Annotated in this window: 188 protein-coding genes, 1 tRNA gene, 2 pseudogenes and 1 riboswitch (1 of these 192 only partly in view); of the genes and pseudogenes, 63 read left to right on the plus strand and 128 right to left on the minus strand. The window is 36.1% G+C overall.

Annotation, left to right across the window (positions count from 1 at the left end; translation table 11 throughout):
• From nadE to GQS55_RS15865, 3 genes are all read left to right on the plus strand, one after another.
• Window positions 1-705, plus strand: partial view of an ammonia-dependent NAD(+) synthetase gene (gene nadE / locus GQS55_RS15855; protein WP_159821415.1) — the 3' portion only. The gene continues 150 nt to the left of window position 1, outside the view; only the last 705 of its 855 coding nucleotides appear in the window; the start codon falls outside the window, past its left edge; it ends in the stop codon at window positions 703-705.
• 75 nt (window positions 706-780) lie between these two features.
• On the plus strand, window positions 781-1,365 hold the full coding sequence (locus GQS55_RS15860; protein ID WP_159821416.1) for a GspH/FimT family pseudopilin: 585 nt from the start codon (window positions 781-783) through the stop codon (window positions 1,363-1,365).
• A gap of 91 nt (window positions 1,366-1,456) precedes the next feature.
• Window positions 1,457-2,053 (plus strand): GspH/FimT family pseudopilin, encoded by a 597-nt coding sequence (locus tag GQS55_RS15865; RefSeq protein WP_159821417.1) that lies wholly within the window; start codon window positions 1,457-1,459, stop codon window positions 2,051-2,053.
• Window positions 2,054-2,086: 33 nt separating this feature from the next.
• Here the strand turns inward: GQS55_RS15865 and GQS55_RS15870 are convergent, their stop codons facing one another.
• The 12 genes from GQS55_RS15870 to murJ form a co-directional block, all read right to left on the minus strand.
• On the minus strand, window positions 2,087-2,431 hold the full coding sequence (locus GQS55_RS15870) for a TapY2 family type IVa secretion system protein (protein ID WP_159821418.1): 345 nt from the start codon (window positions 2,429-2,431) through the stop codon (window positions 2,087-2,089).
• A gap of 4 nt (window positions 2,432-2,435) precedes the next feature.
• Window positions 2,436-2,870 (minus strand): type IV pilin protein, encoded by a 435-nt coding sequence (locus tag GQS55_RS15875; RefSeq protein WP_328698872.1) that lies wholly within the window; start codon window positions 2,868-2,870, stop codon window positions 2,436-2,438.
• Between the two features lie 2 nt (window positions 2,871-2,872).
• Window positions 2,873-6,361 (minus strand): pilus assembly protein, encoded by a 3,489-nt coding sequence (locus GQS55_RS15880; protein WP_159821419.1) that lies wholly within the window; start codon window positions 6,359-6,361, stop codon window positions 2,873-2,875.
• A gap of 54 nt (window positions 6,362-6,415) precedes the next feature.
• Window positions 6,416-6,952, minus strand: a complete 537-nt coding sequence (locus tag GQS55_RS15885) for a PilX N-terminal domain-containing pilus assembly protein (protein WP_159821420.1) — start codon at window positions 6,950-6,952, stop codon at window positions 6,416-6,418.
• A gap of 59 nt (window positions 6,953-7,011) precedes the next feature.
• Window positions 7,012-8,043: a PilW family protein gene (locus GQS55_RS15890; RefSeq protein WP_159821421.1), complete on the minus strand. Its 1,032-nt coding sequence runs from the start codon at window positions 8,041-8,043 to the stop codon at window positions 7,012-7,014.
• 46 nt (window positions 8,044-8,089) lie between these two features.
• Window positions 8,090-8,653 (minus strand): type IV pilus modification protein PilV, encoded by a 564-nt coding sequence (gene pilV / locus GQS55_RS15895; RefSeq protein WP_159821422.1) that lies wholly within the window; start codon window positions 8,651-8,653, stop codon window positions 8,090-8,092.
• A gap of 463 nt (window positions 8,654-9,116) precedes the next feature.
• A complete protein-coding gene (gene ispH, locus GQS55_RS15900) occupies window positions 9,117-10,046 on the minus strand; it encodes a 4-hydroxy-3-methylbut-2-enyl diphosphate reductase (RefSeq protein ID WP_159821423.1) in 930 nt (309 codons plus the stop codon).
• Between the two features lie 31 nt (window positions 10,047-10,077).
• Window positions 10,078-10,515: an FKBP-type peptidyl-prolyl cis-trans isomerase gene (gene fkpB / locus GQS55_RS15905; protein ID WP_159821424.1), complete on the minus strand. Its 438-nt coding sequence runs from the start codon at window positions 10,513-10,515 to the stop codon at window positions 10,078-10,080.
• 41 nt (window positions 10,516-10,556) lie between these two features.
• Window positions 10,557-11,060 carry a signal peptidase II gene (gene lspA, locus GQS55_RS15910; RefSeq protein WP_159821425.1) on the minus strand — a complete coding sequence of 168 codons (504 nt, stop codon included), beginning with the start codon at window positions 11,058-11,060 and terminating at the stop codon, window positions 10,557-10,559.
• On the minus strand, window positions 11,053-13,905 hold the full coding sequence (gene ileS / locus GQS55_RS15915) for an isoleucine--tRNA ligase (protein WP_159821426.1): 2,853 nt from the start codon (window positions 13,903-13,905) through the stop codon (window positions 11,053-11,055). The genes lspA and ileS overlap by 8 nt, the downstream gene beginning before the upstream one ends.
• A gap of 49 nt (window positions 13,906-13,954) precedes the next feature.
• Entirely contained in the window at window positions 13,955-14,893 is a 939-nt protein-coding gene (gene ribF / locus GQS55_RS15920; RefSeq protein ID WP_159821427.1) for a bifunctional riboflavin kinase/FAD synthetase, read from the minus strand.
• A gap of 259 nt (window positions 14,894-15,152) precedes the next feature.
• Window positions 15,153-16,784 (minus strand): murein biosynthesis integral membrane protein MurJ, encoded by a 1,632-nt coding sequence (gene murJ / locus GQS55_RS15925; protein ID WP_159821428.1) that lies wholly within the window; start codon window positions 16,782-16,784, stop codon window positions 15,153-15,155.
• Window positions 16,785-17,157: 373 nt separating this feature from the next.
• On the opposite strand from murJ, the gene rpsT reads away from it, so the two are divergent.
• On the plus strand, window positions 17,158-17,418 hold the full coding sequence (gene rpsT, locus GQS55_RS15930; protein WP_159821429.1) for a 30S ribosomal protein S20: 261 nt from the start codon (window positions 17,158-17,160) through the stop codon (window positions 17,416-17,418).
• A 244-nt stretch (window positions 17,419-17,662) separates the two neighbouring features.
• Complete coding sequence (locus tag GQS55_RS15935) at window positions 17,663-19,360, plus strand: dipeptidyl-peptidase 3 family protein (protein ID WP_159821430.1); 1,698 nt, start codon at window positions 17,663-17,665, stop codon at window positions 19,358-19,360.
• A 96-nt stretch (window positions 19,361-19,456) separates the two neighbouring features.
• On the opposite strand, the gene GQS55_RS15940 is transcribed toward GQS55_RS15935, so the two are convergent.
• Window positions 19,457-21,262 (minus strand): alpha/beta hydrolase family protein, encoded by a 1,806-nt coding sequence (locus GQS55_RS15940; RefSeq protein ID WP_236559671.1) that lies wholly within the window; start codon window positions 21,260-21,262, stop codon window positions 19,457-19,459.
• Window positions 21,263-21,701: 439 nt separating this feature from the next.
• The gene (tyrS, locus tag GQS55_RS15945) at window positions 21,702-22,901 is read right to left on the minus strand and encodes a tyrosine--tRNA ligase (RefSeq protein WP_159821432.1); all 1,200 of its coding nucleotides are present in this window, start codon (window positions 22,899-22,901) and stop codon (window positions 21,702-21,704) included.
• Between the two features lie 267 nt (window positions 22,902-23,168).
• On the opposite strand from tyrS, the gene GQS55_RS15950 reads away from it, so the two are divergent.
• The 3 genes from GQS55_RS15950 to GQS55_RS15960 all read left to right on the plus strand — a co-directional run bounded on the left by GQS55_RS15950 (window position 23,169) and on the right by GQS55_RS15960 (window position 26,217).
• Complete coding sequence (locus GQS55_RS15950) at window positions 23,169-24,647, plus strand: OapA family protein (protein WP_236559672.1); 1,479 nt, start codon at window positions 23,169-23,171, stop codon at window positions 24,645-24,647.
• Window positions 24,637-25,827, plus strand: a complete 1,191-nt coding sequence (locus GQS55_RS15955) for an anhydro-N-acetylmuramic acid kinase (protein WP_159821433.1) — start codon at window positions 24,637-24,639, stop codon at window positions 25,825-25,827. The genes GQS55_RS15950 and GQS55_RS15955 overlap by 11 nt, the downstream gene beginning before the upstream one ends.
• A 198-nt stretch (window positions 25,828-26,025) precedes the next feature.
• Window positions 26,026-26,217, plus strand: a complete 192-nt coding sequence (locus GQS55_RS15960) for a hypothetical protein (protein WP_159821434.1) — start codon at window positions 26,026-26,028, stop codon at window positions 26,215-26,217.
• A 121-nt stretch (window positions 26,218-26,338) separates the two neighbouring features.
• Here GQS55_RS15960 and GQS55_RS15965 read toward each other — a convergent pair whose 3' ends face one another.
• From GQS55_RS15965 to GQS55_RS15980, 4 genes are all read right to left on the minus strand, one after another.
• Window positions 26,339-28,183, minus strand: coding sequence for a glycoside hydrolase family 3 protein (locus tag GQS55_RS15965; RefSeq protein ID WP_159821435.1), 1,845 nt, complete (start codon window positions 28,181-28,183; stop codon window positions 26,339-26,341).
• 134 nt (window positions 28,184-28,317) lie between these two features.
• The gene (elbB, locus tag GQS55_RS15970; protein WP_159821436.1) at window positions 28,318-28,974 is read right to left on the minus strand and encodes an isoprenoid biosynthesis glyoxalase ElbB; all 657 of its coding nucleotides are present in this window, start codon (window positions 28,972-28,974) and stop codon (window positions 28,318-28,320) included.
• 37 nt (window positions 28,975-29,011) lie between these two features.
• Entirely contained in the window at window positions 29,012-30,265 is a 1,254-nt protein-coding gene (locus GQS55_RS15975; RefSeq protein ID WP_268892409.1) for a multidrug effflux MFS transporter, read from the minus strand.
• Window positions 30,265-31,749, minus strand: coding sequence for an aminotransferase-like domain-containing protein (locus tag GQS55_RS15980; RefSeq protein WP_159821437.1), 1,485 nt, complete (start codon window positions 31,747-31,749; stop codon window positions 30,265-30,267). Before GQS55_RS15980 ends, GQS55_RS15975 begins: the two co-directional genes overlap by 1 nt.
• Before the next feature lie 152 nt (window positions 31,750-31,901).
• Between GQS55_RS15980 and GQS55_RS15985 the strand changes: the two genes are divergently transcribed.
• Window positions 31,902-32,816 carry a DMT family transporter gene (locus GQS55_RS15985; protein WP_159821438.1) on the plus strand — a complete coding sequence of 305 codons (915 nt, stop codon included), beginning with the start codon at window positions 31,902-31,904 and terminating at the stop codon, window positions 32,814-32,816.
• 137 nt (window positions 32,817-32,953) lie between these two features.
• Here the strand turns inward: GQS55_RS15985 and GQS55_RS15990 are convergent, their stop codons facing one another.
• Window positions 32,954-35,437 carry a zinc-dependent metalloprotease gene (locus GQS55_RS15990; protein WP_159821439.1) on the minus strand — a complete coding sequence of 828 codons (2,484 nt, stop codon included), beginning with the start codon at window positions 35,435-35,437 and terminating at the stop codon, window positions 32,954-32,956.
• Between the two features lie 230 nt (window positions 35,438-35,667).
• On the opposite strand from GQS55_RS15990, the gene GQS55_RS15995 reads away from it, so the two are divergent.
• Window positions 35,668-36,636, plus strand: a complete 969-nt coding sequence (locus tag GQS55_RS15995) for a class 1 fructose-bisphosphatase (RefSeq protein ID WP_159821440.1) — start codon at window positions 35,668-35,670, stop codon at window positions 36,634-36,636.
• A gap of 87 nt (window positions 36,637-36,723) precedes the next feature.
• On the opposite strand, the gene GQS55_RS16000 is transcribed toward GQS55_RS15995, so the two are convergent.
• The gene (locus GQS55_RS16000; RefSeq protein WP_159821441.1) at window positions 36,724-37,944 is read right to left on the minus strand and encodes an EAL and HDOD domain-containing protein; all 1,221 of its coding nucleotides are present in this window, start codon (window positions 37,942-37,944) and stop codon (window positions 36,724-36,726) included.
• Window positions 37,945-38,467: 523 nt separating this feature from the next.
• Between GQS55_RS16000 and GQS55_RS16005 the strand changes: the two genes are divergently transcribed.
• On the plus strand, window positions 38,468-39,388 hold the full coding sequence (locus tag GQS55_RS16005; RefSeq protein WP_159821442.1) for a manganese-dependent inorganic pyrophosphatase: 921 nt from the start codon (window positions 38,468-38,470) through the stop codon (window positions 39,386-39,388).
• Window positions 39,389-39,660: 272 nt separating this feature from the next.
• On the opposite strand, the gene fadA is transcribed toward GQS55_RS16005, so the two are convergent.
• Window positions 39,661-40,821, minus strand: a complete 1,161-nt coding sequence (gene fadA, locus GQS55_RS16010; RefSeq protein ID WP_159821443.1) for an acetyl-CoA C-acyltransferase FadA — start codon at window positions 40,819-40,821, stop codon at window positions 39,661-39,663.
• 15 nt (window positions 40,822-40,836) lie between these two features.
• Window positions 40,837-43,008 (minus strand): fatty acid oxidation complex subunit alpha FadB, encoded by a 2,172-nt coding sequence (gene fadB, locus GQS55_RS16015; protein WP_159821444.1) that lies wholly within the window; start codon window positions 43,006-43,008, stop codon window positions 40,837-40,839.
• A gap of 341 nt (window positions 43,009-43,349) precedes the next feature.
• On the opposite strand from fadB, the pseudogene GQS55_RS16020 reads away from it, so the two are divergent.
• Window positions 43,350-44,212, plus strand: a pseudogene (locus GQS55_RS16020) (MFS transporter); the annotation flags it as partial.
• 135 nt (window positions 44,213-44,347) lie between these two features.
• On the opposite strand, the gene GQS55_RS16025 reads toward GQS55_RS16020, so the two are convergent.
• Entirely contained in the window at window positions 44,348-46,573 is a 2,226-nt protein-coding gene (locus GQS55_RS16025) for a bifunctional diguanylate cyclase/phosphodiesterase (RefSeq protein ID WP_159821445.1), read from the minus strand.
• A gap of 493 nt (window positions 46,574-47,066) precedes the next feature.
• Between GQS55_RS16025 and GQS55_RS16030 the strand changes: the two genes are divergently transcribed.
• Entirely contained in the window at window positions 47,067-47,957 is an 891-nt protein-coding gene (locus GQS55_RS16030) for a TIGR03899 family protein (protein ID WP_236559673.1), read from the plus strand.
• 15 nt (window positions 47,958-47,972) lie between these two features.
• Here GQS55_RS16030 and GQS55_RS16035 read toward each other — a convergent pair whose 3' ends face one another.
• From GQS55_RS16035 to GQS55_RS16065, 7 genes are all read right to left on the minus strand, one after another.
• Window positions 47,973-48,707, minus strand: coding sequence for a phosphoadenylyl-sulfate reductase (locus tag GQS55_RS16035; protein WP_159821446.1), 735 nt, complete (start codon window positions 48,705-48,707; stop codon window positions 47,973-47,975).
• Complete coding sequence (gene cysI / locus GQS55_RS16040) at window positions 48,700-50,448, minus strand: assimilatory sulfite reductase (NADPH) hemoprotein subunit (protein WP_159821447.1); 1,749 nt, start codon at window positions 50,446-50,448, stop codon at window positions 48,700-48,702. Before cysI ends, GQS55_RS16035 begins: the two co-directional genes overlap by 8 nt.
• Complete coding sequence (locus GQS55_RS16045; RefSeq protein WP_159821448.1) at window positions 50,448-52,286, minus strand: assimilatory sulfite reductase (NADPH) flavoprotein subunit; 1,839 nt, start codon at window positions 52,284-52,286, stop codon at window positions 50,448-50,450. Before GQS55_RS16045 ends, cysI begins: the two co-directional genes overlap by 1 nt.
• A 169-nt stretch (window positions 52,287-52,455) precedes the next feature.
• Window positions 52,456-53,232 carry a TIGR04219 family outer membrane beta-barrel protein gene (locus tag GQS55_RS16050; protein WP_159821449.1) on the minus strand — a complete coding sequence of 259 codons (777 nt, stop codon included), beginning with the start codon at window positions 53,230-53,232 and terminating at the stop codon, window positions 52,456-52,458.
• 5 nt (window positions 53,233-53,237) lie between these two features.
• Window positions 53,238-54,239 (minus strand): DUF2333 family protein, encoded by a 1,002-nt coding sequence (locus GQS55_RS16055; RefSeq protein ID WP_159821450.1) that lies wholly within the window; start codon window positions 54,237-54,239, stop codon window positions 53,238-53,240.
• A gap of 9 nt (window positions 54,240-54,248) precedes the next feature.
• Window positions 54,249-54,770 (minus strand): copper chaperone PCu(A)C, encoded by a 522-nt coding sequence (locus GQS55_RS16060; RefSeq protein ID WP_159821451.1) that lies wholly within the window; start codon window positions 54,768-54,770, stop codon window positions 54,249-54,251.
• Window positions 54,771-54,950: 180 nt separating this feature from the next.
• Complete coding sequence (locus GQS55_RS16065; RefSeq protein ID WP_159818812.1) at window positions 54,951-55,832, minus strand: IS982 family transposase; 882 nt, start codon at window positions 55,830-55,832, stop codon at window positions 54,951-54,953.
• Window positions 55,833-55,944: 112 nt separating this feature from the next.
• Here GQS55_RS16065 and GQS55_RS16070 point away from each other — a divergent pair, with 112 nt between their 5' ends.
• On the plus strand, window positions 55,945-56,592 hold the full coding sequence (locus tag GQS55_RS16070; RefSeq protein ID WP_159821452.1) for an enoyl-CoA hydratase-related protein: 648 nt from the start codon (window positions 55,945-55,947) through the stop codon (window positions 56,590-56,592).
• Here the strand turns inward: GQS55_RS16070 and GQS55_RS16075 are convergent.
• From GQS55_RS16075 to dusA, 6 genes are all read right to left on the minus strand, one after another.
• Window positions 56,585-57,631, minus strand: a complete 1,047-nt coding sequence (locus GQS55_RS16075) for a tetratricopeptide repeat protein (RefSeq protein WP_159821453.1) — start codon at window positions 57,629-57,631, stop codon at window positions 56,585-56,587. The two genes, GQS55_RS16070 and GQS55_RS16075, sit on opposite strands and share 8 nt — an antisense overlap.
• 36 nt (window positions 57,632-57,667) lie before the next feature.
• Window positions 57,668-58,018: a hypothetical protein gene (locus GQS55_RS16080; protein ID WP_159821454.1), complete on the minus strand. Its 351-nt coding sequence runs from the start codon at window positions 58,016-58,018 to the stop codon at window positions 57,668-57,670.
• 36 nt (window positions 58,019-58,054) lie between these two features.
• Complete coding sequence (locus tag GQS55_RS16085; RefSeq protein ID WP_159821455.1) at window positions 58,055-58,285, minus strand: PspC domain-containing protein; 231 nt, start codon at window positions 58,283-58,285, stop codon at window positions 58,055-58,057.
• Between the two features lie 143 nt (window positions 58,286-58,428).
• Window positions 58,429-59,103: a phage shock protein PspA gene (pspA, locus tag GQS55_RS16090; RefSeq protein ID WP_159821456.1), complete on the minus strand. Its 675-nt coding sequence runs from the start codon at window positions 59,101-59,103 to the stop codon at window positions 58,429-58,431.
• Between the two features lie 13 nt (window positions 59,104-59,116).
• Window positions 59,117-59,452: a hypothetical protein gene (locus GQS55_RS16095; RefSeq protein ID WP_159821457.1), complete on the minus strand. Its 336-nt coding sequence runs from the start codon at window positions 59,450-59,452 to the stop codon at window positions 59,117-59,119.
• Window positions 59,453-59,985: 533 nt separating this feature from the next.
• Window positions 59,986-61,011, minus strand: a complete 1,026-nt coding sequence (gene dusA, locus GQS55_RS16100) for a tRNA dihydrouridine(20/20a) synthase DusA (protein WP_159821458.1) — start codon at window positions 61,009-61,011, stop codon at window positions 59,986-59,988.
• A gap of 107 nt (window positions 61,012-61,118) precedes the next feature.
• Here dusA and GQS55_RS16105 point away from each other — a divergent pair, with 107 nt between their 5' ends.
• Together GQS55_RS16105 and GQS55_RS16110 are read left to right on the plus strand one after the other, a co-directional pair.
• Window positions 61,119-62,180, plus strand: coding sequence for a site-specific integrase (locus GQS55_RS16105; protein WP_159821459.1), 1,062 nt, complete (start codon window positions 61,119-61,121; stop codon window positions 62,178-62,180).
• Window positions 62,181-62,260: 80 nt separating this feature from the next.
• A complete protein-coding gene (locus tag GQS55_RS16110; RefSeq protein ID WP_159821460.1) occupies window positions 62,261-63,334 on the plus strand; it encodes a hypothetical protein in 1,074 nt (357 codons plus the stop codon).
• Between the two features lie 801 nt (window positions 63,335-64,135).
• Here GQS55_RS16110 and GQS55_RS16115 read toward each other — a convergent pair.
• The 10 genes from GQS55_RS16115 to GQS55_RS16160 form a co-directional block, all read right to left on the minus strand.
• Window positions 64,136-64,585: a hypothetical protein gene (locus GQS55_RS16115; protein WP_159821461.1), complete on the minus strand. Its 450-nt coding sequence runs from the start codon at window positions 64,583-64,585 to the stop codon at window positions 64,136-64,138.
• A gap of 498 nt (window positions 64,586-65,083) precedes the next feature.
• Entirely contained in the window at window positions 65,084-66,442 is a 1,359-nt protein-coding gene (locus GQS55_RS16120) for a zonular occludens toxin family protein (RefSeq protein WP_159821462.1), read from the minus strand.
• A gap of 14 nt (window positions 66,443-66,456) precedes the next feature.
• A complete protein-coding gene (locus GQS55_RS16125) occupies window positions 66,457-66,846 on the minus strand; it encodes a hypothetical protein (RefSeq protein WP_159821463.1) in 390 nt (129 codons plus the stop codon).
• A complete protein-coding gene (locus tag GQS55_RS20090; protein WP_159821464.1) occupies window positions 66,843-68,519 on the minus strand; it encodes a collagen-like protein in 1,677 nt (558 codons plus the stop codon). The genes GQS55_RS16125 and GQS55_RS20090 overlap by 4 nt, the downstream gene beginning before the upstream one ends.
• Window positions 68,520-68,646: 127 nt before the next feature.
• Window positions 68,647-68,865 carry a hypothetical protein gene (locus tag GQS55_RS16135; RefSeq protein WP_159821465.1) on the minus strand — a complete coding sequence of 73 codons (219 nt, stop codon included), beginning with the start codon at window positions 68,863-68,865 and terminating at the stop codon, window positions 68,647-68,649.
• 23 nt (window positions 68,866-68,888) lie between these two features.
• A complete protein-coding gene (locus GQS55_RS16140; RefSeq protein WP_159821466.1) occupies window positions 68,889-69,143 on the minus strand; it encodes a hypothetical protein in 255 nt (84 codons plus the stop codon).
• Between the two features lie 2 nt (window positions 69,144-69,145).
• Entirely contained in the window at window positions 69,146-69,502 is a 357-nt protein-coding gene (locus tag GQS55_RS16145; protein ID WP_159821467.1) for a DUF1293 family protein, read from the minus strand.
• Window positions 69,495-70,703 carry a replication initiation factor domain-containing protein gene (locus tag GQS55_RS16150; RefSeq protein ID WP_159821468.1) on the minus strand — a complete coding sequence of 403 codons (1,209 nt, stop codon included), beginning with the start codon at window positions 70,701-70,703 and terminating at the stop codon, window positions 69,495-69,497. The genes GQS55_RS16145 and GQS55_RS16150 overlap by 8 nt, the downstream gene beginning before the upstream one ends.
• The gene (locus GQS55_RS16155) at window positions 70,703-71,578 is read right to left on the minus strand and encodes a replication initiation factor domain-containing protein (protein WP_159821469.1); all 876 of its coding nucleotides are present in this window, start codon (window positions 71,576-71,578) and stop codon (window positions 70,703-70,705) included. Before GQS55_RS16155 ends, GQS55_RS16150 begins: the two co-directional genes overlap by 1 nt.
• 205 nt (window positions 71,579-71,783) lie before the next feature.
• A complete protein-coding gene (locus GQS55_RS16160; RefSeq protein WP_159821470.1) occupies window positions 71,784-72,041 on the minus strand; it encodes a pyocin activator PrtN family protein in 258 nt (85 codons plus the stop codon).
• A gap of 210 nt (window positions 72,042-72,251) precedes the next feature.
• On the opposite strand from GQS55_RS16160, the gene GQS55_RS16165 reads away from it, so the two are divergent.
• Window positions 72,252-72,608 carry a helix-turn-helix domain-containing protein gene (locus tag GQS55_RS16165; RefSeq protein ID WP_159821471.1) on the plus strand — a complete coding sequence of 119 codons (357 nt, stop codon included), beginning with the start codon at window positions 72,252-72,254 and terminating at the stop codon, window positions 72,606-72,608.
• A gap of 479 nt (window positions 72,609-73,087) precedes the next feature.
• Here GQS55_RS16165 and GQS55_RS16170 read toward each other — a convergent pair whose 3' ends face one another.
• Window positions 73,088-73,663 carry a hypothetical protein gene (locus GQS55_RS16170; protein WP_159821472.1) on the minus strand — a complete coding sequence of 192 codons (576 nt, stop codon included), beginning with the start codon at window positions 73,661-73,663 and terminating at the stop codon, window positions 73,088-73,090.
• A gap of 411 nt (window positions 73,664-74,074) precedes the next feature.
• On the opposite strand from GQS55_RS16170, the gene GQS55_RS16175 reads away from it, so the two are divergent.
• The gene (locus GQS55_RS16175) at window positions 74,075-74,956 is read left to right on the plus strand and encodes a DMT family transporter (protein WP_159821473.1); all 882 of its coding nucleotides are present in this window, start codon (window positions 74,075-74,077) and stop codon (window positions 74,954-74,956) included.
• Here the strand turns inward: GQS55_RS16175 and GQS55_RS16180 are convergent.
• The 3 genes from GQS55_RS16180 to GQS55_RS16190 form a co-directional block, all read right to left on the minus strand.
• Window positions 74,953-75,840: a LysR family transcriptional regulator gene (locus GQS55_RS16180; RefSeq protein ID WP_159821474.1), complete on the minus strand. Its 888-nt coding sequence runs from the start codon at window positions 75,838-75,840 to the stop codon at window positions 74,953-74,955. The genes GQS55_RS16175 and GQS55_RS16180 overlap by 4 nt on opposite strands.
• Window positions 75,841-75,960: 120 nt before the next feature.
• Window positions 75,961-77,340 carry a hypothetical protein gene (locus GQS55_RS16185; RefSeq protein WP_159821475.1) on the minus strand — a complete coding sequence of 460 codons (1,380 nt, stop codon included), beginning with the start codon at window positions 77,338-77,340 and terminating at the stop codon, window positions 75,961-75,963.
• 104 nt (window positions 77,341-77,444) lie between these two features.
• Complete coding sequence (locus tag GQS55_RS16190) at window positions 77,445-78,521, minus strand: acyltransferase family protein (RefSeq protein WP_159821476.1); 1,077 nt, start codon at window positions 78,519-78,521, stop codon at window positions 77,445-77,447.
• Window positions 78,522-78,853: 332 nt separating this feature from the next.
• Here GQS55_RS16190 and GQS55_RS16195 point away from each other — a divergent pair, with 332 nt between their 5' ends.
• Window positions 78,854-79,318 carry a chemotaxis protein CheX gene (locus tag GQS55_RS16195; protein WP_159821477.1) on the plus strand — a complete coding sequence of 155 codons (465 nt, stop codon included), beginning with the start codon at window positions 78,854-78,856 and terminating at the stop codon, window positions 79,316-79,318.
• Between the two features lie 8 nt (window positions 79,319-79,326).
• Here GQS55_RS16195 and GQS55_RS16200 read toward each other — a convergent pair whose 3' ends face one another.
• From GQS55_RS16200 to GQS55_RS16215, 4 genes are all read right to left on the minus strand, one after another.
• Window positions 79,327-79,761: a hypothetical protein gene (locus GQS55_RS16200; protein ID WP_159821478.1), complete on the minus strand. Its 435-nt coding sequence runs from the start codon at window positions 79,759-79,761 to the stop codon at window positions 79,327-79,329.
• Between the two features lie 3 nt (window positions 79,762-79,764).
• Complete coding sequence (locus tag GQS55_RS16205) at window positions 79,765-82,203, minus strand: reprolysin-like metallopeptidase (RefSeq protein ID WP_159821479.1); 2,439 nt, start codon at window positions 82,201-82,203, stop codon at window positions 79,765-79,767.
• A 257-nt stretch (window positions 82,204-82,460) separates the two neighbouring features.
• Window positions 82,461-85,664, minus strand: coding sequence for an efflux RND transporter permease subunit (locus GQS55_RS16210; RefSeq protein ID WP_159821480.1), 3,204 nt, complete (start codon window positions 85,662-85,664; stop codon window positions 82,461-82,463).
• A 2-nt stretch (window positions 85,665-85,666) separates the two neighbouring features.
• A complete protein-coding gene (locus tag GQS55_RS16215; RefSeq protein ID WP_159821481.1) occupies window positions 85,667-86,881 on the minus strand; it encodes an efflux RND transporter periplasmic adaptor subunit in 1,215 nt (404 codons plus the stop codon).
• A gap of 346 nt (window positions 86,882-87,227) precedes the next feature.
• On the opposite strand from GQS55_RS16215, the gene GQS55_RS16220 reads away from it, so the two are divergent.
• Both GQS55_RS16220 and GQS55_RS16225 read left to right on the plus strand, forming a co-directional pair.
• Window positions 87,228-87,683: a tellurite resistance TerB family protein gene (locus GQS55_RS16220; protein ID WP_159821482.1), complete on the plus strand. Its 456-nt coding sequence runs from the start codon at window positions 87,228-87,230 to the stop codon at window positions 87,681-87,683.
• Window positions 87,684-87,773: 90 nt separating this feature from the next.
• Complete coding sequence (locus GQS55_RS16225) at window positions 87,774-88,640, plus strand: CvfB family protein (protein WP_159821483.1); 867 nt, start codon at window positions 87,774-87,776, stop codon at window positions 88,638-88,640.
• 32 nt (window positions 88,641-88,672) lie between these two features.
• On the opposite strand, the gene GQS55_RS20190 is transcribed toward GQS55_RS16225, so the two are convergent.
• On the minus strand, window positions 88,673-88,795 hold the full coding sequence (locus GQS55_RS20190) for a hypothetical protein (protein WP_268892410.1): 123 nt from the start codon (window positions 88,793-88,795) through the stop codon (window positions 88,673-88,675).
• A 258-nt stretch (window positions 88,796-89,053) separates the two neighbouring features.
• Between GQS55_RS20190 and GQS55_RS16230 the strand changes: the two genes are divergently transcribed.
• Complete coding sequence (locus tag GQS55_RS16230; RefSeq protein WP_236559674.1) at window positions 89,054-90,109, plus strand: GGDEF domain-containing protein; 1,056 nt, start codon at window positions 89,054-89,056, stop codon at window positions 90,107-90,109.
• Between the two features lie 113 nt (window positions 90,110-90,222).
• On the opposite strand, the gene GQS55_RS16235 is transcribed toward GQS55_RS16230, so the two are convergent.
• From GQS55_RS16235 to dapA, 5 genes are all read right to left on the minus strand, one after another.
• Window positions 90,223-90,798, minus strand: coding sequence for a class I SAM-dependent methyltransferase (locus GQS55_RS16235; RefSeq protein ID WP_236559675.1), 576 nt, complete (start codon window positions 90,796-90,798; stop codon window positions 90,223-90,225).
• 291 nt (window positions 90,799-91,089) lie between these two features.
• Complete coding sequence (locus GQS55_RS16240) at window positions 91,090-92,298, minus strand: succinylglutamate desuccinylase/aspartoacylase family protein (protein ID WP_159822941.1); 1,209 nt, start codon at window positions 92,296-92,298, stop codon at window positions 91,090-91,092.
• Window positions 92,299-92,376: 78 nt separating this feature from the next.
• Entirely contained in the window at window positions 92,377-93,600 is a 1,224-nt protein-coding gene (locus GQS55_RS16245; protein ID WP_159821484.1) for a PLP-dependent decarboxylase, read from the minus strand.
• 231 nt (window positions 93,601-93,831) lie between these two features.
• Complete coding sequence (locus GQS55_RS16250; RefSeq protein ID WP_159821485.1) at window positions 93,832-94,581, minus strand: 2,3,4,5-tetrahydropyridine-2,6-dicarboxylate N-succinyltransferase; 750 nt, start codon at window positions 94,579-94,581, stop codon at window positions 93,832-93,834.
• Window positions 94,578-95,552 carry a 4-hydroxy-tetrahydrodipicolinate synthase gene (gene dapA, locus GQS55_RS16255; protein WP_159821486.1) on the minus strand — a complete coding sequence of 325 codons (975 nt, stop codon included), beginning with the start codon at window positions 95,550-95,552 and terminating at the stop codon, window positions 94,578-94,580. The genes GQS55_RS16250 and dapA overlap by 4 nt, the downstream gene beginning before the upstream one ends.
• Before the next feature lie 130 nt (window positions 95,553-95,682).
• Window positions 95,683-95,926: riboswitch (Lysine riboswitch) on the minus strand.
• Window positions 95,927-96,205: 279 nt separating this feature from the next.
• Here dapA and GQS55_RS16260 point away from each other — a divergent pair.
• The 3 genes from GQS55_RS16260 (at window position 96,206) to arcA (ending at window position 99,805) form a co-directional block, all read left to right on the plus strand.
• Window positions 96,206-97,249 carry a methyltransferase gene (locus GQS55_RS16260; protein WP_159821487.1) on the plus strand — a complete coding sequence of 348 codons (1,044 nt, stop codon included), beginning with the start codon at window positions 96,206-96,208 and terminating at the stop codon, window positions 97,247-97,249.
• Window positions 97,250-97,301: 52 nt separating this feature from the next.
• Entirely contained in the window at window positions 97,302-98,933 is a 1,632-nt protein-coding gene (locus GQS55_RS16265) for a sensor histidine kinase (RefSeq protein WP_159821488.1), read from the plus strand.
• Window positions 98,934-99,097: 164 nt separating this feature from the next.
• Window positions 99,098-99,805, plus strand: a complete 708-nt coding sequence (arcA, locus tag GQS55_RS16270; RefSeq protein ID WP_159821489.1) for a two-component system response regulator ArcA — start codon at window positions 99,098-99,100, stop codon at window positions 99,803-99,805.
• Between the two features lie 38 nt (window positions 99,806-99,843).
• Here arcA and GQS55_RS16275 read toward each other — a convergent pair whose 3' ends face one another.
• Window positions 99,844-100,200: an Hpt domain-containing protein gene (locus tag GQS55_RS16275; protein ID WP_159821490.1), complete on the minus strand. Its 357-nt coding sequence runs from the start codon at window positions 100,198-100,200 to the stop codon at window positions 99,844-99,846.
• A gap of 291 nt (window positions 100,201-100,491) precedes the next feature.
• Between GQS55_RS16275 and folE2 the strand changes: the two genes are divergently transcribed.
• The 5 genes and pseudogenes from folE2 (at window position 100,492) to GQS55_RS16300 (ending at window position 114,687) form a co-directional block, all read left to right on the plus strand.
• Window positions 100,492-101,415, plus strand: coding sequence for a GTP cyclohydrolase FolE2 (gene folE2, locus GQS55_RS16280; RefSeq protein ID WP_159821491.1), 924 nt, complete (start codon window positions 100,492-100,494; stop codon window positions 101,413-101,415).
• A gap of 640 nt (window positions 101,416-102,055) precedes the next feature.
• A pseudogene (gltB, locus tag GQS55_RS16285) lies at window positions 102,056-106,662 on the plus strand (glutamate synthase large subunit).
• Between the two features lie 20 nt (window positions 106,663-106,682).
• Window positions 106,683-108,173 carry a glutamate synthase subunit beta gene (locus tag GQS55_RS16290; protein WP_159821492.1) on the plus strand — a complete coding sequence of 497 codons (1,491 nt, stop codon included), beginning with the start codon at window positions 106,683-106,685 and terminating at the stop codon, window positions 108,171-108,173.
• A gap of 596 nt (window positions 108,174-108,769) precedes the next feature.
• A complete protein-coding gene (gene gltB, locus GQS55_RS16295) occupies window positions 108,770-113,230 on the plus strand; it encodes a glutamate synthase large subunit (protein WP_159821493.1) in 4,461 nt (1,486 codons plus the stop codon).
• Window positions 113,231-113,253: 23 nt separating this feature from the next.
• Window positions 113,254-114,687, plus strand: coding sequence for an FAD-dependent oxidoreductase (locus GQS55_RS16300; RefSeq protein ID WP_159821494.1), 1,434 nt, complete (start codon window positions 113,254-113,256; stop codon window positions 114,685-114,687).
• Window positions 114,688-114,987: 300 nt separating this feature from the next.
• On the opposite strand, the gene GQS55_RS16305 is transcribed toward GQS55_RS16300, so the two are convergent.
• The 7 genes from GQS55_RS16305 to rplU form a co-directional block, all read right to left on the minus strand.
• A complete protein-coding gene (locus GQS55_RS16305) occupies window positions 114,988-116,526 on the minus strand; it encodes a Na+/H+ antiporter NhaC family protein (protein ID WP_159821495.1) in 1,539 nt (512 codons plus the stop codon).
• Window positions 116,516-117,028, minus strand: coding sequence for a type 3 dihydrofolate reductase (gene folA, locus GQS55_RS16310; protein WP_159821496.1), 513 nt, complete (start codon window positions 117,026-117,028; stop codon window positions 116,516-116,518). Before folA ends, GQS55_RS16305 begins: the two co-directional genes overlap by 11 nt.
• A 142-nt stretch (window positions 117,029-117,170) precedes the next feature.
• Complete coding sequence (locus GQS55_RS16315; RefSeq protein WP_159821497.1) at window positions 117,171-117,473, minus strand: YkgJ family cysteine cluster protein; 303 nt, start codon at window positions 117,471-117,473, stop codon at window positions 117,171-117,173.
• Between the two features lie 193 nt (window positions 117,474-117,666).
• Window positions 117,667-117,930, minus strand: coding sequence for a hypothetical protein (locus GQS55_RS16320; protein WP_159821498.1), 264 nt, complete (start codon window positions 117,928-117,930; stop codon window positions 117,667-117,669).
• Window positions 117,931-118,114: 184 nt separating this feature from the next.
• Window positions 118,115-119,278 (minus strand): Obg family GTPase CgtA, encoded by a 1,164-nt coding sequence (gene cgtA / locus GQS55_RS16325; protein WP_159821499.1) that lies wholly within the window; start codon window positions 119,276-119,278, stop codon window positions 118,115-118,117.
• Window positions 119,279-119,428: 150 nt separating this feature from the next.
• Window positions 119,429-119,686, minus strand: coding sequence for a 50S ribosomal protein L27 (gene rpmA, locus GQS55_RS16330; protein ID WP_159821500.1), 258 nt, complete (start codon window positions 119,684-119,686; stop codon window positions 119,429-119,431).
• Window positions 119,687-119,702: 16 nt separating this feature from the next.
• Entirely contained in the window at window positions 119,703-120,014 is a 312-nt protein-coding gene (gene rplU / locus GQS55_RS16335; RefSeq protein ID WP_159821501.1) for a 50S ribosomal protein L21, read from the minus strand.
• 280 nt (window positions 120,015-120,294) lie between these two features.
• Here rplU and ispB point away from each other — a divergent pair, with 280 nt between their 5' ends.
• Both ispB and GQS55_RS16345 read left to right on the plus strand, forming a co-directional pair.
• Window positions 120,295-121,281: an octaprenyl diphosphate synthase gene (gene ispB / locus GQS55_RS16340; RefSeq protein WP_159821502.1), complete on the plus strand. Its 987-nt coding sequence runs from the start codon at window positions 120,295-120,297 to the stop codon at window positions 121,279-121,281.
• 101 nt (window positions 121,282-121,382) lie between these two features.
• Window positions 121,383-121,793, plus strand: coding sequence for a VF530 family DNA-binding protein (locus GQS55_RS16345; protein ID WP_159821503.1), 411 nt, complete (start codon window positions 121,383-121,385; stop codon window positions 121,791-121,793).
• An 80-nt stretch (window positions 121,794-121,873) separates the two neighbouring features.
• On the opposite strand, the gene mdh is transcribed toward GQS55_RS16345, so the two are convergent.
• A complete protein-coding gene (gene mdh / locus GQS55_RS16350; RefSeq protein ID WP_159821504.1) occupies window positions 121,874-122,806 on the minus strand; it encodes a malate dehydrogenase in 933 nt (310 codons plus the stop codon).
• Between the two features lie 253 nt (window positions 122,807-123,059).
• Here mdh and argR point away from each other — a divergent pair, with 253 nt between their 5' ends.
• Window positions 123,060-123,533: a transcriptional regulator ArgR gene (gene argR, locus GQS55_RS16355; RefSeq protein ID WP_159821505.1), complete on the plus strand. Its 474-nt coding sequence runs from the start codon at window positions 123,060-123,062 to the stop codon at window positions 123,531-123,533.
• Window position 123,534: 1 nt separating this feature from the next.
• On the opposite strand, the gene GQS55_RS16360 is transcribed toward argR, so the two are convergent.
• A complete protein-coding gene (locus tag GQS55_RS16360) occupies window positions 123,535-126,858 on the minus strand; it encodes an ATP-binding protein (protein ID WP_159821506.1) in 3,324 nt (1,107 codons plus the stop codon).
• Between the two features lie 400 nt (window positions 126,859-127,258).
• Here GQS55_RS16360 and GQS55_RS16365 point away from each other — a divergent pair, with 400 nt between their 5' ends.
• Window positions 127,259-128,170, plus strand: a complete 912-nt coding sequence (locus GQS55_RS16365; RefSeq protein ID WP_159821507.1) for a cation diffusion facilitator family transporter — start codon at window positions 127,259-127,261, stop codon at window positions 128,168-128,170.
• A 103-nt stretch (window positions 128,171-128,273) separates the two neighbouring features.
• Here GQS55_RS16365 and GQS55_RS16370 read toward each other — a convergent pair whose 3' ends face one another.
• The 5 genes from GQS55_RS16370 to GQS55_RS16390 form a co-directional block, all read right to left on the minus strand.
• Window positions 128,274-130,898, minus strand: coding sequence for a beta-glucosidase H (locus tag GQS55_RS16370; RefSeq protein ID WP_328698875.1), 2,625 nt, complete (start codon window positions 130,896-130,898; stop codon window positions 128,274-128,276).
• Between the two features lie 112 nt (window positions 130,899-131,010).
• On the minus strand, window positions 131,011-131,817 hold the full coding sequence (locus GQS55_RS16375; RefSeq protein WP_159821508.1) for a sugar-binding protein: 807 nt from the start codon (window positions 131,815-131,817) through the stop codon (window positions 131,011-131,013).
• 24 nt (window positions 131,818-131,841) lie between these two features.
• On the minus strand, window positions 131,842-132,417 hold the full coding sequence (locus GQS55_RS16380) for a gluconokinase (protein WP_159821509.1): 576 nt from the start codon (window positions 132,415-132,417) through the stop codon (window positions 131,842-131,844).
• A complete protein-coding gene (locus tag GQS55_RS16385) occupies window positions 132,410-134,797 on the minus strand; it encodes a GH36-type glycosyl hydrolase domain-containing protein (protein WP_159821510.1) in 2,388 nt (795 codons plus the stop codon). The genes GQS55_RS16380 and GQS55_RS16385 overlap by 8 nt, the downstream gene beginning before the upstream one ends.
• Window positions 134,790-136,172 (minus strand): MFS transporter, encoded by a 1,383-nt coding sequence (locus GQS55_RS16390; RefSeq protein WP_159821511.1) that lies wholly within the window; start codon window positions 136,170-136,172, stop codon window positions 134,790-134,792. Before GQS55_RS16390 ends, GQS55_RS16385 begins: the two co-directional genes overlap by 8 nt.
• A gap of 448 nt (window positions 136,173-136,620) precedes the next feature.
• Here GQS55_RS16390 and GQS55_RS16395 point away from each other — a divergent pair, with 448 nt between their 5' ends.
• Both GQS55_RS16395 and GQS55_RS16400 read left to right on the plus strand, forming a co-directional pair.
• The gene (locus tag GQS55_RS16395) at window positions 136,621-139,602 is read left to right on the plus strand and encodes a TonB-dependent receptor (protein ID WP_159821512.1); all 2,982 of its coding nucleotides are present in this window, start codon (window positions 136,621-136,623) and stop codon (window positions 139,600-139,602) included.
• A 272-nt stretch (window positions 139,603-139,874) separates the two neighbouring features.
• Window positions 139,875-141,353, plus strand: a complete 1,479-nt coding sequence (locus tag GQS55_RS16400; protein ID WP_159821513.1) for a tryptophan halogenase family protein — start codon at window positions 139,875-139,877, stop codon at window positions 141,351-141,353.
• 129 nt (window positions 141,354-141,482) lie between these two features.
• On the opposite strand, the gene GQS55_RS16405 is transcribed toward GQS55_RS16400, so the two are convergent.
• Complete coding sequence (locus tag GQS55_RS16405) at window positions 141,483-143,903, minus strand: glycoside hydrolase family 3 protein (RefSeq protein WP_236559676.1); 2,421 nt, start codon at window positions 143,901-143,903, stop codon at window positions 141,483-141,485.
• A 248-nt stretch (window positions 143,904-144,151) separates the two neighbouring features.
• Window positions 144,152-145,411 (minus strand): sugar MFS transporter, encoded by a 1,260-nt coding sequence (locus tag GQS55_RS16410; protein WP_159821514.1) that lies wholly within the window; start codon window positions 145,409-145,411, stop codon window positions 144,152-144,154.
• 318 nt (window positions 145,412-145,729) lie between these two features.
• On the opposite strand from GQS55_RS16410, the gene GQS55_RS16415 reads away from it, so the two are divergent.
• The 9 genes from GQS55_RS16415 to GQS55_RS16455 all read left to right on the plus strand — a co-directional run bounded on the left by GQS55_RS16415 (window position 145,730) and on the right by GQS55_RS16455 (window position 153,380).
• Window positions 145,730-147,061, plus strand: a complete 1,332-nt coding sequence (locus GQS55_RS16415; protein ID WP_159821515.1) for a GH1 family beta-glucosidase — start codon at window positions 145,730-145,732, stop codon at window positions 147,059-147,061.
• Window positions 147,062-147,168: 107 nt separating this feature from the next.
• Window positions 147,169-148,689, plus strand: a complete 1,521-nt coding sequence (locus GQS55_RS16420) for an MFS transporter (RefSeq protein ID WP_159821516.1) — start codon at window positions 147,169-147,171, stop codon at window positions 148,687-148,689.
• A 152-nt stretch (window positions 148,690-148,841) separates the two neighbouring features.
• Complete coding sequence (locus GQS55_RS16425; protein ID WP_159821517.1) at window positions 148,842-149,846, plus strand: LacI family DNA-binding transcriptional regulator; 1,005 nt, start codon at window positions 148,842-148,844, stop codon at window positions 149,844-149,846.
• 420 nt (window positions 149,847-150,266) lie between these two features.
• A complete protein-coding gene (locus GQS55_RS16430) occupies window positions 150,267-150,827 on the plus strand; it encodes a ZrgA family zinc uptake protein (protein WP_159821518.1) in 561 nt (186 codons plus the stop codon).
• 2 nt (window positions 150,828-150,829) lie between these two features.
• Window positions 150,830-151,291 (plus strand): transcriptional repressor, encoded by a 462-nt coding sequence (locus GQS55_RS16435; protein WP_159821519.1) that lies wholly within the window; start codon window positions 150,830-150,832, stop codon window positions 151,289-151,291.
• 18 nt (window positions 151,292-151,309) lie between these two features.
• Window positions 151,310-151,705 (plus strand): MerC domain-containing protein, encoded by a 396-nt coding sequence (locus tag GQS55_RS16440; protein ID WP_159821520.1) that lies wholly within the window; start codon window positions 151,310-151,312, stop codon window positions 151,703-151,705.
• A 97-nt stretch (window positions 151,706-151,802) separates the two neighbouring features.
• On the plus strand, window positions 151,803-152,180 hold the full coding sequence (locus tag GQS55_RS16445) for an SgcJ/EcaC family oxidoreductase (protein ID WP_159821521.1): 378 nt from the start codon (window positions 151,803-151,805) through the stop codon (window positions 152,178-152,180).
• 11 nt (window positions 152,181-152,191) lie between these two features.
• A complete protein-coding gene (locus GQS55_RS16450) occupies window positions 152,192-152,368 on the plus strand; it encodes an SEC-C metal-binding domain-containing protein (RefSeq protein ID WP_159821522.1) in 177 nt (58 codons plus the stop codon).
• Entirely contained in the window at window positions 152,316-153,380 is a 1,065-nt protein-coding gene (locus tag GQS55_RS16455; protein WP_236559677.1) for a CobW family GTP-binding protein, read from the plus strand. Before GQS55_RS16450 ends, GQS55_RS16455 begins: the two co-directional genes overlap by 53 nt.
• Window positions 153,381-153,432: 52 nt before the next feature.
• Here GQS55_RS16455 and GQS55_RS16460 read toward each other — a convergent pair whose 3' ends face one another.
• Complete coding sequence (locus GQS55_RS16460) at window positions 153,433-154,065, minus strand: DUF3299 domain-containing protein (RefSeq protein ID WP_236559678.1); 633 nt, start codon at window positions 154,063-154,065, stop codon at window positions 153,433-153,435.
• Between the two features lie 176 nt (window positions 154,066-154,241).
• On the opposite strand from GQS55_RS16460, the gene GQS55_RS16465 reads away from it, so the two are divergent.
• Together GQS55_RS16465 and GQS55_RS16470 are read left to right on the plus strand one after the other, a co-directional pair.
• A complete protein-coding gene (locus GQS55_RS16465) occupies window positions 154,242-154,928 on the plus strand; it encodes an ABC transporter ATP-binding protein (protein ID WP_159821524.1) in 687 nt (228 codons plus the stop codon).
• The gene (locus tag GQS55_RS16470; RefSeq protein WP_159821525.1) at window positions 154,918-156,189 is read left to right on the plus strand and encodes an ABC transporter permease; all 1,272 of its coding nucleotides are present in this window, start codon (window positions 154,918-154,920) and stop codon (window positions 156,187-156,189) included. Before GQS55_RS16465 ends, GQS55_RS16470 begins: the two co-directional genes overlap by 11 nt.
• 899 nt (window positions 156,190-157,088) lie before the next feature.
• Here GQS55_RS16470 and GQS55_RS16475 read toward each other — a convergent pair.
• Both GQS55_RS16475 and GQS55_RS16480 read right to left on the minus strand, forming a co-directional pair.
• Window positions 157,089-157,601, minus strand: a complete 513-nt coding sequence (locus tag GQS55_RS16475; protein ID WP_159821526.1) for a flavodoxin family protein — start codon at window positions 157,599-157,601, stop codon at window positions 157,089-157,091.
• Window positions 157,602-157,668: 67 nt separating this feature from the next.
• Window positions 157,669-158,085, minus strand: a complete 417-nt coding sequence (locus GQS55_RS16480) for a VOC family protein (RefSeq protein ID WP_159821527.1) — start codon at window positions 158,083-158,085, stop codon at window positions 157,669-157,671.
• Window positions 158,086-158,178: 93 nt separating this feature from the next.
• Between GQS55_RS16480 and soxR the strand changes: the two genes are divergently transcribed.
• The 3 genes from soxR to GQS55_RS16495 all read left to right on the plus strand — a co-directional run bounded on the left by soxR (window position 158,179) and on the right by GQS55_RS16495 (window position 160,993).
• Window positions 158,179-158,619 (plus strand): redox-sensitive transcriptional activator SoxR, encoded by a 441-nt coding sequence (gene soxR, locus GQS55_RS16485; protein WP_159821528.1) that lies wholly within the window; start codon window positions 158,179-158,181, stop codon window positions 158,617-158,619.
• A 107-nt stretch (window positions 158,620-158,726) separates the two neighbouring features.
• Window positions 158,727-159,539, plus strand: coding sequence for a RecX family transcriptional regulator (locus tag GQS55_RS16490; protein ID WP_159821529.1), 813 nt, complete (start codon window positions 158,727-158,729; stop codon window positions 159,537-159,539).
• Window positions 159,540-159,721: 182 nt separating this feature from the next.
• Window positions 159,722-160,993: a Xaa-Pro dipeptidase gene (locus GQS55_RS16495; protein WP_159821530.1), complete on the plus strand. Its 1,272-nt coding sequence runs from the start codon at window positions 159,722-159,724 to the stop codon at window positions 160,991-160,993.
• A gap of 293 nt (window positions 160,994-161,286) precedes the next feature.
• On the opposite strand, the gene GQS55_RS16500 is transcribed toward GQS55_RS16495, so the two are convergent.
• The 15 genes from GQS55_RS16500 to GQS55_RS16570 form a co-directional block, all read right to left on the minus strand.
• Entirely contained in the window at window positions 161,287-161,619 is a 333-nt protein-coding gene (locus GQS55_RS16500) for a hypothetical protein (protein WP_159821531.1), read from the minus strand.
• A gap of 114 nt (window positions 161,620-161,733) precedes the next feature.
• Window positions 161,734-163,395, minus strand: a complete 1,662-nt coding sequence (gene ltrA, locus GQS55_RS16505) for a group II intron reverse transcriptase/maturase (protein ID WP_159821532.1) — start codon at window positions 163,393-163,395, stop codon at window positions 161,734-161,736.
• A gap of 1,355 nt (window positions 163,396-164,750) precedes the next feature.
• On the minus strand, window positions 164,751-165,422 hold the full coding sequence (locus tag GQS55_RS16510; RefSeq protein WP_159821533.1) for a PP2C family protein-serine/threonine phosphatase: 672 nt from the start codon (window positions 165,420-165,422) through the stop codon (window positions 164,751-164,753).
• A complete protein-coding gene (locus GQS55_RS16515) occupies window positions 165,415-166,287 on the minus strand; it encodes a nucleotidyl transferase AbiEii/AbiGii toxin family protein (protein ID WP_159821534.1) in 873 nt (290 codons plus the stop codon). The genes GQS55_RS16510 and GQS55_RS16515 overlap by 8 nt, the downstream gene beginning before the upstream one ends.
• A 15-nt stretch (window positions 166,288-166,302) precedes the next feature.
• The gene (locus tag GQS55_RS16520) at window positions 166,303-167,199 is read right to left on the minus strand and encodes a type IV toxin-antitoxin system AbiEi family antitoxin domain-containing protein (protein ID WP_159821535.1); all 897 of its coding nucleotides are present in this window, start codon (window positions 167,197-167,199) and stop codon (window positions 166,303-166,305) included.
• 592 nt (window positions 167,200-167,791) lie between these two features.
• Window positions 167,792-168,268, minus strand: coding sequence for an NUMOD1 domain-containing DNA-binding protein (locus GQS55_RS16525; protein WP_159821536.1), 477 nt, complete (start codon window positions 168,266-168,268; stop codon window positions 167,792-167,794).
• Window positions 168,262-169,401: a GIY-YIG nuclease family protein gene (locus GQS55_RS16530; RefSeq protein ID WP_159821537.1), complete on the minus strand. Its 1,140-nt coding sequence runs from the start codon at window positions 169,399-169,401 to the stop codon at window positions 168,262-168,264. The genes GQS55_RS16525 and GQS55_RS16530 overlap by 7 nt, the downstream gene beginning before the upstream one ends.
• Window positions 169,402-169,543: 142 nt before the next feature.
• Window positions 169,544-169,798: a hypothetical protein gene (locus GQS55_RS16535; RefSeq protein WP_159821538.1), complete on the minus strand. Its 255-nt coding sequence runs from the start codon at window positions 169,796-169,798 to the stop codon at window positions 169,544-169,546.
• A 58-nt stretch (window positions 169,799-169,856) separates the two neighbouring features.
• Window positions 169,857-172,430, minus strand: coding sequence for a MobF family relaxase (gene mobF / locus GQS55_RS16540; protein ID WP_159821539.1), 2,574 nt, complete (start codon window positions 172,428-172,430; stop codon window positions 169,857-169,859).
• Window positions 172,424-172,669, minus strand: a complete 246-nt coding sequence (locus GQS55_RS16545) for a relaxase domain-containing protein (RefSeq protein WP_159821540.1) — start codon at window positions 172,667-172,669, stop codon at window positions 172,424-172,426. The genes mobF and GQS55_RS16545 overlap by 7 nt, the downstream gene beginning before the upstream one ends.
• On the minus strand, window positions 172,647-174,383 hold the full coding sequence (locus GQS55_RS16550) for a type IV secretion system DNA-binding domain-containing protein (protein WP_159821541.1): 1,737 nt from the start codon (window positions 174,381-174,383) through the stop codon (window positions 172,647-172,649). The genes GQS55_RS16545 and GQS55_RS16550 overlap by 23 nt, the downstream gene beginning before the upstream one ends.
• Window positions 174,380-174,670: a hypothetical protein gene (locus GQS55_RS16555; protein ID WP_159821542.1), complete on the minus strand. Its 291-nt coding sequence runs from the start codon at window positions 174,668-174,670 to the stop codon at window positions 174,380-174,382. Before GQS55_RS16555 ends, GQS55_RS16550 begins: the two co-directional genes overlap by 4 nt.
• Window positions 174,667-175,401, minus strand: coding sequence for a hypothetical protein (locus GQS55_RS16560; RefSeq protein ID WP_159821543.1), 735 nt, complete (start codon window positions 175,399-175,401; stop codon window positions 174,667-174,669). The genes GQS55_RS16555 and GQS55_RS16560 overlap by 4 nt, the downstream gene beginning before the upstream one ends.
• 1 nt (window position 175,402) lies before the next feature.
• Window positions 175,403-175,768, minus strand: coding sequence for a hypothetical protein (locus GQS55_RS16565; RefSeq protein WP_159821544.1), 366 nt, complete (start codon window positions 175,766-175,768; stop codon window positions 175,403-175,405).
• On the minus strand, window positions 175,769-175,957 hold the full coding sequence (locus tag GQS55_RS16570) for a helix-turn-helix transcriptional regulator (protein ID WP_159821545.1): 189 nt from the start codon (window positions 175,955-175,957) through the stop codon (window positions 175,769-175,771).
• Window positions 175,958-176,066: 109 nt separating this feature from the next.
• Here GQS55_RS16570 and GQS55_RS16575 point away from each other — a divergent pair, with 109 nt between their 5' ends.
• Window positions 176,067-176,912 (plus strand): hypothetical protein, encoded by an 846-nt coding sequence (locus tag GQS55_RS16575; protein ID WP_159821546.1) that lies wholly within the window; start codon window positions 176,067-176,069, stop codon window positions 176,910-176,912.
• A gap of 10 nt (window positions 176,913-176,922) precedes the next feature.
• Here GQS55_RS16575 and GQS55_RS16580 read toward each other — a convergent pair whose 3' ends face one another.
• The 4 genes from GQS55_RS16580 to GQS55_RS16595 all read right to left on the minus strand — a co-directional run bounded on the left by GQS55_RS16580 (window position 176,923) and on the right by GQS55_RS16595 (window position 181,229).
• On the minus strand, window positions 176,923-178,131 hold the full coding sequence (locus tag GQS55_RS16580; RefSeq protein ID WP_159821547.1) for a tyrosine-type recombinase/integrase: 1,209 nt from the start codon (window positions 178,129-178,131) through the stop codon (window positions 176,923-176,925).
• Between the two features lie 235 nt (window positions 178,132-178,366).
• The gene (gene groL, locus GQS55_RS16585) at window positions 178,367-180,019 is read right to left on the minus strand and encodes a chaperonin GroEL (protein WP_159821548.1); all 1,653 of its coding nucleotides are present in this window, start codon (window positions 180,017-180,019) and stop codon (window positions 178,367-178,369) included.
• Between the two features lie 74 nt (window positions 180,020-180,093).
• On the minus strand, window positions 180,094-180,384 hold the full coding sequence (locus GQS55_RS16590; RefSeq protein WP_159821549.1) for a co-chaperone GroES: 291 nt from the start codon (window positions 180,382-180,384) through the stop codon (window positions 180,094-180,096).
• Window positions 180,385-180,677: 293 nt separating this feature from the next.
• A complete protein-coding gene (locus GQS55_RS16595) occupies window positions 180,678-181,229 on the minus strand; it encodes an FxsA family protein (protein ID WP_159821550.1) in 552 nt (183 codons plus the stop codon).
• A gap of 215 nt (window positions 181,230-181,444) precedes the next feature.
• Here GQS55_RS16595 and cutA point away from each other — a divergent pair, with 215 nt between their 5' ends.
• Together cutA and GQS55_RS16605 are read left to right on the plus strand one after the other, a co-directional pair.
• Window positions 181,445-181,648: a divalent cation tolerance protein CutA gene (gene cutA / locus GQS55_RS20330; RefSeq protein WP_159822949.1), complete on the plus strand. Its 204-nt coding sequence runs from the start codon at window positions 181,445-181,447 to the stop codon at window positions 181,646-181,648.
• A 10-nt stretch (window positions 181,649-181,658) separates the two neighbouring features.
• On the plus strand, window positions 181,659-183,605 hold the full coding sequence (locus GQS55_RS16605; RefSeq protein ID WP_159821551.1) for a protein-disulfide reductase DsbD: 1,947 nt from the start codon (window positions 181,659-181,661) through the stop codon (window positions 183,603-183,605).
• Window positions 183,606-183,704: 99 nt separating this feature from the next.
• Here the strand turns inward: GQS55_RS16605 and GQS55_RS16610 are convergent, their stop codons facing one another.
• From GQS55_RS16610 to GQS55_RS16620, 3 genes are read right to left on the minus strand one after another with little or no spacing between them, the layout of a single operon-like run.
• Window positions 183,705-186,137, minus strand: coding sequence for a bifunctional diguanylate cyclase/phosphodiesterase (locus GQS55_RS16610; protein WP_159821552.1), 2,433 nt, complete (start codon window positions 186,135-186,137; stop codon window positions 183,705-183,707).
• A 17-nt stretch (window positions 186,138-186,154) separates the two neighbouring features.
• Window positions 186,155-187,381, minus strand: a complete 1,227-nt coding sequence (locus GQS55_RS16615; RefSeq protein ID WP_159821553.1) for a TonB-dependent receptor — start codon at window positions 187,379-187,381, stop codon at window positions 186,155-186,157.
• The gene (locus GQS55_RS16620) at window positions 187,359-187,757 is read right to left on the minus strand and encodes a hypothetical protein (RefSeq protein WP_159821554.1); all 399 of its coding nucleotides are present in this window, start codon (window positions 187,755-187,757) and stop codon (window positions 187,359-187,361) included. The genes GQS55_RS16615 and GQS55_RS16620 overlap by 23 nt, the downstream gene beginning before the upstream one ends.
• Window positions 187,758-188,277: 520 nt before the next feature.
• Here GQS55_RS16620 and aroQ point away from each other — a divergent pair.
• From aroQ to GQS55_RS16640, 4 genes are all read left to right on the plus strand, one after another.
• Window positions 188,278-188,727, plus strand: a complete 450-nt coding sequence (gene aroQ, locus GQS55_RS16625) for a type II 3-dehydroquinate dehydratase (RefSeq protein WP_159821555.1) — start codon at window positions 188,278-188,280, stop codon at window positions 188,725-188,727.
• Between the two features lie 95 nt (window positions 188,728-188,822).
• Window positions 188,823-189,266 (plus strand): acetyl-CoA carboxylase biotin carboxyl carrier protein, encoded by a 444-nt coding sequence (gene accB, locus GQS55_RS16630; protein WP_159821556.1) that lies wholly within the window; start codon window positions 188,823-188,825, stop codon window positions 189,264-189,266.
• Window positions 189,267-189,289: 23 nt separating this feature from the next.
• Window positions 189,290-190,636, plus strand: coding sequence for an acetyl-CoA carboxylase biotin carboxylase subunit (gene accC / locus GQS55_RS16635; RefSeq protein WP_159821557.1), 1,347 nt, complete (start codon window positions 189,290-189,292; stop codon window positions 190,634-190,636).
• Between the two features lie 134 nt (window positions 190,637-190,770).
• Entirely contained in the window at window positions 190,771-190,929 is a 159-nt protein-coding gene (locus tag GQS55_RS16640; protein WP_159821558.1) for an oxidoreductase-like domain-containing protein, read from the plus strand.
• 164 nt (window positions 190,930-191,093) lie between these two features.
• Here the strand turns inward: GQS55_RS16640 and GQS55_RS16645 are convergent, their stop codons facing one another.
• The 11 genes from GQS55_RS16645 to GQS55_RS16690 all read right to left on the minus strand — a co-directional run bounded on the left by GQS55_RS16645 (window position 191,094) and on the right by GQS55_RS16690 (window position 203,119).
• Window positions 191,094-192,041 carry a CvpA family protein gene (locus tag GQS55_RS16645; protein WP_159821559.1) on the minus strand — a complete coding sequence of 316 codons (948 nt, stop codon included), beginning with the start codon at window positions 192,039-192,041 and terminating at the stop codon, window positions 191,094-191,096.
• A 445-nt stretch (window positions 192,042-192,486) separates the two neighbouring features.
• Window positions 192,487-194,655 carry a TonB-dependent receptor family protein gene (locus tag GQS55_RS16650; protein WP_159821560.1) on the minus strand — a complete coding sequence of 723 codons (2,169 nt, stop codon included), beginning with the start codon at window positions 194,653-194,655 and terminating at the stop codon, window positions 192,487-192,489.
• A gap of 190 nt (window positions 194,656-194,845) precedes the next feature.
• Window positions 194,846-195,016 (minus strand): hypothetical protein, encoded by a 171-nt coding sequence (locus GQS55_RS19895; RefSeq protein WP_201294525.1) that lies wholly within the window; start codon window positions 195,014-195,016, stop codon window positions 194,846-194,848.
• 101 nt (window positions 195,017-195,117) lie between these two features.
• Window positions 195,118-196,566, minus strand: coding sequence for an insulinase family protein (locus tag GQS55_RS16655; protein WP_159821561.1), 1,449 nt, complete (start codon window positions 196,564-196,566; stop codon window positions 195,118-195,120).
• On the minus strand, window positions 196,563-197,741 hold the full coding sequence (pqqE, locus tag GQS55_RS16660; RefSeq protein ID WP_159821562.1) for a pyrroloquinoline quinone biosynthesis protein PqqE: 1,179 nt from the start codon (window positions 197,739-197,741) through the stop codon (window positions 196,563-196,565). The genes GQS55_RS16655 and pqqE overlap by 4 nt, the downstream gene beginning before the upstream one ends.
• Entirely contained in the window at window positions 197,734-198,018 is a 285-nt protein-coding gene (pqqD, locus tag GQS55_RS16665) for a pyrroloquinoline quinone biosynthesis peptide chaperone PqqD (protein WP_442872159.1), read from the minus strand. The genes pqqE and pqqD overlap by 8 nt, the downstream gene beginning before the upstream one ends.
• Window positions 198,015-198,782: a pyrroloquinoline-quinone synthase PqqC gene (pqqC, locus tag GQS55_RS16670; protein WP_159821563.1), complete on the minus strand. Its 768-nt coding sequence runs from the start codon at window positions 198,780-198,782 to the stop codon at window positions 198,015-198,017. Before pqqC ends, pqqD begins: the two co-directional genes overlap by 4 nt.
• Window positions 198,783-198,804: 22 nt before the next feature.
• Entirely contained in the window at window positions 198,805-199,722 is a 918-nt protein-coding gene (pqqB, locus tag GQS55_RS16675; protein WP_159821564.1) for a pyrroloquinoline quinone biosynthesis protein PqqB, read from the minus strand.
• 124 nt (window positions 199,723-199,846) lie between these two features.
• The gene (gene pqqA / locus GQS55_RS20195) at window positions 199,847-199,918 is read right to left on the minus strand and encodes a pyrroloquinoline quinone precursor peptide PqqA (protein ID WP_118056096.1); all 72 of its coding nucleotides are present in this window, start codon (window positions 199,916-199,918) and stop codon (window positions 199,847-199,849) included.
• 242 nt (window positions 199,919-200,160) lie between these two features.
• Complete coding sequence (gene pip / locus GQS55_RS16685) at window positions 200,161-201,138, minus strand: prolyl aminopeptidase (protein WP_159821565.1); 978 nt, start codon at window positions 201,136-201,138, stop codon at window positions 200,161-200,163.
• 4 nt (window positions 201,139-201,142) lie between these two features.
• Complete coding sequence (locus tag GQS55_RS16690) at window positions 201,143-203,119, minus strand: hypothetical protein (protein ID WP_159821566.1); 1,977 nt, start codon at window positions 203,117-203,119, stop codon at window positions 201,143-201,145.
• Between the two features lie 233 nt (window positions 203,120-203,352).
• Between GQS55_RS16690 and GQS55_RS16695 the strand changes: the two genes are divergently transcribed.
• A complete protein-coding gene (locus GQS55_RS16695; RefSeq protein WP_159821567.1) occupies window positions 203,353-205,728 on the plus strand; it encodes a heavy metal translocating P-type ATPase in 2,376 nt (791 codons plus the stop codon).
• Between the two features lies 1 nt (window position 205,729).
• A complete protein-coding gene (cueR, locus tag GQS55_RS16700) occupies window positions 205,730-206,137 on the plus strand; it encodes a Cu(I)-responsive transcriptional regulator (RefSeq protein ID WP_159821568.1) in 408 nt (135 codons plus the stop codon).
• A gap of 95 nt (window positions 206,138-206,232) precedes the next feature.
• Here the strand turns inward: cueR and GQS55_RS16705 are convergent.
• The 14 genes from GQS55_RS16705 to GQS55_RS16770 form a co-directional block, all read right to left on the minus strand.
• Window positions 206,233-206,309 (minus strand) — tRNA-Ile (locus tag GQS55_RS16705).
• A gap of 469 nt (window positions 206,310-206,778) precedes the next feature.
• The gene (gene rpoD / locus GQS55_RS16710) at window positions 206,779-208,626 is read right to left on the minus strand and encodes an RNA polymerase sigma factor RpoD (protein ID WP_159821569.1); all 1,848 of its coding nucleotides are present in this window, start codon (window positions 208,624-208,626) and stop codon (window positions 206,779-206,781) included.
• Between the two features lie 214 nt (window positions 208,627-208,840).
• On the minus strand, window positions 208,841-210,598 hold the full coding sequence (gene dnaG / locus GQS55_RS16715) for a DNA primase (RefSeq protein ID WP_159821570.1): 1,758 nt from the start codon (window positions 210,596-210,598) through the stop codon (window positions 208,841-208,843).
• Window positions 210,599-211,088: 490 nt separating this feature from the next.
• Window positions 211,089-211,541, minus strand: a complete 453-nt coding sequence (gene rplI, locus GQS55_RS16720) for a 50S ribosomal protein L9 (protein ID WP_159821571.1) — start codon at window positions 211,539-211,541, stop codon at window positions 211,089-211,091.
• Between the two features lie 18 nt (window positions 211,542-211,559).
• Window positions 211,560-211,787 carry a 30S ribosomal protein S18 gene (rpsR, locus tag GQS55_RS16725; protein ID WP_159821572.1) on the minus strand — a complete coding sequence of 76 codons (228 nt, stop codon included), beginning with the start codon at window positions 211,785-211,787 and terminating at the stop codon, window positions 211,560-211,562.
• 50 nt (window positions 211,788-211,837) lie between these two features.
• A complete protein-coding gene (priB, locus tag GQS55_RS16730) occupies window positions 211,838-212,149 on the minus strand; it encodes a primosomal replication protein N (protein ID WP_159822953.1) in 312 nt (103 codons plus the stop codon).
• Between the two features lie 10 nt (window positions 212,150-212,159).
• Entirely contained in the window at window positions 212,160-212,597 is a 438-nt protein-coding gene (gene rpsF, locus GQS55_RS16735) for a 30S ribosomal protein S6 (protein WP_159821573.1), read from the minus strand.
• A gap of 485 nt (window positions 212,598-213,082) precedes the next feature.
• Window positions 213,083-216,169 (minus strand): efflux RND transporter permease subunit, encoded by a 3,087-nt coding sequence (locus GQS55_RS16740; RefSeq protein WP_159821574.1) that lies wholly within the window; start codon window positions 216,167-216,169, stop codon window positions 213,083-213,085.
• Complete coding sequence (locus GQS55_RS16745; protein ID WP_328698881.1) at window positions 216,166-217,503, minus strand: efflux RND transporter periplasmic adaptor subunit; 1,338 nt, start codon at window positions 217,501-217,503, stop codon at window positions 216,166-216,168. The genes GQS55_RS16740 and GQS55_RS16745 overlap by 4 nt, the downstream gene beginning before the upstream one ends.
• 2 nt (window positions 217,504-217,505) lie before the next feature.
• Window positions 217,506-218,918, minus strand: a complete 1,413-nt coding sequence (locus GQS55_RS16750) for an efflux transporter outer membrane subunit (RefSeq protein ID WP_159821575.1) — start codon at window positions 218,916-218,918, stop codon at window positions 217,506-217,508.
• A 330-nt stretch (window positions 218,919-219,248) separates the two neighbouring features.
• A complete protein-coding gene (locus GQS55_RS16755) occupies window positions 219,249-220,532 on the minus strand; it encodes a DUF945 family protein (RefSeq protein WP_159821576.1) in 1,284 nt (427 codons plus the stop codon).
• A 67-nt stretch (window positions 220,533-220,599) separates the two neighbouring features.
• Window positions 220,600-221,355, minus strand: a complete 756-nt coding sequence (rlmB, locus tag GQS55_RS16760) for a 23S rRNA (guanosine(2251)-2'-O)-methyltransferase RlmB (protein WP_159821577.1) — start codon at window positions 221,353-221,355, stop codon at window positions 220,600-220,602.
• A 52-nt stretch (window positions 221,356-221,407) separates the two neighbouring features.
• Window positions 221,408-223,843, minus strand: a complete 2,436-nt coding sequence (gene rnr, locus GQS55_RS16765) for a ribonuclease R (protein ID WP_159821578.1) — start codon at window positions 223,841-223,843, stop codon at window positions 221,408-221,410.
• Window positions 223,844-223,983: 140 nt separating this feature from the next.
• The gene (locus GQS55_RS16770; RefSeq protein ID WP_159821579.1) at window positions 223,984-224,601 is read right to left on the minus strand and encodes a tetratricopeptide repeat protein; all 618 of its coding nucleotides are present in this window, start codon (window positions 224,599-224,601) and stop codon (window positions 223,984-223,986) included.
• Window positions 224,602-224,847: 246 nt separating this feature from the next.
• Between GQS55_RS16770 and GQS55_RS16775 the strand changes: the two genes are divergently transcribed.
• Window positions 224,848-225,993: an HD-GYP domain-containing protein gene (locus tag GQS55_RS16775; protein WP_159821580.1), complete on the plus strand. Its 1,146-nt coding sequence runs from the start codon at window positions 224,848-224,850 to the stop codon at window positions 225,991-225,993.
• A gap of 149 nt (window positions 225,994-226,142) precedes the next feature.
• Window positions 226,143-227,177 (plus strand): DUF484 family protein, encoded by a 1,035-nt coding sequence (locus GQS55_RS16780; RefSeq protein WP_159821581.1) that lies wholly within the window; start codon window positions 226,143-226,145, stop codon window positions 227,175-227,177.
• 39 nt (window positions 227,178-227,216) lie between these two features.
• Here GQS55_RS16780 and erpA read toward each other — a convergent pair whose 3' ends face one another.
• Window positions 227,217-227,558 (minus strand): iron-sulfur cluster insertion protein ErpA, encoded by a 342-nt coding sequence (erpA, locus tag GQS55_RS16785; RefSeq protein WP_354668413.1) that lies wholly within the window; start codon window positions 227,556-227,558, stop codon window positions 227,217-227,219.
• Window positions 227,559-228,300: 742 nt separating this feature from the next.
• On the opposite strand from erpA, the gene GQS55_RS16790 reads away from it, so the two are divergent.
• Both GQS55_RS16790 and GQS55_RS16795 read left to right on the plus strand, forming a co-directional pair.
• Window positions 228,301-230,130 carry a chloride channel protein gene (locus tag GQS55_RS16790; protein WP_236559680.1) on the plus strand — a complete coding sequence of 610 codons (1,830 nt, stop codon included), beginning with the start codon at window positions 228,301-228,303 and terminating at the stop codon, window positions 230,128-230,130.
• Entirely contained in the window at window positions 230,127-230,579 is a 453-nt protein-coding gene (locus GQS55_RS16795) for a CopD family protein (protein ID WP_159821583.1), read from the plus strand. The genes GQS55_RS16790 and GQS55_RS16795 overlap by 4 nt, the downstream gene beginning before the upstream one ends.
• The last annotated feature ends 107 nt before the right edge of the window (window positions 230,580-230,686 follow it).

The raw sequence follows: 230,686 nt of genomic DNA on the forward strand, positions 1-230,686 counted from the left end.
TCTTCTACTTGTGGTCGTTTAGCGCAACTTGCAATATCAGAATTAAACACAGAAGACAATAAAGCATCAAGTACTGATATCGCTGATCAGTTTCAATTTATTGCAGTAAGACTTCCTTATAACGTACAAGCTGACGAAGATGATGCACAGCAGGCATTAAGCTTTATTCAACCTAGCCATTGCTTAACCACCAATGTATTTGATGGTGTTAATGGAATACATCAAGAGGTTGTTTCCGCCCTTTCTAACGCGCAGCTATTAACAGCGTCACCAAATCAAGTAGATTTCTCAAAGGGTAATGTAAAAGCACGTATTCGTATGGTATCTCAATATCATATAGCAGGAATATTAGGTGCATTAGTTTTAGGTACTGATCATAGTGCAGAAAATATTACTGGATTTTTTACTAAGTGGGGAGACGGCGCTTGTGATTTAGCTCCTTTATTTGGCCTTTCAAAACGCCAAGTAAGAATAATAGCCAAACACTTAGGCGCACCTGATATTTTAGTAGAGAAGGCGCCGACAGCAGATTTAGAAGATTTGGAGCCAGGAAAAACCGATGAAGATGCTTTAGGTATTAGCTATGATGAACTCGATGATTTTCTTGAAGGTAAAAATGTTTCGTTAGAAATAAAAAATCATATTATTAATATTTACAAAAAAACACAGCATAAGCGTCAAGCTATTCCAACCATTTATAGCTAGTACTGGAAACTGGAAAAATCCATTTTTTATAACTATACCTATATTACAAGGAAGTTATTAAAAATGGATTTTTTTATGCTTAAACACAAACCTTATATTAACCTCAATTTGTACATCAAAGGGGTTACGCTACTGGAATTAATGATTTCAGTATCTATTACTGCAATACTCGCAATCATAGTTATCCCAAACTTTAATGATTTCATTGTTAAAATGCGTGTTGATAATGAAATATCTCAGCTCCATCGCATGTTACTTATGGCAAGAAATACAGCGATTAACAGTGGACAAAATACGATACTTTGTCCCTTAAATGAGATTTCACAATGTAGCGAACAATGGAAAAATAAACTAAGTATTTTTATTGATAGTAATAATAATAAAACGTTTGATCTCGAAGAAAAAATACTACAAACAAAAGAAGAGATAACAGCGGGAGATCAACTTGTTTATGGTAAAGGTAGAACTATGATTACCTTTAAATCAACAGGACAACTTAGTGGCCTGGCAAATGGTACTTTTCGATATTGTCCTGAGCATTATAAGAAATACGCAAGAGGAATTATTGTAGCTCGTTCAGGACGAATTTATCAATCAAGCGACATTGATAATGATGGTATTGATGAGAATAGAGGAAATACAGAAATTAATTGCGATTAATACCAGTTTCATTAAAAAGCGTTTACTAGCGAGTTAAGTAATAAAATGGTATAAATGTTATTAAGCTCTAATAGTAGTTAGTGAAAACACCATGAATAACATTAAAAGCATTTTTTCAATTAATTCCTCTCTTCGTCGCTATCAACAAGGCTTTACACTAATTGAACTCATGGTTTCGATTGCTATTGTTGCGATATTATCAACCATAGCGTTACCTAGTATGGGCGAGTTTTTGGTAAAAATGCGTGTTGATAATGAAATCAGTGAAGTACAACGACTGTTACTTACAGCCAGAAATATGGCGATAAATACAGGAAAGAACACCACTATATGCCCTCTTACTTCTGGTGCTTGTACTAATAATTGGGGAAATGAGATCAGCGTTTTTACGAATGGTGATAATAGTTTAGCAACAAATAATAACTTTGCTGCACCTGATGAACTAATAAAAATTAAAAGTGAGATTAGAGCTGGTGATAAGCTTCAATATACAGAAAATAGTATTATTTATACACCTGATGGGCGTTTATTAACAACATCTACAAATTTTAGATATTGTCCAAAAGATAAAACCGATCTATCAAAAGGTATTAGTATCTCATTATCAGGCCGGAGCTATAAAAGTTCAGATACTGACAATGATGGCAAAGATGAAGACAGCTCAGGTAACGAGATTGTTTGTACTTAATATCGAATACCTAAACACTGATAACTCAGATCTTTACCTAAGCATTTTTTTATCGATTGCTCTAGCAATTGGACTACTAAACTTATCCTCAGCTAAAATACACTCTTTAACCTGGTAAATAGTCGCTTTTTTCTTATTCGATTGACCACTGGTAATATTAACTTTGTGTCCAATAATAGAATTAGGTAACTCGGTTAGCAATGACTCCTTTATTTTCCAGAAGCTTATCGTTTCAGCACCACCCGCTAATTCCACATAACATTTTACCTCTACGCGTATTTCGGTTGCTTTTGACTCTTCAGCTTGCACACTCACCACATTACCTAAACTAAAGATGCCACTCACTAAAACGAAGGCGATTAATGATGAATTTTTCATATTATTACTCCCAACATTCTTTAGGTGTTTTAGCGCCTACATAGTCAACTTTCAATGTTTTGCAATCGGTATCTTTTACTTGACTCCTTTTTGCGACGGCCTGTAAAGTAAAAGTAGTATTCGTTGCGCCAGCAGCAACACTAATTAAATAGTTTCCGGACTCTGTTGTGTATTCATCAGTACTCATCCCTAAACCTTTCATATCACTAGCATAAGACCTAGTATCAACAAACACTTGCTCTTGCAAATTGGCTAAACGCATGAGCTCACGTTGCCCTTCAGATCGATTAGAGCGAAGTATAAAATCGGTATAGGAAGGGTAAGCTACACTCGCTAAAATACCAATAATCGCCACAGTAATCAGTAGCTCAATTAAGGTAAAGCCTAACGTCTTAGTATTCAATTTTTTATGCATATTTTTTAGGCTTGGCTGTACCATATTTATTGATCCTCTGTAATGTAAAGGTAAGTTCGCATTGTTTGTAGATTAAAGCCTATATCAACAATGCTTCTTCCTACAATTAAATTTCCTGTTGTACCTGCTGTTGCATCATCAGGATCATTAGGGATCACAATTAATGTCGGAGCCCCCAGAAATTGTTCACTAATAAAGCTTATTCTATCTTCGCGGTTTTTAGAGTCGGTTTCAGCCCAGTTAAACTTTGAAATACCCAAAGCTAGGTCTACACCATACAACCAACCTTGACCATTAGGAAGTTCACAGTCTATTTGTTCTACTGCTAAATTAGGTGGTGAGAAAGTTGTAAAATAAACGGTATTATTGATTACAATTGCACTTGCCGTACTCTTCTCACCTGACAGCTCTAAATCAAAATACCAACCTGATTTATTACTTACTGCCACCGATAATGCTTGTCTACCAGTATCACTAACAGTTTCAAAAGGGTTATCAGTAAAATCATAAAGATCACCAATGGCTATAACATCAGGTATAGATGTACCATCACTACCAAAGCTTTGCGTAATAATATTTTTATCTTTAATCATAAAAAAAATATCACTAGTATCTGTTCCTAGCGGATTAGATTTGTCGCCACTACCAAGTAGAATAGCATCATAAGGGATTTCTTGATTAACAGTAATAGTAGAAGTACTGTCATCCTCAGCTTTAATCTCTGATTCTATCGTTTCAGTAATGAAAGTACGTACTATAGCTGGCTCATTAAAAAAGCGTCTGTCAGTTAAATTAGTATCACCGCCTAAACTGGCTAATTTGAATACCGAAATATCACTTAAGCTATCACTTGGCATATCCACTCGCCAAACGCTTCCTCCTGTATCCCCTACATATAGCCTGTCAACCAGACCATTCCCATCACTATCCAACGTAGCAATACTAGAAGGTATGCTATCTTCACCAGTAAATTCTGTGGTTGCATTATCTTCAGCCATACTCCATATTAAGGTGCCTGTTTCGGCATCGACCATATAAACTGCACGTCCAACATTATCTTCGGCGCCCACACCACTATTATCTTTTGATGGATCATAACCACCACCAAAAAATAACACCGGTTTAGCCGTCTCACCACTAAGGTTCAACTTAGAATAACCCAACTTAGCTTGCGACCAGGTTTGTCCTAACTCTGTAAAACCTGTTGTTCCGCCTTCTATGCGCCACATTAACCGAGGGGAACTAGGGTTACTGATATCAATAGCATAATAAGATGAGCCACCACGGCGTAAACCGAAGAAGATCCACACTTTGTCACCTGGCTCAATAATACCATCGCCATCATGATCATCAATATAGGAAGTAATCTCCCCATCGACACCGTAAACTTTGTCATCACTGGTTGAGTTATTACGTAAGGTTTTAATGTTAGGAAAGAATTCTTTAGGCATAAAGGCCCATGTTTCATCAACATCATCACCAGTATCCTCAAACATGTGCAATGCACCGGCATTAGTCCCAATAAGTATATGTATTTTGTTACCATAGTTAATGACTAAGGGATTAGAGTGGAGAGGATCACCAAAGACATCACTACGCATATCCGTTTTATCGCCATCTTTATCCTCATCATCTACATCAATACCTAAATTCCAATTAAAGTAATCATCAGATTCTAAAACATCAACACCAAGAAAATTTGCATAATCTTCTTCCGTGCCAAAATGGCTTAACTTATTTGTTTGGGTTAGCTCTACTAGCGCATTAGAGGTTCCGATATCGCTATAGATTAATCGATCTGTTTTATTACGTAACATGCCGGCTACGCCACCTTCAGCAACGTCAGCCCCATCTTTGCTATCTGACCAATAACTTGTAACGTTAGAAGAAAAGTGACCTGTCGATTCGTCAATAGCTGCCGTGCCACTTTTACCGACTTGCACACCTCCTTCAACCTTATATTTTTTTAGATTACCTTGCCATCTAGGTCCTCTATCCGGTTGAAACATTGCGTAATAAACTGAGTCTAGCGTTTCAGTACGGTCAAAGTTATTCGCGGCGACAGAAGCAGATGTTAAACTGTCGTTACTCGGTTCTAAATTAGCTAATACATTGGTTAATGCGGCAGTTAAACTCGCAGTATCCTGTGCTGGGAAATACTTTCCACCACCGAGATCTGCTGCCTCTCTCAAGAGTGGCTCAGCCGCTTCTGCGCCTTGACTAAAACCTATGGTGTATGTGGTTACAGTTTGTTTGCCATCAACAGCTGCATTGACATCATTATTATTCATCCAACCCGCAAGTGCCGCTAAATAATTACCTGCATATGAAGACATTGGATAGCCATCTGCAGTACCTAGCGCTCTAACTTTATCATTTGCTGCTGTATCAAGTGTTGGTGCACCATCGGTAATAAGAATAACGTACGCTTTATCACTACAAGAAGTAAAAGGAGATTTGTAAATTTTACTGCCTGTTTCTATCGTGGTATCTCGAGGGGGGGTGTTCGCAGTATAAGAAGAACGATTACTATCGTTATCACCATAATCGACGCTTTTGCCACCAAAATAACGCGATGCTTCATATAAAGTCTCACACAAAGGCGTATTATTTTCCGCATCAAGTTGGTTATTGACAATATCAAGTAAAGTCGTTCTACTTGATAGTGTAGAAGATTTAATACCGAAGACTATTCGTCCACCATCTCGTGAGTTTTCACTTGTTGCATTATGATTAAAAACTTGTAGGCCAAAATCAACATTGGGTGAGGAGTTGATTAAGTTGGTAACACTTTCCTGGGCAATTTCTATTCTGGATTTAATGACTTTCACTAAAGTGTCACTATGATACCAACGTAAGTAATTTTCACTATATAGGGTTACTAATGACCCTGACCACTTAACATTACTATTGCCTACATTAGCCGTGTAAAATACAGGGGTAGTTGGATCACCTTCACCATCAATGGGGAAACCAGGAGGTAATGCTATTGGAACACTGCCTTGTAAGTAATTTTTATTATTATTATTTATAGCATCTACATCGTCTTCACAATCAGTAATAATAATGTCGGTACTATCAGTTTCATTTAACTCGCTCCAACGACCTGAGTTACCTTGAAACGTATACTCTCTAACAAATCCTGTGTAGTAACCATATTGATTAATAATATCTTGGGCAACTTTACAACTGTTAATACTGGCAGGGAACTTACGACCTTCATTAGGATCATCGGCAATGGGCATATCGTCGATATCAGTTTGACCTTTACTATAATAAATATAATCGCTTGATAATTGAGGATAGCCATTGACTGCACTATAATTTACAAGCGGATTATAAGATGGTTTTACCAATTCTAATGTTCCCATGCTACCTGAATTATCAAAAATAATTAGAACTTGTGGTCGTTTTTTAGCCTCACTGACGCTATCACTTATATACAGCTCTATATCTTCACCAAAGGAAAAATTAGTTATTAAAAGTAAAAGCCCTGCCACTATAAATTTTTTCATTTTTCTTCCTTAAGCAATAAGAAATATACCGTCTGTTAAAAGCGATAACTTCACCTATCTTAAAAGCTGTTGCGCTATGCCTGAGTTGACGTTAACTACACTGGTATTAGTACGACCATATTTTCGATTTACTTGAACTTTTAACATGTTGCAAGTAAACACTTGTGTTGAAGAAGCTAATTTCGAGTTAGGGCAATCAGCTTCTAGCATATACTTATTATTTGTAATATCGAGTTCAGGAGGATCAAACTTTTCTGAATCCCATAATATTGGCATTTCTGCTTCTATCTGTTTTATTTTTTGTATATTGTCATCTTCATCTTTAAACGTAGCAAGAGACGCTGCAAATTCATTTGTTGAACCCGGCGATACTTGATTGAAAATAATTTCATCTATCGCACTAATGGCTTCCTGGACAGCAACCACTTTATCTTCACTTGCACCTGACATTTTCATATCAGTTGTTGTATTTTGCATCAACGCTGCAGCTACAGCGGTTAATGCAACAAGAAAAACTAAAGATACAATTAACACTACACCTTGCTGTTTTCTTACTTTACCGTATTTATTTATTCTATTTATATTATTCATATAAATGACCTACTTTACTTATTTATGTTTTAGCTATTGGTTTATTCAATTCTTCAGTATTACCACATATCCATGCCAGCATTATATAAAGTCACTGTTGAGCTAAAAAGCAAGCGACGATAATTATCATTAACAGTATAAGAAAAATCACCTAATTCATAAGTATTCGTATTCGTATATTTGTTATCTTTTAGAATACTCCGCGCTAATACATATACTTTTACGGATATTATACGACTTGCGGCATTATCCCACAGTTCATCCGTCATATTTGCTGCTGGAATATAAGCATTTACAATACCATAACCGGAATCTGTAGGCTCTGTTTCCATATCAACCCCATATTCAAAACGAATTATTTCAATACCATCGATGATAGGAGCAAAAGATAGTGTATTTGCTAACCTTCCTTGCATTAATACAGGTACAGTATTACTGCCGTGTGTTTCCTCTCTAATATAGTAAATATGGTGTTGATATTCCCAAACTTGAGAACCTTCTATGTTAGGAACAACGCCCGCAGAGAAAATAACACCATTATTCATATTGCTTACTAAATAATAATTACCCACAGGTGCTGCATCACCAGCGGTTAGCGCTAATGGTGTAGAGATAACACGTTTGAGTTGTAATATATCAGAGTCAATTTTGGCATCATTTCGACACCCTGATAATATTGTTGCATTTGTTACTGTTGCCCCCCAAAGTGTTCTAAAATGCCCTACAGCTAAAGGAAATGTGCCATTATTTATACCGCCACCAATACACTCTCCAACGGGGGCAGCTAGTGTAGAGCTAATACGAGAAAGGCCAACCGAGCCTGTATAATCTCCCCAAAAATCTTGTCTAAGTAAATCATCACTTAATACGCTAATAGCAAAGCGACCATTTTCTTGTAACTCACCATAAGTGGATGTTTCACTGGTTGTGGTTCGCATACCAACAAATACACTTAATACACCTGCAAAAATAACTAAACCAATAATTAAAGCAATAAAGACTTCAACCAAACTAAAACCATATTGAGATTTAAAGCCCGCTTTAGTCATTTGATTTACACTAAGGCTTTGTTTATTTATTGTTATTTTCATGTACTAAAATCTCAACCTTATTTATTATTAGTAATATTATAGCTAGCTATATGATAAAAGCACTTATCACTACTTGGCGGCGAGTATTAGTTGCGCTGCCACACGCTTCAACATCGACCGAATCAATTGTCGCAACCTTTCCTTGCCATGTGATAACCACTTTAACTGAATTTCCTACCACAGTTAAACAGCCAATGCCTCCAACTAATCCTCCAACCTTCTTTGTATCATTGATTGCATTTGCCCCCATTAATGCTTGTTCCCAACCAAAAAGATCATGAGTAACCATTTCAGCTGGGGTACATAATGATGCTGTCGAATTACAAGTAGGCGCTGAAGTGACTTTTCCAGTTCCGTAGGGGCTATTCGCTGCATATAGTGATAATGTACTACTATTGTTACCTCGAATTCTTTCAATAATATCCTGTGCTAAACTCGATGCTAATGAACGTTGCATAGCGTCAAAACTCGATTTTTTAGCCGTAGCTTGCATAGCAACAGCTCCGAGAATACCAGTAACCATAATAACCAAGGCAACTAAAACTTCGATAAAAGTCATACCTTTATTTTTTGTATTACGATGGTATTTATCATTGATTCGTTGAGGCATCGACTTTCTCTTTATATGTTGGCTCTTCATATTACTTAATCTTTTCGTTATATGAAAAGTATATGAAAGAAAAACTGAAAAAAAAAGATTTGAAAGAGTATTTTCAGTTAGGGGGGAGTGAAAAAGTTTTTTAATAAAAATATTTTTTAACTTTGTTAACCTTCTATTTTATAGAAGTATTATCAAAGTAATTACTTTTAAAAAGATAGTAGTTAACGACAAGATCATCCAATTTATTAAGATAAAAAAAGTTAATATTAACTTTAAGAGCTAAGGGTATTGATAAATTAAAATTTGTTAAAACATTTATTATAAACAATACTTACCCTTGTTTTTTATTATCTTTATGTCCTCTTTAACAATAGATAAATAATTTATCTTGTATATGATAGCGGTTGCTACACTCAAATAAATTTAAATATAGCAACCACATTACAATGGTTAAATTATAATCAAACCAAGATTAGCGTAATTCTACGGGTACTGCAAATACAATATTCTCTTTACGACCAGGAAATTCTTTAACTTCATGGCCACCCAAGCTTTTCAATACATCAATAACTTGTGTAACAAGAATAGCCGGTGCAGAGGCTCCAGCAGTAACACCAATAGAATCGACACCTTCAAGCCATGATGTTTCAATATCATCCGCTGTATCAATTAAATAAGAAGTCGTTCCCATTTTTTCAGAAACTTCTCTTAAACGATTTGAATTAGAGCTATTTTTAGCGCCGACAACTAATAATAAATCAACTTGATCAGCAATAGCACGCACCGCATCTTGACGATTTTGTGTTGCATAACAAATATCATCCTTTCGCGGGCCTTCAATCATTGGAAATCTGGCTCTTAATGCATCAATAACATCTGAGGTATCATCAACTGATAATGTAGTTTGACTACAGTAGTATAATTTTTCGGAATTTTTGACTTCAAGCTTTGATACATCATCGACAGACTCAACAAGATATATACCTGCTGTTTCACTATCGTATTGCCCCATAGTCCCTTCAACTTCAGGGTGACCTTGATGACCAATAAGTACACATTCAATATTTTTTCTACTGACTCGTGACACTTCCATATGTACTTTCGTTACTAATGGACAAGTTGCATCAAAAACTTTTAAGTCACGTGATTTAGCTTCATTACGAACTGCCTTTGAAACGCCATGAGCACTAAAAATGACAGTACTATCATCAGGGGCCTCATGAATTTCATCAATAAAAATTGCCCCGCGATTTTTAAGACCATCTACCACAAACTTGTTATGCACGACTTCATGACGAACATAAATAGGCGCGCCAAATAGGTCTAATGCTCGATCAACAATACTAATTGCGCGGTCAACACCTGCACAAAAGCCACGGGGATTAGCTAAAATAATTTTCATACAATTCTCTGTAATTCGAAGTGCCAACTTATTATAGTATTTCAACCAAATCTATGACAAATGTAACTGGCTGGCCAGCTAATGGATGATTAAAATCAATAGTAACTGAGCTACCATTAACTTCTTTAATCATTCCAGGCAATTCACCGCCTGGCTGAGAAAACGTAATGATATTACCAACTTTCGCTGGCACTTCAGCAGAAAACTTATCAATATCCATGTAGTGAATATTGTCAGGATTCGTTTCACCAAAAGCATCAACAGCTTCAAGCGTAAATTCCTTACTACTACCTACCGGCATACCTAATAATTGTGTTTCAAAAGCCGCAGAAATACTTTGGTCACCCATAATAATCTTAGCCGGTTTATTATTAACTTTTGTACTGTCAGCAGCTGAACCATCACTTAATTTCATCGTGATGTGCACCAAAATACTAGAATTTGCTTGAATAATTTTATCAATTGTCATTATTTATCTTCTATTAAGTCTTTGTCTGAGCCAATTTAAAGCTATGCTGAATCTTCGGTTTTAGTGAAAAACGAGTCAAGGATCATTAACGCTGCACCAATAAATATCATTGAATCGGCAAAGTTAAATGCGGGAAAGTGATATCCTGACCAATGAAAATCTAAAAAGTCGATAACATAACCAAATAAAACTCTATCGATAAGATTTCCTAGCGCGCCACTTAACATTAACGCAAAAGCGATACTTAAAATAGTTTGTGATTTAGGTGTTTTAGCGAGCCAAATAATAAAGACCAGACTAGCAATAGCTGCAACGACAGTAAAGAACCAGCGTTGCCAGCCTCCTTGGCTCGCAAGAAAGCTAAAAGCAGCCCCTGGATTATGAACATAAGTCAGGTTGAAAAACGGTAATATGTTTAGCGATTCATAAAGATTAAATGACCCTACCACTAATTGTTTAGTCACTTGATCTAACACTAAACAAAGTAGCGTTAGCCAAAGCCAACGCAAACCTGAATTATTGAAAGCGGAAATAAGATTATGCATATTTTCTAACTTCACCCACGCCATCAACATTAGTAACACAGCGTTGACAAAGCTCAGGGTGTGCATCATCTACACCAACATCTTCAGTTACATGCCAACATCTTTCACATTTACTACCTTTTGCTGCTGCTACTGACAACCATAAACCTTCAACATCTGTTGAAGTCGCCTCTTCAGGCACCTGGTTAGCATCGTTAACCACTTCAACAGTTACTTTTGATGTGATTAAAACAAAACGTAACTCTTCATCTAGCTTATTCAGTTTTTCAGCTAAATCAGCCGTTGCAAACAATGTTACTTGTGCTTCTAATGCTTTACCTACGGTTTTTTCTTTACGAGCAAGTTCTAATGCGCGGTTAACTTCTGAACGAACGAGTAATAGCTCACTCCAAAAATCGTTACCTAAAGCAGCATCTGCTGGCATAGTTTCTAAACCATCAAACCAAACACCAGTAAAAACAAATTCATCACGTTCGCCACTCACAGGAGTAGGTAGTGCTTGCCAAATTTCTTGTGCAGTAAAAGATAGGATTGGTGCCATCCAAGCAGTCATCGCTTCTGCTATTAAATACATTGCTGTTTGACATGAGCGACGTGCATTCGAATCTGCTTTAGCTGTATATTGTCTATCTTTAATAATATCTAAGTAGAAACCACCAAGCTCATTAGTACAAAAATTCATTATTTTATGCGCGACTACATGAAATTCATATTCATTGTATGCGTTAATGATTTCTGTTTGTAAGTGCGCAGCTTTATCAACAACCCAGCGATCTAGTGCAACCATATCATCAAAGGCTACTGAATGCTGTGCAGGCTCAAAACCATTTAAATTAGATAATAAGAAGCGAGATGTATTACGAATTCGACGATAAGCATCAGCTTGACGTTTGAATATCTCATCACCTGCGGTGATCTCTTGCGTGTAGTTTACTGATGCAGTCCATAAACGTAAAATATCTGCGCCTAAGGTATTAGTGATTTCTTTTGGCGTGATCACATTCCCTAATGACTTAGACATTTTATGACCATTAGCATCAACAACAAACCCATGGGTAAGTACTTGCTTATAAGGTGCTTTACCATTCATAGCTACCGAAGACATCATTGATGACATAAACCAACCACGATGTTGATCTGAGCCTTCAAGGTATAAATCTGCGATACCATCAAATTCTTCGCGGGCATTAATAACAGAATAATGTGTAGTGCCTGAGTCAAACCATACATCTAAGGTATCAGGTACTTTGATGTATTCTTTAGCGTCATCACCAATAAGCTCTTCAGCTTCTAAGTCAAACCATGCTTGAATACCTTTTTCTTCCACACGTTTTGCAACAGTTTCAATTAACTCAATACTACGAGGGTGTAACGCGCCGGTATCTTGATGAATGAATAATGCCATTGGCACACCCCACGTACGTTGACGCGAAATACACCAATCTGGACGACCTTCAACCATAGATTCAATACGACGCTGACCCCAATCAGGAATCCATTGTGTTTTTTCAATTTCTTTCAGTGAATCTTGACGTAAACCTTTCTTATCCATGCTGATAAACCATTGTGGCGTTGCACGGAAAATTAACGGTGTTTTATGACGCCAGCAATGTGGATAAGAATGCTCTAACGCATGATGATGTACTAATGTGCCTTGCTCTTTTAAAGTCTCAACAACATTCGCATTCGCTTTAAATACATGTTGTCCTGCAAACAATGGAGTGTCATCTAAGTAAACACCATTTGCTCCTACAGGGTTTGCAACTTCTAAGTTGTATAATTTACCAACCACAAAATCTTCCACACCATGACCTGGTGCAGTATGTACACAACCTGTACCTGAATCGGTAGTAACATGTTCACCTAAAACAACAGGAACAGTGAAATCATAAAATGGATGTTTAAGTTGCACTAAATCTAATTCAGATCCTTTACAAAAACCTAAAGTTTGATATTTATCGATACCAAAACGATCCATACAAGAAGTCACAAGATCTGAAGCTAAAATAAAACGCTCCTTTCCTTGCTCAGTTTCACATTGTACTAAAGAGTATTCAACATCTGTATGTACTGCAACCGCACGGTTAGCGGGTAATGTCCAAGGTGTCGTTGTCCAGATAACAACAGAAACACTGCCTTCACCTTCATCGGATGATACGTCAGGTTGCTTAAATTTATCAGCAATAGTTTGATCTACTACGGTAAATTTCACATCAATTGCTGGTGATTGCTTATCTTTATATTCTACTTCAGCTTCTGCCAAAGATGATCCACAATCCGTACACCAATGTACTGGCTTGAAGCCTTGATGCAAATGACCATTTTCAGCAATTTTACCTAATGCACGAATAATGTTCGCTTCAGTGTCAAAGTCCATTGTACGATAAGGATTATCCCAATCAGCAAAAACACCTAAACGTTTGAAATCGTCACGTTGTGCATTCACCTGTTTAGCAGCGTATTCACGACATTTTTCGCGAAAAACACTAGCAGAAACCTTATGACCAGGTTTACCTACTTTTTTCTCAACCATTAGCTCAATAGGTAAACCATGACAATCCCAACCAGGCACGTAAGGTGCGTTGAAATCAGATAACGTTTTAGATTTAACAATAATATCTTTAAGAATTTTATTTACAGAGTGGCCGATATGAATATCACCATTGGCATACGGAGGGCCATCATGCAAAATGAATGATTTCTTACCTTTTTTTGCTGCACGAATTTTCCCGTACAAGTCTTTCTCAGCCCATTCTTTGAGCATATTAGGTTCACGGTTTGCCATATTGCCTTTCATTGCAAAAGTCGTTGCAGGCAAATTCAAGGTTTGTTTGTAATCACTCATTTAAATCATTATCCGATTATTAATTTTTTAAATTGTTAGGCACATATGCCTAACCTACATTATTTATTTTTTCAAACACATCTTTCGCTTGTTCACTATCAATCTTAATTTGCGCCGTTAGCGCAGCTAAGTTTTCAAACTTCATCACCTGACGAAGTTTTTTTATAATTATCACTTCAATGCACTGACCATAAATGTCATCACTAAAATTAAAAATATGTACTTCTAACTGTTCTCGAATACCATTAACCGTAGGTCTAGCGCCAATATTAGCGACACCGTTAAACATACCATCAATTGTTTTTATCTTTACCGCAAAAACGCCACTTAATGGTGAATTATGCCTTTTTAATAGAACATTCGCTGTAGGAAAGCCTAATTGTCTACCACGTTTATCACCATGAAATACTTTACCTATTATTGAATAAGGTCTTCCAAGCATGTTTTCAACGTTTACTAGATCATCTTTATCTAATGCTGCTCTAATTGCGGTACTGCTAACCCTACAATCTTCCATTTTACAACTTGCAGTATCCGTGACCTCAAAACCAAACCTTTTTCCAGCCTGTGACAACATAGTAAAATCGCCAATACGATCTTTACCGAAATGAAAGTCGTCACCTACAATTAAATGCTTTATGCCTAATTTTTCAACTAATAAATGCTCTATAAATTGCTCTGCACTTTGGTTAGCAAATTTCATATTAAAGTTAACACAGATGAGACGTTGCACACCTAACTTTGACAATAATGCATATTTGTCTCTTAAACGGCACAACCTTGCAGGCGCTTTATCCTGTGCAAATACTTCTTGAGGTTGAGGTTCAAAAACCAAAACAGCCGCAACACAATTAAGCGCCTTAGCTTTAGCCACTAATGCTGAAATAACGCGTTGGTGACCTTTGTGAACACCATCAAAATTACCTATAGTTAATACACAACCATGATCACCTGGCTGAATATTATGTATACCGCGAACTAACTGCATTATTCTTGACTTCACCTTTAAGGAACAAAAAACGAACAGCACTAATTAATACATATAAAGTTAAAAAATAAAGCACATCTTCGTTAAAAACAAGATTAAACATACTATGCAATAACGAGTTTAGAGTCTTAAATAAAAAACCTTTATATCGACTGTTTATAAAAATAAATCGCCGAATTATATATTAAAGCGCAATAATAATCAGTAGCTAAGACGCTTTATTTTTACACTTTTACTTTACTTTTATTTTCATTTCAATTTAACTTTCTACTTTAAAGTCTTTAAAACGAACACCTAAGACAAAAATCATAATAAAGTAACTTAAACAACCTGCGCTGATACAAAGTACTAGCTGTGATACTTGTTCAAAAAAACTCATATTAAGCCAAACAGCAAAATCACTTGATAATTGATAAACAACCAATGCCATTACACTCGCAGAGAAGATTAACTTTCCTATGAAAATTTTAGTGCTTTTTGATAAATGATAAACTTTTGCTTGCTTCAAACCTCGGTATAACATCCAGGCATTGAGTGTTGCTGATAAGGTTGTTGCAATGGCTAAACCGACAAAACCAAAAAATGGCGCTAGCATTAGGTTAAAAGCCATATTAGCCACCATCGCTTTTATTCCTATTTTTACCGGCGTTTTAGTATCTTGCCTAGCATAATATCCTGGTGCTAAAATTTTGATAAACATAAAGCTTAACAAACCGGATAGATAAGCAAACAAAGCCATTGATACTTGTAAAACATCTATTTGGCTAAATTCGCCTCGCATGAAAAGTACCATAATAATAGGCTGTGCCAATACCATTAGCCCTGCTAAGGCAGGCCAACCAAAAAAACTTATCACTTTAATGCCCCAATCTAGCGTAGCACTAAATTGCTTGGGATCATTATTACTGTGCAATTTTGATAAACTTGGTAAGACTACCGTGGCAATGCCAATACCAAATAAGCCCAATGGAAACTCTAACAACCTATCGGCATAGTATAACCAACTAATAGAGCCTGTTATTAGAAAACTAGCAATCAATGTATCAAGTAATAAATTAATTTGCGTAACAGAAACCCCAAACAATGCCGGTACAATCAACTTCCTGATTTTAGTAACGCCTTTGCTATGCCAAGACCAACAAGGTTTAACCAAAACACCAGCTTTATACAAAAATGGGATTTGAAATAAAAATTGAATTAAACCACCAAAAAACACCCCCCAAGCCAATGCGTAGGCTGGACTGTCTGTATATTCAGCACCATATATTGCCATTAAAATAATAACAATATTGAGTAATACTGGTGTAAATGCTGCTACAGCAAACTTACCCATTGTATTTAATACAGCTCCAGCAAGTGCGGTGAAACTAATAAACCATAAATAAGGAAATGTTATTTTTAATAAACTGGCTGCTAATTCAAACTTCTCACCACCAACACTATCAGAACCACTGTTTAGCCATTCAACAAACCAACCCCCACCAAATAAAATAACAAATAAAGGAGAGGCCAACATACCGAACAAAGTCACTAGGGTAATAATGACGCCTAAAGTCCCCGAAACTTGTGCAATTAACCGGCGCGTTTCATCAAGAGAAACATCGGGATTAGCTAACGCCCTATTGTCATTACTTGTATTGTTTTTTACCGCATTTTTTTCATCTAGAGAATGAAATTCACTTAATACTGGTACAAAAGCTTGTGCAAATGCCCCTTCAGCAAAAAGGCGCCTAAAAAAATTAGGAATTTTATTGGCGAATAAAAAAACATCAGCCATTGCTCCTGCACCCATCAAGTTAGCAATAACAACATCTCGAACTAAGCCTAAAACACGAGAAACCAAGGTCATAAAACTTACAATAGCACCTGATTTTATTAACTTTTTACTCAAAAACAAAACCCTTATAATTCATAGCAGATATAAACTTTTATCGTTCGATTAAGCTGCAAAAATAGCGAGTTACCTAGACAACAAAATAAGTAACTAAAAATAATTACTATTATGTGATGATTTTACCCATTTAAACAATGTATACTTACGACTGTTCACAACATACTTGGTTAACTAATCGTTAATAACGTTTACGTTAGTGACATATTAGTAAAACCAACAATATTCTTTTTGATTGCAGTTTAACTATTTATTAAAATTTATTGATGATTTTATTAGTTAGGCAATTAAAACATTTGACAATCAGCTAAAAAACAGGCATATTTCGTCGCCTTAAATTTAAGCTTATATATTACATACTTTAGGAGTCACCTTGGCTAACTCAAAGCAAGCTAAGAAGCGCGCAGTACAATCTGAAAAGCGCCGTCAAAATAATGCAAGTCGTCGTTCAATGATGCGTACTTTACTTAAAAAAGTAAACGCAGCTATTGAATCTGGTGACAAAGAAGTAGCAACAAAAGAACTAGCTGCTGCTACACCAATTTTAGATCGTTATGCATCTAAAGGTCTTATTCATAAAAATAAAGCAGCTCGTAGTAAGAGCCGCTTAAATGCAGCTGTTAAAGCTTTATAATTTTTATTTTATAAGTAATGCGCATTATTTTATGAAAAAATTATTACCTTATAATTAATTTAATAGATTATTATCAGGTAAACGCAAAAAACCGACTTATTGTCGGTTTTTTTATGTCTAAAATTTATGAATCTTCTAACTTTACACGCTAATTATATTTAATTTCGCTGTTCTCTTGCACTTTGAGTCTATTTTTTTTAGTCTCTTTGCCAACGAAAATGCTAAATCACCATTGAGAACGATAATGACTTTGCTAAAAAAATCACAATTAACAACAAAACTTACCAAAATAGCCGCGATAGTAATAGTTACTATCACATCGTTAAGCGCTTGTAATAATGGCGCAAATACATCAAGTAATGTAGCGGCGGAAACAGCTCCCCAATTATTACCAGGATTTGAAAAACGTCTAGATATCTATAAAGAAGTAACGCTGTCCGCTGATTTAAGCCACTTATCCGATAACCAAAAACAAATGTTAGCCTTACTAATTGATGCCTCTAAAATTATGGATGACCTCTTTTGGCAACAAGCTTTCTCACAAGATAAAAATACTTTTCTTGCCTCTATTAAAAATGAAAAAGTTCGTCGTTTCGCCGAAATAAATTATGGTCCTTGGGATAGATTAGATGGAGATAAAGTCTTTTTAACACAAAATGATGCTAAAGCTGAAGGCGCAGAGTTTTACCCAAATGGTATGGCTAAAGCTGAATTTGAAAAAACAACGTTAGCTAAAAAAGACGGTTTATATTCGATTATTGATCGTGATGATGAAGGAAAATTAATAACAGTTGCCTACTCGGAAATGTATAGCGATGAGATTAATCGCGCTGCAGCAATTTTAGAAAAAGCAGCCACTTTAGCTGATGATAAAGAGTTTGCAAATTATCTAACAATGCGAGCAGAGGCACTGAGAACTGATGAATATCAGGCTTCAGATTTTGCTTGGATGGATATGAAGAACAACCCGATAGATGTCGTTATTGGTCCAATAGAGAACTATGAAGACCAATTATACGGTTACCGTGCTGCATTTGAATCATACGTATTAATTAAAGATTTAACGTGGAGCGAAAAACTCGCTAAATATGCACAATATTTACCTGAACTACAAAAAGAATTACCTGTATCAAATAAATTTAAAGCCGAAGTACCTGGCTCTGATGCCGATTTAAATGCTTACGATGTAATATATTATGCTGGCCATTCAAACGCTGGTAGCAAAACCATCGCAATTAATTTACCTAATGACGAACAAGTTCAGCTGAAAAAAGGAACTCGTCGTTTACAGCTGAAAAATGCGATGCGTGCCAAGTTTGATACTATTATGCTCCCTATCGCTGATACCTTAATTGTACCTGAGCAACGTAAAAATGTTACTTTCACAGGCTTCTTTGCTAACACCATGTTTCATGAAGTTGCTCATGGTTTAGGTATCAAAAACACCATAAACGACAAAGGTACTGTACGCCAATCATTAAAAGAACATGCTAGTGCATTAGAAGAAGGTAAAGCAGATATTTTAGGCTTATACATGATACGCCAGCTGTTAGATAAAGGCGTTATTACCGAAGGTAAGCTTGAAGAGTACTACACGACCTTTATGGCTGGCATATTTCGCTCAGTGCGCTTTGGCGCAAGTTCAGCACACGGCAAGGCAAATATGGTTCGCTTTAACTACTTCCAAGAGCAAGGCGCTTTCAGCCGTAATGAACAAGGTTTATATAGCGTGAACATAGATAAAATGAGCGATGCGATTAACTCTTTATCTAAGCTTATTTTAACTTTGCAAGGCACAGGCGATTATCAAGGTGTTGAGCAATTAGTTGTGACTAAAGGTGTTATTAGTGAAACGTTAGCGGCAGATTTAGCTCGCTTAGAAAGTGCTAAAATCCCTGTTGACATAGTCTTTAAACAAGGTAAAAAAGTACTGGGGTTATAGTACTTTTCTTTAGTTAACAGTATAAATGCTGGCCTAATATTACTATAAATAATAGGCCAACAAGATTAAATAATGTTAGTAATTTAACAACTTAACTTATGTACCTATATGTTTTTCTAAGAAAGAAAGTATTTTCTTATTTACTTCCAAAATATTAGCTTCATTATAAAAACCATGACCTTCTTTATCTTTTACTAACCACTCATAAGGGTGTTTATGTTCATCAAGCGCTTTTTTTAATTTCTCTGCATGCTCAATAGGTGCTCTTTGATCATCTTCACCATGAATAATTAGTACTGGCGCTTTTAATTTATCTATGTGGTATACAGGCGAGTTCTCACGTTGTTGCTCTACATCAGTACCTAATGTTGTATCTAAGTATGCTCCACCCCATTTAAGCGACGTTATATCCCCTTCTTTGTATAACATTGGCAAGTCATATACACCGGCATAACCTATAGCACACTTAAATAACTCAGGCGTTCTAACTGCACTTTGTAAAGCACTATAGCCACCAAAGCTTGTACCAAAAATACAAACTCTATTTTTATCAGTAATACCTTCTTGAACCGCATAATTGAGTGCTAGTAAAATATCATCTTGAATTTTGGTTCCCCAATTTGTATAACCAGCTTCCATAAAGGCTTTACCATAGCCTTCAGAACCACGAAAATTAACTTGTACAACAACATACCCTGCATTAGCTAACATCTGTACCTGTGGGTCATATCCCCAATAATCTCTCGCATGTGGGCCGCCATGAGGAAGAACAACGGTAGGCAGGTTTTTGGTTTTATTTTTAGGTAAGGTTAAGAAGCCATTTAACGTTAGTCCGTCAGGCGTTTTTATTCTGAAAGGCTCTACCGGTGACATTTCTTCAGGTTTAATCCAAGAAGCACTCTTAAATAAATGCTTTGCTGCCATCGTTTTAGTATTGAAGGAATAAAAAGAGCCGGGGTTTCTATCACTATTAACTTTAACGATAATAGTATTACCATCTCTTGTTTTACTTGTGATAGCAATCTTACTTCCTTTAAAAGCACCATATAATGCTTTATGTATTTTCGCTTCCTCGTTATCATCATCTAGGTAAATATAACTCGGATAATCTTCATCTAAACGTAAACCAAAGACACTATTCACATTCGATTGAATGACATGGGTGGGATCAACAAGCTTACTTTTATAAAGCAACTTTTCTTCTTTTGTTGCAAGGTTATATTTATATAATCCTTTTGCTTCACTATTTTCAGCTTTTAATGCATAAACACTTTCATTATCTGGTGAAAAAGAAATCGGTGTAAATTCACCGTTAAAATCTTCACCAAACGCTTGCCATTCACTATCTCTATCTTTTGAATAAAAAAGCTTAACGTTGTAGTCATTATCAACCCCAGCAACAAAGCGTGGTTGACCATCATTATCAACAAGGAATTTACTATAAGGAATAGGGGCAGTTTTCAGGCGGTTTTCTTTACCTGAATATACATTTAACTTAACAACCTGAGGAAGCACATCAGATTTACGTGATAGAAGTTGCTTTGAAATTAAGACACTTTTATCATCCTCCTCCAAAATATCAATTAGAAAACCTGCATGACCTGATAAAACAATACCGGCTTTTGAGCGGTAACCAAAAATCATTTGCCCTTTTCGACCGTCATAATTAATCGCGTAGAGTTCACCTAAGTTAATAGGCTCTTCTAACGAACCGCGTAACTGCTCTAGTTGGATGATTACACGTTCATTGTTGACCCAGTAATAATCAGCAGCTTGGTTTTTTCCTCCAGAATTAAGTATATATGTTACTTCGTACGTTTTAGCATCTAAAAAGACCAAGCTTTTATCACCATCAACATTAACTGATGCGGCTAAATACTTACCATCTGGGGATATTTTCATATCATAATATTCTAAATGGCGAGAAAAGTTTTCTAATGTAGCGGCGCGAGTCTGAGTCGTATATATATAGCACCCTATAAGTAGAGTAATAATGATGTAGCTCGAAAGTTTATTTAATTTTTTAATGTATATATTAGCCATAATATTTTGTGTTTCACTCCCTAAATTTTACTATTCCAAATCAAAACCATTAGTCCGGTTTCGTAAATCAATTATCTTTATTCAAAGGTATATTAAAAAAAAGTGATACCAAATAAAAGCTTATATCACGTTAAATATCAAAAAAATCAATAATACAGACCTATTTAAAGGTTTATAGACTAAATGGAATCATTAATAGTATTGAACGTTTGGCGTTAAGAAGAATAGTGCGTAGTAATAAAAAGAAATAAGCCAATCAAGTGATTGGCTTATTTTGAGAAGATATTGCGTCGACTAGCTATTTAACACTAACTCGAGCAAATTTTCGTTTACCAACTTGGTATATCGCATTGCTACCGGTGACGATCACTAAATTTCTATCAGTAATTTTTTCACCATCTATTTTTGCCGCCCCTTGCTTAATCATACGATAAGCATCAGAAGTACTGCCGACTAAGTTAGCCTCTTTTAATAAGTTAGCTATAGCGATTTCACCACCTTCAACAACCAATTCAAGCTCTGGTATTTCATCTGGCATTGCACCTTTTTGAAAACGATTAATAAACTCTTGATGCGCGGCTTCTGCTGCTGCTTCATCATGAAAACGAGTGATTAATTCTTTTGCCAAATCAATTTTAACATCACGTGGATTTTTACCTTGCTCGATTTCAGTTTTATAGCCTTCAATTTCAGCTAAAGGCTTAAAACTCAATAGCTCATAATAACGCCACATAAGTACATCTGAAATTGACATGATTTTACCAAACATATCTGATGGACTATCAGTAATACCAATGTAATTTCCTAATGACTTAGACATTTTTTGCACACCGTCTAAACCTTCAAGTAAAGGCATCATTAATACAGTTTGTGGACGTTGCCCTTCCGACTTTTGTAATTCACGCCCCATCAATAAGTTAAACTTTTGATCTGTGCCGCCTAACTCAACATCCGCTTCAAGTGCCACTGAATCCCAGCCTTGCACAAGTGGGTACATAAATTCATGTATGGCAATAGCTTGACCGTTTGCATAACGCTTTTTAAAGTCATCACGTTCCATCATGCGAGCAACTGTTTGACGAGAAGCCAACTGTAGCATTCCTGCAGCGCCTAATTTTTCCATCCAAGTAGAGTTAAATGCCACAGTGGTTTTAGCTGGGTCTAAGATTTTAAACACTTGCTCTTTATAAGTTTCGGCGTTGGCTAATACATCTTCTTTAGTGAGTGGCTTACGGGTAACATTTTTACCCGTTGGATCACCGATCATGCCAGTGAAATCACCGATAAGAAAAATAACCTCATGACCTAACTGTTGAAATTGACGCAACTTATTAATTAAAACAGTGTGACCCAAATGTAGATCTGGTGCAGTAGGATCAAACCCTGCTTTAATTTTTAACGGCTTACCTGTTTTAAGTTTTGTTAATAACTCTTCTTCTACTAATATTTCTTCTGAACCGCGCTTCAATTCTGCAAACGCTTGACTTACATCCGTCATTTTTAGCTCCATTGGCTAGCTATATATTTATTTCAATGGCTGAATTCTACTCATTTTATCTTATACATAACAGTATAAAAATCGATGTAGCCATTTTTTGTAACAACTTTTATAAGAATTTTTCTGAAAACTTTACTAAAAACTTTGATATAGTTCGAGACGATACTAATTTGATTCAATTTTCCCCGTTCCACGTAAATCAAATTATTATGACTTAGCGACAGTTGTCGTATTTTTATTACCCATATAAAGTAAATACATATCTCCGTGAATAAACAACAAATAATACAACGACAATTAAAAACGCTTCATAAAGTTTTTCTTAGCTTACTAACAAACTTCCAACAATTACCCAAAAGACATCGTGCTATAATTATTGGAATATCAATACTAACTTTATTCATAATACTACTGCCAAGTGAGCATGAGTTAACAAACAATAAAAACCATAAGCAAGGCCTAGAAGTTGGTAAACGCTATCAAGTTGCAATCCCCGAAAAATCTTCCATTGACCGACTTCCTGCGACGCCTGTTGAAATAGAAATTCCAGCGACTGTCGTATCACAAGACAGTCAGCTAATTGATGAAAGCGAGATCTCCACAACAGTAAATTCAGAGCAACAAAGTAAAATGTCTTGGCAAAGTGCCGAAGTTCGCAGCGGAGATTCTTTAGCTAGAATATTTAAACGTTTAGGATTTAGTGCACAAGATACTTATGCGGTTAGTAGCGCTAAAGGAAAAGACAGCAAACTACTACTTAAGATGAATGTCGGCGATACCCTTCGTATTGCGACAAATAAAGAACAGAAAATAACAGCACTTGAATACCCTTTATCAAAAACAGACACTTTGTATATCAATCTTGTCGGTGATAGCTATCAATCACATAAAGAAAGTAAACCTGTTGATATTACTCAAGATTATGCACATGGAACAATTAATTCAAATTTTTGGAATGCAGGAACAGTTGCAGGCTTAAGCGATAGACAAATTATTGAACTTGCTAACATTTTTGGTTGGGATATAGATTTTGCTTTAGATATACGAGCTGGCGATAGTTTTCATGTGATTTATGAGAAAAAATATATTGAAGGTGAATATATTGGTACTGGTAATATTTTAGCTGCCGAATTTATCAACCAAAAAGACCCTTTTCAAGCCGTAAGATTTACTGATGGTGAATATTATACCTCTGATGGTAAAAGTATGCGTAAGGCCTTTTTACGCGCCCCTGTAAACTTTAAATATATCAGCTCTAGCTTTGCCCCTAAACGTTTTCATCCAGTACAAAAACGTTGGAAAGCACACAGAGGAGTTGATTATGCAGCTAAAACAGGTACTCCAGTAGTAGCAGCAGGCAATGGTAAAGTTACTCATTCAACTTATAACAAATACAATGGTAATTATGTTTTTATCCAGCATGGTAATGGCATAGTAACTAAGTATTTACATTTTTCAAAACGAGCGGTTAAAAAAGGTCAACGTGTTAAACAAGGGCAAGTTATTGGTTATGTAGGCGCAACAGGATTAGCTGCAGGTCCTCACTTACATTATGAATTTTTGCTTAATGGTGTACATCGCAACCCTAGAACGGTAAAACTGCCTGATTCAAAACCAATCGATACAAAGTATAAAACTGAATTTACCGCAATATCTAAAAAACGTTTAAAAGAGCTAGCCGATTCAAAACGTATCGTGTTATCAATGAGTCTTGCTGAGGAAAATACACCTAAAAATGACGATTAATACAAATTCAGGTAATTCAAACGCGCCTACCTATTATATTGGTTTAATGTCAGGCACGAGTGCTGATGGCATTGATTTGGCCTTAGTGTCCTTTGACCAAAATCATCAACTTCAACATCACGCCAGTTATTATCAAGCCTATAGTAGTGAGACTGCTGAAAAAATTCAGTCACTTTATAACCCTGGTAATAATGAGATTGATCGCACCTTTGCTTTAGATGTCGAGTTAGCAAGACTTTTTGCCGCTACAATTAACGCTTTTTTACTACAGCAACAGCTAGATTATTCTGACATTATTGCCATTGGTAACCATGGCCAAACTGTCCGTCATAGACCATTAATAACCCACCCATTTACTTTACAAATTGGCTGCAATCAAACATTAGCAACCTTAACGAATATTCGTGTCATTGGGCAGTTTCGCCGAAAAGATATGGCATTAGGTGGACAAGGTGCTCCATTAGTACCGGCTTTTCATCAAACAATTTTTAGTGAGAATAATAACAATGACAGTAATGCTGATGTTTTTGTCGTTAATATTGGCGGTATAGCTAACCTCACCTTCTTGCCAGCAACGGATAAACAAGATATTTGCGGTTATGATTCAGGTCCTGGCAATGCATTGATGGATGACTGGTTTAGCTTACACAACCCTGATAGTAAAACTAAGTATGACGAGAATGGTAATTGGGCCAAAAAAGGGCAAATTGATGATGAATTATTAGCGCTATTTTTATCTGACAACTATTTCCAACTTCCTCACCCGAAAAGTACAGGTCGAGAATATTTCCATTTATCATGGCTAAAGAGTCAACTAGCTCAGTTCTCTCACGTTAGCAATGAAGATGTGCAAGCAACACTTACCGCGTTAACAGCGATAACTATTGTTGATGCAATTAAGCAGCACAGCCCTAATAATGAAGCTACTACTAAAATATACCTTTGTGGCGGCGGCGCGCATAATGAAATTTTAAAAAGTAAAATAAATCAACAACTAGAACTACACTACAAAAATTACGAACTTCTTCTTACTAATCAAAAAGATATTGATGGTGATCAATTAGAAGCGATAGCCTTTGCTTGGTTAGCCTTTGCTTATGACAAAAAGTTATTAAGCAGCATGTCAACGGTAACGGGGGCTAGCAAATGTTGCACCCTTGGTAATGAGTATTTACCTTAACATTCACTAGTAAAGATCAATATTACCTCTATAATGAATTCCAAAGAGTACAAAAATCAAACCAAAGTTGTTTAATTATAATACGGTAACCGTATTTGTTTTCGATTGAAAAACATACAAACCGAACTAAGTATTAATTACGTCGTCTAAATATAAATAGAAGTACTAGCATCTTAAACATTAGGAGGTAGGAAGGTTATGGAATTTAACGAGATACATATTGGTATGAAATGCGGCAGTAAAAAAGGTAGCGGCACCGTCACTTGGATAGATGGAGCAACTAGAACAATCTACATGGCTGACACTTATGATAACAATAATTTTCAAGTAGAATTTGAAGAAATTATTGAAGATCCACAAGCTCACAATAAAGGAGATACCTTTTATTAAGCTTGCCTGATTACAGTGTTAGACCAATAAAGCCAGCACAAACCAAACGTTCAAAAAACTAAAGCCCATAAAATTTATATATTTTATGGGCTTTTTTTATCCATTTAGCACAAGCTTATCTTTAATCTTTAGGTAGGCTCACAGGTAATACTCCTAATGCTTTTTGCTTACCTAACATAATAGCAATACTCGTCTGATAACCGGGGCTGTATGCTATGTCATTACTCTTGTTATAAATTCTATCGTCAAATGTCACTAGAATAGAGTCTGCTAGTTTAGTATAAGGGTTTAATAAGTAAGGTGACCCTTTAGCAATCAACATACTCGTTACTTTTCGTTGCTTAGCTTGTTGTAACTGGTAAGCCAGTAACTGCTCATAACTCACATTACCTTGTTTATTAGCAATATACGCTTGAGTTAATACATCTTCTGCGCCACCAATATCAACTGCGCTCGCTATCTTAGTATCAACTGTTGCAATAATAAGATCAGCTTTAGCTAATTTACCACCTTGATGTATTTGTGATTGTGCATCACGCTCGGCGACCACTGTCGCGCTAATTTGTGGCGGTAATTGATTTAAGCTTTGCCAATGAAAAATGATCGCGGCTTTTAAAGCGCGAAACTCTTGCCAATTCAGTACAAATAAATGAATACGTAAAATGCGTTTAACATCCATCGGTAACTTATCTTGATTATTAGTCAATAACACCACAGCGTTATCTGCTAAGGCTTGTTCAAGCAATAAATTTTGCTCTTGTGCTATATACTGCTCTGCTAACGTAACTCTCTTATCTAGAGACATTTCTGGTAGCATTATATATTTTCTTTTATAGCTATTTATTCTCTGAACAGACTGTGTAATTTCTGCTATTGAAAATTCATCTTTATTGATTTTCTGTTGTAACGCTTCAGCAACAGCCTTAACAAATAATTTGAATTTATTAATGTCTTCAACTTTTCTTATTTTAAACGGCATTACCGCTAAATCAGCGCCTGCAACAAAGGTTTCGACCACCGCGGTCACCTCATTAAAATAATGAGAAATACCAGCCATATCCAGTGCATCTGTCGCAATAATACCGTCATATCCCATGTTATTTCTTAACAAACCAGTCAGTATTTTTCGAGACATTGTTGCTGGTCGAATAATTTTTTCGCCTTTAAGATTTGCAATCGTTGAATCATCTAATGTCGGGTATTGTATATGTGCAGTCATGATCATCGCAGGATCACTGTGCTTAATTGCCCACTTAAATGGCGCTAAATCTTTACTTTCTATCGTCGCTAAATCATGCTCAACAAGTGGCAATCCTAAATGACTATCAACATGAGTATCACCGTGGCCAGGAAAATGTTTGAGCGTAGCCATTACCCCTTGGCTTTGAAAGCCATTAACAGCTGCTGCGCCTAACTCAGCAACAAGCTGCGGCTCTTCACCAAAAGAGCGAGTGTTAATCACAGGGTTCATCGCATTAGTATTCACATCAACAACAGGCGCATAGTTGTTGTTAATTCCTAATAACATTAATTCCTTCGCGATAATAGTACTCGTTGCAGTAGCAAAATCGATACCTTTGGCTTGATAAGTAGCACCTATAGCCATATTACCGGCGAACGATGTAGCTTGAGGTAAACGCACTACCCTGCCACCTTCTTGATCAATAGAGATAATTAACGGTTGTTTTGAATCAGATTTAATAGCTGCTGTTTGCAAGTCATGCGTTAACTGAATAATTTGTTTTGTTGTTGATAAGTTTTCAGCAAAAAGTACTACGCTACCAATACCCGTTGCTGTAATGACATCAGCTAAGGCTTTCGGTAGTTCAGTCACTGGCTCTAAGCAACGCCCGGTAGTATTCGTTAGTTTTTCTGAGCAAAAATAACGGATATCAAGTGCCATTTTAGCTGCTAATTGTTTTTCAAAGTCAGAAAGTTGTATTGAATAATTACTTTTGGCTGTCATAGGGGAGTTCGATGTTTTATTAACGGATAGTTGGCTAGCTGCATTACTAGGTAAAGCATAAGATTTACCTGAGAGTAAGCAGCTGGAAAAAAAGTAAAAAACAAATAATGATCCGTTTTTTATCACCTTGTTTATCACTTAACTAAAGCCAAAACATTATGTACTAAACGGTTAATACCTGATGCGGCTTCACTTATTGAAGTAGCGAGCATGTAAGCAGGCGTTGTTACTAGCTTATGCGTTTGATCAATAACAATATCGTCAACGCTACAATTTTTATGTATCAGCCCTTTGGCAGTAATTAACGATGCGGTATCTCTATCAGTACCAATAGTTCCTTGTACCCCTTTAGGGTAAATTAATGGCAACATAGCCGGAGCAATACACATATAACCAGCAGGTTTTTCTGCTTTTGCAAATGCTTGGCAAGCAGATAACACTTGGTCGTTTACTTGATAATTATCGCCATCAAGTGCAAAATTACATAAGTTTTTTGCAACACCAAAACCACCAGGCACAATAATAGCATCGAAGTCTTGTACTCGTAATTCGCATAGGTCGTCAACATTACCACGTACCATACGAGCAGACTCAACTAACACATTACGACTCTCATTCTCACTCACTTCACCCGTTAAATGATTAATCACATGATGCTGCTCAATATTAGGTGCAAAACAGCAATAACTTGCATTATTTTGCTCAATAGCTAATAACGTAAGTACTGTTTCATTAATTTCACTACCATCGTAAACACCACAACCACTTAAAATTACTGCGACTTTTTTCATTTTTTATCCTTATCACTGAGGGCCTAATATTGAGATTTTACGCTATTTTTTTCTGTTGTTCATTTATACTAATAATTAATTGGCATAAAAGCACCAATAACACAGAAGAAAACATTAGCCCTGCGAAAGGTAACGCACTACCATCATAAAAATAAGCTAAAATTGGCCCAGCTAAAGCACCAACACCAAAACGTAAAGTGCCTATTACTGCAGTTGCAGTGCCTGATTGTTCCGGAAACTTAGTAAAAACTAAAGCATCAGAATTAACAGCAACCATTGAAATACTGCCCATTAACGGCAAAATAGATAACACAGTGAACACAACAGACATGGATAAGAGATTAACAGTAACCAAGGATGCTGATGAAATCAGCGAGATAATTAAGCCATAACGCAACATTTTTCTTGAGCCTTTACGAGAAACTAAACGCGCATTAATAAAATGTGCCGTCATTAGTCCAGCAACGTTAATACCAAATAAAACACTAAAGCTTAATTCTGAAACCTCATATACGGTTAAATAGACAAAGGGAATTGCCGTAATATAAGAAAAGAAGGCTAATGAAATCATCATTGAACTAATAATATCTAATCTAGCCTCATTATTAGAAAATACAATTTTATAGCGCTCTAAAAAATTAATCGGTTTAACCTGTTCCCCACTCTCTTTATCCGAATTGCTATTAGTAGAAGTAGTCTCAATTGCATCAGGTAAATATTTAATCGATAGCACTAAAACAACGATACTATAAAAAGCTAAAACATAAAAAATTAATTGCCAGCTGTGGGCTACCAATAAAATACTACCTATACTGGGTGCGATCATTGGCGCTACCATCATTATCATTGATACATATGACAACCCTTTTGCGGTATCTTTTTTATAATATTCTCGTATTGTTCCTGGAATAACCACGGTTGCTGCACTACTAATAAAAGCTTGTACAAAACGTAATGATAAGAATTGTTCAATATTTAGCGCGAAAGGTAATAGTAAGCTTGCCAATAAAAAACCACTGATACCAAATATCACCATCTTTCTTCGTGAATGTTGATCTGCCATTGGACCAAATAAAATCAAACCTAAAGCATAACCTAATAAGTAAATGCTTAAAGAGTTTTGTACCATAGGCATATCAGTGGCTAGATGTTCGGCTAAAATAGGCATCGCCGGCAAATAGAGATCAATAGCTAATGGTGATAAAGCCATAATAGATGCAAGTAAAGGTAAAAGTAATTTAAGTGATATCTGTACTGACTTTTCAGCCTTAACTGTGTTCTCGGATTCCACTAAAACGTGTCCTTTTGATCAATTTTACTATTAATGTTGTCGTTATGTGAGTATTTAAATACTAAACGACCTAACGTTTTGATTGCATTTTCTACTTGCTCATTCCACTGCACACCAAAGCTAATACGCATGTAATTAGCATACTTGCCTGACATTGAAAATATGATACCAGGGGCAAAACTTACCCCTTGCTCAATTGCTTCTTGAAAAAATTCACTAGTATTAACATGTGACTGACATCTAAGCCATAATACGCTCCCCCCTTGAGGCTTAGAAATACAGACCTCACTTGGAAAATGTTCGGCGATTAAAGCACGCATGCGTTCACAGTTGTAAATCAATTTCTTACGCAATACACTTAAATGGCGATCGTAGTCACCACTTTGAATATACTCGTTTAAAGTCCATTGTTGTAACATTGGAGTTGAACATGACTGTGCTCTTTTAACACGCTTTGCCTGCTCTTCAAACTTTCCGGGTAATAACCAGCCGATTCTATAACCGGGGGCCGCTGTTTTGGAAAATGACGAACAAGTCATCACTAATCCTTTTTCAGAATATAATTGTGCTGGTTTAGGTTTTTTCTCTGTAAAATACAGTTCGCTATAAACATCATCTTCGATTAACGGCAGATCATGTTTTTCAAGTAGACTCACGAGCGCTTGTCGTTGAACATCTGTTTTCATTGAACCCAATGGATTATTGATCGCAGATGAAAATAGGCAAGCTTTGATCGGGTGCTTATTAATTGCTTTGGTAAGATCATTTAAACAAACGCCCTCTTCTGTGCAGGTATAAATTTCTAAAGCCTTCATACCTAACGTTTCAATTAACTCGATAATGCCAAAAAAACACGGAGATTCTACCGCAATAATATCGCCTCTTTGGGCAACACATTGTAAAGCAATAGATAAGGCTTCTTGCGCACCATTCGTGATAACTATTTCATCTGAATTAATGACAATACCTTGTTCTTGATATCGAAAAGCTAGTTGCATACGTAATTTAGCATCGCCCGTTACAGGACCATAACTCACCGCTTTTTCTGCTACTTTTGATAAAACTGAACGCATTAATCTTGCCAGTGTTTTGTCTGGAGGATTAGCTTGAATAGGATTTGATATGCCTAAAGCAACAGTATTAGGTATATGTACCGCCTCGTACACTTGTTCTATCATATTACGACACTGAACAGTTGCAGGTGCACAATGAGACCACTTTGTTGGCATGGGTTTTAATGTTCGCGCTCGTTGCGCCATTAAGTAATAACCAGATTGCGGTCTAGCACAAACGCGCCCTTGGCGTTCTAATTCAATATAAGCTTGTTTGACGGTAGGGACACTTATTTCAAATTGACGACTTAACTTGCGTAAACTCGGTAACTTGTCCCCAGGTAATAAAACACCTGTTTTTTGTTGATAATCAATAAATTCGATAACTTGTTGATATAAGAAGGCAGGTGAAGTTTTATCAAGTAATTGCATAGCATAAATCTTTAGGCGATCAAAACTGTATAGGTTTCATTTTCATTATTTTGTATATGTTATTAAAACAAATAAACTCTATACTGTCATTCGCTTTCGCAATTTACCTTCATTTATTTGGTATCACTATCAAACAAAAAGAGATGAGAAAAATGAATAATAGTTTCCTCTACCTGATCACTGTCCTTATCTGGGGATCCACTTGGATTGCCATTAGTTACCAATTAGGTGATGTTGCTCCCGAGGCTTCTGTAACTTACCGGTTTGCCATTGCAGCGCTAATTTTATTTACTTTTGCAAAGTTAAAACGCTTACCGATGCATTTTTCTCTAAAACAACACGGCTTATTTGCAGCCTTTGGTATTTGTTTATTTGGATTAAACTACTTACTACTCTATAACGCGCAGCAACATATTAATTCAGCACTTACTTGCATTGCCTTTTCAACATTAATGTTGATGAATATTGTTAATACCAAGCTATTTTTTAAAACACAAATCACAAAGCAGGTTTATTTTGGTGGCGCATTTGGCTTATTAGGCATAGTTACTTTGTTTTGGCCGCAGTTAACCGACGTTACCTTAGGGGTTGCTACATTATTTGGGCTAGGTCTTTGCTTAATGGGAACTTTTTCTGCTTCTATAGGTAATATGATATCGATTAAAAACCAAAGAAATAATATACCTATTGTGCAAGCGAATGCATGGGGAATGCTCTATGGCGCTATTTTTACTAGCCTAGCAGTTATCGTACAAGGTAAGCAGTTTACTTTTTCATTTGAGCCAGCTTATTTAACGTCGTTAATTTACTTATCTCTTTTTGGATCTGTTATTGCTTTTGGTTGCTATTTAAGTTTAATGACGCGTATTGGCTCCCATAAAACGTCATATGCAAATATTATTTTTCCAGCTATTGCGGTATTTATTTCAACGATTGTAGAAGGTTTTGCTTGGAGTGAATTTACAGTGATTGGTTTAAGTTTTGTTTTGCTAGGTAACTTAATAGTATTAACTAAAACATCGACATTACAGCGGTTATTTAATGCTAAAGAAGCTGCAAAAGTTTAATGCTGACGGCACATTTACTCAATATATGAGATATTTGCCAATAGCACACGGCATAGCAGCTCCTTCCTGCTATGCCGTTTTTTTTTAAACCTATGACTATTAGATCACTCAACTAACTTAATATTAGCCCGTTATGATTAACCACCAATAGGAGAGCCAGGTGGCATATTAATTTCTTTAGGAATAACCACCCGTTTTCCTTCACTTAAACTAAAATCTATCTGCTGCTCGAGTAACTTAAAGTGTTCGGCTAACTTCTTATAATGGCGATCATCATTATTATCGTCTAACCAATTTTCGATATTTTTTAAGCTAGCTAACGTAGCACTACGTACTTCAGGTACTGATTTTGGTGAGTGCCATAACTCAAGCAGTTGTTCAATAACTTGTTGATTCACCCGCTGCTGTACTAATAACGCCAAACCACTTTCTGGACGTTGCTTTATTGTTTTATCAATAAGTTGTGAAATCAGCGCCTCAACAGAAAAAGCGCCCTTATGCGTTTTACCTTTTTTACTCTCTGTAAAATATAAACTTTCTTGCTGTGCTAAGCGCGCTAGTCGTTCAGCGTTTAACAGTAATGTTATGGTATGTTTAGCGCTAGCTTGTGCTGCAGAAACAGGGTCAAATGTAATACCTGTTTGTGAGTTAAAGCTTTCACGGTTACGATAATAACCATAAGCTTTAGGTGCTATCAGCTGAATTATACTTTCTGGAATTGTCAAAAAGTCACTGTTCAGTGTTGCTAATAATGATGATAAAGCTTGTTGCTGCATTTCGGCAGAAATAGTAACAAGCCCCTGCTGCTTAGCTTCTTGATTATCCTTTTTAAGTTCATAACTATAGCTTGAACCCGCTATTAATTTAACGGCAGCCTCTACTTGATAACGATGAAAATTATAAATAGGCACCAAGGTTTGCTCTAATTCAGACAAAGGTGTTCCAACAGCAATAGAGTTTAGACCAAAATCTGATAACGCTTTCTTACGTACTTGTATAACTCGCGTTAATTCAACCGCGGCATTGTCACCGTTATCCCACAAATGACCTGTACTTTGAGTACTTGACGACGAACGAGCATCAGGATCTGAAGCATATAAAAGCCCTTTTGCTTGTGTGTCAGCAACCAATGCTAATAACTGTTCTGACTCATTTTGATAATCGCCATAGCCATAAGCAATAACGTACTTATCCCATAGTCCAATATTTTCTTTATATGCATCAGATAAATCAATTTCGCCATGTTCATCAAGTGTTATATAAGGGTGTGGGTAATCCATAACTGATGCTCTATCATTAACACTAGCAGCAAAGTTATGCGCTATACCTAATGTATGACCAACCTCATGCGCTGAAAGTTGCCTAATACGTGCTAAGGCCATATTTTTCATCGCGCTTGTATCAGTATCTTTAGCAGTAAATGGCGATGTTAAACCTAACGCTATTAAATAATCTTGGCGTACACGTAGTGATCCAAGTGTCACATGACCTTTAATTATTTCTCCTGTACGAGGATCAATAACAGAGGCGCCATATGACCAACCTCGCGTTGCCCTATGTACCCACTGAATAACGTTGTAACGTACATCCATTGGGTCTGCATCAGCAGGCAGCATTTTTACTTGAAAAGCATCCTTATAGCCAATACTTTCAAATGCCTGATCCCACCACATCGCACCATCAATAAGCGCGGTACGTATTGGTTCAGGAACACCAGAATCTAGATAATAAACAATCGGCTCAATCGCGACACTGTTGCCGCTTACAGCGCTGCCTTTCTTCGCTAAGCGATGACGAGGGATTAAGCGTTTAATTAAGGGTTCATCTATTTTGCTAGCATAATCTGCGTAAGCTATTGACCAAAAGCCGCTAAAAGGGTGAAACTCTCTTGTTTGATAATTATCGTCAGGTAATTTAATTAAAGAATGATGTAAATGCACAGTAACCGAACTTGAGTCAGGTGTAACAGATTTTAAATGGCTGCCAGCACCTGAGCCAGTAAAGGTAACCATAGCTTCAAGCTCTGTATTTTCAGGAAAGGCTTTAGTGCGCTTTGCATATAAGGCACTGCGACTATTATCAACGTTGAAACTTCCTTGTTTTTTATCTTCTAATATTTGGCTAATATTATGAATATCTGATAATAAAAAAGGGGTGTAATCAATTAATACTTTTTGAGTGTTTTTCCCCGTATCAACCGTTTCATTTACGACGGTAAAGCCCCAGATAATCGAGCTAGCAAAAGCTTCATCTATTGATTTTTTTTCCAATAAATTATCTGAATCGGCGCGATAATAAGTGTTCAACTGTTTTAGAAAGACTTTCTTACCTACCCGTTCAAACTTTACTAAACGTGTGTCGCCAAGTTGCCCGCGATCTAAACCGATATCATTTGAACCAATTCCATGGGGTAAACTCGATTGAAATAAAAATTCTTGGCCAAAATTATCAATTTGAAGATAAACCTTTCCTTCATTTTTATCATGATAAAAAGAAAAATATCCTTGCTGAGCTATTTTACCTTTTGTAAACTCAGCAAAACCTACAGTGGCTTTTTCAGCAAAACTCATGGTTGAAATAACACAAAGTGATATAAATAATAGTCGATTGATAAAATTCATTTTTTTCCTTATTAATTAAACTAAATTAAAATGATTCACGGGTAGTATCTCAATAAAAATAAGTTTAAACCTTAGAAAGCAAAGTTAAACTTGTTATAATCAAGAGGAAAGCAAAATAAATAATTAAAAAATTACTATCAACTTTCAAAAAATAGACTGCTATTAACAGGAATGCACCCTCATTAATAGCCATTATAAAGTATACAACTTTAACGCTATAAGGTAACCCAATGCAACGACTCTCCCCTGCTCTACGCCAAGACAATGTTCCTGAAGATCTTATTTCACTGATAAAAACCATTTTAGCTGCAACCAAAGAAATTTCATTTCGTGTTAGCCAAGCTCATTTAGGCGGCTTAATGGGTTCAACATTAGATGAAAACATTCAAGGCGAAATACAGAAGAAATTAGACGTAGTTGCCAATGAATTATTTAAAGATATTGTACTTGAATCAGGTTTTGTTAAAGCAATATCATCAGAAGAAGAAGACACTTCTGTTGCAGGTAACCCTGTTGGTAAATATCTTGTTTCTTTTGATCCGCTAGACGGTAGTTCAAATATTGATATTAATTCACTAATTGGTACAATTTTTTCTATCCATAAAGCGCCTGAAGATATGGACCCAAGCAATCCTGATATGTTCAAGCAATCAGGCGACCATCAAGTTTGTGCTGGATATGTTTTATATGGTCCTGCCACTATGTTAGTAATGACAACGGGTAAAGGTACACATTTCTACGTGCTTGATAGAACCCATGGCGGATACCTTTTAGTTCACCGTAATGTACAAGTTCCTACAGATACTCAAGAGTTTGCTATCAATATGTCGAATCAACGATTTTGGCAAGAACCAATGAAAAACTACATTAAAGACTTAATTGACGGTGACACGGGGCCACGTGGTAAAAATTTCAACATGCGTTGGATTGCCGCTATGGTAGGTGATATTCACCGTGTATTATGTCGTGGAGGTTTATTCACTTACCCTACTGATAGTAAAAATCCAGAGCAACCAAATAAATTACGCTTAATGTATGAAGCTAACCCAATGTCGTTTTTAATTGAACAAGCGGGTGGATTAGCCATGACGAGTAAAGGCAGAATCATGGATATTGAACCTACCAGTATTCATCAGCGTGTTGAAGTTATTATGGGCTCTAAAAACGAAGTTGAAGCTTGCCTTACTTACTATAAGTAAACGTTTAAGCAGTTAGTAGAGTTACTGTTTATTTAGTGATATGAAATTTTATCCCCAAAAATACATATTGGGGATTTTAAATTTGCTTTACTTAGAAATAATGGCGAGCATCGCATCCGACCATTGAATAGATTCTTTATAAGTATCTAAGTAAGCTTCCTCATTCAACTTAATTGAATGAGAAGTGTTTTTAGCCTTCTCCCAATTCCCTTGCTCTAAGACCATAGAAAGTTCTAGATATTTCGCTAAATAATTATCTTTTTTCACAAGAGCTGTTTTAATATCTTCATGAATAGGCAAAATTTTCATTACATCACTAATACTTTGATTTAAGACCCCATCAATGTGAGATAACATTCCGGTTAAAAAAGCTTTTGGTGGGTTTTTTTTATCTTCTTGAATAGTAGATATTTTTTCACAAAATTTAGCTCTGATTAATGAAGACCTAAATATCTCTTCTGGTTTACCTTCGTTTAAATCAGCAAAAACCAATAATGCTATAAACTTTTTCAACTCAACATCACCAATATAGATTAATGCATGCTTTAAAGAGCTAATTTCTTTGCTTGGGCCATAACCCGGGCTATTAATAAAACGAAGTAATTTATATGTAAGCCCTAAATCTTTACTAAAAATATCACTAATCGCATCAAAATCAAATTCAGTGCTACAACTATGTTTCATTAAATCGATAAGGTGTTGTTTAGATGCTGTAATATTTACTTTCTTAAGCATTTCTGGTTTTGCAAAGAAGTAGCCTTGAAATAAAGTAAAACCTAACTCTTTTAATTGCTCAAACTCGATTAAAGTCTCTACTTTTTCAGCTAACCATTCAATTTTCATATCATGAAAACGAGGTAAAAAACGCTTAATATCCTCCATATTAACTTCAAAAACATCTACTTTAATGATATCAATAAAAGGTAAAAATACATCCCATTTAGTGTCAAAGTCATAGTCATCTAATGCAAGAGTATAACCTTTTGCCTTAAGTTTCTTACAAGCATTAATAAGTTCTTCACTTATAATCACACTTTCTAATATTTCAACGACTATATCCTTTTTATCTAAAAAAGTAGGGAAATGATGAACAAGTGCATTAGTATGAAAATTAATAAAAGCAGGTAAATTACCTGTAATTTCATTGATCCCTAATGTGAGTTGATTATCGACAATTATTTTTGATATAGCCTTATCTGCGTCTATATTAGGAAAAGAATTAGCCTCTCCATCACGAAATAACAACTCAAAAGCTACTGTTTCCTTTTTGAGATTCAGGATCGGTTGTCTAGCTATATATGAATCCAACTTACTTACCTTTGAATGCTTTAAATCAGTGTGTTAAATATAGAAGAGTTCTGTAATAAAGACAGGTTCATAACCTTATAATTTCAATAAGGTTAAAGATTATTTCTACTAAGCTAACGATACGATTTTTTTAATATAAATATCAAGTCGTTGAAGATTAAACTAAGAGAAGTCCACTTTATTCCTCTATTCAATTACTTAATTTTTTAGGTATATACTGTTTATGTTATTTAATCATCAATAGCCATTTTTATAGTGTTTACATAATAAAATAAACAATATAAAAAATGGATATCACCAATATTTTAAAATAATGAATATAATTCAACTAAAACATGCTTGATATAACGCTTTAAAACCGTACCCAGTAGCGAAAATATCGTCACTAAAATAGTTATTTGATATATTCGAATAATAATTAGTTTGTAGTAAACTATAGCGACTAATGGCGTTAAGCTCTATCCTACCTACATTTTTCTTGATAAAATATTGCCAATATTATTTTATCACCCGAGATTATTTCATGCCAAATTATGTTGTTGGTCACAAGATACCTGACTCAGACTCTATCTGCTCAGCCATCGCGTTATCGTATTTAAAAACGACTTTAGGAGAGGAAACTGTTCCTGCTCGTTTAGGTGAGCTTACTCCAGAAACCTTATTCATTTTAGATAAGTTCGGTTTTGAACAACCAGAGCTTAAAACTAGTTACGCCGGTGAAAACATATATATCGTTGATCACTCTGAGCGTACACAAGGGCCAGATGATGTAGATGACGCTACTATTTTGGGTATTATTGATCACCATAAATTAGGTGATCTTACTACTTCAACGCCGTTAGAAATATGGGTTCGTCCGGTAGGCTGTACCAACACTATTATCAAAATGATGTACGATTTTCACGATGTAGAAATTCCTAAAAACATTGCTGGTGCTATGATGTGTGCCATTTTAAGTGATACGGTTATTTTTAAATCTCCTACTTGTACTACCGCTGATATTAAATGTGTTGAAGCATTAGCAGAAATTGCTGGTATTGAAAATCCAACAGACTTAGGCATGGAAATGTTTAAAGTAAAATCTGCTGTTGAAGGTACTCCAGTAAGAGACCTAGTATTGCGTGACTTTAAAGACTTCAACATGAACGGAAACCTTGTTGGTATTGGTCAATTAGAAGTGATTGATTTAGCCATATTTGATGATATGAAAGCTGATCTAGAAGCAGATATAGCGAAACTTAAAACCGAAGGCAATCGTCATACTGTAATGCTTTTATTAACAGATATAATGAAAGAAGGCTCAGAGTTACTTGTTATTAGCGACAATGAAAATTTAGCCGAAGCTGCTTTTGGTAAAGCAACTACTGACGGAAAAGTATGGCTTGACGGCGTACTTAGCCGCAAGAAGCAAGTAGTACCACCTTTACAAGACGTTTTTGCTTAATCCACCTGAGCTCGGTTTAATTACTGATTTCAAAAATCACGTTATTTTAGTGACAAAAAAACCAGCAATTACTGGTTTTTTTATTTGTTTATAAAAGTATTCATATTGAAGATGAGATCTTTAGTAGTGAGTCGAAAGCACGGAGTTAACGCTAGTCATTACTCCGTACATCCTGTACTTCGCCTTAAGGCCATCCTTCGGATATTCGAATTATTTCCAAAAGAATTTATAAGTACTTTCAACAAAACTAATAAAGGGTTTCAGCAAAAATATTAGACTCTTTCGAACACGGTCGCTATCCCTTGCCCTAACCCTATACACATAGTGGCTAAACCAAGACTCACATCTTCACCTTCCATTAAGTTAATCAGTGTGCCCGAGATACGAGAGCCAGAACAACCTAATGGATGACCTAGTGCGATTGCACCACCATTCAAATTAATTTTATCCATTTTATCTTCTACTTTTAACGCTCTTACACAAGAAAGTGCCTGAGCAGCAAAAGCTTCATTGAATTCAAATAACTCAATATCTTCAATAGATAAACCAGCACGTTTTAATGCTTTTTTCGTCGCTGGTACAGGACCAAAGCCCATGGTTGACGGATCGCAACCAGCAACAGCCATACCACGAATTTTCGCACGAGGTGTTAAACCTAATGCTTTCGCTTTAGCTGCAGACATAACCAACATTGCTGAAGCACCATCTGAAAGCGCAGAAGATGTACCTGCCGTTACTGTACCATTAGCAGGATCAAACACTGGACGTAAAGCAGATAAGCTTTCAGCGGTAGTTTCAGGACGAATTACTTCATCATGCTCAACTAATGTCAAGGCGCCTGAAGCGTCATGACCTTGCGTTGCAACAATTTCATTATCCCAACGACCAGCCAATTGTGCTTCATAAGCTTTTTGGTGCGAGCGAGCTCCAAATGCATCTTGCATTTCACGAGTTATACCGTGTTGCTTACCAAGAAGCTCAGCAGTTAACCCCATGTTGCCAGAAGCTAAGGCGATATGCTTATTCAATGCAGGATCAAAATCAACATCGTACATCATAGGTACATGACCCATATGTTCAACACCACCAATTAAGAATACATCACCTTGACCACACATAATGCTGGTACTTGCTTGATGCAGTGCTTCCATAGAAGAACCACATAAGCGATTAACAGTAACACCACCAATAGATTTAGGTAAGCCTGCCAGTAATGATGCATTACGTGCAATATTAAAACCTTGCTCTTTAGTTTGCTTCACACAGCCCCAAATAACATCTTCGATATCTTCAGGATTTAACGCTGGATTACGTTTTAAAATTTCTTTCATTAAATGTGCTGATAATGCTTCAGCACGTACATTACGAAAAACACCGGCTTTAGAGCGCCCCATTGGAGTTCGTATGCAGTCTACAATTACAACTTCGTTCATTTTATTCTCCTTGGGTTAAGCGTTAGTTTTAACGTCTGTAGTGAAATAAGATTTACCCGATTTAGCCATACTACGTAGGCCATCAGTAACATGATATATTTCACCTAAATGCGCATATTTATCAGCCATAGCGATAAAGTTATTTAAACCTAATGTCTCTAAATAACGAATTGCACCACCTCTAAATGGTGGGAACCCTACACCATAAATTAAGCCCATATCAGCTTCAGCTGCTGTATCAACAACACCTTCTTCTAAACAACGAACAACCTCATTGACCATTGGAATCATCATGCGAGCAATAATTTCTTCACTAGTGAAGTCTTTTTTATCAGCACAATGTTGGCCCAATAATTCGTAAGCAACAGGGGCAGCTACTTTCATTGGACGACCACGTTTGTCTTTCATATGATCATAAAAGCCTGCACCATTTTTTTGACCTAAACGATCATTAGCATATAAAGTGCTTACAGGATCATTATCTATTTTAGTCATGCGAGTAGGAAAACCAGATGACATAACACCAGTACAGTGATCTGCTGTATCAATACCAACAACATCAAGTAGATATGCTGGACCCATAGGCCAACCAAATTGCTTTTCCATCACTTTATCAATCGCGGTAAAGTCTGCACCTTCAAGTACTAATTGACTAAAACCAGCAAAGTAAGGGAATAAAACACGGTTTACATAAAAACCAGGGCAGTCATTAACAACAATTGGTGATTTACCCATTTTAGCAGCATAAGCAACAACAGCAGCAACCGTTTCATCAGAAGTATCTTTACCGCGAATAACTTCTACTAATGGCATTTTGTTTACTGGGTTAAAAAAGTGCATACCACAAAAGTTTGCAGGACGTTTTATACTTTGTGCTAACAAATCAATTGAAATAGTAGACGTATTAGACGTAAGAATAGCGTCTTCACTGATTACCGATTCAACTTCGGCTAAAACCATCCCTTTAACTTTAGGGTTTTCAACAACCGCTTCGACAACAATATCAACATCTTTTACGCTGTCATAACTAAGAGAAGGTGTAATGTTATTAAGTACACCTGCCATTTTTTTAGCATCCATACGTCCGCGTTCAACTTGTTTAGTTAAAATGGCTGTCGCCGTTTTTAAACCTAGGTCTAGCGCTTGATCATTAATATCTTTCATAATGATTGGCGTGCCTTTATAAGCAGATTGGTAAGCGATACCACCACCCATGATACCAGCACCTAATACAGCAGCTTTGTTCACAGACTTGGTCGCCAACTTACTTGCTTTTTTGGCTTTACCTTTAATAACTTGGTCTGCCATAAACAAACCAATTTGCGCAGTTGCTTCGTCAGTTTTTGCTAATTTAGCAAAACCGGCATTTTCTACAGCCATAGCGCCAGCACGATCTAAACCTGCGGCCGCAATTAATGTATTAATCATCACCATTGGTGCAGGATAATGCTTGCCTGCTTTTGCTGCAATCATGCCTTTACACGTTGTCGAAGACATGATCATTTCTGTTTGAGATAACGTTAATGGCTCTAATTTAGCCTGACGTTTTACACGCCAATCTAATTTCCCATCAATAGCAAGTTTAAGCATACTAATTGCTGCTGAACGTAAAGTTTCTGGTTTAACAACCGCATCAACAAGGCCTTGTGCAAGTGCCGCTGACGCTTTAAATGCTTTACCTGTTGACATCCACGTAGCTGCATTATCAAAACCAATGATACGAGGTAATCTAACGGTACCACCAAAACCAGGCATTAAGCCTAACTTCACTTCAGGTAGTCCTATACTAGTATTAGTATCAGCAACACGATAATCACATACTAAGGTCATTTCACAACCGCCACCTAAAGCAATACCATTAATGGCCGCGATAGTCGGTAATTGAATATCTTCGAATGAATCGAAAACATCAGAAGCACTTTTAGCCCAAGAAACTAATTGCTCTTCTGGTTGATTAAATGAACTTAAAAATTCAGTGATGTCAGCACCTACAATAAATGTTGATTTTCCAGACGTAACCATCACGCCTTTTGCATCACCACAATTATTAATTGCCGCCACAACAGCCCTGTATTCTTCAAAGGTTGCTTGATCAAATTTATTTACTGATCCCTGAGCATCGAATTTAAGTTCTACAATGCCGTCTTCTAGTAACTGGGCTGAAAGGCTCTTGCCTTGATATATCATGCTTTGTCTCCTTCACCTAAAAGTGGTGTTGATGTATTGATGATTATTGATATTTCTCTATATTTTTAGTCGATGTTTATCTACTAAAAGGTATAGAGAACTAATAATAGCTGACTGAGTGTGCCTTGAAATATAATGAATAGCAAATTTATTTAAACGTTTGTTTTAATCGTTTGTATTAATTTTATTTCAATCACACTAACTTACTGTTCTTTATGAAAACATAAAGATTTAAATGTCGAATACATAATTTTTTATCACTATCAATTGGCGTAAAGTATAGCTAATATTTTTAATATCACACTTTGAAATGTACTTATGATACGTTTTTTTAAAACGCTTTAATCAGCCTGAGCACTTATTATTATGAGACCCTGAGCCAATCATTAACTCTACAATGGATTGATAAAGATAAAACAGCTCACTTTCTCGGTAAAATGCTGTCTGTAAAAGCAATGGCTTCGCTGCTCGCTTTTTCGAGTATTTGGCTTTTAATGGAGATTTTAAGTTGGTCTTATCATCTAACTTATACTTTATTTGGGGGTATAGGTTTGTTATTCACCCTTATATTAGCCTTGTCTTTTTGGCACTTTAAAGAAAAAACAGAACAAACAAAAAAATTGTTATCAGGAAACGTTATTGGTTATTTTATGCCCTCACTTTTTTTAGTGGCGCTAGGAGACAAATTTTCGTTGTTTTTGCCGGTTTTTTAATGGTAGAAAAATTTCACTATAGCGTTGCAGATATCAGCGCTTTATTTTTGATTAATTATATTTTTAACTGGTTGTTTGCTGCAAAAATAGGGAAGTTAATTGGAATAATTGGCGAACGTTCAGTATTAAGGTTTGAATATATAGGTTTAGTTATTGTATTTATTTGCTACGGCTTAGTCGAAAACGCCAATCTTGCTGCAGCATTGTATGTAATCGATCATTTATTTTTTGCACTCGCCATTGCAATTAAAACTTATTTCCAAAAAATTGCGCAACCCGAAGATATTGCGGCAACCGCAGGTGTAAGCTTCTCTATAAACCATATTGCAGCTGTGGTAATTCCTGCACTGTTAGGAATATTATGGATTGTACAACCTACTTGGGTATTCTATATAGGGGCTGGATTTGCACTATGCTCTTTATGCTTTGCCATGCTAATTCCTGACGAACCAGCACAAGGGAATGAAATACGCATAGCGAGTAACGCTTAGGTAAAATAATGACAACAATGAAGAGTCTTGAATTATTAGGCAAAGTTAATAGTCACATTATTCGTAGCTATTAACTTTGCGTTTTAATTGATATTTAAACTGCTTTTTAACCTAACAGTAATATCAGTTTAATGGTTAAGTATGGCTTTTAAGAAATGTTAAGAACTCATCAGAAGGCATCGGCTTGGCATAATAGAAACCTTGTACTTCATCACAACCTAACTCAATTAATCTCTCTTGCTGTTCAATTTCTTCAATACCTTCAGCAATAACCTTTAAGTTCATTTTTTTACCTAAATCAATAATTGTTTCAGCAATCACTGATTGATCTTCTTGTGCAATATCGCGAATAAAAGCCCTATCCACTTTAAGGCGATCTAAAGGAAGCTTTTGTAAATAACTCATCGATGAAAAGCCAGTACCAAAATCATCAAGTGCAATACTAATGCCTTGCCTTTTTAACTTAACTAACGCATCAATGACTACTTCAGGGTCATCCATTAAAATATTTTCAGTAATTTCTAATTCTAATTTACAAGGTAATATTTGATGTTTTTGCGTTGCATTCAATACCACATCAACAAAATTACAACACCTAAATTGAGGTATTGAGACATTCACAGAGATAGTAATATTATCGAATTTCTTTTCTTCTAATAGTTTAATTTGCGAACAAGCTTGATTAATTACCCATTCCCCTATTTCAACAATTAGACCAGAATATTCAGCTAATGGAATAAAGACCGCAGGAGAAATAAAGTTACCATCAATTGTTCGCCAACGAAGTAAGGCTTCAGCGCCAATCACTTTGCCTGAACTTAATGACAGCTGAGGTTGATACCATAACTCAAGGCGTCCCTCTGAAAAATCATTGCGTAGTTGCCTAATCATATTCAAACGCCATTGCGTTTCGTCTTCTAACTCAGGATTATAATAAGCAAAATGTGTTTCACGTTTTTTCTTAGCGAGGTTTAAAGCAATATTAATTTGATTAAGTACTTTTACACCGCTGCTACTCGCGTGTTCTTTCGTACAAAAACCAAAACAGGCATTTATCGGCAGTTTTTGTTCACCTGCAGTGAATGGGTGTTCAAATAACGCCAATAAAGCATCAGGTGTTACAATTTCTTGAGAGCCAATAATACCAAATACATCAGCGCCAACACGCGCAATTTCACAGCTACTACATATGCTTTGTAGTCGTTGAGAAACAGCAGATAATAATTGATTACCTATTTCCTGACCCAAAGCATCGTTAACATCGCTAAAATGATTCAAATCAATAAGTGCTGCCACATAATTATTAGGTGCATTCTCACTAAAGGTTTCAAGCATACGTACAAATTCTAATCTATTAGGTAAATTAGTTAACCAATCTTTATACGCTGCATTTTTAAGCTTTTGAAATAAGTGTACATTTTCATAACCGATTGAAACACCAGTTACGAATACTTCTAATAATTGTTTTTGAATATCCCGAAGAGGTTCAGTTAGGGTTAAATAAACAACGGCGCGACATCCACCTCTTGCGATATACAAGCATAGGCCATCATTAAAATATTGATGCTCTTTTTGTGTAAAACACGTTTGCATGTATTGATTAATTTGTACATTTTCTAAAGTTGCTAATTTTTGATTAGGTAGAGATAACGAAAAACCCTGCTGCGCAATAATATAAAGGCTCAAATCATCGGTATTGTCTATAATACCTTGCCCTCTAGCACAAAATAAACCTTGAACATCTTGATTTATCAGCTGGGTTAATTGGCTTAAAGTACCTTGGGTATATTCGGCTATAGAGTGTAATTCAAGAAGGCCAGAAGAGCCTGAAACTATTTTTTCTAAACCTTGACGGCTTTCTGTGACCGCTGCAATTTGTTGGTAAGAGCGGATTGCGGCATAAACGGTAGTAACGAGTTTTCGTCGTGTTAGCTCTGTTTTCGTTTTATAATCATTTATATCGTATTCTTTAATAACACTTTCTTCAGGTGCATAACCTGGTTGCCCTGTTCTTAAGACAATACGTATATCTTGACGATTTAATTCTTCACGAATATATTTTACAACCGTTAAACCGGCATTATCCGTTTCCATTACAACATCAAGTAATACTAGAACTATATCTGGGTTGCTTTTGATTACCTGACAAGCATCTTTACCAGAATAGGCATGAAAATATTCTAAACGTCGACCCAGTACTATTAAGTCTGATAAGGCTAATTGGGTAACTGAATGAATCTCAGGATCATCATCAACAATCAGAACCTGCCAGACTCCATCACCAGTGCCTTCTAAAACCTCTTCTTCATCACTATCATCGATAAATAGAAAGTCGTCTTGTGAATTTTCAGATGCGTGCATATCGTCCTTAAGCAATTAGCTTGTTGCTAATTAAATTTGAATTTCTATCAATTATTTATCATTGTTCTTTCGTATTCTATAACTATAACTGAACTATACCTTATTGCTACTTTTTTGAAGCATTCTTTTATTTTTTCATTTGAATAACTTCAATTTAGCTAAATATACATTTCTATAGCTACTATTTTTAATAGTATTCTCATTAAATAAATCATTAACAGACTACCTATTGATAGGTAAATTCATTTAAATAAGTAATCAATCTTATTGGAGAATATAAAATTATTATTTATATTTCAAATAGTTAATAAATATTAACCTAGTATTAAGTTATATAATAAAAGTCATTTTGACAAATTTCAATAAACCAATACAATTAAATTATATTTGTACCACTATATGCTTGGTAGTATATTATTTTATATCAATAAATAGCGATAAAGCCTATCACTATATTGATATTGCTCAGATATTTTTAGTATGGAGTACTAACTTGAACCCAGATAAATCAGCTGTCGTTGTTATTGATCAGGATGAAGATAATCAATGCAATCTTCCAGTGGAAGGAGCTTCCATTGACAATAATGTTGAGACGCCAACACACAAGCAATTTTTCAAAATAACTCAGCTATTTGGTGTAGAAGCCCCTCTATTACCTCCTGAAAAACAAATGCCACTTCAAGATCGTAGTACTAAACGTGAAAGGTTAGCAAGTCTGCGAAAACAAGAAAACATTGAAGAAATCATGGTGAAAACATTTGCATTTTGTGCAAGTAAACCACTAGATAAAAGACCCGATTTAGATTGGTTTAATCGTTATATTAGCTTAGCTGAAAATGTGAGTAACCCCACAATGCAAGATTTATGGGCCAAGATACTTGCCGGAGAATTAGCGCGTCCGGGTTTATATTCACTTAAAGCATTAAAAGTTTTTCGGGATATGAGTATTGTCGATGCTAAGTTATTGGCGAAAGCCTGCTCTTTAGCGGTAAAAGATAACAGTAAAAAAAATATTCGTATCATCTCGGGGTCATACCAACAACCAGGACTATTAAACTTTTTTAATCAAGAGAGGCAGCAGTACATAAATTTAAGCCATTTTGGTTTAAATTATGCTGATATATTATCTTTAGCAGATAACAAATTGATTTTTCAACAAGAAAGTGAATCAAGTATGATGAGAAGTGGAGAGGTATTTAGTTTTTACTATAATGGTGCACCATTAAAACTAACGAGCAAGAAAAATAATATTGCCTTGCAGTTTTATAAATTTACATCTATTGGTGCCGAGCTAGCAAACTTAATTATAGATAAACCAAACAAAGAGTTTTTTTCTTTCTTAAAAGAACAACTAACTCACCACTTTGACGTAGTGAGTAGCTAGTATAGTTGGCCTTGCTTAAATCCCATCGCCATCAGTATGCAAACCACATTCACGTTGTCCACCACCAAAGCGTGTTTCTTCTTCAGTCATGCCTAACGTTAATGGTCTTGTACTGTGTACATCGCCTACTGATACATAACCCTCATCCCAAAGTGGGTGATATGGCAAGTTATGTTTAGTTAGGTATTGGTGAACGTCTTTGTTGCTCCAATCAATAATTGGGTGCACTTTATAACGTCCACGTAATGTACCAACAACACCTAGGCCTTGACGATGCTCTGATTGCTGACGTCGAACACCTGAGAACCACGTTTGTGCATTAAGATCAGTTAAACCACGCTCTAATGGCTCAACTTTATTACGACGATTGTAAGCTTTCAACGCTTCATCTGTTGATGCCCATTCTTCGCCATATTTAGCCATTTGCCAAGCTGCACTTTCTTTTGCTTGATATACTTTCAAGTTCAAGTTTAAGCGATCTGTTAATTGTTCAATAAATTGATACGTTTCTGGAAACAAATGCCCAGTATCAGTTATTAACACAGGTATATTACTATCCACTTGCGTTAATAAGTGCAACATAACTGCCGATTGAATACCAAAACTTGATGATAAAACAAATGCACCCGGCAAGTTTTGCATTGCCCATTCAGCACGTTGTTGTGCTGTTTGCTTTTCAAGTGCAAGGTTCCACTGAGCGAGTTCCGGATCAGGAAACACAAGTTCAGCGGCGGTTGCTGCTTTAAGCATGATGAAAATCTCTAAAACTAACGATTACTTGCTCAACAATTCCAGCACGAATAACAAAGTCACCAAAAGCTTCACCATCGTTACGCTCTGTAGCCCAACGAGCACTTAGTTCATCAATTTCACTTAATACACCCGCTTCATCAACATTTTCTTTATAAAGCTTAGGTACTCGAGAACCCGCTAAATCACTACCTAAATACATATTGTATTTACCTGGACCTTTACCAACAAGGCCTATTTCAGCAAGCATCGCTCGTCCGCAACCATTTGGACACCCAGTGACACGTAGGATAATACTGTCATCTTTCAACCCATTTTTAGTTAGAATTTTTTCTACATCATCAACTAAACCAGGTAAATAACGCTCAGCTTCAGCCATCGCTAATGGACAAGTTGGAAATGCAACACATGCCATAGAGCTTTTACGTTGGTTAGAAACACCATCATTAATTAAGCCATGATCACGTGCCAACTGTTCAATGATTGCTTTATCTGCAGCATCTACGCCTGCGATAATCAAATTTTGGTTTGCAGTTAAACGGAAATCACCTTTGTGTATCTTTGCAATTTCACGCATGCCCGTTTTTAATGCTTTACCATCAACACCTTCAAAATCAAGGATACGGCCATTCTCAATGAATAAAGTTAAATGATGCTTACCATCAATACCTTCAACCCAGCCAAAACTATCGCCACGGTGAGTAAATTCATATGAACGTGAATCTGAAAATTTAATACCCGCTCTACGCTCTACTTCCGCTTTGAATGTATCAACACCAACACGATCTAACGTGTATTTAGTTTTAGCATTTTTACGGTTAACACGGTTACCCCAGTCACGCTGAGTAGTAACAACAGCTGCAGCAATAGCTAAAGTGTGCTCTTTTGGAATAAAACCAAAATCATCAGCACAACGTGGATAAGTAGCATTATCGCCATGTGTCATGGCTAAACCACCACCAACAAGTACGTTAAAGCCAATAAGTTCACCATTTTCACTAATAGCAACAAAATTCAAATCATTAGCATGAACGTCTATATCGTTATTTGGAGGAATAACAACCGTCGTTTTAAATTTACGTGGTAAGTAATTACTACCTAAAATAGGCTCTATTTCTTGCTCTTCAGTAGTTTCAACACGCTCTTCATCTAACCAAATCTCAGCATAAGCACGAGTTTTGGGTAATAAATGTTCACTGATCTTAGTTGCCCATTCATAAGCTTCTTGATGTAATGAAGACTCAACTGGATTAGACGTACAAAGTACATTACGGTTAACATCACCAGCGGTTGCAATTGAATCTAAACCAACGCTATTTAATGTTTGATGCATTAACTTAATATTTGGCTTTAATACACCATGAAATTGAAAAGTTTGACGTGTAGTTAAACGAATACTGCCGTAAGAAGTGTAATCATCAGCAAATTTATCAATCGCTAACCATTGGTCAGTATTAATAATACCACCAGGTAAACGTGCACGAAGCATTACGTTATGTAATGGTTCTAGCTTTTGCTTTTGACGTTCAGCACGAATATCACGATCATCTTGTTGGTACATACCGTGAGTACGTATCAACTGGAAGTTATCGCTAGTAAAGCCACCAGTAATTCTATCTTGTAGATCTTCTACAATTGTACCTCGAAGGTAGTCGCTTTCCGCTTTTAAACGTTCGTTATCAGCCTGCTTACCTTCAACAATTAATACAGGGTTTTCAACTTTTGTGAAATCGTTGCTCATTAGTAAACATCCTTCTGGTAACGCTTGTTAGATCTAAGTGATTTTAAATAATCTTCGGCTTGTTCTGTACTTAATTTGCCATGCTCTGCAATAATCTCTATCAAGATTTGATGAACATCTTTCGCCATACGGTTAGCATCGCCACAAATATATAAATGTGCACCACGCTCTAACCAAGCAAAAACATCGCTAGCTTGTTCTTTTAATCTGTCTTGTACGTAGATTTTTTCTGCTTGGTCACGAGAAAAAGCAACATCCATACGTGTAAGTAGGCCAGATTTTAAATAGTTCTGCCATTCAACTTGATATAAGAAGTCTTGAGTGAACGTTTGATCACCAAAGAACATCCAGTTATCACCCGTAGCTTCACGTGCTTCACGCTCTTGCATGAAAGCTCTAAATGGTGCAACCCCCGTACCTGGACCAATCATAATAACTGGCGTGTCGTCTGACTGAGGTAAACGGAAGTTGTCGTTATGTTCAACAAAAACACGTACTTTTTGGCCTTCGTCTAAACGGTTTGCTAAGAAACCTGAAGCACCACCAGTACGGCTTTCGCCATTAGCGTCAAAATTAACTAAACCAACAGTTAAATGAACTTCTTCTTCAACTTCAGCTTGTGCTGATGCAATAGAATATAAACGCGGTGTAATTTTACGTAATGCATCAACAAACGTTTGTGCATCAACATCAGCCTTAGCAATTTTCACTACATCAATAATTTGATGCTCGCCTGCAAATTCACGCGCTGAGTTTTTATCACTCGCAACCTCAGTTAACTTAGCGTCTTTAGACTGTAGAGCCCAAAACTCAATAAACGAAGGCGCTGTTTGTGTAATTTCTAATTGACTGATTAAGGCATTCTTTAAGGTAAACTCTTGTACTTCACCTGAAACTTTTAGTGACACTTTCTCATCGCCTGAGAAACTAAGTTCACTTAATAAGTTGTCAACAAGTACTTCATCATTTTCAAACCAAACACCTAATGCATCACCTACTTGGTAAGTTAAACCAGATTCACCTAAGTCAATTTCAATGTGACGAACATCTTTAGCAGAATCTCGACCCGTGATTTTTTGACTTAATGAAAACTCTGCCGCTAATGGGTTTTGTTTAGAATATTGACTCGCTGCACCCGCGGTTGGCAAACCATCAACTCCACCGACACTTGCCGCAGTAGTTGTAGCTGTTTGAGTAAGTTCGTCTTTTAACGATTCAACAATGCTTGAAGTCCAAGCTTCACAATCGCTGTCGTAATCAACATCACAATCTACACGAGGAGCAACTTGCTTAGCACCTAACGCTTGTAAGCGTTCGTCAAAATCTTTACCTGTTTGACAGAAAAATTCATAACTGCTGTCACCTAACGCTAATACGCTATAGTGTAAGTTAGGTAACTTAGGCGCTTTTTTACCCAATAAGAATTCATGAAACTCAATAGCGTCATCAGGTGCTTCACCTTCACCATTAGTACTCGCAACGATTAATAGGTGTGTTTCATTTTTTAATGATGACTTAGCTTTATAATCAGCAGTATTTTTTAATACCACAGAGATACCAGCAGCTTTAGCGCTAGCAGCAAGTTTACTTGCCACGCCTTTAGCATTGCCTGTTTGTGAAGCATATAAAATAGTTAAGGTTTTCGCGGCAACAGCAGCTAACGCCGCTACAGGTGAAATTTGTGCATTCGCACCTTGCTCACTTTTTGCAGCTAAATAACCACTTGCCCAAGCAAGTTGTAATGACGAATAACCAGACGTAGCTTGTTGTAGTAAAACAAGTTGATTAGCATCAAGTGAACTTGATACTGTATTTGAATTTTGCTGCTCTTGTGGCATAAGAATATTCACCCATAACAATATATAGGTAAATGATAGACAAAAATAAATAAAACTAAAAGGAATAGATAGACGTTTATTATTCCAAAAAGGAATATAGGAGAAACAAAAAGAAAATAGAGCCTGATGTTAACTCAGGCTCTGAATCATTAAGTGTCTTTATTTATTACTAAAAGTGGATTATCGCGCCGGCAAATACACCATCAAAAGTTAAATTAGAATATAAGTCGTCTATATCGTTTAGCTCTAATTTCACGCTTCGGTAACCTAAAGTTACATCGAAATCTATCGCAAGATTATCAAGTACTGAATAACTAACCCCTACTTGGTAGTCATGTACGCTATTACTGTCATATGAAACAAAGTTACCTTCAGCAAATACATTGAAGCCAGTGAAAGGCAAACCAATAATCGTCTTAACGTAGAATAAAGGTAAAATACCAGACACTGAAAGTTCACTGTTTGTTGGCGTAGTAACGCCATTGGCAGTAACATCACCAACAATATTAATCTGACTATCTAAATCGCGAACAGTAAGACCAAAATCAAAGGTTAACAGGTCATTATCAAAGACTTCATAGTAAAAAGTATAATCAATATAGCTAGTATCAAACGTAGTTGCTAAATTTGTATTAACATCATAAACAACACTTTCAAATTCAAAGCTGCCATTAAAGTTTGCATCACCTAATGTATCAAGGGTGGTTGATACCAATTTAATATTAGGAATTAAAGGAATTGGGTGTTCAAGCGCAACAAAATAACTTCCTTGATTTTGATCTTTAAGCTGAACAGTTGCCTGGTCTGTACTTCCCTCACCAAATGAACCTTCAGCTTGGCTTACCCATACTTGTCCACCAATATAAAGCCCTAATAATGTATCCGCTTTTACACTAGTAGCACAAAGCATTGTCGCCAAACAGGTTGCTATGGTTGCTTTTCTCATTCTCATTACCCTTTTCTTAGTAGTTCATTTAAATCAATTAATGCTGCATTGGCACGCGAAATATAATTAGCCATAACTAAAGAGTGATTAGCAAGTACACCAAAGCCATCACCATTTAAAACCATCGGACTCCAAAGAGTTTGCTGGCTAGCCTCTAATTCACGAATAATTTGTTGCAGACTAATCGTTGCATTTTTATTTTTCAAAACACTTTCAAAGTCAATTTCTATCGCTTTTAAAAAGTGAAGTAATGCCCAAGCAGCACCACGTGACTCATAAAAAACGTCATCGAGCTTCCACCAACTTGTTCTTACTTGTGAGTGGTTACTTTCATAGCTAGATTGTCTTGCTTCATTATCTCCGGCTAGGTCGGTATTTATTTTTTCTTTACCAACACTTGCACTTAATCTTTGGGAGTAGCTGCCTAATCGTTTTTGTACTTCATCTAAGTACGACGTTAAATTATCAGCACGCGCATAAAATTGGGCATGATCGTCTTTATTTTTACTCAAACCAACTAACGCATTTCTATATAGGTTTAAGCTTTCAATTGCTTTTCTATATTCGGATTCTGCACTTGGCATTGCCCAGCTTTTATTATCAATATTAAACTGAGGTTGCGCTTTTTGAATATGGATATTTTCTAAAGATTGTGATTGCGAACGACTAAAATCTTTACGTAACACCAACGCCATATCGCGCACCATTTCTAGCACACCAAATTCCCATGCAGGCATATTATCTAAAAATACACCTGGTGGTAATGCATCGTTAGAGATGTAACCGCCAGGCTTATCTAAAATACTTGTCGCCACCTTAATTAACGTAGTGGTAGTTGTATAACCAACAACAGGTACTACATTATCTGAAGTTGCCGCTATTGTTACTTCTTCTCGAACATCAAAAGAATCAACACTGAAACTCCAATAAACACCAATAATGTAAAAAAGTAAGAAAATACCCGCGGTTATATAACCAACGTTTTTAGCTGAAAAATTTGTTTTCATTTTTTACTCCTAATGGTGATGCTTATGCATTCTTGACATTGTTTTTTGTGCTGACTTTTCTTGAGCAGGACTATAAACAGGGATTTCCATAGTTACAGTTACATTATTAGAAAAATGTAATGTTAACTCAACCTGTTCCTTCGAATTTAACGGTATTTCGACATCAAAGATCATTAAATGTAAACCTGAAGGCTGTAACTTAACGCGCCCTTGTGCTTCAATTTCAATTGAATCAAGTTTACGCATGCGCATCATACCGTCAGCCATAATATGTTGATGTATTTCAATACGAGGAGAAATATCACTAGTAACACTTAATAGACTAATAGTGTTATCGCTCTGGTTTTCAATTTCCATATAAGATGATGATATTGAAGTACCAGGGATTGTTGCACGTATATACGCCTGTTCAACCACAGGTGTTAAACTTTTATCTTCTGGTATTTTATCTTCTGGTATAAGGTTTGCCGTACTAAAAAAGCTCATCAAACCACAAACTAGTAGTACACAACATAAATAAATATTTTTCATTTGATGCTATACATCCTTTTTGATAACCCTTAAGGTTTAACTTTATCACTCTTAGCAAAGTAACAAAATGACTGACTTCATTATAACCAAAGAAAACAATGGTGTATTTATTATTATTTTAAATCGTTTTGAGAAAAAAAACGCACTAAATAACCTGAGATCTGGATAAGGTGCGGCATTTTAAGCACTCATAATGGACTGTTCCCTATCCGATAACTTAATACACGGCTTTTGTCTTTTTAAACAATAAGCAACTATTCCTGAAATTACATTAAGCATAAAACCTGTTTCACTACGATGGCGGCTGTGCTCTATTTGAGATATGTTTTTAAGTTGATCATTCACTGTCTCTATTATGTATCTCTTTGATAGCATTGCCCGATCAAAGGCTGATATTACTTTAGCTTTCATATTTTTTCGCACGGTCGTCACTAAGTCAATATCTGATTCCTTTAATGTCTGGCTCAAGTTTTTTCCAATGTATCCCTTATCTGCATATAGCTTACCAGTAAGATTTTTACATAAGTCAGGTATTGGAGTTCGGTCATTTGTATTGCCCGGCGTAATATTCAAAGCAAGGATTTCACCTTTATGATTAATCAATAGATGAAGCTTAAAGCCGAAAAACCAGCCCATTGTTCCTTTTCCTCGCTTAGCCGTATCTGCAAATACACGGTTACGTGGAATACGGATATTGTGACATACCTTTAGGCTTGTAGAATCTACAAATGCAATTCCTGTTGGCTCACCTTTCACCGTTTGAAAGTAAGCACACATTGGTACAATAAGATCTGACATTGTATTGATGAAACGAGTGTAGCTGAGCAGCTCTGGGAAATCATCAGTCCAGTATCGTTGGACTAAACCAATATAGAAGTTTTTGAAATCTCTATGATTTGACTGATGAAATGCAATCATAATGCTCATTCGCTCGCTGGTAGACATTTTCGAACTACGTCTACGCTTGCGAGTACCGTCTGATAGCAATTGTGCTTCCCATTTAGGTGAAAATTGATGACAAAAATCATCGACATCACAAAATATTTCCACTAAATTATCCATCTGCCCACCTTATTTGCTTTCAAATCGTTTCTTGGTCGAAAGATCTGATCGCTAGGTGGGTATTTAGTTCAATTTTTTATCTTCTTATCCAGAATTGAGGTTAAATAAGCTAATGTACCAAGAACTTTGCCAACACTTTGACTATGCTAAAAATAATAAGGCAATTAACTGCATTTTAATACGCGGTAATGAAAAATGCTTTTGTGCAGGTAATGATCTACAAGACTTTATTGAAAGCGCGCAAGGTGATTCACTTGTTGCCCTCGATTTTGTCAAAATACTCAGTGAATTTAATAAACCTATTATTGCCGCAGTAGCGGGTGATGCAGTGGGTATTGGAACAACATTACTACTACATTGCGACATGGTTATTGCAGCTAACAACGCTAAATTCAAACTCCCTTTTACGCAATTAGGTTTATGCCCAGAAGCTGGTTCTAGCTTCTTATTAACACGATTAATTGGTCAAAACCGTGCCTTTGAATTAATGGTACTTGGTAACACTTTTTCAGCTGAGCAAGCGTTAGAGTATGGTATAGCTAATCAAGTTTGTTCACCTGATGAGCTATTATCAATTAGTGAAGGAATTGCGAATACTATCGCAAACCTGCCAAGCGATGCAGTAATGACAAGTAGAAAGCTTATTCGCCAGGCGAGTCAATCACAGTTATCACAAGTCATAGTAAATGAAGGTCATGAATTCTCGCGCTTGGTTAACACACCTGAATGCAAAGCTATTTTAGGAAAGTTTTTTAACTAACATTGGCTAGTTTTTTAACGGCTTTCTTAATTTTTTTTGCTAAAGACTTTACTTGATCTTCTAGCTCTTCATCATCTTGATATTCCACCATGGCTATAACATCTTTAGCTTTGCCTGGTTGGTTATCATCAAAATAAAGTTGAGCTAAACGATACCGTCCCCATTGCTGATATTGATCAGTTTTCAATGAAAACAACTGCTCTAACGCTATTATACCCGCTTGAATTTCTTCACCTGAATTAACCGCGACCTTACCTAGCTGATATAGTACATGTTGCTTTTCTTGTGCTGATTCAGCATATTCTAATGCTTTATTCAGTGCTAAACGTGCCTCTTTCCACAGCGTACTATTTTCTTTAGCTTGCCCGCTATAAACGCTGCCTAACGTAAAGTAAATTTCAACACTATTAGGGGTAATAGCTAAACCATCGGCAATAGCTTTTTCAGCTAAATCATTTTTGTCTTGTTGCCAATAAACTTTCGCTAAATTTGCATAGCCCTTCTCAGAATCAAGCGTTACCAATGTTTTCGCATAGGCTAAGCCTTTTTCGATATCACCACCGGCAATGCTTGGTGCTCCTAAATGAAAACTAATAAGACCTTCTAGTGTTTCAATATGGTTAGGGTTCAATGTTAAAGCATGCTCCCATGACTCTAATGCTTCACTTGCATAACCCAATTTAGAAAAAATACTGACTTTTTGCGCCATCACAATCGCGCTACGACCAAAATAATAATAAACCTCAGCGTTATCTTTATTGTTTTCACTTAACGCTTCTAACAATTCATAAGAATCTTCTGTGTTGTCTTCTCGAAAGAGTATTCGGCTTTGTAAAATTTTGCCTGACAATGTATTTTTTTGTACTTCAGTTAAATTAGAAAAGCGCTCTTGTGCTACGACAATGTTTCCTTCATCAAGTGCTTCTATCACACCTTGTTCACTATTATCACTCGCAAATAACGAAAAATTAACACCTGAAACTAAGGTGGCGAATACTAAGCCCTTTAAAATAGACAAACTTTTATTCCGTTGTGGCATGATTATTCCTTGTATTAATATGCTTTATAAATTTTATTATCGAGCCTTAGTATATTGTTTTTCTGAATGATTTCTAGTCATTAACCATATAATTGCAGCAATAAGTAAAACAGGCCAAAAAACACCTACTGCGACCATAATTAGCGAACCAACAATTAAAAAACCAACAAAAATCAATGAACCAAAAACACTTAAAACTATTGCCAGCGCAATTAGTACTAAAATAACTGTAGCCACAGCTGAAACCCCTATTGCTTTTAATGGCTCAATTAACTCGCCATCCATATACACATTAATATCAAGTAGTTCTAAAAAACTAACACCTAAAACATAGGTTAAAAATAAGGTCGCGAATATTGCTAATAATAACGATTTAAAAAATGTCATTGTGTATCCCCTTTTTTATTTTGCCAAACTCAAACATTATCTATACTTACTTTCTGGCAATAAAACACTGGCCACTACATAAGCAACACCTGTTGCGACGGGAAATAAAATCAGTGCGCCAAGAGCCGCTATGCGAACTGCGATGCGAGGAAAATCATAATGTTTAGCAATGCCTGCACATACACCCGATAATTTCTTATGAACACTATCTTTAGCTAAAGTGTTATCTATATTTTGATTGCTCGAAAACTCTCTTTCATATTTCATGTGTTTATTCCTTTCGTTATTTTATTCGTGATACTGGGCAATTCGCATTACTATCAACTTAGACCTATTCAACCTATATAAATTGCCCGACACTTATTTGTTTTTAGCTTCGCTCGCTACTTTTATCGTTACTTTTATAGCGGTTAAGCAGCTGATAATTTTTGCTTAATTTTGTCGAGTTCTTGAGTAATCGCTTCTTCTTTTTCCATATCAGCAAATTGAGCATCTAAACTTTGTCCTGCTTTGCTCGCTTCCATTAAATCATAAGCTTCTACTTGTGCTTCAGCTCTATCTATCTTCTGCTGATAACGTTCAAACTTACTCATGGCTTCATCAATATTATAAATTGCTGCTTGCTCACGAACCTTCAATCGAACACTTACTGACTCTTGACGTAAGATAAATACTTCTTGACGACGTCGTGCTTCTGATAGCTTTTCTTGTAAGCGTGAAGCATCGTCTTGTATTTTTGTTGAAAACTCAGCGAAAGCATCACTTTCTTGCTTAAGTGTATTAAGTTCGTTTTGATACTTATGCTTTTGTTCCAATGCTGATTTAGCAAGGTCTTCTCTGTCTTTCGCGATGGCTAGTTCCGCTTTACTTTGCCACTGCGCCACACTGTCTTTTGCAAACTGCACTCTACGATTATGCGTTTTTTGTTCAGTAATATTTTTTGCTGCTGTTGCACGCACCTCAACTAAAGTTTCTTCCATTTCTTGAATGATTAAGCGAATCATTTTTTCAGGGTGCTCAGCTTTATCAAGCATACTATTTAAATTCGCGTTAACGATGTCGGTAAAACGTGTGAATAATCCCATGACTTCTCTCCTACTATTTCAGTATATTAATATTAGTTGTTGAAACATTTTCTAGCTGGCTAACCGGCTGTTCATCTTTAGTGCTTTCTTCTTCTGTTAACCAAGCGATAGACTTTTCAATTGATTCATCAAAAGAAAAACTTGCGCTAAAACGATTAACCTCCTCCATGATAGATTCTTGTAATTGCACGGTAAGATCACTCATCACCTTTTGTCCTTGTACCATTACCATTTCACTTAATGATTTTTCGATACTAGCCGACTCTGTTGCACTTGCATTTACGCTAAAAGCTGTGCCTAAAGTAATTAATAAAGCAACGCTGATAGCTCTACGGTTAAAATGTTTCATGTCGAAATTCCTTCTTATGTTTGGTGTAATTGTTAAGTAAACCTAGTTCAGGTTAAATAATGTTATTAAGACCTAACCGTATTTTTAATTACTGCCAGGTTGTATTCATGTAATAACTATTACAAGTGCCGTGCCAAATAATAAAAAACCAACAAACATCTGATTTAAAAGAAATAAATAAAAAACACCACAATCCGGCGAAGATTACGACATAATATGTCAAACTAAAAAATAGTGAAATTGACCTCGTCGTTAGTTAAATTGACCAACGACTTACCTAATAATTAACCCAATAATTTGCACGATGATTTTTAGCCGTAAAAAAGATCAACTATTACGACAAGACAAGTGAATGTTAAGCCAGAGAAGTAAGTGCTTTAAAAACTGATGAAGTAAAAATATTTTAAGAAAGGTAAGAGATTGTAGGTATACAGAAAATATGAATAGGTATAAATATTTGTCATAAATATAGGGGGGAGCTTCACTCTACTGATCAAAGTAAGTGATCAGTAGAGCATAAATAAATTATCGTTTTACTCAGGTAGCACAACTTTAGCAAATGCCTGTTTCAAACTATCGCCGTTAGCATTTGCATTGCTAGAGCAGTCACTTAAATCACGACGAAATTGTCGAGCGCCCGCTAAACCATTACACATGCCTAACATATGACGCAATACATGCCATGCTCTATTACTACCATGTTCAGGCGTTATGCTAATATATTCATCTATATAGTCAGCCATAGCATTGATAACTTGCTCACGAGAAAGAATTGGCTTATCAACTCCGTAAATTTGTTGATCAACCTCAGACAGGAGGTAAGGACTACTGTATATTTCGCGTCCTATCATTACTCCATCAACATGTTGTAAGTGCTCTTTGGTTTCAGTTAACGATTTAATACCACCATTAATTGAAATATTTAGATTAGAAAAGTCTCGTTTAATTTGATAAACACGTTCGTAATCTAATGGGGGAACATCACGATTCTGCTTAGGACTCAAGCCCGTTAGCCATGCTTTTCTTGCGTGAATAATAAAGTGATTACAATCAGCTTTCGCCACTTCATCAATAAAAGTATGTAAAAACTCATAAGAATCTAAGTCATCAATGCCAATTCGTGACTTTACAGTAACAGGGATATTAGTCGCATTCTGCATTTCGTTAACACAATCACCCACAAGCGTCGGCTCAGCCATTAAACAAGCACCGAAGCGTCCATTTTGTACGCGATCAGACGGGCAACCAACATTAATATTAATTTCATCATAGCCATACTGCTCTGCTATTTTAGCGCATTCCGTCATATCTTTAATGTTACTGCCACCTAGTTGCAGTACCAGTGGATGCTCTGCATCGTTATAAGAAAGATAATCACCTCGACCATGTAAAATAGCCCCTGTGGTCACCATTTCAGTATAAAGCACTGTATGTGCTGACAATACACGATAAAAATATCGGCAATGACGATCAGTCCAATCGAGCATGGGTGCAACGCTGAGCCTATGATTCACTGTAGAGTCTGTAGTTATTGGCTCTAAAGCCTTATTTGTATGCATATACTTAAAACCTGAACTGCTCTGAATCGCCTATACTTTCGTTGAGTTTCCATATAAGGTGTTCCAAATGAGCCCCATTTTTAGTGGGACGATTAAGGAATAATACGATGGCATCAGTAACAATTGATAAACGCCAAAAGGCAAACGGAGAATATAGCTACCGATGCACTGTGCGTGTAAAAAAGAATGGCGTAATTATACATAGAGAATCACGAACTTTCAGTAAAAAAGAATTAGCAAAAACATGGGGGAGAATACAAAAAGAAGCGGCTGAGTTAAATAGCATCACCAAACAAGACAAAATAATAACAATTGGCGAACTATTAGACCTATATTTTAATGATCATGATTTATGGGATAACACTGGCAGAACCAAACGCTACGTTATACAAATGTTACGTGATTGCCCAATTGCCTCAGTTTTATCAAACGAACTTAAAAGTAGTGACTTAATAAATCACTGTAAAATGCGCAGAGCCGCAGGAGCAGGAGGTGCAACTATCTATCATGACATTGCCTATTTACGAAGCGTAATGAAAACAGCCCTGCCCGTTTTTGATGTAACAGCTAATTGGAAAATATTTGAGGATGCTGTACCCGTATTAATTGAAATGAAACTTGTAGGTAAAAGCCAAAAGCGAACGCGTAGGCCAACAGAGAACGAATTAGAAAAACTGATAGAAGCATTAACAGAAAGACAAAACAAACAAGGTAGCAATATTCCATTCGTTGATATTCTTAACTTTTCAATACTGACCTGTATGAGAATTGGCGAAGTTTGTAGTATCAAATGGGAAGACTTAAACGAAGAACATAAAACAATCATTGTACGCGACCGAAAAGATCCAAGAAAAAAAGAAGGCAATCATATGATCGTGCCATTGCTAGCTGGTTCATATGATTTAGTAAAAAAGCAGTTAGAAATAGATGAAAGGATATTTCCATATAATTCTAGGTCTGTGACAGCAGGTTTTCAACGTGTTAGAAAAAGTCTAGGGATAACAGACCTAAGATATCATGATTTAAGACGAGAAGGTGCATCTAGGTTATTTGAGAAAGGCTACTCTATTGAAGAGGTGGCACAAGTTACAGGTCATAGAAATTTGAATATACTTTGGCAAGTTTATACTCAGCTATTTCCACATAAGCTACACGATAAATTCGATTAAAATATATAAATAATTAATAAGCACTTGAAAAAAGACGTTACAACACCAAATCAATACAACTTTAACTAGAAGGAAGAATAATGGAAACTCAAGAACTATATCAACTTGCTACATGGATAACGAAAGGATGTGAAGAAACAGAGTTAGATAAATATTTTCAAGCTCTGACAATTGACTTAGAAGCTTATGCAAAAGATGAAAAGCATATTAAAGGCGCGCAATATTTAAATAATAAAAAAAACAGACTAAATCAGATAGCAAATGCACTAAAGCAATTTCCAGAAATTCAGCTTACAGATGACCAAGCTACTTTAATGAAAAGCTTAGATATCGATACTTTATTCAATGAACATTCTTTAAAAACCTTGCATGGGATTTTACAAAAAGATCATAATTTTTCTTTTGTTATATCAACAATTGGTAATCTCAACGTATCACTTAAAAATGCGCTAGATAAATTTTCTAACATATTAATTTATTTTAAAGACCTCCCCTATAGTTCTAAAAAACAAGACTTCAAAAATCCGGAAAATAAAGTATTCACCCGACTAACATTCAAAGAAAAAGCGTCAATTTCTAATTTTGTAGAACTAAAGACTTGGTCGGAAAGTTGGTACAATATAGCTAGAGGCTACACGATAGCACAGGGGAAATCACCTGAAGAAATTGAAATAATAGGTGCAGGTAATGGCTCTATACTAATAGACTTACTTGCTAATATTGAAACCATTAACATGATATGTGAAACAATTAACCATATTGCGGATTTTACATTAACAAGTATTGAAGCGTGGGCTAGCTATGAAGGAATGAAATATATACGGGACAACCAAAAGAATTCCGATAAACAGCAGGTGTACGACGAGTTACTTAAAGAAGAAAAAGAAAAAATTGAGCAAGATCATGAAGATCAGTTTAAAAGAATAACCGACAAGCTAATAAAAAAATATGCTTGTAAAAATGAATGTAGTAATGAACTTAAAAAAGCTATTAAGGAGCTTAGTAAATTTTTGGATGATGGTGGTAATATAAAATGTATAACTGACTCTAAATCAGCTGATAACGAAACTGAAAAAGCTTTGCAGGAATCACTTAAGAAGTTTGAAAAAATGAAAGAGCGACTTCTTTTAGAAGATAAAAATACAGGCGACTAACCTTAGAGTCCATAAATTACCAACCTTTACCCCCGTATTACTAAACGGGACTAAAAACAAAGCATTAACCCAAGGCCGCATGTTTTGGTGGAATCTACCCCCGTAATACATGACGGGGGATTTTCGCTACTCTTCGTCCTCGTTGCTCAGGCTTCGCCCTCGTCCTCGTCGTTCGCTACAATAAAAAAGAATAAAAACAAGTTCAAAAGAAGTTTGGCAGGACGGCAGGGGCGAAATTTTAAAAGACTAGCTGAAACAATTAATAAAGCAGTGAAATAAAAGCTTTCATCAGCCCGTTATTTTCTCCAGCGCTGCAACTGAAGAAACTCCACGAACATCGCAAGCTAAGATAATTACGATTGAACAAATATTTTTACCGCTTCGCTCCATGCTTCGCATAAAAAAAGAGCATTTAACAGAGAACACAGTTATTATTTTCAATAATTCGACCGTAAGTGAAACCTAATAAAAAAATAAATAATACCCAAAATACCAACATTTTTTAGGTGGTGATGTAAAAACCTATTAAGGAGGACAATGTATTCATTATTGTGTTGTCATATATGATAACGATTATATATGTGTTGTCATATATGATAACGATTATATTTGTGTTATCACATATGACAACATAATTAAAAAGTAGAAATACTAGATGAATTTTAATATTGCAAAATTACGCTTCACACAAATAAAAGAAACGGGAAACAAGCGTTTCCTGTTTCCCTTTCTAAAGTATGACAAAGGAGATAGATGATAGGCTTTATTGAATCAGTGACTATTTAAGACAACATAATTACTTCAAGATACTACTTCCATCATAGCTTCACTTTCTTCCATAATTTCTTTTCTCGAATTAAAAAACCTCATAAATTCTTCGATTATAAAATCCATACCCAAATCAGCCTGCTCATCCAAAGGCTCTAAATAAAACACAGCACCTAAATTTAAAACATTATTCAACTGATAGGGAAAAGATACACAAACATTTTTAATTGAAAAGTCTACAAAAAAAACTGATTTCTTAAAATAGTCATCTTTAAACGATATTTTGACTTTAGAAGAAATTCTTGAAACTTTTATTTCTTGTACATGTGGCTCTAGCTGCTCCTTTAACTCCTCAAGAGCTGGTAAAGCTATATTATTAAAATAGTCATCAATTAGATCTTTATTTTCTACTTCTTGAGAATACAAAACCCTAACTGACATTTTATCCTCATAATATTTTTTGATTTCATTTTCCCAACTCATATTTGACAATCCTAAACCAAATAAAATTTTAAAATTGCCAAAAGAATAATAATTGTAAAAGCAAACACTATTACATTCTCGGGCTTTGAAAAAATAAATGAACTAGTTTTTCTTAAAAGGTATTGAAATGTTCTCATGTTAATCCTTTAATAAAATATTTGATAAAAAAAAACTAAAAGTTTATAGTTAATTGGTTGGGTTATTAAGCGCGTATTTACTGAATCCTACATCAGTAATTTTTTAAAAAGGGTTATCTGTAATTAATATGACAGATAACCCTTTTTTATTGAAAACTTGAAAAATTACGACTCATTGCTCAAATTTATTGTTATTTAAAAGTATTTATTGGCTCAACAAATACTTTTTTACAATTTAATCATCATTATATTTTATAAGTTAACAACAAATACCAATATCATCAACCCTAAGACCAACTATACAAAAAGCCGTTATCAAATATGACAAGTCAAATTAAACTATTATCAAATATGATAAAGACTAAAGTATAGATAATTGAACTGATTCTGATTCTATATTTTGTTTTTCACTTTTTCTAGGCTCACAATAAACATAAGTACTTACATCATCGCCACGTAATTCAACCATGCAAGAGGATTTATAAAATATCTTATAACCCATTGAAAGTAATATGTCTGATGATACGGTCATCCTTTCCCCTTTAACGTCAACTGTAAATACATAATCCCTACTGACTTTATGTTTAGTATGGTAAACCGTATTAACAGCATTTAAGTAAATTTTACTAGCTCCAAAAGGTAGAGCTACAAAATTATTAGGCGAAGTAATAGTCGAAACAGAAGCATCACGATAAGTAACATTGCTATCTTTTTTACTACCGAAATAATCATTAGGCAAAACCTTTTTATTATTTTTTTTAGTTTCTTGTAAAAGCTTCTTATCTTCGAGTAGCGTAGAAGATGAAGGATTAAGAAGATCCTTATCGACTTTATCGCCATCATCATCGAAGAAGAAAAAAACCATATAAAGAATATAGGCAATAATACAGGCAAAGCCAAAAAGCAAACGAATAGAAAAAGGCGATTGACCCACACCCGACTTAGTATTTTTTCCCGTTGCTGTGGACTGGTAAAGGCCAAAGACAGTGACGGGAATTTTTCTGAAAGTTTTAATATCATTTTTGCCTACCGTTGTACCATTTGATTTGGGTAAATGTTCTAGAACGCGAGGTCTACGCTTAAAATAAGGTATTGGAATTGCATCTTTAGAGGAATGGCAATAAGCAACCTCACAAACGGAACGTATAAAGCCTGAAACCTCTTTTATATCTGGTGTCGCTAATAAAATATCCCAGTTATAATGTCTATGTCTCATGAAGCATTCTCTTAATGTACGTGGATACCTTAAATACCCCCGTTCATCAAAAAGCGATTCTCCTATATCATCTAGATAATCATCAATATTAACATTGTCTTTAATTTTTCTTTGTTCAGAATGATATATTTCAATAAAGTCTTGCGGCAGAACAGAGTCAAATTGCCCCTCTTTTACATAATCATAATCAGCAGCTTTAAAACTTTTATCATTAGGGTAAATATCTTGGACTTCATCAATAAAAATCATTGCACCTATGGGAAGCCAATGAAAGAAATTCCTCATCAAAATCATACCTGATTCATTACCTATACTAATTCGTAACAATCTTGATGTATTTGGGAACACTTCACCTAATATTTGTTGTATTTCTTCCAAAGTTTTCATGCCTTGAACATTAGTTACAACAACACGACCAGACCTTAGAGCGGGTAAAACATCAAACCAAACTGCACTTGATGATTTGTAAGAACCAGGTGGACCATGAAAAACTTTAGTAGCCATAATATTTCCTTAAATTACCACTTATAAACAAGTCTTGTTATTAATGCTTCAACTAATAAAGTCAAAGAGTCAAAGAATCTAACATCAACAGCAACCTGTTTTAAATCAGGTGATAGGGCAGAAGTAGCATTGTTAACAATAGAGGTTAAATCAATCATATCTAGGAAAGACAGAGCTACCGAATGAGCAAAAGATAATGACTCAAAGTGAATTTTAAAATATAAATAGACTACATATGTATATAACCAAACAAAAAAACTGTTAATAGTTTCTGGTATGGTATCGGTAATAAAAAACCATATATCTTGAAAGAAAGTTAAAGAATCATTAAAAAAACCTGAAATACCAGTTGATGCAAATGTAGGAAAAGAAACCAATAGAATTAGTAGAATGAATATTTTCAAAGTTTAATACCTCCTAAAACAATTGTTAAAGCAGTAAGGGAAGCTAAAAAATAGATAACGTTACCAATACCACCAAAAAAATCTGAAAACCTCGAAATAGAAATATTGTGAGTACCCCATTTGCCGAGGTCTAACTGATTAGCGCTATAACCAGCACCAGCCGTTGCATTAAATGAAAACTTTGATTTGACATCGGTAAAGAATCGCTCCTGTTGTGACTTTATTTCAGCTTTTACGGTTTCTATAGAAGTTTCATAATCTGAAGAATCATTAAAGAGATCATTATAAGAAGATAATTCTGAGCCTAAACCAGAGTTAGGCGCATTGCTTGTACCTGTAATAGAACCGTTTAAATTATTTATTGCTGAAACAACAGCATCAGTATCTACATTTTCACCATCAATACCGTCAGAACCAGCAATACCGTCAGTACCAGCAGAACCAGCAATACCGACAGAGCCTTTTTCGCCTTTTAGGCCATCTTGGCCGTCAATTCCGTCTTCCCCCTTTAAACCGTCTTGACCGTCAATACCATTATTACCATCAATTCCATCTTGACCATCAATTCCATCTTGACCATCAATTCCATCAATTCCATCAATTCCATCAATTCCATCAATTCCATCATTACCAGTTAAAGATACTAATTGTTCAGGTGTAAAATCTGCAAATTTAAAGTCTTCACCGTCTTTTACTTGTACGGTTCTTTCTCCATCTGGACAAGAATAGATAGTTGTATTTGTTACTTCATCAACACTAGTAATAAAGCAATTCTCAGCCTTTAATTGTGCATTTAATTCTTGTTTTATCAATAATTCTGATACAGTTTGATTACCGCTAGGACATGAAATAGTAACTACTCCACTTGCTTTATTCACAGTGCACTCAACTGCATCTTTACCATCAATGCCATCCAAACCATCACGACCATCATAACCAATCTGACCATCGAGGCCGTTTTTACCATCCTCACCTTTTAAAGAGTCTAATTGTTCAGATGTAAAATCATCAAATTCAAAATTTTCACCATCAAGACCATTTTTAATTGTTTGGGCTTTAGAATAATCGCCCCCACAAATTATAGTAGAACCAGCTGAAGATTCTTCGACTACACAGCTATTACCATCCATGCCATCTATACCATCAATACCATCTTCCCCACTTTGACCTCTCATGCCTCTTTCGCCACGAATAGCAGAATAAACAATAGCTTCATCAGGTAGCTGTTCAAAATTATCCTCATACCTAATATCAGGACATGCAAAAGTCCAATTCGCCACATCAGTAAAAACATACTCTGTAACATAGCCATCAGTACAAGCAGTGCCAGCATAAGTCAAACAAGAGGCTCTAGAATTACAAGTTAGCCCACACATAATCCCGTAATCATCACCAATATAGCAATCATCAGTAAGTTCGAATTCAATATATTTTGTATAAAGAGCTGTACCCTCAAGTGAATGATAAGTAGCATAAAGTCTATCGCGACTATTGATGTAAAAAGTGCCAGTTAAAACACGGTCAGGCATAGGAGCAAAAAGGGCTGTACATGAAACAAAATCATTGCATGTTGTACCAGAAAGAGTATCCCAAGTTGTACGATCAACTGTGAGAACAGAATAAGAAGGCGAAGAATACAAAATAATAAAAAAAATAAAAGTTAAAAATTTCATAAGTAAACTCAATAAAAGGGGTTATTAAACCCCTAATTGTGTTCTAAGATGCCCTTATACCAGATGTAAAACCCTCTACCATGCAGAAGTAAAGAGTACAGGCTAAAAGGATGCTAATAACCATTAATTAACGGTTAAACCAACCAAGCATTTTACCTACACCAAAACCAAGAATTGCAATTGCAATTACACCAGCAATAACAGCAGTAACATTGCCTGTACCATCAGTAACAGCAGTAGCAATATCAGCAGTATAATCAGCAGCAGTAACAGCAGTTGAAGAGCCAGCAGCTAAAGTAACAACAGCAACTAATTGGTTTTTCTTATTCATAATAAATTTTTTCATGTTTTGTACCTTAATTTAAAAAATTATTTACCAAGCCAACGAACAACGCGACCAGTAAAGTGTGAAGTTAAGAAAGCCAATATTAAAGCCAACTCAACAATTGCAAAAACCTCTAAATCAAACGCAAAAAGCAAATTCAAAGTTTCTTGCATTTGTTGTAATGAACCAGATTTTAAATTATCAAAATCAACCTGAGACATTAAAACAAATTCTGTACAGTCAGTTTCCGCAACAATCTTTATATAGCCAGAGCCATCATTAATCGCGCAAAATGACATAATTATTTAGCGCTCAAACATTCGTCAAAATGCTTTTTAACCGCAGGGTCAACAGGTGTTATTTTTGAAATTTCATTCTCAAAAGTATCTGTATTGAAACCAACGACAAGGTCATACTCTTTGTTTGAAACAAAAGCACCTGTATCGATAAGTGTATGAGCATATTTAGCGTTAATGCTTAATGACTGCTTACCAAATGGTGTTTCTGTCGATTGGCCTACAGCTTTACGCTTAAACTTTGGTGCATCTACGTTTTCAAGTGGATAAAGCATGAGTAATAACGCTGATTCTGCATTAGGGTTTTTACTTTCAGGAAAGCTAGTAATTTGTAGACCGCATAAAATTATTTTGTTAGACATGTTGAACCTCTGTAACTTGATTAATTAATTGTTGATAGGTAGGAGGGATGCCAAGCTTCCCCCCCGTTTCTTCGGGCAAAATTAAACCCATTGTTTTTGATATGTCACCTTCGAAAATCTCCAATACATCGCCTAATGCTTTACCAGCAGAACGGCGAACGTGTCGAATACGAGAGGCAACATCAAGACAAACTTCTTTCGCTTTGCTCATTGCTTTAGTTCTAATGCCTTTATCTAAATCAACAGAGGCAGCAAAAGGACATAGGCCAGCAAACGTAGCACCTAGATTAAGTAAACAATCCACAGTCCATTTTTTTAATTCAGCCTCTGAGCGATACCAAGAAAAGTTATCTTGTTTAATACCTTGTTCTAATTTCTTGTTATAGATTCGCCAGTAAACAATTGACTTTCTAGAGCCAACACAAATCATTTCTTGCTCATAAATCTTATTCATATCATTATCATAAGTGTATTTATGATTAGGGTTGATTACGGGTGTTTTACCGCGATTAGACGTTCTAAACCAACCGTCTATATAAGCTTTTTCTGCATAGTCACAATCGAAATTGTCGTCAAAATCATCAAACGCTAAATCAATACGACTTAACTTAGTGACAGTAAAAACTTTGGATAACCAGTGATGCAAAATAAATGGTGAAGTGTGGCTAAACAATGATTTACAGCCCGTACCTGAAATTTGAAAATAAACAGTACTCCCTTGACCACCTAGGCCTATGAAACCAACTTCTACACCGTTAGCCCGTAAAGTCATAGAGTCTTTATAACCATGTAAGCCGCGACCACGCATAGGTGACATTTCAAAACCTAAAACCTCATTAACCCAGACTTTTAAAGTTTTTTCGTAAAAATCAGTCATTAATTTAGAAACTTTTTCTTTATAAGCTTCATATTCATCAAGACCAACAGCCTGACCGGATTTAATAACAGGTGGCTTTGGATAAATGCCATTACGTTTTATACGTTTAATTATGGGAACATCCTTGTTAGTGAAAAACGATTTTTTACTACCAATAACTAGATCAGTATGTAAATTTGCAGCACCAGCTTTCCGGCAATAACGCAGCTCTGAAATAGGAAAAGCGAAAGCTAAGTGATCAATCTTGATAGCATCAGATTTTTCATGAGCCATTAAAGTTTCAGCAGTTTTGGTATAAACGTCCTTTTTACTTCCAACTTTCATTAGAGTATTCCCGCCACTAAAGAAAATTTTGTTGCTTTATTAACTGCCTTAGTTTTTACGCCTTTGTCTAAATAAAACGATGCTGCAAAGGGGCATATATCAGCAAAGGTGGCCACTAAATCAAGTAATGAATCAACTGAAAGTTTTTTTAATTCAACCTCAGAGCGATACCAATAAAAGTTATCTCGCTTAATACCTTGCTGTAATTTTTTGTTATAAATACGCCAATGGATAATTGATTTACGAGACCCGACCAGAATCATTTCTTGTCTGTACTCTTTTTTTAATTCAGTGTCAGATGAGTATTTATTCTTGGAACTTATTTCAGGATAACGGCCATGACTAGAGGTTCTGAACAAGCCATTTTTATGGGCTTTTACTGCATAGTTACAATCGAAATCCCCGTCAAAATTATCAATAGCTAAATCAATACGGCTTAACTTACTGACGGTCAAAGTTTTAGATAACCAATGGTGTAATACACTAGGTGTTATATGGCTAAACAAATGCTTACAGCCCTTATCAGATATTTGAAAGAAAATTGTATCTCTTTGACCACCTAGACAAATAAGTCCCATAACTTCGCCATTCGAACTCAAGGTCATAGAGTCTTTATAGCCATAACAACCACGGCCACGCGTAGGTGACATTTCAAATCCTAAAACATCATTTACCCAAAATTTCAGTGCTTTTTTACATAAGTCTGTGATTAATTCAGCTTGTAAATCAATAATACTTTCTTTAGGAAAGTTACTAAGTGCTGATATAGGAAATGAGAAAGCTAAAAAAGTAATGTTGACAGTATCTGATTTTTGAATGGGCATTAACTTTTGAGTAGTTTGGTTAAATTCTTCATTTTTTATATTAGATTTCATTAGATTTTCCCCTGCTGTACTAAAAGTGGATAATTGCTATTAGTAATTTCAATTAATTCTGAACTGTAAAATTCAGATGAAGCCCAAACATTGAATAAATACAAGGAGCTAAAAAAGTCATAATGACGTTTTCCGTTAAAGTCATATGTGACATTTACGCCCATTATTGGGTCGCTCTCGTAGTAAATATCAACTTTCATATCAATTAAGCCGTGTGTACTGATTGCCACTCTTTCGAGGCAATTTGATATTGTTGGTCAATATAATTGGCCAAATCTTCTACTTTTATAAATACAGGTGAGCGCTCTGAGTTAGCCAGTCTAAAAGTAGGAACAGGGAAGTCTTGACCTTTTATTTTTTGCATAGCTGTTTTGACCGTAATACCAAAAAATTCTTGGCAAACGTCTTTCAGATTAATTATTGGCGTTTCAAAACGCGCCAAAAGTGCAAAATTTGTATTCAAAACGTCTCCTCCTGAGATAAACTAAAACACTAAACACATTAATAATGTGCTAAAGAAATACTATTTATGTCAATTTGAGTGTAAAATTACCAAAAAGTAATAAACAAACCATAATAATAACAAAGCAACACAATAAGTAACCATTCAGATATTAAACGCACAAACAGTTACTTTCAAGTTATTTTTGTGTGTTATAGAGGATTTAAAATTATGACCATGATTTCTAAAGATATTTTTTTACGTTTAATGGATACCTGTAATGTAAAAACACTTAAAGAGTTATCAAATAAATACGGATACAAAGATAATTGGGCAACTACCACCAGAAAACGTGAGGGAATACCATTTGATATTTGCGTTCAAGTAGCAGAAGAAAATAATGTAACGATGGATTATTTATTGTTTGGAAAGGAAAATGACGATGCACAAAAAAACCTTGAGCAATTAAGAGACTCGATAACTGACAGTATTTACGAATTGATTGATAGTGGGGCAATTACAAAGAATGAAAAGATAGGTCTTTCATTTATTACAGAAAAAATAATGCTGAAGCTTAAGGCAAATTAGTTAATAAAATAATTTAAACCTCTTTTTGAGTAAAACTTAAGATTATGGAACCTTTTTAGAAAATATAAAAATTATAAGGTAGTTCCTATAATGTTCCATAAGAGCAGCAATCCCAGTAAAGATAACCATATCAGTCCAATCGAGCATTGGGGCGACGGAGAGTTTATGTGAAATCATATTATTAGAAGTGAAACCTATAAAAAAGACATGAATTAACCATTAAAATTAATGGCTGATATATGCGTGGATTATACGAATTTTAAGCGGACTTAACAAAAGAAATAACAAAAGAAATAACAAAAGAAATAACAAAAGAAATAACAAAAGAAATAACAAAAGAAATAACAAGAATATATTATGTGTATTTTTACCAGATGAAATTTTTAAATTAGATACTATCACTCGATAAAATAGCTAATAGCTAATAGCTACCTATATAAAACGTTTAATTAAATTTGTGTTAGCTTTATTATAACTAATTACAACAAATTAAAGCGATCGTTATAGTCTAATAATAATTGCTGTTGTTTTATTATCACCGTATCAATAGTAGGAGTAACACCTTGTTTATATTGTTCCTCAAACCAGTCCAAAAGTTCAACTCTGACTTGGTACCCTTCATCGAGACACAAGCCTACATTATTCATCATAATTTTCGGCGCACCCAAGCTAGCTCCTGAATACCAACTACACTCTGTATAGCCTTTATCATGTAGCCAACTAGTTAACTGCCAACTATAAATTAGCCAAACAATTAAAAACATAGGGAAACAAGCAATTATTACAAAAAGCCCCATCTTTTGTTTCTGCGCTAAAACCCTATTCTTAAGCCTACAAAAAATCCCCCAGATCAAAATACACAAAGCTGGCATCATAACAATGAGTGGAATTACAGCTGTACGTATTTTTAACAAAACACTCTGCTCGTTAACACGCTCAAGCATAGCTATTTCATCAAAAAGAGTATAAAAATAACCAATGATACTAAGCGTTAACACTACAATAAAAAAAATGGCTTGATTGGGGCTTATTGATGTATTTATGTAACTTTTCAATACTCACTCCTTGATTACTCATTACCTTATTAAAAAAGTAAAGTTAGATATAAATACTTGAAGCTATAGTTAACACTTCAAAGTAATTTACAGCCTTTACATTTTGATGTTTAAAAAATCAATTAATCACCAGGCCCTATTTCAATATTATGCCTAACAATTTAATTATACTATTAAATTCTAAAGAGAAATTAAAAAGCTAATTTATAATTTCATCAAGGGATAACTAAAAGTACAACTTATTTTCTTAAACAGGCTACCTTTGACATTCATCGGATTACAAATATTTTCATTAATGCTGCATGATAAAATTATTTCTACATAAGTTACATACAAAAGGATATGGTAGTCTGATGACAAAAAAGTTAATCTGAACCTCAGTAAAAAAAATTATAATAAGTAGGTATTCAGTTGAATAAGATCTCAGATAAAAACCTTAAAACCATTGGGTATACGTTAGCAGCGTTAATCGCCTTTGCTGCGAATTCAGTTTTAGGGCGAATGGCTTTAAAAGATAGCGCTATTGATGCCTCAAGCTTTACAGCAATTCGCCTAGTATCTGGTGCGATCATGTTATTCGTTTTATTTACTTTATTGAATTTAAAATCAAAAAAACAAAATGATAGACAGAATAAGAAGGGAGGTAGCTGGAAAGCTGCTCTAATGTTATTTACATACGCCATAACTTTTTCATTTGCCTATGTTTCTTTGGATACAGGCACTGGCGCTTTAGTATTATTTGGTGCGGTTCAGCTTACCATGATAATTGCGAGTATCGTCTCAGGCAGTAAATTACACAAAACCGAATGGATCGGCATAATCATTTCTTTTTCTGGTTTAGCCTATTTAATTTATCCAACAGTCACAACACCTAGCGTATTTGGCTTTGTGTTAATGGGAGTATCAGGTATTGCTTGGGCAATATATACACTAACCGGTCGAGGCTCAATTACCCCACTAAAAGATACTTCAGTTAACTTTAGCTACACTATTCCGTTTGTTTTATTACTAGCACTGGCAATGTACCCTCATATACAAATTTCTACTGAAGGTATTATTTTAGCAGTATTGTCTGGTGCAGTTGCGTCAGCATTAGGTTACACACTTTGGTATATTGCTTTAGCAGGTTTATCGGCTACAGAAGCCGCAGTAGTACAATTATCTGTGCCTGTTATTGCGTCGATTGGTGGTGTTATCTTTTTATCTGAATCCGTAACTATGCGGTTAATTATTGCTTGCGCCCTCGTTTTAGGTGGCATAGCAACGGTCATTATTGGTAGAAATAAAGCTTAATGAAAATTCTGTAAAACGTATTCAATAAATAACCTTACTCTTAGTGGCATATTGTTTCTGTCGCGATAAAGCATAGAGAACGCCCGGTCTTTACTTTGCCACTGGGGGAGTATGCGTTTTATTTCACCCGTTTCAATTAAAGGTACGGCTAAATAGTCAGGTAAATAACTAATGCCTAATCCAGCTTTAACTGCATGTGTCACCATTTGAATTTCATCTACTTCTAAACGGACAGATTGGTTTGGATGATAATCAAATTCTTCATCTGTTTCTTGATTTTCTAATCGCCATGGCACCAAAGGAAAACTGAGGATAGTGGCGTGATTAGATAACTGCTCAGGATGCGTAATATCATCAGAAAAGTAGTCAGCATGAGCACATAAAATATTATGGGTATATTTAAGTGGTCTCACAATCCAGTTTTCAAGCGCAGGGTTACCCATTCTAAAAGCGACATCAATGCCCTGTTCTTCTATATCAATTAGCTTGTTTGAAAAACGTAAGTCCAATTGAATTTCTGGGTTTTTCTGCAAGAAGTCATAAAAAATTGGTCGTAAGAATTGTGTACCTGAATAGATAGGTGCTGTGACCCTAATTTTACCTTTGGCTTGATGCTTATCTTTATGCAGATCGTTATCAATATCATCGAGTTCATCAAACAATGCATTAGAGCGTAAGAAGTATTGTTCGCCGGTATGCGTTAACGTTACACGGTGTGCATCTCGGTTTAATAGCCTTAACTGCAAATCGGATTCTAGTTGTCTTATTCGACGACTTAGCGTTGATAACGGCATGTTTAGGTTAATTGCTGCACCTTTAAAACTAGCTAGTTTTGCTACAGCACAAAAACAGCGTAAATCATCAAGAGAATAATTAGCTTTCATTACGACCTATTACCATTACCTTTATTACTACATTAATTTTTTTGCTAAAACTATTATCTAAAACTATTATTTAAAATTATTAGCTAGCCTAAAAAACTGATGACATGAATTAACCCATTTTTAGGTATCTGATCCCGATATAGCCTCAATATTCACAATTTCACTACGGTTTAAAGTAATTTTAAATCGCTGGATATTCTCACCGTCATGATCGACATTACGAAGAATAAGGTTAATTTGATATCGACGTTCAACGGCTTGGCTTGATATTTTTTGTCCTTCTAAATTATATAAGCGACCAGCCCCTTTTTTCAAAAAACGAACAAATGGAGTTAAATTAAAAAACACTTGCTGTTGGATTTCATCAAAGCCGGGCAAAAACTCTTTAGAAAGTACTTTATTATCACACCGAAAATGTAGCAAACGTGCCGCTTGTTTATTTTGTTGTCGACGCTGTTGGAATAACTCGTTTACTCCTTTAGGTAGGTCTTTGGTATTGATATATTCTAGCCATAATATCTGGCTTAAAATGCGTTTTTGATTAACACTATGACGAAATAAATTTTGCCACTTGGGCCGTCCTTTTTGAATTTTACGCCAAATTAAACTGGTTACATCTTCCTTAAAAGTTTCTCGTAAGCCATAAATAACTCCTAAAAAGGTAATTAAGGCAACGGTTACTTCAGTAAAACTTGAACGAGCATTAAGTACTAACACCATAACAAACGCCATAATCACAGCAGTAACAGTACCTCTAACTAAACGTTTTAAATGTAAATCTAAGTAACGCGTTTTCTTTTGAAATACGACACCATATTCAATTAAACGCTGCAACAATCTCATTTTATTAGTAATACGATTAGGATCATCAAGTGTTACTTGAGAATTATATTTGCATTCAATACGGTAAGTGTTTTCTCCTCGACAAAAAGCGAGTAAGAACTCTCGTTCAGTCGTAAAATCACTGCTTTTGGGGCCTTTGGATAATAACTTTAGGAATGACTGTTCAATATGCCAACTTAAGTAGTTATCAGCATTTTCAAAAAATGAACTTAATTTAGTATCTGATGGTGTATAGCGACGTAGTTTTTTCACTAGGCCAGCTATTTGGTCTGCTAATTCTATAGCCGCAGGATAGAACTCTTCGGCAGTTTTTAATTTCAAGGTTTGCTTTATGTCGGTATCAAGCGCTATTTTTAACTGATAAGAGTATAAATTTAGGTTTAAACGATAGTCACTTTGGTCATCATCTTCGCCTTCAAAGCGCTGACTAATAAAGCGACTTCGCACTAAAGGAAGATGCACTTTATCTGAATGATAAGCACTAAGGCTTGAAATATTGCTATAAAAATAATCTTCAGCGTTTAAGGTGCTTGGACTTATCCCCATTTCAACAGGTAATGAAAAATAAAGATCAATACGCTGTAACGCCTGTGGCGACAACTGATGACTTATTTTAATAGATAAATTCTCATCTTGAGATAGTTTAATTTTCTTCACGCTTAAATACTTCTATTGGTAATAAGATAACTAAAATTTTATTCCTTCTATTTAAATCATACTAACCTTAATACTTCAGATAAAGCAAAGGCTTAATTCAAAACTTAGATTTTAATAAATATATTATGTTGATAAAGCTTTAACGACACGAACCAAAATAAAATCACATGCGACAATGCAAACAAAAATGACGCTAATGTGGGTTCAGCAATAAGTTTATATTGTTCATATAACCAACGATATAAACTACTATCTCCAACAGGTATAATTAAATAAGTCGTTACAAATACAAATGACAATACATAAACAAATAAAGGGTTTGTGCCATATACAAGTAATGGTGACACTAATTTTTTATGACCTTTGATATCAATCAACCAAATAAATAGCGCCAATAGAAGGCATGCAAACCCGGTAGTATAGATAACGTATGAACTGGTCCATAATGGCTTATTAATAGGAAGTACGATACTCCACAAAGCGCCGAGTACTATGGCAAGACTACCGATAATAATAAGTTTAATAACACTCGATTTTTTCTCTTTAATACTGATTAAATAACGCGTTAGTTCAAACCCTAACAACATATTTACTACCGCAGGAATAGTGCTAAGCAGTCCTTCCGGATCAAAACTGACGCCACGCATCGTATACATATGATTAGCACCTAAGGTAGCTAAATCGAACTGGCGAATGATATTGCCTTCTAACGTTAATCCTGTTTCTCCTACGCTTACCAATAAGCCCCAGTAGGCAAGTAAAATAATTCCTGAAATAATAAAAATACCACGTCGATTTAATAGTAGTACTAAACTTGCTGCAATCACATACGCTATGCCAATCCGTTGTAATACCCCCATGATCCGTAGATCTTCAAACGCCGTATCAAAAGGAATTACATTTAACATAAAACCAATGAAAAACATGATAAAACCACGTTTAACGATCTTTAAGAACTGTTCAGGGTTAGCAGTAAAGTTACTCTTTTTAAAAGAAAAGAACATCGCTGAACCAATGATAAACAGGAAAAAAGGAAAAACTAAATCTGTAGGCGTTGCACCATGCCAGTTTGCATGTAAAAGAGGAGCATAAACATGCCCCCAAGTTCCTGGCGTGTTCACTAAAATCATTAAAGCAATCGTTATACCTCTAAAGGCATCAAGAGCAAGATATCGAGTCATAAATCAAATCCAAAGGTCGTTAAAAATAAAAAACTTGCGCAAAATGACAACGCTATCATTTTACTAATGTAAATGATCCATATTGTTTTGGCTAATTAAAATCGATTCTAATTTTAGTGCTCTTGAACACTCTACATCGTACTTTTTACGTTCATTAGCAATACTCCAAAGTAGATTTACCTTGAACCAATCAAAAATTATCAATTACAAAAAATGGTTACTATTTCTGCTGAATAGCCAATTAAGGTAAATAAATAGTGCCGTTTGATTTACATTTGTTTCAGAAGTGTGCAAAATCAATATATTGCAAATAACCAAGGCGTGAAAGCTACATGAGAGTAGAGTTTATTAACCCATTTTTATCATCAATGCTTAATGTAATGTCAACAATGGCCCACATGGAGTTAATTCCAGAAAAGCCGAAGTTAAAAAAAGGTGAAACCTCCATGGGTGATGTATCAGGATTAATAGGTATGATCAGTCCTGAAGCCAAAGGCTCTCTATCTATTACATTTGATGCTCCTTTGGCACTAGCAACAATGAAAGGGATGGTTGGTGAAGCACCCGATGAGATAAACGACGAAATAACAGATTTAGTGGGTGAAATCACTAATATGGTTACCGGTGGCGCGAAGCGTTTACTTAGTGAAAAAGGCTTTGAATTTGATATGGCAACGCCCATTGTTGTTTCTGGAAAAAACCATAGCATCCATCATAAATCCAAAGGACCTATTGTAGTTATTGCTTTACGAGGTGAACTTGGTAAAGCCTACATAGAATTTTCTTTTGATGAATAAGTAGCTGGTTATTTACTACTCTTTTCCTGACAAATAGTTATTATTTTCTCATTGTATTGGCGCATAAAAATCATCTCTTTTTTACGCGCTAATCTCTGCTCTTCTGAGGTAATAACATCCCCCGTGTTCGCATTATATTTTTTCCCACATAAGGCAATCATTGCTTGATAATCCTTAGGGGGTACCCCTGGAATATTGATACTTCTTGTTGACGTTGTAAGTAAACGATAATCTTTATTTTCTATCGCTAATGCTAGCGCTTTATTTAACCTTCCTTGATCAGTATTTTCAATTGTGCGCTCTTGTATCTGACTACCTTCCTTATTACTTTCTTGCATAGTTTCGTTTAAGTTTGTATCTGTTGTTGCAGTGTTATCAATGATAGCTTGATTTGTACAGCCAGCACAAAGCCCTATGGATAGAATTAAGGTAATAAATTTCACTTGTTATAGCTCCTTTTTTTGACGCCACAGTAACGTAAAAGTTAATAATATAAATAATGACCAATACATACTACCAGATGACTTCTTATCGGTAGTGACTGGTTCAGGGATAGGCTTTGCTTCAACAGTAAGATTAACTACCTGTGAGGAAGTACTCACATTATCTTTATTAATAATAACAGACACTAAAAGTTCACCAGAAAAATCACTATTAGGCGTAACCGTTTGCTCTAAGAAAGTATAATTATCACCTCCCTGAATTGTTATTGAATCTGCTGCTTCACATGCATAAGTAAATAATGCATTGGTTAATTCAATGCTCTCGCCTTGAACAAGCGATATAGACTGCTGACTAGTAATCTCAATATCCTTAGCACTCAGGGCTTTATTAATACTAAAGGTCCCATTATTAATAGCATAAAAAATATTATCACTACAAACAAGTTTAACGCGAGCCTCTACGGTATTAAGGTCATGCGGACAAAAACGCTCTATTGATAAAGTAGCATTACCGTTATTCGTTATATTATTAGCGAGCTCAATATCAAAGCTTTCACCATTATTCTTAGAAAGTAAAACATCAACCGCAGTACAACTAACGGGTAAGGTATTAGTCCCAGCAATCTGCCAGCTTATATTACTATCCCTTTCTGTCCATACATCCCCTGCTAAAGGAGTATTCAGAGAAAAGGCTTCTCCTGAGTCAACTACCGTAAGTTTGGCCTCATCAAAACTAACACCGCCTTTTTGATCAAAAACCATCAAACGAAAGTTAAGGTCTCTGTTTGTTGTTGGCAATGATTCGCCAATAGTATTAGTGTTCGTAAGCACGTCAGATAACTGTGGAAAATATCGAGTAGTATTATTATTTGGTAGAAAAGCACGGAATAAGGGGCGTATTCCATCGTCAACTTGCTCTGCAAGCGAAGCGCTCTTTTCCCCTAAATCAAATTGTTGCCAGCTATAACTTAATTCATCACCATCCACATCCGTTGCAGTGCCTGATAATTTAAATGGTGTACGAGCTGGAATAGTATAGTCCAAACCAGCGTCAACAATAGCGGCATTATTACTATCAGTAGCAGCAATGCCACAGTTATCACCAATGCTACTCTCTAAATATGAATGAATTTGATCGATTGACCTTGTATGAAAAAATGCATCAGAATGCGACTGTAAATTTTGATCATCACAAATTCCAGCATAGGACATAATGGTTGAGCCGCTGCCCACTTCATAAGCAGACTGCGATACACGATTTCCTAAACAAGCCCCAGCAGTACCATTAAAACTATGTTCTGCCCCAAATTGATGACCTATCTCATGAGCAACATAGTCGATATAAAAGGCATCGTTGGTAGGAGCAAAATCACCAGTAACGCCATCACCTTTATATACGGGATGACAAACAGCACCAAGCACAGCTAAACCACCACCATCAGTATTAAGTACATGACCTATATCATAATTATCAGTGCCGATAATACTATTAATAATACCTGTATTTAATCCCCCATCCTCACTGTCATTATTAAACGGGTCTGTTTCTGCATCGGTAAAAATTAATAAATCGTTGTTTTCTACTAACTCTAATTTTATCGCTAAATCATGTTGATAAATTTGATTTAACCGGTTAACTAAAGTGATAATTTCAGCCATAGTGCTGTCAACGGTACCACCATTAAATTCGGTATATTCTGCCGCTGCAGATATAGCAATACGATACGTTGTTAATACACTTTCCGTGTCGATAGCATCTTCTTCTTTATTCACTTTATTTCGTAATAAGTTTTCCAAAGCAGTAGATAACTGCGTAATATTTTTTGGCTGATGAAAGGTAAGTGCTTTTTTATCTTTTGTTCGGCTGTTTTCTTTAAAGTAACTTGTATATTTAGTGTTGGTCGTATTAAAAACGCGTTTCATTTTTAAAGGTGAAACGTTTGCTGAGGTTATTGCTGATGATTTACTTTTTGCTAAAGACTGATCTGATTTCACTTCAATATAAGTATTTTCAGGCTCAACGAAAACACGCTCTCCGTTATAATAAAACATGCCATGAAAGCCATTAGGCGTAGTATCAAATCGACCGGTATTATTTGTGTTATCAACAGATACTCCCGAAAATGTTCTAATATTAGGATATTTTTTAGCAAGTCCCTCAGACATGACACTTTCTGATGTTAATTCAAAATTAACGAGTGATCCGTTTGGTAATGGCAAAGCTATCACTATCGTTTTTTCACTGCTAAATAAAGCGGTTTGTAGTTCAGGTGTATTGAGCGTTAATAAGCCTGAAGTAGTATCTTGATGAAAAATTCGTTTAGCTTTCACTGTAAGTTCTTGAGCATAAATCGATACTGAAAATACACTTTGTGTACATAATGCTAATACGCACCCAAAAGTAACCTTTTTCAATGATTTTGCTTTTTTCTGTAAATTCATACTGGCCACTCGATAGTAAAATAGTTATTTTTCATCAAAAGATATTATTAGTTGGAAAAGAATACGACGAGATTTCATCTTCTTGCCACTGTGGCTTAATTAACGCTTGATATAATTAATTAAGATTTTAACCTATTAGCTAAGACTAACGAGTATAGAACAAAAAAGCCACTGACAATGCAGTGGCTTTACTTTAAAGTTCGCTAATAGAGAGTAAAAAACAACTTATAAAAGCATTTACACAAGTTGCCCCTTTTTTAAGTCTGCTCTATCGGGTTATTAGCTAGTTCTTGTTTCTTTTTACGGCTGAAAACACCGCGTAAATCTTCAATAATCACGTATAAGCTTGGAATAAAGACTAACGTAACCACCGTGGCAAAAAGAACACCAAATGACAACGATACCGCCATTGGAATAACAATTTGCGCTTGTGCACTGGTTTCAAAAAAGATAATAGGCACTAAACCAATAAACGTTGTTAAAGAGGTTAGCATTATTGCTCTAAAGCGCTTAGTACCAGCATGAATAACAGCGTCTTTTAAACGCTCTCCACGTTTGCGCGCATTATTAACATAATCAACCATCACCAATGAATCATTAACTACAACTCCTGATGCCGCTAAAATCCCCATAATAGATAATGCACTTAAATCCATTCCGAGCATAAAGTGTCCGAATACAGCACCAATAACACCAAAAGGAATAACCACCATAATCATGCACGCTTGCGAGTAAGATTTTAATGGAATGGCAAGTAAAGAGAAGATAACCATCAACGAAATCATAAAGTCTCTGAATTGATCATCTGCGCTATCCATTTCTTCCTGAATACTTCCCGATAGCTCACTTTGAATATGCGGATACTGCCTTAATAGTTGAGGAATATAGTTATCGCGAATATCCTTGGCTATTTCAAATGGTTCAACTTGCTCAGAGTCAACACTCGCCCAAACATTAATCGTACGATTACCACCTTCACGACGAATAAGCGTAACACCATCAGTTAAGGATATTTCAGCAAGCTCAGATAGTGGTAACTCAGCGCCGCTAGACGTTTGAATCATCACATCATCAACATGGCCAATACTACTACGTTGATCAAGAGGATAACGTACCATCACTTTTATCTCTTCACTGTCACGTAAAATACGTTGTGCTTCAAGACCATAAAAACTATAGCTAACTTGTGACGCTACTTCAGCTAAGGTTAACCCTAAACTATAAGCTAAAGGTTTAAGCTCTAATTGAACTTCTTTAGCACTTGTCTGGCGAGAATCATTAACATCACCAACACCTTTTAACGAGTTAAGCTTCATTTTTAAGTCATTGGCTGCTGCTAGTAATTGTGCATCGTCAGTACTTTCTAATTTAAAAGCAACATCGCCATCATCACGACCACCGCCAAATAAATTATCACTGATCGATAACGATTTAACGCCAGGGTAATCAGGAATAGCTTTTCGCCATAAATCAGCTAATTCAAAAGTATTCATCGCCCTTTCTTTTGGAATAACTAACTTAATCATCACATTACCACTGGTACGGCTACGTAAATCAACCTGCATATCAGCAATCATTGAACTGCCATACTGCGCTTGAATATCATCATCAACTGCATAGAGAATACGTTCAATATTCAACAATACTTCCAATGTAGATTTCTCAGCAGCATCTACGTTCATTTCAATACTAACACTAGGAAAATCATGTGGGATTTGAGGTTGGCCGACATATCGAACAAAACCACCACCAAATAAACCGGCACTTAATAACATTAAGCTAATAAAAAACATTAAGACCGCATAACGATATTCAATACAAATTGTTAATGCTGGTCGATACATAGTGTCAATAAAAGCTTTTAATTTAATATCAATCCAACGACGAAGCCTATCTAGCGGATTTTTAGGATTAAATTTCTTTGTTTTCATTTTAACTAAATGCGCAGGTAAAATGAGTTTTGATTCGATAAGAGAAAAAATTAAACAAAGCACAACTACCGCACCAATAGCTTTACCGAATGCCGATGAAGGTCCTTCTCCAAAAAGGAAAGGCACAAATACCGCAATAGTAGTTAACACCCCAAAGGTAGCTGGCATAGCTACACGCTTAATACCGCGAATAACATTTTCAGTGGAATGCCCATGCTCTTCTATTTCATCATGCGCACTTTCCCCCATGACAATCGCATCATCAACAACTATCCCGAGTACAAGAATAAAAGCAAACAAGCTAATAATATTAATAGTGACACCAACAAACTCCATTGGCATAACTAGCAAGGTACCTAGGAAACACACAGGTAGTCCCATCATTACCCAGAAAGCTAAACGTACACGTAAGAACAGTGCTAGCATAATAAAGACTAATACCGCGCCGCTTTCCATGTTGCTTAACATCATGTTTAAACGGCCTTCAAGGTAGTAGGTCATATCAACCCATGTCTCTAACTTCACACCTTTTGGTAAAACACTGTCTTTGTTCTTTACATAACTATTAATTACTTGAGCAACATCAGTAATACTTTGATTGTCTGCAGCACCAATAAACAAGGTAACTGAATTCTTACCATTAAACTTAGAGTATTGAATGCCTTCTTCAAAGCCATCAATCACTGTAGCAACATCCCCTAATAATATTTTAGTACCATCAGCCAATGCAATAATAGGGATTTGTTCAAACTCATGACCACGATAAGCTTGATTTTCTACCCTAAGGTTTATATAACCATTTTCGGCACGAATTTGTCCAGCGGACATATTTCGAGATGAGCCACGTACAGCATTGGCTACATCGACAAAACTTAAACCATACTCTCTCAGTTTGTCCTTACTGACTTCAACAGAAATCTCGTAATCTAAGCCACTATAAATTTCAGAAATATTTATTTTAGGTAACTGTTGAATTTCATGATGAATTTTACGCCCTAGTTCTTTTAATTCACTATTCGTTAAATCACCATACAAACTAAGATACATTACCTCTTGGCGAAATTTTTCTCTTTCAACTTTAATGCGTTCCATGCCATCAGGGAAACTTGAAATGGAATCAATCGCTGATTTAATTTCTTCAAGTACCACTTGAGGATCGTAATCGAGCTCTACTTCAAAAAAACCATTGGAAAAATTTCTGTTAGAGTAAGTAATTACACGTTTAAGACCTTGCACTGTTTTCAGTGCCTCCTCGATCTTAATGGTAATACCTTCTTCTACCTCTTGCGGGGCTGCGCCAGGATATTGCGCAACATAGGAAACCCAGTTGATTTTTACTTGTGGAAACATTTGCTTGTCAATGGTTTTCATGGTTAGAAAACCACCAATTAAAATAAAAAACATTAACAAGTTAGCCGCTATACTATTACGAGCAAACCAAGCAATAATACCGGTATTAGTATCAATAGATTCATCAATTTTTTTCGATTTCTTCTCTGTCTTTTCATTACTTTCTGAAAGAGAATTCATACTTACTCTCCTTCATTTTCATTGATAACAACTTCAGCTGTTTCTAGCGAAGTGGCAACGTCATCATTTTGAGCTTCCTCTTCATTTATTAATGCTAACTTCATTCCTTCAACCGGGTAATCCAACGAAGAAGTAATCAACTGATCACCGTCAAGTAAGCCCTTATTGATGACGACATTGCCACCTTCTTGGCGAATAACATTAACAACAGCGTAATGAAGTTCAGATTCACTATCTAAAAGAGCCACTTGGTTATTATCGACTAAATATTGAGGAACAACACTCGCATTTTCAATGGTCATACCCAAAATTTTGGCTTTAACATAAGAGCCAAAACGTAGCGGCAGATCATGCGCTGTATTGCTATGATTTAAATAGTAGGGATCTTTAATTTCGGCTACTAGATAAGTCATCCGGCTATTATCATCAACAACCCCTTCACTTCTCACTATTTCTGCTTGCCATTGCAATTCTTCGCCCGCAAATGTGCCCGATAAATTAACGGTTGATTTTAACCCTTGATCAATTAAAAATTGTAACTGGTTATCAGCAACAGGTAGACGAACTTCTGCGATAGCGGAACCTAACAACATTCCTATTTCACTACCCACGCCAACAAAAGAACCTAAACCAATAGTTCGGCTATTAATCATAGCGTCATAAGGTGCTCTGACTTCTGTACGTTGTAAATTTCGTTCTGCACGCAAAATAGCTGCTTGTGCAGATTTTACATTCGCTAACTCTTGTGCAAGTTGTGGCTTACGTAAACTAAGCTCAGTCGGTGACGTATCAGTTATCTGTTGCCATTCTTGTTCAGCAACTTTACCTTGTGCCACTTCTGTTTCTAATGCCGCACGTGCAGAGGCCATATTTGCCTGAGCATCAATAAGAGCAGCATGATAATCGTTAGGATCAATACGCGCCAGAAGTTGACCTTTTTTGACCAGGCCTCCACGAACGAATTTATCACTTAACTCAACAACTTCTCCGCTAACCTGTGCAACAATAGTGGTCTCATATTTTGGTTTTACAACACCATAAGAGCTTACTTCTAGTGTCATTGGCATTACAGTAATATTTTCTACTGCAACAATTGGTCTATTATCAACTTCAGCTTTTTCTTCTGGTGGCTTTTTCATGCTTGAAAAACCAATAAAAGCACCAATTCCAATAGCTAAAATGGCAATAGGTATAATAATTTGTTTCTTACGAGCCACTGTTTAATCCCTTTTAAATATAGTTTTATTATTTTATACAGAAAATTAATATCAATAATCTGATTATTTGAATGAATAATAACGAATATGGTATAACGAAATTAACCAAACTTGTAACTGTTTATTACAAAAAACACGCCTATTTGTAAAACAAACCATAAAATAACATAAATTTAAATTTACTACTTATTTATCAAGTGATTACATCAAAATTTCAAGAAGATATTTTTAAATAAAAGTACCTTAAACTTAATATTAAAATCATTCATTGGCTTATTTCGCCACTTTTTAACTTTTCACAAACAATACCTGTTAAATTAACCACTTTTGTACCAAAGGATTAATCATGTTTAATAAAATAACCGATTTCTTTAATAACTTACTAGATACAGAAGATAACAAGGCTAAGTGTCAAATTTCTATCGAGATTTCATCTGCTGTATTACTTTGTGAAGTAATGCGCGCTGATGGTGTTTTTACCGAAAGTGAACAAGATATCTTGACCAACATTTTAATTAAGCAGTTCAACCTAAACGATCAAGAAGTAGAAACGGTTTTAGAACAAGCTTTTGTGTTAAGTGAAAATGCTAGTGATTTTTATCAATTTACCTCGAAATTAAATCAACATTATTCTTTAGATGAGAGGATCAAAATAGTATCGTTATTATGGCAGGTTGCATATGCTGACGGGGAACTAGCAAGTATTGAAGAACATATTATTCGAAAAATTGCTGATTTGCTTCATTTGAGACACAATGAATATATTGCGACTAAAATTGCAGCTGAACAAATCGCAAAGTGAATGCATTTACAGTCAAAATAATTTATTAATGCGTAAGAGAATCAGTTATTATACTCATAAATATTTTTCCTACTTATAACGGCATTTTTAATGACAGATTCAACTGAACAAACTTCCAACTCATCTCATGTTGAAATAGGAAAATACAATACACTTACTGTTGTTGCAGTAACCTCAAGCGGGGTTTACTTAGATGGTGGAGATTTAGGTGAAATATTACTCCCTAACCGACATGTACCAAGTGATTGTAAAATTGGCAATAGCATTAATGTTTTCATTTATTTAGATTCCGCAGAACGTATTTCAGCAACCACTGAAAAAGTACTTGGACAAGTAGGTGAGTTTGTTTCCCTAAAGGTCGTGCAGGTTAATAAAATGGGCGCCTTTTTAGACTGGGGCTTACCGAAGGATTTACTTGTTCCTTATAATCAACAACATACTGAAATGGAAGTTGGAAAGTATTACTTAGTGCGTATTTTTCTTGATCAACGCACAGACCGTGTTGCAGCATCGAGTAAACTTGATAAATTTATTGATATTTGGCCCGCCGAGTATCAACAAGGTGACAAGGTAAAATTAATTATAGGCGGAAAAACCGACCTAGGCTTTAAAGCAATAGTGAATAATTTACATTGGGGTTTACTATACGACAATGAAATTTTTCAACCATTACGTATTGGTAAAAAAATAGATGGCTACATCAAGCAAGTTCGTGAAGATGGTCGTTTAGATCTTATTTTAACCCGTGGTAGTAAAAATACAGTAAAGAGCTTTGCTGATAAGCTTATTGAAGCTTTACAAAAGAATAATGGTTTTCTACCACTGCACGACAAAAGTGCGCCTGAGTTAATTCAGAGAACGCTTGGGGTAAGTAAAAAGACATTCAAAGCTACCGTTGGTAATTTGCTGAAAAACGGTAAATTAACGATAGAAAAAGATGGGATTAGATTGAAGTAGTCAATCCTTTTGACTACTTTCATCTTTACAATTTAACGTAACATTGTAAACCAGCCCGTAAGCATAGGCAGTAAAGGAAGTGCAATAAACGCTACTAAAAGTAACGAAAGCAGACCTAAGCCTGTACTATCTTTAAAATCTTCATTCTGTGACATTTTGAGGACACCCTTGATAGGAAAAAAACAGGCGTAGTCTAACGACTAATAATACGAAAAAAAAGTTTTTTTTGATCTATATCAACTATAACAATCAGTGATATATCAAAATAAACTTACTCAGCATAAATGATCAATAGTAAATTTAGCCTTATATTCATTCCATATTTAATGAAATAGATAGTTATTATGTTTTAAAAAAACTGATATGCTTATTTATAAACTGATATTTAATATGCTAAAAATAAGATAAAACTCTTGCAAAAGTCATATAAAAAAAATAAAAAATCTGATGATGAATTATATCAACCTCATGTAATTGCTGTATTTTCCTTGGTTGGTGTGTTAATTCTTACCACTATGGGGATTATTGCATTATTCAATCAAACCTTTATCTTAGCTGTTACTTTATTTAGCGCTAGTTTGTTATGTTTTATCGGCTACTATATTTATAAAAAGTTTGATAATTCGATATTTAGCTCCGCGATTGTTCTATATTCACTTTATTCATTGATGTTTTACCTTGTTTATACTGGAGGGGTATCTCTATCTGGACCTTTATGGATATTTGTTATTCCCCCTATTTCATTATTCATCCAAGGTTTAAAATATGGCTTAGTCAATCTTGCGATGTTCGTTGTTGTTATTAGTATTATAATGTTTATGCCAACAGAACTTATTACTAATCCCCCATACAGTTTTGAGTTTAAGTTACGTTTATTATACTCATTTTTAACCGTGACAGCTCTCTCTGCATTGTATGAATACTCTAGAGAACGTTCATATAAGGGAGCATTAAGGTTAAGTGAAAAGTATCAACAACTCGCTAATTTTGATCCCTTAACTCAGCTATCAAATCGTCGTGGTGCCCTTGCTATTTTACAACAAGAACAAGCACGAATAGCACGTAAAGAAGATCCGTTATCTATTGTTTTATGTGACATAGATCATTTTAAAAAAGTGAATGATCTATATGGTCATAATGCTGGCGATACCATTTTAACAGCGCTAACAAAAATATTTACGGTTAATATGAGAGAGCAAGACTCTATTGCACGTTGGGGCGGAGAAGAATTTTTATTTATTTTGCCGCAAACAACAGCTGCCAATGCCAATGTTGTTGCCGAAAAAATTAGAGTTCAAATACAAAATCATATTAGTTATTATCAAGATAAAGAAATTAAAGTGACTGCTAGTATGGGTATTGAGCAATTCGATGGAACTAGAAGTATTGATGAAGTGATCAATAGCGCAGATAAACAATTGTATAAAGCTAAGGATACCGGCAGAAATCAAGTTTTTCCTAAACTATAAACTACCGATATATTGGTATATAAATTTTGAATCTAAGGTTTATATACCTAACTTTTAATTACTGTCTTGTCTTAACTTAGTGACTGGTCTTAACTTAGTGCGTAGTTTTAAAATCATTCAGGTTTAATAGCAACAATTTGTGCTATAGCTTGCTTCATATGGCTATCTTGTGCAGAAGAAGCTTTTCCTTCAAAGCTATGCAGTATTTTCCAATCAGCAAAAATTTCAAGTAGTTCATTAGGCTTCAATAAAAAATTAGGGTTTTTAGGCCTGCCTAACTTTGCTTGTTCTTCTGTGAAGGTTTCATAAATAATCATGCCCCCTGGTTTTATAGCAGCTTTAATCTGCGTCATCAGCGGACGATGTAAGTAACGAAAAACCATAATAGCGGCAAAGGTGTCTGCCTTTAATGGTTTATCGTTACCTTGATCAAAATGGTCTTGCTCAAAATCTACTTGCCAATATTGCGCTAGCTTTTGTTTATTTAGCTGTAAACGAATAACTGACTGCTCAACCTTTTTTAGTGATTCACCATTAATGTCAGCAAAAACAACATTAATATCATTCTCAAATACATGCAGACCATTTCGTCCTTCACCACAGGCAAGATCGAGTACCTGCGCTTTACTATCAAACGTTAGCAACTGCGATGACAATAAGTATTTATCTATTAATGATGAATGTTTCAAACCTAAATTCCAGCAGTCGCGTTAATACCAAGTCCATTAAGTTAGTTGCCACTCAGAGCTTGCCAGTGGTTTGAGAACAAATAGAATTTTTTACCTATAGTTATTCTATATGAAAGAAATTCTGTGCGGTTATCATATCACTGGAAAGCTCCCAAAGGGCGAGTCTAAAAGGTCTATATGCCGCGTTATTGATTTTGACAAGGGAATAACCATTCTCTTCAATCAATGCCTTGCCTCTAAACCTTTTAACTCTCGCTGAGTGAGAAGAAACTTATTGGAATTGGTATAATATTATATTTCAAAGTAATTGGTAAAAACTTTATAAAGTTCTGTCCCTTGATTCACACTTGCAGAAGCGAAATGTAAAATAGGAAGTACTTCTTTATCAAGAATAACATTATGTAATGGATTACCATCACCGTAATTATCCATTCTTAAAATACGTACTAAAGGTGAGCCTGCGGGCAGAGGTTTACCAAATTCTGCCAAATAATCTACCATACCGCCCATCGGAGAGTATAACGCTTTGTAGTCTTTTAAATAACAAGCGAAACGCGTCATTTCTTGAGGTTGGTACCCTAATGACTTAGCTTTTTGCAACGGTACATCTTCAGAAGTAATTTCTAGATCATTACTAATCGCAATAACACCTTTATATTGTAAATAACTTAAAATACCTAATGCGTCTTGATGCGCTACGTCTAAATCAATTTGTTCTTGAGAGCCTAACTCTACAGTAAAGCTTTCTTTGGCGAAGGCCCCCTCGCCCATAACAAAGTTTCTATCTAACTGTTTGTAGGCTTCTTGCAAACACCACCAAGGACAAAAAGTCGCTTCATCCATTGCGCCATCGAAATCATTAGGAATAAAAAGGGTATGAGGAATATCAAAATAGTTAGCACTTGCTTTAGCGTATTCAGGGCAATATAAATGTTTACTTGAAATAGGACCGGTATGCAAATCAAGCACTATGTCAGCTTGATGTGCCATACGTTGCAATTGATAAGCAATACGTTGGCCAGTAGTTAGCCCCCAAATATTATGATCTAACTTTTGTTCAATTTGATCGATTAATAATTTTTCAAACGCTACTCTGATTTCATCTTCACTCGCATCAATATTTTGCTGAGCGAAAGGCGCTATAATTGATTCATCAAAGTGATACATTCTATTCCAGTTCACCCCTGTTATAGGGTCAAATCGACCTAAAGTATATTCACCATTCTTATGGTTACAAGCGACAGGGTTAGCGTAAGGAACTAAGGTAATATCGCTTTGAATCTTGCAGTGTTTTAATAATTCAAGCAACTGAAAAATAACGGCATTACCTTGCACTTCAGCTCCATGCATATTGGCTTGAATATAAACATTAGGTGCGGTATCTGTTATATCAGAATGCGTATCACTTTTTTCACTTTCAAACGAATAAACGGGCACAGTTAACTTAGCGCCACTAGCCATTTCCCCAACGTGCATAATACTTTTTTTGAAGGTATTCATCATTTATCTCATTTCTTAATCGGTATAGGCAAAACTACGCGAACATTACTCGAATACTACTCGAATACTACTCGAATACTATGCAAGGTATGAACTCGCAGGTTTCGCAGGTCTAACTTCAACTAATTTATTTTCTTGAATTACATATTCCGCCGCCAGTTGGTGACATAAGAAAAACGGCATGCTTTCAGTAAATCCGTAAGCACCACAATAGCCAAAAACTAATTCATCACCGACCTTAACGTCTTCTGGTAAAGATAAGTGGCCAAGTTTATCCATACTCGTACAAAGTGGTCCATGTAAATCAAAATTCTGACTTGGTTCATTCGACTGACGAAGCAAGGTAACAGGAAAAGGTTGATCCGTTATTGCTGGGCGAATAAGGTGATTAATACCTGCTGCCAATACTAATTGCTCTTGACCATAATTAGTTTTTTTATCAATTACCGGAACAACATAATAACCACATTCAGCGACAGCAAAACGACCAAGCTCTAACCAAAGCTCGTCAACGCCAGCTTTGGCTTTAATATCGGCTAAATCAGAAATAATTTGCTGCCATGCTAGCGTTTTACCTTCGCCAAGATAATCGATACCTAAGCCACCACCTAAATCAAGAATTTTTAGCTTCATACCAATATCGTTGGCAAGTTCAGTGAGAGGCTTAACCATTTGTCCCCATAAGGAATACATTTTTTCGTTACTGAGCATATTGCCCCACTGAAAAATATGTAAACCACAAATATTTAATTCGGGATAGTCACTTACTTTAATGTTTTGCCATTCTTCTACCGACAAACCAAAAGGCGTTAAGCTATTACCACCTAATGGGTTTTTCTCACCATCAGGCCACTGTAATTGTACACGTAGTAATACGGTTGGTTTTTCACTACCTGACTGCTCCTTAACAACTTCATTAAGCCAGTTCAGTTGATTTAAGCTTTCAATCACAAAAGTACCGACACCTTTTTTAACAAAAGCATCAAGTTGTTTTTTAGATTTAGCCGGACCTGTATTCAAAATACGGCTAGGATTCACACCTTGTGCTAATACTTGTGATAACTCACCGGTGCTAGCAACATCAAAATCAAACCCTTCACTATCTAATGTTTGAATAACTTTAGATAAAGGATTAGCTTTAACAGCAAACCAAAGCTTAATCACATCTTGTTGCTGCAATGTCGCAAGGTGTTTTTTTAACGTATCTAATTGATAGACAAAATAGCCTTGTTCATCTTCTGGTGATTGATGGGCTAACAAAGTACTTTCAATATTGGTGTCGAACCAAGTGGGTTTAGTCATAATATTTCAATTCATTTATTACAATGTAAGTTTCAATTCATTATTATTAATAATCTAGCTTTAAGCTGTATATTTCAAGTTAAAAGCAAAAACACGGAATTGATCATCATCAATATTCCGTGCTTTTTATCCTTAAGCGTTTAGCCCATTCTTTGAAAATTCAAATGTTTTCCCAAGAACTTATAAGTACTTTAACGCTTAACTTGAGCTATACAGCAACAAGTTGAACAATTAACGAAGGATAGATTCTAACTCTAATGCCGCATCACTTTGTTCATCACGATACTTAACGATCAAAGCACATGCCATGTTCAAGCCTTGTGCTTGCGCCCAATCTCCTTTTACAGGGCGAGTGCCCGGAACAACAATAGCATTTTCTGGAATTTCAGCGCCTTTTTCACGCATCACTTCATTAACACAATCATATACTGGTACTGATTTAGATAATGAAACACCTGGTGCTAGTACAGCGCCTTTTTTCACTACAATACCTTCAACAATAACAACACCGGCACTCAAGAAAGCATTATCTTCAATAATTACTGGGCTAGCACCGATTGGCTCTAATACACCACCAATTTGAACCGCAGCTGAAACATGAACATTTTTACCAATTTGAGCACATGAGCCAATTAGAGCATGGCTATCAACCATAGTACCCGTATCAACAAATGCACCAACATTGATATAAGCTGGTGGCATAATAATTACGCCTTTAGCAACATGAGCACCAGCACGTACAGATGAACCACCCGGTACTAAACGAACACCATCCTCAGGTGTAAACTGACGAGCAGGTAAATTATGTTTATCAACAAAGCCTAAATAGTTATCACCAAAAGCAATGTTTTCACCCGCTTTAAATGCAGCTAAAATACCTTGTTTTACTTCAACATTGGCATGCCAATTACCGTTTTCATCTTGAGTTGCTGCGCGTAGTGCACCAGTTTCTAATTGTGCTATTACATCTTGCCAATTCATGCGATATTCCTATTTTCATGTGTATTTATAAAAGAAGATTGATTAGCTTGCACTAACCATTGGTTAATTTTTTCATCAAATGCCAATAACTCTGTATTATCGGTTAATTCAAGGTGTGTTAATGGCGCTCGCAATATCGGTGTTTTAATATTTTGTTGCTGCTGCATTAACATTTTGACTGGGATTGGATTGGCAACACAAAATAGTGCTGCTACAGCCCTGTTCCATAATGGAAACATAGTGTTGGTTTGCCCAACTAAACATAGTTGAACATACGTTTGTGTTGCTTGAGGCCATGCATTAGCGCAGACCGAGACTAAACCTTTAGCACCTGCTGGTACTAGATACGGCAACATGGCATCTTCACCACTGTAAAGTGCTACTTCTGGGCATTGTTCACGGTAATTAAGAAATTTATTTAAATCGCCACTCGCCTCTTTCATTGCCCAGAAATTTGGATGATTTTGCAAATTTTGTAAGGTTTCAACGGGAATTTCCACGCCACTACGAGAAGGCACGTTATATAACATACAGGGAAAATTTGCGGTATCTAGTAGCGCTTTAAACCATTGAGTTTGACCAACTACACCAGGCTTGGCATAAAGTGGGGTTCCAAGCAAAAAGCTATCAATAGGTAACGTGTTGCAGTATTTAACCCAGTTGATTTGTTCTGGTAAATTAGAGCCGCCAACAGCAACCATTAACGGTGTATTAAGCTGTAGATTACAAACAAACTCAACAATACTCATCTGCTCATCGCGGGTTAACGCTAAACCTTCACCTGTGCTACCAAGTAACAATATGCCGTTACCTGCGTCAGCTTGTGCTATCGCGATTTTTTCTAGGCTAGTAAAGTCAATTTGATTGTTTTCTAAGAATGGCGTCACTAAAGCTGTCCATAAAGAACAAGCATCAACGCTTGTGGTACCAATAGACTGGGAATTTATATTTGTAGGTAATTGTGTATTCATTGCTCTCGAACTCATAATTTTTGTATTGGCCTAGGCGCAATACAAATTAGTTCGGAGAGCTTTAAGGTATTCACAAAAAAGAGCTGAGTATAACAACCTTCATATTAAGGATATTATTGGCTTTTATGCAAAGACCAGAAGCTCTCCACTCAATTATAACCTACCCTATATTAAGGTAGGTCAATATCAGTGACAGTTGTCGGGATTCAGCCCTTAAACCTTGGCAATAAACTAAGGTAAACAACCGATAAGTGTTTTATCAAACAAATACTTATCTCGGCGCTAATCCCCCTCATTACTATTATCAGATTTTGATCTCTGTGCAAATGACATTGCAATAATAACTACCTGGTTAACGCTCCTCTTCTGGCCCCTTACCTCATCATTCTTAATACTTTGCCTGTATTGCCATCACCAATCGTCGTCATCATTTATAAAATATAAACGCTGCTGACATATACCGTGATGGTTTAGCTAAAATATCAATAATTTAGAGGTGAACTTCTGATATAAAATCAAAAGTCAGAATTAGGGACGGCGCTATTTAAACATTGTTATCGCTTTTCTGTCAATATCGAAATATTCAGACTATAGAAAAAACATCGAATACAGTAGAATACTATCTTCTATCTTATTCACTGTTAATTATCTTTATGTCAACTTCAAACATCAGCCAAATACTAGTACGCAATAGTGAACTGTTATCAGCTAAAACACCTTTATTTATTAACTTAATGGCAGATGGCTTTATTGAAAACTATTTACTCGACAATCCGAATGCAAAAATAAGTTGTCACAATACTAATTTTTTTGATTATGAAGCAATAAAGAATAAATATAATAGCCAGATTAACACCAGTTTTAATAGTGAATATAAAACGGCACTAGAACACGATTTAGTCATTATTAACTTTCCTAAAAGTAAAGATGAACTTGCCTTTACTTTTGCGATGATTGCACCTTATTTAAGCGACAATGCTAAAGTTATTTTAGTGGGAGAGAAAAAAGGTGGCATACAGTCTAGCCCCAAATTGACTGAGAATTTTCTACAGGGTTGTCAAAAAGTTGATGCTGCGCGTCATTGTTTAATTTTTGCCGGTATAGTTAACGCTGAAAATCTAAATAAGAATTTCAATATCGAAGACTGGTTTAAAACCTATCAAATTAATATTAACAATATATCGCTTACTATCGCTTCATTACCGGGTGTTTTTAGTCAGAAAAAACTTGATGTCGGCACCGCATTATTATTAGATAACTTGCCTCAGTCTATGCAAGGAAAGGTGTTAGATTTTGGTTGTGGTGCCGGAGTTATTAGCTGTTTCATTGGCAAGAAATTTGAATCTACCCAATTAGACTTACTTGATGTAAGCGCCTTAGCAATAACATCAGCCCAAAGAACACTGGCGTTAAATAATTTGTCGGGTAATGTTTTTGCTTCAAATAGTTTATCTAACGTAGCAGGAAAGTATCAACATATAGTCTCAAATCCTCCCTTTCATCAAGGAACAAAAACCAGCTATCAAGCGAGTGAAGATTTTTTAAGGGGAATTAAGTCTCACATTATTCCCCGTGGAGACATCACCATAGTTGCTAATAGTTTTTTACAGTACTTACCAATAATGCATGAGCATATTGGTACAACAAAGCGATTAATCAGTAAGCAGGGATTTAACATTTACCACTGCAAAAAATAATTAATGGCCAACCCGACTTGATAAATATATTTTTTTCAGCGATTGTTATGCCATGAAAACAAAAAACAAATTAATATCTAATCGAAAATTTATATTCGCCAGTATTTTGGGCGTCGCTTCTTTCGTGTTGATCGTTATTCTAACCAGTATTATTTATATTGTAGAAACTCAAGAAGAATTAAAGTTAGAAAAATATACGCGTGCTTGGGCCAAATCTTTAGCTCAGGCAAATGTTACCTATTTAGTGGACAATACCAAAGGTGCAGAAAAGAAAGCAAACGCTAACCTAAAGAAACTCGTAACAGCTGACTACATTAATTATATTCATATTTATAAAAAAGGGAGTACTGAAACAACTTACTTTACTGGATTTAATAAAAGCATCTACCATCCAGCTATTCCAAGTAAGATCAATCAATTAAATGAGTTGTTAACGCTTAAAAATCAAGAGAATAATTTAGAGTTAGTTGTAGAAATAGAACAAAACAAAAACATTGTTGGCTATTTATACATTCAAGCAAGTAAAAAAAATATTCATGATTTTATTAGAGAGTTAACCTTCACTGCTATTCTATTTTTCTTATTTGGTTTAACCCTCTTTTTAATATTAGCCTCTTACATTAAAACTAAAATTAATCAATTGATTACAACCTTAGTTGAATCACTACAAGAAATATCACACAGTAAAAACTATGATGAAAGAATTGAATCTCTCCCATTTATTGAGTTTGATATCTTAGCCCAAAATATTAATGTTTTATTAAATAGAACGTCAAAACACATTACTAAAAAAGATGACACACACCAACAAGCGTTATTACAAAATAATATTTTGGCAGAAAAAGTACAGGCTAGAACGAATGCTTTGAAAGAGTCTAATCAGGAATTACTTTCAACCCTAGAAAAATTACATCAATTTCAAGGACAGTTAGTCGAAACTGAGAAAATGGCTTCTCTAGGAGATATGGTTGCAGGTATTGCCCACGAAATAAATACCCCGATTGGTTTAGGTATTACGGCTTCAACATTAATGAATGACCGTCTGATGGAAATAAAAAGAGCTTTTGAAGATAAAAGCTTAAAATCAAGTCAGCTGAAAAAGTTTCTAACGCAAGGCGAAGAAAATATAGAAATGATTTACCGAAACCTAGACCGTGCAGCAAAACTCATATCTAGCTTCAAAAAAGTAGCGGTTGATCAATCTAGCACTGAGACAAATATTTTCAATTTTAGAGTTTTACTTGATGAAGTATTCATCACCTTAAAAATGAGGCTACATGAACAGCACATCAACCTTATTATTAACTGTCCTGAAAACCTTATTGTTGAAAGTAAAGCCGGACAAATTAACCAAATATTAGTTAACCTTATTTTAAATTCAATTATTCATGGTTTTGAAGATAAGCCCGATGGTGAAATAAATATATCGGTATTCTATCTAAGTGATCAAGTACATATCAGCTATAAAGACAATGGGGTTGGTATTAATGAAAGTGTAAAAGCAAAGATTTTTGCTCCTTTTACCACAACTAAACGTGGCAGTGGTGCTAGCGGTTTAGGGCTTCACTTAGTATTTAATATTGTGACTCAAGCGTTAAATGGGCATATCGATTTTGAAAGCGAAATAGGTGAAGGCACTAAATTTAATATTACTTTTCCTGCTTTACTCTCGTCAGAGCAATAAATAAGAGTAATAATTTGCAATATAATTGTTATTTAATTTAGACTTAGTTAACATGGTTTACAAAATGTTAACCATACTTTCACTATAAAAACACAATAGATATAAAATTGTATACTTATATTAAAAATTTGCTTAAACATCTCTATTAAATTAACGGAATTGACATGGAAAACTATCAAATACTCATAGTAGAAGATGAAGACGTTACACGTTTCAATTTGCGCAATTTGTTTGAGGCTGAAGGCTATAAAGTCTTTGAAGCGTTTAACGAAGAAACTATGACCACCATGCTTAGTCAGAATGACATAAATCTAGTTATCATGGATATTAATCTGCCAGGAAAAAATGGTTTATTACTGGGCAGACAATTAGCGAGTAATAAAAACTTAGGATTAATTTTTCTAACAGGTCGTGATAGTGATATTGATAAAGTGTTAGGACTAGAAATAGGTGCTGATGATTACCTAACGAAACCATTCAATCCTAGAGAATTAACCATTAGAGCTCGAAATATTCTTAATCGTATTGGTAATAATAAAAACGAAATAGAGTTAGAACAGCCTATTGTCACTTTTAATGAGTGGAAATTAAACGGAAACTCACGAGAAATGACAAGCCCTACAGGCGATGTTATTCCTATCCCTCGCGGTGAATATAGAGCATTACGTTTATTAATAAAAAATCAAGGTAATATAGTTTCTAGACAAGAGTTAATTAAAGAAATGACTGGCCGTGATTTACGAGATAATGACAGAACTGTTGATGTAACCATTAGACGATTACGTAAACATTTCGAATCAAATAATAATACCCTCGAATTAATAAATACAATACACGGAGAGGGATATCGTTTTGTAGGAAACGCAAAATAACCTTACCTGCCTTAATATAAAAGTTAACAATTAATAAGCTATAAGCCAGCTAACCAATCATCAAAAGCCGCTATCGCTTGTTTATTGTGGATTTTAAGCTCAGCTAATTGATGAGCTTTGTCACTTGCATTTGTTGTTGTTTTTTCCATTTCTTTTAAACGTGAATGCAATGATTTTAAGCCAACACTACCTGCTGCACCTTTCATTTTATGGCAATGTTCTTGCCATAATTGTGAGTTATCAAACAACAATGAGCTTTCTATATCATTAAGATATAAAGCCACTTGTTGAATATAAAGCTCAAACATTTGTTTTACTACACCATGACCTAAACGTTGTACATAGTCATTCAGAAGCTCTTTATCCAATTGTATTAACTCATTACTTTCATTCATAAATTGTCTACTACCTTATTTATATTGCGCGAATTAATAATACCATTTTCATTAATTAAGTGAACAATTTAATACGTAGAAATGATCACATAGCTAGTGAGATTGGTATTAATTAATCAAATGTTAGTTTACTGCAATTAATCGTAAGCTAATATTTGATTAATTTTGAAGTAGTATGGCTATAAAAAATAAGATAGAATGTGCGGCCTTGAATTTACTTGTTGCGCGGTTATTTAGCTATCATCACGCAGCCTTAGTTAAGTAGCTATAGCTTAAAAAAGCGGAGTCACAATGCCGACAACGATGCCTGATATTGCCAACCATACCACAGCCCAAACAGAAGGAACACTTGACTGGGTTGGAATGAGCAATATTGAAATGCCAATGATGGTCGCCTCAAAAGGCCAGAGCGAACGTATGGTTTCAGCCCATATTGATGCATTTGTTAATTTAAAAGAAGCTCAGGCAAAAGGCATTCATATGTCACGCCTTTATTTACTTCTCGATGAATTATCAACCAGCGACGTACTAAACTATCAAAGTTTAGTAACACTTCTTGACGGTTTTATTAGTAGTCATAGTGATTTGAGTGATCAAGCAAAAGTTACTTTTAATTTTGATTATCACCTACGTAGAAAATCTTTAATTAGCGGAAAAGAAGGTTGGAAGGCTTATCCTACCACCTTAGTAGGTCATTTTAATCAAGGTAAGCTTGATATAGAAATGTCTATTGATGTACCTTACTCGTCTACTTGTCCTTGCTCTGCAGCTTTAGCAAGACAGCTAATTCAAAAAGCATTTCAGGATAAATTCAACGATACAAACGTTGATTTAGATTCAATTCATGAATGGCTAGGTACAACCGAAGGTATTGTTGCTACACCGCACTCTCAACGCTCTGTTGCACAAGTGAAAGTAAAACTTAATAGTGAGATCAACGATTTTCCTATTACAGATTTAGTTAATTTAATTGAAAATTCATTAAAAACACCAGTGCAAGCTGCTGTAAAACGTGAAGATGAACAAGAGTTTGCTCGTCTTAATGGTCAAAATCTGATGTTCTGTGAAGATGCTGCACGCCGTTTGCAATACAGTATGAATCAAGCAGAAGGCTATGATGATTTCTGGTTGAGAATAAATCACCTTGAATCGTTACATGCACATGACGCAGTTAGTGTAACCACTAAAGGTATCGCTGGCGGTTATCAACCTTAATCCCAAAGTATAAACCTAACAGTTTATAAAATAGCGCTTTAAGCATATTTCCTAAAAAGCCTCGACAATATTGTTGAGGCTTTTTTAATGGAAAACTATAAGTCCCGCTATTTATTCCCTCGATGTATATAGAAATCTCTTTGCTTTTTGTCAACTACAATAAATAAATCTTTACTATATTTATTCGCTACTTCAAATGGATTAAAAAGTAACTTATAATTCTTTTGTGATTTATACTAAATGGCATAATTTAATCTATATATAAACCTCTTCTCTTAAGTCACTATAAGTCCATGAATATACTAGTATAATTAAATGATAAAATAAAAAATAGCATTAAAATAGTTTTTTTAATAACAACTTATCTTCGTATATATTCAAATAATATGCATATATATTCACAAAAAGATTGACTAAAAATCATTTTAAGCGTACTTTTGCCGGCCGCTTTAAATAATGATTTTCATTAATGGCATATCGTCCCGTAAAGACTCGGTAGAAGTCTGACGTTCGATGCTCAAAAAATTCTAAATGATGTTCTGAAGGATCAGCAGTATACATTTTGAGCATTAAAAATATATGACTTAATTAGCAAACAAAATTTAGCTAATAAAATAGTTTGATGAAATAGGAATACGCAATGAATGATATGAGCAAAAAATCCCAAGGCCTTTACCGCCCAGAATTTGAACATGACAGTTGTGGCATTGGCTTTGTCGCTAATCTAAAGGGTAAAAAATCTCACGATATTATCGAAAATGCACTCACTATGCTGAGCTGTATGGAGCATCGTGGTGGTACTGGATTCGACGTAAAAAGTGGAGACGGTGCCGGTATACTTATTCAAATACCACACGACTTTCTAAGCCAAGAAATGGCGACCTTAGGATTAACGTTACCTGATGCCGGAAACTACGGTGTTGGTATGATTTTCTTTCCAAAAGATCTTGAGCTGAGCAAAACCTGTAAAGAAACGTTAAACCAAAATATCTCTGAATTAGGTTTATCTTTATTAGGTTACCGTAGTGTCCCTGGCGATAATTCAATGCTAGGTGCTGCTTCACTTGAAACTGAGCCTAACATTGAACAAGTATTCATTGCTAAGCCTGCTGAATTAACAGCACAAGAATTTGAACGTAAATTATTTGTTTTACGTAAGTATACTTCTCATCAAATTAATAATAGTCAAATCACTGAACGAGATGAGTTTTATGTCACCTCTATGTCATCACTAAAATTGTTTATAAAGGACAATTTACTACTGAGCAAGTTCGCCAATATTATTTAGATCTGCAGGACGAACGCACTATCTCAGGCCTAGCGATGTTCCATTCTCGCTTCTCAACAAACACTTTCCCAGCATGGCGCCGTGCTCAACCATTCCGCTATATTGCGCATAATGGTGAAATCAACACAGTACGCGGTAACATTAACTGGATGAACGCACGTGAAGCATTATTTAGTTCAGTAAACTTTAGTGATGCTGAATTAAAAATGTTGAATCCAATTTGTAATAAAGACAATTCAGATTCAGCCAACCTTGATATGGCGATTGAATTACTCGTATTAAGTGGTCGTTCGCTTGCACAAGTTATGATGATGATGGTTCCAGAAGCTTGGCAAACACAAGCAGATATGGATCCAACTAAACGCGCATTTTACGAATACTATGCTTGTATTATGGAGCCTTGGGATGGCCCTGCTTCATTATCTTTTACCGATGGTAACATTATTGGTGCAACTCTCGATCGCAACGGTTTACGCCCTTCTCGCTACTTATTAACCGAAGACGGCACCTTGGTTATGGGTTCTGAAACAGGCACATTATGTGTAGACCAATCAACGGTTGTTGAAAAAGGTCGCTTACAGCCTGGTAAAATATTTATTGCCGATTTAAATCAAGGTCGCATCATTAGTGATGATGAAGTGAAAACTCAAGTGAGTTCAGCACAACCTTATGGCAAATGGTTAGAAGAAAATAAAGTTGAATTAGACCAATTGCCTTTACCAGCAAGATCTAATGCGCAACCACCGTTAAAAGAACTACGTAAAATACAAAAAGCCTTTGGTTATACTAATGAAGATCTCAACTTAATCCTTGCGGGTATGGTTGGTACATCAAAAGAGCCATTAGGCGCTATGGGTACAGATACACCTTTAGCTGTGCTATCACATCGTCCACAACAACTTTCGCATTACTTTAAACAGTTGTTTGCACAAGTAACTAACCCACCAATAGATCCTATTCGTGAAGAGTTAGTGATGTCATTACGTGGCTACATTGGTAGGTCACTTAATCTACTTGATGAAACTGCAGGTCATTGTCACAAAGTTGAAATTGAACAACCTGTGCTAACCAATGAGCAGCTGCTTAAGTTACAACATATCGATAATAATCATTTACAGTCGAAAACCATCAGCATCACTTTTAAAGCAAGTGGCGGACCTGGCGCACTTAAAAGAGCACTTGACCGTATTTGTTTATACGCAAAAAATGCGGTTGAAGATGATTATGAAATCTTAATTTTAAGTGACCGTCAAGTTGACAGTGATCATGTCGCTATACCATCTATTTTAGCTACAGCAGCCGTTCACCATTACTTAATTCGCGAGAAGTTACGTTCGTCTGCCGATATTATTCTTGAGTCTGCTGATATCCGTGAAACACATCACTTTGCTGCGGTCATTGGTTATGGTGCCGCTGCCGTTAACCCATATTTAGCATTAGAAAGTATGTATGGTTTACGTGACGAAGGCGTACTTGATAGCAGTTTATCAAATGAACAGATTACCGCTAAGTACACTGCAGCAGTAGGTAGTGGTTTATTGAAAACCTTCTCTAAAATGGGTATTTCAACATTACAATCTTACTTAGGTGCACAAATATTTGAAGCCTTAGGTATTAACTCTGATGTAGTTGACGAATACTTTACGGGTACCGTTAGTCGTATTCAAGGCTTAAGCCTAGATCAAATCGCTCAAGAAGCACTTTTACGTCATCGTGAAGGTTTCCCTGAAGCGAATCGTATTGCTATTGAAAACTTACTACCAACAGGTGGTGAATATTCATGGCGTAACGATGGCGAACGTCATCTATTCAGTCCAACGGTTATTCGTTTACTTCAGCATTCAACGGCAAGTAACAATACTAACCAATTTAAAGAATATGCAAAAACAGTTGATGATCAAAGTAAAGACGCGTTTACCCTACGTGGATTACTTGATATCAGCAGTGATCGCCCTTCGATTGATATCAGTGAAGTTGAACCTATTGAAAATATTTTCAAACGCTTTGCTTCAGGTGCTATGTCATTTGGTTCAATCTCGTGGGAAGCTCACACTACGTTAGCTATTGCGATGAACCGCATTGGCGGTAAGAGTAACAGTGGTGAAGGTGGTGAAGATCCAATTCGTTTTACGCCGTTAGAAAATGGCGATTCAATGAACTCACGTATTAAGCAAGTAGCGTCTGGTCGTTTTGGTGTTACCAGTCATTACTTAGCTAACGCTGATGAATTACAAATTAAAATGGCGCAGGGCGCTAAACCAGGCGAAGGTGGACAATTACCTGGCGATAAAGTAGATGCTTGGATTGGTAAAACACGTGGTTCAACACCAGGTGTGGGTCTTATTTCACCGCCACCACATCACGATATTTATTCAATTGAAGATTTATCTCAGCTTATTTTTGATCTTAAAAATGCTAACCGTGAAGCACGTGTTAACGTTAAATTAGTATCAGAAGCAGGTGTTGGTACTATCGCTTCTGGTGTAACGAAAGCTTACGCTGACGTAGTATTGATTGCCGGTCATGATGGCGGTACTGGTGCATCTCCATTAAGTTCTATTAAACATACGGGCTTACCATGGGAACTTGGTCTAGCTGAAACACATCAAACATTAGTACGTAACAAGTTACGTAGCCGTATTACGGTACAAACTGATGGACAGCTTAAAACTCCTCGTGATTTAGCAATAGCGACGTTATTAGGTGCAGAAGAATACGGTATGGCAACTACAGCACTTGTTGTTGAAGGTTGTATTATGATGCGTAAGTGTCACTTAAATACTTGTCCAGTTGGCATCGCCACACAAGATAAAGGTTTACGTGATAAGTTTACTGGTCGTGCTGACATTCTAGTTAACTTCTTCACCATGATGGCTGAAGGTCTGCGTGAAATCATGGCAGAGCTTGGCTTTAAGAGTATTGAAGAAATGGTTGGTCAAACGCAGTGTCTTAAACAGCGTGAAGATGTAGACCATTGGAAATATAACGGTGTTGATTTAAAACCACTACTTCATAAAGAAGAATGTGGTGAGAATGAAACATTGTATAAATCAATTGAGCAAAAACATTTGATTCACGACATTATTGATCGCCAAATGATTAAAGATGCGCAAGCTTCGCTTGAGTCACAAACAAGTGTTTCACTTGAATATGACGTAATCAATACCGACAGAACAATTGGTGCCATGGTTTCTAACGAAATATCTAAGAAATATGGCGCAGAAGGCTTACCAGAAAACACTATTAACGTTAAATTTAATGGCTCTGCTGGTCAAAGTTTCGGTTGTTTCTCTGCGAAAGGCTTACGCTTTGAGCTTGAAGGTGATTCAAACGATTACTTTGGTAAAGGTTTATCGGGTGCAAACCTTATCGTTTACCCAAGTAAAGAAGCTAAGTTCTCACCACGTGACAACATTCTTATTGGTAACGTAGCCTTCTTTGGTGCTACTTCTGGTACTGCGTTTATTCGTGGTGTTGCTGGCGAACGTTTCTGTGTACGTAACTCAGGTGCTACCGCAGTTGTTGAAGGTATCGGTGATCACGGTTGTGAATACATGACTGGCGGTAAAGCCGTTATATTAGGTTCAACAGGTCGCAACTTTGCTGCTGGTATGTCTGGTGGTGTTGCTTATGTACTTGACGTAAATAATGACTTCGCGCCTAAATGCAACATGGAAATGATTTCATTAGAAACCGTTGACACAGATGCTGAAAGCCTTGAATTAAAAGCATTAATTACTGAACATTTCGACGCTACTGGCTCAGATGTTGCCAGTGAATTATTAGGTGATTGGAACAACAGTGTTAAGCGTTTTATAAAAGTAATGCCTGTTGATTACAAACGCATGCAAGGTTATATGAATGACGTACGTGAAAGCGGTAAGTTTGAGTCAGAATACGACATCGCCGTTCAAGCATTCGATATCCATTTAAACAAATTAGCTAGCGCAAAAGCTTAAGCTGACAAGGAGAATATATTATGGGAAATCCAACAGGGTTTATCAACGTAGGTCGTGCCTTGCCAACTGAACGTAACGCAGGTGAACGTTTAATTGACTGGCTTGAAGTATATGAAGAAATTCCACTTAAAGACGTAGAAAAGCAAGCTTCTCGTTGTATGGATTGTGGCGTTCCTTTTTGCCAATCGGCAAAATCTGAATTTGCACCAGTAGTTGCTGGTTGTCCGGTAAACAACATTATTCCTGAATGGAATGACTTAATTTACCGTGGTCGTTGGAAAGACGCGATTGAGTTATTGCATAAAACCAATAACTTCCCTGAGTTTACAGGTCGTGTATGTCCTGCGCCTTGTGAAGGTGCTTGTGTACTAGGTATTAACGAAGACCCAGTTGCTATTAAGCTTCACGAAAAAGAAATTATTGACCACGCATTCAAAGAGGGTTGGGTTGTTGCTCAACCACCATCTGCACGCACAGGTAAAACGGTTGCAGTAATTGGTTCAGGTCCTGCGGGTCTTGCTGTTGCTGCCCAGCTTAATAAAGCAGGCCATATGGTGACTGTTTATGAACGTGCCGATAGAATTGGTGGCTTGTTAATGTACGGTATTCCGAACATGAAACTACAGAAAGAATTAGTTCAACGTCGTGTTGATATCTTAGCGGAAGAAGGCATAGTATTTGTTACGAATACTGACGTTGGTACAGACGTTAGTGTTGAACAGCTTGAGACTGATTTTGATTCAGTAGTGTTATGTGTTGGCGCAACCGTGCCACGCGATTTACCGGTTGAAGGCCGTGAACTTAATGGTGTTCATTTTGCTATGGACTTCTTAAAAGCCAACACTAAGAGTTTGCTAGACAGTGAGCATAAAGATGGCCAATTCATTAATGCCGCCGGCAAAAATGTAGTGGTTATTGGTGGTGGTGATACAGGTACCGATTGTATTGGTACTTCATTACGTCACAAATGTGCAAGTGCTATTCAGCTTGAAATTATGCCTCGCCCACCTGAAGCGCGCGAAGAAGCTAGCAACCCATGGCCACAATGGCCAAAACGTTTGCTAGTTGATTATGGCCAAAAAGAAGCGATTGCTATTCAAGGACAAGATCCTCGTCAATACTTGGTAATGACGAAGAAAATTGAAAGTGATGGACAAGGTAATGTTAAAGCAGTTCACACTGTTGATATTACTTGGGAACGCAATGACAAAGGTCAAATGTTCCCACAAGAAGTTGCTGGTAGCGAAAAAGTAATTCCTGCTGATATCGTACTTATCGCAATGGGCTTTATGGGTCCTGAAGGTGGTTTGATTGAGCAATTTGGTCTTGAGCAAGATAGCCGTTCAAACATCGCTGCAGAATACGACAAGTTTGCTACCAGCAAGCCAGGTATCTTTGCTGCAGGTGATGGTCGTCGTGGTCAAAGCTTGATCGTTTGGGCAATTGACGAAGGTCGTCGTTGTGCACGTGAAGTAGACATTTACCTTATGGGAAGTAGCTACCTGCCGTAAATAATGAACTAACAAGCTTCATTTTAAAAACAAGTTATCCTCCGTCTAATTCTATGGCGGAGGGTATTAAGTTTAATACTTCATCTCCCACACTATAAAATCCTTCTATACCTCGAACTTTTATTCTGCGTCCCATAGCAGTCAAATTCACCTTTTTTATCAACCTTAATAATACCAATCTAACTAACTATGTGATCATTTCTACTTGTTAAAATCACCAACTACATCGTTATTTATTTAATAACTGGTTGTTCACTTAATTAATGAAACGGGTATAAAAACAGTTTTACATTCCATATGCGGAGTTATTTTTTACGCATTTCCAACCAAATCAATACCTGACGGTACTATTATCGATAAACCGCAGTAAAATATATAAATCATAAACTTATCATAGTTTTTGAAAAAATAAATTCGTAAAAACACTTAAATAACGTAAATAAAATACGAGTAAAAGCTCTAGTATTTATTGACCTTACACCTAAAAATAAGTAGTGTTATCCTCCCCTTCTTGGGTCAAAACGGAATAGTAAACGCTTTTTCTTACCTCGATTCCTTTATTCTGTTACCAAGTAGATATTTTTTAGGAGACAATAATGCAGCTTTATGATCATAGCGTTCAACGCGAAAATTGTGGCTTTGGTTTAATAGCCCATCAACATGGCGAAACGAGTCATAAACTAATTAAAACCGCTATTTCAGCGCTTGACCGTATGCAACATCGAGGCGGTATTGCTGCCGATGGTAAAACAGGTGATGGGTGTGGTTTATTATTGCAAAAACCAGATACTTTTTTCCGTGCTGTCGCTGAAGATAATGGTTGGAAGCTGGGGAAAAAATATGCCGTAGGTATGATTTTCTTAAACCCAGATCCTGTAGTAGCTGCATTATCTAAAAAGATACTTGAAGAAGAATTTGCAGATGAAAGTTTAACCTTAGTTGGCTGGCGCACTGTGCCGACAGATACCTCAGTATTGGGCCAAGCAGCAATCAACAATATGCCTGCAATTGAGCAAGTTTTTATTGATGCTCCTCCCGGTTGGCGTAATCGTGATTTAGAACGTCGTTTATTTATGGCTCGTCGCCGTGCAGAAAAGCGTATAACCGATGATGTCTTTTATGTCGCCAGTTTATCTTGTTTGGTAACTATCTATAAAGGCTTAATGATGCCTATAGATTTACCAAATTTTTATTTAGATCTTGCCGATATCCGCATGAAAAGCGCTATTTGTGTATTCCATCAACGTTTTTCAACGAATACATCGCCACAATGGTATTTAGCACAACCTTTTAGATATCTCGCACATAATGGTGAAATAAATACCATTAAAGGTAACCGTCAATGGTCGCGTGCTCGTTCTTATCGCTTCAAGTCGCCTTTATTACCTGATTTAAAAGATGCCGCGCCATTTGTTGGTCAAGCAGGTTCTGACTCTTCTTCGTTAGACAACATGCTTGAACTGTTTCTTGCTGGTGGTATGGACTTATACCGAGCTATGCGTTTATTAATGCCACCTGCATGGCAAAATAGCACCTTAATGGATGATGAATTACGTGCTTTTTATGAATTTAATTCCATGCATATGGAGCCTTGGGATGGACCTGCAGGCGTAGTAATGACGAATGGTCGACATGTCGCTTGTAACCTCGATAGAAATGGCTTGCGCCCTGCCCGCTACGTTATTACTCGAAATGGTTTTATTACCCTCGCATCAGAAGTCGGCATTTGGGACTATGGCGAAGATGAGGTTATTGAAAAGGGTCGTGTCGGTCCTGGTGAAATGTTAGCGCTTGATACCTATACAGGTAAACTATTTAATTCAAATGATATCGATAATGAATTGAAAGGCCGTCACCCATACCGAGAATGGTTAGATCAACATGTTCGTCATTTAGTGCCTTTTGATCAATGTGAAGCGAATCAAATTGGTGTGCGAATTTTCTCTGATAACGAAATGAGTCAATACCATAAAATGTTTAATTACAGCTATGAAGAAATTCATCAAGTGATTAAAACATTGGCCGAAAATGGGCAAGAAGCTACTGGCTCTATGGGTGATGATACTCCTATGGCGGTATTATCAAGTAAACCTCGTGTTTTATATGATTATTTCCGTCAACAATTCGCACAAGTAACTAATCCACCGATTGACCCATTACGTGAGCGCTTTGTAATGTCACTTGGTACATGCATAGGCCGTGAACATAACGTATTTAATGAAACGTCAGGTCATGCTGACCGTATGTTATTTACTACACCTATACTAATGTATACCGGTTTAAAGCAATTACGTGCATTAGATCCTGAACATTATCGCTCAGATACCCTAGCCCTAACCTACCATAAAGATGAAGGTTTAGAGGCTGCTATTATTCGGTTATGTGATGAAGCGGAAGATTTGGTTAAAAACAAAAGTACGGTTATCTTAATACTATCAGACAGAAATATTGATAAAGAATTATTGGTTATTCCGGCAGCAATGGCCGTTGGCGCGGTACAAATGCGTTTAGTTGATCAACAGTTACGCTGTGATTCCAATATTATTGTTGAGACCGCTTCTGTTCGTGATTCGCATCAATATGCCGTGTTACTCGGTTTAGGCGCCACAGCAATCTATCCTTATTTAGCGTTTGAAACAATTGAACAATTAGTAGAACAGGGGCAAATTAAATTAAGTGCTCGTGATGCGATTGTTAATTATCGCGAAGGAATAGATAAAGGTTTATTAAAAATACTCTCTAAAATGGGTATCTCGATTATTGCCAGTTACCGCTGCGCAGGACTATTTGAAGTTATCGGCTTAAATGAAAACATAATGAAACTATGTTTTAGTGAATTACCTAGCCGAATTCAGGGTGCTGATTTCAGTGATATTGAGCAAGACAACATTAATCTTGCACGCAAAGCCTTTTTACCGCATCAAAAAATGTCTCATGGTGGTTTGCTTAAATACGTACACGGTGAGGAATATCACGCTTTTAATCCTAATGTAGTAACCTACCTGCAAAGTGCTGTTCGAAACGGTAATTATGACGACTATAGAAAGTTTGCTGATGAAGTAAATAATCGCCCTGCAGCTATGCTTCGAGACTTATTAGTCTTTAAAAGTGGCTGTGAAGCAATTGATATTTCAACAGTTGAAAGTAGCAGTGAAATGTTTAAGCGTTTTGACTCTGCAGCCATGTCAATTGGCGCACTTAGCCCAGAGGCGCATGAAGCATTAGCTATTGCGATGAATCGTTTAGGTGGCAGTTCAAATTCAGGTGAAGGCGGAGAAGACGAACGTCGTTTTGGTACAGTAAAAAACTCACGTATTAAACAAATTGCCTCTGGACGTTTTGGTGTAACACCACATTATTTAGTTAATGCTGATGTACTACAAATTAAAGTTGCTCAAGGTGCTAAACCGGGTGAAGGTGGTCAATTACCGGGTGATAAAGTATCACCATTAATTGCTAAACTTCGCTATTCAGTGCCAGGGGTTACCTTAATATCGCCACCGCCTCATCATGATATTTATTCTATTGAAGATTTAGCACAATTAATATTTGATTTAAAACAAGTCAATCCTAAAGCGGTTATTTCCGTTAAATTAGTGTCAGGTCCAGGTGTTGGTACTATCGCTGCGGGTGTTGCTAAAGCTTATGCTGATTTTATCACTATTTCAGGCTACGACGGCGGTACTGCGGCGAGTCCGTTAACCTCAGTAAAGTATGCAGGTTGCCCATGGGAATTGGGCTTAGCCGAAGCCCATCAAGCACTTGTAACGAATGGCTTACGTCATAAAGTACGCTTACAAGTAGATGGTGGTTTAAAAACAGGTGTTGATATTGTTAAAGCCGCTATTTTGGGCGCTGAAAGCTTTGGTTTTGGTACTGCGCCTATGGTTGCCTTGGGTTGTAAATTCTTACGTATTTGTCACTTAAATAACTGTGCTACTGGTGTTGCGACACAAGATGAAGTATTGCGTGAGCAGTTCTTTAAAGGTTTACCTGAACAAGCAATGAATTATTTCAAGTTCATCGCTCAAGATGTACGTGAAATTCTGGCCAGTTTAGGTGTAGCAAGTTTAACTGACATCATTGGACGCGTTGATTTATTAACACAAGTTGACGGCATTACGGCTAAACAGCAAAAGTTAGATTTATCACCTATCATTGCCCCTGTAATCGCTGCTGATAATACAGCCCTTCATCAAACTGAAGGAAATAAACCATTCGATGAAGGCATACTAAATAAAAAAATGCTCGACGTTGCAAAGGATGCTGTTGCACATAGTAGTGGTGGCGAATTCAGATTTACTATTCAAAATACTGACCGCTCAGTAGGTGCTACTTTATCAGGTGACATTGCCCGACAACATGGCGATCAAGGCATGGCATCTGCGCCAATCACTATGCACCTATCAGGTACAGCCGGTCAAAGCTTTGGCGTTTGGAATGCCGGAGGTTTAAACCTTACCTTAACCGGTGATGCTAACGATTATGTTGGTAAAGGAATGACCGGTGGTGTGATTATCGTCAAACCACCAAAAGGTGTAGATTACCTAAGTCATAAAACAATGATTATGGGCAATACCTGTTTGTATGGTGCTACTGGCGGAAAATTATATGCTTGTGGCCGTGCGGGAGAACGTTTCGCAGTACGTAACTCAGGTTGTCATGCTGTGGTCGAAGGAGCGGGTGATCATGCTTGTGAATATATGACTGGTGGTATCGTCACTATTCTTGGTGATATAGGCGTCAATTTTGGTGCTGGTATGACCGGTGGTTTTGCTTACGTATTAGATGAAAAATCTGATTTAGATATCCGCTTGAATACTGAATCTATTGAAATGTTAGCTGTTGACGATTTATCGATTCATAGAGAACATTTACGTGGCATCATCAATCATCATTTTGAAGAAACAGGTAGTTTACGCGCGCAAGATATACTGCAAAATTTTGACAAATTCGCACCATTATTTAAATTAATTAAGCCAAGTGCGACCGATGTTAAAACATTATTAGGTCACCGTAGTCGTTCAACGGCTGAATTACGTGTACAAGCACAATAATTAATTGATAAGGAAAGAGAGCCATGAGTAAAAATGTTTATCAATTTATTGATGTAAAACGAATTGACCCAACAAAGAAGTCGATTAATGAACGTAAAATCAACTTTGTTGAAATTTATCAACCTTTAGGTGAAGAGCAAAGCGCAGGCCAAGCTGATCGCTGCTTAGATTGTGGTAACCCTTATTGTGAATGGAAATGTCCTGTTCACAATTATATTCCACAGTGGTTAGAGCTAGTTACGGAAGGTAAAATTTTTGAAGCTGCTGATTTATGCCATCAAACGAATAGTTTGCCAGAAATGTGTGGTCGTGTTTGCCCGCAAGACAGATTATGTGAATCAGCCTGTACATTAAATGACGATTTTGGCGCGGTAACTATCGGAAATATAGAGAAACATATAACTGATACCGCCTTAGCACAAGGGTGGAAACCTGATCTGTCTGATGTGATTAAAACAGGAAAGCGTGTCGCTGTTATTGGTGCGGGTCCTGCTGGCCTAGCGTGTGCAGATGTATTAACTCGCAATGGTGTTGAGGCTGTTGTATATGATCGTCATGCACAAATTGGCGGTTTATTAACTTTTGGTATTCCATCATTTAAATTAGAAAAAGAAGTTATTCAAACTCGCCGTGAAATATTCGAAGGCATGGGAATAGAGTTTAGATTAAATATCAATGTAGGCGTTGATATCACTTTTGAAGAAATCAGTAATGAATTTGATGCTGTATTTTTAGGCCTTGGCACATATAAAGATATGAGTGGTGGTTTTGAAAATGAAGGTGCCACAGGTGTATATAATGCGTTAGATTTCTTAATTGGTAATACTCAAAATGTTATGGGTATTACAGAAAAGGAATCAAACCAAGTAAAACCTTACGTTAGCTTTAAAGATAAAAAAGTTGTCGTGCTTGGTGGTGGTGATACCGCTATGGATTGTGTTAGAACGTCTATTCGCCAAGGTGCTACAGAAGTTACTTGTGCATATCGCCGTGATGAAGCCAACATGCCGGGTTCACCTCGTGAAGTACAAAATGCCAAAGAAGAAGGTGTTAACTTTGCTTTTAATATACAGCCACTTGATATTGCTGTTGATGACCAAGGTAAAGCCATTGGTGTTAAGTTTGTCAAAACTGAACTTGGTGCACCAGATGCCAACGGACGTCGTAATCCAGAGCCTATTGAAGGTAGTGAGTTTGTGATGGAAGCTGATGCCGTCGTTATCGCCTTTGGCTTCTTACCAAGCCCACCACAATGGATGATAGACGCCGGTGTTGAACTTGACTCGCGTGGTCGTGTTATTGCAATAGATAACAGTGACTTTGCATTACAAACAAGTAAACAGAATGTTTTTGCCGGTGGTGATATGGTACTGGGTTCAGATTTAGTGGTTACCGCTATTGATCAAGGCAGAAAAGCAGCATTAGGTATTTTAGACTTCGTACTTATCGAAAGCTAACGTTTCTAGTTTCTAGTTTCTAGTTTCTAGTTTCTAGTTTCTAGTTTCTAGTAAAGCTTATCAGGCTTCATACGCCGGATAAGCTTTTTTTATTCAAGTAATCAATCGTTATAGTCTCATTATCCTGCTCTCACTCGTCATCCTGAACTTGATTCAGGATCTCGGTTTTATTCAACCACACGCATGAGATTCCGTATTAAGTGACCAACGGAATGACGAATTATTGGCAGTATTAAAAAACCTACGGAATAACGAATTATTGAGTGATATTGAGTAACTGGTGAAATAACATGCTAACTATCAAGCAAAAAATACAACTGTGCCAGTCCATAATACGGCAGCTAAACTCGCAGCAAAAGTCGCGGGGACTATTTGCGATTTAACATGATCCATCATGTCACAACCTGTCGTCATCGAACTTAGAATAGTAGTATCTGAAATAGGTGAACATTGATCACCATAAACACTACCATTTAATACTGTAGCAAAACACACCATCATAAATAGCTCTGGGTTATCAATTCCTGCGCTTTGCGCAATAGCCCAAGCTAAGGGCATAGCTAATGGAAAAGCAATAGCAAAGGTCCCCCAGCTTGTTCCTGTAGAAAAAGCGATGACCATTGCTATTACTTGTAAAAATACGGGTAACAACCAATAAGGCAATTGCTCTGAAAGCAGTGATACCAAATACAAACCACCACCAATTTGTTTGCTGATAGCGCCTATGGTAACGGCTAACATTAAAATAACAGATGCCAGTACTACGCCTTTTAAGCCATTACCAAAACCATCAATAATATTACTAAGTGACATCCCTTTAGCTAATGCAATAAATGCACTTAATAATAACGCAGCACCAAATGCCCAGTTGATTTTGGGAGAACCAGAAAAAATAAAAGTTAGTACCGCAATAGCGATTAAGGTCACTAACGGTAAGATAAACTCGAATACATGCGCTTTATAGCCATCAGGAACATCACAAGTTTGTAATTCTTTGGCACTTAATGGTTTAGCACCAGGCGCATCTAACTCTCCAGTGGTTGCTGCTCGATGATGAGCATCACGAATACGTTTTCCTGAGAAAGTTGTTATATTTAAACTAAGCAATAAAGTGCCAATTACCGCCAAAATACCATAAAAGCTAAAAGGTACGGCTGAGAAGAAAAAGGCTAAACGATCTGCTTCTGTCGCTAAAAACGCAACGCCAGGAACAAATATCAAGGCTTGAATATAGGCAGGCCAAGCATTAAAAGCAATAACCACCGCAATAGGCGAAGCGGTTGAATCAACAATATAGCTCATTTCTTCATGGCTAATTTTTGCTTTGTCAGCCAACGGACGCACGGTAGTTCCTACCAGTACGGTACTCATGGTGCCACCTTGAAAAAATAAAACACCTAGAAACCAAGCGACTAATTTTGCTGATTTTTGCCCGCGAACAAAGTGCTTAATCATATAATCAGCAAAAGCTTGTGCTGCACCGGTTTTTGACCAAATACCGAGTAAGCCACCTAATAACCACAAATAGAGTAACAGAATCCCTGCGGTACCTACTTGCGCGAGAGATGGGATCAATATTTGATCAGTAAGATCATATTGCCCTATCATAAATGCGCCAATAACAATACCACTAAATAATGCGGTTAATGGCTCTCGAGTTAACCAAGATAATAGAATAGTAATAAAGGCGGGTAATAGTGACCAAAGGCCATAATGATAAGCTGTGCCTACTGTAGTAGCTTCAACATAGTAATTAACATATAACGCTGAAAAAATGCCTAAAATTAAAAGCAATAATGCGATGAAATTACGATTGCTGAATGAGAAATTAGCGCTCATAAATACAGAACTCTAAGTCATAATTATTTTTATCATCACTTTCTCGTAATTCACTACTTACTTTATTCCAGCCATCATCATCATAATCTGGAAATTGGGTATCACCAACAATATCAGCTTTTATATGAGTAACATATAAACGATCAGCACTCGGTAAGCAGTGTTTATAAATAGCCCCACCACCAATAACCATGACTTCAGATATAGCCTCCTCCACATCATTAACTAATGCTAATGCTTGTTCAACTGAAGTAACTACATCAACACCTTCTGAGCCTTTTCCCTGCGGAAGATAGTTTTCATCACGTGAAATCACAATATTTCTGCGGCCAGGTAATGCCCGGCCAATAGATTCATAGGTTTTTCTTCCCATAATAATAGGCTTACCTACCGTTACTTTTTTAAAATAGGCTAAATCTGCAGGTAAATGCCAAGGCATATCATTATCTTTGCCGATAATGTTGTTATTAGCCGTTGCTACTATCATAGAGAGGATGGTCATAGAAATCCGAAACAATGTTATTATTTAATAATACATTATCGCTAGATTTTCCTTAAAAAAACAGCCCTGATTTTTATTCGTTTAATGAGATTAAAGAGCACGTAGAAGAACCGAAGCCCGAGTTGAACAATTAAAGTTAACTTTAAAGTATCACTATCTGTTTTCGTTCTGTTAGACATTCAAATGAGGCCACTTCAAATTCTCGACAAACCAACGGACGATTCTCGTAAATAGTGCACATTAAGGTATCTCTATCAACCGCTGCACACCAACCATCATCTAAACGTAACATAGTTTCACTGCCCCAGTTATCGACAGCAATATATCTATCGGGCACTCCTGTATCGGTAAGCACCATAACCTCTAAACGACAACAGCAGGCTTGACAGTTTGAACAGGTAATTTCGGGCTCTGGCTCTGTTATATTTTTAACTTCTATGGACATAAGTGGCTTTGATAATTTTATTTAAGCTATCATACTTCAAAGTAACAACTTTTTCGAAGTACACTGTTAATAACTTTTGGTCTGTAGATAAATTCAAGGTTAGATAATGGAAGCGATCACACTGGTAGCCATCATCTTAGTTCCTTTTGCTATATTCAAATAATAATAATAAGCAATGTAATAATCTGATTCATTAAGCTATTTTAAATATTTTTTTAATAATTCTAGACGTGGTTACAGCAACAATTATTCCAATAAAGAAATATAACGCAATTAAATAGTTTGTAAAATCAGCGGTATATATTTCATTATTAGCCAATAAACATTTTCCTGTTTCATAGCTAAATACTCCGCCATGATCAACACAATCGTCAACTAGAATAAAATCATTTAGTAGCCAAATAACTAAGAAGCTTACGATCACGCCGATAAATTGTGGTATTGAATATTTACTCATACTTTCCTAAAACATAACGCCCTTATATGACGCGAGATTATTGGCTAAACAAAAGCAAAAAACAACTGTTCTTTTACTATCTAGCACTTTATAACAGACATAAAAAAAGAGTAACAACCCACGGTCATTACTCTTTTTATTGTTTATTTTATAACGAGTCTTTATTTAGTCGATATAGAATACTTTAAGGACGGTATTCGACTTCTACATCGTAATCGTCTTCATTCCAGTCATCGTCATCAAGATCGTCATCTAAACCATCATCAGCCATTGCACCTTCATGGTATGTATCCCACTTAAATTCAACATTCTTACCATCAACAACTTCTTCTTCTTCTGGTGGTAATTCTTCGATGAAGGTCATTACTTTCTGAGATAACTCTTGTGTACCCATTTTATTAAAAGCTGAAATACTGTGTACTTCACCCTTCCAATCAAGGCCAGCTAAAATAGAATCTGTTAATTCTTTAGCTTCATCTTCAAGCATTAGATCAAGTTTGTTAAAAACAACCCAGCGAGGTTTGCCAGCTAGTTTTTCATTATGCTGCTCTAGCTCGCTAATAATTACTTTAGCGTTCTCTAATGGGTCTGAGCCATCAGCAGGCATAATATCAATGATATGCAATAGTATACGACAGCGTTCAAGATGCTTTAAGAACTGTGTTCCTAAACCTGCACCGTCAGCTGCGCCTTCAATAATACCCGGAATATCAGCAATAACAAAGCTTCGCTGTGTATCTAAGCGTACTACACCTAGGTTAGGCACTAATGTTGTAAACGGATAATCGGCTACTTTTGGTGTTGCTGCTGATACGCTACGAATAAGCGTAGATTTACCGGCATTAGGTAAACCTAATAAACCAACATCAGCTAAAAGTAATAATTCAAGTTTTAAGCTTCGAATTTCACCCGGCGTACCATCAGTTCTTTGACGTGGTGCTCGGTTAGTACTACTTTTAAAACGAGTATTACCTAAACCATGCCAGCCGCCTTTAGCAACTAGAAGTCTTTGGTCTTTATGCGTTAAATCACCAAGTATTTCACCCGTATCAATATCCGTAATACGCGTTCCTACAGGTACTTTTAGCACTAATTCATCACTACTTTTACCTGTACAGTCACGACTTTGCCCGTTTTGTCCGCGTTTAGCACGGTGAAAACGTTCAAAGCGATAATCAATAAGTGTATTTAAACTCTCATCGGCTACAAGGTAAACATCGCCACCATCACCGCCATCGCCACCATTAGGGCCGCCATATTCAATATATTTTTCTTTACGAAAACTGACACAGCCATTGCCGCCATCGCCAGCTTCAACTCTGATCTCAACTTCATCAACAAATTTCATGGTGTTTTAAACAACCCTAATATCTTGTGGTTTTTATGTTACTAGTATAAACGATTTTTGCCTGAGAAAGAATCATCATAGAAACAAGTTAAAAAATAACCAAAAAAAAACCTCGCATGATGCGAGGTTTTTAGAAAATCGAATTTAAGATTAGTCAGCAATAATGCTAACAAACTTACGATTTTTCGGACCTTTTACATCAAACTGAACTTTACCGTCAGATAATGCGAATAAAGTGTGATCTTTACCGATACCCATATTGCTACCAGCATGGAAACGAGTTCCACGTTGACGAACAATGATGTTACCAGCTAACACTGATTCACCACCAAAACGTTTAACACCTAAACGTTTAGCTTCTGAATCACGACCATTTCGTGTACTACCTGCCGCTTTCTTATGTGCCATGTCAAAATGCTCCTAATTAGCCATTAATACCAGTAATTTTCACTTCAGTGAACCATTGACGATGGCCCGCTTGTTTACGTGAATGCTTACGACGTTTGAATTTTACAATAGTAATTTTATCAGCACGACCTTGGTTAACAACCTCAGCCACTACTTTACCACCGGCAACATAAGGTGCGCCTACGTTGATTTTTTCGCCATCGGCGATCATAAGAACGTTATCAAATTCTACTGCTGCGCCTACTTCAAGCTCAAGCTTTTCTAGGCGAACTGTTTGTCCTTCGGTTACACGATGCTGTTTACCACCGCTTTGGAATACCGCGTACATAGCTACTCCGTACTGCGCCATCTCTTAGTTAAGTTAAATGACGCTAAATTTAAAAATATAGGGCGCGAATTCTACGCGAAGAAAGCGAACAGAGCAAGAAGAAAAACGATCATTTCTAAAGTTTTTCTTCTATTTAGCCAAATGAGTCCAATAAAATATTAATTTAATAACAAAGTACTCAGAAAGAACGTTTGCCGCTTTATTGTCGGGCAATTTAGTGTAGAATTTGACAGATTAACCTTATATTTTAAACTACTAGCCGAAGCGGAAATTAAGTATTGTGGACATAAAAGCAATTCAAGCACTCTCTCAACATGACATGAACAAAGTTAATGAACTTATTCATGGACAATTACATTCAGACGTTGCTTTAATAAATCAATTAGGCATTTATATTGTTAATGCGGGCGGCAAGCGAATGCGCCCTATGCTGACGGTATTAACAGCACAGGCATTAAACCACGATCAGTCGGTACCATTAGGTGATAAACATTGTACTATTGCGGCAATTATTGAGTTTATTCATACAGCAACTTTATTGCATGATGACGTCGTTGATGAGTCAAACATGCGTCGAGGCCGTGAAACCGCTAATGCTATATTTGGTAATAGTGCCAGCGTTTTAGTTGGTGATTTTCTTTATACACGTTCTTTTCAAATGATGACTAAATTGGGTGATATGCACATCATGGATATTTTATCTGATGCGACGAATATCGTTGCCGAAGGTGAAGTATTACAATTAATGAATTGTAATGATCCTGATACTACCGAAGAAAGTTACATGCAGGTTATTTACTGTAAAACGGCTAAACTTTTTGAAGCAGCCACTCGTCTGGCCGCGGTGATCACTAAACAAGATAGCAAAATTGAACAGGCTATGGCTGATTATGGTAAATATTTAGGTACAGCATTCCAATTAGTCGATGACATAATGGATTACACTGCAGATGCTCAAGAAATGGGCAAAAATGTTGGTGATGATCTTTCTGAGGGTAAACCAACCTTACCTTTACTTTATACCATGGCACACGGCTCTGAGACCCAGAAACAATTAGTTAGAGATGCAATTGAACATGGTAATGGTATGGATCATTTAGACGAAATTCTTGACGCTATGAAGCAAACGGGTGCTTTAATATATACGCAGAAAAAAGCGGAAATAGAAGCGGATAAAGCAATCAATGCTTTATCGATATTACCCGAGTCTGATTATAAAAAAGCATTAACAGCCTTAGCGCACATAGCAGCAAATAGAAGTGCTTAATTAATCAACTACAGCTAAGTTATTAATTATTAGATATATTTATGTTATTCCTTTAGTTAATAAGATTATTATTAAAAATATACTGCTTACGAGAAAAAATTATGAGTTCAGATAATATATACGAAAATAACCCATTACACGGTATAGGTTTAGAGCAAGTACTAACCGAGTTGGTTGATCATTATGGTTTTGAAATTTTAGACGCTTACTTAAATTTAAATTGTTTTAAAAATAAGCCTAGCATTCAATCAAGTATAAAGTTTCTGAAAAAAACAGATTGGGCAAAAGATAAAGTTGAAGCTTTTTATTTGTATCAATATAAAAGCTTGCCTAGAGCCGATGATACTCAATTTGAGCTACCGCCTCGTGATCGCATAGTGCCTGCCGATCAAAAGCCAGGAGAGCCTGCTGAGTTAAGTTTTGAAGATGCTGAACGGTTACGTCAGAAAAGAGCTGAAAAGACACGAGCTAGAGCTTCTGCGGCTACTCCAGGTAATCCTTGGGGCAAATAAAGTGTAAAGAAGTAAATAAATAAGAAAAGGGATTTTAATCATACGATTAAAATCCCTTTTTATTTAACTTTAACTTGGCTTTACGCCATAAAGTCAACGCCTTCTTTAATATCAGCTTTTAATGTATCAAGCATGTCGTTTTTAGCTTTTTCTTCAAACGCACTTAATTCGCCGTAAGATAAAATTTCAGCAACACCGTTTACGCCTAAACGTATTGGGTGAGCAAAATATGGTGCATCACCACCTTCAACGTCAACATAAGCGTAATCTACAACTTCTTCGCCTTGTAAACCTTTTACTAAAGATAAACAAAAACGTGCTGCAGCTGCGCCCATTGAAAGTGTAGCAGAACCGCCACCCGCTTTAGCATTTACAACTTCTGTACCTGCATTTTGAATGCGTGGAGTTAATGCTGCAACTTCTTCATCAGTAAAAGTAACACCTTCAACTTGTGAAAGAAGTGGTAAAATTGTTGTACCTGAGTGACCACCAATTACTGGAACTTTAACGTCACTTACGTTTAAGCCTTTTAATTCAGCAACAAATGCTTCACTACGAATAACATCAAGAGTTGTTACACCAAATACACGGTTCTTGTCATAAGTACCCGCTTTTTTGAATACTTCAGCAACGATTGGTACAGTGCCGTTTACTGGGTTAGTAATAATACCCACTAGAGCTTTTGGACAGTTAGCAACAATGCCTTCTGCCAATGTTTTGATAATACCTGCGTTTACTGCGAATAAATCAGCACGATCCATACCTGGCTTACGTGGCATACCTGCTGGAATAATTACAATATCAGCACCTGAAAGCGCACCAGCTAAATCATCAGCACCAAAACCTTCAACTTTAACAGCTGTAGGGATATGAGATAAATCTACCGCCACACCTGGAACTACAGGGGCAACATCATAAAGTGATAACTCTGAACCTGCTGGTAATTGAGTTTTTAATAGTAAAGATAATGCTTGGCCAATACCGCCTGCTGCGCCTAAAACTGTTACTTTCATGTGTTCTCTCCGAGATTTAATAGGGTTAAATTGAGGCCAATTGACCTCAATTTCATTTTAACAAAAAAATTTGAGTAAATACGTAAAAATTTGCTGCGCAAAAGATATAGCATAGGCAGCAAAAAAACAATTAATATTCATTTATACCGTATATTTATCTATATGATAGCGTATAATGCTCCTTTGCAAAAACACAACTTTAGTATTATAGCAAATAGATTAATTATCTTTTATAAGGTTTTCGTATCAAATAATGAATGGTCAACAAAAACAAGAAGCACTAGTACAAGCATTTAAAGATTTATTAAAGCAAGAGCAGTTTGGCTCTCAAGGTGAAATAGTTGATGCTTTAAAAATGCAGGGCTTTAATAATATCAGCCAATCTAAAATATCACGGATGTTAAGTAAATTTGGTGCCGTTCGCACTCGTAATGCCCGTCAAGAAATGGTTTATTGTTTACCTGCTGAATTAGGTGTTCCTACTGCACAAAGCCCATTAAAACAATTAGTATTAGAAATTGAACATAATGGTATTATGATCATTATTCAAACTAGTCCTGGTGCTGCACAATTAATTGCCCGTTTACTTGATAGTTTAAGTAAAAGTGATGGTGTATTGGGTACAATTGCGGGTGACGATACTATATTTATTGCACCAACCGATGTAAATAATATACAAGAAACCATTAACAAATTAGAATGCCTTTTCAGTAAAAAGCTTAGTTAGTTTAACTGAGCTTACTCTCATTCAATTTTATCGCTTCCAATATACTCGTCAATAATAATGTCGCGGTAACAGGTTTAGCAATATGTTGATTCATACCAGCATCTAAACTGCTTTTTTTGTCCTCTTCTCGTGCGTGAGCTGTCATGGCTATAATAGGTAGATTTTTATATTTCTCTAATTTTCTAATTTCTACTGTTGCTGTTAAGCCATCCATCACCGGCATTTGAATATCCATTAATACGACATCAAATGACTCCGCTTCAAGTGAATCTAAAGCTTTTTGGCCATTATCAGCGATGAAGACTGTTGCATTCATACTTTTGAGTAATTCTTTAGCAACTAGTTGATTAATAAGGTTGTCTTCAACTAAGAGCACTTTTATATTTGATAAGTCTCCCTCACCTTCTTTGACTATTAATGATGCTTTAGTTGAAGAGGTGACATTATCAGTTGATACTGGCTTACTTGTTTCTTTGGATTTAGTTGATGACAACACACTAACTATTTTATCTAATGAATAACGATATAAAGGGGTATCAAGTAAAGTGTAAGGCACTTTTAAACTATCGAGTTGCTGACATGTATTCGGTTTTAATTCACTCATACCGGGTTGGCACAAGCCTATTAAGTCAATAAGATTAACAGCTTTGTCATTAACGTCATGTTCTATAAATGTTTGCTCATCAATTAATAAAATGACTTTATCTGTTAATGATTTTTTATCCTGCAACACTGTGTTTAATTCAATTAAGTTAGTAAATTGATGATAATACCAAGACTGCGCTTTAATGGTTTGAACACAACTTTTTGAAAGTTCATGATTAATGCTACAAATATGAAGCCTTGATATTTCATTACTTACGGTACTAGAGAAATCAGAATTCATCATGGTTTCTTCATTAGGAATAGAAAAAGGCAAAATAAAACTAAATTCGCACCCAGCCCCTAAATCACTTTTTACTGTTATTTCTCCTCCAAGTAACTTAACTATTTGCTGACAAATAGATAAACCTAAACCTGAACCACCGTATTTTCTTGTCATAGAGATATCAGCTTGAGAAAAAACCTCAAATAAATGCGCTTGATTCTCCTTAGAAATCCCTATGCCTGTATCTTTCACTCTAAACCGAAGTAAAACATTCGTTGCGCTTAAGCCAATAGAATCAATAAATAAGTCAATATTGCCTTGTTCGGTGAATTTGGTCGCATTATTTAAGAGGTTTGACAATACCTGAACTAAACGCATGGCATCACTCATTAGAAAACGAGGAACATTAGCGTCCAAGTCTACTCGCATGTTGAGTTTTTTCGCATGAATGGTCGCGGCATTCAATTTAAGCGCAGTATCAATGACTGAAGGTAAATCAGTTACTTCTTTAACAATAACCATTTTACCTGCTTCAATTTTAGATAAATCAAGCAATTCATCAATAAGGTGTAACAATGAAAAGGCTGCGGTTTGTGCATTGGTTAAATAATGTTCTTGCCGTGCATCAAGTTGAGTACCCGTTAATAAGTTTATCATTCCTTGTATAGCATTAATGGGGGTTCTAATTTCATGGCTCATATTAGCTAAGAATTGAATTTTTACTTTGTTCGCATATTCAGCTTGGTTTTTAGCGCTCTCTAAAGCTGATTGCGTTGCTTGTTGCTCAGTGACATTTTGTAAAATAGTTATAGTACCCAGTATTTCTCCTTCACCATTGGTAAACTGGTTGCAAAACCCCTGATAAATTTCATCTCCGGCCTCGACTAATGTTTGTTGAGGATATTGATCACCAAACTTTACATTCAAATGTTCAATTTGATATGCCAATAATTTTGGCATAAATTGACTCGCTTTTACCCCGAGCATTGAGCTTTCTAACTGGCCAGTTAATTGTTCAAATGATTGGTTACAGCCCATTAACTTACCGTTAGGATCATTGAAAATGATCAACTCAGGGATAGCATTCATTACTGAGCGTAATAAAACATAATCACGTTGATGTTGAGTGCTTGTTTCTATTAATGCTTTAGTCTTCTCTAATACTCGACTATCAAGCACTTCATTTTGATCTTTTAATTGCAATAATAAGCTACGATTTTGAGTAAATATATCTTCAACTAAAACAAACCAATGTAACCAGTCTGCATTTGCTTTTACTTTTCCTGGATCGCCTTGGGAGCAGAATTCAATATGACTAATAAAATCATGTGTTGGTTTAATGAAGCTTCGTCTTGTCATGGCATTAACTAGCATCAAAAAAGCAAATAACCCGATCAATAAGATAGTGAACATGAAAATAAAATGGTTTCTTAAAGGAGAAATAAAGCTTGAATAGGGTTGATACTTTAATAGCGTCCATCCGTTAATAGGTAAAGATTGTGTTTCAACAAACCAATCACCAATTTTTATTGAATCTGGTATTTGTGCTAAACGCTCTTTTTGTAAGTGATGTAAATCGTTAGGTAATAGTTTTTGCCATGAGGCTCGATAATTTAACGGCTTTTTACCTTGTTGTTTAAAAATTAAAATATCGTTCTGCTGATTAAGTAGTACTAAAGCTTGATCATCAGATGTTAGCGCCGATAAGCTTTGCTGTAAGCGCGCTAAACTAATATCAATAACGACTGCACCTACCATATCTGTATGTCGGTAAACGCCCATTCCTAAAGAAAAATTCATCCCTGTACCCGCAGCATCAATATAAGGCAAAGACCAAATAACTTTATTATTATCTAAACCTAATGCTTGTATTTTTTTAGCATGGGCATTGGTGAGCATCCTGTCACTAAATCGCCAGCTATCTCGGCCAATCCAAGGGTAAATATTAACGAACTGATCTACTGAAATGTAATAAAACCAATTAGCCTCTTCGAGAACTTTTTGTGCGGTAACAAAAGCAGGCGTTAACGCATTAGCCATTGCTATTTCTTGATTTTTTAATAGTGAAAATTTATCTATATCACCAAAACCTGTGATATTACCACTAATACGTTTATCTTCATTGATTGCACTACGTACAGCTATATCAAGAAAAAACAATGCACCATCTTGTCTTAATGGTGGGGTTTTAAAATATAATTCGTCTGGATGTTTAAGAATGTATTGAGCATAGTCCTGAATCCCTAAGACCGCTTGCTCACTTTGTCCTAACATGCCATTTAGTTGTTCTACTTGGGCAGTTAATCGAGTTAAACTTTGGTGTTTATGTTCGGATAACTCACTGTAATATCTTAATGAAGCCGCAGCTAACGCAATAAAAACGATAACAATAAACGCAACAACAACAGCAGTGTTATATCGTCTAAATACAGTATTCTCTGCGGTTTTCTCTAACAAAGCTGATCCCTTAACAAAAATATTACTCTTCACTTAAGCTAATGTACCTATTTGGCGTACATAAGCATAATATTATTTTTACAAATAAAAATAGTCAGACATGACATTCTTTTTATCTCATTTACTTAAACTAAGGTCATTACCTCAGCTTATAAAAATAAAACATACGCTATTATAAAGCTAATTAAAGAGAATCAATAAACACTTGATATACAAATAATATAAGCGTACTTTCATTTATATTACAAAAATCAGGCTTCGTATCAGCCAATTAAACACTTAATAACGTAAAGTCATAAGATATTATTTATCCTCATGCTTGCATTGTCAGGAAATGACAACGAATAAATAGGTTAGCTCAAACACGTGAAAAACAACTTACAATATAAGGATAATTATTATGGGGCATAACCATTCACACGGTCACTCACATAGCCATTCACATTCCCATGACGGTAAACTAAGTTTTGCAGTATTTATCAATATTTTATTATCTGTGGTGCAAGTAATTGGTGGCATTGTTTCTGGAAGCTTATCGCTTATTGCAGATGCCCTTCATAACTTAAGCGATGCAGGTGCAATTATTATCGCTATTGTTGCTAGAAAAATAGCTCGCAAACCAGCGAATAGTAATATGACTTACGGATTTGAGCGTGCAGAAATATTAGGGGCATTAATCAACAGTACCACGCTATTGTTGGTGGGTATTTATCTTATTTTTGAATCTATAGCTAAATACTTTAATCCAGAGCCTATCGACGGCTGGATCATTGTTTGGATCGCCACTATTGCGTTAATAATAGATGCTGCAACAGCATGGCTAACCTATAAAGCAGGGGCAAAAAACAACTTAAATTTAAGAGCCGCCTTTATTCATAATATGTCTGATGCTTTCGCTTCAATTGTAGTTATTTTAGCCGGTACACTTATCATTTTATATCAATGGTACTTTGTCGATTTAATAGCAACAATTGGTATTTCTATCTACGTTATATACCACGGTTTGCTACTAACTAAACAAACGATTAAAATTTTAATGCAGGCGGTACCAGAAGATATTGAGATTGATGAGCTCTGTGCTGAAGTTGAAGGTATTCCTAGTGTAAAAAAAATTAACCATATACATGTCTGGCAGCTCGATGACAATAAAAAGTTCTTAGAAGCACATGTCACTTTAGAAATAAACCACGTTGATAATGGGATAGTTGAAATTAAAAAAATCTTACTAAATAAGTATGGTATTAAACATTCTACGATAGAAAACTGTATTGATAATCAAGAAATAATAAATAATTGCTACCAACGCGAGTAAGAGCTATTGTGAATAAGTCATACGGTAGGAAACATTAACCATAGGCCAGCAATCAATTGTTCCTGACCTATGTCTTGCAATAACGTTTGTTAAATAACAAACGTTATTGGTTGTAAGAAAAGCTTTTCCTTAGATGAATTTTTTCTAATGACGTTCCTAACTGTACTTCAAAATCACCTGTTTCAGCTAGCCAATCATTAGTTTTAATATCCCAGAAAGACAAATCACGTTTGTTAAGTGTAATGCTAATTTCTTTACTTTCATTGGGACTTAAGTACACCTTAGCAAAACCTTTCAACTCTTTTTCTGGCCTAGCAACACTGGCTTCTTTATCATGTAAATACAGTTGTACTACTTCCGCACCCGCCACTTTACCGGTATTTTTAAGTTGTGCTGTTACTGTAATACTTTCATCCCCAGTGATACTTGATGCTGATAATTTAATGTCAGTTAAGCTGAACTGGGTGTATGAAAGTCCATGACCAAAAGCAAAAGTCGGTTTTATTTTTTGTTGCTCAAACCAGCGATAACCAATGAAGACACCTTCAGTATATAAACTTTCTATCGCGTTATAATCATTGAGCGCAATTGGCGCGGTATCTTCAAGACGAGCAGGTAAAGTAATCGGCATTTTACCACTTGGATTCACCTCACCGGTTAGAATATCTGCAAAAGCATGCCCTGCTTCCATACCGCCATACCAACCCCAAACAATCGCATTCGCTTCATCAACCCAAGGCATTTCAACTGCAGAGCCTGCGACAAGAAAAACGACAGTTTTTTCATTAGCGGCAATAAGCTTACTAATAATTTCATCTTGTGAATTAGGTAGTTTCATATCAGGACGATCAATTGATTCTCTATCGTCACCATGACTCAAACCACCAAAATAAATCACGGCATCGGCTTTTTTAGCTGCCGCTATATACTCAGCTTCACTGCTAAACAACTCTCCTGGAGCATTCCAACCTAACGTAAATTTATCACTGCCATCATATTCAATTTCAAATGAATAGGTTTCATTTTCGACTAAATCAATAGCCTTTGTCAGGGTAGTCATACTTGTGATGTCAGTAGTTTTTCTGCCGTTGACCTTATGCGCAATAACAGCGTCACCATTAATTTTTAAGGTAAAGTCTCCCTGAGTTTCCACATTCAGCTGATGAGAACCTGTTTTTAATGGCTTAATTTTAGCTGACATTGTAATGTGCTGAATCTTATCAGGCGTTTTAGCCTTGAAGGTTGAGTCAACAATCCAAGATTCTTCAATTAAGCTCAACCTTGCCAAATCATCATAATAAGATACATTCCATGCCGGGGTACCAGTCCAATGACGACTTTCGACATAATCACTGGCGATTGCAGTTAACTCACTACTACGCGCTCGCATCACAGTAATGTTTACGTTTTCACCAAAGGCTGCTTTTAATCCTGCTAACGGTGTTATCTCATATAAAGATTTAACTTCAGAAGAGCCACCACCCGTACCGTGTTTTTTATTGGCATTAGGGCCTAATACCAAAATGTTTTTTATTTTATTCTTATCTAGTGGTAATACAGGCATTGACTCAATCGTTTCATTTTTTAATAAAACCACACCTTCAGTCGCTATTTTGCGTGCAGCCGCTTGGTGCGCTTTAGTATTTCTTGAGCCCGGTAAACGATTTTGATCATACATACCAATAGCATGTTGCACGCGTAAAATACGTCTCGCTTTTTCCTCAGCAATAGATTCTGGAATTTTTCCTGATTCGATCATTGCTAAGAATGGCTTAGCAAGAAAGTAGTCCTGATAATGATCGACTTTAGTGCCCATCTCTAAATCTAAGCCATTTACTGCCGCGTCATAGGTATTAATATCGACATGCCAATCGGTTAATAATACCCCTTGATAACCCCATTCACCTTTTAGAATATCCATAACTAAGTGCTTACTTTGGTTTGCATTGGTACCATAATATTCGTTGTACGCTCCCATCATACCTAGTACACCACCTTCTTTCACTGCGGCTTCAAATGCAGGTAAATAAACTTCTCTTAAAGTACGTTCATCTGGTTTAGCATTAACCCCCGTACGATTCAGCTCTTGGGTATTTAACGCATAATGCTTAACTGTGGCAGCAACATCATTGGCTTGAATCGCTTTTATTTGAGGCACAACTAACTTTGCCGCTAAGATAGGATCTTCGCCCATATATTCAAAATTACGACCATATAAAGGTAAACGAGCTAAGTTAACTCCTGGCCCTAGAATAAAATCTTTTTCTCTATCACGCGCTTCTGCACCTAAAACTTCGCCATGTAGTCGTGCCATTTCTACATCCCAACTGGCAGCAACAGACGTAAGGTGCGGTAAATAAGTTGAATGGTCATCTGTCCAACCCGCTGAATCCCAAGTATGGCGTGCTATTTGATGGCGAACGCCATGAGGGCCATCAGATAACCACATTTCTGGGATACCGACACGCTTAATAGCATTAACATGAAACTTTCCACTCGCATGAGCCAAAGATACTTTTTCAGCTAGTGTCATTTTCGCTAACATTGCTTCAACGTCTTGTTCAACCGTCGCAAGACGTTTACTCGCATGAGTATTTTTTTTCTGAATTACTTTGTGATTTACTGTCTGAGTTACCTTTTGATTTTTATTTGTTTCACATGCGCTAAGACTGATACTAAGTCCGAATAAAGCAGAAATTTGAATGATTTTTTTTAACATACTACGCATAAATATAGCTTCCAGTGAGTAACTTTTCAGTCTTTATCTATCAGAATAGAGTGACTAAATAATGAGGTTTAAATTGTAGGAATAAATGACAGTCATATTGCATATTCAACAATTATTGAATTAGCAATAGTTGCTGAAAAACATCTGCAGTTATATAACCTAAGTTTTTACTACCGTTGACTGCTTCAATGTTTGTTGAACCGATAAAGCTCTCCCGCTCTTTTGAACCATCGTTATCGCAATATGCCAACATAAAACCCATTTTTTTCCCTAGAGTCAGTTTTACGGGTTGCTGCCGATCTTTTTTATTGTCAGGAAGTAATGCAAAACTATCATCAAAAACACTGAGCGCTACTTCCCAAATGATTTTATTTGGTTTACTCATACTTCTTCGCCAAACACTATCGATATGATCGTTTAACAAAACAAAGTTAGTTGATCCATCTTTGTTTTTTGGGCCGATATCTACCACCTGATTATCTAAGGCAATATGATATGCAAAAGCATTAAAAGTAAATTGGTGGTCACCACCTGAAGCATCTTCATCAATGAAAATTTCTAAACAGTCATCGTCCCAATATCGATAAAGAGGATCAGCATGTTGATCAAATAAAATATCATCGGTAATTTCAACCAGTAAGAATAGGTGGTCTTCATTCCACATCACTTTAAATTGACCACTAAAATCTTCCTCTGTTGGTTGGACCCCCATGATGAGCTTATCTAAAGGCTGCCATGATGATAAGTCCCAACTTTTTTCACTAGCAATACCATCAATCACCATCACGTCTTGTACTTTATGGGCGTTTAGTTGATTGCTACTTGCGCTTACTGAAGCAATAGCACTAAATAAAATAAGAGTAATTAACAAAATATTTAATAAATTAAAATTAGCTAAATAAACCAATGTTTTTTTCATGATATCCCCTTGCCTAATTATTGTTTAGCTCTTGCTTAAATCTTTTTTAACTAGTTGATAAACCTTTTGATATACTTCTTTAAAGGTGCCACTAACATCAAGCTTAACAATATCTTTTTCATCCTTTCTTTTTTCTTCCATTGCGGCAAATTGGCTTGTTAATAACTCTACTTTAAAAAAATGATTCTCACGATTTAACATACGATTTTTTATCGTATTAAGGTCTGCACTTAAATAATAAAAATGACATTTAAACTCAAGTGTTCTGAAGCGTTTTCGGTGTTGATATTTAAGGCCAGAAAACGCTAACACCACATTTTTATTCTGCTTAGATAGCCTGCCAAGTTTACTTATAATGGCTTCTACCCAAGGTTTTCTCATCGTATCATTAAGCGGTAAGTTAGCAGCCATGAGCGCTATTGCTTCCGAGGAATGAAAGTCGTCTGCATCAAGAAATTCATAACCGCCCTGAGTATTTAAATCGTTAACGAGCTTTTGACTAATCTCTGTTTTACCTGAGCCACTAACCCCCATTATAATAAACAAGTGAGGTATGCTAGAAAATTTCGGCTTTTTATTTCTACTTAAGATATTAATCATGAGCAGGTACCAATACGCTCAATTGATAAGTTGCATTATTACCGAGTATTTTTAACTTATTATCTACGACTCGTTCACCCTCTATATACGCTTCAATCTCAGTAACTTGCGTTGATTTTTCAATAATAAAATGAATAATTGCACCACGAAACATGCGTTGTCCTGATATTTTATTCAAGTGACTTGGCAATTTAGGAGCAATATATAACCCGCCATTGCCACCTTTTAATCCACACAGCTCTTCTACTAAGCACCGGTATAACCAAGCCAGTGTACCGGTATTAAATAATTGACTTGAGCGCCCTGCTTTTTCTGGGTATTGCTGATAAGCACCACGATAGTAATTAGGGACAAAGATCGCCAATTGACCACTTTTAGCCGCTAATGCTTTTGATGGTAAAATTTTATTTAGCACCTCAAAAGCAAGATCGTTTTCGCCAGCTTGATATAGGCTATAAGCATAAAAAATTGCGGCATGATTATAAACAGAGCCATTTTCTGAAACGCCAGGGTGCTTTTGGGTAATTCTCCCAATATCCTCGACCATTTTGGTATAGCTAGGTGCTAGCATCATTACACCATAAGGTGTCATTAACTGTTCAGAAATAGCAGCAATCATCAGTTGTTGCTGCTCTACCGAGGCAGCACCACTGAGCATTGCCCAGCTTTGTGGGTTTAAATATATCTTGCCCTCTTCGTCATTAACCGTACCAAAGAGGCGATCATTGTCAGTAATACCTCGAGCAAACCACTGTTCATGCCAAAAATAAGTGTTAACTGACTCATTAATAGTATTCGCGGCAAGCCGATACTCGGTAAGCTTGTTCAACGTAATTTGAATACCATATTCTTCACATAAATCGCACCAAGTATTTAGTGCATAAGCGGTTGCTAATGAAAGCCAACTTGAGACACCTTTACCTTTATAACCCACCATGTTCATAGGGTCACACCAATCACCTTGTTCGATTAAACTCAAGCCACGGTGATCTGTAGCCTTGACTAACCAGTTAAGTGCTAAGTCAATATGTTCACTGAAAAGTTTAGGTGTATCTGAATCAGAAAAAGCTATTGGAGTTGTTAATAAATCGACATCACCTGTTTCATTAAGATATACCGCTAAGCATATTGGTAGCCACACACAATGATCGGCATGAGGAATTTGATTAATATATTTAAGCTCAGCTTGCGCATGTAACAATATACCATCTGGCATAGCACCATTACTGTATTGTTGAGATAAAGCCAAAACGAATGCTTGACGAGCAACAACTGGATTGATGTAGCACATTCCCATATTATCTTGAATATAATTACGTGTCTGTGGGTCAGTACTTAGTCGATTAACATCACCATGATAAAACATTTGTCTGGGTAGCCAATGATTAACAAAGTCATCAAAATCAGCATTATCAGTGTTGATTGTTAAACAAGCTTTTCCTTGAGCAATATAATCATCATATTCTTGTTGAGCCTTTCGAGCGTTTGAGCTATTTAAGTAGCGCTCTCTTATTTGTGCAATTTCAGTATTGTCTTTAGCTGCTCCAAATAAAAACTGATAATTAGCAGATTGATTTTCACCTAAAGATTCTCGGTATTGATAAACAGCTACTGGTGTTTCATATCGAGCATCGTTATTACTTAATTGTAAAAACTTTAGTGCATCAGGAGAATGTAAGCCCCCCTCCCCTTCAAATGTAGCTTGGTTCGTATGCCAAGAAGTGGGTTTTTTATCCGCAATTAAAAAGGTTTTATCTTTTAAGTCTTTATTTTTAAAATACTGTTCAACTTTTTGATAAGGAGTTACGGCGGTAGCAACAATGCTATTAAGTTGTTCGTCAAAGGTAGCTGATTGATTCATCCAAGACATATAACCAATAGAGAAATAAGGGTATACACTGATATTTCGTTTACCTACACCTTTTCTAAAATTCTCAATTGATAATGACCAACGCTCAACAACATCGTTTTCCGTTAAACTTACTGTGATTTTTATTTTTAACTCAAGATGTTCTATCAACCAATAAATTTCACTCGCACTTTGTACAAAACTAAACTTATCTAGCTGTACTCTCATGGGTTCATAAGGTACTGAAAAGCTTTGCTGTTGATCTTCATCTTTAATATAAAAAAAACGTCCAGGATGGTGGCTAAAATAACTGTGCTCAGGCTGAATAAAAGTTTTTTCTTCTATGTTGGGTGCGTAAGAGTATTTTCTTGGCTCAGGCTGCATAAACTGAGCATTAACATAGCCTCGACAATTTACTTGTAACACCATTCGTTTATTCCATAAAAAGCCACTCGCCTTAGGCATGCTAATAGGAGAATCGAGTTTAACGATTGCGTCTTCAATTTTATGATTATTATTTACATTACTCATTGAGCATAACCTTATCACCTTTTAAACCATCTGCTGAATTAGCACTTCTTTGCGCTAATTCTTTTTGTACATGCTCTAACGTTTTATCATCTAATGGATAAAGCATAATTAACGGCACAGCCAATGCCGCAAATACGGCGGGAATAATAGTAAGCAATAGTACAATACCTTGCTCTGATGCTCCTGTTTGCGCTTGGTTAGCAATATAGCCAAGTGAAGCTAATAACCAACCTATTGTCGCACCCGCAAGCGCTCCTCCTAGTTTTTGTGCAAAAGTTGCTGCTGAAAAGATCATTGCCGTCGCTCTTCTCCCTGTTTTCCATTGAGAGAAATCAGCGGTATCAGCATACATAGAAAAAACTAACGGTGATTTAGGCCCTAGCGCCAAACCAATCATGATTTGCAGCACAAACATCAGCTTAATATTGTTATTAGGTACAAAATAAAACGCTGTAGATAAAACAGCTACGATACTTATTAGAATAATGAGTAATTTACGTTTATCAAAAAATCGCGTTAACAACGGTGTTGAGGCTGCGCCTATCGCTAAAGCGATCATATAAACCATAGCGAAGCTACCAATTAAATCAGGACGTTGAACATAATATTTAAAGTAAAAAGTCCCTGAACTCGCCCTTAATGAAATGGTAATCATAATAATAAGCGCTAGCACAAATAACACTAACCATGGCTTGTTTTGTCCTAAATCTTTAATGTCTTGCCATATTGGTGTTTTCTGCTCTGGTGGTGGTGCAATGCGTTCTTTTGTTCCATAAAAAGTAATGGTAAATAGAACAGCGGCAATACAGCCATATAAGCCCATGGTAAGTTGCCAGCCTAATGCTTCATTTCCTCGCCCTAAATATTCAACTAATTCAGGAGTAAGGTAGGCAACTAAACTGCCGCCAGAAAAAGCGCCAATAAATCGAAAACTGGTTAACGTAGTACGCTGTTGTGTATTACTCGTTATCACCCCAAGTAAAGCACCGTATGGAACATTAATAAATGTATAGGCCAGCATCATAAAAATGTAAGTGCCATAAGCCCATATCAATTTATTACCATCACTCGTATCAGGTACCGTAAATGTTAATACGCCAGCCGCTACAATAGGCAGAATACCCCATAATAAATAGGGACGGAATTTACCAAAACGGGTCTTAGTTCGATCAGCTAAGGCACCCATTAATGGATCAGAAAAGGCATCGATTAGCCTAGTTACTAACATTAAGGTACCGACAGCTGCTGCTGAAATTCCAAAAACATCAGTGTAGAAAATAAATAGAAACACATCAAAAACACGCCAATAAAAATTGGATGCTACGTCACCACAGGCGTATGCGACTTTTTCTTTTAAAGGAAGTTTACTATTCACATTTAAATACCTTATTGAATTATCAACTACTTCGTCTTTACTTAAAATTGAAAAGCATCTAGATACAAATAAAATGACTATTTGTTCATATCCTAACCAAACCGCAACAAGATGTAAGCGCTTACAAAATAATTCATATTACTTATGAAAACAACAAGTATTTACAAAAACAAACTAATAAAAAAAATAATAACATGATTATAAAGAGCTTTTAATATACAACAACTAAGTTAACTTTCTAAAAAGTTATTTAATGTTAAGCGGTATAGTTAAATAATTATCGAATTATAAAAATAATTATTGACCTTATTAACTTAATACTCTAACTTCAATGTAAGCGCTTTCATTTGTTTGTAATCTATCCAATTACACACGATACTGATATAACAAATGGAAACGTTTACTAAAATAAATAATTATAAAATATGTAAACTTGTGGGAGAAAGTCATGATTCAGAAAAGATTTATTAAAACAAAAGTAGCAACAAGCTTATCGTTAATATTAGGTGCTACTGCACTACCTGCTATATCAGCAGAAGAAGTAAATCAAGCGGAAGAAAGTGTAGAAGTAATTACTGTGACAGGTATGCGTTCAAGTATAAAAGAGTCAACACGACTTAAACGTGATGCTTCTGGTGTAGTTGACGCTATTTCAGCAGAAGATATTGGTAAGTTTCCAGATACTAACTTAGCTGAATCACTTCAACGTATTACCGGTGTTTCTATCGACCGAGATAATGGTGAAGGTAGTAAAGTAACAGTTCGTGGTTTCGGTCCAGATTATAATATGGTTACGCTAAATGGTCGTACGATGCCAGCATCAAGCTTACCTGGCGGCGGCGGAGTATCAAATTCCCGTGCTTTTGAATTCTCAAATCTAGCTTCTGATGCGGTTAAATCGGTTTCAGTTTATAAAACAGGTAGAGCTAACACCGCGACTGGTGGTATTGGTGCCGTTATTAATATAGTAACAAGCAAACCATTAGATAATCCAGGTACGCATGTTAGTGTTGGTGCGAAAGCACTAATAGATACAAGTAATCGTGTGGGTAATGATGTTACTCCTGAGTTATCGGGTTTATTTAGTTGGACTGATGACGAGGAAAAATTCGGTGCTTCTTTATCGGTAAACTCACAAAAAAGAGATAGCTCTACTTCTGGTGCTTTTGTCAATGAATGGCGAACAAGCCTTTATGATGGCACTATTCCACAAGCAGCAAGTGATATTGAACTTATTAATGAACCTGAGATTGGACAAGTTTATTCAATGCCATCAGATTTACGATACTTTATTTCTGATCAAGAGCGAGAACGTACTAATGCTCAATTAACCTTACAATTTAGACCTATCCAAGCATTAACGGCAACCCTAGATTATACCTATTCAAAGCAAGATACCTTTCAATCTCGTGCTGAACAATCTATTTGGATGGATGTATATAAAACAAGCTTAGGTTTTGATGGTGAAATATCAACCACCCCAGTTGATTTCAATGAAGAACGTAGAGATCAAGCTCCTCGAGATTTAGGCTTGGCATTACAAGAACTTAACCAAGTTAACGAAAATGATTCGATTGGTTTAAACATTCAATACGATGTAAATGATTATTTCACGTTAACTTTTGATGGTCACAGCTCAAGTGCTGAGAGCGCTCCTGATGCACCCTATGGTTCTTGGGTAAATACAGGCTTAGGAGCAAATATTGTTGCAGGTCAAAGTGTTGATTACAGTAAAGAATATCCGACTATGCATGTTAACTTTGACGACTGTGATGCTAGAAGAGGTTTAAACTGTAATGGTATCCTTGATCAAGATGATGTAGGTACTTCGATTCTTGATATGCGCTCTTCATCTCAAAAAACTGACATTGATGAATTTAGAGTGATTGGTGCTTATCAATTTGAAGAAGGAAGCATCGAGTTTGGTATTGAATCTCGTTCTATGGAAAGTCATTCTATACAGAGCTTAACACGCCATACCATGGGTAACTGGGGTATTGAAAATCCAGGAGAATTGCCTGATAACTACTTAACGCCAATTGATTTTACCAGCGAAATTAATGATTTTGATAAAAGTGGTGCCTTTAATCAAGGTTTCACAGGTAGCGCTTCACAAGTGGGTGAATGGGCTGCTGGAGAATATGGTTTTGACTTTATCGCTAATGGTGCTGCAGCAACTAACCGTACAATAAAAGAAGATATTACCGCTGCATTTTTCCAGCTTGATCTTGCAGGTGAATTAGGCGGCCGCCCATATAATATTTCTGCAGGTCTTCGCTTCGAAAGCACTGATATCACTTCTTCAGCCAATGTAGCACTACCAAATGCGGTAGCATGGGAAGGTAATCAAGATTTTAACGTACGTTTTGGCGAAGGAATGCAAGACTTCTCAGCGAAAGCAGATTACGACCATCTATTACCAAGCTTTGATTTTGATATAGAGGTTATGGATAACGTGGTAACACGTTTCTCTTTCAGTAAAACGATTGCTCGTCCTACTTATGACCAATTAAGTGCAGCGGCAGCAGATGTTAGTGGTCCTTCTGCCCCAACCACTTTACCAGGTGCTCAGCTAGGTACAGCGTCTAGTGGTAATCCCGGTTTAGTGCCACTAGAGTCAGATAATATTGATTTATCAGCTGAATGGTACTTTGACGAGACAAGTTATGTTTCAATTGGTTATTATGAAAAACGTGTTAGTAACTTTGCTGGCCGTCAGCCTGTTGTAGAAAATGTTTACGGTCTACGTGATGCAACTGCAGGGCCTCGTGCTCAAGCAGCTATGTTAGCGTTAGCTGAATTAGGTGAAGAATTAACTGACAGCAACTTATTTGCCATGGTAGCGGCAACTGAAAACAATGTTGACTATTTTTCAATGCCAGCTGAACAATTTGAAGTTGATTATGATGTTATGCCAAATAACGATGATCCTTTAATGGACTTTACAGTGACCAAGTTTGTTAACAATAAAGAAGCTAAGATCAATGGTTTTGAAATAGCGGTTCAACATTTCTTTGGCGAAACAGGGTTTGGTATTCAGGCGAATTACACTACCGTATCTGGTGACGTAGGCTTTGATAATAATGCAGATCCAACAGTAACTCAGTTTGCACTTGTTGGTTTAAGTGACACTGCTAACCTAGTGTTAATGTATGAAAAAGATAATTTTCAAGCACGTTTAGCTTATAACTGGCGTGATGACTTCTTAAATTCACAAGCTAGATACATTAATGAGCCAGCTTATACTGAAGAGTATGCCCAAATTGACTTTAATGTAGCTTATCAAGTCAATGAAAATATGTCGGTCTTTATAGAAGGTATCAACATTACTGGCGAAGATACCCGTATCCATGGACGTACGGCTGTTCAGCTTTGGAATTTAGCAGAGCAAGAAGCACGTTATGCTGTAGGTGCTCGTTATACTTTCTAACTTAATGTAATCCAGTTCGTTAGCTAGTTCTTATAAATGCTGTGTATTTACACGGCATTTATTGTTTTACGCATAATAGTAATTCTAATACTCTATAAAAAGTTGTTTAAAGAAACCTTTAAAATGACGCTTATAGAAGAAAGACTAGCTAACTGGATTACCAGAGGGAATTATAGCGACAGCCCCTAGAATTTAACGATCAAATAATGTAAAAATTATTTTGATTATCTCACCAGGGTTAAAGGAAAAGTTGATGAAAGAGGTAATGAACTATGACAAATAAAATAAAAAATGTTGTGATTGCTGGTGGTGGAACTGCAGGCTGGATGGCTGCAGCCGCATTTTCAAAACTAATAGGAAAGAATTTAAACATCACCCTAGTGGAGTCTGACGAAATTGCTACGGTTGGTGTGGGTGAAGCGACGATTCCACCCATCAAAACATTTCACAGGTTACTTGGCATTAATGAACAAGAAATAATGCGAGCAACCAACGCTACTTTTAAACTCGGTATAGAGTTTGAAAACTGGGGACTACAAGACTCAAAATACATCCACTCTTTTGGCGCCACAGGCAAAGAGTGTTGGGCCGGTGAGTTTCACCATTTTTGGCTACATGGTCTTCGTAAAGGAATAAAGGCCGACTTTGGTGATTACTGTTATGAGCTACAGGCAGCAAAAGCACATAAATTCGCTTTATCAAATAATACTCCAATAAATTATGCTTATCACCTTGACGCTACCCTGTATGCAAAGTATTTACGAAAATTTAGTGAGAATTTAGGGGTTACTCGTCTCGAAGGAAAGATTCAACAAGTCAATAAAGATAGTAAAACGGGGAATATAAGTTCACTCTCTTTAGCCTCAGGACAACTGGTAGAAGGCGATTTCTTTATCGATTGTACCGGCTTTCGTGGGCTTTTAATTGAACAAGCGCTTCATACTGGGTTTGATGATTGGTCACACTGGTTACCGTGTGATAGAGCTGTAGCAGTACAAACTAAAACTGTTTCATCACCTTTACCTTATACACGTTCAATTGCCCATAAAAGTGGCTGGCAGTGGCAAATACCGTTGCAAAATCGCGTAGGTAATGGCTTAGTGTATTGTAGTAAGTATTGTTCCGACGAAGAAGCAATAAGTACCATAAAAGCTAATATTGAAGGAGAGATGATTACCGAGCCTAGAGTGATAAAATTTAACACAGGCCGACGCCGCAAAGGTTGGAACAAAAACTGTGTTGCTTTAGGCTTATCAAGTGGTTTTATCGAACCGCTGGAATCAACAAGTATTCATTTAATAATGTCTGGTGTGATCCGGTTATTACGCTTATTTCCTTTTGAAGGTATCTGCCAATCAACTATTGACGAATACAATAGTAAACTTGATTCAGAGCTGAATGCTGTTCGTGACTTTATTGTTTTACACTATAAAACAACCGAACGCGAAGATACTGATTTCTGGTTACATTGTAAAACTATGGAAATACCTCCTTCTTTACACCATAAAATAAAGCTATTTAAAGAGACTGGTCGTGTATTTTTAGATGATGGAGATATATTCAGGGTCGATTCATGGACTCAAGTGTTAATTGGCCAAGGAATAATACCAAAACAATATCATACAATAGCTGAGGTTATGAGTGATAAGGAATTAGAAAGCTTTATGAGTAACATGAAAGACTCAATTACCAATGCTGTTGAGAAGCTACCCAGTCACGCAGAGTTCTTAGATAAATATTGCAAAGCCTGACAGAGCTGCCGACTTAAAGCTTAATGCTTTCTGTTAGTAGTAGGAAACTAAGTTAACTTGTTGTGTAAACTTAGTTTCCTTGTGCTTACTTTCTTACTGGCATTACTGAGGTATGGCTTAAGTTTTCGCTTAATCACAAGAGATATTCACCGCCTCAATCCCCTTCTTCTTGATAACAACATTCATAAAATCGATCGTCAATTTTGACGCTGTAGATAACGCAAATGGCTGTGTTACTTTCGTCAGATTAGTACCATTTTTTTCAAAACACTGTAAACCTATGTTTAAAGTACTCCATTGCTTCACTTTTAATGCCAATAAGGCTTGCGTTATATTAACTTTGCCTCGGCAATCATCACCACAGCCCATTGATAAATAGACAGGTTTATTGATTGAAGGTTTAAAACCTTCAGGCAAACGTACAGTTACTTCAAGTACCAAGTCTGATTTTTTATAACGGCTTAAATCAATAGCGTGATTACTATCAAAAGCAACCTGACCATTTTCTTTGCCATTAAAAATAACACTTCTCGCATCTTCTTGAATATTTCTATCGATACTGCGTAAATAAACAGCTTTATTTTCAATAATACTACTCGTCATAACACTTGATGAATCAGAGTCAGTTATAGTCATTTTCCAAGGAGTTTTCATTACATTTTCAAAAAGAGTAATATTTTGTAAGTTTTTTAAAGATATGGTATTAGTCACAGGTAAGTTATCTGACAATCTATTTTCATCACCATAGCTTAGGCCAAAACCATAAGGTAGTAAGGGTTGATAGTCTTTATCAAAGCGATTAACACTGGTTTGCTCTGCTGCAGCGGGCCAAGAATATGAAAGTCGGCCGGTAAAATCATAGTTAATATCACCATTAGTTTTTGTAAATAAAACATCAGCAACGGCACCCCCTTCAGAGCCAGGTAACCATAGTGCAACAAAGGCGTCAGAGGCGTTGAGCTCGCCATTAATCCACATTGGTCGACCGCTAATAAAGAGTGAAATAACCGGAATATTTTTCCCTTTAAGCTTATTTAAAAGGGCTAAATCTTGTTTCACACCTTGTTGGAATTCTAGATTTTCAATATCACCAACACCTTCTGCATAAGGTTCTTCCCCGAAAACGACAATTGCCACATCAGGCTTTGTATCAAAACTGCCGTCAGCACTGAGGGATACTTCGCCCCCGGCTTCAATAACTTTTTGTTCGATACCGGAATAAATAGAACTGCCACCAGGAAAATCTTTATTGACGTTATTAGTGCCCTGCCAAGTAATTGTCCAGCCACCCGATTGCTTGCCAATATTATCAGCGCCATCACCTGTAACAAGAATATGTTGGTTTGCAGATAACGGTAAGATATTACCTTTATTTTTAAGTAAAACTAACGACTCTCTTACTGCTTGCTTGGCAATCTCTCTATGTTTAACAGCACCAATTAACTCTGTTTTTCCTGATAATAATCTATTAGCAGGGCTTGGTTTATTAAATAAACCGGCTCTAAATTTCACGCGTAAAATTCTACTAACAGCGTCATCAATACGGGCTTGAGCTATCTTTCCGTTTTTTACTTGTGCAATAATATTGTTATAAAGTGGTTTCCAAGCATTTGTTGGTACCATCAAAATATCTAAACCCGCATTAACGGCTTGCGGACAACTTTCATTTGAGCAGCCTTTAACTTGCCCATGACCGTTCCAATCACCAACGACAAAACCATCAAAGCCCATTTTACCTTTTAGCACATCGGTTAATAAATATTTATTGCCATGGATTTTTTTACCATGCCAGCTATTAAAAGAAGCCATCACTGATTGAGCGCCAGCACTTAAACCGCCAACATAACCTTGAGCATGAATATTAAATAACATTTGCTCTGATGAAATATTATTTCCTTGGTCATCACCGTCTTCAGTTCCACCATCACCAATAAAGTGTTTTACCGTGCTAATAACACGTTTATCCCCAAGAAAGTCTTTATTAGCTACTCCTTGTAACCCTTTTACGATTGCCGAGGAATAAGCTTTAACAATCTCGGGATCTTCAGAGTATCCCTCATAGGTTCTCCCCCAGCGATCATCACGAACAACAGCAACCGTTGGCGCAAAAACCCAATCAATACCAGTAACCATTACTTCAGTTGCTGTAATTTTAGCTATTTTTTCAATAAGATCAGGGTTATTTGCTGCTCCTAAACCAATATTATGAGGAAACAAAGTAGCCCCCATAACATTATTATGTCCATGAACAGCATCTGTTCCCCACATTGTCGGAATACTACTACCATCCAAACTATCATCGACCGATGCTTGATACATATCTTCTGCTAACTTAACCCAGTCATTAGGCGTTGCATGCTTATCATTATTGGGAAAGCCACCGCCACCATTTAAGTAAGAGCCAAAGCCATACTTACGCATATCTTCAACGGTAATATCACGTATTTCTGGTTGGAGCATTTGTGCTACTTTTTGCTCAAGTGACATTGAAGCGAGTAGTAAACCGACTTTTTCTTCAATTACTATATTAGGCTTTACAGCTATATCCAACGCTGGCCAAATATCAATATCCGATACTGTTTCTAACTGTAATGAAGACTCTAAAGCTCTCTTTCTTTATGTATAGTTGAGTGCAATTGTTCCTTTATTTTCATTACAACCAACTAGCATCGATATTACTACCAAACCAAGCACAGTTATTTTAGCTATTTGTTGTGTTATTAATTTTTTCATAGTGCTTATCTCATTTAAATTATGAATATTCTAGTTACGGTCTATAGGAATAATTTATTGATCAGTTATTCCTTGATTTTGCTGCCTGACATTCCATAATAAGCAATAAATAAATAACAAATGATAGGTAATAGAAATGAAGGCTGTACACCGATATTATCAGCTAAAATCCCTTGAAATAGCGGGATTATTGCACCACCAACAATAGCTAAACATAAAATACCTGAGCCCTGACTGGTATGCTTCCCTAACCCTTGAATAGCTAAACTAAAAATAGTTGGGAACATAATTGAATTGCATAGTCCTACTAATAAAATAGCAACCATGGCAAGCGTACTAGTTGCAACAACGGCTACTATAATTAACAAAACAGCACAGATCGCATTGAAAACTAACGCTTTACCTGCTGCAATTCTTTGCATTACCGCCGCACCAATAAAACGTCCCACCATTGCGCCTCCCCAATAGTACGCAATATACTTTGCAGCTTCAGACTCTTCTAATCCGGCAATTGTTGGATCGGCGAAAAAACTAACCAAAAAGCTACCAATTGAAACTTCAGCCCCCACATAAACAAAAATACCTATAGCGCCTAAAACCAAATGGCGATATTGCCAAGCACTGCCTTCATTCTCGGTAACATTTATTTGCTGTTCATCCTCAACTAACGATAAGTCAGGTAGTTTTAACCAGGTAAAAATAGCAGCCAATGTTAACAGCATAGCCGCTAAAAAAACGTAAGGCATTTGAACAGATTCAGCAGAAGCTTGTGGAGATAAAGCCTCTGCCGCTTGATTCAATATTAAGAATGCCCCAAAAAAAGGTGCTACTGTAGTTCCCAAAGCATTAAAAGCTTGAGTCATAGTCAATCGAGAGGATGCCGTTTTAGCTTCACCTAGCATACTGACATAAGGGTTAGCCGATACTTGTAATAATGTAATACCACTAGCGAGTATAAATAAGGCCATTAAAAAAATAGGATAACTGTGCATAGCAGCCGCAGGATAAAAGCATAAACAGCCAATAGCAGCGATCACTAACCCAACAACAATGCCCTTTTGATAACCTAGCCTTTTAACGATTGCTCCTGCGGGTAAAGAAACAAGAAAGTAGGCCCCAAAAAAGCAAAACTGTATCAACATTGCTTGGCTATAGGTTAATGAAAAAACACCTTTTAGATGAGGTATTAAAATATCATTTAAACATGTAATAAAACCCCACATAAAAAAGAGCGATGTAAGAGATGTTAAAGCAAAACGATAATCTGGCTCCTGTTGCGAGTTTATATTTGCCTTTAAACCTGGTGAGCTTGATAGTATTGTCATAATTTCCTCTCGTAAATTTTTCTTATAAGTATTATCACTAAATAACTTAGGATTAGATCCAAACGGCACTTAGCGGTGTTTACGCATATCAATATTTCAAAACGATACTTTCAATATCAAGCTGTTAAAAACAAATAAACAGAATAATAAATAAAGTGGTTGACCTAGGTTACAGAAACCACTAACCTTAAATGTAAGCGCTTTCATTTGTTAATTAGAAACGATTTAAACTATTTTATCAAGTGTTTTAACAGCGTATTTCGTTAAGGGTGAAGACTAGTTACCCGAATAAACTTTACTATGTAGGTACAATTTAAAATGACAGCTAAACTCTCTCTTCCCCTTAATTCAGCGATGCTGACAAAAGATTTTATCTATGGTGTGGCGACAGCTTCATTTCAAATAGAAGGTGGTGCAGATAATCGATTACCCTGCATCTGGGATACTTTTTGTAATACACCCAATAAAGTTATTGATGGCTCTAACGGCTTAATAGCATGTGATCATTTCAATTTATGGCAACAAGACATTGCGTTAATTGAATCATTGGGCGTTGACGCTTATCGCTTATCTATTTCTTGGCCAAGAGTTATTACAAAGTCAGGAGAATTAAACCCAGAGGGCGTTAATTATTATCTAACGATCCTTGATGCCTTAAAAGCTAAAAACATCAAAGCTTTTGTAACGCTATATCACTGGGATCTACCACAACATTTAGAAGATGAAGGTGGTTGGTTAAATAGAGAAACCGCTTATAAATTTAGAGATTATGCAGATTTAATCAGCCAAGCTTTTGGTGATCGTGTTTACTCTTATGCAACCCTTAATGAACCTTTTTGTAGCTCATTTTTGGGATATGAAATTGGTGTCCATGCGCCAGGTAAAGTAGGTAAAGAGTTTGGTAGAAAAGCCGCGCATCATTTATTACTTGCTCATGGTTTAGCCATGGCAGTGTTAGCAAAAAACAGCCCTCGTTCGAAAAATGGCATCGTTCTTAACTTTACCCCTTGCTACCCAGAATCTGACACGGAAGCGGATAAAAAGGCAGCTGAATTTGCAGACGATTATTTTAATCAATGGTATATTAAACCGATATACGATGGTGAATATCCAAGCATATTAGCGCAATTACCTACTGAGCATCAGCCAGATATTAAAGACGGTGATATGGCTCTTATTTCTCATCCTACAGACTTTTTAGGCGTTAATTTTTATACACGCGCTATTTACCGTACTGATGAAAAAGAGCATTTTGTTCAGATAGATCCTCCAGCGCCTAGGACAGATATTGGCTGGGAAATATACCCAAAAGCCTTAAGTGAATTATTAGTTTTATTAAATGAAAAATATACCTTACCACCTATTTATATTACTGAAAATGGCGCAGCTATTGATGACAAAATAGTTGAAGGCGTAATCAAGGATACTGATCGGATAGAATATTATCAGCTTCACTTAAATGCTATTAATGACGCGATAGAGCATGGTGTAGATATAAAAGGATATTTTGCTTGGAGCTTAATGGACAACTTTGAATGGGCTGAAGGCTACTTAAAACGCTTTGGTATTGTTTATGTTGATTACGATAGCCAAGTAAGAACAATTAAAAACAGTGGACTGGCATATAAAGCATTAATATCAAATAGATAAAATAAAGGTTTTCGCTAGTTTCCTCAATATTACATTGTAATAACTAGCTTAACTAAATAATAAAATGATCAACCCTGAATCCAAAAATAAAAACGATAGGTAATCAGATGACTAAACTCCCCTTTTACGAAAAAGTAGGTTACGCCATGGGCGATGCCGCTGCTAACTTAGTTTGGCGTGGTGCTCTGGCATACTTAGCCGTTTTTTATACTGATACCTTTGGCCTAACCGCGGCGGCGGCGGCCATGTTATTTTTAGTAGTACGCCTGTCTGATGGGGTAACCGACATTATTATGGGGATGATCGCCGACAGAACTACGACTCGCTGGGGTAAATTTAGACCTTGGATATTATGGTCAACACCCTTATTAGCGTTGTTCATGGTGCTAAGCTTTACCACGCCTGATTTAAGTTATACGGGAAAGCTTGTTTATGCTTATATAACCTACATAGGTTTAACCCTTGCTTACACAGTTAATAACGTGCCCTATTCCGCCTTAATGGGAGTAATGACGCCGAGTGATACTGAACGAACTAGCTTATCCGGTTTCCGTTTTGCAGGTGCATTTGCAGGTGGATTACTTGTAATGGGTTTTCTACCTGATTTAGTCGCCTATTTTGGTGCTGGTAATGATGCTCAAGGTTATCAATATACTATGTATCTTTTTGCCATTATTTTAATAATATTAATGGTGACAACATTTGCGACAACTAAAGAGCGAGTAGTACCCAACCTTGATGAGTCAACTAACTTAAAATCTGAATTAATTGATTTAAGTAAAAACCTCCCTTTTATCATTTTTCCATTATTAGCAATGACGCTATTTTTCTATTACCGTGATATTTATAGTGGTTTATTTTTTGTTATTGTAATGGGATCCATGTGGTTAGTTATTAAAAAATTACTAAAAAACACGCCAGAAGATTTAAGTGGCACTCAAAGGGATATGGTTGACTTATTAACCAACAAACCTTGGCTAATATTACTTGGTATGGGCTTTATAACCATGTTATTTAATGGCATTAAGTATGGCACTATTGCCTATTACTTTAAGTACCACGTAGGTAGCGAACTGCTAGCAGGAAAATACTTTGTTGTATTATTACTAGCCTCTATTTTAGGTGCATTATCAACAAGTTATTTAGCGAAAAAATTAGGAAAACGTAAATTATTTATCATTTCTCTTCTTGTTAGTGGTGTTCTCACTGCCGCTTTTTATTGGGTACCTCAAGGTAACCTTTCTGCTATCTTCATTTTAGGTGGTACAGCCGAATTTTTCGCGGCGATAATGCCAACATTATATTTTACTATGCTAGGCGATTCAGCCGATTATTCGGAATGGAAAAATGGCCGTCGAGCTACTGGTCTTATTTATTCTGCTGGCACCTTTGTTCAGAAAACAGGAGGTGGTTTTGCTGGTGCTTTGGTCTTAGTAGTACTTGCTGGTTACGGTTACAACGGTATGGATAAGTCAACAATTGAAGCGTCTTTACCGGGTATGCAATTACTGATGAGCTGGATTCCCGCGGCCTTCGCTTTTGCTGGTGCAGCCTTAATGATATTTTACCCTCTTTCAAGTAAACAAAATCAACAAATTACTATAGATCTAGCACAAAGGCGCGCTTGAATTTAATCCTTTAAAAGTTACATAAAGATGCAATTGAGCTCGATGGCTCAATTGCATATTTATAACACTAGTTTAGATGAACTTTATTATGCTAAAATCCACCTTTTTTCGACGCCATCATCTAATGACTGAGCTCACATTGTAGGATAATTATGGCGACAATATATGAAGTATCAAGCTTAGCCGGCGTATCATTAGCAACCGTTTCAAGGGTTATTAATAACAACACCCGAGTTAGTGATAAAACACGTCAAAAAGTAGATGCCGCCATGCTAGAGCTAGGTTATCGACCTAACTCTATTGCTCAATCATTAGCCTCTAATCGCACAAACAGTGTGGGCATTTTAGTGTCTGAACTTGATGGTTCGTTTTTTGGCCAAATGATGGCCGGCATTGAATCAGAATTAAGAATGGCCGGTAAACACGTTATTATAACCACTGGCCACAGCCAAGCAGATAAAGAAAAAGATGGAATTGATTTTTTAATCTCTCGTAATTGTGATGCACTAATCGTGCATACTGAAGGCTTAACGGATGAATACCTAGTCACCCTTGCTAAAGGGAAAACACCTGTATATTTTATGAGTCGAATAATCCCTGAGTTAGCCGGTAACTGTATATATCTTGATAATGAATTAGGTGGTTATCTTGCGACACAAGCGATGATTGAAAAGGGACACTCGAACATAGCTTACATTGCTGGCCCTCAATTTAAAGCCGATGCGCACAACAGATTAGCTGGACATAAAAGAGCACTGTCGCAAAATAATTTGCCTTTCAAAGAAGAATTATATTTTGAAGGCGATTTTACAGAAACAGGCGGCAAAGAAGGCCTTAAAAATTTTCTCAGTAAAGCATCAACGTTTACTGCATTAGTTTGCGCAAATGATGAAATGGCCTCGGGTGCAATGACTTACGCACGTGAACATAACGTTGCATTACCTCAAGACTTATCAATTATCGGTTTTGATAACATCGTTTTTTCTCGTCATATTTACCCAAAACTAACCACCATAGATAACCCTGTGCGAGAAATGGGTCATATGGCGGCAAAATTAGTACTTAAAAATGTTTATCAACAAAAGGGCTTAACGATAAACCATTCTTTTGAACCTGCGCTTATTGCCCGAGATTCAATCGCTAGTATTAATAGCTAAAATTAATAGCTAACACATATTTTTCATCCCCAATAATAACGTTTCTTTTTATAGAAGCGTTTATCTATCCAACCCCTTCTCTTTCATCCTATAAATTACCCTATACCAATCTCACTCACTATGTGATCATTTCTACTGGTTAAAACAACTAATTACTGCGTTATTTATTTTATAATTAGAACAACTAGTTATTAAAATAAATGCCTTGTACTTGGCCATTTTCCCTACGTATAAAGTAGATCACTTAATTAATGAAACTGGTATTAATAATAATTTTTTTATAAATAAGTAGCAACCGAAAAGGATATGTTATAACATATCTAATTAAGATTGATTTACGTATTTATTTATTATTGATAAAGATAACTCGGAATTTTATGTCATATTTTTCAATTGTTTATTTACTCAGAAGTTCAATATATGAAAAAGAATAACAGAGTAATATTATGCACCACCTTATTTTACTTGCTAGTACACTTAGATGCATTAGCCCGAAATAATGCTCACCTTTCGCCACATGTACATGGCGTATCTGAATTAACGGTTGCTGTTGAAAAGCAATCCATAGAATTAGAAATAAAATATCCTGCTATCGATATTTTAGGCTTTGAACATAAAGCCAAAACAGCCAAGGATATCGAAATTACCAATGACGTTAAAATAATATTAAGTCAACATGAGGAGCTATTTGCGTTTACTAATAGCGAGTGTTTATTAATGGATCAACAGCTTGATATATCAAGCATCCATAATATGAACAATACCGAAGATGAAAAACATAATAATAAAGAAGTTAAGCATCATGAAGTTATTGCTAGTTATCATTATCATTGTAAAGAAGTACCAACTTTGCTCACCATTACGGTTAATGCATTTGATCACTTTTCAGCGATTCACCAAATAAACACTCGATGGCTTACAGAAGAGCAACAAGGCTCTGTACTATTATCACCAAAAAACCGCGTTATTAAGCTGAGATAAATGTGACTAACGTTAATGCAATAATCACTTATGCAGAAAAGCACTGTAAAAAACATGGCATGTGTTTAACCACTCAACGAAAACAAGTATTGATTTCGTTAGCTCAATCAAAAACGGCGCTTACTGTTTATAAAATTATAGCGCTATACAAACAGCTTTTTAATGAAAATATTGCTGCTATGTCGGTCTATCGCATTCTTGAATTTTTAGAAAATGAAAAATTTATACATAAATTACAATTAACTAACAAATATATCATTTGCACACATATCGCCACAGACCATGATCACCACAAATCACAATTTCTAATTTGCAGCATGTGCGATCTAGTCAAAGAAATAAACTTTGAAAAATCGCTCATTTCAAAAATTAAACAGGGTATGAAAACCGCTAACTTTGTACTTTCTAACACACAGTTAGAAATACATTGTATTTGCAACACTTGTATCAACAAAATAGCCTAATAGCTCTAAGGATAAAAAATGAAGATAACGCAAGCACTCACCGATAAATTCTCGATTGGTTTATCAATGTTATGCGCCATACATTGTATGTTACTGCCGCTTTTATTAGTGGCGCTTCCTAGTTTAGGCGCCTTGCAATTAGATAATGAAGCGTTTCATATCTGGATGTTAATCGCTGTTATCCCCACCAGTATTTATGCATTAACGCTCGGCTGTAAAAAACACCAACGTTATCGCCTAATCACTTGGGGTGTGTCTGGTCTTACTTTAATGATTTTGGCGGTTACTTTAGGCCATGAAGTTATCGGTGACAGTGGCGAAAAATTATTAACATTGTTCGGAGCTACTTTTGTTGTAATTGCACATATAGGTAACTTCAGACGCTGCCAACAACATAAAAGCTGCTCAAACTAAACACCTGAAAGTCATTTGAAAGGCCACATCCATAACACATAACCCTTTGTTTTTTTTGAAAAACTTAAAGCTATAAGATAAAACAGAATGAACCAGAATGAACCAGAATGAAATATTAGCGTTATTTGACCAGTGGAATAACGCCTTAAAAACAAAAATAGCAAAAAATGTTGCAGCGTTATATGCATATGACGCAGTACTGTTACCAACGATATCTAATAAGGTTTGCCATAACCATGCAGAAATTGAAGAATATTTTGCTAACTTCTTAACAGGATCTCCTGTTGGTAAAATAGATGAAGCCAATATTTTAATTTTCGATCAGGTGATAATTAATTCAGGGGTTTATACTTTTTCATTTAATAACGGTACTACAACACAGGCACGTTTTACATTTGTTTATCGTTGGGATGGAAAACGTTGGCTAATCATTAAACATCACTCTTCACAAATGCCCGAGTCAGTATTCATTTAAGAGGTTTGCGTATGAATAATAATAATCAAGATGATATTAATCAAACAATAGAGGATAATGACAGCTGTTATAGTAAATCAAGTTGCTGTGCACCGCAGAGCCCAATAATAAATACATCCCCAAAAGTTGGCCGCAATGATCTTTGTCCATGTAACAGTGGGCGAAAATTCAAAAAGTGCTGCGGCTAAACGTAGACAGCAAGAGATAATGAAACATAACAAAATTAACAACGTGCCTACCAACCTTATTACCGGGTTTTTAGGCGTTGGCAAAACCTCAGCAATGCTACATTTATTGAGAAACAAACCCACCAACGAACGGTGGGCTATTTTAGTTAACGAGTTTGGCGAAATAGGCGTTGATGGTAGCCTACTTACTGGCCAATACTCAGAAGAACAAGGTGTATTTGTTCGTGAAGTACCCGGTGGCTGTATGTGTTGCGCTGCCGGTGTTCCTATGAAAATTGCTCTTAATCAGCTATTAATTCATGCAAAACCGGATCGCTTACTTATAGAGCCAACGGGACTAGGCCATCCGCAAGAGATTTTAAAAGTACTGACCAGTGAGCATTATCAAGACGTATTATTATTAGAAAAAACAGTAACACTTGTTGATGCACGCAACTTAGCAGACAAACGCTACACGTCACACGATATATTTAATCAACAAATCGCTATTGCTGACATTGTTATAGGCAATAAAGTCGAGTTATATGAAAACGCAGATAAAGAAGCTTTAAAACAATATGTAAAACATCACGGTCAAGCAAATGCTGAGGTTATCTTTTCAACTCAAGGGCAGATGCCAATTACAAAATTAGCCGGACCACCCGCTGCCACTATCTTGTTGGAACATCATCATCATGTGACAACAAAATCACTAATTGCAGATGCCATATTACCTGAGTGTGGTTTCCTAAAAGCTATGAATTCGGGTGAGGGTTTTTATAGTGTTGGCTGGCGATTTTCTATTAATATAGTTTTTAATCACAGTAAACTCATTGAGCTTTTAAAGAGTATCAAGGCTGATCGTATTAAAGCTGTCTTTAATACAAATTTAGGGGCATTGGGATATAATATATCTGAAAATACCTTAACAGAAACAAAGCTTAATACGATTAAAGAAAGTCGCATCGAAATAATATCTGACAAGAAAGACGATTCCATTGAAGCACAATTAATGGACTGTATTCATCGTTAAAAGTAAGCCCTGTGCTTACCTTACGCCAGAAGTAATGATCATTCTTCTGTATTCATTCTTCTGTATAAAACTCAATTGCATGCACATCCATAGAATAAGCCGCTATTGCTGTTTCATTCTCAACCAGCGAGGTTTTGATAATACCGGATACCCAATAGGCATCATAAAGAGACTCAAGCTCAAGTCCTTTTGGATAATTCACAAAAATCGTTTGATTCGGTGGCGGTGGTGGTAGATGAATACATGCGCCATAATAAGGCACCATAAAAAACTGTGTTACCTTTTGTTCATCATCAAAGCCAAGTGGCACAATAAACGCCGGAATTTTTATGGGGGCATTATTAACAACAGGTTTAATACGAGTTGACACTAGTGCTTGTTGATAACGATCATTACTACTTTTTTCAATTTCATTTTTAAAGGTATCATTCAATTTATCAGCCTCTGATCCGTCAACAATCTCATCGAGATAATCGGGCGGATTAAGTAAAGCATCTAAGTCGTCCTCAGGGATCAAGTCAAGCCAATCGGCTGTCATAAAATCATATGTCGGCAATGTTACGTTTTCTACTGCTTTTTCTTTTTCTAACGCGATCTGTTTTTTAGTTTCTGTTAATGGCGTATCTGTTAATGGCGTAGTAATAGACGATGATTTTTTGTGCAACAACGGTAGAATTATTTTCAATAACCACCTCTTTTGACGATTGTTCACAGCCAAACATTAACAAAAAAGCGACACTCAATAGGCTTAATTTAATCATTTTTAATTAGGTTCAAAAAATAAGTTTAATAGTCAAATGATACACTGTATCATTTGACTATTAAAACAATTTTTAACCGTAATGAGTAATGACGTAAATAATGGTAATTAATCTTTCTAATATTCATTTTAGCTACCCTAGCCAACCTAATATTCCATTATTAAATATTCCGTCTTGGTCACTAGCTAATGGTGAAAATACTTTTATACACGGCCCTTCGGGTAGTGGTAAATCGACCTTACTCGGAATTTTAAATGGCTTATTACTGCCTAATCAAGGGCAAGTAAGTGTACTAGGTCAGCGTTTGGATAATATAACAAGCCGACAACATGATAAGTTTAGAGCCAATAATATTGGTTATATCTTTCAGCAATTTAACCTAATTCCTTACCTCAATGCTGTTGATAATATTCAATTAGCAAACTATTTCTCGCAATCAAGTGCAAAGTCGTCTTTTATTGATGAGGTAAAAATATTACTGACTACGTTAAATATGCCAGAGACAGACTGGGACAAACCGGTACGTAACTTAAGTATTGGCCAACAACAACGTATTGCCATTGCACGTGCCTTAATTAATAACCCTAAATTATTAATTGCTGATGAGCCTACCTCTTCATTAGATAAAAACAATACAGATTCATTTATGGCGTTATTAATGTCGATCGTTGCCAAGAACAATATCACCTTATTATTCGTTAGCCATGACATGTCGTTATCACATTACTTTAATAGGGTTGAGTCATTAAATGAGATTAACCAAGTAGATAATTTACATGTTAATTAAGCTAGCACTGAAAAGCCTAAAAAACCGTAAAGGCTCTATCGTCTTATCAATAATGGCGATGACGGTCAGTATATTTGTTCTCTTAGGCGTTGAGCATATTCGACATCAAACTAAAGAAAGTTTTTCTAACACCGTATCAGGGGTTGATCTTATTGTCGGCGCTCGAACAGGCAGTTTAAATTTATTACTTTATTCTGTTTTTAAAATTGGTAGTCCAACCAATAATATGCGCTGGCAATCTTTCGAAAAAATCAAAGCAAACGCCAAAGTAAAGTGGGCAATTCCCCTGTCATTGGGTGATTCACATAAAGGCTATAGAGTACTGGGGACGACAGCTGATTATTTTCAGTACTTTAATTATGGCAAGCAACACAACCTAGTACTTGCCAAAGGTAAAGCTTTCGAACATGTTTTTGATGTTGTCTTAGGTGCCCAGGTTGCCAATAAGTTAGGTTATCAAATTGGTGATCACATTGTCCTTACACACGGTATATCAAAAACAAGCTTTAACACCCATAAAGACAACCCTTTTACTATTGTTGGCATTTTAGCGCCAACAGGAACACCTGTTGATCAAACATTACACGTCAGTTTACAAAGTATCGAAGCAATACACATGGGTTGGCAAAGGGGTCAGCAGGATAATAAACCGCAACATACGCATGGGGCTATTGAAGCGTCAGAGCTAACGGCGCTGCATGAAAAACTACAACCTAAAAGTATTACTGCGTTTATGTTGGGCCTTCATTCAAAAATGGCAACCTTTCGATTACAGCGAGAAATCAACGATTACACCCAAGAGCCTTTGCTGGCTATTTTACCCGGTGTTGCATTGTCTGAACTTTGGCAAATGATGACAATTTTAGAAAACACCTTATTATTAGTGTCAATATTAGTTTTTGTTGCCGCCTGTTTAGGGGTAAGTGCCATGCTATTGTCGTCAATTCGTGAACGTACACGTGAAATTCAACTATTACGTGTTATTGGTGCTTCGCCACTGTTTTTATTTTTACTCATTGAGTTAGAAGCATTATTTATTACTATTGTCAGTATTACTTTAGGCTTGGGACTATTAACCTTAAGCCTTTTTATCGCACAAGAATATCTCGTTGCTTATTTTGGCTTGCATATAAGCATCAATACTATTTCGATTGAAAGTTTGTATTTATTACTAGCAATACTTTGTGCTTCAATAATTGTTGCTATGATCCCGTCAATTATTAGCTATATACAATCAAAAAATCACGCATTAACGCATTAAGTCTTATAATAGGCTACGTTGTGAAATATGACGTTAACAGACTCTACGGGCTACTAAAGAAAACGTTTTAATTTGCCTCTTACACTAACTGAACCTGATTAACATGAATTGAACCACTGTGAAACGATAATATTGTTGGCTGAAGGTGACTTTTCACCTAACAGTTATACTATATTTATTAATATTAGCCAACTATAGGGTTGGCTAATATCAAGACTTTAGATAGCTTTATATATATCTGGTTTATTATTTACACTAATTCGTTCAAGCTCATTATTTGACTAAATCCTACACTAATAAATTGATTTATCAAAAACAACAAACCTCCGGAACAATTTTTGTACGTAAGGCTTCAAGTTTTTTATGCATGGAATTAAAAAAAGTTTAATGAATCATTAATGTTTACAAGCCAACTTCCCCATAGATGTCAACTTGACAATAATTTTATTTTTCGAGCCAACATTGCTTTCAATAAGCTCCACTAACCCAAGGTTATTTATTAAATATATGTAATCTGGATCACTTTGGCGATAAAGCCGCGCCTCAAAATTTGAGTTAAACTGTCTCTGAAAATGACCATTATCTATCTTTCGTAAAATATCGAACATTGTATACCTCTATGTTATTATAACAATTAGTTAATTAAGCTAAAACAAACTGGTCGTACCAGTACAGGTATCTTATAACAATGGTTATAAATCGTCAAATACAAAACATATAATCCACTTATCCCCATGCATCAACCGCCTCCTTTAATATGTTGAATGCGAATAAAAAACTAGACTTATATTAACGAATATATGTGATTTATAAATTAAACAACGATCAAGTTATAAGTACATGATCGTTGTTTTTTTATTAAACTATTACAGCCACTTATAACACTCACTCATACCAGCTTAACATTTCACCAATCGAATAAATTTAGCAACATCTGTACTGTATTTATCAGGTATATAACCGTTTTGACAATTAGCATGGACATACCCATGATAATCAAGACCTAAGTAATTAAACGTTTTTTCAAATACACGTAAAAAGTCACTATCCGCTTCAACACTAGCCGAGGTACAAACCACATAACCTGTTTTCTCTCGAAGTTTACGCCCATAAACCTTTAATGCATCTAACTGCAATAAATCGGTAACCCTATCGAGAAAAATTTTCATTTGTGCGCTAGCAGCGTACCAATAGATAGGTGAAGCAAAAATTATTTTTTTATAGTGTAAAATTTCATTTATCACTGGCATAAAATCATCATTAATATTTGTATGTTCATAATCATAAGGGGAGATGTTTTTTTCCGAAAGATCAATCACGTCAACACTTAACTCGTGACTAATCTCGTCTATCAATTTTCGAGTATTTCCAGTTGATCTTGCACTCGCAAGAATGACCACAATGTCAGTCATCTAAAGCTCCTAGTTTTCTATATTATAAATTTATTACGTTTATTTTCTGCTCAATGAAACGATAACTTTAATCATCATTATTTCGCTCTTGTGGCAGGTCACTTAGGTATTGAACAAATTCAACTTCATAACCACTTGGATCTAAAAAGTAAACATTTCTTCTAAACTGAGTAACAGCGCCTTGTTTTGCTATTTCAAAGCCCGCTTGCTTTAAACGAAGAATTACGGCATCAAGATCGTTGGTCACAAAAGAAAAGTGCGCTAAGCCTATTTGATGACCACTTAAATCACGATTTTCGCCAATGCCATTATCATTAAGCGCAATGTATTGATAATCATCACCAAAATGCAGCCAGTTACGCTCTACACCAGACCACTCATTCACGCCTTCACTTCTAACTCTCCAATGCGGTAAAGCCGCTTGATAAAAACTAAGTGATTCTTGTATATCGCTTATCACTAAATTTACATGCTCTAATCTCATATTATTTACTTCCTATTCTGTAAAGATGATGCCACTATAAAACCTCAAGTTAACTTGAGGTAAAGTGTTTTATTAATTTATTTTGGAGGCAATATGGAAGAAGCAAATTTAACGGTAGGAAAAGTCGCAAAACGATGCGGTGTGAAAGTATCAGCACTGCACTTTTATGAAGAGAAAGGCTTAATTCACAGCTTGCGAAATCAAGGTAACCAACGTCGATATAAAAAAGAAGTATTGCGACGAGTTTCATTGATCAAAGCAGCACAAAAAATGGGAATAAGTTTAGCAAATATTAAACAATCTCTATCAACCTTACCCAATAATAGAACACCTACCGCCGATGATTGGTCAGTGCTTGCGTCAAATTGGCAGCAAGAGTTGAATGATAGAATTCGTTACATGGAAAATATGAGGGACTATTTAACCGGTTGCATAGGTTGTGGTTGTTTATCGATGAAAAGTTGCCCTATTTATAATGAAGATGACAAATTATCATCACACGGTGTGGGTCCTGTTCTATTAGATAAAACTTAGCTTTGCGACTGAATAACTTTATTTACTATCTACAAGTATTGGTATTTTTTAATAGGCGTAGATTTTGGTAAACTATTACCGCTGATATTCAATGAAAGATTCAATTTATGCAACGACCACCACTTCGACAAGCCAAAAGCATCGAAAACGTATTTAATAGTGCTTATTGGCATCTGAGCCAACAAGATTTTACTATTACTGAAATTCGTAGCAAATTAGAACGCAAAACAGAGAACATTGACTGGATAGAGACCGTTCTGACACAACTTATTGAACGTGGTTATTTAAAAAACGATTTAGAATTTACAATACGATATTGTGAATCTGCCTTTAGCAATGAAATAGGAAAAGGCGCAGTACAACACAAATTAAAAAGACGTGGAATATCGTCAAGTGATATCGAAAGAGCTATTGAGCAAGTCATTGAAGAACGTGATATTAATTTCTATGAAATGGCGAGTAATCGATTGCAGTCTCGGTACATCACCTTCGAAGGGACTAATAAAGAGAAGGTTTATACTCAAATGACAACGCGAGGTTTCTCACGTTCACAAATAGATCGCGCTTTATCACAACACCCGGCACAGGCGACATTACGTAGTAAAATGGCAATAAAGGCTGAAAAAGCTGAGCTTGCAACTGAAATTATGAGGTTATACCGAAAAGGCAAAGGGCAAACACTTATTCTTAATGAGCTAAAACAAAATCTTATTGATGTAACTGAGTTTGAAGAAACTTTATACCAATTAACGCTTGCCGGTGATATTGATTTTTATCAAAGCTGTAAAGATCAATTAGCCAAAAAGAAGTATGACTTGTCTGACTACAAAGACAAATCAAAGGCTTATGCTTATCTGTCACGAAAGGGCTTTACCAGTGATGAAATAAAAGAAGTTATGGCGTTAGAGCTAGATGTGTAAAACATTCAGTCTAAATAATGGCCACTGTATTTTAATTTTAACTTCTCTTCTCCCTGATAGATTACTTATATTTAAAGAAGGAACAAAAGTAGGTAAAAATATCATTCACTATCAAACATGTACATAAATTAAGGGCTTTGCTACATTTAAACGAACTAAATTACCATAATAAGAAGAAATCTATGAAAAAAACATTATTATCCTCTTCACTTGCATTATTGTGTATTACTAGCTTACAAACACATGCCGTTACTTACATTACAGCAAAAGCAATGCTTGATGTGCAAAGCGGTAAACTAATCACATCCCCTCTAATAACGATTGATAATGGAAAAATCATAGCCGTTGAACGTAATAAAAAGCCCACGGTAGAAATAAATGATGAGTATATACAGTTACCTGAACTTACGTTAATTCCTGGCTTAATGGATATGCACGTACATTTAACAAGTGACCCAACTGTATCGCGCAGTGAACGCTTAGGACAGTCTGTACCTCGTATGGCAATTAAAGCATCTTACTTTGCCAAGAAAACATTAGAGGCTGGTTTTACCACTGTTCGAAATTTAGGAGCTGCAGGCTATAGTGTAATAGCAGTACGTGACGGTATTAATGCCGGTGATATCGTTGGTCCACGCATTTGGGCAGCTGGCCCATCACTTGGTATAACAGGCGGCCATTGTGATAATAATCGCTTACCTCCAGAGCTAAAACATACCGCAGAAGGTGTTGCAGATGGCCCATGGAATGTGCGTATTAAAGTACGTGAAAACATTAAGTACGGTGCTAATGCCATTAAATTTTGTGCAACCGGTGGTGTATTCTCAAAAGGAACAAAAGTAGGTGTACAACAATATTCGTTAGCCGAAATGACAGCTATTGTTGAGGAAGCACATATGCGCGACCTGCCTGTTGCTGCGCATGCTCACGGTACCAATGGAATAAAAGCCGCCATAAAAGCGGGTGTAGATAGTGTAGAGCACGTTAGCTTTTTAGACGATGAAGCAATTACACTCGCTTTAAAACATGGCACTTGGTTTTCAATGGATATTTATAATACTGAATACACTTTAACGTATGGTGAAGAAAATGGTGTTGACGAAGAGAACTTAAATAAAGAACGTCAAGTATCTAAAAAGCAGCGCGATAGTTTTAGTCGAGCAGTAAAAGCAGGCGTGAAAATGGTATTTGGTACTGATGCAGCTATTTATCCACACGGCGATAACGCAAAGCAGTTTTCTCGCATGGTTAAATTTGGTATGACTGAGTTACAAGCTATTCAAGCGGCTACCATTAACAGTGCTAGATTATTAAAAATGGATAAAGAACTAGGGCAAATTAAAAAGGGATTCGCGGGTGATATAATTGCTGTTAAAGGTAACCCTTTAAAAGATATTAGTACTTTAGAAAATATACCTTTTGTGATGAAAGCAGGCGTTGTTTATAAAAAATAAACACATATCAGAGCAAAAAAGAGATAACAAAAAGCCCAAATATTTCTATTTGGGCTTTATAACATCAGGGTGATACGTAGAGTAAATTGTCTAATTCAAGGCGCTTAGTTGCGACGTGTAGTGTTTCTTAAACGAGCAATTAAGCAACGCAGAAGTAGACGATTTAATCAAGCATGATGTCGGGTAAGGAGCAGCTATTACTAGCTACCCCTCCCCTAAGAACCGTACGTGCGAATTTCCCCGCATACGGCTCAAGCCTTTATAAGTCTATACCTGAATACAGACCAGCGACTTTAACCAAGAGATTTCAAGTATTCAGCTGAGACTATTCCAAGTGTTATGACACTTGTAACCACCCCATAAATTTGAATTCTCCTCTCCATAGTCCAAACGTTTTTATCTGTCTGTTCTAATGGAAAAGGTTCAACTTTATTCTCTAAACAAGACTCACCTTTAGATGTAAGTTTTGCATCAAAAAACTGTAATCCCCCTACTAAAGGTTCAAACCTAGTAGCTTTTATATAACCTTCATTAACAAGTCTTTCCAAATGCAGAAACTCTACTTGGTTAGACTGTTTAATCGGATTATCTATACCTTTTTTAACTAGTTTTAGTAAATGTACCATTGGAAACCTCTATGTTATAATATTTATAATATGAATAAAAAACAACTGGTCGTACCAGTTGGTACTCATAATATAATAACTTAGTTATTCCGTCAAATACATGGCCAGTTAAATTCAGTTTTTCCCCACTACATGCAATTGCCGATGACAATTAGGATGCAACAACACTAAGTTACTCATTTCATCACTACCACCTTTTACCTTTTCAACAATATGGTGAATATTCCATTCTGTTGCCTTAGTAATTGGATGGCGGCACATGGGACAGCGTTGCTGCTGTCTGAGCCAAAGCATTAACAAAATTCGTTTACCTTGCATTGAGTCTCTCCAAATTCGCTCTTGGCGCTTTTCAAAGTATTCCTCAAATGCTAAATCATACGGATTTGCCTCTGCTTTCATCTTAATGTGTCGCTTTATCGGTATATCATTGGTGTACATTAACCTGACAATTCTATCGTCAGGCACAATACCTGAAAACGTCCAGTTTCGTGGCCCCACTGATTTAAAGTATTTAGCTTTAATCCAGCGTTTCTGACGATTATTATGCCGTCGTCTGCACCATTGCCACAGAAGTTTCCACACACGATAATCCACGTAATTAAAAGTTTCCTTCGCCACAATATGACGATGGTAGTTAGCCCAACCCCGAAGAATTGGATTTAACTGACTAATAAGCAATCCTGCTGTAATAGTCTTTTGCCCTTTAACTATGTCGCGAACCTTCCCAAGCACACTTTTTACGCTTTTACGGCTAGGTTTGATTAACATCTTCCCATTGCTATATTTTCGTAAATTCTGCCCAAGAAAATCAAACCCATCATTGATATGCGTTATCACCGTTTTCTCTGGTGACAACGTAAGACCACGCTCCGCCATAAAGGCTTCAACAAGTGGCTTAACTTCATTTTCAAGCAACTCTTTCGAAATGCCTGTGATAATAAAGTCATCCGCATACCTCACATAATTGACCTTAGTCTTGTAGGCGGCTTTCGTGTTTTTCTTCCCAAAATGGGCGTATAACACGTCTTCCAAACCATCAAGTGCTAAGTTAGCCAACACAGGAGAAATAATCCCCCCTTGTGGTGTACCCGCTTTCGTTGCGTTTAACTTACCGAATTCAATGAATCCCGATTTCAGCCATTTACTCAGTACTTGTTTATCCAACACTACATTGGCAAGTAACCAGTCATGACTGATGTTATCAAAGCAGCCTTTGATATCTCCCTCTAACACCCACTCTGCCGAGCTTTTACGACTTAAATTGACAAAACATTGTTCTATCGCATCAGCCGTAGAGCGCATTGGTCGAAAGCCATAGCTATTACGATCTGCGGTTGTTTCCGACACTGGTTCAAGTGCTAACAGGTATAATGCCTGCATAGCCCTATCTAACATGGTCGGTATTCCTAAAGGGCGACGTTTACCGTTACTCTTTGGAATGTAAATCCTCCGCAGTGGCTTAGGCTTATACCCTTGCCGTTTTAATCGAAAAATAGCCTGCCATTTACAATTTGGCGTACCCCATAACTCCCTATCAACACCAGCAGTCCTTTTGCCTCGATTCTCAGTTACCCGTTTAACCGCTAAACATTTAGCAGCAAACGAGCGCACCAACAAACGTTGTAAGGCTTTCACCCTACGCCACTGTTGCTGCTTAGTCGCCTTCGCGATCCGTACTTGTAGCCCTCTCACCTGAAGCTCAACTGAATACCAATTAATGGTATGCCAGCTTTGCGCCTGATGGGAGAACGCAGGTACAACAAATACCGTACTCATCTTGCTTTTCTCCTGTTAGTTATAATCCAACAAGAACAAGACGTAATTATCCCCTAACGGGAAGAATTATTTCTTGTCCCGTTAGGATCAAATTAAAGACGGCTTTACACGTCTATCTCACGATTAAAGACCAGTTGGAAGTTAGCACCGTTTCCAGTTAGCGCATTTCGCACCTATCTAAATCATTACAATCTAGCATTTGCTTTTTCCAACCTCCTTTACCCACATATTCAACAGTTCGCCTTGCGACTCCCCTGCTTTAAACATTTAAACTACGAATAAATAAAGCAAATATTTGGGCTTACCGAGTTCCACTAAAGTTACACAAACAACTTAGGCTCTGCCTGTCCACCGACGACTGTATGACGACGTATTTCCAGATGTAAAAGAAATAACCAGTCGCGCACCTTTTGGTTTAAGCGTATCAATAATATTTCGCTTATTGCGGTTGACGGTGTTTATCAGCAGTTCAAATACATTAGCCCTATTGTTTAGCCTAGCTCTCAGCCCGTTTATTATTAACAGACTATATTTACTCTCACGAGTTTAAATACTGCTTTCGCAGAGATACATTGTTAGGAAGCTTCGCACAAAACCGTTACCAGTAATGCACTATCCCTAGGCTACAACCTGTCGTAAGGTTGGTCTCACTAACATATAAATGAATATGCTGAGACAATAACTTTAATGGCTTACGCCAGTAGGTCTACTTTAATCGAAACTGAAAACGTTTCTTTCAATAACAATAACGAATCAATACTCCAATGGAGAAACTGATACAAATTGCTTTCAATTTTTGATGCGAAAAATTACATATAAACCGATTTTCTACTTAGTAAACTGATAAATATCAGTTATTTTACTCTATAGTTCGCTGATAGAAATCGCGATTTACTGATGGTAAAATCAGTTTGGCTTATACTAAACTCTTGCTTTTTTGATCGATGACTGAATGTCTCGTTTACAATTGTAAAACACAATTGCACGACCACTTCTAAAAGAAGTGTCCGGCATTTGGTCTTACCCCCGAATGTCGGAGTCGATTGCTATATTTGCAGGTAGGTGAGCGAATGTGTTAGCATTCGCTTACGGTGTAGCCTGCTAGGTTAGTGACCTACACGACTCTCGTCGCACTACATCATGCCGCCCACATGAGCGGTAACCTGCTAATAATAAAGCAAAAATTAAAACATGCAAAATGGGATACCCCGCATTATACCCCAAAGGCAATTAACTATAATTACTAATCGATATTTTGGATCTGAATATTACTTATATTAACAAAAAACAAAGCATTGAAGGCATGATTAATTATTATTCATTCAAATGATGAAGCGTGCAGATTTATTTTTTTATTATCGTTTCGTTAATAATAACACCGTTGTATTATCTTCTAAGTCTTTATCCGAAAGCGATTCCATATATTCTTCCAATGAATTACTAGAAAAATTAAAAATTTGTGAATCATTTTTGAACCTACTCCAGAAACCATCAGAACACATCAATATTGTATTGCCGCTAGTAAATTGTGGATAATAAGTTATGTCAATTTCAACATCCTTATTAAGAGTGCAAAGTGATCTTGTAAGGTATCTTCGGTAACCGTTTTGATTAATAGTGTCTCCATTACACTTACCTTGTTCCACTAATTCTTGCGCTCTAGAATGATCAACGGTTCTTATTCTACTATCCATGAGGTAAGCTCTAGTATCCCCAATTGTTAATAGTGAAACTGAGTCTAGATAAGAGGTAACTATCGCAATACTGGCTTTACCTTTACCTAAAGTCTCTTGCTTTATCGCATTTATAACAACATGATTTAATTCTTCTAGCGTAGTTACACTTTCTAATGATGTAACCTCAGTACTAATATTTTTACATAAACAATCCACAAAATGAGGCTTTTCGTTTACAAATCCATCGATAAGAATCGAAACAGCCCAATTCTCTCTATTATAAAAACAATATCGATCTAAATTTTCTGCTCTTTGTCCTTGCAAGCTTTTAGAATATGTATTTTCAAACATAAGCCCCCCAAGGTAATGACTTGTAAAAATCATTAACTGCTGCGTACGCATCCTCAAAGTTAGGAAGTTCTCCCTCAATTTCATCAGCTAATAAAGGATAATCTTCAGAAGAGCGTTTCTTAATATCTTCATCGTCCAATGAATTCATATGGAGCATACCATCTGGCAATCGCTCTTGAGATTTATCAAACAAAAACCTCAGTATATTCATTTTTTCTTCTTCTGAAGGGGTGTCCGTATTTTTTATAAGATAGTGTAAGTCATAAATATCTTGTCTTCTGCTTCGATTTCTTACTACTTGTTGATGGATTGAACGAAGTTTTTCAGCAAATAAATCTTCAAAACCGTAAGCCAAAATACCTTCTTCATCATCAATTATTAGGTCATCAATTTTATGCGTTACTTCATTGAAGCTATAATCTATTTTTACAGTATTTGTACAGTTTTTGGCTTCTAATCTAGAAAGAGCTTTGTCGTTTGACGTATGAGCGTAGCCTATTTTAAGCTTTAAAGATGGAAAAGTGGCACTTTCGATATGTTTTTTAGGTTGAACTTTTAAAGATTGAACTAAACATTTTATCCCATAAGGTAGTTCATCAAATGCTTCAAGAAGTGCATTATTCAATTCTTCTTCAAATTCCACATTGTCAATTTCGCTATACTTTTCCGATGTGGAGAAATCTATATCTTCGGTAAATCTATCACTATTATATCTAATACCTAATAACATTCCGCCTTTAATTATCATTTTAGGCTTTAGGTACTCACTCTCAGCTATTGCAAATAAAATTGTATGTACTGCTTGTCTAAAATGTTTTCGATCTTCTGGGCCAACTTTAACCCACTCTTCAATATTATATTCCATTATTACTCTTCATTATTACTCTTCATTATTAATTGATATACACCACGTTTCAGAGAATACAGCCTTATATGGCTTTGATGCAATCAATTTCCTAGAGCCTCCACGAGATACACTTTCTTTCCACTTATCAATGAGTTTATGTGAAATACCTAATACTTCCTCTAAAATATAACCAGCTCTAGCTTTATCCATCGCATTTCCATTTTTATTTACTGCTTTAGTGATTAAAGGCAAATATTCAGAGCCATATTCCTTGTAAACATCTAGTACATGATTAAATCCACCACAAAATTCAGGTTTCTTTAACATATCTAAAAAAGTATCTCCTATTGAAGGAACTCTTATTCCTCCGCTATCTGATTGTTCTTTAGGCAACTTGAAGTCTCTCTTTTGATGAAAAATAAATTCCTTTCCATCAATTTTGGGTAGCTCTACAAGCCTTTTAGGAATCAGCATTTTAAGATCTGTCGCTTCGGGAAATTCTTTTGTTAAGTCACTACTCACTAACGTTTTGAATGCTGCTTGTGAACAGGTAACAACTTGCATTGTTTTAGGTATACGATCTGTAATTCCATGCCATTCCATAGCATTAAGGTAAGCTATGTAACTACATGGATTAGCGGTACAAACCACTTGCTGTGCACTTGGGAAGCTTTGGCTTTTTAATGAAAAAACAGGTAATGACTGAATCCTCTGAATAACTCCAAATGATTCCATATCTAATATATTATTTCTAACTACAAAGTAATCGGGTTCATTTTTAGAAATTTTACCTATTTTAGTGCCGTTATATTCTTTGGTTTTATATATAGCAAACATATATTTTGCTATCTCATATTCTGTTATAACAGGCTTTTTATGTTCTTTAATAATGGTAAGCCTAAGTGCTTCTTTTAAAGGAATAGTTTTCAAATATATCACCAACATAATTCACTGTATAAGTCCTTAGGACTTATACAGTGAATGAATATACAAGTCAAACTTTCAGTAAATTTTATTGATATATATTTTAATAGGAAACTGCTTTGTTATCATGGGGTGTAAAGAATTATTTGACAAACACACCCCAGAGTACTAAACTTACGTCCTAAGGACGTAAGTTTAGTACTCAACCATAACTTCATTTTTACAGACAAAAAGATCCCTCGATTTCTCGTTATCATCAGAGTTTCCCAAATATTATTCAATGTTGTTTTAAAAGATTAATGAAAGATTTTTCATTAAGCCTATATCATGTATAAGTCCTAAGGACTTATACATGATATATACAGCATTGTCAAATTTTTGCTTTTACAAATGAGTCAAAAAATCCTTTATAGATAAAGGATTAGACAAACACACCTAACCATGATAACTTACGTCCTAAGGACGTAAGTTATCATGGTGTGGGCGATTTAAATTAGGATGGATTTATATATGCTGCATTATAACTAAATTATTTAAAGGTGTTTTCACGGGTACATTCTATAAATTAACTCGACCTTTGCACAATTTTTTGAATCACTTAATTAATTGGTTTATCTATAATTCCAAGAGCTTCCTCAGGTGACCAGCCTTTTCTCAAACGACTTGCAACAGTATCTTTCTTTTGATTAAACTCTATAGCAGCCTCTGCAATAGAGTTAAAAACAAACTTCTTCCCGTTTTGAGTGATTACTATCTTATGGGAGTGAGCTTTTTTAGGTGGGTGAATTCCTAAGGCCTCCTCTACAGTCCAACCATTCTTTATTCTTTTTGCTGCTATTTTTCTATCTATTCCATAATAGCGGGCGGCATCTGCAATTGACTCAAAGTGATTAACACTCCCTCTTTCATATACTTTTATTGGCGTTCTATTTGTTCTATTAAAAATTTCTAACTCAAAGGCTTGCTCTGGAGTTTTTCCGCTATTAAGTCGGCTCATAGCATTTGAATAGCTAACTTGGAAATATTCCGATGCGGACTTAATAGAATCAAAAGAAATAGGTTGGTCATTTACCATAACGGTGACTTTTTTTCTTTTGTTGATTTAGGTGGAACAATCTCAAGAGCTTGCTCCATTGTCCAGCCACATTTAATTCTTTGATTGAAAGTTGCAGGTATTACGTTATAAGTTCTGCATAATTCATTTCTAGATGGATATTCAATGCCTTGAAACACATATTTCCTTCCTCCACTAGAGTAACTTCCGCCCCCAGCGGTAAGGTTATAGCCATTAGGTGCTTCAGTATTTAAGTGTTTAATCCAATATTTTTCTCTTGCATTAATTCTTGGGTCACCACTTATGCTAGCCTCCAATATTTCAATCATAAAGTTATCCAAACCACATTTCCATATAGCATATGGTAAAGATTCAATATTAAATTTCTCTCCTCCCTTAGATGATTCAATATGCTGATCCCACCTTTCACTGACTTTTTTAACAGTTTGCCCTACATATTTTTTCCCCGAGGAAAGATTAGAGACTAAATATATTGTACCGCTGAAATTGTATTCTGATTTTTTTGGGGGAACGTCTAGATTGAGGGCCTGTTCAATGGTAAAGCCGTAATGGTTGATACGCTTTGAAACAGTGGCCATTTTTACACCGAATGCCTTAGATGCTTTTGTAATACTTTCAAAAATGACTCTTTTTCCATCGACATTTACAGCGACTTTTTTACAGTGTTCTCGCACTCCACTTTCAATGCCTAACGCCTGCTCAATTGTCATTTTTAAGCTATGATATCTGTTAGAAAATTTACTGTAGCTTATCTTGTGTGCTCGACATGCTGCTGAGAGGGAAGGATACATAACTTCCCTCTTATCTATGAGAACCTTGACACTTTTACGTTTTAAAATTTTAGAAGGAGGGGAGATTAAGCCAAGAGCTTCTTCGATGGTCCATCCATGCTTTATTCTATAGTTATATGTTGGCACTTTGATTTCGAAAGATTCTATTGCATGCTTCTTTGAGCTGTAAGATCTGGACTCACCATTTATAGTTAATTTAAACTCTAATAAAGGTTTATCAGCTTTTTCTAAGAATTTATTTGTTTTTAATTTCTTCTTTGTTGAAGATTTTACACCCCTATCCGTTTTATCTATTTTCACACATTGCTTTTTTATTGGGCAGATACCTAATATTTGCTCCAAAGAGTATCCTTTTTTTTTCCTTTCATAAAAGGTGTTAACTGATATCCCATAGGAAGCGCATGCTAGCCTTATATTATCAAACGTGATTAGTTGATTATCCTTATACACTTGAAGCTTAACTCCATGACATGGGTGCCTTTCCCTAGGTTTCTAGTGCTTGCTCTAAAGTCCATCCATGTCTTAATCGTCCTCTAAGCTTCTCATAGCTAATACCATTTATCTTCGCAATATCGGCTAAGGATTTTTGCTTATCAATTATTCTTAAACTTTCTTCTAAAGACTTCCCTGTACTTCTACGATAATAATAAGTTGATAGCTTTACGTCATGATCTTGGCAGGCTTCCTTTACTGTTTGATAATTAGTAGTTTTTCCATTTGCCGTCACTTCAACTGCCATGAAGAATATCCTTTCAGCCGATATTTATTTAATATATTGATATTTACTCTAATGGTTTCTAGCAGATGATTCCATGACTTATATTATTAAAGTCCTCTTTTATATATTGTTGTTGAATCAGCTCTTTTGAGTTTTTTTGTAAATATTCAATCGCAAGTTTTTGCGAATTATCTGAATTCATCCAACGCATTACTTGATTAATTCTTTGCTCATCTACAGAACTTTTAACAGTCTCTTTGATTTCAACGTCAGTTTCTAACTTATTAAAATACCAATGACAATTATCAGTATGTCGACTACCTGCTACATATGTATTAGCTCTATCCATTCCAGATGAATAGAGGATGAAGGAATCGCCTTCAACGGTGATTCCTTGGGCGCTATATACTGTTGTTGCGTAAGCTTGAACAAGCGGTAAATAGCCCTCTTCAGTAATATAATTTTCTTGAATGAATTTTATTTTACGACCCGAATCTAGTTTTATTTCAAATAAAGCTTTCCCATTGTTATCTATTACAATATTACTAACTGTTCCTAATGAGCCATTACTCACTTTAATTTTGTAGTCGTTTTTCGAGAATCGAACCCGATCACCAATACCAAATTTTTGTTTAAAGTGTTTTTCGGAAACATAACAATCAAATTCAGCTATGTCTTCACCAACCTTTTCAATAGATTGTAAGTTTTGTCTAATTTTTTCACTGATAAACACAACATCTCGCCATTTTTGAGCAATTACTACAGCCTTCTTATCCTTATGTTTATTTAAATAATCAAAATAATCTGATACTAAGTTTTCGACAGATTTATCAAAATCATCGTTGAAATGTAATAAACCTCTTTCATTAAAGTTAGTTAATGCACTAAGAGAGTTTCCATCCTTTAATGAAATAACAGATTTTCGTGCCCACTCTGCTTTCTGCCTTCTTATTGTTTCTAACCTAGTGTTGCCTATGAATTCTGGTTTAGAAAGGTATTTTAGGGCACCAGAGTGCTCTATTGCTTGTAATTGACGATCATCACCTACTAGAATTACCTTTGTTCCAGAACCGAGTGCCATATCAAATAATGAAATCAACTGGGAAACACTTAATAGTCCAGCTTCATCAACAACAATTGCAGCCTTACCAATAAGTGGATTTTTATTTGTTTCAAATTGAGTTATTAGCTTTGCCAGTGTATATGACTTAATACCGGAACCTTCTTGTAAACTATCAGCGGCTTTCTTTGCAATAGAAGCCCCGACAACCTCTAACCCAATCTTTGAATAAGACTTATTTATCAAAGACATACATGTGCTTTTTCCAGTCCCTGAATTTCCTTGGACAATACTAATCATTGAATCTGTTAGAGCTGAATATACTACTTCCTCTTGTTCAATATCTAATGGAAATCCTAGCTCTTTTGAAGCTTCTTCAATCGACCAATAAATTACTGATGAACTAGGAACAGTTATCTTTCGTTGATTTTTTAGAGTATTGGCAAGTTCTAGCATTTTCAATTCATTATCCACAACAGCCTTTGTTGTGAAAATATTATTTTGTCTAGAATCAAGTCCTAGTGATAAAACATTTGCATTACGAAGTGTGAAGCGGCCTATTTGTGAAATGGTATTAAAGCATGCATCTGAAAATTGCCCTTGAACCGCGAGGTTATGAAATAAATCTTGCTCTCTAAATGTTGACTTAGATTCGGTTAATTGCGATAGAGCCTGACTTGATAAAATATAATTATCACAAATAATAGGAGAATTTGAGCGTAGTCTTTTATCAAAACTTTTGTTTAAACCTTCAGCGTTGAGATCATATTTCCATGACTCAAATAAAGTATCAACAGGTATTATAGATTTCTTTTTTCTCGTGAATAAACTTAGCTTATCTCCAGCTTTATTGGATGAGTTTTTTAAATTATATTTTTGCAACTCTATGACAATTTGTTCTTTTCTGCTTGAAAATTTATCGCATAATTCTTTAGAAATACCTTTGATTTTAAATGCATTTTTGTCTGCTTCAATTTCATATCTCAGATTTCTTAAGTTTTTCGCTAATTCACTTCTATAAACCGCACCTATAGCCATTTTCCACTGGTATAAAACTCTTGAGTCAATAGCCCCCCAGGTACCATCATTTCTCATAGCAATATTTTGAACAAGGCAGTGAGTATGACCATTTACTTGACTCTGTTGATCTTGAGTTTCTCGTGATTCAAAATGAGTAAACCGAGAAACAAGCAAGCCAGGAAGCTTTTCACTTTTTGCACCATTGTGACCTCGCCTACATCTAGCTGCATGTCGCTCCATAAACTTTATAGCATTAGAAACGGCTCTTTCATGAGCATCAATGATGCTTTCTCTATTGGAAATAACTAATAATAAAGAAGCCGATTTTGGCATTGAAAAACAACAATCCCAAGCAGGACGATGCTCTTTTCCATTTTCTTGAAATAATGCTTTTCCTGTAAATGGAGATTTACCTTGAAGTACATTGTTGTAATGATCTAATTCAACTGTTTTAGGGAGACCAAGCTCTTTAGCTAAATACCCATCCCACACACCAACCCTTTCACCTTTTTTTACATAATAATCATCACTCGCATAATATTCAGGGTTTTTAACTGGAAATATTGTTAGCATCGGACCCCCTTCTTCTTAGCATTCTGTGGGAGTCTTCTATTTTCTTGAAATAGAGCTTTGCCTGTAACTGGAGATTTACCTTGAAGTACATTGTTGTAATGATCTAATTCAAGTGTTTTAGGAAAGCCCTGCTCTTTAGCTAAATACCCAACCCAAACACCAACTATTTCTCCATTTTTTACATAATAATCATCACTTGCATAATACTCAGGATTCTTAACTGGAAATATTGTTAGCATCGGCGCTCCTTCTTCTTAATACTCTATTAGGGGTAGTAATAGGTTCAATAGAAATATGGGAAACTGTTTTCGCAAAACTTTGCGAGGGAATATAACGCTCAGCTTCTCCTTCTAATGTAGGGTAAGGCCAAGTTAATTTGTATGTAGCATTCCAGCCATTTACGGTTAAATAACCATGTACTCCTTTATTATCAGGAATAGGTAAATGAATTAATTCAGATGGCAGTACTACTTGTTCGACATCTTTACTCCAACCTGTTGCTTTACCATCATTGTAATTAGGTCTTTCTACTATTTTTTCTCCAAACCCCTTACTTATATAATCAGCGTCTATCCCTAAACTACCAACACGGAGCGAAATTACATTACCGCACATACTAAGTAGAGAATTGGCATCATGCTCACCATACACTTCGAAGATTTGACTTATAGATTGAGTTCCAATTATCGCTTTTCCTTGAAATTCGCGTGCTGTAGAAATAAACTCACTCAGAGCGCTAATCTTATTTAAATTCCCGAACTCATCTAACAACAAAAACGTTTCTTTCTTATTTCCTCTTTCACTGACGAGGAACTCTGTTGTTAGGACACTAAATAATGCAGTAAAAAGTGGTTCCGCTAAGGCTTTATATCTATTATGGGATTGAATAATCACTTTTTTAGGTTGATTATCTCCATTGACCCAATCCTTTATTGAGAAAGTTGCATCTTCAGAATTCGGCCAATATTCAGATAAATATTCCATCCAACCAATGTTGCTTTGCAAATTCATTAACACACCGCTAGATGTTTCATTATTTGAATCTATATATTTAATTAAACCAGGAGAGTTTTCAGACAATAAAGAATTCAATTTTTCAGAATCTATTTCAGTCATTGTGTATAGTTCCTTCCAGCCCCATGTTTTACCCGATTCCTGCAATGCTACAATCATCCCCGTAAGCATTAAAACCGATGAAGTCGACCAAAAAGGTTGTGGTGTTTCAATAATAATTCTTTTTGCAAAGTTAAAAGCTGAAGTTTTATCTGGTAGATCCGCTGAAATGTTCCAACTCACTCCCCTCTGATCCCATGGTGCAATTAAAATAGTGTCTTCATCGTATAGCTTTTCTGTAAACTCACGCTTTTGGTCAAAAATAAACAAATTACAGTGCCTATCTATTAGCTGTTGCAACAAACCAAAAATTACAACGGTTTTCCCTGCACCTTGCATTCCAGTAATTAAAAAGTTGTTAAGCTCTCTTTTTCTACTGATTTGAACTTCAGGGTGAATCATTAGTCCAGCATCACTACTATTAATTATTTCAATTTTATTTCTTTTCTTTGCATGTCTTTTCACAGATTTAGATTCAATTAAATCGACACCTCGCACCTTAATTTCGAGTGTATTCCCTCCAAATTTATATAAAAATTTCCAGACTAATATCAAACTAACAAAAAATGAAAATAGAAAAGGTACAAATATATGTAAATAAAAATGCGTCTCTAATTGAAGCGACTTAATGCCTCTCCAATAATATGAAATGGGTAGTTCCCCCTGTAGAGAGTCCCACCAAACTCTTAATGGATTTGACAGATATTTCCATTCGCTGAACCAATTCCAACTAATAACTGTTAGTAGTAATGATAAAACAAATGTTAGGCCCAAAAGTATGTATATATACAAAAGCCAATGATTTTGCTTTAAACTAGGGGGAAGGTATGAAGCGTTCATTTCAATACCTCCTGTTCAAATTCTTTATTGCATTGTTCAAGCGCTTTTTGAATCTCATTATCGTTCAAGCCAACAATTATGCTGTTCATTGTAAATAATCTTCTCAATAACCTTATTTCCAATTTTTGAAATAAAAGCTCATGATTTGGATAATCAAAATAGCGAAATGCAGAGTCACGTATAATATCTATTACAGGTAAACCTTTGCGATCAGCCTCCGCTTGTAACTTTGCATCCACTTCACGCTCAAATCGAACAAACCGCCCTTTATCAGAATAATTACTCATAAGATCTCCTCTACCAAAGCTAATATCATCAATATCATCAATGAATACTTGAGATATAGGGAGTATTTACTATTCCTTGATATCAATTCTGATATCCTCCCACGGCTTTGAATTACGGACTCTTCACATGAAATTTCAAATGTTGTTCTATCATCAATGATGAGTCGGGTATGAGTATCATCTATAGGAAGAGAAAATTTGAAGTAAGAATCATTAATACTTAAATAGCAGCCAGCTATATAAATAGTTCGCAACTCATTTTTTGAGTATTTTTGAGAAACAATTGTTAAAACGCACTTTCTGAAATACCTCATTAAGTCGTTAATATTTTCTGCTTCAATCGGAAGTCGTAAATTTATCAAGGGGGATTTCTTGAAATAACTGATTGCTAGCAACTCTATAAAAATCTTATTACTATTTTTATCGATAAAAATGTTATCTTTATTAAATAAAGGCGAATGATCATGAATAAAGCAAGCCAGAGCAAAAATGATCATCTTTGTATTTTCAGAATAAATGTTATTTTCAAGATCAAAAGAGAACTGCTCAAGCTCATTTGTTAAGTCAAAATACTCCTGTGGTTCAAGGTTCAGGCTTTCGAAGTTAACGGAAAGCTTTTGGATTAAATCTGACACTTGCATTTCTATGTTTGGCTTATTACCCTCATATATGCATGAACCACAAGCTTCGACTAAAAAGTTTTCATGCAAGAAATTATCGATGTTTAACATATTATTTATCTCCTTCCATTTGTGTTAACGAAGCGTCAATAGTTTCCTCATTAATTCCCATCTTTACCAAGCTGTAGCCGCTAGTTTCGTCAAAATCTGGTAGCTGGTATACAATGTATGCTGCGTAAGACAACAATAAAGCATCAGCGTTAACTAACTCTTCTGCTGTAATGTCTTCTGAATTTAACTTTACCGAATATTTTAAAATATCAATTATTTCATCAATACTAAATTCTGAAGAATTATCCTCTTCAATAGATACAAGCGCTAATATCCAAAAGATACTTTGAACATCATTAAAGTTATTTTCAAGAAGCGGAAGCACAACAGCTATTAACTGCTCATTTCTAGATATTAGATTATCCATTTACGCGACCTCCTGTTCACATTCCACTAACCAAGCATTTATGGCTTCTCTTCTCCAACCAATGAAGTGGTTTCCACGCTTCATTGGTTTGGGGAAAATCCCTGCGTTTACCCACCGGAACAAGGTCGATTTACTCTTCCCAATCAATGTTGTTATATCATTGATATTTAAAATTAATTTTTCTTTCATGTTTTTTCCTCGTAGTTGAATTTACGAGACCAGAATAACGTGAGAGAATCAGGCAAGATAAACATGGGTTGTATAAACCCATGACTATACTTTAATTAAGGTTTGTGATATGTCAGTTGAAGTTAATGGGCTAAAAGCGGCTTTTTGGTGTCGTTTAATATTTGATGTATGGGGGGTGTCTTCTCCAGAGGAGATGTTTAACTATAAGTCCGCTCGTTCAGCCTTTACAGAAAATAAATATCGAATAGATGAAATTTTTGATCTTTATAAAGGCTCCAAAAAACAAGATAGGGCATACGATATACTTTATGAAAACAACAACAACGTAAAAAAGTGGAGTGGTTATTTTTTAGGGAAAAGTTCTCCCAGTCTAAAATTTGTAAACGAAGTTGATGAATTGGTAGCAGGCAGTGAATTCTTTTTTAAATATGGGGCGAAATCATTATTTAATGTTATGTCTGCTAAATCACCTGAAGAAGCTTTAAATAACTTTAAGGAAGAGTTAATTGAATGTTTTGAAAAACCCGACGATACGCACTTCATTCATAAAAATGTGATTGGTGAAATTATTTACGAAAATGAACCACCTAGTTACGAATATGATCTTGTAGCCATGACAGAAGAAGATATCGAAAGCCTCCAGTCAAATAATTGGCTTGCAGAATACAGAAAACTACGTGCTTTTCTGCCAAATATCGATGCTTTTCATAATGGATTTCCAAAATCAGAAGTTAATAACTTATATATACATATTGCATATGAAGTAATTTCTGCCAAATTTTTAACTGAAGAATATAAATATCATAATTTGGCTAAAGTATTGTTTGTGAAGCATGGCATAAACGCTATTGAAAACTTCGAACACGAAATGGGAATCCCCAATTCATTATGGCTAGATATTACATTTATTAAAGATGCATTTGATTGGTACAGTACTTACCTAACAGAAGCATAAAAATCCTAGTTTAGACAATGGTGTATTCTGTTTTTAATTGGTCTAAATGATCAGCCCAGAATTGCATCATTTTTTTTCTATTAGGTAGATATTTAGCATGGTTGTACGCTCGTGAAGTTTCAGTTCCAGTAAGATGTGCTAGCTGCATTTCTACATGGTCTTCATCCCACCCCTCTTCATTTAAAGTCGTAGATGCTGTGCCTCTAAATCCGTGGGTAGTCATAACGTCACCTGTATAACCCAATGTTCTTAATCTATTTGTCATAACATTTTTACTAATCGGGTTGTTACTATTTCTTAAGCTTGGAAAAACAAATGGTGAGTAGCCTGTTACTTCTTGAATAGATATTAATTGTTCAATAACTTGAGTCGCCATGGGGACTAAATGCATCCGTTCTTTTTTCATATGTTCAGCAGGTATACGAATTAGACGAGCTTCAAAGTCTATATACTCCCACTTTAGATTTCTAACCTCTGTTGGCCGTAAAAATACTCTGGGAATTAGTTTTAATGCTTCAACTGTACAAAAAGTTCCTGATGGCAAAGTGTCTACATCGAATATTAATTTTCCCAGCAGTTTAGAGTTAATAATGGCAGAAAATGATTTAGCTTTTGGTATAGGACTGATGATATCCCTCAAAGCTAAACCTTGAGCAGGGTTTGTTCTTGTTAATCTATGCCCTAGAGCAAAACCAAAAATCCTATTCAGTACAGACAAAATTACAGGTGCCTTTTTCAGGTTACCTGAATATTCAATTTCTAGCATTAATTCCGTGATATGCCCTGCATCTATTTCATCTACAGCTAAAGAACACAATTTTTTAGCATCTTCAGTGATCCAACGTTTGATTTTTTTTGCATGGTCTTCGCTCCATGAAGACTGTTGTTTCCCCCACCAATTCAATGCTACGACACTGAAGGTCTTATCGCTAACCTCTGAAGCTTTTTTTACCGTCTTTCTCTCTACCATAGGGTCTATCCCTTGTGATAGCAGGATACGCGCATTATCAGCCCCTTCTCTTGCTTTACTTAAGCTTATAGAGGGGTATTTCCCTAAAGCCATTTCTTTATTTTTACTATTATAAATATATCTAAAGCGCCACAATTTTGAACCACTTGATTTTATCAATAAATACAAACCTTTAGAGTCAAACTCCTTAGCTTGTTTCTTATTTTCAGGACATGTAAAACCATTTATATCGCGAGCTAATATTGTCATATGAATTACTCTACATTGCTTAACAGGGGTATATTTAAGGGTATAGGGTAATTATAGATACATTTCTTGATCACATGCAAGGGGACATACCCTTGATTATACCCTCAAGGAAATGAAATTACATGAGGGTAATTGATTGCCTATGAAAGCAAATAAAAAAGAAAAAGCCCGTAAAACATAGTTTTACGGGCTTTTTTGATATCGAATGAAACTCGATGATATCGGGGTGGGAGGCTTACATCATGCCGCCCATTCCACCCATACCGCCCATGCCGCCCATATCAGGCATTGCAGAGCCGCCTGAATCTTTAACTGGTGCGTCAGTGATCATTGCTTCGGTAGTTAGCATTAAACCAGCAACTGATGCAGCAAATTGAAGTGCTGAACGCGTTACTTTAGTTGGGTCAAGAATACCCATCTCTAACATATCACCGTAAGTGCTGTTACCAGCATTGTAACCATAGTTACCTTTACCGTTACGTACTTCATTTAAAACAACTGACGCTTCGTCACCTGAGTTAGTTGCAATTTGACGTAATGGAGCAGACATTGCACGAATAGCTACGTTAATACCGTGTGTTTGATCTTCGTTAATACCTTCAAGATCTTTAATTGCTTCAGCAGCACGAACAAGCGCTACACCACCACCGGCAACAACGCCCTCTTCTACTGCAGCGCGAGTTGCATGTAATGCATCTTCAACACGGGCTTTTTTCTCTTTCATTTCCATTTCAGTGGCTGCGCCAACTTTAATGACTGCAACACCGCCAGCTAATTTAGCTAAACGTTCTTGAAGTTTTTCTTTGTCGTAATCTGAAGAAGAATCTTCAATTTGACCACGAATTTGAGCAACACGTGCTTGAATGTCAGCTTCTTCGCCAACGCCATCAATAATCGTGGTGTTGTCTTTAGAAATAATTACACGCTTTGCTTGACCTAAATCTTCTAATGTTGCTTTTTCAAGTTCCATACCGATTTCTTCAGAAATAACAGTACCGCCAGTTAATGTAGCTACATCTTGTAACATAGCTTTACGACGATCACCAAAACCAGGTGCTTTAACTGCTGCAACTTTAACAATGCCGCGCATGTTGTTAACAACTAATGTCGCTAATGCTTCGCCTTCAACATCTTCAGCAATAATAAGTAAAGGCTTACCTGCTTTAGCTACGGCTTCTAAAGTCGTTAATAATTCACGAATATTCGCAACTTTTTTATCAACTAATAGAATGAATGGGTTTTCTAATTCAACTGTGCCACTTTCTTGGTTAGTCATGAAGTAAGGTGATAGGTAACCACGATCAAACTGCATACCTTCAACAACATCAAGTTCATCTGTTAGCGCTTGACCTTCTTCAACGGTAATAACACCTTCAGTGCCTACTTTTTCCATTGCTGTTGCAATGATTTTACCAACAGTTTCATCAGAGTTAGCAGAAATAGTACCTACTTGCTCAATCGCTTTGTTGTCAGTTACTGGTGAAGAAAGGTCTTTCAACGCAGCAACAGCAGCGATAACAGCTTTATCAATACCGCGCTTAAGGTCCATTGGGTTCATACCCGCAGCAATTGATTTTAAACCTTCATTAACAATAGCTTGAGCTAAAACAGTAGCAGTAGTTGTACCGTCACCAGCTTCATCATTCGCTTTAGACGCAACTTCTTTTACCATTTGTGCGCCCATGTTTTCAAACTTATCTTCAAGTTCAATTTCTTTAGCAACACTTACACCATCTTTAGTGATCGTTGGACCACCAAAAGATTTGTCTAATACAACGTTACGACCTTTAGGGCCTAATGTTACTTTTACCGCGTCAGCTAAAATGTTTACGCCTCTAAGCATTTTTACTCTAGCGTCGTTACCAAATAATACGTCTTTTGCAGCCATGTTATTTCTTCCTATTTTTGTGAATTTAGATGGAGCAATGCTCTACATCAAATTAAATACTTAAATTATTGAGCTTACTCAACAATTGCTAAAATGTCTGATTCTGAAAGGATCAATACTTCTTCGCCATCAATTTTCTCAGTTTTCATACCGTAACCTTCAGAGAAAATCACTTGGTCACCAATCTTTACGTCTAATGGGCGTACATCACCATTTTCTAAGATGCGACCTTTACCAACAGCCACGACTTCAGCGCGAGTTGATTTTTCTGCTGCACTGCCTGTTAGCACAATGCCACCGGCTGATTTAGATTCAACTTCTTTACGTTTTACAATTACGCGATCATGTAATGGACGAATGCTCATTTATTTTCTCCTGAGAATTATTGGTTATAACAAATATGTTTGTGTGTAATTAATGGGGTTAAAAAAATACTTCACAAGTCTTTACGGTATTTTTTTAATTATTTAACTTTAACTCTGTTTTAAAGCCTTGCAACCAATTGAAAATTATAAATTAACATTCAATTGGCTATATCTTGAAATGATAGTTCTACATTCCAATAAAATATTTAAATCAATAGGTTATCTATTAAGAATGAATTTAACAAAAAAACTAAAAATATAGCGACTACAAAAAAGCATATTAATATTTGTAGTTAGTCTTTTCGCTTAAAGTCACCTTCTAAGGTTTCACCTTGTTGATGATCTTTATCAGAAGAAATGGCTTTAGTCTGTGTAAATACGGCTGCCTTATCTACTTCAATATCAACTTCGTTTTCATAGATATGGCCACTTTCTTGGGTAAAGCTAGAGGCATGAAAATGTGTATTTTCACCAAACCCGCTACCTTGGCTAGTTTTTATATGCTTTTGTACTTTGTTCGCTAATGCCTCTCGAATATTAGGTATAAGTAGTAACAAACCAAAAATATCGGTAACAAAACCTGGCGTCACTAAAAGTATTCCGGCTACTAATAAAACTAAAGCAGTCACGATCTCGCCAGAAGGCATCTCGCCTGCTGCCATTTTAGTTTGTACCGATTGCAAAGTAGCTAAACCTTGATGACGTACATATTTAGCGCCAAGCCAGGCACTAAGAATCACAATAGCAATAGTTGGCCAAGCTCCAATTAGCTCTCCAACCTGCATTAACACAGTGATTTCTATAATAGGTATGATAATAAATAATGCAAATAATAAGCGAAACATAAAGACTCCTGTTTTCTTTGTAAGATATATTGGGTTAAACAGGTCTTTTTCAAGCGTAAATGACTTTTACTTTACTTAACTCTAGTGTTGTTAACTTTTTTTTAAGAAACTAATGCTACCTTATCATTTGCTGTGAATATAAATATGACCTTCCAATATCAGCCACTATTATTGCTAATAGGCTTTTAATCAAAGCAATAACGGCATGGTAATTACTGAATGATAAGCGAAAGAAGTATCGGTATAAAAATAAATTACAGCTATTAATAAAAACTAAAAGCGATAATTTGATACAATTAAATGCTCGAATTAGTAACCTACATCGCTACAATGTAGCTGAAACGAATGTAATTGAAGTGATTGCTTTGAATATCCAGCAAAGCAATAAGCACTATTTAAACTGGATCAGTGAAAATTAAAGTAGTATTAATGAAAAATCCATCATCATCTTTAAACTTTTCGATTAGAACATTTATTATGTTTTTTGTTCTACTCGTAGGTTTAAGCTCTGCCGTTACTAATGCACAGCAGTCTATTTTTGACACCTCTGGTCCATCATTATTTAGTAATGACAATGAGTTTTTAAGGGTAGATCAAGCCTTTATTTTTAACTTTGATCAAGATGAAAATTTACTCCATATTAACTTTGATATCAGCGAAGGTTATTACCTTTATCGCCATCAATTTAAATTTACGAGTGATACAGCCCGTATAGCAGAAATAGATTTACCACAGGGTATAGAGCATGAAGATGAATTTTTTGGCGTGCAACAGATTTATAAAACCTCATTAAGTTTTACCCTTAACATTGAGCAAGCTGATAAAAACGCTGTCATTACGGTTAGCTATCAAGGCTGTGCTGATAAGGGCTTATGTTATCCTCCAACAAAGAAGCAAGTTTCATTAGATCAAGTATTAGAACAAACAACAAATAAAACGTCTGCTGCTGTCTTATCAGCGTTAAACAGTGATATGGCTGAAACGTCTTCAACACAAAATCAAGAAAACTCAACGGTTAGCGAACAACATCAACTCGTTGATATGTTAAAACAAGGGAGCTTATTATTAATGTTAGTTGCTTTCTTTTTAGGTGGGTTATTATTATCTTTCACCCCTTGTGTATTTCCAATGTACCCTATTTTAACGGGTATTATTGTTGGTGCTGGTAATAATAATTCAACACCTTTAACTACCAAGAAAGCATTTACGTTATCGTTCTTTTACGTGCAAGGTATGGCGGTTACATATACTTTACTCGGTGTAGTTGTTGCGCTTGCTGGCGCACAATTCCAGGCCATTTTTCAGCATCCTTATGTATTGGTTGCCCTTAGTATTTTGTTTATCTTTTTAGCCTTATCCATGTTTGGCTTATTCAACTTAGCCCTACCTGCTAGTTGGCAAAATTATTTAAATAGTTTAAGTAATAAACAAAAAGGCGGGTCTGTTGCTGGTGTAATAATGATGGGCGTTATTTCTGGTTTAGTTGCTTCTCCTTGTACAACCGCACCTTTAACCGGTGCTTTATTATATATTTCACAAACAGGTGATGTTGTATTAGGTGCCTCTGCATTGTATGCATTAAGTTTAGGCATGGGGTTACCATTATTAGTGCTAGGTAGCTCAGGCGGGAAATTACTGCCGAAAGCTGGCGCCTGGATGAATATTATAAAAAATATTTTCGGTCTATTATTACTCGCTGTTCCAATATTTTTATTAGAGCGATTTATTCCTGAAATTGCCAGTGATGTATTATGGGCATTATTGATATTAAGCTCAGCCACTTATTTATATGTTGCCAATATCAATACGGCTGCGCAGTCAGCGGAGAAAACAACTAAGAGTTTTGCCTTCGGCTTACGTTCATTACTCATTTTCTTAATGCTATTTTGGGGGGCTAACATGCTTTATCAGCTATTTACTCCTAATAGTAGTACGTCAAATATCACTATGATTGGTAGTAATAATTCAAACAATGGCGACACACAGTCAATAATTCATCAAGAAAATAAAATTCAACATTTTAGTCAAGTTAGCACCTTAAATGAATTAAATGAAGCTGTTGCACAGGCAAATAAGCAAGGTAAAACAGTTATGTTAGATCTCTATGCTGACTGGTGTGTTGCCTGTAAAGAATTTGAAGAATACACTTTTCCAGATCACAACGTACAACAAGCACTTGCTAATTCGGTTTTACTACAAGTTGATTTAACCGAAACAAGCTTGCCGCAAAATATTGAATTAATGGATCATTTTAATGTTTTTGGACTACCGTCTATTTTGTTTTTTGATTTGAACGGCAATGAATTGAATTTACAGCGTGTTACTGGATTTATGAAAGCAGATGAGTTCAGTGAGCATATCAAAGCGATATTTTAACGAGATGGCTCTGCGAGTTGCGAGTTCAGAACAATATCAACTACCCGTTTATTTCTGGTAGTTGATAGTGACTAACGATACTAAATTATACTGCTTTTCCTAATCTTTCCCAACTTGTGTTTTCCAGTATCCATTGTGAGTATATTCTTGAATAAACGCGATTAAATCAATCTCTGGCACTGGTTTTGAAAAGTAATACCCCTGAATTAAATCACAATTGTTTTCAGTTAAACTTCGCAGTTGTGCAGCTGTTTCGACGCCTTCAGCTATAACTGTTAACCCTAAGTTTTTTACCATCGCAATAGTTGACATAATAATTTGATAGTCAGCATGATTTTCTAACATACCAAAAACGAAGCTTTTATCTATTTTAATCACATCAATAGGCATTTTTTTAATATAAGCTAATGAAGAATACCCCGTGCCAAAATCATCAATTGCGAAGCTAAATCCCATCACCTTTAAACGGTCCATCATCACAATGGTATGGTCGATGTCTTTTACTAAGGTTTGTTCTGTTAGTTCGAGTTCGAAAATGTCTGCAGATAATGAAAATTCATCCAATAAATTTTTTAGAAAACCGGGTAAATCTTTATCAATAAATTGTCCCGCTGATAAATTAATGGCAATTCTAACATCAGTTAAGCCTTGCTCTCTAATCATCACCGCTAGTTCAAAACATCGATGAATAATCCAATAGCCCAGTTCAATCATATGCTGAGAGTTTTCTAAAATAGGAATGAAATCTTCAGGTGAAACCATGCCTCTTTCTGGATGTTTCCAGCGTAGAAGAGCCTCAAAGCCATATATTTTATTATCTGTAGCACGTAATTGCGGTTGTAAGCTTAAGCTAAATTGTTGTTTGGCAAGCGCTTGACGAACTTCTCCCTCTAGCATAACTCGATGGGCAACCCGCTGAAACATCTCTTGATGATAGATATGGAATTGGCTACCGCCATTGTCTTTCGCTTCATACATAGCAATATCGGCATGCGCAATTAAATTTTCGGCCTTTTCCTTACTAGACTCTGTATATGAAATACCAATACTAGTAGAAACATAAAAAATGCTTGAACCTAACTTTATTGGCTGTTTAAACTCGGCTAATAACTGCTCTGCGATATTAATGGCTTCATTTACCGAACTTAAGCCTCCTAACACCACAACAAACTCATCACCACCAAAACGGCAAGCTAAATCCATTTTACCCACACTTAAACGTACACGCTCTGCCGCTTGGATCAACAGTTTGTCGCCTTCTGTATGCCCGTTACTATCATTTACTTTTTTGAAGTCATCTAAATCTAGAAATAAAACAGCAACACCACCAGGGTAACGCCCAATATTGGCTATTGACTTACGTAACTGATAATTCAACATATTGCGATTAGGCAAACCGGTAAGTAAATCGTACATTGCAATATTTTCTAATTCTTTTGTTTTCTGCTCTACTTCAAGGTTTAATTGTTCTAATTCATAACTAAGCTCTAAGGCCGAATCACTTAAAAGGTCTAATTCATCAGAAAATAAAATAGGTCTTTTAAATTTAACCTCTCTAAATTGATCAAATCTTTTATTTGCAAGTAAAGGCAATGCACCAGACAAGCTTAATAAACGTTTACTAAACAGTCTAGCCATGCCATAAAGCACAAGTGCTAACACAAAGAATATAGCGCTAAGTGACATCAATAATTGTTGTCTATATTTGGCACTTTGTTCTTCGAAATCGGTTACATCATCTATTAATGATAAGTAAAATTCTTTTTCGCTATTATTTGCTAACGGTAACAAATTCACTAAGTAGCTTCTATCAAATAAGTCTATTTGCAAGCCATATTCAAGAACGAAATCTAAATTAGTTTCCTGATTGGCATTAAGCAAAGATATGGTGAGATCCATATTAGAAGAAGATATAACTTCAATATTGTTGTTTCTTTCTCTAGATTTTAGAGAAACACTCACGACGGCTACATCACTATTTAATGATGTGTTAATTGCGTACAGCATATCAACAAGGCTAGCTGTCATAGTAATCACTAACGTGTCACCATGATTATTCAATAAAGGAACACTGAGTAATAAATAGCACTCTTGTTGACATAGCACTTGATGGTTTGGGCTTTGAAGCTTCAGAACGTGATCAATATTATTTTGTGCGAATTCAGGTATCGTTGAGGTTTCAAAAAGTGACTTTTTATTGGCATCAACTAACCAAACATTTTCTATATTTAGATTAAGTTGCAAACCATCAAATTGATTAGCAAGCTGTTCTGCAAAAACAGTTAAATCTTGCTGCTGTGAAAACTTAGTTATCTCAGAAAAGGATTCAAGCCAAACATTCATTTTAGAGCGAAGAATATCACTGTGTAAGGCAAACTGAGCTTGGCCTTGCGCTAACGTATTTTGATGATATTGTTTATAATCATCTTGTAGTCGCGATAAAGAAAGGGCAGAAAAACCAACCGCTAAAATAAGTAATATTGATACTATCAATATTAATAACTTCGTTGGTACACTAATAAATCTTTTCATTATCAATAACTTCTCAATTAGAACCAATACATCAGCTGCATAGCCCAAAGTTCCCAATTTTTATGATCATTGGCGCTTGGATTAGGTAAAACAACTGGGGTAAGTCTACCACCGCCTTGAAGCCAGTGGTATTCAAGTCTTAACCTTAAATTACTAGAAAAATCGTATGACAAACCAATAACACTATCTCTATGATAACCAAAGTAAGCAGGAATAAGGCCACCAAATTCCTCTGACATTGCCTCTCCATTTTTATCATCTCGATCATTATAAAAATTTTCATAGCGAGCAAGCAAGGTTAATTCATCACTCACCTTAAATCGAGACTGTACATACATTCCCTGCCCAACGGGTGCTTTATTATATGTAGGAGTATAAAAGCCTTGGGAGTCAAATACTTCTTGATAAATTTCGCCACTAAGCTCCCAACGCTCTCCTTCATATAAAGCATTCATAGTGTAAAATTTAAAAGAAAATTCACCATCAAAAAATATGTCGCTAAAGTCCATTGCGTTATAACTAAAAACAGAATCTAAATAAGATATACCAAACCGCCACGAGGAAAAGCTAGGTTGCCAGTATAAGCTAGTTTGAAAATCATAATTTTGTTCTAGTGAACCTTTAATTTGATCACCTAAGATAATTTCACCCTGTTTATCTGAAATTATCGACGTACCGTAACTCAAATTAAAGTCAAAGTTTCCATAGTCATCATCACTATGACTTATTTTAAGTGCCGCCCCATCGCCGCCAACGGCAATATCTCGAAACCCATCAAAATAAACTGATTGTGGTAGAATAATACTAGGTCGAGCAAATGGAATATCTCTAGAGCTAGAATAAAGCCAATGATTATTTTTAAAGCGGCCTAAATAAAGATTGGCTTGCCAGCTTTCGCTTTTATATACTGACCAATCTAATAAAGCGTAATCAATACGAACATCTTCAGCGTATCTATTACCACCATTTAAGTATACGACTTGACCTGCTAGCCTTAAATTATCGTTTAACTGGTAGGAAGCATTAAAACCTACTTCTGTTAGTTTAGGCGATACTGCGCCATCATCATCAACAAAATCACTGTTTTCAACATCAATGATCCCTTGTGCAATAAAACCATGATATTGGAAATCTTGCCCTACAGCATCAATTGCAAACATAAATGAACATAGAGTAATTAATGCCCCAAGAAACAATTTTTCCATAGGTAAACTTACCACTTTAGTTTGTAATTTTAATAACATGTACACCCTCCATTCCTTGAGTTTTTTCAACGTAACCGATTGCACCGGGTGTCATTCGAACGCCTTCTAGAAGCTCTTCAGTTGTATTAACGGTAATAGGTGCAACCCCTAACCCAGAATAAGTTAATTTATTCCATATGCGGTCAAGTTGATAAGGAAACATTTGTAAACGTTCTTTACTAAAAGTTAAATGAAGCGCATGTTGACGGGGCAAAACAAAAACAGTAATTCTTTGAGCGTCGGCCCACTGTATTTGACGCATAGTAAAAATACGTCGTAATTGAGAAGTGGTTAATGTAGTTTCGCTAACATTAGGATGCGCGATTACTTCAACAGCTGAAGCAGTTGAACTAATACAACCTAAAAATATAAGCAAATATAAAAAGTAAGGTGTTTTGATAATACAATCCTTCTATACCTAACAATATTCAAAATGAATTTTTGTTAAATATTTACCAACTATTAAGCGGGGGATTTAATAATCACGGTAATTGGTATTAACTATAAATAAAACTTATAGTTAATTGAAAATGTTAAATAAAATCCAAAATACATTGATAAGATATCAGAAAACACTTGTTTAATACAACTAATACTTTGTTATTGCTAATAATAAATAAAAACCGCAAGGTATTGTTTATATTAAGTAACTATTTCAACTATCCCTTTAAAAACAGTGTATTAATTATCACTATTTATCTTATGAGTGTAGTAAACAATTATAAAAATAACCATTTTTTATGTCAGCAAAGAGATAAGACCAGTATTTTGCTGCTATATTCTGCGAAAACACTATAATAATCGTCAATAATAAAAAAAACGTTTTTTTATTCACAATATTATTATTTTATGTAATTATTGTAGGTAATATCAACTTTAAGGTGTTTTTAGCGAAGATGAGTACTAAGTTTGAGATTTTGGTGTTAAATGGACCTAATTTAAATATGTTAGGTAAGCGTGAGCCTGAAATTTATGGCGCACAAACATTAGACGAAATAATTGAAGCATTAGCAAAGCAAGCACAAGCGCAAGAGATTAAGCTTTCTCACTTGCAATCTAACGCTGAACATCTGCTCATAGAAGCGATACATCAAGCTTATAAAAAAGTAGATTTTATTATTATAAATCCTGCTGCATTTACACATACAAGTGTCGCGCTTCGTGACGCTTTATTGTCAGTAGATATACCATTTATTGAAGTACATTTATCTAATGTGCATGCAAGAGAAGAATTTAGACATCATTCCTATTTGTCTGATGTTGCAACCGGTGTGATTTGTGGGTTAGGTGCAAATGGATATAGTTATGCACTTCAATCTGCAGCAGCTTGGTTGAATAAAACGTAAAGTTACAGTTATTAACTGTAATAAACAACAATAATAATTAGTTATTTATAACTAATTTCATATTAATTAAAGCAAATTGAAATAAGGTAAATAAAATGGATATTCGTAAGATCAAAAAACTTATCGAGTTAGTGGAAGAGTCAGGCATTAATGAACTAGAAATCTCTGAAGGAGAAGAATCAGTTCGTATATGCCGTGGCGCCCCTGCAGCTGCACCTATAATGCATGCAGCTCCTGTTTCAGCACCAGTTGCTGCACCGGTAGCAGTAACTTCGGTAAATGAAGCAGCAGCTCCAGTATTATCTGGTCATGTTGTACGCTCTCCGATGGTTGGTACTTTCTACGCTTCAGCATCTCCAGACTCTCCTGCCTTTGCAGAAATTGGTCAACATGTTAATGCTGGTGATACATTATGTATTATTGAAGCAATGAAGATGATGAATCAAATCGAAGCTGATAAATCAGGTGTTATCAAAGAAATACTAGCAGACAATGAAGATGCTATTGAATTTGATCAACCGCTATTCATCATTGAATAAGCCCAACCAAAAAGGGTCATTCCATGTTAGATAAAGTTGTTATCGCCAACCGTGGCGAAATTGCCTTAAGAATACTACGAGCTTGTAAAGAGCTTGGTATTAAAACTGTTGCAGTGCATTCCACTGCTGATAAAAACTTAAAGCACGTATTATTAGCAGATGAAACCATATGTATTGGTAAGGCTCCTGCTCCCGATAGTTACCTTAATATTCCTGCGATTATTACCGCAGCAGAAGTAACTAATGCAGTTGCTATTCATCCTGGTTACGGTTTTTTAGCTGAAAATGCTGACTTTGCTGAACAGGTTGAAAAATCAGGTTTCGCCTTTATCGGTCCAAAAGCTGAAAGCATTCGTATTATGGGTGATAAGGTTGCCGCAATCAGAGCAATGAAAGTTGCAGGTGTACCTTGTGTTCCTGGCTCTGATGGTCCGTTAAATGACGATGATGCAGCAAATAAAGCCCATGCTAAACGCATTGGTTACCCTGTAATTGTTAAAGCTGCCGGTGGTGGTGGTGGTCGTGGCATGCGTGTTGTACGTACTGAAGCAGAATTAATAGACTCCATTGCCTTAACGAAGAAAGAAGCTGGTACCATTTTTAAAAATGACATGGTTTACATGGAGAAATTCCTTGAAAACCCTCGTCATGTTGAAATTCAAATCATGGCTGATGGTCAAGGCTCTGCAATTCACTTAGGTGAACGTGATTGTTCAATGCAGCGTCGTCATCAAAAAGTAGTTGAAGAAGCTCCTGCCCCAGGTATAACACCTGAAATGCGAGCCAAAATTGGCGAGCGTTGTTGTAATGCTTGTATCGAAATTAACTATCGTGGTGCTGGTACTTTTGAGTTTTTATATGAGAATGGCGAGTTCTATTTCATTGAAATGAACACGCGTATTCAAGTTGAACATCCTGTAACAGAGATGATCACTGGTGTAGATTTAATTAAAGAGCAACTACGTATAGCTGCTGGACAACCATTATCTTACACTCAGGATGATATTAAAATTTCAGGCCATTCAATTGAATGTCGTATTAATGCTGAAGATCCACGTACTTTTATCCCTTCTCCGGGTAAAATTACGCGCTTTCACCCACCAGGTGGTTTAGGTGTTCGTTGGGATTCGCATATCTATGCTGACTACTCAGTGCCTCCTCATTATGACTCTATGATTGGTAAATTGATCACTTGGGGTGATAATCGTGACGTAGCTATTGCACGTATGCGTAATGCACTTTCAGAGCTTGTGATAGACGGTATTAAAACCAATATCACTTTGCATCAAGATATATTAAATGATCAAGGTTTTGTAAATGGTGGTGCTAACATCCACTATTTAGAAAAGAGACTTGCTGAATTTGCTTAAAATATTCTTGCTGAACACTAAATAATTAAAGCTCTGCATTTGCAGAGCTTTTTTTTTCCTAGCAGTTTACGGTAAACTGTTTACCATAAACTGAATATAGATAATTAAGATATAAAATTAACAACGGGTAAAAAATGACAAAACAATTAGAAAAACCTACTCCACCGCAAGATGATGACTGTTGTGGTGGCGGAGCCTGTAATCCTTGTGTTTGGGATCATTATTATGCTGAATTACAAAAGTGGCGTATTGCGCAAGCAAAATTGAAAGAACAAGCGCTAGAAAAAGAGTAAAGTCGATGATGTTAGCATTCATCATCGACTTATCATCATCAACTCCTAAAGTTTGCTTTAGAGAATTACAGTGACTAAAGCCGATTAATCTCATACGTACTTCTGGCATTTGCAAATATAATAGAAATCAAAAACAACCATTAATATTGTTTTATCATAACGCTCTATTTAATAATGCCAGAGTCCATAATAATTTGTGCTACTTCTTTCGCTTTAGGGCTAGCCATCAAACCAGCAACATCACCATTATTTAGCATGCGAGAAAGCTCAGGATCATTGGTAAGTTGTTTAAAACGAGGATTTTGTTTTACAACTTCGACACGAATAAGCGTGGTCATAACCTCTTCAGTAAGTCTCATTTTTACCGCTGTTTTGTCAGTAACATCAACATCGCCCAGCACATTAGTTTCTTCTAAAATACGCTGTACCGTTTTTTTATCAAGAACAGCATTTATTTCATGCGCAGTCATTAAACCGAGTACATCTCTTTCTTCTACCATGCGGTTAATCTTCTTGCTGTTAACTAATGTTTTAACATCAGGGTCATTAGCGAGAAATAAACCATCTTGTATTCCACGGGCAGGATTTTTTAATACATATGAAGCGACACCAACCAATTGCGGCGCCTTTGGAAATTGTTGAGCCAACACACTATCAATAGTACCCCCCATAAACTGTTGTGATAAATTATTGATTGGATTGTTTTGCGGTAACTCACCATTATTCAATGCTGTATTGGCTATATTAACGAACCAAACCAAGGCTAATCCGACACCAGCACCTATCAAACCATTAGCGATTGCACCAAGCAAAGGTAATTCTGACTTTCCATCCGTTAGTTTACCAAGAATACTAAGGAGTATTTTAAGTGTGATTGAAATGACTACCCAACTGATAACAAATATAGCAAAGCCTGCAACGAAGTAAGCAACCAACCCTTGAAGCTCTGTTTTTTCACTGATCAGTACAGCCCCCCTGGTTGCATAACTTAGCGCAATAAAATAAGCGCCAATTAAACTCGCAATGCGAGCAATAACTAAGCCTAAACCAAGACAATAGCCACGATAGATAAAGTAAAGTAGAACTATTGAAAACAGTATTATTCCAATCATGTATTTTTCCTTTTAAATAAGTAGTCACAAATACTAAACACTATAATGATTACATTCAAGCATCCTTACTGATAGCAAGTTGACTAAGTTATTTTCCACTAAGGACAAGTAAAAGGCTTAGACGCACAGGTCATAGACTCTAAATATAATATAAGTACCTATATTAATGCCAGTAAGGCATTGATTGACAATAGAGAAAATTGGGCTCTATTAAGGTAGATGCGAAGTAGCTCTACACTTAAGAAAATAGATATATTAAGAATGTTGCTATTGTGCTTTCAGGTAAGTTTCTGAGTATTGTGAGCTTTAATAGCATACATGAATGGATAGATTAATATATTGTATGCGAGTTAGGTGTTAGATGAGATATTAGGTGAGTTATATAAGCACGGCGATGTTCTGCCGTACTTATATTCCCCACTTTAACCAAAAGATAGTACTACGTCTAAAAATTGAAAGTGATACCACCAAAAAATAGACGTTCACGGCCAGCCAGTTTACCTTCATTACGGCTCACCAAATATTCCTTATCAAACAAATTTTCTACACTAGCAAACAAGGTTACACCGGTATTAGGAATATAATAATTAACCGTCGCATTCCAAATAGTGTAGCTAGGAATGATACCCTCAATACCATTTCCTGACTCCACAAGAGTATTTTCATCATCAGCAAATTGACTACTCACATGTTGTACCCCAATGCGTGCTTCAACACCGCTGACATGTTCATAACCTAAGTCAAGGTTCACCAAATTTTCTGGCGCATATTGCATACGATTACCATCATTAGCTGGGTCTGATGCTTTAGTATACTCTGCAGTCCATAAGTTAGTGTATGAACCAGATAGGTAAATATTATTGTTCCAGTTATAAATCTCACCAAAATTAATTCGAGTCGCTAGCTCAATACCTTGCTGTTCACTTTTACCACTATTATCAAATGTTGCGCCATTATCTACGATAGTATTTTCGATATCGTTATGAAATAAAGCGCCTGACATAACAACGCCTTTGAAGTAATTACTTCTCATACCTAATTCGAACAAAGTACTTTCTTCAGGTACCGCACGTGCACCGGATGCATCGAGCTCTCGATCCGCGCGTGACGGCGAAATACCTTGATGAATACCCGCAAAAACTGTTGTTTTCGTTATACCATTCCATGCAACACCAAAGCTTGGAAGAAACTCAGTGTAACTGTCTGAAACACGATTTGAAGAGAAGTCATCACTGTCTCTGGTACGAACATCTTCAACGCGAAAACCCGCAGTTATTGACCAGTTATCAATATAAGTAGTGTTTTGTGCGTAGTAAGATAATGCATAGGCATCAAGCGTGGTTCCTTCACGATCTTCTCCTTCAAGTAATGCCAACTCGTAATCTAATCGTTGTGCTGTATTAACAGCATAAACCTGTTCGCGATGCGCTTGCTCTTGATGATAACGAAGACCAATAATTGCATCATTTTCAAGGCCAAATAAGCCATGCTCAATATCAGCTCTGCTCTCTGCTCCCCATGTGTAATACTGACGAGGTGCATGACGACCACCACAAATATTATTATCGGTATCACCAATATCTGATACCGTTACATTACCATCGCCATTTATATCACCTACGGCATCACAATTACGTAATCGCGATTCCCATGCACCATCAACCTCTCGGCCACTATTACTAGCACGTAAACCGTTACGGAAAGTATCTGTGTAATAAGCTTGAGACTGTATCGTAAATTTATCATTTACATCAATTTTATGAGTTAGTTGAACAACATCACGATTTTGTTCCCACAGATCTAACTCTACCGTTGGATGAGAATAAGGATCACGCGCATATTCATCCTGAGTGAGGTAGTTTTCAGTTTGGTTACGACGATCATTAGTATGAACTACTTTTAAGCCAACCGTTTGATCGTCAGTAATTTTTAACTCGCCTTTAAAACGATAATCTTTAACATCATACCCACTATCATCAAAAATACCGTCGCCCTTACTTTGTGAGAAATCAAGCATAAAACCACCGGTTTCATTACCAAAGCCAACATTTGCATGTAATCCTCGGAGGTCTTGATTACCAAAGGTAGAGGTTAGTGAACCTTCAACTTCACCATTGCGAGGTGCAGTTTTAGTAACAAAATTTACAGCCCCACCTAATGTTTGCGGACCATATAAAATTTGTCCGGCACCTTTAACAACTTCTACTCGAACGACTGATGTTGAAGGTGTCGCATAATGGTTAACGGGGTCAGTATAAGGCGCGAGTTGAAGTGGCATGCCATCTTCCATTACCATCGCTTTCGCACTTCGACGAGGGTTCTGACCACGAATACCAATATTCAAATCAAAACTCATGCTGCCATCAGGTACTACCATTATACCTGGCAAGGTTCTTAATTGTTCATTGATCGATAATGGGCGACGTGACTCAAGGTATTCTTTATCAATAATATCAAATGAACCTGCAACAGCTTCAAGTCTGTCTGGTAAGATGCCTATAACTGTCAATTTATCCATTTCAACAGTCGCGGTATCTTCTGCATATGTCGTATAAGGTACTAATAATAACGACGACAGTATAGCCGTACTGATTAATGTTGGTTTGAGAGTCATCTGGTTTCATTCTCTTTATTATTATAAAGATATTATATTAGTCACCATAAGAGAGACTTCATATAGGAAAAATTCCTGAATGAAATAAATCACGAAAATAATTTAACAATTGAGCTAAGAATTTGTATTCACAAGGCTTAACGGCGACTTAACTACTAATAGTTAAGTGCTAAAAGTGAACGACTCACAATTAATCTACAGTTTTAATGGTCACTTCAATTTTTTTACTATCACCCACAAACCATTTTTGTACGTAGATTGATCCTAAAACGGGTGGCATCCCATTTTCTGGCACTTCTTTATAACGAACACTATTTTTGTTGTGCTTTTCCAGTTCAAACTGAATTACTTTTTCCGACATAACTACCTCTACAGTTTTAATAAATTTGGCTTTTCAGCTGAATAATAAGGTATTTTTACTACAGGGTAAATCTTATCGTTATGCGCTAAGGCAAGATTGAACTACGTGATGTGATTTTTTATATAAGTAGCTATTTGAGTAGAGGTGATGCTCATCACTTGGTTATATTGAACGTGATAAAGCCGACAATATTTAATTTTAGCAAGTGCTAAGCTCATACTAATAAAAGCATCATCTTGACTGAGGCTCAGTAAACATTGAGCGATATTGTCTAAATATGTATCCGGGTTTACATCAAAGGCACTATATATTGCTAAGTATTTAGAGTTATCAATCACTAATGCTTGGGTCGCATAGCAATTGCCTTCGTAACGATGAGCTAAAAATTTGGGGTAAGCGCTAATAATATAGCTGATAATATTAGCCAGCATTTTATCTTCTGCATTAATCTTTACTAGCCATAATCCGTTACTTTGATCATTTACATACGCATGTTCAGATGGTTGACTTAATGCAGCACTCTCTAATTGATTTTTTGCTTCTTCGTATAAATTAGAAAAGAGTTTTGGTAGCACAGTTTTATTAGTTAATTCTTTTTCATTACTATTAACTAAAAGAGTCTTATCCCTCTCTTTTACTAACTTACTAGACAGCATAGCAAGTGCCGGTATTAAATGGCGACTCGTTGATGTTAATGAAGTATCACTGTTGATGACTACTTGCTTACTCGAGCTTTCAACTTCATTGTAATCGTCAATTTCTTGATAGTAAGGATCTTGCAACCATGAGTGATACAGAGTAATAAGTTTGTTAATATCTGGAGAATACTTGGTTCTATCTTGCTCATTAGCATCAATATTATGTGCGTTGGTACTGTATTCCTCTAATGCTATTGCTACCTTGTTTAATTCACTAGACGGCTTAGGTAATGATGCAACTAAATTCGCAATTTCTTTAACATCGGCGTTCGCAGTAACTAAGGTAATATTGTCTGCTTGATAAAAACGTTGATGAAAATGAGTTAAATCGTTAACTGATAATTCACCAATTGACGTACTTATCCCCCCATAACTAATCTCACTGCTTTTGTCTTTTTTAACACTGTTTTTATTACTGCCTTTCTCTGCTTGTTCTACGCCTAATAACTCTCGATAGATAACTCCTTTTTCATCGCCATCATGAATTTCATACTGTAAATCAGTATCGGTAAACACGGGATTGAATAAACCATTTAATAAATAATTTATAGCCAACTTAAACGTATGTCGGCATTGACTTTGACAGTGAAAATGAGTGGTTTGAGCTAATGTCGAGGCATTGATTTTAACATCGGTTAACGAGAGTAATTGAAATAAAGTTTCCGGTTTAGGGAAAGCTTTACTACCACGAAACACAAAATGCTCTACGCCATGAGCAACCCCGCTGTTATCAAATATTGGGGTATTTACAACAAAAAGCGCACTAAAACCGCTATTATCTACAATATTTATATGTTTTAAACCGTTTTTGTGGCGATAAATATCTTCTGATAATAGCGTTTCTAACATCATATTTTTATACGTGTAATATTTAATTGTGTATTTTCAGCATGCTTCATCGCCTTTTGATTTACACGCATAACGATCGGGTTTGATGGGCTAGTTGCACTGGCAATCGCCTCTTGAATTAAATGGTGATCTTCCGATTTACTACAAACAGGATCGGTTTTATGCATATCACCAGTCATCATGAATGCCTGACAACGACACCCACCAAAGTCTTTCTCTTTTTCATCACAACCTTTACATGGTTGCGGCATCCAATCATCACCACGAAAATAATCAAAAGAAAAATCTTGCTGCCATATATCGTTGATAGACTTATCTTTGACATTTGGAAAAGTCAGTGGCAACATTTTTGCACTATGACAAGGTAGTGCAGATCCGTCAGGCGTAACGGTTAAAAAGGTTGATCCCCAACCATTCATACACGCTTTTGGGCGAGTTTCAAAATAGTCAGGCGTTACAAAAATAAAGTGCGGTCCCTTACCATCTTGCTGATCTCTGAATTCATTTACAATACGTTCTGCTTCAACTAATTGCTCTCGAGAAGGTAATAAATGATCACGGTTTTCATACGCCCAACCATAATATTGTGCAGTGGCTAGCTCAACATAATCAGCTTCTAGCTCACAACTTAAACGCATAATAGCTTCAATTTGATCAAGATTTTGTTTCGATAAAACAAAGTTAAGCACCATAGGATAACCTTGAGCTTTAACCGATTTAGCCATATTAAACTTTTGCTGGTAAGCATTACCACGTCCAGCAATTGCATCGTTCAACTCAGGATCAGCACCTTGAAAACTAATTTGTATATGATCTAAGCCTGCTTCTTTTAGTTTTACGATGCGCTTTTCAGTTAACCCAATACCAGAGGTAATTAAGTTAGTGTAAAAACCTAACTCTCTCGCCTGCTTTACTAAAGCTTCTAAATCTTTGCGTAGCAAAGGCTCACCGCCAGAAAAGCCAAGCTGTACTGCTCCCATATCCCTTGCTTCACTAAATACTTTCTGCCACTGCTCTGTGGTTAACTCATTTTTAGTTTCGCTTAATTGGGTTGGATTTGAACAGTAAGGGCAATGCAATGGACAATCATAGGTTAATTCCGCCAGTAACCAAAGCGGAGGCCCAACAACTGCTTTAGTGTCTTTTTTTGATGTCTCAGTTACTGCTTGATTAGTCATGATAAAGCCACTTCTTTTCAATTGCGGTAGTGATAAACTCATTCACGTCGGTAGCTAAATTACCCGCATCAGGAAATTTAGCATGTAATGCATCGGTAATTTCCTGTACATTTTTTTGCCCATCAATAAGCTGCATAATTTCGCCAGCACCACCGTTAAGCTTAACCATACCTTCTGGAAATAATAATACAAAGCAGTCTTGTGCTTTTTCCCACTGGAAACGGAACATTGCATTAAGTGACGGTGTCATGGTTGGTGTAATCGTTAATGTGCTCACTTAAATATACCTTTATGATAAATAGGGTTATTAATTGCCTCTTGACCAAGTATATCTTGATAAGGAGCTCTACCTTGCTGATAAGCTAAACTCATTGAGTCTAGCATGCTCCATAAAATATCCAGTTTGAACTGTAGAATATTTAGGGCTTCTTCTTGTGTTTCGTGGGTAGTAAAATGATCTAAGGTTATTTGTAAACCATGACTAACATCACGACGAGCTTGCGATAAACGCATTTGGAAATAACGTAAACCGTCAGGTTTTATCCATGGGTAATTTTGAGGCCAACTATCAAGGCGGCTTTGATGTATTTTAGGTGCAAACATTTCGGTTAATGATGAACAAGCAGCTTGTTGCCAATTAGCTCTGCGAGCAAAATTCACATAAGCATCGACCGCGAAACGAACGCCTGGCAATACAAATTTTTCATCTAATAAATCCTGTCGGTCTAAGCCAACAGCTTCACCTAAACGTAACCAAGCTTCAATTCCTCCTAGGGCTTCATCACCAATACAGCCGTCATGATCAAGAATACGTTGCACCCATAAGCGTCTAGTTTCCATATCTAGGCAATTAGCCATAATTGCCGCATCTTTAATTGGTATATTCAATTGATAATAAAAGCGATTTGCTACCCAGCCTTGAATTTCTTCTTTACTACATTTACCTTCGTGCATCGCAATATGAAAAGGATGGTTAATATGATAGAGCTGACCTTTATCTTTAAGTTTTTGTTCAAACTGCTCTCTGGTCCAAGCTTGCATAAAAAGGATCCTTTAAGTGTAATTAAATCGTTATTTCCATGCCATCTGTGGCAATTTCGACACCATTGTCTAAAACAAACTGATGTTGAGGAGATTCTTCATTTAAAATAGGGTTTGTGTTGTTGATATGTATTAGGATTTTTCGATCTATCGTAAATTTATTCAATAAAGCGACGGTACCATAATCACCATTGACTGGCATATGACCCATTTCTGAACCTAATTTAGTACCAACGCCTTGCGCAATCATTTCATCATCAAGCCATAGCGTACCATCAATAAGAACACAGCTAGCTTCTGAAAGTATTCGTTCAACTTCAGGGGTACTTTCAACAATTCCCGGTAAATAGAATAAATATTTGCCCGTAGTTTTATCAATAATTTTTAAACCAATATTATTACCGTCGACCACTTTATCTCTATAACGTGAATAAGGTGGAGCATTCGACTCAATGATTACGGGAAGAAATTCGATACCATCAACGCCGGTAACACCAAATGGTGCGCGTTGTTCAGTATCAATTTTGTTAAAGCTGAGTCCACCGTGCCAATGTTCTAACAAATTAAATAATGGAAAAGCCGTTGATAAGTCTTCATAAACAACATCACTACAATAAACATCAAGCGGTAAACCTTCACGCAACGTTAACAACCCTGTAGTGTGATCTATTTGGCTGTCAGTTAATATTGCGGCACGAATGTTAGTACCACGACTACCTTCTTCAGGCCAAAGTTGTGGAGATTGATTGATTTGTTCACGGATATCTGGTGATGCATTGATCAATACCCAGTCTTTTCCATTTTGGCTAACTGCAATAGATGATTGTGTACGCGCCGTTGCTTTAATGGTGCCATCGCGTAAGCCTTTACAATTTGCGCAGTGACAATTCCATTGAGGAAATCCGCCGCCAGCGGCAGAGCCTAGAACTAAAATTTTCATATGTGCCTCGAGATCAAGACAAAGGGGAAGTTAGAAATTAACTAGTGATAATTAATTACCTCAGGTTTTAAACAAAAATATACTGAGGTAATTTTTTCGTATTAATTTATTCGTCTTGATCAAATTAACGATTACTGATGTAAAGCGTTACTTCAAATCCTAAACGCATTTCTTCAAAGTTAGGTTTAGTCCACATAATTTATTCCTCGCTAGTTGATGATATTAATTTATGTTCTTGCTTACATTGCATGCATAAGCACCCTTTTACTATATTTAATTTTCATTTATTAAACATCATACTTTAGAAGGAAATGAAACCGTATGACGGATGAGTTGTTAAATAATGTAATTTTATATAGGGTGTAAATTCGCTATGAAAACAACAATAATGGCATTAAAACTAACTTAAAATTAACTTAATATAAACTAAGATCCTCCTTACTTATTTGCTGCGAAATCATTTGTTGCTTGCACTAAAGCATTAATAATTTTAGCTTCATTTGCAACATGGCCCGCCATTTCAATAATTGATAATTCAGCGTCAGGCCAGTGCTGTTTTAATAGCCATGCTTGTGTCAGAGGACATACCATATCATAGCGCCCATGAATTATTTTTGTCGGTATATGTCGTATGCTTTTTATATTTTCAAGTAATGGTTCATCACCAATAAAACACTTGTTTATTGAATAATATAACTGAATAATTGAAGGGACTTTGTCGTCTTCAGTTACTTTATTTTCTTGGAAATCAACTACGTTTTGCCAATAGATAAGGTTTGCTTCCCAGTATTCTAATTTACTAAAAATACGGTTTGAAGTCTGAATGTTATCACTGGTGAGTTGTTGATATATCATCGACAAAGGCTCTGTCGCTTGTTCTAAAGGTAAACCTTCTACCAAATTAGCCCATGCATCAGGAAAAATTTTAGCCGCACCATTTGCGCTATACACCCAATCAATATCTTGAGAGCGCCCCAAAAAAACGCCACGTAGTATTAAACCAGATACGTGTTGAGAAAAGTTTTTAGCATAATGTAGACCAAGTGTAGTGCCCCAAGAACCACCAAAAATTAACCACTCTTCAATATTAATGTGTTTACGTATCGCTTCTATATCTTGAATAAGGTTAGCGGTTGTATTGTGTGCTAAAGCGCCATAAGGTCGAGAGCGCCCACAACCTCGTTGATCAAACAAAATAATATGGTACAGCTCGGGATCAAAGAAACATCGATGCGATGCTCTACAACCCGAGCCAGGGCCACCGTGTAAAAAAAGCACAGGAATACCTGTTGGATTTCCACATTGTTCAACATAAAGCTGATGCTCAACAGCTGCCTCTTCATCGCATAATTCAATATTGGCCACATTTAAGTAATAATGATGAAAAGGTTCAATAGCGGGATACAGTGATAACAATAACTTATACCTTCTCTTGATGATGAAAACTGGCGATAGTATTTGCCATTACTGTTTTGTTGATTAGTGTTGGTTTATAAAAATAATTTTTATCGTCTTTTAAAAAGTTAGCCATTGTTTTCAATACATGAACTTGATTCGGATAGTCATCAAAACGCTTGTGACCCCAATCCCCAGAATTGCTAATAAATAAATCAAACAATGTCATTTGCACCGAATACTTTATATTCTTTAATTCAGTAAACTGTGCTCCCTTAGAAGTATCTAAGAAACTACCACCAAACTCAGATTTTACTTCGATTTTAGTTTTCGAGTATTTTTTCTCACCTGTCAGCTCTATCGTACAAACAAGTGTATCTAGGTTCATGTTGATTGAACCATGTTCATACGTTATATCCATACATCGCTTTTTATTATTAGTAAATTTTCCCGCCAGTATATCGATTTCACAATTACAGCTAGTACCTGATAAACGCACTAAGCTAGCACCTAATTCATCGGCTGAACATTTCACAATTTCAGGTATATCTTCTAATAAATACCATTCAGATTTTAATTCGGATAAGTTAACGTCTGTTTTTAGAATGTTTGCAAGCAAAGTGATCGGATGTACTAATGTTTCGTAATAAAAACCACCGGTCTCTTTTTTTAGTGCCCAATCACGTTTATCAATGTCTTCAAGAAAAGTAATGTCTATTTTTTTTACTTCACCTAACAAGCCTTGAATATAAGCTAAGGTGCTTGGTGCAACTTTTTCATTAAGCGGTTCATTATTTGCATTTACGATTGAAATATTGACGAACCGATTATAGTTAGGATTTAACGATAGAAAGTAATTGAGAGCTATCGCTTTTTCGAGCCAATAATAACTAAACAAGAAACCTTTACTCATTATTGTATCAACGTTATCGGCTAGCGCGATTAGCTCTAACTCACTTCCTACAATAGGTTTTTCAACACCAAAAACAATCCCCTCTTTGCTTAAAGCATCTATATAAGTAATGTGCTCAGCAGTTGGTGTTGCGATAACAGCATAAGATGAACTCTTTTTAATATAGTCGACAATTTTTTTTGTTGTGTTACCGCCTTCCCCTGCTTCTGAGGCATCAAAATATCGAATGCCTTGATCATTTAATGCCTGTTTAAACTGCGGACAAATAGTATCGCTTGCTATTGCTATTTGTTTGTTTGAGTAAAAACCACGATCTTTTAAGGCTGGTAACATTCTTTTTTGCACAACATCCCCCGCCCCTATTATTGTAATATTTGGTCTGCGTCTAACGGGGATGGCTGGTATAAGGTTAATAATATTCGCTATGATCAGTACCGTATACATATAGCCTAATAGTGACAGCGTTAATTTAAAGTTCGCAGAAATATCATTTGTTATTGCCGGGAAGTTCAAAATTGTCGCAATCACTTCACTGACATTAACATCAATAATGCTAGCGATTAAAAAGAACTGAGAGGCGAGTACTAAGGGCAAGGTAATAAAGTATTCAGCTTCATTAAAAATAGAAAGATGCTTTTCAATCAAAATTCTAAACAATAAGTAATAGAATACCCAAACAATTGATTCAAATAAAAAGTAGCAAAGATAAACAGTTAAAATGAGATTGGGTAATCCCTCTAGCGCAAACATAGGATGGAATATGCCAAGATTAATCCAAGCCATACTTTTTAAAAAATATAAAATAGCGGAAACAGAAAATACGGCTAATAAGTAATACTCGGTATCGCGCGCATGTATATCTACTCGCTCTTTACTGTCATTTATTTTAGAAGACTTATTTCGTTGTAATGCTTTAAGCAGCTGTAAAAGTGAAGTAAAGCGGAATACATATATACACCAGTAAACTACTTTAGCAATTAAACTATGCTTGGCTCCCCAACTATAAGATTCATAATGAGGTGGTGTGCTAATTTTTTTGAATAAGCCCTTCTTTTCGTTATCACCTTTATTTTTTTTAGTGCTACTCAACTTATTAATGCCATTTATAAATATACAATTCTCACTATAGTCTCAAAAATTCAAAGCGAGTGAAAGTAGAGAATAGAAGGCCACAGCTTATTTCAAAAAGCGCTAAAATTGTTGTAGTGACATTGTTAAGCTTTTGAGATATCAATTAAATAAAAACAGTTGACCTTACAACCATGGTAAGGTTTAACCTAGTGTTAGTTTACAACTCAATACACAATTTAAGTGAGAGGCTTATGAATACTACAATACAACTCACAATCGACGGAATGTCCTGTGCATCATGTGTAGGACGTGTTGAAAAGGCGTTACACAAGGTGAGCGGAGTAACGGAAGTTACCGTTAACCTAGCAACTGAAACAGCCATTATTCAAGGTAGTGCCAGTTATCATGATTTAGTGACGGCAGTTACCGAGGCTGGTTATCAAGTTCCATTAACGCTAAAGCAATTTGGAATTGGTAAAATGAGTTGTGCTTCTTGTGTTACTAGAGTCGAACAAGCCTTAGCTAAAGTAACCGGCGTAGTTAGCGCGTCAGTCAACCTAGCGACAGAGCAGGCGCAAGTAAACATACTATCTTTTGTAACCGACGAGCAATTAGAACAAGCCGTAACACAAGCCGGTTATCTCTTTATCCCATTAAATACCGACAGTAAGTTAAACCAAACCAATAAAAGTGAGCCTTTTTATAGTAAAGCTTGGTGGCCTGTATTGGGTGCAGGCTTACTAACCTTACCATTGGTATTCCCTATGCTAGGTATGCTATTTGGTCAAGAGTGGATGTTACCGTCTTTTTGGCAATGGCTACTAGCGACACCTGTTCAATTCTATTTTGGTGCTCGTTTTTATCGAGCTGGCTGGGGAGCACTCAAAGCAAGAATGGGTAATATGGATCTGCTAGTATCTATCGGTACAAGTGCCGCTTATGGATTATCTTTGTACTTATGGTGGACCTTTAATAATGATCAAGGCATGCCTCACTTGTATTTTGAAAGTAGTAGTGCGGTCATAACCTTGGTTCTGTTAGGTAAATATTTAGAACACAAGGCAAAACGTCGTACTACAGATGCCCTAAGATCGTTAGAGAATTTGAAGCCTGTTGAGGCAACAGTACTACGTTTAAGTAAATGGCAAAAAGTATCAGTGTCATCAGTACTGTCAGGCGAAACAGTAAAAGTAATTCCAGGTGAAAGAGTACCTGTAGATGGAGAAATTCTACAAGGAAAAAGTCACTTAGATGAAGCCTTAATTAGTGGTGAATCTGTCCCTGTCAGTAAAAAAGAAGGCGATATTGTTACAGGTGGATCTCTGAACTTAGACGGTATTCTTGAAATTCGTACCACCAATGTTGGTACCGAATCAACGTTATCTAAAATTATTCAACTCGTTGAACAAGCCCAAGGAGCAAAAGCGCCCGTACAAGCCATCGTTGATAAAGTCAGTAGTATTTTCATCCCCGTAGTTTTACTGGTTGCCATCACTACGCTATTGATGACGGGAATAATATTTGATGACTGGACCAGCGCTATTCTCAATGCGGTGGCCGTTCTAGTTATTGCTTGCCCGTGTGCTCTTGGCTTGGCAACCCCTGCGGCTATTATGGCAGGCACAGGAACTGCTGCCAGATTCGGTGTATTAGTTAAAGATGCCATTGCGCTAGAACAGGCAAAAAATATCGACCTCGTGGTCTTTGATAAAACAGGTACCTTAACTCAAGGTAAACCTGTTTTAAATGAAATGACTGTTATCAATGGCACTGAAGCAGAAGTATTACAATTAGCTTATTCCCTACAAATAAATAGTGAACACCCTTTAGGTAAAGCCGTGGTAGACAAAGCTTTAAATCAAGAAATTCAACCAGTAACAATAGAAGAGTTTCAAGTTGTTGCCGGTTATGGAGTAAAAGGTAATATTGGCAATAATTCACTAATGATGGGCAGTAGTCACTGGATGCAAGAGTTGGGAATAAATCTACCAACTGAGCAAATAAAAACACCTGGAGCCTCTGTTTCTTGGTTGGCTAGCCAGCAAGCAGATGAACTAAAATTACTTGCCCTGTTTTGTTTTAATGATGAACTGAAGTCTGATGCGCTCTTAGCGGTAAAAACGTTGCAACAAGAAGGTATAAGGGTCGCTATGCTTACTGGCGACAGTCAAGCTAGTGCAACATGGGTTGCGACAAAATTACAGTTGGACGATTTCAAAGCGGAAGTACTTCCAGCAGATAAAGCTAAATATATTCGTCAATATCAAGAGCAAGGTTACCAAGTAGCTATGGTAGGTGATGGTATTAACGACGCTCCTGCCCTTGCACAAGCTGATTTAGGAATGGCAATGGCGTCGGGTACAGATGTTGCCGTTAGCGCCTCTTCTATTACTTTAATGCGCAGTAAGCCAAGCTTAGTACCCACAGCACTAACTATCTCAAGGCTCACTTACCGTAAAATAAAACAAAACCTTTTTTGGGCCTTTATCTTTAACGCAATAGGAATACCACTGGCAGCCTTTGGTTACCTCGACCCTATTATTGCGGGTGCCGCAATGGCATTTAGTAGCTTATTTGTAGTGAGTAATGCTTTGCTATTACAACGTTGGTCAATGAAGGAGAAGTAACATGGATACACTGGTCACCATAGGTAAAGCTGCTAGCTTAACAGGCATATCGGCTAAAATGATCCGCTACTATGAAGACATCGGCGTGTTAAAAAAAGCAAGCCGTAGTGAGGCCGGTTATCGATTATATAATCAAGCCCAATTACAACAATTGGGTTTTATCCGACGTTCGAGAAACTTAGGGTTTTCCATGGCAGAAATTCAATCACTACTGAAATTCTGGTTAAACAGTGACAGAGAAAGCCGTCAGGTAAAACAACTCGCACAAAATCATTTACAAGATATTAATGAAAAAATCTTAGCGCTAGAGAAAATGAAAACAGTGCTGCAAGAATTAGCAGATAAATGTGATGGTGATGATAATGCTAAATGCCCAATTCTAGAAGGTTTAGCAGAGTTTTCTTCTTAGTAAATAAGCATAATAGTATACGGATAACAGCTTATTGGCTTGAAAAAAAACTATTGTATGAGTAGGTAATATTACGCTGAAAGCGTTGAGAAAAGTGGTGGCCCCTCAGTGACTTGAACACTGGACCTACCGATTATGAGTCGGGCGCTCTAACCAACTGAGCTAAGGGGCCATATACATAAGTTGTATATACTCAATTAAAATATTTTAGGTAAACAGTCCAATTGAGCGCGAGCAGTATAAGCATTTTTTATTTTAATGTCACCACCTGAATAGTAAAAAACAAATAAAATTGGTTTGATTGTTGTATTAATAGTCAAATGGCTTACTCGATTATTAATAATCTCATATTCTATTCAATATTTATGCTTATTTAACTAATATTAATTTTAGTCGTTTCGTTTGGTTAATTTACGTTTGACTAGTTTCATCTAGCTAAGAAGCGATACCTCAACAAAGTCATATCACTTAATACCGTTACATTTTTAATATTAACTAAATTATTATCTAAGGTATCAGTTAAGCTTTTAGGTCTGAGGGTAACGAAAGCTAAGAACAAAAAAAGAGTATGCTAGTTAGGCTAACATACTCTTTTTCGTATCATTCAAACTTACTTGTTTGATGCTAAGCAGCAGTACTGCTTACTCACCATCTAAGAAGCTTTTTAACTGCTCTGAACGCGAAGGATGACGTAATTTACGTAATGCTTTCGCTTCAATTTGACGAATACGTTCACGTGTTACATCAAACTGCTTACCAACCTCTTCTAAGGTATGGTCAGTGTTCATATCAATACCGAAACGCATTCTAAGTACTTTAGCTTCACGAGCTGTTAAACCAGCAAGTACTTCATGGGTAGCGCCTTTAAGATTCTCTGACGTTGCAGAATCAACAGGTAATTCACCACTACCATCTTCAATAAAGTCACCTAGATGCGAATCTTCATCATCACCAATTGGCGTTTCCATTGAAATTGGCTCTTTAGCTATTTTCAATACCTTACGAATTTTGTCTTCTGGCATAATCATGCGTTCAGCTAATTCTTCAGGTGTTGGTTCACGACCCATTTCTTGTAACATTTGACGAGAAACACGATTCAATTTATTGATCGTTTCAATCATATGTACTGGTATACGAATTGTTCTAGCTTGGTCGGCAATTGAACGTGTAATTGCTTGACGAATCCACCAAGTTGCATAAGTTGAGAACTTATAACCACGACGGTATTCAAACTTATCAACCGCTTTCATCAAACCAATGTTACCTTCTTGAATTAAATCTAAGAATTGTAAACCACGGTTTGTGTATTTTTTAGCAATAGAGATAACCAAACGTAAGTTGGCTTCAACCATTTCTTTCTTCGCTCGGCGTGCTTTCGCTTCACCAATTGACATGCGACGGTTGATATCTTTAATACCATGTATGTTTAGATGTGTTTCTTCTTCAATTTGATTTAGTTTGTAGATACAACGCTCTACGTCATGTTCAATGTCAGAAAGCTTAGCCGAGTAACTATGACCTGCGGCTTTTTGTTCTTCAAACCAATCTTTTGATGTTTCATTACCTGGGAAAATTTTAATGAAAGTAGTTTTAGGCATACCAGCGCCCACAACACAATGCTTCATGATTAAGCGTTCTTGAACACGTAATCTGTCCATCACACTGCGCATGTTTTTTACTAACTTATCAAATAATTTAGGTATTAAACGGAATTCTTTAAATACTTCGGCTACGTCATCAATCGCTTGTTGTGCGTCTTTATGACCACGGCCTTTTTTCTCAATAATTTTGTTGGCAATTTCGTATACATCACGCAACGCCGTAAATTTTTCACGTGCTAGTTCAGGATCAGGACCAGTGTCTTCTTCCTCTTCATCCTCATCATCGCTATCACTGTCGTCTTTGTCTTCATCATCTAAGTCTTCTTTTGATAACTCAGAGCCAACATGTGTAGCTGCTGCTGCAACTTCTTCATCTTCAGCGTCAGGGTCTAAAAAGCCAACAATAATGTCTGTTAAGCGAACTTCTTCCGCTTCAAAGTTATCCCACATATCCAATAGATAATTTATTGCAGGTGGGTATTCAGAAACACTATGTTGTACTTCTTTAATGCCTTCTTCGATACGCTTGGCGATAACGATTTCGCCTTTACGTGTCAGTAATTCTACTGTGCCCATCTCACGCATATACATGCGAACAGGATCAGTTGTACGGCCAATTTCACTTTCTACAGTTGCTAATGCCTGTGCTGCAGCTTCTGCAGCATCTTCATCGGTATTAGCTTCGCTCATCATTAACGTGTCTGCGTCAGGGGCGTTTTCAAAAACTTGAATTCCCATGTCGTTAATCATGCTAACGATATCTTCGACTTGGTCTGAATCGATAATATCTTGTGGTAGATGATCGTTAACTTGCGCAAACGTTAAATAACCTTGCTCTTTACCTTTGGTTATTAAATCTTTCAATCTAGATTGAGGAGCTTGTTCCATTGACGAGTGTCCACCTATGTCTGGTATATATTACTGTTAAAAAACAATATTGTAAAAATGGGGTAGTAAAAATTGCACAAATAAATTAAGCGGGAGATTATAGCGAGTTTTTCACTCTATTTCCACCACTGAATTCATGTATAAATCTCTACTTATCTTTTAAATAACAATTTAAATTAACTAAAGTATAGTTACTAAAACCCGTTATGTGTAGCTAGGCGTTAAGTATTGCTTGTAACTCTTGTCTTTCTTGTGGTGTTATTTGCTTAACACGTGCTTTTTGTAATAAAAATTCCGCACGTTTTTCAACAAAATCATTCAATAGCTTTTCAATGCTATCAAGAAAAACATCAGCGGCAGTCTCAGCAGTAACATGGTGTTGCCAACACATTAATTTTGCTAACTGATTACCTGCTTCTGTACCTCGAAAATACTCTAATAACTGTGCTGTTTTTATTTCAGGATTTTGTTGGCATAATTTCAGTAATTGGGTCAGTAAATCTATCCCAGGAACTTGTAATGGTGCTAATGCTGAAATATCTCCTAGCTCGTTTACAATATGGGGATGCTCGAGTAGTAATGCAATGGCTAATCTAACAGGTGTGATTTTTGTACTGGCCTGCGGCTTTTTAATTTTGTCTTGTTTGTTGATATTTTTAGCTATTTTAGCTAAAAACTGCTCACTACCTGTACCAAAATTATTTGCAATGTCGTTAATAATGGCATCTTTTAACACACTATCTGGCATTTTTGCTAAGTATGGTTGAAAAGAATCAACTAAGGCTGCTCGGCCTTCTAATGAATTCATTTCAACTTGACTCATTAATTGTTCCACTAAAAATTTAGATAAAGGCATTGCTTCATCTAATATTTTTTCAAACACTTGTTGGCCCTGTTCGCGAATCAATGAATCTGGATCTTCCCCATCAGGTACAAAAACAAACTTTAATGAAAAACCATCACGAATTAAAGGTAAAGCATTATCCATCGCGCGCCACGCAGCATCACGACCAGCTCTATCACCATCGTAACAACAAATAACTTCTTTTACGGTGCGAAACAAGGTTTGTAATTGCTCTGGTGTGGTAGATGTACCTAATGAGGCCACAGCATAGTCAACGCCATGCTGTGCTAGTGCAACAACATCCATATAGCCTTCAACAACAACGAGTCGTTCAAGGTTCTTATTGGCTTGTTTCGCTTCATATAAACCATAGAGTTCTTGGCCTTTATGATAAACACGCGTTTCTGGAGAGTTTAAGTATTTAGGTTTTTCATCGCCCAAAACACGACCACCAAAAGCAATAACTCTGCCGCGTTTATCACGGATAGGAAACATAATACGGCCGCGAAATCTGTCGTATGGTCGGTTCTTATCGCCCTGTATTGCCATGCCTAAATCAACTAACTGTTGATTAGTTTTACCTTGCGGGGAAAACACTTTCATCATGCCGTCCCAGGCATCACTAATATAACCAATACCAAAACGCTTAACTACTTCACCACTTAAGCCACGACCTTTTAAGTAATCAATAGCGGTTTCTTTATCTGTTGCAGCTTTTAGTTGTTGCTGATAAAAACGGCTAATTTGATTCATTAACTCATAATCATCTTGCTTTTGTTGATAAACTTTTTGTTGTTGTCGTTGCTCTGCCGGAGTCGCATTATTTTCTTCGCGAACAACTTCTACACCACAATGACTGGCGAGTTCTTCAATGGCATCAACAAAGTCTAAACGGTCAAATTCCATTAAAAATGAAATAGCATTACCGTGTTCACCACAACCAAAACAATGATAAAACTGCTTGTCTTGACTGACGGTGAAAGAGGGAGATTTTTCGTTATGAAACGGACAGCAGGCCTGATAGTTCTTACCCGCCTTTTTTAAAGGTACACGGCCATCAATTAATTCAACGATATCAGCGCGAGCTAATAAGTCATCAATAAATTGTCGAGGGATACGTCCGGCCATACTCATAGTGCTAAGGTACTTTTTACTGTAAAAACTAATAAGCGATCATTATACCTGAGATTCATCAGCCGCTGAAAATTATTTCTTTTTATCTGTCGTAATAACACGAAAAAACACCATTAGATTATGACAATTTTCAGGGGCCAAAACAGTCATAAAATAGGTCGTTTAATACAAAATATCCTGGGTTAGCAGCATAACGCTTGAGATCCTGAATCAAGTTCAGGATGACAAATTGGGTGAAGGATGACGAAAAACGCCGTCATTCCGTAGGTCACTTAATACGGAATCTCATGAGGCTGGTAGCATAACGCTTTGGTTCCTGAATCAAGTTCAGGATGACGAACGGGGCGAAGGATGACGAACTGGATGAAGGGATTTTCAAAAGGTAAGAAAAAAGACAAAAAAATACCGCAGTATCAAAGATATTGCGGTATTTAATAATGTAGTACTTGCTAGAATAAATTCTAACCTACGTTAATTTAAGCAATTAAGCTTGAGCGATAACAATCACTTTAACGTTAGTATCAACATCGTTGTGCAAGTGAATAGCGATTTCGAATTCGCCAGTTTCACGGATTGCACCTAATGGTAAACGTACTTCAGCTTTTGTAACTTCTACGCCAGCTTCTGTGATCGCATCAGCGATATCACGAGTACCAATTGAACCGAATAACTTACCTTCTTCACCTGCTTTAGATGCGATAGTTACTTCAGCTAATTCACCAATTTTAACTGCACGAGCTTCAGCTGTAGCTAAAACTTCAGCTAACTTAGCTTCTAATTCAGCACGACGTGCTTCAAAGTGCTCAATGTTAGCATCAGATGCGAATACTGCTTTACCTTGAGGTAATAAGTAGTTACGTGCATAACCTGATTTAACAGATACCTTGTCACCAAGGCCGCCTAATTTGGCGATTTTGTCTAGAAGAATTACTTCCATAATAAACCCCTTATTAGCTTACTTGTGTAAGTCAGTGTATGGTAACAATGACAAGTAACGAGCACGTTTAATAGCGCGAGTTAATTGACGTTGGTATTTAGCAGCAGTACCAGTGATACGGCTAGGAACAATTTTACCACTTTCAGTGATATAGTTTTTTAACGTTGCAATATCTTTATAATCTACAGATGTTGCACCTTCCGCTGTGAAGCGACAAAACTTACGACGTCTAAAAAAACGAGACATAATATTCTCCGAATTGGTTTTATTAATACGTTAACGGTAAAAATAAAACACTAATTAATCATTTCTATATGCTGAGAATGTAATACAAGCAACGGGTTACCATTTCTTGATTCGTGACGGTTAATAAACCCCGTCACTTTTACATTATCCCCAGCAACTAATTCACGAGTTAAGTGTGATAATTCACCGGTAGCAACAACTTGTATTCTGACAAAAGCTTGTCGGTTCATACCCGCTTCATTTTGAATAGACTTGTGATCCATTGAAAATTGGCTATGAGTAATACCTGCTGGGCTTGTTGATTGCTTTGGAGCTTTCACTACAGAGCCAGTCAACACTAGGCTATTCTCTTGCGAGAGCATCACAAATTACTTATTCTTCGCTAGCAGTTTCTTCTGTAGAAACTTCAGCTGGTGCAGATGCTTCTTCTGTAGAAGCTTCAGTACCTTCAGCTGGCGCAGAAAAATCTTTCTTAACTTCGCGACGGTCTTCTTTAGCAGCAGCCATAGGCGATGCTTCAGTTACCGCGTCTTTAGTACGCATAATCATGTTACGAATAACAACATCGTTATAACGGAAAGCAGTTTCTAGCTCATCAATAACTGTTTGTGGCGCTTCAATGTTCATAAGAACATAGTGTGCTTTGTGCAATTTATTGATTGGGTATGCTAATTGGCGACGGCCCCAGTCTTCTAGACGGTTGACTTTGCCTTCAGCAGCGTTGATCAAGTCTGTGTAGCGCTGGATCATACCAGGCACTTGTTCACTCTGATCAGGGTGAACCATAAATACGATTTCGTAATGACGCATTACGAGCTCCTTATGGGTTGTAGCCTCATTCTCTGGCTCAGCCAAACACCAGTTGAGGCAAGGAACAAAAAGTTCAGGCTGAATTAAGGATGCGTAGTGTAGGGAAAATAAGCAATTAAAGCAAGTAAAAGAAAGGATTTCATTCAATCTAATGTTGATAACATTAATTCGGTTTAATTACACCGAATTAATGTTAGGTTATATACCCGCTCCACTTGAAGATGCAGGATTCAGCTGGAATTAGAAACGCCTTTAGGCAAGGCATTGATTGTAGAGAATGGTTGTTCCCTTATCAAAATCAATAACGCAGCATAAAGCGTTTCTAAACCAGCCCTTGGGTAAGACTGAGCAAATCATACTCTGCGTTACATTTCTTTTTCAGGGAACAACCCTTAATAAAAAAATGTGCCTTGATTATGAATCGCTCAGACTTACTGAAACGAGCATCTTCAAGTGGAACGGTTATAACTCTTTAAAACGAAATATTAATGATGCCAATAATCTTTAATTCGTTCAACCAACATATAATTCACAGGTATTAATAACAGCGTAATGAAGGTAGCAAATAAAATACCAAAACCTAGTGAAACAGCCATCGGAATTAAAAACTGTGCTTGGGTCGACTTTTCAAAAAGTAATGGCATTAAACCAATAAAGGTCGTTAAACTGGTTAGCATTACCGGTCTAAAACGTGATGCGCCAGCCGTTAATACAGCTTCCATTAAATCATTTGTTTCTTCGCGCTTTTTATTGATAAAGTCGACTAATACTAATGAATCATTCACAACAACCCCTACTAATGCCAACAAGCCTAATAAGCTCATGATGCTTAAATCCACGCCCATAATCCAATGCCCTACTACCGCACCAATCATGCCAAATGGAATAATACTCATGACAATGATAGGCTGTAAATATGATTTAAATGGAATAGCCAGTAACACATAAATAATGAAAAAGACAAATACAAGTGCCCAGCCTAAAGAACTAAAAGATTCTCGTTGTTCTTTTGCTTCCCCTTCTAATGAATGTTTAACGCCTGGGTATTGGTTAATCAATTCATCTAAATAGGTTTTTAAATCCGCTTGCAGCACGGTCATATTAGTATTATCTTTATCAATATCGGCAGTAACATTAACGGTGCGATACAAGTCAATACGCTTAATAGTTGACGGACTTTGCCCCGGAATTAAGGTTGCAACATGTGATAATGGTACATTGCCACCAAGGGGTGTCTTGATTAGCATATTTTCTAAATTTGCAATTGTACTACGTTCTTCTACTGGGAAACGCACCATAACTCGAACGTCGTCACGTCCACGCTGAATACGTTGAACTTCTGCACCATAAAATGCATTACGTACTTGCTTTGAAATATCAACACGTGTTAAGCCAAGTGCATGTCCTTGCTTCGTTAGCTCGATATTTAATTCTTCTTTACCGTCAGACAAGGTATCTTCAATTTCAAACACCGTTGGATAAGTCGCTAATCGAGATTTAACTTGTTCGGCCACGTTCTTTAATGTCTCTAGTGAGCTTCCAGATAACTGAACATCGATAGGACTAGATGAACGCCCTGTTTCAGCTCTAAAAGTTAGACTTTCTGCTCCAGGAATTACACCAATAAGTTGCCGCCATTCTCTAACTAATTCACTAGAGGTAATATCCGAGTCTCTTTGTTCAGCGGGTGTAATTTCAAAACGTGCACTTCCTGAGTTCGTTACTCCTCCTCGACCTCCAGTGGTTGCTAATATATTAAGAATAACACTTTCACCTGTTTCTTCGTCCCGATATTTATCTTGCATCTCTTCAGCTTTACTCGCAATATCAACCACAAATTTATTGGTTACATCAAAAGGCGTTCCAACAGGAAGTGTTAAGCTCATTTGAACGGTATCGCTCGGAATACGAGGAAAAAATATAAATTTACTCCAGCCACTCATAACCAAAGCAATAATGATAAAAAATACGCCAGTAAATAAACTTAACGTTGTTAATTTATGCTTCAAAGCAACGGCGAGTAAGGGTTGATAGTAACGTAATATAATTCTTTCAAAACCATCAGCAAAGCTACGCTGAAAACGTTCAAGTTTACCAGGCTCAGCTTGTTCTTGACGTAATTTGATACCTTTTAAGTGAGAAGGTAAAACAAACTTAGATTCAATTAATGAAAAAATTAACACAGGAATAACCACTACGGGTATTTGAGCAAAAATAGGCCCTCGATTTCCTTCAATAAAAGCAAGTGGTAAAAAAGCTGCCACCGTCGTTAATATACCAAAAGTAACCGGTGTAGCGACTTCTTGTGTGCCGCGAATAGCGGCTTCAGTACCTGATTCCGATTTTTGTAAATGGGTATAAATATTCTCCCCTGTCACAATGGCATCATCCACCACAATGCCTAAAACAAGAATAAAGGCGAATAAGCTCATCATGTTTAAGGTTATGCCCAAAAATGGCATAACAATAAAAGCGCCCATAAAAGAGATTGGAATACCAACACACACCCAAATAGCAATTGAAGGTCGTAAAAATAACGACAACAAAGCAAAAACTAAAATCAACCCCTGCATCGCATTCGTTGTTAATGTTGAAACACGTGCTTTTACAATTTCAGAATCATCATCCCAATAACTTAGCTCATACCCATAAGGGAGGTTATCTTGGCGACTTTCTATATAGTTTTTTACTTTATCAGCAACATCTGTCGCGCTTTGTTGACCAATACGATAAATATCAATAAAAGCAGCACGTTTACCGTTAAAGCGTGTTCTTACGGGTGTTTCTTCAAAGTCATCTTTAATATTAGCAATATCATTAAGTTGCAGTATTGAACCATCGCTGTTCGTTTTAATGACAATACGAGCGAATTCATCTTTGCGATAAGCTTGCCCTTTGGAGCGAATAAGGACATCACCACCTTCTGTTTTAATATCCCCTGCTGATATATCGCTACTTGAATTACTAACTGCTGAAGAAACATCACTTAAACTTAAATTGTATTGCTGTAATTTATCTTGTGCTATTTCTATTGCGATTTCGTAATCACGAACACCACTAAGCTCTAGCTGAGTAACACCTGATATTTGTAATAAATCGTCACGAATTTGTTCAGCAAACTCTTTAATTTCTTTTTCACTATAAATACTAGAAATAGAAACGGAAATAACTTCTCTTTTTCGATCAGCCAAAGCAATAATAGGATTTTCTGCATCGACTGGAAAAGTATTGATCGCATCAACCCGCGATTTAATGTCTGCTAACATATCTCGAGCATCATAGGCTGAGTCAATTTCAACCGTTACAGAAGATGAACTTTCTGAAGAGCTGCTAATAATTCGCTCAATACCTTCTAAATCCTGTATTGCCTCTTCGATACGAATAGCAACACCTTTTTCCGTATCTTCAGGCGTTGAACCGGGCAAAGAAACACTGACCGTTATTTGATCCATTTCAAAAGAAGGAAATACTTCAAGGGGAATTTTGGCGGATAAACTAAATAAACCAAGAAATAAAATGGTTAACATTAATAAGTTAGCGGCAACATGATTACGAGCAAACCAAGCTATCATTGTTTGCCCTCCTTATTTCTCTTCTTTCTATCACTAGGGTTTCTTTTTCCATCCCCTCTATTGCCATTTCGTTGTTGTTTATTGAGTTTACTTTTAGCCGGTGCATTTGCTCCTGAAATCTCTACCGGTGTTCCAGAGCTAACCTGTCCAAGTGCTGTTAAGACCAACTCATCGCCTACAGACAAGCCTGATTCAATAATTGCATCTTTATCATTTTGCCAACGAATAGTAATCTCTTTTCTTTGTAGCACTGTTTCATCATCTATATTTTCGGCAATATAAACATAACTGCCTTGGTAAATTGAGCTATTAGGAATAACTAATGCTTGCTCTATCGTTTTACCAACAATGGCTGCATTAACATACTGACCAATTTTAATCGGTGCCACTTTACCTTTATTACTTATATCATAAGGATCATCAATTTGTGCAACAATGTATAGTTGTTGTGAGTTTTCATCAATTGCCCCTTCAGTACGAACAATTTCACCTTGCCAAGACTGTTTACCAATTAGGTCTGAAGTAATCTCAACACTAGGCCCCTGAATACGATTTCTAACAGAGCGATACTCTTCAGGTAAAGCAATAAAACTCAGTTCCTTATTATTGATAGGTAATCTTATTTCAACATAATCAATAGCATAAATATCTGCTAATTGAGTATTACTGGTAACAACACGACCTAAATCAACAAGCTTTTTTAATACTCGCCCTGCAAACGGTGCAACAATTTTTGTACGTTCTAATAATAGCTCTGCTTTGTCTAAATTAGCTTGAGCCGATAAAACCTCAGCTTGCGCAGCAGCTAACTGTGGTTCACGTAAAACAAGAACATTTGGTTGCGCGCCATTACCTAGGCGTTCCCAGTCAATCAATGCTTGCTTTGCTCTTGCTTCTTCTTCTAGTAAGGCTTGTTTTGCAGATAATAGGCTTGATTGAGTAATTTTTACTTCAGCACGATGATCTCGATCATCAAGTTGTACCAATACATCACCTTTTTCAAAAAAACCACCATCTCTAAACTGTGGACTCACTTCGTTTATTTCACCGGAGACTTGTGCGACGAGTACACTACTTGTTCTGGGTTGAACTGTGCCAAAACTATTAACAACGATAGGATATTGTTTTGGTTTTAACGCTAAAGTTTCCACGCTAATCTTTGCGACAGCGCTACTACCGCCTCGATTAGCTTCTGGTGGATTATTAATGATAATTTGAATAAGAATATAGGTAGCGACTAGAATCACTATTGGAATGATTATTTTTTTAACTTTTGAGGTTTGTTTTGATCTATTCATTGATTGACTTGTTGATTCGTTACTTAATTTAGTCATGCCTATTTTTCCTGCTCTTGTGCTTCTGTCGAAGGTGCTTGCGCAAAATTACCACCAAGGGCAACATGAAGATTTATTCGATTAGTAATTAATTGATTTTTAAGTTGAATTACCGTGCTTTGGGCATCGTAAGATCGGCTCTGTGCATCAAGTACAGTAATGTATTCCACTAAACCACTTTGGTATTGTTCAAAAGATAATGTTTGCGCTGCAATCGCATTTTCTTGTGCTTTAATCATCATTTGGTAACGTTCTTTTAAACTGGCTTCATAGGTGACCGCATTTTCAACATCTGCAAACGCATCATATAATGTTGATAAATATTCTTGTTCAGTTTGCTTTAAGTCTAAACGTGTTTTCTCTTCATTAGCTTCCAATCTGCCAGCATTAAATAATGGCATAGCTATATTACCGAGTAACGACCACCCCAAGGACGATGTGGATAGCAAATCGGAAATATTCGTTTGATTATCTGATAATGAGGCAGTAAGGCTAATACTTGGAAAGCGTTGTTTGTGCGCATAAGCTAACGCAGAATCTTTAGCAAGTAACTGGTACCAGCTAGCGACTAATTCTGGCTTTCTTGAGACTAAATCACTTGGTAAACCAACAGGAACATCTGAATCAAGCGAAGGTAATTCAGCATCAACAAACAATGCACCTTCAGGATACTGCCCTAACAACTGTTCTAATTTACGTATAGCGAGTGTTTGTTGAGTTCGCTGCTCTGATGTTCTAGAGAGTTCATTATTCACCTCATTTCGCGTTAAATAAACGTCTAATGCGCTGTTTAGTCCTTGTTGATAACCTGATTCAATAATCAATAGATTCTGCTGAATATCCTGACTACGTTGCTGATAAAGCGCTAATAATTGATTAGCTTCTATGACCGAAAACCACGCGGTAATAACATCAGCGATCAGTTGTTGCTTAGCTTGTTCAAATGTTGCTTTTTGTGCCATTAACTCTAAATTAGCTTGTCGATTAGCAGCAGATAACTTACCCCAAAGATCAAGCTCGTACTGTAAATCCAGATCTAAAGAGGCACTTGTATTATAAGTGCTTGTACTATCATCTGATACAGACTTACTGCGACTATTTTTTAATGATAAATCTAATGAGGGCCAGAGTTCACTGCCCGCTATAATCAAATCTTGCTCAAGAATAGCGATGGCCAATGCCTGCTGCTTTAATTGAAAGTTGTTATTTATTGCAATATCAACAAGCTGATGTACTTGCTCATTTTGTAATTGTTCAAACCAATTATCTGCTACGTCGGTTATTAATAAATTAGCCGACCATTGCGCAGGAACATTGGATTGACGAAGCTCCTCATCTACATGGTAAGTGGTGCTACACGAAAATAGCATCATACTCACTATTGAGATGTATAGAGGTTTTAAGCGGTAACCCATAAACGAAAAACCTTAATGTTATTAATTATCTTCCTATTCTAGTTCAATTGTGCCATTAATTTCTATGTACTTTACATAACATTACACAACCTCATAGCATAAACAGCACCATAGTTAGTCTAGAAAACCAAGTTAAAAGTAAAAGTTGTGCAAGGTAAATAAAGTGAATAATATTAAATAATTTCCATAAAAAAACCATTACCGCTTGACGCTAGTAATGGTTTTAAAAAGGGTCTGATTCAACAATCGTACTAACTAAATGTTTCTATAATAGATACATTTAGGTGAGTAAGTTAAATAAAGCGACCTAAAGTTTTCATATAACAGCTGTTACATAGGAATAATTTTATCATTAATTTTTAACTTTCCTTGCGCAAAGTTAACGATAAAACTTAGCTCTTCTTCCTTGAGAATAACGTAGCCTTCATCTATATACAAATCAACCATAGGCGTTAAGCCTAGTCCATCAAAAAAAGGCATAGGCGCTTTGCCTTTAGCATCTACTTTTACCGCCGGTATAATCGACATGAGGTTGGCAGCATCAAATAATTTTTCATCAATACTAATATGTACTGAGGATGCAATATTTCCTTGTTGAGTCTTAACACTAAAGTCTTCCACTTCAATAACAGGTTTATCGACTAATAACTTTTCAATTAATGCCGACAAGTTATCCATTACTTCAGGCGTAAACATACCCGCACCATCGACAGATAATTCAGCCAAAATAGTATTAATTTCTTGCATAACAACGATATTCAAATCACTAACAAGCAGAGTTAAGTTTGCATCTTCTAACTTTTGACCTTCATACTCAATTTTGTCAGCATTATATTTCATCGTCACTGTCATTAAATCATCATTTAATTTTGACACAGCGTTAATCAATAAATCATCAAGTGATAATACTGTCTTCGCATTTGTATTTTTCGCGGCAATTGAGTCCATAGAAAAATCGAACTCACCGGTAGAAATAGCATTACCTTGGAAATAATTACCCGCAATAAGTGTTTGATCGAGTGAAAATTTAACCTTACCTACGGTAAAGCTGCCATCACTTGTCACTGCAGTCAAACCTGACCAATTAAAGTCACCATAAAGTCGTTTGTTATCTTCTAGAGTAAAATCGCCAAACGCTTTAGCTGAGGTCACTTTATTACCATCGATTTCTTTCGATACTTCATCAATTACAATTTTGGCAACGACATTTTTAGAAAACGTTAACAAACCGCTTAAATGAATTTTATCATTAATAAACGTTTCAATTTCTTCGTCTAGCATTAATTTTTTGAAATTAATATTTGCCTGTGAATAACTTAAAGCAAGCTCGACACCGTCATCTGTGAAGATTACCGGACCAAATGCTAAGTCTTCTTTAACAATGAATGTGATATTTTCTAAACCTTCATCTTGTAAAGAGAATGTTATTTCGGTTTCAGCTTTCCCCGTAAACCATTCTCGAGTAATAGTTGATGAATTCACTGTAATCGCTTGGTTTTCGTTGAGCTTATTAACAAACGCTTGATGCTCAGACTCAACAACACTACCAATAAACTTTGGCGAAATTAAGCCAGCAATGATAAGTAATAAAATAATAATAAAAAGTTTTTTCATATAATTAATCCTTGGAGCTATTCCGTTAGGTTCAAAAAATCGTGTTAAATTTCAAGAGAGATAATTTTTAAGATGAACGTTGTCTAACCATTTCAAATAAACAAATACCTGTCGCAACAGATACATTTAAACTTGAAACACTACCGGCCATTGGCAGTTTAACTAACTGATCGCAATTCTCGCGCGTTAATCTACGCATACCTTTACCTTCAGCACCCATAACAAGTGCCATAGGGCCAGATAATTTCACATCATAAAGGCAGGTGTCAGTTTCGCCGGCCGTGCCAACAATCCACACTCCCATTTGCTGTAAATGTTTCATAGTGCGAGATAAGTTAGTTACTTGAATTAAGGGCACAGTTTCTGCTGCTCCTACGGCAACTTTACGTACTGTAGAAGTTATTTTTGCGGCATTGTCTTTAGGAACAACAATAGCTTGCACGCCTGCGGCATCAGCATTTCGCAAACAAGCGCCTAGGTTATGAGGATCTGTAACACCATCTAAAATAAGTAAAAATGGTGGTATACCACGTTTTTCTGTCGCACTAATAATATCATCTAAATCATTTTCGGTGAGTATTTTACCAGGTTTTACGCGGGCAATAACACCTTGATGTTGCTCACTGTCGCTTTTCTCGTCTAGCACACGTCGTTGTACCAATTGTGTAGCAATGCCATATTTACGTGCTAAGTTGATAATAGGTAACAGACGCTCATCGTCACGACCTTTTAATAACCACATTTCAATAAAACGTTCTGGTGCATGTTTTAATAATGCATTAACTGCATGAATACCAAACACTATTTCTTCATTCTTCGCCATTTTTTTACCTTAATTTCATTCAGCTATCGCTTGATAGACAACTTCATGGTATTTATTTTTTTACTGCGTTCTTTCGAGCATTTTTACCTGGACGCTTTTTTCGCTCGCTACGCTTCTTAGCTTTAGACTTCACTTTAGAGTTAACTTTTGTTTCAGTCTGTGTTTTGTTTGTACTTTTCGGACTGGGTTTCCGCTTACTTTTAGTTTTCCCTTTCAGTGCGCCTTTTTTTGCTGCGGCACTACCTTCCATAGCAAGGTCTATTTTCTTTTCATCTAAATTTACAGCCGCAACTTGTACCGTAACGACATCACCAACACGGTATTTCACACCTGATTTCTCACCTGTTAGACACATACGTACATCATCATAATGATAGTAGTCTTGACCTAGAGAGGTAATATGAACTAAGCCTTCAATATGTAGATCATGTAAGCGAACAAACATACCAAAATTAGTTACCGTGCTGATAACACCATTAAAGCTATCACCGACATGATCTTGCATAAATTCACATTTAAGCCAATCACTTACATCTCGTGTTGCTTCATCGGCTCTACGTTCGGTCATAGAGCAGTGTTCACCTAGCTCAATAACTTCTGCAAGTTTATAATCATAAGCGCCGGCATTAGCATCTTTTTCATCTTGATTTTGCGCTTCTTTAAGTAAAATACTTTTAATGACTCTATGAACAACTAAGTCTGGGTAGCGTCTAATAGGTGAAGTAAAATGACTATACGATTCTAAAGCTAAACCAAAATGGCCTAAATTATCACTTTGATAAACCGCTTGTCTCATTGAGCGAAGTAACATGGTTTGAATAAGATCTTGATCAGGTCGATCTGCAACTTTAGTCAAAATATCACAATAATCTCTTGGCTCAGGCTGATCCCTTTTAGGTATAGTAATACCAAGTTCAGACAAATAACTTACAAAGTTATTATATTTATCTTCACTGGGTTTATCATGGACTCGAAATAAACCTGGTTTGTTATGCTTTTCAATAAATTTAGCCGTAGAGACATTGGCTAAAATCATACATTCTTCAATAATTTTATGCGCATCATTACGAATAAGCGGCACAACACTTTCAATTTTTTTATCGTCATTAAATAAAAATAACGACTCTTCTGTTTCAAAAGCAATAGCGCCACGTTTAAGACGTGCATCACTTAATGCTAAGTACATACTTTTTAAGTTTTCTAAATCAGGTACCAATGTAGAATACTGTTCTCGAAGATCTTTTCCTTCCTGAGCTTGTGCATCGTCACTATTTTTAGTATCAAGTATCGCGGCAACTTTACTGTAGGTAAAACGTGCGTGTGAACGCATTACTGCAGGATAGAATTGGCTACCTGAAAGCTCACCGTTACTACTTACTGTCATTTCACAGACCATACAAAGCCTGTCAACATCAGGTTTTAATGAACATAAACCATTCGATAATTTTTCCGGTAGCATAGGAATAACTTGGCTAGGAAAATACACTGAATTACCACGAGAAATGGCTTCATCATCTAATGCTGTTCCATGACGAACATAATAACTAACATCAGCAATAGCAACCCATAAACGCCAACCGCCAGACTCTTCAGGCTGACAATAAACAGCATCATCGAAATCTCGTGCATCTTCACCATCAATGGTTACAAGCGGTAATTCTCGTAAATCTTTACGAGGTAGTTTTGCTGATTCTTCAACTTCATCAGCAATGGTAGCGACTTCGGCTTCTACTGTATGAGAAAAATGATGAGGTAAATCATGGGCACGTAAGGCTATTTCTATTTCCATACCGGGTGCCATATGGTCACCTAAAACTTCAATAATATTACCAATTGCTTGTGATCGTTTTGTAGGTCTTTGTGCTAGTTCAACCACGACCATTTGACCATGACGAGCGCCTAATCGAGCTTTTGGATCAATTAATATTTCTTGTTTTATTTTGCTATCTTCAGGCACTACACTGCAAACATGCTGTTGAACATTAAAACGACCAACAATAGGTGCTTTTCGAGGTTCAATAACATCAAGAATTTTAACTTCTTTTTTGCCTTTTCTATCAGTACGGTCAACTAAAATAGCTTGAACGATATCGCCATGAAATACCCGTTGCATTTCATAAGTCGAAATATAAAAGTCTTTGCCACGCTTATCTGATGAAGTTGTTTTTATATCTGGGTCATCGACGACAAGAAAACCAAAACCATCACGGTGACTTAGTACTTGCCCTGTTATTAAACTATTTTTTTCGGGTATAGCGTACTGTTTAAATTTATTAAAAATTAACTGCCCACTATTTTCCATTGCTCGTAATCGTCGCTTCAAACCTACCAGCAGATGATCTTCTTGATAGTTTAGTGTTTTAGCCAAGGTATTGTAGGTAGGCGGCGGTGAGCATTTTTCAATGATAGATAATAATAGCTCACGTGAAGCCACTGGCTTTTCGTATTTTTTTGCTTCACGTTTAGCATGGGGATCGTTTAGGGTCACAATAATGGATTACTTGTTATAAATAGAATAGGAATTGATTGTAGTCGAGTATAACATAAACTTTACAATCACAAGATAGAAAGTAAAAAGTTCATGTAACTAGGTATTTTTAACTTTTAGCTCGACTGACAATATTTATGTTAATTTGTGTAATCAGCTTTTTTAGCTGCATTGACTACCTTATCAGGCATTTTCATCGCTAACTGATTTTTAAATCGGGTAATTTTTTTATAAACAGTTTTATCGTCGGTAACTGCATGGTGAAGTTGAGAATATAGTTCAGGGTAATCTAATGGGCTACCATAACCTTGATTATAGATACCGGCTAAACGCATTTGTGCAGCAAGATTATTCATTGAAGCAGCAGCTTTTAGAAAGATAATAGCTTGATCAATATCTTTCTGCATAAATTTACCTATATGGTAATAGCGCCCCATTTGCTCAAGACCTTCAATCAAACCTTGATCAGCAGATAAACGCATGAAATGTATGCCTAGCTCAATATCTTTTTTAACACATACACCATAAGCCAGCATATCACCCCACAAGAATTGATAAGAAGGCATTTTAGATATTACCGCTCTAGCTTCGATATCTTGCACCAATTGACATTCATCTAATACCACTTGGCCTAAATGTTTATTTTCTTTAATTAGATCTAATAACTGATCATCACTATAAATTTGTACAGCTGATAAATTTTCTCCGTGTGCTAGTGGTGTTAAAAAGCACATATAAATAAAAAGAAGTACACGCATATAATAATCCTAAAATAGTAGGCAAGAAGCATTCACCTTAAAGTTATCGGCAAGAAAATACAAAACTAAATAATTATTTACATAAGAAATAACGATGAAAAGAGCCAAAAGTTTTCATTAATTTATTCTTTAACGTATTTTGGTGTTAATTTATAACAACATATGAATTGTGAAATAGTAAAAAACTAGCTAGTATCAGAAAAAGAATTAAAACCTTCTTTAGTGTAATGGATCGGCTTAAAACTAATGATTATAGAAATACAGCTTAGTGAGTTAAATGTTGGTCACTTTGTCACGGATATAGCGAAGCAAAATGGAAACTTTTCATTAAGTGCGCCTGGACATATAAAAAGCATTAACGTAATTCATCATCTAAAAAGTAAACAGGTTATATCTGTATTTATCGATGACAGTAAAACGCTAACCTCTGCGAGTAAAAGCAAGGCTGAAGTTAGTGCGGAAGTAAAACAAGCAATAGAAATATTTAATGAATCGAAAGACATTCAAAAAAAACTATTTGCTGCAGCCTTAAATGGCTCTGCTGTAGATTTACAGTCAGTTGTTGATGTGACCAACAAGTCAGTAGACGCTATTTTTAACAGCCCAGACGCTTTAGCCTGCATGATAAACATTCGTGAAAAAGACGAATACTTATTAGAACATTCTGTCGCCGTATCTGTGTACATTACTATTTTTGCTTATCACTTAAAAATGAATAAGAAAGTCGTTCATCATCTTAGCATTGGCGCTTTTTTACATGACATTGGTAAAATAAAAATTCCTGATGAAATATTAAATAAGCCAGGTAAGTTAACTGATGAAGAGTTTACTATTATGAAAACTCATGCCAACCACTCTATTGACATCATCAAGAAAACCCCAGGTATTAGTAAACTGAGTTTAGATGTTGCCGCATTACACCATGAAAAATTAAATGGTGAGGGTTACCCATTTCAAGTTGAAGGTAAAGATATTCATAAATATGGCCGCATGATTGCAATTTGCGATATCTTTGATGCATTAACGGCAAACCGTTGTTATAAAGATGGCTTCTCTCATACAAAATCATTCAATATTTTGCGTGAACTGGTTAAAAGTAATCATCTTGATGGTGAATTAGTCGAGCAATTTATTCAATGCATTGGTGTGTTTCCTACGGGGACACTTGTACAATTAGAGTCTAAAAAACTTGCAGTAGTTGAGCAACGTAATAGCAATGATTTAACAAAGCCTAAAGTGAAGTCTTTCTATAGTGTAAAGTTAAATCAATACCTGAACACCCAAGATATTGATTTAGCAAAAACGGATGATTTTATTGTTAAAGGCGTAAGAGCAGAAGACTTTGATCTTGATATGAACACTATAATTACAATGCTATTAATGGAAGGTTGATTTTAATGGCCTATAAAGCTTAAAATCTACACGCTTACTCCTAAAAGTTTGTTTAACTAACAGGTTAAGCATAATTAATAAGTTAATATGCAAGTTCATTGGTAATCACCTCTTTAACTTCATCATTTTTACTAACAGGTATTACGGATATGTCTGACACAAAAATAGCATTAGAACGTAAATTAGCAAGCCTAATTGAAAATTCACGCATTAATGCAGATATAGCCAAAAAGCTTTTTGAAATTGAAGCTCAAATATTACGTTGTAAGACCAGCCAAGAGCTTTTGCTACAACTATTAGCATCAATAAAGGATAAATTTAATTTAAGTGGTATCTGCTTATTATTGGCTGAGCCAACACCTATAAGTTATTTACTTAGCGGTAATATGCAGTCCACTTGGCATAAAGAAAATAGTAAAAATATTGCAGTTGATTTATTGCAACAATTACACCCAGAACGTAAACCACTTCTGACGAATGACCTTACCCTTATAAAAAAAATACTTCCATTAAGTTTAGCTCAACAGACAAAGTCGATAGCGTTAATACCTTTAGTCATTGAAGATAAGTTGTTTGGCAGTTTAGTTTTTACCGATAATGAAAAAACACGTTTTCAGCCTAACTTAGGCACTTTGCATTTAGAGCAACTCGCGGTAAAAGTAAGTTTATGTTTATCTAATGCATTAATTAGAGAACAATTAGAATATATGGCTCATTACGATAGGTTGACTGGCCTTGCGAATCGTCGACTGATGGAAGACTCTATCAACGAAGAATTAACACGCCAACGTCGATATAATGTTCCTTTCTCAATCTTGTTCATCGACTGCAATAAGTTCAAAGAAGTTAATGATACCTACGGACATGATTGTGGTGATAAAGTGCTCACTTATGTCGCCATACAATTACAAGAATTAATACGCGAAAATGATAAGTGCTTTAGGTATGCAGGGGATGAGTTTGTGATTACTTTAGCTAGCCAAACATACAAGGAAGCATTATTAGCGTGTAAACGGTTAACACAATTCTTCCAAAATAATCCGATGCCTTATCAAGGCTCGCATTTACCAATCACTATTAGCTGCGGAGCTGCAGCTAGTGATGGAATAAAAACAATGGAAGAGTTATTAAAGCAAGCTGATGAGCAATTATATATGCATAAGAAAACCGGAGTAATTCTTTGATAAGTCTATAAGCATAGACTTATCATTATAGAGATAGGCTTAAATAGAAAACGATGAACCACAACCACAAGTAGTTGATGCATTTGGGTTATTAACAACAAAGCGACTACCTTCTAAACTTTCTAGATAATCAACTTCACCATCAACCAAATATTGTAAACTCATTGGGTCAATAACCATAGTGACACCTTGTTTTTCTATAGTCATATCACCTTCATTTATTTTTTCATCAAAGGTAAAGCCATATTGAAAACCAGAACAACCACCACCAGTAACATAAACTCTTAGTTTAAGTTCGGGATTTTCTTCTTCTGTAATTAACGATAGTACTTTACTCGCTGCCGAATCAGTAAATTTAATAGGTAATTCTGGTGTTGAGATAGGATCAGACATGAAACTCTACTTTTATTTTAAAAGGGGACTGTAAACCAAGGTAATAATACTAAGTCTACTATGCGACTTTCTCACTCTTTAGGAAGAAAGCTTATAGTGCATCCATTATCTTAAACCTGACTAATTTAGTCAAGTATTATTCTATACGCCACGGTAGATTTTTATCAAGCTTATGATATTTCGGCCACTTAATTTTTGTTAAGATTGCCGATAATTATATTTTTCAGAAATAAAATTTTTCGGTAACATGAACGCTACCTCGATAACCTAAAAACATTTGAAACTGAATGCTAAGTTTTTCTTAATTTGATAATGCTCAAGCGACACTTCTTTCAACATTGTTGGTGCATCTTTATTCGTTCATTGCTCAACGGCGAGCTCGACTTCTAAAATATTTATACGTTCAATATGGCTTTTTTCTTGTTGATATAGCTCCTCTAAACGCATTTTTTTTCTAATGTTTTTCTTAAAAGCCATGATAAAAGTTACCTATCCGATAACCGATGAATATACAAAGTGATAGAAGTACCAGTAAGAAAAGTACCTATTTAAAGGCTCTAATCGCTTGGTGACAACTGCTAGATTTATTTTTGCTAACCAATTCATTTGTAACGTACAATAACCCCACAAAGAATTAACATTAAACTTATTGACTATTTATTGACTATTTATTGACTAAAACGATATCTATAAATGATACCTACCAAACAAATAAGCCTACTTTTTTATCATGAGCTATATTAGCACAATTAGAAAACACTTAGCGTTACCCAAAACTTCATGGCAAATTTGTATACTTGCCATTGTTGGAGGTTTTGCATCAGCATTATTAGTAGTTTTATTTACTCTAACAACCGAACAAATTCAACAACTCTATTTAATTAAACGCGATAACTATATCACCTTAGATGGTGTAACTCGTTTTGATTTTCCAATAATAGGTTCAATTGTAATTCTGCTATTTGGTTGGCTGACGGGTTATAAATACCTAAGAACAGGTATTCCGTTTGTATTGCATCGGCTAAAGGTTGCCCATGGCATTATTCCCTTTAAAAATACACTTAATCAATTTTTTGGCAGTGCGGTTGCACTTGCATCAGGCTTTTCTGTTGGGCGTGAAGGACCCGCTGTACATTTAGGCGCCGCAGCAAGTAGTTATGTGGGTAGTTTATTAAAATTACCTTATAACAGTATTCGCATTTTATGTGCCTGTGGTATCGCAGCAGGAATTTCTGCAACATTTAACACCCCTATTGCTGCCGTACTTTTTGTAATGGAAGTCATTATGAGGGAGTATAAAGTTCATATATTTATTCCTGTAATGCTGGCCTCTTTAGTCGGCTCATTAGTCACTCGTAGTGTTTTTGATGTATCTCAAGATTTTGAATACTTCCATAAAATAGAACTGATACCACAACACTATATTCCTTTAATCATTTTAGGTATTTTACTTGGAACGCTCGCTGCCGCTTTTAACAAAACATTAATTAACGTAATAAAACACAGTAACAAATTCCATATTGTACCAAGGCTACTTTTAGCAGCTGTAATAACAGGCGCTTTAGGTTATTTCGTCCCTGGCGCTATGGGTGTTGGTATTGGCGCCATTGATATTTCATTTACCAATAATTGGCAAGTAGGATTATTAATTAGTTTATTGTTAGCTAAGTTTTTAATGACAACATTTGCATTGGGTCTAGGTATTCCCGGCGGTGTTATAGGCCCTATTATTAGCATTGGCGCTATTGCTGGAGCTTTAGGTGGTGCGCTAGTGACACAATTTTTACCAGGTGAACATATTGGCAATGATTTTATTTTAATGGGAATGGCTGGTTTTATGGCAGCTAGCTTAAATGCCCCTATTGCAGCATTACTCGCTGTAGTTGAATTATCAGGGCAATTAGAAATAATTTTACCTGCCATGATAGTTATTACTATCTCTAGTATTATTTCTGGTCAACTATTTAATAACCGTTCAATATTTACCATGCAGCTTGATATTCAAGGTTTGATTTATCGTAAACCACCAATTGAAAAAACATTACAGAAAATTGGCGTGCTTGGTTTAATGATAAAAAAAATAGAGTATACAGAGCAAGCTTCTTTAAATGCTATCGCCGGCATTATGTTAACAGTTGACAATAAAACACCGGTGATAAATAAAACAGTTAAAAAAGTAATGAAGAATAAACAGGTGATTGAAGAAGTGAATTATCACTGGGCAGAGTTTAGCGAAGATATCCCATTAGTCGCTATTCAATCGCAAAACAATGAAACATCTGAAAACCCTACCCCTGAATATCAAGTTTCAGAGAAAATGACATTACATCAACTGATCCCTTTATCACATCAAGCAACCTTAGCAGAAGCTTATTTACTACTTGTTAAAAATCGTTGCGGAGGTGTCTATATTTATCAAGAAAATATAAATAATATTATTGGTATGGTAACCTTCGAACAAATTAGACAATACCTAGTTCATGGCACCTTAATTGTAGGTGTATTACCACCCTACGTTGGCGAAAAAGAATCTGTATTTGAAGGAAGAAATGATTCATGAATGAATTTTTAGCGAGTAATATTTTATGGTTTAAAGCCTTACATGTTTTTTTTATGGTCGCTTGGTTTTCAGGTGTATTTTACTTACCTAGATTGTTTGTAAACCATGCTGAAACAACGTCTGAAATAGTGTCGCAACAATTAAAAGGAATGGAAAAGCGTTTACTCTACTTTGTCACGCCTTTTGCCATATTTACGGTAGTCTTTGGCTTAATATTAATTTATATCTACGGCGCTCATTGGTTTGCTGCTGCCAAATGGCTTCATATAAAACTTACTTTCGTTATTTTTCTCCTGATTTATCACGGCTACTGCTTTAAGTTAGTCAGTACATTTCAACAAGATAAAAATATACGGTCAGGGAAGTTTTACCGAATATTTAACGAAATACCTGTGCTTATGTTACTAGCGGTAATTATTTTGGCTTATGTTAAGCCTACTTATGGTTAACTGTTATCTAAAAATTAAAGACAAATAGCTTCATATAACATTCTAAATTTTGTCGATTTATGCTATATTTCTGCAAAATTTTCGTGATTCATTAATTAACGGTTAGA

Origin of the sequence: Colwellia sp. 20A7 (assembly GCF_009832865.1) — a bacterium.
Taxonomy (GTDB): Bacteria; Pseudomonadota; Gammaproteobacteria; order Enterobacterales; family Alteromonadaceae; genus Colwellia.

Coding starts and splice junctions, on each gene's coding strand:
- GQS55_RS15860 (WP_159821416.1), top strand. CDS start 781: ATGCTTAAACACAAACCTTATATTAACCTCAATTTGTACATCAAAGGG.
- GQS55_RS15865 (WP_159821417.1), top strand. CDS start 1,457: ATGAATAACATTAAAAGCATTTTTTCAATTAATTCCTCTCTTCGTCGC.
- GQS55_RS15870 (WP_159821418.1), bottom strand. CDS start 2,431: ATGAAAAATTCATCATTAATCGCCTTCGTTTTAGTGAGTGGCATCTTT.
- GQS55_RS15875 (WP_328698872.1), bottom strand. CDS start 2,870: ATGGTACAGCCAAGCCTAAAAAATATGCATAAAAAATTGAATACTAAG.
- GQS55_RS15880 (WP_159821419.1), bottom strand. CDS start 6,361: ATGAAAAAATTTATAGTGGCAGGGCTTTTACTTTTAATAACTAATTTT.
- GQS55_RS15885 (WP_159821420.1), bottom strand. CDS start 6,952: ATGAATAATATAAATAGAATAAATAAATACGGTAAAGTAAGAAAACAG.
- GQS55_RS15890 (WP_159821421.1), bottom strand. CDS start 8,043: ATGAAAATAACAATAAATAAACAAAGCCTTAGTGTAAATCAAATGACT.
- pilV (WP_159821422.1), bottom strand. CDS start 8,653: ATGCCTCAACGAATCAATGATAAATACCATCGTAATACAAAAAATAAA.
- ispH (WP_159821423.1), bottom strand. CDS start 10,046: ATGAAAATTATTTTAGCTAATCCCCGTGGCTTTTGTGCAGGTGTTGAC.
- fkpB (WP_159821424.1), bottom strand. CDS start 10,515: ATGACAATTGATAAAATTATTCAAGCAAATTCTAGTATTTTGGTGCAC.
- lspA (WP_159821425.1), bottom strand. CDS start 11,060: ATGCATAATCTTATTTCCGCTTTCAATAATTCAGGTTTGCGTTGGCTT.
- ileS (WP_159821426.1), bottom strand. CDS start 13,905: ATGAGTGATTACAAACAAACCTTGAATTTGCCTGCAACGACTTTTGCA.
- ribF (WP_159821427.1), bottom strand. CDS start 14,893: ATGCAGTTAGTTCGCGGTATACATAATATTCAGCCAGGTGATCATGGT.
- GQS55_RS15935 (WP_159821430.1), top strand. CDS start 17,663: ATGACTTTGCTAAAAAAATCACAATTAACAACAAAACTTACCAAAATA.
- GQS55_RS15940 (WP_236559671.1), bottom strand. CDS start 21,262: ATGAAAATATCCCCAGATGGTAAGTATTTAGCCGCATCAGTTAATGTT.
- tyrS (WP_159821432.1), bottom strand. CDS start 22,901: ATGACGGATGTAAGTCAAGCGTTTGCAGAATTGAAGCGCGGTTCAGAA.
- GQS55_RS15955 (WP_159821433.1), top strand. CDS start 24,637: ATGACGATTAATACAAATTCAGGTAATTCAAACGCGCCTACCTATTAT.
- GQS55_RS15960 (WP_159821434.1), top strand. CDS start 26,026: ATGGAATTTAACGAGATACATATTGGTATGAAATGCGGCAGTAAAAAA.
- GQS55_RS15965 (WP_159821435.1), bottom strand. CDS start 28,183: ATGACAGCCAAAAGTAATTATTCAATACAACTTTCTGACTTTGAAAAA.
- elbB (WP_159821436.1), bottom strand. CDS start 28,974: ATGAAAAAAGTCGCAGTAATTTTAAGTGGTTGTGGTGTTTACGATGGT.
- GQS55_RS15980 (WP_159821437.1), bottom strand. CDS start 31,749: ATGCAATTACTTGATAAAACTTCACCTGCCTTCTTATATCAACAAGTT.
- GQS55_RS15985 (WP_159821438.1), top strand. CDS start 31,902: ATGAATAATAGTTTCCTCTACCTGATCACTGTCCTTATCTGGGGATCC.
- GQS55_RS15990 (WP_159821439.1), bottom strand. CDS start 35,437: ATGAATTTTATCAATCGACTATTATTTATATCACTTTGTGTTATTTCA.
- GQS55_RS15995 (WP_159821440.1), top strand. CDS start 35,668: ATGCAACGACTCTCCCCTGCTCTACGCCAAGACAATGTTCCTGAAGAT.
- GQS55_RS16005 (WP_159821442.1), top strand. CDS start 38,468: ATGCCAAATTATGTTGTTGGTCACAAGATACCTGACTCAGACTCTATC.
- fadA (WP_159821443.1), bottom strand. CDS start 40,821: ATGAACGAAGTTGTAATTGTAGACTGCATACGAACTCCAATGGGGCGC.
- fadB (WP_159821444.1), bottom strand. CDS start 43,008: ATGATATATCAAGGCAAGAGCCTTTCAGCCCAGTTACTAGAAGACGGC.
- GQS55_RS16025 (WP_159821445.1), bottom strand. CDS start 46,573: ATGCACGCATCTGAAAATTCACAAGACGACTTTCTATTTATCGATGAT.
- GQS55_RS16035 (WP_159821446.1), bottom strand. CDS start 48,707: ATGCTTAAAGCAGCAACCGCCGCTGAACTTGTGTTTCCTGATCCGGAA.
- cysI (WP_159821447.1), bottom strand. CDS start 50,448: ATGAGCAACGATTTCACAAAAGTTGAAAACCCTGTATTAATTGTTGAA.
- GQS55_RS16045 (WP_159821448.1), bottom strand. CDS start 52,286: ATGCCACAAGAGCAGCAAAATTCAAATACAGTATCAAGTTCACTTGAT.
- GQS55_RS16050 (WP_159821449.1), bottom strand. CDS start 53,232: ATGAGAAAAGCAACCATAGCAACCTGTTTGGCGACAATGCTTTGTGCT.
- GQS55_RS16055 (WP_159821450.1), bottom strand. CDS start 54,239: ATGAAAACAAATTTTTCAGCTAAAAACGTTGGTTATATAACCGCGGGT.
- GQS55_RS16060 (WP_159821451.1), bottom strand. CDS start 54,770: ATGAAAAATATTTATTTATGTTGTGTACTACTAGTTTGTGGTTTGATG.
- GQS55_RS16065 (WP_159818812.1), bottom strand. CDS start 55,832: ATGGATAATTTAGTGGAAATATTTTGTGATGTCGATGATTTTTGTCAT.
- GQS55_RS16070 (WP_159821452.1), top strand. CDS start 55,945: ATGTACCAAGAACTTTGCCAACACTTTGACTATGCTAAAAATAATAAG.
- GQS55_RS16075 (WP_159821453.1), bottom strand. CDS start 57,631: ATGCCACAACGGAATAAAAGTTTGTCTATTTTAAAGGGCTTAGTATTC.
- GQS55_RS16080 (WP_159821454.1), bottom strand. CDS start 58,018: ATGACATTTTTTAAATCGTTATTATTAGCAATATTCGCGACCTTATTT.
- GQS55_RS16085 (WP_159821455.1), bottom strand. CDS start 58,285: ATGAAATATGAAAGAGAGTTTTCGAGCAATCAAAATATAGATAACACT.
- pspA (WP_159821456.1), bottom strand. CDS start 59,103: ATGGGATTATTCACACGTTTTACCGACATCGTTAACGCGAATTTAAAT.
- GQS55_RS16095 (WP_159821457.1), bottom strand. CDS start 59,452: ATGAAACATTTTAACCGTAGAGCTATCAGCGTTGCTTTATTAATTACT.
- dusA (WP_159821458.1), bottom strand. CDS start 61,011: ATGCATACAAATAAGGCTTTAGAGCCAATAACTACAGACTCTACAGTG.
- GQS55_RS16105 (WP_159821459.1), top strand. CDS start 61,119: ATGGCATCAGTAACAATTGATAAACGCCAAAAGGCAAACGGAGAATAT.
- GQS55_RS16110 (WP_159821460.1), top strand. CDS start 62,261: ATGGAAACTCAAGAACTATATCAACTTGCTACATGGATAACGAAAGGA.
- GQS55_RS16115 (WP_159821461.1), bottom strand. CDS start 64,585: ATGAGTTGGGAAAATGAAATCAAAAAATATTATGAGGATAAAATGTCA.
- GQS55_RS16120 (WP_159821462.1), bottom strand. CDS start 66,442: ATGGCTACTAAAGTTTTTCATGGTCCACCTGGTTCTTACAAATCATCA.
- GQS55_RS20090 (WP_159821464.1), bottom strand. CDS start 68,519: ATGAAATTTTTAACTTTTATTTTTTTTATTATTTTGTATTCTTCGCCT.
- GQS55_RS16135 (WP_159821465.1), bottom strand. CDS start 68,865: ATGAAAAAATTTATTATGAATAAGAAAAACCAATTAGTTGCTGTTGTT.
- GQS55_RS16140 (WP_159821466.1), bottom strand. CDS start 69,143: ATGTCATTTTGCGCGATTAATGATGGCTCTGGCTATATAAAGATTGTT.
- GQS55_RS16145 (WP_159821467.1), bottom strand. CDS start 69,502: ATGTCTAACAAAATAATTTTATGCGGTCTACAAATTACTAGCTTTCCT.
- GQS55_RS16150 (WP_159821468.1), bottom strand. CDS start 70,703: ATGAAAGTTGGAAGTAAAAAGGACGTTTATACCAAAACTGCTGAAACT.
- GQS55_RS16155 (WP_159821469.1), bottom strand. CDS start 71,578: ATGAAATCTAATATAAAAAATGAAGAATTTAACCAAACTACTCAAAAG.
- GQS55_RS16165 (WP_159821471.1), top strand. CDS start 72,252: ATGACCATGATTTCTAAAGATATTTTTTTACGTTTAATGGATACCTGT.
- GQS55_RS16180 (WP_159821474.1), bottom strand. CDS start 75,840: ATGAAAGCTAATTATTCTCTTGATGATTTACGCTGTTTTTGTGCTGTA.
- GQS55_RS16190 (WP_159821476.1), bottom strand. CDS start 78,521: ATGACTCGATATCTTGCTCTTGATGCCTTTAGAGGTATAACGATTGCT.
- GQS55_RS16195 (WP_159821477.1), top strand. CDS start 78,854: ATGAGAGTAGAGTTTATTAACCCATTTTTATCATCAATGCTTAATGTA.
- GQS55_RS16205 (WP_159821479.1), bottom strand. CDS start 82,203: ATGAATTTACAGAAAAAAGCAAAATCATTGAAAAAGGTTACTTTTGGG.
- GQS55_RS16210 (WP_159821480.1), bottom strand. CDS start 85,664: ATGAATTCTCTTTCAGAAAGTAATGAAAAGACAGAGAAGAAATCGAAA.
- GQS55_RS16220 (WP_159821482.1), top strand. CDS start 87,228: ATGTTTAATAAAATAACCGATTTCTTTAATAACTTACTAGATACAGAA.
- GQS55_RS16225 (WP_159821483.1), top strand. CDS start 87,774: ATGACAGATTCAACTGAACAAACTTCCAACTCATCTCATGTTGAAATA.
- GQS55_RS20190 (WP_268892410.1), bottom strand. CDS start 88,795: ATGTCACAGAATGAAGATTTTAAAGATAGTACAGGCTTAGGTCTGCTT.
- GQS55_RS16240 (WP_159822941.1), bottom strand. CDS start 92,298: ATGAATACCTTCAAAAAAAGTATTATGCACGTTGGGGAAATGGCTAGT.
- GQS55_RS16245 (WP_159821484.1), bottom strand. CDS start 93,600: ATGACTAAACCCACTTGGTTCGACACCAATATTGAAAGTACTTTGTTA.
- GQS55_RS16250 (WP_159821485.1), bottom strand. CDS start 94,581: ATGAATTGGCAAGATGTAATAGCACAATTAGAAACTGGTGCACTACGC.
- dapA (WP_159821486.1), bottom strand. CDS start 95,552: ATGAATACACAATTACCTACAAATATAAATTCCCAGTCTATTGGTACC.
- GQS55_RS16260 (WP_159821487.1), top strand. CDS start 96,206: ATGTCAACTTCAAACATCAGCCAAATACTAGTACGCAATAGTGAACTG.
- GQS55_RS16265 (WP_159821488.1), top strand. CDS start 97,302: ATGAAAACAAAAAACAAATTAATATCTAATCGAAAATTTATATTCGCC.
- arcA (WP_159821489.1), top strand. CDS start 99,098: ATGGAAAACTATCAAATACTCATAGTAGAAGATGAAGACGTTACACGT.
- GQS55_RS16275 (WP_159821490.1), bottom strand. CDS start 100,200: ATGAATGAAAGTAATGAGTTAATACAATTGGATAAAGAGCTTCTGAAT.
- folE2 (WP_159821491.1), top strand. CDS start 100,492: ATGCCGACAACGATGCCTGATATTGCCAACCATACCACAGCCCAAACA.
- GQS55_RS16290 (WP_159821492.1), top strand. CDS start 106,683: ATGGGAAATCCAACAGGGTTTATCAACGTAGGTCGTGCCTTGCCAACT.
- gltB (WP_159821493.1), top strand. CDS start 108,770: ATGCAGCTTTATGATCATAGCGTTCAACGCGAAAATTGTGGCTTTGGT.
- GQS55_RS16300 (WP_159821494.1), top strand. CDS start 113,254: ATGAGTAAAAATGTTTATCAATTTATTGATGTAAAACGAATTGACCCA.
- GQS55_RS16305 (WP_159821495.1), bottom strand. CDS start 116,526: ATGAGCGCTAATTTCTCATTCAGCAATCGTAATTTCATCGCATTATTG.
- folA (WP_159821496.1), bottom strand. CDS start 117,028: ATGACCATCCTCTCTATGATAGTAGCAACGGCTAATAACAACATTATC.
- GQS55_RS16315 (WP_159821497.1), bottom strand. CDS start 117,473: ATGTCCATAGAAGTTAAAAATATAACAGAGCCAGAGCCCGAAATTACC.
- GQS55_RS16320 (WP_159821498.1), bottom strand. CDS start 117,930: ATGAGTAAATATTCAATACCACAATTTATCGGCGTGATCGTAAGCTTC.
- cgtA (WP_159821499.1), bottom strand. CDS start 119,278: ATGAAATTTGTTGATGAAGTTGAGATCAGAGTTGAAGCTGGCGATGGC.
- rpmA (WP_159821500.1), bottom strand. CDS start 119,686: ATGGCACATAAGAAAGCGGCAGGTAGTACACGAAATGGTCGTGATTCA.
- rplU (WP_159821501.1), bottom strand. CDS start 120,014: ATGTACGCGGTATTCCAAAGCGGTGGTAAACAGCATCGTGTAACCGAA.
- GQS55_RS16345 (WP_159821503.1), top strand. CDS start 121,383: ATGAGTTCAGATAATATATACGAAAATAACCCATTACACGGTATAGGT.
- mdh (WP_159821504.1), bottom strand. CDS start 122,806: ATGAAAGTAACAGTTTTAGGCGCAGCAGGCGGTATTGGCCAAGCATTA.
- argR (WP_159821505.1), top strand. CDS start 123,060: ATGAATGGTCAACAAAAACAAGAAGCACTAGTACAAGCATTTAAAGAT.
- GQS55_RS16365 (WP_159821507.1), top strand. CDS start 127,259: ATGGGGCATAACCATTCACACGGTCACTCACATAGCCATTCACATTCC.
- GQS55_RS16370 (WP_328698875.1), bottom strand. CDS start 130,898: ATGCGTAGTATGTTAAAAAAAATCATTCAAATTTCTGCTTTATTCGGA.
- GQS55_RS16375 (WP_159821508.1), bottom strand. CDS start 131,817: ATGAAAAAAACATTGGTTTATTTAGCTAATTTTAATTTATTAAATATT.
- GQS55_RS16380 (WP_159821509.1), bottom strand. CDS start 132,417: ATGATTAATATCTTAAGTAGAAATAAAAAGCCGAAATTTTCTAGCATA.
- GQS55_RS16385 (WP_159821510.1), bottom strand. CDS start 134,797: ATGAGTAATGTAAATAATAATCATAAAATTGAAGACGCAATCGTTAAA.
- GQS55_RS16395 (WP_159821512.1), top strand. CDS start 136,621: ATGATTCAGAAAAGATTTATTAAAACAAAAGTAGCAACAAGCTTATCG.
- GQS55_RS16400 (WP_159821513.1), top strand. CDS start 139,875: ATGACAAATAAAATAAAAAATGTTGTGATTGCTGGTGGTGGAACTGCA.
- GQS55_RS16410 (WP_159821514.1), bottom strand. CDS start 145,411: ATGACAATACTATCAAGCTCACCAGGTTTAAAGGCAAATATAAACTCG.
- GQS55_RS16415 (WP_159821515.1), top strand. CDS start 145,730: ATGACAGCTAAACTCTCTCTTCCCCTTAATTCAGCGATGCTGACAAAA.
- GQS55_RS16420 (WP_159821516.1), top strand. CDS start 147,169: ATGACTAAACTCCCCTTTTACGAAAAAGTAGGTTACGCCATGGGCGAT.
- GQS55_RS16425 (WP_159821517.1), top strand. CDS start 148,842: ATGGCGACAATATATGAAGTATCAAGCTTAGCCGGCGTATCATTAGCA.
- GQS55_RS16430 (WP_159821518.1), top strand. CDS start 150,267: ATGAAAAAGAATAACAGAGTAATATTATGCACCACCTTATTTTACTTG.
- GQS55_RS16440 (WP_159821520.1), top strand. CDS start 151,310: ATGAAGATAACGCAAGCACTCACCGATAAATTCTCGATTGGTTTATCA.
- GQS55_RS16445 (WP_159821521.1), top strand. CDS start 151,803: ATGAACCAGAATGAAATATTAGCGTTATTTGACCAGTGGAATAACGCC.
- GQS55_RS16450 (WP_159821522.1), top strand. CDS start 152,192: ATGAATAATAATAATCAAGATGATATTAATCAAACAATAGAGGATAAT.
- GQS55_RS16455 (WP_236559677.1), top strand. CDS start 152,316: ATGATCTTTGTCCATGTAACAGTGGGCGAAAATTCAAAAAGTGCTGCG.
- GQS55_RS16465 (WP_159821524.1), top strand. CDS start 154,242: ATGGTAATTAATCTTTCTAATATTCATTTTAGCTACCCTAGCCAACCT.
- GQS55_RS16470 (WP_159821525.1), top strand. CDS start 154,918: ATGTTAATTAAGCTAGCACTGAAAAGCCTAAAAAACCGTAAAGGCTCT.
- GQS55_RS16475 (WP_159821526.1), bottom strand. CDS start 157,601: ATGACTGACATTGTGGTCATTCTTGCGAGTGCAAGATCAACTGGAAAT.
- GQS55_RS16480 (WP_159821527.1), bottom strand. CDS start 158,085: ATGAGATTAGAGCATGTAAATTTAGTGATAAGCGATATACAAGAATCA.
- soxR (WP_159821528.1), top strand. CDS start 158,179: ATGGAAGAAGCAAATTTAACGGTAGGAAAAGTCGCAAAACGATGCGGT.
- GQS55_RS16490 (WP_159821529.1), top strand. CDS start 158,727: ATGCAACGACCACCACTTCGACAAGCCAAAAGCATCGAAAACGTATTT.
- GQS55_RS16495 (WP_159821530.1), top strand. CDS start 159,722: ATGAAAAAAACATTATTATCCTCTTCACTTGCATTATTGTGTATTACT.
- GQS55_RS16500 (WP_159821531.1), bottom strand. CDS start 161,619: ATGGTACATTTACTAAAACTAGTTAAAAAAGGTATAGATAATCCGATT.
- ltrA (WP_159821532.1), bottom strand. CDS start 163,395: ATGAGTACGGTATTTGTTGTACCTGCGTTCTCCCATCAGGCGCAAAGC.
- GQS55_RS16510 (WP_159821533.1), bottom strand. CDS start 165,422: ATGTTTGAAAATACATATTCTAAAAGCTTGCAAGGACAAAGAGCAGAA.
- GQS55_RS16515 (WP_159821534.1), bottom strand. CDS start 166,287: ATGGAATATAATATTGAAGAGTGGGTTAAAGTTGGCCCAGAAGATCGA.
- GQS55_RS16525 (WP_159821536.1), bottom strand. CDS start 168,268: ATGGTAAATGACCAACCTATTTCTTTTGATTCTATTAAGTCCGCATCG.
- GQS55_RS16535 (WP_159821538.1), bottom strand. CDS start 169,798: ATGGCAGTTGAAGTGACGGCAAATGGAAAAACTACTAATTATCAAACA.
- mobF (WP_159821539.1), bottom strand. CDS start 172,430: ATGCTAACAATATTTCCAGTTAAAAACCCTGAATATTATGCGAGTGAT.
- GQS55_RS16545 (WP_159821540.1), bottom strand. CDS start 172,669: ATGCTAACAATATTTCCAGTTAAGAATCCTGAGTATTATGCAAGTGAT.
- GQS55_RS16550 (WP_159821541.1), bottom strand. CDS start 174,383: ATGAACGCTTCATACCTTCCCCCTAGTTTAAAGCAAAATCATTGGCTT.
- GQS55_RS16555 (WP_159821542.1), bottom strand. CDS start 174,670: ATGAGTAATTATTCTGATAAAGGGCGGTTTGTTCGATTTGAGCGTGAA.
- GQS55_RS16560 (WP_159821543.1), bottom strand. CDS start 175,401: ATGTTAAACATCGATAATTTCTTGCATGAAAACTTTTTAGTCGAAGCT.
- GQS55_RS16565 (WP_159821544.1), bottom strand. CDS start 175,768: ATGGATAATCTAATATCTAGAAATGAGCAGTTAATAGCTGTTGTGCTT.
- GQS55_RS16570 (WP_159821545.1), bottom strand. CDS start 175,957: ATGAAAGAAAAATTAATTTTAAATATCAATGATATAACAACATTGATT.
- GQS55_RS16575 (WP_159821546.1), top strand. CDS start 176,067: ATGTCAGTTGAAGTTAATGGGCTAAAAGCGGCTTTTTGGTGTCGTTTA.
- GQS55_RS16580 (WP_159821547.1), bottom strand. CDS start 178,131: ATGACAATATTAGCTCGCGATATAAATGGTTTTACATGTCCTGAAAAT.
- groL (WP_159821548.1), bottom strand. CDS start 180,019: ATGGCTGCAAAAGACGTATTATTTGGTAACGACGCTAGAGTAAAAATG.
- GQS55_RS16590 (WP_159821549.1), bottom strand. CDS start 180,384: ATGAGCATTCGTCCATTACATGATCGCGTAATTGTAAAACGTAAAGAA.
- GQS55_RS16595 (WP_159821550.1), bottom strand. CDS start 181,229: ATGTTTCGCTTATTATTTGCATTATTTATTATCATACCTATTATAGAA.
- GQS55_RS16605 (WP_159821551.1), top strand. CDS start 181,659: ATGAAAAATCCATCATCATCTTTAAACTTTTCGATTAGAACATTTATT.
- GQS55_RS16610 (WP_159821552.1), bottom strand. CDS start 186,137: ATGAAAAGATTTATTAGTGTACCAACGAAGTTATTAATATTGATAGTA.
- GQS55_RS16615 (WP_159821553.1), bottom strand. CDS start 187,381: ATGTTATTAAAATTACAAACTAAAGTGGTAAGTTTACCTATGGAAAAA.
- aroQ (WP_159821555.1), top strand. CDS start 188,278: ATGAGTACTAAGTTTGAGATTTTGGTGTTAAATGGACCTAATTTAAAT.
- accB (WP_159821556.1), top strand. CDS start 188,823: ATGGATATTCGTAAGATCAAAAAACTTATCGAGTTAGTGGAAGAGTCA.
- accC (WP_159821557.1), top strand. CDS start 189,290: ATGTTAGATAAAGTTGTTATCGCCAACCGTGGCGAAATTGCCTTAAGA.
- GQS55_RS16640 (WP_159821558.1), top strand. CDS start 190,771: ATGACAAAACAATTAGAAAAACCTACTCCACCGCAAGATGATGACTGT.
- GQS55_RS16645 (WP_159821559.1), bottom strand. CDS start 192,041: ATGATTGGAATAATACTGTTTTCAATAGTTCTACTTTACTTTATCTAT.
- GQS55_RS16650 (WP_159821560.1), bottom strand. CDS start 194,655: ATGACTCTCAAACCAACATTAATCAGTACGGCTATACTGTCGTCGTTA.
- GQS55_RS19895 (WP_201294525.1), bottom strand. CDS start 195,016: ATGTCGGAAAAAGTAATTCAGTTTGAACTGGAAAAGCACAACAAAAAT.
- GQS55_RS16655 (WP_159821561.1), bottom strand. CDS start 196,566: ATGATGTTAGAAACGCTATTATCAGAAGATATTTATCGCCACAAAAAC.
- pqqE (WP_159821562.1), bottom strand. CDS start 197,741: ATGACTAATCAAGCAGTAACTGAGACATCAAAAAAAGACACTAAAGCA.
- pqqC (WP_159821563.1), bottom strand. CDS start 198,782: ATGCAAGCTTGGACCAGAGAGCAGTTTGAACAAAAACTTAAAGATAAA.
- pqqB (WP_159821564.1), bottom strand. CDS start 199,722: ATGAAAATTTTAGTTCTAGGCTCTGCCGCTGGCGGCGGATTTCCTCAA.
- GQS55_RS16695 (WP_159821567.1), top strand. CDS start 203,353: ATGAATACTACAATACAACTCACAATCGACGGAATGTCCTGTGCATCA.
- cueR (WP_159821568.1), top strand. CDS start 205,730: ATGGATACACTGGTCACCATAGGTAAAGCTGCTAGCTTAACAGGCATA.
- rpoD (WP_159821569.1), bottom strand. CDS start 208,626: ATGGAACAAGCTCCTCAATCTAGATTGAAAGATTTAATAACCAAAGGT.
- dnaG (WP_159821570.1), bottom strand. CDS start 210,598: ATGGCCGGACGTATCCCTCGACAATTTATTGATGACTTATTAGCTCGC.
- rplI (WP_159821571.1), bottom strand. CDS start 211,541: ATGGAAGTAATTCTTCTAGACAAAATCGCCAAATTAGGCGGCCTTGGT.
- rpsR (WP_159821572.1), bottom strand. CDS start 211,787: ATGTCTCGTTTTTTTAGACGTCGTAAGTTTTGTCGCTTCACAGCGGAA.
- priB (WP_159822953.1), bottom strand. CDS start 212,149: ATGCTCTCGCAAGAGAATAGCCTAGTGTTGACTGGCTCTGTAGTGAAA.
- rpsF (WP_159821573.1), bottom strand. CDS start 212,597: ATGCGTCATTACGAAATCGTATTTATGGTTCACCCTGATCAGAGTGAA.
- GQS55_RS16740 (WP_159821574.1), bottom strand. CDS start 216,169: ATGATAGCTTGGTTTGCTCGTAATCATGTTGCCGCTAACTTATTAATG.
- GQS55_RS16745 (WP_328698881.1), bottom strand. CDS start 217,503: ATGACTAAATTAAGTAACGAATCAACAAGTCAATCAATGAATAGATCA.
- GQS55_RS16750 (WP_159821575.1), bottom strand. CDS start 218,918: ATGGGTTACCGCTTAAAACCTCTATACATCTCAATAGTGAGTATGATG.
- GQS55_RS16755 (WP_159821576.1), bottom strand. CDS start 220,532: ATGAAAAAACTTTTTATTATTATTTTATTACTTATCATTGCTGGCTTA.
- rlmB (WP_159821577.1), bottom strand. CDS start 221,355: ATGGCGAAGAATGAAGAAATAGTGTTTGGTATTCATGCAGTTAATGCA.
- GQS55_RS16770 (WP_159821579.1), bottom strand. CDS start 224,601: ATGCGTGTACTTCTTTTTATTTATATGTGCTTTTTAACACCACTAGCA.
- GQS55_RS16775 (WP_159821580.1), top strand. CDS start 224,848: ATGATTATAGAAATACAGCTTAGTGAGTTAAATGTTGGTCACTTTGTC.
- GQS55_RS16780 (WP_159821581.1), top strand. CDS start 226,143: ATGTCTGACACAAAAATAGCATTAGAACGTAAATTAGCAAGCCTAATT.
- GQS55_RS16790 (WP_236559680.1), top strand. CDS start 228,301: ATGAGCTATATTAGCACAATTAGAAAACACTTAGCGTTACCCAAAACT.
- GQS55_RS16795 (WP_159821583.1), top strand. CDS start 230,127: ATGAATGAATTTTTAGCGAGTAATATTTTATGGTTTAAAGCCTTACAT.